This is a genomic window from Mesorhizobium sp. ESP6-5 (assembly GCF_020164695.1).
GTDB classification, from domain to species: Bacteria; Pseudomonadota; Alphaproteobacteria; order Rhizobiales; family Rhizobiaceae; genus Mesorhizobium; species Mesorhizobium australicum.
This window is the reverse complement of sequence record NZ_JAIUGR010000002.1, coordinates 226005-453298: the sequence shown is the minus strand read 5'-3', so window position 1 is coordinate 453298 and position 227294 is coordinate 226005. Positions and strand designations below refer to the sequence as shown.

The window sequence follows — 227294 nt, the reverse complement described above, 5'->3', positions numbered from 1 at the left end:
CCCTGAGCGCGTCCGCCAGCTTTTTGGGGATGATCGTAGGCCCGATCGCGGCCGCGTCCGCGGCAAAGCTTTCCGGGTCGCGCGTGGTTGCGACGGATACCTCGATGCCCTTGCGAGCAAATGCCTTGGCGAGGGCTCGGCCGATATTGCCGAAGCCGATAATTGCGTAGCTCATGATGTTTCTCCGATCTTGTGTGATGCTGAGGTCAGACCTGGGCCATGCCTCCATCAACGGCGAAATCTACGCCGGTGATGTAAGAGCTTTCGTCAGAAGCAAGGAACGTGACGGCAGCCGCGATTTCCTCTGGCTTGCCCCTGCGACCCATTGGGATCTGTGAAGCAAACTGGGCGGCCGCTTGCTCGGCTTGCTCGGGGGTAAGGCCCGTCGTTGTCGCCAATGCCGGGGTCTCGATTGGTCCGGGACTCATTGAATTCACGCGAATTTTCCGATCTTTCAGCTCCAGTGTCCAAGCGCGCGCGAAGTTTCGCACCGCCGCTTTGCTCGCAGCGTAGGCGCTGAACCCTGGCAGCCCCAACACGTTGGAGACCGAAGAGGTCAGGATGATCGAACCGCCGTCACTGAATAGTGGAAGCGCCTTCTGTACCGTGAAAAACAACCCCTTCACATTCACATCGAAGGTTTGGTCAAAATGGGCCTCAGTCGCTGCCGCGAGAGGTGCGATTGTCCCCGCGCCTGCGTTCGCGAAGAGAATGTCGATGTGGCCGTGTTTCTCTTTCACGACGGCATAGACCCGGTCCAGATCCTCCAAGCGCGACACGTCGCCTGCGACCGTCGTAACGTTTCTCTCGATGAAGGCCGCGGCCTCCTTCAGCTCTTTCTCTCGTCGCCCGGTGATCACGACATGCGCGCCTTCTTCAACGAAGCGCTTGGCTGTCGCCAAGCCGATCCCGCTGCTTCCGCCGGTGATGACAGCGACCTTATTTTCTAACTTTTTCATGATCTTCTATCCTTCGTTGTGTGGGCCAGGCGCGGGAACGCGCCGGCGTCAGAGTTGTGCCAGGCCGCCGTCGACGGCGACCTCGCTGGCAGTCATGAAGCTGCTGTCCGACGACGCGAGAAAGGCAGCCACCGCCCCGATTTCCGCCGGATCGGCCATGCGCTGGAGCGGAGTCATCGAGGCGAAGACCTTCTGTCCTTCCTCGCCCAGCGCTTCCTTCGCGAGGTCGGTCGCGGTCGCCCCGGGCGACAGCACGTTTACGCGGATGCCGGTGCCCTTCAGGTCCTCCGCCCAGGTCCGCGCGAGGTTGCGGACTGCCGCCTTGCTCGCGCTGTAGGCAGTGAACCCCGGGGCGCCCGTTGTGCCGGCGCTCGATCCGGTCACGATGATTGAACCCCCCGGACCCATCAGCGGCAGCGCTTTCTGGACCGTGAAGATCGTACCCTTCACATTGGTGTCGAAGGCTTCGTCAATGTGCTCGGCGGTGATCTGGCCGAGCGGAAGCGGGCCTCCAGCCCCGGCATTGGCGAAGACGATGTCGAGGCTTCCGCGTTCGGCCTTAACCGCTGCGTAGAGCCGGTCGAGGTCGGCCTCATCCGAGACCGAGCCTTTCACCGCGCGGGCATTGGGCCCGAGGTCCGCCACAGCGGCGTCGAGCGCTTGCTGCCGGCGGCCGAAGATGAAGACGAAGGCGCCTTCCTCGATGAAGCGTTTTGCAGCGGCGCGGCCGATGCCGGTAGCGCCGCCGGTGATCACGGCGGTCTTTCCATTCAGTCTGTTCATGTCGTGCGTCCTTCGTTTCGCCATCTCGGGTCTTTGGCTGTACGGTGGGTCAACCCGAGAGCCTGAACATGGGATCGCCGAAGTCGGGCGGTGAGTGCGGAATCGTGCACATCGGTGGTGCGAAAACGATCCAGTCAGACGATTGAACGCCGCAACAGTCGCGCACATTACAGCTCGGCGTGCTAGAATGGGCTTCGGAAGGCGCAGCTGGCGGCGCGGGAATGCACCATGATTGACTGGGATGACGTTCGCTACTTTCTTGCCGCCGCGCGCGGCGGCTCGGTGCGGGCTGCCGCCGAGCGCCTCGGCGTGTATCACTCGACCGTGCTGCGACGCATCGCTCAACTTGAGGAACGCCTCGGGGCGCAGATGTTCGAAAAGCTGCCTTCGGGCTACCGCCTGACGGCTGCGGGCGAGGAGGTCCTCGAGCTCGCGAACCAGATGGAAGCGTCGTCGCACCAGCTGGAGACGCGTGTCTTCGGTCGCGACCAGAGCGCGCGCGGGCTTTTGCGGGTGACAGTTCCACCGTTCCTCGCCACACACCTGCTCATGCCGGATCTCGCCGACTTCGCGCGTATGCATCCGGACATCGAGATGGAAATCTTGACCACTGGCGAGGTGGCGAATCTGACTAGCCGAGAGGCCGACGTCGCGATCCGCATTGTCGCCGACCGCAAGACCCTGCCGCTCAATCTTCACGGCCTGAAGGGACCGGAGGTGTTCAGCGGCGTCTACATGTCTCGCGATCGACTACCCGCGTTGCGTGCGGGCACGCCTGATCCCCTCCGGTGGATCGCAATAGACAATCATGGAATTCCGGACTGGGCGCGCGAGGGAGAAGTTCACATCACGGGAGCTCCGTTCAGGACTCCGGATGCCGAGACGCAGATCATCGCGGCGCAGCAAGGGATCGGGATGACGAAACTGCCGTGCTTTGTCGGAGATGCCGACCCCCTGCTCGTGAGGGTGCCGGGCACCAACCCGCCCATGCATGGGACACTCTGGATTCTCACGCAGGGGGAGACACGCAAGACGAAGCGCGTTCGGCTTTTCACGGAGTTCGTATCCCGCAGGCTCGCCGCGTACGCTCCGCTTGTCGCAGGACTGTCCGTAACGCGTGACTAACGCCCGTCTGGGACTTGGCGGTTCGCCTGCCCTTCATGAGACATTTCGGGATCTCGATCGTCCATCAAAATTTTGGGTTGGTTGCCCGCCAAGCCTCGTACTCTTCGGTCGCACTTGGGTGCAGCGGATAATAGCGTTGCAACGACCCGCCCTCCATGAGCTTCATGCGTGAGAACTCCTCCCAGTCGTGATGTTTCTGGGATTCTTCGATCACCTTCGCGGCCATCGCAAGGGGTAGCACCACCACCCCATCATCGTCGGCGACGATGATGTCGCCGGGGATCACGGTGACACCGCCGCAGGCAATCGGAACGTTGACGGCATTGGGATAAATGCTGGTTTGCACATGGTAGTTGGGCGTCCAGCCGCGCAGCCATAGGGCCAGATCGAGCTTTTCGACATTGGGCCGGTCGCGCATGCAGCCGTCGATGACGATGCCCGCGCCGCCTCTGCCCTTGAAATACGTCGACATCATATCGCCGAAGACGCCCGAACTCATGTCGCCGCGCGCATCGACCACGACCACATCCCCTTCCTGTGCGTGGTACAGCACATGCCGGTGCAGCTGTGTTTCCGGATCGGCATATTCTCCCTCGTTGAAAAGATCGGGCCGCTGCGGCAGGAACTGCAGCGTCAGCGCCGGTCCGACGATCGATCTCCCGTGGTTCTGCGCCACCGGGCCGACCATATGCGGATTGCGGAAGCCCATATGGCCAAGCGTGCCGGCAACCGTCGCGGCGCCGATCTCCTTTAGCGCGTCGATCAGATCCTTCGGCGGCCGCGTGATGTCGGAACTATGCGTCATTGTGGACTCCGATTGAAAGGGAACTACCAGTTCGTGACAGAACCATCGCGGCGCTTGAGGTGGGGCGCTTCCCAGAAACGGAAGCTCTGCGCCTGGACGGCCTCTTCGTTGACCTCGACGCCGAGCCCCGGCAGATTGCCGACGGGGTAGTCGGGGCCGTCGAGCCGTGGTTGCACCGGGAAAAATTCGGAATTGTCGAAGCCAAGCCTTGCTTCGGGCGCCCTGGTCTCGAGCCACGCGAAGTTGGGGACCGCGGCGGCCAGATGCACGGTCGCGGCCGTGCACACTGGACCAAGCGGATTGTGCGGCATCAGGTCCACATAGTGCGCCTCGCTCCAGCCAGCGATTTTCATTGCCTCGGTGAACCCGCCGACATTGCAGATATCGAGCCGGTTGAACTGGTGGATACCGCGCTCGATGTAGGGCAGGAACTGCCACTTGCTGGCAAATTCCTCGCCAATGGCGAAGGGGATGTCGGTCATCGTGCGCAGGGATTCGTAGGCTTCCGGCGTCTCGTCGCGTATCGGCTCCTCGAGAAAATCGAGCACGCTGCGGTCGAGCTTGTTGCAGAAGCTCGCCGCCTCCGCCACCGACAGCCGATGATGATAGTCGATGCCGAGGACGACATCGTTACCCAGCGCCCGGCGCGCCTTGTTCAGCATGGTCGCGGTAGCGCCGATCGACTCGCGTGGCTCGAAAACATCCCTGCTGTTTTGCCCGACGGGAAAGAAGCGGATCGCCTGCCAGCCTTGTGCGCGCAGTTCGCGGGCCCGCTCGATGGCAACATCGCCCTCGGCCTCGTCTCCGGTCGAGGCGAAGGTGGGGATCCGGTCGCGCTGCTTGCCGCCCAGCAATTCGTAGACCGGCACCCCCAGCGCCTTGCCCTTGATATCGTGAAGGGCGATATCGATGGCCGAAATAGCTGCCTGCAGAACCCGACCGCCTTCGAAATACTGGCTGCGATAAACCTCCTGCCAGATCCGCCCGATCTGCATGGGATCGCGGCCGATGAGAAACTCGCGATAGTGCTCGACCGCGCCGGCCACGGCCTTCTCGCGGCCGCTCAGGCCGCTCTCGCCCCAGCCGAAGATGCCCTGGTCGGTCTCGACCTTGACCAGCATCTGATTGCGCGTTCCCACCCATGCCGGATAGGGTTTGATCGCCGTGATCTTAAGTTTCGTAGTCATCCACGCCCGCGTCCCACACGCATCCGCCCTGTCTCAGTCGACCTCGAGAGCCATCTCGGTCTCACCGTCGAACAGATGCATCCGCTCCTGGTCGAACTCGAGCCAGATCCGCTCGTCGGGCGCGACGGCAATGTTGGGCGGCACGCTGACGTTGACGATGGCACCGGACAGGAAGGCCTGCACGAAGGTGACGTCTCCGGTTGGTTCCACCGTGTAGACCTTGGCCGGGATGCCGCCTTGCACCGCGCTCTTGTGCAGCTTGATCGTCGAGTGGCGTGCGCCGAGCACGATTTTCCTGGTCGTTGCCCCCGTGACCTTCTGGACGTTGCGCGGCGAGAGCCCGAGGCTCCAGCCCTCCGCGCTGGTCAGCACGGTGTTGCCGTTCGCCGTCAATGTCTCCAGCGGAATGAGGCTCATTGCCGGGCTGCCGATGAAGCTGGCGACGAACATGTTCACCGGATGGGCAAAGACCTGCGCCGGTGAATCGTATTGCTGCAGGAAGCCGCCGTTCATCACCGCCATCTTGTCGGCCATGGTGACGGCTTCGAGCTGGTCGTGCGTCACATAGATGATCGTCGCCTTGAGGTCCTGGTGGAAGCGCTTGATCTCCGACCGCATCTGTACGCGCAGTTTCGCGTCGAGGTTGGAGAGCGGCTCGTCCATGAGAAACACCGCGGGATCGCGCACGAGAGCACGGCCCAGCGCCACACGCTGCTGCTGCCCGCCCGAAAGTTCGCGCGGCTTGCGCTCGAGCAGGTGCGTCATGTCGAGCACGCGCGCCGCTTCCTTAACCTTCTTGTCGATCTCGTCCCTGGGCAGTTTGCGCATCTGTAGCGGGAACGCGAGGTTCATGTAGACCGACTTTTGCGGATAGAGCGCGTAGTTCTGGAACACCATTGCGATGTCCCGGTCCTTGGGGTCGAGATCGTTGACCACCTGGTCGCCAATGAGGATGTCGCCCGATGTGATCGGGGTCAGCCCGGCAACGAGATTGAGCGTGGTCGTCTTTCCGCAGCCTGAAGGGCCGACAAGCGCAACGAACTCGCCGTCGTTGACCGTCAGTGAAACGTCGTTGACGGCCTTGAAGCCGCCATAGGTCTTGACGAGATCTTTGAGGACCACGTGGGCCATCGGCAACTCCCTAATGCTTGACCGCGCCTTCTGTCAGGGCGCGTACGAAGTATCGCTGCAGGACGAGGAACAGCACCACGACAGGCACGCTCATCATGAAGCTCGCCGCCATCAGTCCCGGAAAGTCCGTCGTGTTTTCCGAGAAGAAGCGCTGGATGCCGACAGGCAGGGTCAACTGTTCATTTTTGGAGAGGAACGTGTAGGCGTAGATGTACTCGTTCCACGCGCCGATGAAGGAATAGATCGCGGTGGCGATGATCCCCGGCGTCGAGAGCGGCACCACGATCATGATGAAGGCCTGGAACCGTGTTGCCCCATCGATACGCGCCGCCTGCTCGAGCTGCACCGGGATGTTGTCGTAAAAACCCTTGAGCAGCCAGATCGCCAGGGGCAGGCCGAAGGTGAGATAGGTCAGGATCAGCGAGCCATGCGTGTTCACCAGCCCGATCGCACGCATCAGGATGAAGAGCGGCACGAGAAAGATCACCGCTGGGAACATGTTGCGCAGCAGCACGGCGAAGAACAGGAAGTTCCGGCCGGGGAAGGTGAAGCGCGAAAACGCGTAGGCCGCGGGGACGGCAACGATCACCGAAAGGATTGTCGTGACGGTCGACACGAACAGGCTGTTCCAGAAGAAGCGCAGGAAGTCCTGGCCGACGCTGTTCTGCGGATCGAGCAGCTTCTTGTAGCTGGCAAGCGTAGGCTCGTTTGGCCACCATTGCGGCGGGAATTGCGTCGCCGCGAAGCCGGACTTGATCGAGGTGATCAGCATCCAGATCATCGGCACCGCGGTGTAAATCAGCATGAACAAGAGGAAGATGCGCCCGGCCCAGCGCCATCCGTCGACGCGCATGCGGCGATGGGGCCGGCCTCGGGAGGCTGTCTCTGCAAGCGTGCTCATGTGCTCCCCTCTTTCCGCTCATTGCCGCTTAGCGCCCGGACGTAGAAATAGCCCAGCGTCATCAGGATGAGGAACAGGAGCACCGAATAAGCCGATGCCACGCCCCAGCGCTGGCGGCCGAAGGCGAGCTCATAGATGTGGGTTATCCAGATATGCGATGCGTTCGACGGCCCGCCTGCGGTCATGATCCAGGGGATGATGAAGGAATTGAAGTTGGCCACCGCGAGCAGCAGGATCGTCACCACCGAGACGTTGCGCAAGTGCGGGAAAGTGACGTGCCAGAAGCGCTGCCATGCATTGGCCCCGTCGACCTTGGCGGCCCGCAACAATTGCTCGGGGACTGTCTGCAGGCCGGCCATCATCATGATCATGGCAAACGGAAACTCGCGCCAGATATTGACGACGATCAGGGAGGGCAGCACCGTGCTGACGTTGTCGATGAAATTGGGTGGCCGGTCAGTCAATCCGAGGCCGACCAGCACCGCGCCGATGATGCCGAAATCCGAATGGTAGATCCACTTCCAGATATAGGAGGCGGCAACGGCGCTGATCACCCAGGGAATGATCAGGATGGCGCGCAGGACGCCGCGGCCGACAAAGTCTCGGTGCAGCGCCAGCGCCGTGGCAAACCCCAGGACAAAGGAGATGAAAGTGGATCCGAATGTCCAGATCAGGGTGTTCCAGGTTACTTTCCAGAACACATCGCTGGTGAGGATGGTGGTGTAATTGTCGAAGCCGATGAAGGTCTTGTCGCGGAGCTGCAGACCGGGCGGCGTCTTATAGAACGACAGCTCGATCGTGTAGTAGATCGGATAGGCGATGACGACGAGCATCACGGCGATCGCCGGGAGCACGTATGCGTAGTCGGCGCGATGGGCCCAGATGTTCCGCAATGCGCCTGACCCGCCGGGTTGCGATTTTCGGCGAGCCTCGGCCTTGCCGGTCACGATCGTCACTGTGGCGTGCCCTTGTTTTTCGGAAAGAACCGGCTGCGCTCTTGGCGCAGCCGGTTCGCAGGTCAGGTTGGGACTAGAGCCCGCCCATTAGGTCTTTCACCTTCTTGGCCGCATCGTCCGCTGCCTGGTCGACGGTCATCGCGCCGGTCAGCGCATTCTGCAGCATGTCCGGGACGATGATGTTCATGATCTCGGGGGATTCCGGCAGCGCCGGGAAGGGGATGCCATAGGGCAGCATCGAAGTCGTGACATCGAGGAACTTGATATGGTCCAGACGTTCCTTCATCCATTTGGTCTTGAAGCCGTTAAGATTGCCCGGGTTCGAGCCGGCATAGGCCATCTTCAGCGACCATTCGGGGCTCGCCCACATGCAGATCATCGCTTTCGCGGCCGGCTCGTCCACCTTGCCACCCTCTACATACTCGGGCTTCAGGATGTGAATGTTCGAGCCGCCGAACACGACGGCGCGCTTGCCGTCAGGACCGGTCGGGATCAGGCCGTAACGCATATTGTCGATGACGGTCTGCGCCTTGTCCTTGTCGGTCCCGGTCGCCTTGGCCTGCAGGTCGAGCATGACATTGTAGTCGGACGGGTGGGAAACCATCATGCCCAACTGGCCGGCGACGAACAGAGGCTGGTTGTCGGCCTGCTGGTTGGTGAGCGCCGAAACCGGAACCGACTTGTCGCGGACATACATGTCGTATGAGGCTTGCAGCGCCGCCTTGCTCTGCGGGCTGTCGAGTTCCACCTCCTTGTAAGTCGGGTTCGCGGTGGCTTCGTCGAAGACGCCGCCGCCATAGGCCCACAGCTGTGGCATGAAGCGATAGGGCGTATTGCCGGCATTCTTGCGAGCCACGAGGCCGTAACCGGCAATGCCGAGCTTGTCGTGGATCTGCTTGGAATATTTGACGACGTCGTCCCAGGTTGCGGGAGCCTTGTCCGGATCGAGACCCGCACGCTTGAAGATGTCGGCATTCCAGATGAACGCCATCGTCTCGTTGTTCGTTGGAACGCCGTATGTGACCCCATCCCAGGTCACGGCCTTCATGGCGCCGGGCCAGAAATCCTCGGTCGAATAGCCCACATCCTCCGGCTTGAGCGGCTGCAGATAGCCTTTCGAGGCGAATTCGGTACCGCCCAGGATTTGCAGGCGCACCGCCATCGGCGCGGCATTGCCCAGGAGCGCGGTGCGGAACTTGTCGAGAAGGTCGTTATAGGTGAGGGCCTGTTCCTCGAGCTTGATGTTCGGATAGGTCTTGCGGAAAGTCTCGAAGAAATCCTTGTAGTACTGGCGCAGCAGGTCGGGATCGCCCTCGAACACGCCCTGATACCAGAAAGTCAGTCGCCCCTTGTAATCCAGCGGCGTGACCTTGGCGCAATCGCCGGCCGTGTCGAAATCCTGTGTTCCCGCGATGGAGCGCACATATTCGGGCGACCATTTGCTGAGGTCGACCGGTGGCGCACCCAACGCCGATGTGGACATAAGTGATGCCGTCAAAATACCGACGACAGTGCCGCGCAGGACCGCACTGCCGAGCATGATCCTCGTCATAGGTATCCTCCCTGGTTCTCCGCCCTGCGATCGCGAGGATGGCTATTGCAGTACGGTGTATCCTCTCGACCACTTGGTACGTTTTCAGAACATGGATTGCCTGTCAACGCACGAGATCGTACATTGTTTATGGGAACCGTGCGTGATATCGGACAGACTGTGTATTAATTTGGGGAGCCGGCCCTTGGCCGAAACAGACGATTTCAAAGCAAAGCCACCCCCGGGGATCGACGCCACCGGAGCCTCCAGCGAGGGTGCCTCGCTTTACGAACTGATCAGGGAAGACATCATCGAGGGACGGCTCGCCGCCAACGAACGGCTTGTTGTGACCGATCTCGCCCGCCGCCACGGCACGTCGACCAATCCCGTGCGCGAGGCCCTGCAACTGTTGCGGGGCGAGGGGTTCGTCATCTTTTCTCCCAACCGCGGGGCGCGTGTAAGGCCCATCGATCAGGATTTCGTCCGCGATATCTACGAGATCGGAGTTCTGATCGAGCCAGCCCTGACGCGATGGTTTGTAGGTATGGCCACCGGCGAGGACATCGCCGAACTCGAACGCATCCAAGGCCTGATCGAAGAGAACAATTTCGCCGACACGTTCAGGCACAGTGAACTGGATACCGCATTTCACACGGTGATGTACCAGCGGCACTATAACCGCCATGCCGCCGAGCTCTGGTGGAAGCATCGCGAAGTGCTGCGAGCGGTGAGCCGGCGTTTCAATTTCACGCTCGCGCGGCGTGCCGCGATCATTCGTGAGCATCGCGAACTCATTGCGCTCATCAAGACCGGGGAGGCCGACAAGGCAGCCGAACTCATCTCCCGCCACGTCGAGGGTTCCGGCCGGCATGTTCTCGAACAGATGCGTGCACGCAACGCCGCTCGGGCCGGATAGGACGAGGGGTCAGGTCTGGAACAGCGTGGTTGACCACTAGTGAAAAGGCAGTTGAAATGAAAATCACGAGCGTTCGGCCGTGGCTGATCAAGTCTGGTGCTTCCTATTGGGGGGAATTCCTGTTCGTCGAGGTAACGACAGACGAGGGAGTGAGCGGCTGGGGAGAGATCACCACCACCACGAAGCTCGCCAACCGCGCCCTCTGCACGATCCTTCGACAGATCGGAGCCGCCGTGACAGGCGAAGATCCGGCGCGTATCGAATGCCTCTGGCACAAGATCTTCCGCGGCTTCACCTATATGGGTAGCCGTGGCGCCGCGGTCGAATGCGTGAGCGCGATCGACATAGCCCTCTGGGACATCAGGGGCAAAGTCCTCGGCAAGCCGATCTACGAGCTGTTGGGCGGGCCGGTCCGCGATGAGATCGCGCTCTACACCCATCCCAACCAGGCCAAATTCACCAGCAAGGACGCTGTGGTGCGCGAAATCCTGGACATCGTCGAGTCCGGACATACTGCTCTAAAGTTCGACCCCTTCCCCCACCAGGGTCGCGATGCCGACGGTGTGTCGCGCGAACAGCGGGACGGCTATCTCGACGGCGGCATGACCCGCAAGGACGAGCGCGAGGCTGCCGAACTCACGGCTCTGATCCGAGAAACGGCAGGCCCCGACATCGACATCCTCATCGATGCGCACGGCCGCTTCGATGTTCCGACCGCCATTCGCCTCTGTCGCAGCCTCGAGGAGGCCGGCCAGATCGACTGGTTCGAGGAGCCATGCCCGCCCGAGAGCCTTAACGCCCTCAAGCAGGTTCGCGAGAAGGTCAGTGCCGCTATCTCTTGGGGCGAGCGTGGCCACACAAAGTGGGATTTCGTGCCGGTTCTCGAGAACAAGCTCGCCGACTACATCATGCCTGACGTCACCTGGACCGGCGGAATTACCGAACTCAAGAAGATTTCCGCCCTGTGCGAAGCCTACTACATCCCAGTCTCGCCGCATGACGCCGCGGGACCGATCAACGTGGTTGCGGGAGCGCAGGTGATGATGACCGTTCCGAACTTCTACAAGCTCGAAACGTCGGAGTGGAATTTGGGCAAGTACGATCATCTTATCGACGAGCCGCTCGATGTTTCGAACGGTAGCCTCAAGCTCTCGTTGAGGCCGGGTCTCGGCATCGAGATGAACCGCGATTACCTGCAAGCCCATGAGATCGAACTGGGCTAGCAACGCAATCGGCAGCATGCGGGCGACAACCCGCAAATCAGAACGGGGATAAGTCATGCCAAAGACGGATGGAGCCGACGAGGCCCTCAACCGGGTCAACACCAACTCGAAGCCGTCCGAGCTTCGCATCACCGACATGCGGGTGGCCGAGATCGTCGGTGCACCGTTCACCTCGGCGCTGCTCAAGATCTATACCAATCAAGGCATCGTCGGGCTTGGCGAGGTGCGCGACGGCGCCAGCGCCACCTACGCACTGATGCTGAAGAGCCGGCTGCTTGGCGAGAACCCCTGCGACATCGATCGCCTGTTTCGCCGCATCAAGCAATTCGGCGGGCACGGTCGGCAGGGCGGCGGCGTCTCGGCGGTCGAGATCGCGCTCTGGGATCTCGCCGGCAAGGCCTATGGCGTTCCCATCTACCAGATGCTCGGCGGCAAGTTCCGCGATCAGGTGCGCGTCTATTGCGATACCGATGCCGAGAAACCAAGCGGCACCGAAACCGGAAAGCGCCTCAAGCAGCGCATGGACCGTGGTTTCACCTTCCTCAAGATGGACCTGGGCTTGATGCAGATCGCCCATGTCCCGGGCGCCGTATCCGCGCCCGCCGGCGCGCTCGAAGGGTTTCATGCCAATCCGCGCGGCCGTGGCGGCACGCTTGAGGAGCGCAAGGCCCGCAATCTTGCCTACGACGCGCAGAACGTGCAGCACCCGTTCACCGGCCTGCATTTCACCGAGAAGGGGATCGACCTGCTCGAGCAGTACATCCACGAGGTTCGCGAGGTGATCGGATACGAGATCCCGCTCGCCATCGACCATGTCGGCCACATCTCGCTGCAGGACGGCATACGCCTGTCGCGTCGCATCGAGAAATACGCCCCGGCCTGGCTGGAGGATGTGATCCCCTGGCAACACACCGAGCAGTACCGACAATTGCAGGGGGCCACCACGGTGCCGATGTGCACCGGCGAAGACATCTACCTCAAGGAAGGCTTCGAGCCGCTGCTCAAGAGCGGCGGCCTCTCCGTCATCCACCCGGACCTGCTCACCAGTGGGGGTATTCTCGAGACCAAGAAGATCGGCGACATGGCGCAGGATCACGGTGTCGCCATGGCCATCCATATGGCCGAAAGCCCGATCGCCGCGATGGCCGCCGCGCATGTCGCGACCGCTACCGAAAATTTCATGGCGCTCGAATACCACTCTGCCGATGTCGACTGGTGGGACGATATCGTCACAGGCCTTCCCAAGCCGCTCGTCAAGGACGGCTTCATCACCGTGCCCGACAAGCCGGGGTTGGGCATAGACGATGTGGTCGACGAGGTGATCAGCCAGCACCTGCAGCCCGGTGTCACCGGGATATGGCAATCCACCGAGCATTGGGACAATGAATATAGCTGGGACCGGACCTGGAGTTAGCCCAGACTCCTGCCCTCACTCTCCTTGGCTCACAGGGCCGACGACTGACCATTCGTGTCGACCTCTCCCAAGGGAGAGGCGAAGAAGGAAACGGACGAAACCATGATCTACGAACTGCGCATCTATGACTGCCTGCCGGGCAGGCTGCCGGCTTTGCTCAAGCGCTTTTCCGACCAAACGCTGGCCATCTGGGAGAGGCATGGCATCCGCCAAGCCGGGTTTTTCACCACGGCAATCGGCGAAAACAGCAACCGCCTCACCTATTTCCTAGCCTGGGAATCACTGGCCGAGCGTGAGGCGAAATGGACGGCTTTCGTCACCGATCCGGCATGGCACAGGGCCCGGGACGAGTCCGAGCGCGACGGGCAGATCGTTGCCAATATCAGCAGCCAGCTGCTCACGCCGACAGCTTTCTCGTCCGTGAGATAGGACCGCACGATGAAGATCACCGACCTTCGCTGTGCCGTTATCGGCAAGCACCCCATCGTTCGCGTCGTGACCGACGAGGGCCTCTATGGACTGGGAGAAGTCGAGTTCACCAAGACCTACCTCAAGCCCTTTGTGCTGCATTTCCGCGAGGCGCTGATCGGCGAGGATCCGACCGATGTCGAGCGGGTCATGTTGAAGATCCGCCAACGCGGTTCTTTCAAGCCCTACGGCGCGGCGGTCAGCGCTATCGAACATGCGCTTTGGGACATTGCCGGCAAGGCCGCGGGCGTGCCGGCCTATAAGCTGCTCGGCGGCAAGGTGCGCGACAAGGTACGCGTCTATAACGGCTCGATCCGCCAGAAGCGCACAGGCGACCGGCCGGAGGACTATGCCGCAGACGTCAAATGGATGATGGAGCAGCCGCAGAACTTCTTCATGGTTAAGCAAGGAATCTCGTTCCATTCCAACATGAAGGACACCATCGAGGACTTCCATTACGGCGTGACGCAGAAGAAGGCCGGCTATCACGGCGCGATGGATCAGGGCGTGATCAGCGAACGCGGTTTCAACCACATGCTCGACTGCGTGATCGCGATGAAGGAAGTGCTGGGCGACAAGGTCAGCCTGGCACTCGACTGCGGCCCGGGCTGGATGCTGCCCGATGCGATCAAGTTTGCCCGCGCGGTCGAGAGGTACAATTTGATGTGGCTGGAGGACATGCTGACCGGCGACTATGTGCCGTGGGTCAATCCGCAGGCCTACCGGGAACTGACCACCTCCACCTCGACGCCGATCCATACCGGCGAGCAGATTTACCTCAGGCACAATTTCAAGGAGCTGATCGAGACACAGGCGGTGCGCGTCATCGGCCCCGATCCTGCCGACATCGGCGGCATTGCCGAGCTCAAATGGGTCGCCGAGCACGCCTATATGCACTCGATCCTGATGGCGCCGCATGGCACGGCGAATGGCCTGCTGGGCCTCGGCGCGCTGATCAACGTCTGCGCCACCTTGCCCGCCAATTACGTGGCGTTCGAATACCCCAGTGCCTCGGACCCCTGGTGGAACGACATCGTCATCGGCCTGCCCAAGCAGATCGTGAGGGACAGCATGGTGGATCTGCTGGAAGCACCGGGGCTAGGCCTCGATATCGACGCCGAAAGCGCCAGGAAGTATTTGCTGGCGGAGGATGCCGGATTCTTCGATTGACCGGCGACGGTGGCCCTCGATCTCACCGACCGAGGGCCCGCTTCAAAGACACGTGGATGCACATCCCATCACAACAGAAGCCGGCGCATTGTTGACGCGCGCCGACCTTGCTTAATTATGGCGAATCTCGGTCCCGAGCACCTTCAGGCATTCGCGGATGAAGGCAGCGAGGGCTGTCCATCCCTTGGCCGACACCATGGTTCCGTCGACATACGCCTCGGTCGGCGACAGGTCGATGTAGGTGCCGCCGGCCAGCGTCACTTCCGGTTCGCAAGCGGCGAGCGCGCCGACCTTCTTGCCGCGCACGACACCGTCCACGGCAATCAGAATCTGGACCCCATGGCAGATCGTGAAGATCGGCTTCTGGGTATCGTGGAAGTGGCGCACCATGGCTTGCACCCGTTTGTCGGTGCGGATGTATTCCGGGCCGCGGCCGCCGGCGCAATATACGGCGTGGTATTGATCGAGCTGCTTTTCCGCCTCGGCAAACGTCTTGTTGATCACCTGAAAATGGCCGAGCTTTTCGGTGTAGGTCTGGTCGCCCTCGAAGTCGTGCAGGGAGGTCTTGATGAGGTCTCCTGCCTTCTTGTCCGGGCAGACCACGTGGACCGTGTGACCGACGGCTTCCATTGCTTGCTGGTAGACGAAGATCTCGTACTCCTCGGTGAACTCGCCGGTGAGCATCAATATTTTCTTGCCTGACATGATCATGTCCTCTGTCGTGTGAAAGGGGCGGGGCGAGTCATGCTGCGCCCCGCATTGATTGCGTTCTTCAGAACGGAGAGTCGGGGAAGAAGTATTCCTTGGCGTTGTCCTTGGTGATCAGCGGCGCGTCCAGCTTGACGGCGCCGCGAACCGGGGCCTGGCCAGCCAAATTGGCCATGGTCATGTAGATGGCCGTCTTGATCATGGACGGCGGGTAGGGAGTCTCGACGGGGGTCATGGTGTCGCCGTCGATGACCTTCTTGACGATGTCCTTCATGCCATTGCCGCCAAGCGCCAGCTTGATATCGGTGCGGCCCGACTGCTTGACCGCCTCGAGCACCCCCAGCAGCATGTCGTCGTCGTTCGCCCACACCGCGTCGATATGCGGATATTTGGCGAGGTAGTCCTGCATCAGCTTGAAGGCTTCGTCGCTGTTCCAATGAGCGTACTGAATGTCGAGAACCTTGAGGCCGGTCCCGGCGATGGCGTCCTGAAAGCCCTTGATGCGCTCATCGTCGATCACCGTTGGGATGCCGCGCAGGACAACCAGGTCGCCCCTGCCGCCAAGCTTGTCGATCATGTATTTCGCGGTGTTGCGCCCGACGGCGATGTTGTCGCCGGCGACGTAGAGGCCCTGGATGGTCGGGTCGGTCAGGCCACGGTCGACGACGGTGATGAAGGTGCCCTTCTCCTTGATGGCCTTGACCGGTTCGGTCAATTCTTCCGAGGAGTAAGGCAGGATCACCAGCGCATCGATCTTGCGTGAGGCGGAGAGATCCTCGATCGCCGACACCTGATCGGCCGCCGACGGCGACGTCTTTACGATGACCTCGACGCCGGGGAAAGCCGCGTTGATTTCCTTGGCCGCCGTCTGCGCGTGATAGACGACGCCGGCGGTCCAGCCGTGGTCGGCGGCCGGTATCGAAACGGCGATGACTTTCTTGTCCTCGGCCATGGCATGGCCAGTCAGCAGCAGCGAGCCGAGCGCGGCCGCAGCCATCCATCTTTTACTAAACATTTTCTTCTCCCAGATTGGACCTGCAAAGACGCACCCGTGTGGTCCGGACACGGGGCTATTTCGAATTCGAGAACCTCTGAATGAGCATCGCGATGATGATGATGACGCCCTGAACCGCGGCAACCAGGTACTCGGAGACGAAGTCCGACAGCACCATGAGATTGGCGATCAGCTCCAGAATGACGGCGCCGGCGACGGTTCCCCAGACATGACCCTTGCCGCCACGCAGCGCCGTGCCGCCGATCACCACGGCGGTGATCACCTGCAGTTCCCAGAGCTGCCCGGTGGTCGGCGTTGCGGCACCTAGTCGCGGTACGTAGCAGATCGCGGCGATGGCTACGCAAACGCCTTGGACGATGTAAGCAATGGTGCGCGTCTTGATGACGGAGATGCCGGAATAGCGCGCGACGTCCTCGTTTGCGCCCACCGCCGCACATTTGCGCCCATACTTCATCTTGTAGAGGACGAACGATGCGACCGCGGCGACGGCGACGGATATCAGGATCGGGATCGGGACACCGCCGACGGTGCCGAAATAGACCGGCCGATACGCTTCGCGCAGCGACCGGTCTATTGGTATCGTGCCGCCGTCGGTCAGATAGGTGATCAACGCGCGGAAAATGCCCATTGTGCCGAGCGTCGCAATGAACGGTTCGATCCGGCCTATGGTGACGATTAGGCCGTTGGCGAGGCCACACATAAGACCGACCAGGGTCGCCACGAGCATTCCAGCCGGTATCGCCCACAGGCCGGCGTGCGGCGCCACCGCGTTCATGAACATGATGGTGATGCCGGTGACGAAGGCGGCCATCGAGCCGACGGAAAGATCGAGCCCTCCCGACGAGATAACGAACGTCGCGCCGACAGCGATGATGGCGATGAAGGCGCTGCGGGTGATGACGTTGGCAAGGTTGGTCGCGGAGAGGAAGTCTGGATTGATGAGGAAGCCGACCACCAGCAGGGCGGCCAATGCCAGGAAGGGACCCACGTCGGTCCAGGTGATGTTCAAATCACCGACGCGATGTGTGGATGGGGATCCGGTCATGACAGCCATTCTGTTCCTCCCTCGGCCTTCGGCCTCGGTTTCGGGCCGCTTGTCGCCAGCAGCGCCACATTGCTTTCGGTCATCTCGGCGCCTTGGACCTCGCCCGTCAGGCGGCCTTCCCGCATGACGAGGATGCGGTCGCAGATGCCGATCAGCTCCTGCATTTCCGACGAGATGACGATGCAGGCTTTGCCGCTGCCGACGATGGCGTGGATGAAGGCGTAGATCTGAGCCTTGTTGGCGATGTCGATGCCACGGGTCGGTTCATCGATGACGACCACAGAGGGGTTGGTGAGCAGCACCTTGGCGAGCAGCAGCTTCTGCTGATTGCCGCCGGAAAGCTGTCCCGCCTTCACGCCAGGGCTCTTGAGCCGGATATCGTAGCTCCGGACGGCCTCTGTCAGCGCGGCCGACTCGCGGCGTCTGCTGAGAGCCAGTGCGGGATGGAACCGTTCAAGTGCGGAAAGCGTGAGGTTGGGCGCCAGCCGTTCCTCGAGGAGCAGGCCCTTGCTCTTTCGGTCCTCGGTCAGGTAACCGATGCCTGCGTCGATCGCTTCGCGTTGCGAGCGGATCCGGACGGGCCGTCCCTCGAGTTCGATCACGGCGTGGGCCGGACGCAGGCCCACCAGCCCTTCGAACAGTTCCGTGCGGCCCGCGCCGATCATGCCGGCAAAGCCAAGAATTTCGCCCCTGTGGACGGTGAAAGAGACGTCTTCGGCGTAGCCCGGGACGGTGGCGTTTTTCACGCTCAGCATCGGCTCATTGGACGGTGCGCTCTTCTGCGGGTAAAGCGTTGCAAGCTCGCGGCCGACCATCAGGCGTGCCATGTCCATCTGCGTCAAGGCCGTGCCCGGATAGGTGCCGACCATCCTGCCGTCGCGCAGCACGGTCACCTTGTCGGCAAGCTGCTGCACCTCATCCAGCCGATGGCTGATATAGAGGACGGCCGTGCCATGACCTTTTAGCTGCCGGACGATTTCGAGGAGCCGATCCACTTCCTCGCCGGTCAGCACGGCGGTCGGTTCGTCGAAGATCACGACCTTGTAGTCGTCGAGCAGCGCGCGGGCGATCTGGACCAGCTGGCGGTCGGCCAGCGAGATGTCGCGCACCAGCGCGGTCGGCGAGACCGCGCAGCCGATCCGTGCCAGCTTCTCGGCTGCAAGGCGCCGCATGGCGCGGTCGTCCATCACATGGCGGCGCGAAAGCTCGCGGCCGAGAAATAGGTTGTCCGTCACCGTAAGCGCTTCGGCGAGGAGGATCTCCTGGTGCACGAGGGCGATGCCGGCTTTCTGGGCCTGGTCGGGCTTGGCGAACGTCACCGGCCGACCGGCCATGGACAAGGTGCCGCGGGTTGGCTCGGCATAGCCGGACAGCAGCCGCATCAAAGTGGATTTTCCGGCACCGTTCTCGCCGATGATGGCGTGGATTTCGCCCGGCAGGATGTCGAGCGTGACGTCGGAGAGCACGGTCACCGGCCCATATTGCTTCGAGAGACCCTGAGCGCGCAGCACCGGCTCCACGGCCCCAGGCGCACTGCCGCCGGGCAGCGCACTTCCTCCCTCTCCGGCAATATTGGCGGTAACGGACATTCGTTCAGGCCTCAATCGAAGGCCGGCAGCAGGCGATCGCGCGAGTGCTCGATGTGGGCGCGCATTGCTTTCGCGGCGGCATCCGGATCGGCAGAGCCGAACGCGGCGAGGATCGCCTCATGCTCGTCCAGCGCCTCCTCGGTCACGCGGGAATGGTACATCAGGCGGAAAATGTGGAAGTGGGTGTGTTGAAAACCCAGCGTCTCGCGGATGAGCTCGTTTTCGGCGTATTCCATGATCCTGTCGTGGAAGATCGCGTCCTGCCTGGCGAAGTTCGAATAGCGCAGGCGCTCGTCCTTGCCCTCGCGGCGCGACATCACGCCTGCGGCCTCCAGCAGCGTGCCGAGCTTGGCCTCGTCCATCGTGGCAGCGGCTTTCGCCGCGCCGTGCGGTTCGAGCAGGAGACGCATTTCGTACAATTCGTCGAAACGGCGCCGCGTGATCTGCGGCGCGGCGCGATATCCGATCAGGTGCGTCTTCAGAACCAGTCCTTCGCCTTCGAGACGCCCCAGCGCCTCGCGGATCGGCGTATGGGAAACGTCGAATTCCTTGACCAGATTGTCGACGGTGATGCGCGAACCGGGCGCGATCTTCAGCGACATCAGCTGGGCGAAGATGGCCTCGTAGACGTCCTCGGCCAGGCTGCCGGCCCGCTGAATGCGGCCCGCTCCCGTGGGCGCTTCACCATTATTGCTCAAACTGGCAGATTGCATTTTTCGCCTCTCGACTGGGGAGACTGCTAACACGAGGGTTTGACCGATGCAATACTATATCCTATACGATTTTATCGGCGCCGCTCAATTGAGGATTTTCGGTGCGGATTTTTGCAATGCGTTTCTCCGAAACTCCCCAAGGATGCAGCCTGTCATGAGCCTTCTCACAGCCCTCCGGCTCCCACGCGAAATTCTATTCGGAAAGGGACAACGTCATGCGCTGCCAGCCGTGGCCGGCCGCCATGGCCGCCGCGCCCTGGTCTGCACCGACGAGCGTTTCGCCGGCACCGGCGTGTTCGCCGAAATGATGGAATCCCTGCGGTCGGCATCAATCGACGTGCTGGTTCACGACGGTGTCCTCCCGGACGTGCCGCGCGATTCGGTGGCGGTCTGCGTCGAGGAAGCGAGGGGCTTCCGGCCAGATATGGTGATCGGCATCGGCGGCGGCAGCTGTCTCGATTTCGCCAAATGTGCCGCCTTGCTGATCAGCCACGGCGGCGAGCTGCGGGACTACTACGGCGAGTTCAAGGTCCCGGGGCCGATGCTGCCGCTGATCGCCGTGCCGACCACGGCTGGCACAGGATCGGAGGTGACGCCCGTCGCCGTGATATCGGATCCGGAACGGACGCTCAAAGTCGGCATATCGAGCCCCTATCTTATCGCTGCCGTTGCCGTCTGCGACCCCGAACTGACAATGACTTGTCCGCCGGGCCTGACCGCGGTTGCCGGTGCCGACGCGCTCACGCATGCGATCGAGGCCTTTACGGCCATGCGCCGGGACGGGGACTTCAGCCTGCCGCAGCGCCACGTGTTCATCGGCAAGACGCCACTGACCGACCATTTCGCGCTGCTGGCCGTCAAACTTCTCGGCCGCAGCCTGGAGAAGGCGTGCATTGACGGCGGCGACGCCGAGGCGCGCTCCGACGTGATGATGGGAGCGCTGGCTGCGGGTTGCGCGTTCGGCACCGCCGGCACGGCGGCGGCGCACGCGGTGCAATACCCGGCCGGCGCGCTCACACATACGCCGCATGGGCTGGGAGTGGCGACAATGATGCCTTACGTCATGAGCTACAACAGCCGCGTGGCCGCGGCTGAGATCGCCGAGATAGGGATTGCTCTTGGCCTCGAGCCGAACGGTCGTGGTATCGACGAAATGGCGGACGCGACCATCGAGGAGATCAGGCGCTTGTTTGCGGCGATCGGCATCACCCCGACGCTGGCCGGTTTGGGGCTCCCGGCCGACAAGCTCGACTGGACCGCCGAGCAGGCGCTCGGCATCGATCGCCTGATCAAGAACAACCCGCGCCCATTCGACCTTGCCGCCATGCGCCGCCTTGTCCAGGCGGCCTATGACGGCGATCTCACCGCCTGCGCCATGTGAACGTCAGGAACAAGACGATGAACCTTCCCTACAATGCCTTCCCCCTCGATCAGGATCCATACGACGTTCGTGGCTTTCCGCACCGGCTCTATATTGGCGGACAATGGCTGCCGTCGTCCGACGGCGGGCTCATCGAGGTCACCGATCCATCCTCCGGCGCGGTGATCGCGGCAGTCCCCGATGCGACCGTGGAGGATGCCGCCGCCGCGGTCGAGGCAGCGGCCAAGGCCGCCAAGGGGTGGCGCGAGACAGCGCCGCGCAAGCGCTCGGAGATTCTCAGGCGCTGTTTCGAGCTGATGGTCGAGCGGTCGGAGACGCTTGCCATGCTGATCTCGCTGGAGAACGGCAAGGCCCTGCGCGACGCGCGCGGCGAGGTCGCCTATGCAGCTGAATTCTTCCGCTGGAACGCCGAGGAAGCGGTTCGTATCACCGGCGAGTTCGGCACCGCCCCGTCCGGCGCCAACCGCATCGTCGTCGATTACCAGCCGATCGGCATCTGCGTCCTCATCACGCCGTGGAATTTCCCCGCCGCGATGGCGACGCGCAAGATCGCACCGGCACTCGCGGCAGGCTGCACGGTCATTCTGAAACCGGCCAGCGAGACGCCGCTGACCGCCTATGCGCTGGCCGCGCTCTACAGCGACGCCGGCGTACCGGACGGTGTCGTGAACGTGCTGACGACGTCGACACCCGGCCCCCTGACGTCGGCCATGCTGGCCGATCCGCGCGTCAGGAAGCTCTCCTTCACCGGTTCGACCGGGATCGGCCGGGCCTTGCTCGCCGAAGCCGCCAAGCGTGTGATTTCCTGTTCCATGGAGCTTGGCGGCAATGCGCCCTTCATCGTCTTCGACGATGCCGATCTCGATGCGGCCCTCGACGGCGCCATGATCGCCAAAATGCGCAATGCCGGCGAAGCCTGCACGGCTGCCAACCGCATCTACGTCCAGTCCGGTATCCACGATGCGTTCGCCGGCGGCCTTGCGCGGCGCATGGCTGCGCTCAAGATCGGCGCCGGCACCAAGGCGGACACCGAATGTGGACCCATGATCACCAAGAAGGCGGTCGACAAGATCGACCGGCTGGTCAAGGACGCGGTCAACCGTGGTGCCAAGGTGCTGTGCGGCGGCTCGGTGCCTGAAGGGGATGGCTTCTTTTATCCGCCGACGGTCCTGTCCGAAGTCTCGCCGGACGCCGATATGGCGCATGAGGAGATCTTCGGCCCGGTAGCGCCCATCACCCGCTTCGAGAGCGAGGCGCAGGCCATTCTCCACGCCAACAACACCGAATACGGCCTCGCTGCCTATCTCTACACCCGCGATGTGGCGCGCGGCATGCGGGTGGCCGCCGAGATCGAGGCCGGCATGATCGGCCTCAACCGCGGCCTGATGTCGGATCCCGCCGCGCCTTTCGGCGGAGTCAAGCAGAGCGGCCTCGGGCGGGAAGGGGGCCAGCATCACGGCATCGCCGAGTTCATGGAGGCCAAATACATCGCTGTAACCTTTTGAGCGGACACCATGTCGAAGGACCCTTTTCGCACCCGCGACCACGTTGCCGATTTCGATGACATCGTGGCCGACATCGTCGCACGCAGTGCCGCGACGCGGGCTTCGCTGCCGATGCTGGCGGACATCGCCTATGGCCCGCACGAGGCCGAACGCCTCGACCTGTTCTTTCCGGAGGGACCGCGCAGGGACCTCCCGGTGCACATCTTCATCCATGGCGGCTATTGGCGTATGTTCGCCAAGAGCGACTATTCCTACCTCGCCGAAACGGTGACGAGCGCCGGGGCAATCGCGGTCGTGATCGACTATGCGCTGATGCCCGCCGTCAGGATGGCGGCAATCGTCGACCAGGTCCGGCGCGCGAGGCAATGGGTGCTGGATGATATCGCCAGCCATGGTGGCGATGCCGGTCGCCTAAGCGTCAGTGGCCATTCCGCCGGGGCGCATCTGGCGACCTTTTTATTCGACGAGGGGTCGGCACATCCGCCCTCGGCGGCACTCCTGCTCGGCGGGCTCTACGATTTGAAGCCCCTCCAGCAATCCTTTCTTGAGCCCTTGATAGGCCTGACCGACACGGAAGTCGGGGCGTATTCGCCGATGAGCAAATCCCACTCGTCGCGGACAAAGGTCACGCTGCTGGTCGGCGAGCGGGAAACCGAACCGTTTCACCTGCAGGCCAAATTGTTTGCCGATCGCCTGACGGAGCAGCGCCTGACGGCTTCGAGCGGCATCGTCGAGGGGCGTAATCACATGGACAGCGTCCGGGATTTGGGTTTCAGGCATACAAAAGCGGGCACTTGGCTGTACGACATGATCCGAGCCGCTTGATCGATCCTGTCTCAGCCGAAACCTTCCCCCGTTAAGCCTCGCGCAACTCATGGCGCGTAATCTGCCTGCCAGATTGCGAGGCACCATGAAGCGCCAACCACTATTGCTTTTCGCCTTTCCTGCCTGTGTCCTGCTGATCCTCGCGGCGGAGCGAATGGCCACGCTCCTGCTCGGAACCTACCCGGCAAGCCCCGATATGTGGAAGATCTGGCTCGCCTTGCATCCCTCGTCGGGCATGGTCTGGCAGCAGGTCGATGCCTATCTGGGAGGGTCGATGGTCCTGGATTTCGCTTTGCTGGGCGCGGCCCTGGTGGTCTGCTGGATGGCAAGCCGGGCCAGAAGGTCGGCCGCATTCTTTCTTGCCAACCACGGCATCTTGGTCCTCGCGGCGTCGATGATTTTCATCGGTGGCCGTTCGCAGACCGCCAGCACCATTGCCGCGTTCACGGCGCCGAGTGGCTTTCGGTTCTCGCTGATGATGGACTTCACCTGGCTGAATTGCCTGCTGGCGGTCATCGGGGTCACCGCCTGCGCCCATTGTCACCTTGCCTATGTCCGTGAACTCGGCATGCGCGTTGAATCGCGGCGCGTCCGGATCATGGCACTGCAGCGGGATTTCTAGACCAGCGCAGCGCTACGGGCCGCGCCCAGGTCCCGACCTAGTTTATCTTGTGATAGGTGACCTTGCCTTCCGGGGATACGCTCCGCTGGTAGTTGGAGCTCGGCGCGGGAGGCGCTGCCGGAGCCGACCGCCTTCGCGTTACCCGCGGCATATCCCCGATGGCAGGCTCCGCGTCGGCGGCGCTGGCGACCGCCGCCATGTCTTCGGCGGGCGAGGGGAGTTCGACCACGCGCGGCTCCTCGCCACCGTGATTTCCCGACATCTCCGGTGGCTGCCGGGCGATGTTGGCGTTGACCTCGCCGAAGCTCGCCCGCAGCCGGTCGTCCAGCGCCTCGAACCGGCTTTGAAATCCATTGTTGACGGTGTCGAGCCGCGCGCTCATGCGCTGCTCGAACTGGCCGAGGTCCTCCAGTCGCGCCTCGATCGCGCGCAGATCGTTGATGCCGCGGTAGAGATAGACGGCCGCGGTGGCGTTCAGCAGGGCAAACAGCGCCAGGCCGACAGAGACGGCAATGGCGAGCCTGGACCGGCTCTTCTCCCTGTCGAGCAACAGCGGTTCGACCGCTATCACAAGGTCGTCGGGATCGCTGATCGTCGTCATTGGACCACCACCTTGGTGCCGACAGGCACGCGCCTGAAAAGATCGATGACATCGGTATTCGTCAGGCGAAAACAGCCCGACGTGCCGTCGAAACCCACGCCCGAAGGGTCGTTGGTGCCGTGGATGCGATAGAGCGTGTCGCGGCCATCCCGAAGCAGATAGAGCGCCCTTGCGCCGAGCGGATTGTACGGCCCCGAGGGTACCATGTCAGGCAATTCCGGCTGGCGGGCGCGCATTTCCCTGGGCGGTCGCCACGCCGGCCACTCGGTCTTGGCTCCCACCTGGACCGTACCCGTCCAGCCGAAGCCGTCGCGTCCGACACTGATCCGGTAGCGCAGGGCCTCGCCCTTGCCGGTCACCAGGTAGAGCGCTTTTTCCTGCTTGCGGATGATGATGGTTCCAGTCTTCTCGGCGGTGGAAAACGCCACCGTCTTGCGCAGGCTGGGACCCATGGCCGGCAGAGGCGGGCGGCTGTCCGCCAACGCGGTCTGCCCGGCCGCGGGCGCCAGCGCCAGGCCAAGCAGGCAGGCGGCTGTCAGCCGCAAGCGATGGCCGCTAGCGGGCCGCATCGTCGAGCCGCTCGCGGAACATCTTCTTCAGGTCCTTGTTGAAGCGCGCCCGCCCATCCACTTCGGACGGCAGCATGGCGCGGTTCAGCGCGTCGGCCAGCAGGGCGTTGTCGAGGCCGACCGACTTGATGTGCGGCGCCTTGAAGATCTTCTCCAGCTCGCTGCGCGAGAAGTGGTTGCCGAACCATTTGCGCTTGTGCTTGTTGGCCACCAGCGTGATTGAGACGGCATTGCCGCGCAGCTCGCGGATTTTCTTGTAGAGCCGTTTGCCTTGCCGCAGCGAAGCGACATTGAGCTCGAAGACGATGAAGATCTCGTCGCTCGTCGACAGCACGGAATTGTGCCAGGGCGTTTCGATGTTCGGCAGGTCGATGACGATGTCGTCGAAACGGTAGGCGACGAGATCGAGCAGCCGGAAGACGAAATCGGCGCCCTGCGGCTCGAACGGCAGTTGCGGCCGCTCGAAGGCGTAGAGCGTCAGGCCGGAAGGCCGCGACAGCTTGATGACGTCCATCAATTCGACATCGAGCCGTTCCGGCTGGCCGATGATGCCGGCAAGGTCGAACTGGTTGAACAGGTTGAGATAGGCGCCGCAATTGGCGCTCTGGAAATCGAGGTCGACCAGGCAGGTCGAGGCCGCGCGCTCGGTCGATTTCGAGGCCAGGAATTCGGCCGCCGACAGCGCCAGCGTCGTGGCGCCGGCGCCGCCGCTGGCGCCGATGAAGGTGATGATGCGGCTCTTGGCGCCCTGGTTGCCGCTGTCGTGGAAGGTGACGGCGTTGAGCAGTTCCTTGCCGTCGAGCGGCTTGTGCAGCCAGTCCGAGGCATTCATGCGCACCAGGACGCGTGTCTGCTCCGAAGTCAATTCGTCGGAAACCGCGATCAGCGGCACACCAGCCCACAGCGCGCGCGCCTCGACGATGCCTGGATTGCCAAGCAATTCGCCATTGCCGAGATCGAGGATGACGATGCCCGGGCGCGTGTCGGCCGGCGGCCCCTTGAGGAAGTCGCCCGTCTCGGCAACCCGCACATCATAGATCGCCAGCGCATCGAGCCGCGTCGCCACATCGCGCTTGAAATTCGGATCGGAGGAAAACAGCGCAACCTGCTTGCGCTTGGTCGGGGTAACCTTGGTGCTGATGGCGTTCATGGGTAGGTGCTCTTCAGATCTTCGCCCGTGACCGTGCTCAGCATGGAGGGCATGGTGATGGTTCCGAATCCGAGCAGTCCGCCCAGGAAGAAGAACTGGAAAGTCCGGTTCTGAAGGTTGACCGTGATAGTCGGCACAGGGCCGCTGAGCCTGGTTTGAAATCCAAGTCCTGATGCCGAATAGGTAATGACTACATCGGTTCGCAGGAGGCCGGGAAAGAAATGGCACATGCCAGGCCGCTGAGTTCCTGTGGGCGCCGGGCAGGCATCGTTGTTGGTGACGGCCGTGTCGCCCCTGAAGATGCGACTAAAAGCATTGGCGTCGAAGTTGGCGGAGCTGCCATTGCAGCCCCCGACGCTGCCGGTATATTTGCAGACGAACGGGGGGTAAGCGCCGGCCGCGACCGGAGCGCCCGGTACCGAGATCGGCGCAGCAGCGGCAAGCGCCGTTGCCGGCACCACCGGATCGGAAATCGAGGCCAGCCTTGCGCCGACCTGGACGGCCTTGGTTGCACCATTCCATTGATATAGGGCGTAACCGAAATCGACGAAGCCGAGCGTCAGTGCAAAAAGTAAAGGCGCGACGATGGTCATCTCGACCATGGCCGCGCCGTGCTCTGATTTTGCGAAGCGCCTCATCATCATTAGAACCGGATTAACCGCTCCTGGTGGGAGCCGCTCAGGGTGATCGGACCGATGTTGAGAAACGCCAACATGCCGACACCGCTGTAGGGATAGGTCCCTGCTGCACTGACGATGCACACTTGGGGAGTCACCGATCGATATTGGGTAACGCCGGCAACGAGAGCGTCGTGGCAAGAGCCGCTGGCGCCGATGGTCACCGTTACATTCGCCTTCTGCCAACCTCTGACGCGCGGGCTCGTCGTCACCACGCCATTCACGACAGTCGGTTCGGCCGTGCCGTAGACCGCGATGTTCGTCGCAGTATCAGCACAGTCGATCGCCGAAAAACCGGAACTCGCATAATCGCTGTACAACTGGCTATTACAGCGAGCTCCGAACCGGGCAGCGTCGGTCAGGCCCGCTTCCATCAGCAGCTTGTCGTGAATCAGATTGCCGAACTCGAATACGCCAGCCGACAGCAACAGCATCAACGGTGCGACGATCGTCATTTCGACAAGCACCGCGCCACGCTGGTCTCGACGGAATTTTGTTAGATGACGTCCGACGTTTCGAAACATCGCCATCACCTGTAGAGCTGCGCTTCGTCGCGCAGGAAGTTGTCAAGTGAACCATTTCCGGCTTTCGTCGTGATGTCGACGATCTCTCCGTAAATGTCGGCGGATGGCGGCGATCCCGCAGGCTGGGTGAGGAATATGCTAGCAAAAGCCTGCGTGGGATAGGGACCCTTCGAGCCTTGCACCTGATTGGCCACACAGTCGATGATGGCGACGTAGATCATCCTGCGTTTCGGATCATTGAGCGAATTAGTATTGCACTGGGGAGCTGTTGCCTCGGGGCCGCTGGTCAAGCCGGGGTGCTGCAGTTCGTAATTATAGACATCCCATCGGCTCGAATCAGAGGGAAGATCCGATGGGAGCGTCGATGTGCCGTGATTGACCCGCCAATAGTTAGGCAGATCCCAACTGCCATTGCCGAGCCTACTGAAGCCCGTCACCGAAGCGCATGTGTTGGAGACAAGGCAGTTGTCGCGGGGCAGCGCCATATATTGGGATGTTTGGGTTCCTGTAGGGTCAACGTATGAGCAGGCACCCTTGCTATCGACCTGCTTGACCATGCCTTTGCGGACATTGGGCGCGGGCGGATAGGTTGTCGGGCTTAGTCCATTCTTGGCATAGATATCAAAGCGGACATTAATGCCGTCGTTTACGGGCGGGACATTACCGGGCGCTGTCTCGACGCCGTCGTCTTTGTAGCAGGTCAATGGCTTGGTGGACGCGAACATGTTGGTCAGATCCGGCGTCGCCTGGCTCCCGTCGGGCGTCTTAAGGAACCCATAGTCGCCTGGACCATACTGTGCGTTGCCGCCGCCGCTTTGCGCCTTCAGATAGACCATCGGCCGGCTGCGGCCGCGTAAGGTGGCGCCAAGCGCTTCGACGCTCGAATACGGGTTGCAGATGAACATCGGCGTGAAATCACAGACGCTGGATGAGAAGCCGGCGACTGAGGTGGCTCCGACATTAAAGCTACCGGTGGAGGAAGAACTCAGGAACGAGACCGGGAATATCGCGGCGAAGCCAACTGGCGTTACCTTGACCTCTACGTATCGCGCCTTCGATGCATCCGTAACTTCATCGGTGATGAAATCGGTGAGGGGACGTGCGTCGCCGGCTACGCCGTTCTGAGTTGATGGGATCGTTCGAAGGTAACGTCTCGTCACACCAGCAGCCTGCAAAGTCTGCGCGCCGGGGGTGGCGGAGTTCGAGAAATAATACTGATTGGCCACCAAAGTTGAGAGAGCCCTGTTTGCTCTGGTGATGCTGTCGGCCTTGCCATCGAGTTCAGCGGCTACGGCAATCGCTAAGGCGTCGGCACCCTTCTGCAGATCGAAGTGCAAATTGTTGACGCGGCTCATGTCAACGACGAGCAGCGAAAAACCTATGATCGCTGGCAGCATGACGCTGACCAGGATTAGCGCTATCCCCCTCTGATCGTTCCAGAACGCCCGAATGGTCCCCAACATGACCTTACTTTCTGCTCTCTCGCGCCAAGGGCCCTCGCACGCCTGGCGCCTCCGCATCCTTCCGTTTCAGTTCACGGTGTCGTCACACCCGACCCACCGACATTGACCGTGATCGCCGGAGGCGGCGGTGGTGGCGGTGGAAATTTGTAGTTGTGCGCGACAAGCGCGGCGCGCGTGCCGTCGCCCTCGATATGCGTGTTCCTCGAGGCTGGATTGAGCGGGTCGACCGTCTGCAGCATCGAGTTGAATTTCTGCGTATCGCCGGCGGCCAAGGTCACCGTATCGTAGTGGTTCAGATAGTCCGCGGCGCAGCCCGAAAGCGACCCGGCGCACAGAATGAGGATCAAGGCGCTATTTCTTGACATAGAGCATCTTGTCCTTCGATTTGAAGTCCAGCATGTGGCCATAGGGGCCGGTGACGCCGTCGCCTGTTTCATATTTGCGGATCATGTCCTTGTTCACTTCGAGCTGGCCGAGCACGAAGAATTCCGGGTCGTTGGCGGGCCGCGTCTTGTCGAACGGCGTCGCCAGCTGCTCGCCGGGCTTCACCGGGCGCACAATGTGCGGCGTGACGATGACGACCAGCTCGGTCTCTTCCTTCTGGTTGCTTGAATTCCGGAACAGCGTCCCGATGACTGGCACCTGGCCGAGCCAGGGCACCTGGTTCTGAAGCTTGGTGGTCTTGCTCGACAGCAGCCCGCCGACGGCGAAGCTCTGGCCGTCGCGCAATTCGACGACGGTATCCAATTTGCGATTGGTGAAGATCGGGTCGCCGGCTGAGGTGAAGCCGGTCAGGTCGCTGACCTCCGGCGCAAGCTTCATATGGATCTTGTCGTCGGCGAGCACCACCGGCGTGAACAAGAGATTGACGCCGAACTGCTTGTATTCGATCTGGACCTGGCCGTCGGCGTCGACGCTGCGGATCGGCACCTGGCCGCCGGCGTTGAAGCTGGCCGGTTCTCCCGAAAGCGTGGTGAGGTTCGGCTCGGCAAGCGTGCGCACCACACCCTTGGCCTCAAGTGCTTCGATGATCAAATCGACCTTGATGTTATTGTCGATGACACGGGTGATCAGCGCTGCAAATGGATTGCTGTTTGACAGCAGGCCACTGACAAGGTCGCCCGCCCCGAGCTCCGCGCCGTCCTTGTCCACGGTGGCTATACCAGTTCCGACCCGAGTCGTGCCTCTGCTGTTGGTGCTGGCGATCGACACGCCGAGGTCGCGGCCGGCGTTCCGCTTGGCCTCCAGCACGCGCACTTCGAGATTGACCTGCTGGCTATCGTCGACGGTGACGGAGTTGATGATGGCGTCTGGGCCATATTGCTGGGCCACTTCCATGATGGCGGCCAACGTCGCGCCGTCCTTGACATGGCCGCCAAGCCGCACCCTGCCATTGACCGAGCCTATCTCGATGCGCGCCCGTGGCGCCACCTGCCGGATTGCCGCCGCCATGTCGCTGACGTCGACGCCGACCTCGATCTGGAGGGCGCCGAGAGAGCGCTTGTCGGTGGAGAAGAGATTGACCGTGGTGGTGCCTGCGCCCTTGCCGATGACATAGAGCGTGCGGTCGGTCATCGGCTGCGCATCGGCGATCTTCTCGTCGCCGACGACGATGTCACCCAAATTGGCATTCACCTGGACTGTCACCGACTGCGACATCGGCAAGAAGATGCGATGGACGCTGGGGTTCGACACGTCGATGAAACGGTCGGCCGCATCGGCCACAACGCTCGACAGCAGCGCCGCCAGCGCCGCCGTCGCCATCCCTAACCAAAACCCCCTCATTCCCCGTCTCCCCAATGCTGCCAGTGGCAGCCCAATTCAATCGCGCACTTTTTCTATGGCTGTCGCGGCACGTCATAGGTTTCGAGCTTCACACCCCGGAAAACCCCGACCGTGGCGCGTGCCGGCGGCTCCGGCTGCACATATTTGATCACTTCCTTGACGACATCCTTGGCCGCGGGCGCCGGCGCCGCCACCAGAATCGGCTTGGCCTTGCCCAACTCGTCGAGCCGGCTGCCAACGCGTTCCACGGCTTGGGCGAGGCCGGCAATCTTGTCGTCGGCACGCTTGCGCTCGGCTTCCGCCAATGCGTCCGCGGCCGCTTTCTTGTCGAGTTCGGCTTGTCGCTTGGCGACGTCCTCGGGCATCTCGCCGGTCAGGTCGGAAAGCGTCACGCGCTCGGTGACCTCGCCCTTGTTGGCGGCTGCCTGGCGAAGCGCGAGCGACAATTGGCCAGCGCCAGCCGCCAGGGTCAGCTTCTGCGCATCCTTGGTGCTGGCCTCGAGCGTCACGGACTTAACCACTGTCGGGCTGTCCTTGCTTTCGTCCGCAACCTGATCGACCGCGAGCACCTTCATGCTCTGCAGCAGCACGTCCACGAAACTCTTGTCCGCGCCGTCACCGTCGCGCACCGTGCGCGTCAACAAAACATCCACCCGGTCCCCCGGGAAAACGAAGCCGGCGACGCCAAGCACGTCGTTGACCCTGATGGAAACTGCTTTCATGCCCTCGCCAAGCACCGCTGAAAGCGTCGCGCGCTGGCCTGGGCCAGTGATCTTGCTGGCGAGGATTGGCTCGTTGGCGCTGATCGCCTGGAGCGCCTGCCTTGCACCATCTCCGGCTAGGGCTTCCTTGGTTGTCTTGAAGGTGCCAGCAGGAATTGCTCCCGCCGGCCAAGCGACTTCGCGCAACTTGTCCGCGCTCAGCGCGTCGCCGAATTTCAGCGCAACAGCAGCAACAACAACAGTATCGCGCTGGACACCGCTTGTATCGGCCATGGCGCTGCGCTGCCCAGCCAGCCAGATGTTTATCAGAACCACAGCCAGGATCCCAAATACGCCGGCAAGAACGATCATAATGAGTGTGTTTGCGCGCATGATCCCCACCTCTTTGCAGCGTTGCCTCTGCAAGTGTTCCGTCTATGAAATACGGGGATATGGCCAGGCCCGGAGTTCCGGTGCCTGGCCGTACCCCACTCGGATCAGGCGGCTGCAGGGCACGTAACCGCAGTGCCGAGGTTGGTGCAGAGCGTGGTCCACGCGGTAGTGACATAGCCACCCACCACGACGATGAAACCAATTACTGCCGCTGTGATGATTCCGATCAAGATAGAATATTCGACCATGGCAGCGCCGTTTTCGTCGTCGCGGAACTGCCGGGTCATCGTCATGAGCTTCTTCATGTCAATTTCTCCCTTTGGAGGTTTTGAACCCGACGAGACAGAGCCAAGGATGAACTCCATACCCAAGCATCCCCCGTCACCTCAATCCTAGGTCCCGAGAAATTGCGGAGTCAAACGGGATTAACGGTTCCTTAACTTCCCAATACATGAATTCTCGCGTTCAGGCCGATCCTAAATTGCAGCAAGAGCTTGATTCGTCTAATTTTTCAAGCGATCTTAACCATTCGTTCACAATTACGCGGACGATCTAATTAAGCCAATGCTACTTTATCGGTATTGCATATTCCATTATATCTAAGGGGTTATACCCAATTATGGAGCGATCTCCATGTCGGAGCACGCAAGGGACGCAGGGCGGTGCAAAGTTCAGGACATAACTCACATTCAGCGTTGAGGAGACAGGGAAATAAAACGATATTTTCTGACGTCGGTTCTTAACTATGTTGAAAGTATTGACCTCGCGCGGCGCGCCTTGGCGCTTGTGCCCCAGTTGGTTAACGTTTAGTTTCCGCTAATGTGCGCTTGAGAAGGGTTATGAGGGCTATGCTGGGGCGGTTCATCAAGGGTGGCGAGGCGCGGATCGAGCCACGGGTGGAGCCGATTGCCGCTCTTCCAGTCGCCAACGGGCCTCCGCCTAGCGCCGATCTCGAACCACATGGCGACGAGTTCCTGGCGCTGAAAGTCGATCTGCATCGACATCTTATTGATAGGTTCAACCTTGCAGCGCTCGAAAGTGCTTCGAAGGACGAGATCCTGAACGAAATTCGCCCCATCGTGCGCGAGTTCGTACGCGGTCGCAATGTGCCGCTGAATGCCCGCGAACTTGATCAACTGACCAGCGATATCGCCGATGAGATGTTGGGGCTGGGGCCGATCGAGCCGCTGCTCAAGGATGACTCGATTGCCGACATATTGATCAACACCCATAAGCGAGTCTTCATCGAACGTCGCGGCGTGATCGAGGAGACGGCGATTCGCTTTCGCGACGAGGCGCATCTGCTGCGCATCATCAACAAGATTGTCTCAGCAATTGGCCGTCGCGTCGATGAATCGGCGCCGATGGTCGATGCGCGGCTGGAGGACGGCTCTCGCGTCAACATCGCGGTGCGACCGATCTCGGTGGATGGCCCGCTGGTGTCGATCCGCAAATTCTCTAAGAATCCCTATTCGCTTGAGCGTTTGATGGCGTTCAATTCAATCCGCCAGCCAATGGTCGACCTACTGCGCATCGCGGTGCAAGCGCGTAAATCGATCCTGGTCTCCGGCGGCACCGGTAGTGGCAAGACCACCTTGCTCAATGCCCTGTCGAGTTACATCCCTTCGAGGGAGCGATTGATCACCATCGAGGATGCGGCCGAACTCCAACTGCAACAGCCGCATGTCGGACGGCTCGAGACACGCCCACCCAATGTCGAAGGCAAGGGCGAGGTTCGCCAACGCGAGCTGCTGAAGAACGCGCTACGCATGCGGCCGGACCGCATCATCGTCGGCGAGGTGCGCGGCGAGGAAGCCTTCGACATGCTGCAGGCGATGAACACCGGCCATGAAGGCTCGATGACCACCATCCATGCCAACACACCGCGCGATGCCATATCGCGGCTCGAACAGATGGTGGGTATGGCTGGCATGCCGATGAGCAACGATTCTATCCGGGCGCAGGTTGCATCCGCCCTCGACATTATTGTGCAGACGCAGCGTCTTTCGGACGGCGGCAGGCGCGTCACCTCCATATCCGAAATCACCGGCATGGAGGGTAACGTCGTCCAGCTTCAGGAAATCTACCATTTCGTCCGGCGCGATGTCAGCGCTGACGGCAAGATCATCGGCGAATTTCGCGCTACCGGCGTCCGTCCGCGCTTTGCCCAGGAAGCGGCGACGCTCGGCCACCACTTTGCCAAGGATGCATTTAATCCGCAGGTCGCCCTCTGATGCCGACCGGTCAAGCTCTGCTGTATTTCATCTATGTGCTGGCGGCCGCTTCGGTCATTCTCGCTGGCGAAGCTCTCTATCTTTCCCTTGCCAAGCGCCGGTCGCGGGTCAGTGTGATTAATCACCGGCTGCGGCGATTGGCGGATGATGTTCCAGCCGAGCAGGCCTTGCAGGGCCTGCTGCGTGAACGCGGGCTGACCGATGCCGGTGATTTTCTCTTTCGTCTGGTCGGACTGAACAGGCTTTACACACAGTCGGGTATCACCGGAAACCCGCTGTCTTTCGCTGCGATGTTCGTCATGGCTGGTTTGGCAATGGCGTTTCTGTTCTTTCTTGTTCTGCGCTTTTCCGCGTTTTCCTCCTTCCTGATTTTGGTGGCGGTCGGATCTGTGCTGCCACTTCTCTTTCTTCGCCGCGCCCGAAACAAGCGAATTCAAAAATTTGCCAGGCAATTGCCAGACGCGCTTGACATGATTGTTCGTTCGTTGCGCGCCGGACATCCGGCTTCCGTTGCGATCAGCCTCGTTGCTCGCGAGATGCCCGATCCGCTCGGCACTGAATTCGGCATTGTTTCCGACGAAATCACCTTTGGCCTCAGCATTGAGCAAGCGGCGCGGAAGTTGTCCCAGCGCGTCGGCTTCGAAGGCCTTCATCTGCTGTCCATATCGCTTTCCATCCAGGCCAAAACAGGTGGGAACCTGACCGAGATCCTTTCCAACCTTTCATCGGTGCTGCGTGAGCGGCAGAAACTTCGTTTGAAGATCAAAGCACTCTCGTCCGAGGGACGAATGTCTGCATGGATCATCTCACTGTTTCCGCTTGTGATGTTTGGTATCCTTATGGTCGTGGCTCCGAGTTACTACGGGGAGGTTTGGAATAGTCCGCTGATCGTTCCCGTTTTTTTAACCTTTGGTCTGTGGGCCTTGATGGGGGATTTCATCATGTACCGCATGGTCAATTTTGATTTCTGAGGAGGCGAGTCATAAACCTGTTTACGAACGCAGATAACCTGGGGCTCTTGCTCTCAATAACGGTCTTTGTGGCTGCGGTGGCGCTCTTCCTTTTCGGCGGCATTGTCTTCTTGCCGGCACTGCAGACGCGGAAGCTGGTCACGCAAAGCCTTGTAGGAGAACAGATTGCCGATCGGCGGTCGATGCTTGGGGTTGAGCAGCTTGCCAAGATCTCGGCGCAGCGTCCTGTCGAGGCATACTTTCGATCCATGGAGAAGGAGCGGAATGAACCAAGCGCATTGGAAGCAAAGCTGTTTCGCGCGGGGTTCTACCAGCCAAGCGCCCCGGTAATTTATACATTATCTCGCTTGGCGGCTGTCTGTTTAGGCTTCGCCTTGACCTACACACTTCTGTCGCGGGTACTGCCATCTCAGCTTTCGGGATTTATCACCTTTGCAGGGTCCTCTCTTCTCGGGTTGGCCTGCATAGTCATCCCAAGCATCGCGCTGGACAGGTTTGAGAATAAGCAAAGGCAGATCTATCGTCGCGGCTTTCCCGATTTCATGGACATGATGATCACCTGTGCGGACGCTGGCATGAGTCTGGAAGCGGCGGTCGAGCGTGTTGGTGGCGAACTGGCCGGCACCCACAAATGGCTCGGAATACAGCTTTCGATCATGAATCTGCAATTGCGCGCCGGAAAACCTCTGCGCGAAGCATTGCGTGAACTGTCCGATCGCGTCGGACTTGAGGAAGCGCGGGCGCTGGCCGTTCTTTTCCGGCAATCTGAGGAACTCGGCACCAGTTTGACGGACGCTTTGCGCGTCTACAGCGATGAAATGCGCGGACAGAGAATTCTGAATGCGGAGGAGCGTGCCAATTCTCTGCCGGTCAAGATGATGATTCCGTTGGGGCTGTGCATCTTCCCGGTGGTGATGATGGTCATCATCTTACCGGCCGTTATTCGCATGAAGGGCATTTTCTTCTAAATGGGTATATGCTTTGATTCTAAAATAGGGTCGCAGGACTCTTGGGGGATAAAAATGACAGGGCCAATGCGCCTCGCAACCGTCGTCGCTGCCACTCTGCTGATGGCTGCGCTTGCCGGCTGCCAGACAAACGGTGCGGACACCACTGGCGGTGTCGTGCGCACCAACGAACCCTCGAAAGGCGATGTGACGTCGTTTGGCGATGCTTTCGACGGATTGAAGACCGTCGGCGACGTCGAATATTACGCCTCGGACCAGGCCGTGGCCGAGGCCAAGAACCAGTTCCGCGCCGAAAACTACGGTAATTCCGGCGCCTTGTTCTTCAAGGCGACGCAGCTGGCCCCGAATGATGGCGGCGCCTGGATGGGTTTGGCCGCTTCCTGCGACCGCATCCACCGCTTCGACCTTGCCGACCGAGCCTATGCCAGGGCCTTTAAGCTGGTTGGCGCGTCGCCCGAATACTACAACAATATCGGCTATTCCTACCTACTGCGCGGCAAGCTGCAGGACGCGCGCGGCAATTTCCTCAAAGCCTACGAGCTGGCGCCGAAGGACCCGACTGTCGCCAACAATTTGAAGCTTTTGTCGTCAAGCGTGCAAAATATCGAGCGCTAGCATGCTGCTTGTCGAAGCACTGCTGTTGAAGGCCCTCGCCATCCCTCTGCTCGCACGGATTGCCTGGTTCGACTTCACCACCCAGAAGATAGCCAATCGCGATGTGCTGTTGCTCCTGTGCTTGGGAGGGGGATCGCTGTTGCTGCTGTGGCTCCAGTCCGGATCGTGGTGGGATATGGGGCTGAGCGCCGTGGCGGGGCTTCTGCTGTTTGTCGCTCTCTTCCCGTTCTGGACGTTGCGCAAGATCGGCGCCGGCGATGTCAAGATGATGACGGTCGTGCCACTCTTGATCGGTGGAAACGCCCTCATCCTGTTTTCAGTTCTGTTGATGGTTTTTGCTATTGTCACGGCCGTAGTCGTGAAAATTCCGTTTATGCTGCCGCAAGGCGCATTCCGCCTTTATGTTCAATATCTGGACCGTAAGGGGGTCGTGCCGTTTGGGGTGCCGATTTCCTTGGCCACGGTCTGCACGATAGCCTTCGAAATCTACAAAACCGTGATGATTGCGACCAGTTCCGGAATCCTGAATCAGCTCAATTGAGCCGAGGCAGTTCGCATTATTGAATGAGGCGCGCGCCATCCTGCCGCATTCACAGGCAACGCCAACCAAAACGCAAACGTCGCGCTGTGAGGATTGAGCGCGATCGCCAGTATGGCTGAAATTGCAATCGAGATCGGTGCCAGGATACGAAGCACGGGAAGAAGGTTTGGCATTTGGCCACGATAGGCCTAACAGATTAATCAAAAGTTGAGACGGCATGGCCGTTAACTCTTTGCAAACCATCTTCTTGCCGTGGAACGGAAGTGATGTTTCAATGAATCCTGGGAGGGGGCGAAATGTTCAACGAGGATTTTTTTGGCCGTATTGCCATCGTCTCCGTCATGACGATTTTGGCGACGTCCGGCGCGATACCTCTTTTCCTCTATTTCCATCAGGGAACCTCAGCAAGTTCGCTCGCCATCGTCACTCAGCTGGCATCGACCGTGTTTCTGTTGTTGCAGCTTGTGATGACAATTGCCCGCCTTCCGCCTAAGGGAATTGCGCAAGGAATCGAACCGAGAGTAACTTCGGTAGCTGGAACATTTATGATCCTGCTCGCATTGAGCCTGACGCCGGCATTGCAAAATGAGGCAGCTCAAGTCACGGCTCTCTGCTTGGTCTTCATCGGTACGGCCAGTTCGACCTTCTGTCTTTATTGGCTTGGTCGTTCTTTCTCTCTCATGGCCACAGCTCGGCGCCTTGTTACCACTGGCCCGTACTCCATTGTACGGCATCCACTGTACATCTGCGAGGCGGTGTTCGTTGCCGGGATGATCCTCTCGCATTTTTCATTGCTGATGGTGGCCCTGGGTGCGCTTCAGTTTCTTCTGCAGTACCGGCGCGCCCGCAACGAGGAAGGTATCCTTCGACAGACCTTCCCTGAATATGAGGCATATGCCCAACGCGTCCCAATGCTGCTCCCGCGTTTCCGTCGAGCGGCGCCTGCACCCGGCCACTGATGTCCTATCGTCTTGAGGGAAGCCGCATGGCGCATTAAGGCGCGATCACGCGCTCGATCTGAGTGGCGACCAAGCGGTCATCGCCGACCCCTGCAAGCAAACCCAGGCGTGCCGAAAGCGTTCGCATCGGCACAAGAACCCATCCATGAGAATTTCGCTGAAGAGCGTTTCACTCGGAACATATCTGGGAAAGACAGGTTTGGTGGAAGCAGTACACAACCAAAGGAGATGCTCCGATGATCACCAAACTTCTCTCCGCCACCGTGCTTACGGTCGCTCTGGCCACGTCGGCAATGGCACAGTCGAACGGCACCGGTTCAGGCTCGACGTCCGGCGCCACCAGTGGCGGCAATGGGACCACGACCGGCACTGGCGTCGGCACAGGCTCCGGTGCGACGACCACGCCCGCCGACCCGAGCACGACAAACTCGACAACCAAGTCGAACGGCATGACCGACCGCTGCAAGGATGCCGCGGGCAACGACATCGACAACAACACCGCCAGCGGCAACACGACGTCGAACATGCAGAACTGCAACAAATGAGCCACCGGCTCGGAGCGCCGCCCGAAGTCGTTCTTCTCCCTGGGGGCGACTGATCGGGCGGTGTTCTTGCTGCGGGGGCGCCGATGAGCCGCGATGGCGTCAGGCAACGCCGTCCGCTCGATCGGGTTGGCAGGCGCGTGCCGGACCTGCATCCTTCATCACAAGAAATCGTGACATGTTGGAAAGCGGCCGCCGGCGCCTTGCGGGAGAACCGGCTCATCAAGACCAGTCACGCAAGATCATGGACGGTTCCGGAGGCCGGCAAGCTGGTTCCGGTAGGTCGCTGGACATGAAGTATGTTCAGGCGTGGTGGAACATCGGCGATCAACTGTCGTTGACACGCTCGTGAGAGAAAGGACACCGTCCATGTCAAAATTCCAGGCTGCCACTCCGGATCGTCTGCGGCAACTCAAGCTTGAAGCGTCGGCTTACTTCACCCCGATGATGCTGCACGAGGCATTGCTGCGCCTTTCCCATGCCTGCGGCGGTGAAAGCCTTGGGCGGTTCGAGAAGGCCATGGTCGATCAGATAGAGGCGACGAAGGACGATCGGCCCGATTTCGAAACGATCAAGGAATTCGCGATCGAGCAGCTTTATGCCTTGATCCGCGAAGCCAATGAGTCACCAAAGAAGAAACAGTCGCTGGAGAAGATGGATACACGCAGGACGCCTGGCCGCTCCGAAGAACCGCAGACGCTCGAGGATCAACTGCAGGCCGGGTTGGAGGATTCTTTTCCGGCAAGCGACCCTCCGGCGGTGGTGTCCACGGCAATTCCAGGCGGAGCAAAGAAGCTGGTCGGGACCGACGAGGTCCTGAAACAGCAGCGAGAACAGGCCGCCAGAGAGGCCCGCCAACCATAGGGCCTTGGCATGCTGCATACCGGCCTTGCAGCCATGCGCCGGTGTGACAGCGCATGGCTCTCCGCATCAAAGCTTGACGGCGGTCTCCCGTGCCCACAGCCGCAGTTTGCGGCACGCCTCTATAAACGTCTTCACGGAACCTGCGGTATCAAGCCCGATCAGTCCCTCATCGGCATCGGGCGCCACGCCCGCCTTGGCCAGGAGAGGTTGGGCTGCCGCTGTGAAGCCGATGAATTTGCAATGGGCGAAGGCATCTGACACGAAGTCCCTCGCGGCCGCCTCGTCGAGCAGCATCTCGGCACCCTCCTCGGAAAGGAGCAGCACCACGGCGTCGAACAACACAGACGGGCCGCCGTCGATCATGTGCCTGGCCTCGATGTGGCTGCCGTCAGCCGCGTCGACGCCGCCCACCTTGGGCGCGATCACCTCCATCACCGCGCCCTCCGTTTCGATGGCGGAACGGAGCTCTTCGAACAGCGCGGTGTCGGTTCCATTGCTAAGCAAGACGCCGACTTTGCGGCCCTTGAAACTGTCAGGCCCGTTCTCGATGATGCTGAGCGCCGGCGAAGGCGGCAGGTCGTCGCGCGTCGGAACGGCTGCCTCCGCAGGGTCGGGCATATTCCGAATGCCGAGCTTGTCGGCGACGGTGGTCGCCAAGGTTTCGTCGATGTTCAGCAGATGCGAAACCATGCGTTCGCGGATCGCCGGTGCCTGGACCTTGCTCAATTCGAAGGTCAGCGCCATGGCGATGTGGCGCTGCTCCGGCGGTGTCTGGCTGTTGAAGAATTGCCGGGCCTGGCTGTAGTGATCGGCGAAGCTTTCCGCGCGCAGACGCACCTTCTGCCCTTCCTCGGCATCAGCGAAGGAACGAAAGCCGCGTTGCGGATCCTCGCGCGGTCCCAGCCCCCATGAATTCGGTTCATAGTTGGCGCGACCGACCGGATTGCGCATAGCCATGTGTCCGTCCTGTTGGAAATGGGCGAACGGGCACTTCGGCGCATTGATCGGGAGATGGGTAAAGTTCGGGCTGCCCAGCCGTTTCAACTGGGTATCGAGATAGGAGAAGTTGCGGCCCTGCAGAAGCGGATCGTTGGAGAAGTCAATTCCGGGCGGCACATTCTGCGTCATGAAGGCAACCTGCTCGGTCTCCGCGAAGAAATTATCCGGCATCCGGTCAAGCACCAGCCGCCCGACCGGGATTGGTTCGAGCACCTCTTCAGGAATGATCTTGGTTGCGTCCAGAATGTCGAAGTCGAAGCTGTCGGCAAACGCCTGATCGAACAATTGCACCGTCAACTCCCATTCCGGGAAATTGCCGGACTGGATGGCGTCCCACAGATCGCGACGGTGAAAGTCTGGATCGGCGCCATTGATCTTGACCGCCTCATTCCAGACCACCGATTGCATGCCGAGCTTTGGCTTCCAGATGAATTTGACGAAGGTGGATTCGTCTTTCGCGTTGACCAGGCGGAACGTGTGGACGCCAAAGCCCTGCATGAAGCGGAAGGAGCGCGGGATCGCGCGATCCGACATGATCCACATCACCATGTGCATCGATTCCGGCATCAGGCTGATGAAGTCCCAGAAATTATCGTGAGCGGTCTGGGCTTGAGGAAAGGCCCGGTCCGGCTCCTGTTTGGCGGCATGGATCAGGTCGGGAAACTTGATCGCATCCTGGATGAAGAAGACTGGGATATTGTTGCCGACCAGATCCCAATTGCCTTCCCTGGTGTAGAGCTTGACCGCGAAGCCGCGGACGTCGCGGGCGAGATCGAACGAGCCCTTGTTGCCGGCAACCGTCGAGAAGCGCACGAAAGCCGGTGTCTTTTCGCCGGCCCTCTGGAAAATATCGGCACGTGTGTATTTGGCCAGAGACTCGTAGGTCTCGAAGTAACCATGCGCGCCGTAGCCGCGGGCATGGACGACCCTTTCGGGAATGCGTTCGTGGTCGAAGTGGAAAATCTTCTCGCGAAAATGAGAGTCCTCGATCAGCGCTGGTCCGCGTTCGCCGATCCGCAATGTGTTTTGATCGTCGGAGACCGGTGTTCCGAGCGCCGTGGTCAGAGTGGGCGTCTCACCCCCGGCGATCTGGTGCAATTCCCCGCCGTTTCCGCGCGCGCTATCCGGTTCCTGACCACTTGCCGATTGGCGAGCGGAGCGACGGGCGGATTTGGCCATGACATATCCTCGTTTTGATGCCGGAGGGGGGTGGAAGTACTCAGGACGTCAAACTGCCGGTGCGCGGCTTTGTTCCCGTGAAAGAACCGCTGCGCGCGCGTGCATCGCCCAAGGCGCCATCCCTATCGCGGCGACGGCATGGGCCGATTGGGTAAGATGCCCCCGCTGCGCGGAATTTCTGAAGAGTTGTCTTCAGCGCGAGGAACGAACCAAACTTCCATGCATTTAGCAGGGGCTGCGTTCATACACTCTTCTTCTGGGAGCTGGACCATTGTCATCCGGAGGCTACATTTTGGCCGACCAAGAAACCAATGAAGTTTCCATCGTTGAGCTCATACCCGCCATGCGGGCTTTCGCGCGCACCTTCTGCCGCGTCCCCGACGATGCCGACGATCTGGTACAGGAGACACTGACCAAGGGTCTCGCCAACATCGACAAGTTCGAACCCGGCACACGCATGAAGTCGTGGCTCTTCACCATCATGCGCAACACGTACTACACCCGGGTCAAGATCGCTGCCCGGGAAGCGCCAGGCCTGCTCGACTGCGCGTCGTCCCGACCGATTTCGGAAGCCACCCAGGAATGGAGCGTCCAAAGCAAGGAAGTCCACGCCGCCATACAAAAGCTACCGGAACACCAACGCGAGGTTCTGATGCTGATTGGCGTTCTGGGGGTGAGTTATGAAGAAACGGCCGAGATATGCGGCTGCGCGGTGGGGACGGTAAAAAGTCGGCTGAACCGTGCCCGCGCCAATATTCTCGAGTTGCTTGGGGAGAGTTCGTTGCAGACACTGATCGAAAGACGAAATCATCTATCGGATGGTCAACTCGATATAGAGGGCGACAGCCGCAGATAGTCAGTTCTGCACGTCACGTCGACGTTTCTCAACCAGCGCGTTTTGCAACTCCATGGCCAGCCTGGTTAGCCGGTCTGGAATTTTTTCCTGCTCTATGGCGTCCAGGAGAGAAGTGATCTCCTGATCCATGGCCAGACCGAATTGCGGGTCCGCGGTATCGTCGCTCGAATGAGACATCCATATTCTCTTGATAACCAGCAGTCCCTGACTTTAGTGTGGTGACAAACGCCGGACATTACAAGGCGATGTCCGCCGCCGGCAGGGTTGCCGCCAATCCTTGCACAGCTTTATTTCCTTGGCCTTACGCTGCAGGCAAAGGACATGGGGTGACGGCGTTCTTCGGCGCCTGGCCGGCGGCATGGATCCTGATATTGATCGGACTTGACGAGATTGCGGTCCAGCCCGCGCTCATCGCCGTGCTGCTTCCCGCAGCCGATCTTTCTTGCCGCGGGTGCCATGATTTCCTCCTTCGAGTCGGTGCCGATCTTCGGCGCCTCTGGTTCGACGTCAGAACTGGCGGCGCGCAGTAATGTTCCGCCGCCTCGAGCAAGTAGGAAAGCCTCGCCATCCCATGATCGAAACGGCTTCTCGCCATTGATGACGACCCGCATTTGGTGAGCGTCCGCCAGGCGGCCGACATCAGCGCGGTCCCACGAAAGCGATCCGCGATATGAATAGTTCAGCAAGGCGAGCCAGCCAGGCCGTTTCAGAACGCGTGCGATCTCATCGAAATGCCCCTCGGCCATGCCGGCCAGAACCAGATAAGGAAAGCTGTCAACCGCCAGCACGCAATCGAAACTGCCGTCGTCGAATTCGCTCAAATCGAGACCGGAGGTTTGCCGCAACTCGACATTGCCCAGCGCGGTGCACCGCTCGGAGGCGATGGAGATCATCCGCGAGGATATGTCGATGCCGACCATGCGGTTGAAGGAGTTGGAAAGCGCATGCTCGAAACGGCCGATGCCACAACCAATGTCCAGAATATCCCGGCGGGTTCCGGAGAAGTCCTGCTGCTTGAGCCAGGCGACGACTTCGTCGGTCGTGGCTGAGAGCCTTTCCTCATCCCCTAAGGATGCGAGCTGGACACTTGCTGTCTCCGAAATCGCTGCCGCCGCATCGAAGCTCGAGGCCAGCCGCGTGACGACGGCGGCACCGGTCTCCCCGTCGTCGCGTGTGTGCCGAACGGCCGCTCCCGTCGCTCGCAATGTGGCAAAAACATCTGGCTTGCGGCGAAGCAACCCGGCTATCTCTTGCAGCCTTTCCGCGTCTCGCGCATTCGACGGAACGATATCCAGCACGATCTTTGCCAGGTCCGCCGCCCTGATCCCCGTCTGCAGGTGAAGCGCCAGCCTGGCGACGACTGCTTCGGCGCAGACACCACCCGCCATGCAGTCTTCAACAGCCGATCTGATCGTAGTGCGGCGCGGAGCGGATTTTGGCTTGGTTGCAGGCATGGTATCAACTCCGCGTCCAGACCCTGCGCATCGTCCACCTGTCGATGGCGCCCCAGCCATATTTGTAGGCTTCCTGGCCGCGCAGGAAATCGAACTCGCGCGCACCTTCGCGGATCGATTCCGCGATCGCGTGGCCGATCAGGATCGCCCCTGGGCTCTCTTCGGCATAGGCGGGGTCGAAGCCTCCGAGATAGGCATAGGCACGACCGCGATGGTGGAAGCCGTAATAGGCCCCGACCGTCCTGCCATCGATTGCCAAAAGCCAGCATCGGACCAGGCCGCGAGCGTCGAGCAAGGGAAGTGAGCGCCTGTGGAATTCCTCTGCAGCCGCGTCGGCCAACACGCCACCTCCGTGTCCGGCCCAGCGCGCGTCGTGCAGGCGGATCAACTGATCGAGGAAGGTTTGAGGATCGCCTCGTGCCGACGACAACGCGATCCGGCCGCGTCTGGATGCGGCCTGCCGCGCCCGTCGCAACTGGCGCCGGCGCCGGGAGGGTACACAGCCTGCAAGGGTATCGTCTCCGGCGATGGCGAGCACGGGGCAAGCACCATGAGTGGCTGGCCGCCCCGCCTTCAGATCGGGATGCGCAATCGCAAGACCGGCGCCGCCTTCCGGCAAATCCGACAGGATCCACTGCGACCAGCCGACCGAGAGGATCTTTTCGGCAACAATGGCCGCGACCTGGTTTTCGACGCCGGGAACACACAGGATATCCAGATAGTCGCTGAGCGAAATGCCGACCGGAAGAAGTTTCGAGCCGGCGGTCCCGTGCTCCAGATAAAGCGGCGCCAGCCCTATCAGTTCGCTTCCGCGCCAGACCGCGACCGTCGCCAGGTCGCCGGGCCCGAATGTGCGCCACCATGGCACCAGCCACGCAGGAGATTGAAACGGCGTCGCCGAGGAACTCTGCTCCCACAGTCCCCACCAATCCGCCGCAAGCGTATCGAATTGCGCCGGATCATCGATGATCTCGCCGCGCAACACAGACTTGCTCACGGTGTGACGGCGAGGCGCCCGGCATCGGTGCCAAGTCGTGCCAGCGCCTGATAGGCATCCATGTAAGACGAGATCATTCGCTCCAGCGAGAACCGCCGTCGCGCCTCGGCGCGGCATGTCTCGACGTCCAGGCTTGACGCCGCAACGATGGCTTGTGCCATCTCGTCGACCGTATTGACGAGAAAACCGGTCTTGCCGTGCTCGATCACGTCCGGAAGCGCACCATTCGGAAAGGCGATCACCGGTGTGCCGCAGGCCAGCGCCTCCATGGCGACAAGGGAGCTGGTCTCGGCGGCAAGGCTCGGGATGACCAGACAGCGTGCTGCGTTGAGAAAGCGCCGCTTGGCGGTGAAACCGAGCGGACCAAGAAAGCGGCGGCGGCCGTCGAGGCGAGGTTGGACCTCGTCGTGAAAGTAACGCGTGTGCGTTTCATAGGGATAGACCTTACCGCCGACAACCAGCGGTACACCTGCCTGCTTGGCCGCGTCCAGCGCCAGGTGGATGCCCTTTTCCGGGCAGATGCGGCTCAGGACCAGTGCGAAGTCGCGCTTCGGCTGCAGCAGGCTGAGCGCCTCTATGTCTACTCCATTCGGAATTGGCGGGGCCAGTTTGGCGCCGGGTGGCGCGGTTTTCTGCTGGGCGGCCGAGACTGCATGAAGCCACAGGTCGTCGCGCGTCGGCTGCAAGGCCCCGGCCGGATACCAGTCCAGCGGCAGGTGAAGGGTCACCAAGGTCGGGCCATCGTCGGGCAGATAGGCATCGAAATCGATGCCATGCAGATGAACCACATCGATCGGCCATCTGGCGCGGGCAGCCGCGATCGCGGTTCGATGAGCCTGCTGCGCGCGGCTCTTCGCCGCCTCGTCGAGCACGCCGCCTTCCGCCGGTGTTTCCACAAGCGTGCCGCTCGCGCTGGAGCCCCGGCAGCCGACGACAATAGACCGATGACCCGCGCCGACCAGTGCCCGATCGAGCATCGACAGGACCTGTTCGGCACCCCCGACCGCATCCGGTCCGACAGGCGCGAGGGGATAGGCGACATTGAGGACGGTGAGCGTCATGGCCGGCCGAGCCATGGTGCGGGGTGGACGAGGGCGGTTGCGCACGACCTGGCGCCGATCTCGAAGGGGCCGAGAGCCTTGACTTCGGTCAGTGCATCCAATGATCGCGGACCGGGTCGCATGAGAGCCTCACGCAGCCGAGGCCCGCTGCGTCGGGAGCGAGGCGGACATCATGCCGGGCGCGTAGCGGCGGATCATCGTTGCACAGAACTCGGCGAATTCCTCGGGCACCAGCGGAGGGCTGGTGTGGTGAGGCATCATTCCGCGATGCTCGGGCGTGAAGCAGAAGGTGACCGTGACGTCGAAAGCGGCGAGTGCTTCCATCTGTCGGTCGAACCAGTCCAACGCATTCGGCCTGAAGCTATCGGCCCAGGAAAGCCCCGTGCGCATATTGGTCACGCCGAGCCGCTTCATCCAGGCGACGGCATCGTCCAGCCGCGGGTCCTCGAAATGAAACCACTGCACCAGGCCCATTGCGGGTGTGTAGCGTAGGAATTCTTCCAACGCCGGTTTTGGCGTACCGTCCTGGCGCAGCAGCCCCATGTGGAAATGGCGGTAATAGGAAGATCCCTCCGCCTCGCGATGCCGCGTCGTTGCTTCCCATTCGCGCGGAAGGTCATAGAGGCTGTACCACTGGATTCGCGGTGCGTTGCCGAGCAGCAATTCGGCGGTGCGCTTGAGCCCCCAGACCTGTATTTCCTCGGCCCCGAAGGTCGATACGCCGACCTCGCTGACCCAGATGGGGAGGTTGGTGACGGTCGCGATCTCACCGATCTTCTGCGGCCATTCCTGAATTTGCCACAGGTTCCAGTCGAGGGGAAAGCCGTGAACAGCGACGGCGTCGACATGGTCCAGCACGCCGAATTCCTTCATGCGCGTGATAAAGCCGGGGTCTATCGGCGAGATGCCGCCAAGCACTTTTGTCAGAGCCGGGTTCTCGGATGCGATCGCGTCCGCCGACAGGACTGCCATCCTGGCAAAGCGGCTCCAATCGGGGTCGAGCTCGGGGTCCCAATGCGATTTGTTGTTGGGCTCGTTCCAGATCATCGCGGCTTCAATCATGGAGCTTTCCTTTCGACGGATATATCGCGCCGCTGCCGGCCGGATCGCCGGCAGCGCGGCAGAAATAGACCTCCTGCTCGGGATGCAGAACGATCTCGAAACCGGCGCTGCGCAGCATCGCTTCGGTGCAGGCCCGGTTCGGTATCCACCAGTTGGTCGGATCGTCGGCATAACGGTGTTCAATGAAATGCAGCTTGGGAAATTCCGGCTGGTCGAACAAATCATGCGTCCAGAAATGATAGTTCTCTTCCAATGCGGGTAGGTCCTTGCTGCCGCGCTGCATGGACTGAAAGATCATCAGGTCGACGGCGACGTGCTCACGGATCAGGTCGAGCGCGAGCAAGGGGTGGCGCAAATGGTAAAGCACTCCCATGAAGAGCACGACATCGAATGTCTCGCGCAGGGCACCGACGTCGTAGACCGACAGCTTCTGGAATTCGATATCACAGTCCGCGATCTCGGCGGCAAAGCGGGCCTGCGCCAGATAGGCCTCGTCGAAATCGATCCCGAGGACACGGGCGGCGCCCCGCCGTTTCATCTCGATCGAGTAGAAGCCGGCATTGCAGCCAATATCCAGCACGGTCTTGCCGGTCAGATCAGCGGGTATGGCATCGGCGAATTTGCGCCATTTGATCAGCGGGTAGTTGCCGAGAAAGTGGTCGGGCGCGGTTTCGACGCCGGCCAGGTCCATATTGTGGAACCACGGGCCGAGCGCGTCGATGCGCCGGCGGATTTCAGCATGGGAATGCAACATGGTCAGGCTCCTTCGCCCGGAACGACAGGCACATGCGAATGCGCGCCGGGCATGATCGTTGCGGGCTGGTGATGAGCTGACGGGACGCCGTTTTCAAGCAACCGCAGAGCTGTGCGATACCCATTGAAAGTACCGACATCGACATAAGCGGACCCTGCCTTGACCCCATAGGCCACACCCCCGCCCGCAAGGTAGGCGTTGATCAACGTGCCGATATATTCGTCACGACCATCCCGCTCGCGCCAGAGTGCAGCAAGCCGATGCAGGATATGGCCGGGCATCTTGAACGCGCCCCAAACCCAGTTCGTGGCGGCGTCCTGCCGCTTGACCTGGATTTCGATCACCCGCTCGTCATCATCGGTAACGACGGCGTCGAAGAATTCCGGGCTATCCACCGGGAAGAGCAGAAATGAAAGCTGATCGTCAGGCAAGTGACAGAAACCGTCCTCGGGAAACCAGATCGTGTCTGGAAGGCCGACGAGGACGACCTCGTCGGGCGCGACGAGGGGCGCTGCCCGGAAAATCGCATCGCAGAGACCTACGGGTTGGGGCTGCACCACGAAGAGCGCTGCCGCCTCACCATAGCCGGCGGCATAATATTCGAGGATGTCGGATTTGCCCGATCCGATGATGAAGCAAATCTTGTCGACGCCGGCCTGGACCATGCGCCGTACCAGATACTCGCTCACGGCGCAGGGACGTTCGGTCTGTCCGTCGATCCTGCTGCCGACCGGCAGCAGCTCCTTCGAGAAGCCGAGCGGTTGAATGCGGCTGCCGCGTCCGGCAGCAGGCACGATGCCCAACATCAGACTGCTTCCTTCATCGGTTCACCGACTGGGTTTCGCAAGGCATCGGCCAGGATTTTGTCCAGTTCCGCTGCGCGCTTGGCGGAAGTGTGCTCGCCCAAGACCCGTTCGCGGGCTCGCCTTCGAATGCCGTCGAGTTCGAACTCCGGCAATTGCATTGCCGCGACCACATCATCCGTGTCGCGCGCCAACAGCACTTCGCGGCCGGGTTCGAAGAATTCCGCGAGGCCTGGCCATGCGTCGGTGACGATGGCAGCCCCACACGCGGCCGCTTCGAAGAGCCGTCCCGAGGGGCACCAGCCCTTTTGCGCCATCGCTTCGCGGGTGACGTTCAGTGTCAGCCGCGACGAGGAGAAGAACGCCGGATGGTCGGCGGGCGGCAGATGCCTGACGAAGAAGATGTTGTCGCTCCATGGGAATTCCTGCGGATATTGTGCGCCGCCGATGATGAAGCGCTGGTCGGGCAGGCGCGCGGCCGGGCGGACCAGAAGCTTTTCGACGCCGGCCTGGCGATCCGCCGCGTAGGTCCCGAGATAGGACAGATCACCGGCGAATTCGGCCCGCTTCTCTGCCGGCCGGTGCTGGTCCGGATCGACATGCCCGTAGAGCGGCATCACGCGGCGCGCGCCCAGCACCGTCTTCAGCGCCTCGATCGCCGGGCCGCCGGTGTAGCTCAGGACGAGGTCGTAGTCGGCAAGGCCTTCAGGTCCGAAATAGGGCGGACGCTCACCTTGTTCGACGCGGGCAAGCGTGACTGGAGTATCGAGATCGTAAAAGGCTCGCAGTCCGCGGCATGCCTGCTGCGCGAGGCGCGAAGCCTCGACGGCGTCGGGACAATAAGAGGTGACGACCACGACATCCGCTTGCTTCATCGCCCGTTCCGCGACGCGGCGGATGTCCTCCCAGTCCGGATAGATGACGACGTTGCCTCCATCGAGTTGATCCAGATCGCGGGTCCCGGCATAATAGGGGGTGTCGCGTTCGAAAAAGGTGATCGACCAGCCCAGCCGGGCGAGGGCGCGGATCAGCCCACGCCACAGCGTGGCATGGCCGTTTCCCCATGAAGACGTGACGGTAAGACCGAAAATGACCATCCGCATGGGGAATTTCCTCGTCAGGCAGCTTCGTTCAATCGCAGGAGCTTCGAGCCCCAGTCGCCCGATACGATCGTCGTGATCGAGGCGGGATCGATGTCGAAGCGAAAGCAGTCGCCTACCGGCAAGCCAAGCACCTTGCAGACGGCGGCCTTGATCACATCGGCGTGGCTGATCAGGGCGACACATTGGTTCTGATGCAGCTCGCGGACGCCGTTCATCAGCGAGACGATGCGCTCCTGGACATCCAGCATGGTCTCGCCGCTCGGTGTCCGGGCCTCCTGCCGCTGATCGTTCCACGCGCGCCAACTGGCATCGCCGTTCAATTCGTCGAAAGTCTTCCCCGACCAGTCGCCGAAGTCGATCTCGTCGAGTTCGGCGCGGATCGCGATTTCGCCGACACCGCAAGCGAGAGCGATCGGAACCGCCGTCTCCTGCGTGCGCTCGCGCGGGCTGCATAGAATGGCTGCAATCGTCTCACGGGCCATGCGGCCGCCAAGCTGCTCGGCTTGAGCCTTGCCGGCCTCGCCGAGACATACACCGGCCATGCGGCCCGCAAGGTACGAGCCGACATTGTCGTGCGCCGCATGGCGGATCAAAAAGAACGTCGTCGTCATTCCGCGGCATCCAGCAATGGCTCGTCCTTACCGGCGATGAAAGCGAGCGTGCGCTGGCGCGCTTCGGCGTCGGTGAACTGTTCGGGTGGCGATTTCATGAAGTAGCTGCAAGGACCCGTCAGCGCCCCGGCAATGCCGCGGTCGAGCGCGAGCTTGGCGCAGCGCACCGCATCGATCACCACGCCGGCTGAATTGGGCGAATCCCACACTTCCAGCTTGAGCTCGGCATTCAGCGGCACGCCGCCGAAGGTCGTGCCTTCGACGCGGATGTAGGCCCATTTGCGGTCGGTGAGCCAAGGCACGTGGTCGCTGGGGCCGACATGGATGTTGCCCGGCTCCAGGGGAACATCGAGCTGGCTGGTTACCGATTGCGTCTTGGAGATTTTCTTCGATTCCAGCCGCTCGCGTTCGAGCATGTTGAGAAAATCGGTGTTGCCGCCGAAATTCAGCTGATAGGTGCGATCGATGCGCACGCCGCGCTCGCGAAAGAGATTGGCCAGCAACCGGTGCACGATGGTGGCGCCGACCTGGCTCTTGATGTCGTCGCCGACCAGCGGCAGCCCGCGTTGCTCGAAGCGCCGGCGCCATTCCGGACGCGAGGCGATGAAGACCGGTATGCAATTGACGAAGGCACAGCCGGCCTCGAGCGCGCATTCAGCGTAGAAGTGCGTCGCCTCTTCCGAACCCACCGGCAGGTAGGAGACCAACACATCTGCTCCGCTGTCGCGCAGGATATCGCTGACATTGGCAACCGGTTCGGGCGCTTCTTCGATTTCGTCGCGCAGATATTTGCCGATCCCGTCAAGCGTCGGCCCGCGTTCGACGAGAACGCCGGTCGTCGGCGCGTCGGCAAAACGGAACGTGTTGTTGGGGGGGGCGTAGATCGCATCCGCGACGTCACGGCCGACCTTGCTTTTGGCGACATCGAACGCACAGACAATTTCGATGTCGTCGACGTGATAGCCACCGAGATCGGCATGCATCAGCCCCGGGATCGGTTCGTTGCTTTTGGCATGACGATAATAGGAGAGGCCCTGCACCAGGGAGGATGCGCAATTGCCCACTCCAACGATACCAACACGAACTTTTTTCGATCCCACGAAACTGCCGCCTATGCTGTTCAAAGGTAAGTTCCTTGCGCCGAACCGCCACCGTGCCGGAATGTTCCTTGGCTTGGTCAAAAATTGCGCGAAGCAGCATGGATCGAAGCTGCGCGCGCCGCGTTGCCCGCACGGCAAGCATCGGAAATCGACCAATGATCGTCTACGGCGACCACAAGCGGACCGAGAACGCACGACAGCTTCAGAAGGCGGCGATCGAAATGGCCCAAGGCCTCGATCGCATGCCTTGCGGCATCCGGCGCCATGCCGCATTGGTCGGGCTGTTCGTCAGCGTGTCGGAACTGGTCCAGGGGCTCGCGGATGTCGACTTCAAGGCCCGGGGCGTCGACACCAATTCGCCTTCGCAACGGCAAGGCGCCAGGCTGCTGGTCGGGCTTGCGGCAGAGGTGGCGAGGTCGTGGCGAAACGGGTTCGCCGTAGACGGTGGCATCGACCTGCGACTTCTCCAAATGCTGGCCGGGCTCGATTGCAAGGCAGAGGTTTTGACCGGCTCGGCCGAGGGCTACGCGCACTATGCGCTTTATCCAGAGAGTTATCTCGGCGCGGCGCGGATATCAGGTCTCGATGCGAACACATGCGTGATCGGCATCCGCAGCATCGGCCTGGGGCTCGCGGCCATGGTGGCGGCCGCGATCGGTGCGCCGGCGCCCATCAGCGTGCGCCCGATCGGGCATCCTTTCGATCGGCGCCTCAATGCCGATCCGGGTTTGGCGGCGGCCTGGAGGAACGAGCCGTCGGCCCGTTTCGCGGTCGTCGACGAAGGTCCCGGCCTGTCGGGAAGTTCGGTCCATGCCGTCGTCGCGTGGCTGAGAAAACAGGGCATTGATACGGACCGCATTCACCTGTTCCCCAGCCATTCGGGCGATCCGGGCGCCGAAGCGTCGCCGGATGTTCGGGAGACATGGGTGCGCTGCCGCAGGCATGTGGCGATGACGTTCGAACGCACCTTCCCCGAAAGCTCGCAAAGTCCAACGCTGCGCGATTGGGTAGCCGAGGCGGTTGGCAGTCCGAAATTGCGCTTGACCGAAATATCCGGGGGCGCGTGGCGCTCCCTTCACTACGCCGACGAAAAGCGCTGGCCACCGAGCACACGCGGCACCGAACGGCGAAAGTTCCTGGCCTCCGCGGGTCAAGGTCGCTGGCTTGTCAAATTTGTCGGCCTCGGCGAAACCGGGCTGCGCAAGATGCAAGCCGCCAGGATGTTGCATCAAGCCGGATTCGGACCGCAAGTCATCGGGGTCTGCCACGGTTTTCTGGTCGAACGGTGGACCGATGGAACCACGATGGATCAGCTGCCGCTGTCCAGGCAGAGACTTGTCGCGGCGTTCACACGCTATCTGGCCTGGCGTGCGACCAATCTGCGGACCTGCGAAGCCGGCGCATCATTGCTCGCCCTCGCGGAGATGGCGGTTCACAATGCTTCCGAAGCTTTGGGCGAAAGCCAGGCGGCTAGACTGCGGACCTGGTTCTCGAAGCAGACGCCCGCAAAGGTGTTGGAACGGGTCGAGATCGACGGCAGGCTTCACCCCTGGGAGTTTCTGGTCGGTTCCGATGGTACGCTGATTAAGACGGATGCAGTCGACCATTGCCGAGGACACGATCTGATCGGCTGCCAGCCGATAGAATGGGATATTGCCGGCGCCTGCGTAGAATATGACTTGTCCGAAGCCGAGGCGGCGACGTTGATCGGCGGCATGGATAACCGCATGGATAGCCGCATCGACACCAGGCTCATCGATTATTTCAAACCTTGCTATTTGGCGTTTCAGCTCGGGCTGTGGAGCATGGCCGCCCAATCCGAGAATGGCTGGGAAAGAGCAAGGCTGGAGGAAACGGCAAACCGATATGAGGCAGGGCTGACACGGTTCCTGGGCCAGGCCAGGGCGGGATAGTCTGCGTCAATCCAGCCTGCGCAGCATGTCTGCTTCCTGCTCGAGAATACTGGCCACCTCCTCCCGCTGCAGATGCGTCATCATCAGGCTGACACAGCACTCCAGATAGGTGATTGAGGCTCGCCGCAAATACGCAGCCGTCTCTCGTTCCGCCATCTTGTCGATATCGGTCCGAGATCGCTTGGGGTGCATGAGGAGGTCCTCCATATGTGGTCCTCCCGTCAAACCAAAAGCTTGCCTGGATGTTCCCGCGGGAATCGATGCGAAGATGTGACCGCGGTCCGGCATCAGGCAGGGAGGTTCTGCAGCCCGCCTGACGTGGGTCTCGCCCTTGTGGAGCGTCCTGCCATTTGATCGCCGATCGAGCCGCCTTCAAGCGTGGCGAAATAGCTGATCGTCCGCGCGAGCCCCTCGGTGAGAGGCACTCTTGGCGTCCAGCCGAGCAGCGTTTTTGCGCGCGAGATGTCGGGCTGCCGGCGTCGAGGATCATCCTGCGGCAGCGGCAGGAACGTCATGTCCGATTTGGTGCCGGTCATAGCCTTCACCAATGCCGCCAGTCGCACAATGGTGAATTCGCCGGGGTTGCCCAGATTGACGGGCTTGCCCGGATTGGGATTGATATCCATAAGGCCCATCAACCCATCGATCAGATCGGAGACGTAGCAGAAGGATCGCGTCTGCATGCCGTCGCCGAAAATCGTCAGCGGGCGCTTCTCAAGCGCCTGCATGATCAGGTTCGAGACGATGCGGCCGTCCGCGGGATCCATTCTCGGCCCGTAGGTGTTGAAGATACGTGCGACACGAACGTCGGCCTTGCCGGCTCGCAGATAGTCGAAGCAAAGTGTTTCGGCCGTGCGCTTGCCCTCGTCGTAGCAGGCGCGTGGGCCGGTGCAGTTCACATGGCCGACATAGTCTTCCCTCTGCGGATGTTGCTCCGGATCGCCATACACTTCACTCGTGGAGGCCTGCAGCAATCGCGCGTCGTTGCGGGCGGCGAGTTCGAGCAGGTTCAACGTTCCGATGACGCAAGTTCGCGTGGTGTGGATCGGATCGGCCTGGTAACGCGGCGGCGAGGCGGCGCAGGCCATGTTGAAAATGCGATCCACCGGCTCGCCAAGGTCCAATGGACGGCAGATATCCTGCTCGATCAACCGGAAACCCGGCTGGTCCATGATCGCGTTGATGTTCTCCATGCGACCGGTAAGAAAATTGTCAGCGCAGATCACACGCCAGCCATCGCGTAACAATGCTTCGCAAAGATGCGAACCGAGGAAGCCCGCGCCACCGGCGACGAGCACCGTCTTTGCCCTTTGCGCTTTTTTTGTTTGTCGCATCGCGATTTTCTCCTGTCTGCCAGTCATGCTGCACTTCCGATATCGAGATCGAGGACCACCGGCCCCTTTTGCGTAAGCGCCGTGATGAATTCGCGAGCCCTGGCCGCACCGGTGTGGGAGGCAAGGACGAGTTCGCGTGCCCGGTCGGCCATCGCGAGACGTGTACGAGCCGATTCCCGGGACAGGATCGCGACGACCTCGTCCGCCATCCTGGCCGTGTGGATCGTCGATGCGGGAAAGAAGCTGTCGAGGCCTGGCCAGCGGTCGCTGATGATCGGCGTGCCGCAAGCCGCGGCTTCGAAAAGGCGCACGCTGGGCGACCATCCCGCGGCAATCATGGAACTGCGTGTGACGTTCAGGGTGTAGCGCTGACGGCTATAGAATGCGGCATGATCGGCCGGCGGCAAGTGTTCGATGCGCTCGACATTGTCGGGCCAGTCGATGTCGGACGGATATTGCGAGCCGGCCACGACGAAACGCCGATCCGGCATGCGCCGTGCAGGCTCGAGCAGAAGCGCGTTGAGCGTGGCTTGCCGGTCGGCGCTGTAGGTGCCGAGATAACCGAGATCCCAGCCGATCGGATCGGCGGTGCGGTGATGCCGTTCCGGATCGACCGAACAGTAGAGCGGCTCGGCGCGGCGTGCGCCGAAGGTCTGCGTCAGATCGGCAAGCATCGGGCCGCCGGCAAAAGAGAAATAGATGTCGAAATAGGGGATCTGGCGCCAGCTCAGATAATCGCAATCGTCCGCCGACAGCTTCGCCAGGGTCACCGGCGTGTCGATGTCGTAAAAGCAGAGTTGTCCTTTGCAAAGTGAAGCGACGGCGTCGATCACCGCGCGCCCTTCCGGTACGAAGGAGCCGATCACCACGACATCGGCCTGTTGCAGACACCGCGCGTGGTCGCGTTGCAGTTCCTGCACGGCTTCGTAGTAGCGCAAGGCGCAGAAATCCGGATCGCGCAAATCGCGGTGATTGGCGTACCATGGCACATCGCGCTCCAGAAAAGTTACGCGATGGCCGAGTTGGTGGAGGCCTTTCAACAGACCTCGAAAAGTGGTGGCATGGCCGTTTCCCCAGGACGAGGAAAGCGACAGGCCGAGAAAGACGATGTCCAACTGCCTGGTCATTCGGCTGCCTCCACGGTCCCGTGCGTCAAATGCCGTTTGAAGACCGCATCAGCCACGGCCGCCCGCAATGCGTAGGTATGATCGGCGAGAACGCGTCGAAGTGCGGCCTGGCCGATCGCCTTTGCCCGGACGGGAGTCAGCGCCTGCATGATTTCGGCGACATCGCCGCCGTCGCGCGCCACAAGGATCTCCTCGTCGGGTTTCAGGAACAGCTCGACGCCGAGCCAGGCATCGGTGATCAGGCAGGCGCCGGCGCCGGCCGCCTCGAAGACACGCGTGGCGGGTGAAAAACCGTTCGCGGCCATGCTGTCGCGGCTGATGTTCAGCACCGCCTTCGGCGTGACATTGAAGGCGTTGTGATCGCGGGTGCCGACATGGCCGAGCCAGCCGACATTGGCGGGGAGCGGCTTGTCGCCCCACCCAGATCCGCCGAGAAGAAAACGTTGTTCCGGCAGCTGGGCCGCGGGATCGAGGAAGAACGATCCCACACGCGCTTCACGATCCGGCAGCCTGTTTCCAAGGAACGCCAGATCGCAGGCAAAACGCGCATTGCTGGCGACCGGGTGGTGCGTTTCGGGATCGAGCGCATTGTAGATTGGCACGCACTCGTTCGCGCCCATGGCACGATACGCCCAGACCACGGGATCGCCGCCGCCATAGGTCAGCACAAGGTCGATTTCTTGCAGCGCACGATGCAGCGGGTGGTCCGGCTCGTCGCGCAGCTGGGCGAGTGTGGCCGGCGCGTCGACGTCCCAGAATACAATGAGCGCATCACTGCGGGCGTGGTCGAGCACGGCGCGAAGCAGCGCCTCGTCCTCGAAGCCGACGCCACTCGCCTTGACGACGATATCGGCCTCGGCGGCACGCGCCGCCACCTGCATCAGGGCATGGTGGGTTGCCTCGTAGACGACGACAGAGCACCAGTCCGGCGCCTCGATGTCACGGTTCTTCTGCCGGTCATAAACGTCAGGTTCGTAGAAGGTGATTTCGTAGCCCAGTTGCGAAAGCGCCTTCAGCAATCCTCGGTAATAGGTCGCGGCGCCGTTCCAGTAGGACGACAAAAGGCTCGATCCATAGAATGCGATCTTCATGCTGCGGCTTCCTTTGCGGCGGTCAGCTCGGCGGTGTGCAGGGTCGTGCATTGCCAGAGCACGTCGAACAACTCGTCGACGCGGTGACGACAGGTGTGCCGCGAGCGGATGGTCTCGAGCCCCGAGGTCACCAGGGAGGCCGCAAAATCGGGATCGGCCAACACCGCCTGGAGGTGTTGCCGCATTTGCGATCCATCCTCGGCAAACAGGAAGTCGATGCCGGGCCTGAAAAGCTGCTCGACGTCGGACCAAGGCGCTGAAATCAGCGGGATGCCGCAGGCAAGTGCCTCGAACATGCGGATCGTCGGAATTCCGGGCAAGCCTTCACGATAAGGACGCCGCGGGATGTGCACTGTGACACGATGCGCGGCGAACGCCTTCGGGACGTCGGCATTGGCGATCCACCCTTCGTAGCGCAGACCGGCGGCGGCCAGATCGGCAAGTGCCGGCTCGGGATAGCGGACCCCGTGAACAGTGGCCTGAAGACCGAGATCGCGCACGGGTTCGATCAGGAATTCCTGGATTTCGGCCGTCCGCTCGTCATCGCCCCAGTTTCCGATCCAGACCAGGTCGGACGTCGCGTGGATTTCCGGGTGCGGTTTGAACAGCCGATCGTCCGCCGCTTCATGCCAGGTGAAGACGCGCTTGCCCCAGCCGGCGCGCAGATAGCTCTCGCGCAGCGCTTCGCCAAAGGCGAGAACGCCATCATAATGTTCCAAGCGGAGCGCCGAGATTGCCTCGGTGGCCGACACGGCGCGGTGATGGGTGTCGTGAAACAGCAAGGTGAATTTGCCGCCATCGGCCCGGGCACGGCCGATGCGAGCGACAAGCTCCGGGTCGGTCCATTCGTGGACGATCACCACGTCGGCCTCGGCGATCCAGGCTTCATGATCGAACCCGGCATCGTAGGTCACCGGCATCAATTCGGGGAAATCCTTGCGAAAACGTTCGATCGCGAAGGATCCCTTCTCGGCCAGCAGGTTCGATCGGCTCCAGCCGTCCGCCGGCTCCAGAGCGATGGCCTGGTGCCGGCGCGCCACCAGTTCGCGCATGACGCCGCGAAGGAAATGGGCATTGCCGTGGTTCCAGTCGGAGACGAGCGAGTGAGTGTAGAACAAGAAGCGCATGATCAGCGCTCCGCCACGGCCAGCGCCGCCTTTTCGTAGACATCGCGCATGGCCGCTGCCTGTCTCGCCAGAGTGAACCTGCGGCTTCGGCGGAGGGCGGCGTGGCCGAGCTCTCGCCTACGCCCCGCATCGCTGGAAAGACGATTGATGCAGGCTGCAAGATCATGCGGGTCGCGACCGTCAAAGAACATCGCGGCCCCGTCCCATAACTCGCGATAGGTCGGGATGTCCGAGAGCACCAGGGGCGTTGCCGACATGGCCGCTTCCAGAGCCGCCAGACCGAACGGTTCGTAGAGCGACGGGGACACGAAAATACCGGCGCGGGCCATCAGCGAGCGCACCTCGTCATGCGGCAGTGCTCCGAGGGGAACGGCATGGTTGACGGTGGCGCGCTCGCCGTTCGGGCCGTGAACCGAACCGGCTGTAAAGAGAAGCCATTGCGTCAACGAGGCGGCCTGGTCGACCACCGCCACATTCTTTCCCTCGTCCCACCAGCGGGCGGCGGCGAAGACGAGCGGCTGGCGGGTTTCTGCTGTCGGGACGGGGCGTGCGGCATTTCCGACGACGTGAAGGCGTGCGATCGGGCCATAGCAGGTCTCGAGCATCTCGGCATGGCTGCGGCTTGGAGCGATGACTGCGTCGGCGCTGTCGAAGCCGCGCCTGTTGCGCTCTTTCTGCCAGCTCCATGCGCTATCCAACGCCTGTCCCTTGACGGAATGGAACCATGTCGTCACGCATGAATGCGAGACGACTATGACTGGGCAAGGCGCGTCCAACCCCACGGCCTGCGTCGGTCCGTTGAGATGGACAAGGTCGATGGCGTAGTCGCGTATCGGCGCACGCAATTCCAGCGGCAGACGGTCGAGGTCGCCGGCGCTGCGGGTCATCCAGTCCAGTGGCGTATTCAACCAGATGAGCGTCGCGAAGGACCGTGCCTCTTCGGCCTGTTGCCTGGATGGTTGCGGCCCCAGCCCGGCGAACACAACGCTGTCGCCGCCATTGACCAGTTCCCGGCCGAGATCAAGCGCATAGCGCCATACTCCGCCCATGGCGTCGACGGTCATCAGGATGCGGCGCTTGCGTGGCGTCAGTGTCCGCAACATGCCGCCTCCAGTTCCGCCAGCGGGCGCGGGCGCTTTTCCTGGATGTCGCTGAACTTCTGGAACGATGCGAGGTAATGATCATGGGCGCGCTCCCAGGCGAGGTCGTCGGGTTCGCCCCAAAGCTCGCGATAGCTGGGCGAACTCGGATATGGATACAGCGGCACGGGTTCATTGGCCCACACGCCATTGTCGATCAGGTGGGCTCGCCAGTGATCGACAAGGGCAGGATCGTCCTCGACGACGCCGATCAGATTGGCCTGGACGAAGGGAACGTGGCGTCTGGCCTTGACCAGCAGCGCGGCAAGCTCCTCAGTGCCCAGCCGGCAGCGCTTCGCCAGCATGGCCCGCCCTTCCACCGTCAGGCTTTCGAGGCCGGCTTCGATGGACACGCAGCCTGCCGCGCCCAGCAGTTCCAGCAGCTCGGGTTTCCACAGATCGATGCGGGTCTGGACGCCGAATTTCACATCGCGGCCGACCAACGCCTCCAGCAACGCTTTTTGGGGCAGGAAGATTTCGTCGATGAAGTAGATGTAGCCGACACCCTGGGCGATCAGCCTATCGATTTCAGTCACCACCGCTTCGTGGTTGCGGCGGCGATAGGCATCGCGGAAATCGATCTTGGCGCAGAAGCTGCAATTGTAGGGACAGCCGCGCGACGCCTCGACCTCGGCGCCGAATCCAAGCTGTTGGTCATCGAACCGGTGATGGTGATGCGAATGGGCGGCAATCCAGTCGGATGGCCATTCCAGCGGCGGGTGATCGACAAACGAACTGGAATGGACGCCGCCGTTCGACACCAGCTTGGCGTCCCGCAGATAGGCGGTTGAGGGTACCGCGCTCCAATCGTCGCGTCGTGCAAGTTGCGCGACGACTTCCTCGCATTCGCCGCGCACGACAATGTCGACGCCCAGCTTGCGCAAGGTCGGCGCCGGTGTCGCCGAACCATGTGGCCCGACCGCGACCGTGCGTCCGCCACGCCCGGCCAGGCGATTGAGGAAATCGGCCGGCACCCGCAATTCCGGCGGTGCGCAGCGCCAGAACAGATAGGTCGGCGCGGTGCTGACGACCGTCATTGCCGGCGCGAAATCAACCACGCGTTCGCAGAGCCCGGAATTGTCGAGCTTCTGCAATTGCCCGTCCAGCATCAGCACCTCATGGCCGGCCGCCTCGATCAGGGCTTTCGAATAGCCGAGTTCCAGCGGCAGATGCGGTTGGCGGCAGCCGAAATAGATGCTGTTGTCATATGTCCAGGACGGGTTGACGAGGGCTATTCTCATGCGACGTACCTCACGGCTTCGGGGCGGGGCTCGAGCCGGTGGCGCTGCAGCCAGTCGGCGAGATCGCGAATGCCCTCACGCCACGCAACCTGCGCCTTCCAGCCAAGCGCCGTCTCGATCTTGCGGGTATCGGCGACGAAGAAGGGCTGGTCGCCGGTCCGTTCCCCATCGTGGCGGACCGAGAGCTCGCGACCGGTCAGGCTGCGGATCTCGCTCAACAGCATACGCAGGCTGAGCGCGTTTTCAGGTCCGCCGCCAAGATTGAATGCCTGGCCCTTGGTGATCTCGATATGGTCCAGCACGGCCCTGTAGGCGGCGACCGCATCGGAGACGTGCAGGATGTCGCGCACCTGCCTGCCGTCGCCATAGATGGTGATTTCCCGTCCCGTCAGGGCGCTGAGCAGGAAGTGCGCTACCCAACCCTGGTCCTCGGTTCCAAACTGGCGCGGTCCGTAGATGCAGCTCATCCGCAGCACCGCCGTGGGCATGCCGTAGGATTTGGCGTAGTCGAGCACATATTGGTCCGCCGCGCCCTTGGAGCAGCCGTAGGGTGTGCAGAAATCGAGGCCGCGAGCCTCGTCGATCCCGCCGGCCTGGATCGCGCTATCGCAAGGTATGTAGCGGTCGTCGTCCGCGCGAACCGCGACGTCAGGGAGGCTGCCGTAAACCTTGTTGGTGCTGGCGAAAATCACCGGGATGCGCTCGCCGCTCAGCCGCGCCGCTTCCAGCACGTTGAACGTTCCGCGAAGATTGATGTCGAAATCCTCGTCCGGCCGGACTAGGCTCGTGGTGACGGCCGTCTGCGCGGCCAGATGGAAAATCGCCTTGCATCTCATCAGCGCCGGCGCCAAGGCATTGGCGTCCCGCACATCGATGGTCTCGACCGTAAGGCGGCCACCGTGTTTCTGGGCAAGCCATTGCAGGTTCTGTTCGACGCCGGGACGGCTGAGATTGTCGACCACCAGCACCGGCTCGCCATCCGACAACAGGCTGTCGGCCAGGTTTGATCCTATGAAGCCGCTGCCGCCGACGATGGCGACTGGCGCTTCGCGTCGGTTGCGTGCGCCCGGGCTCATGACACCAACCCGCGCTCTTCGAGTTCGCGCTTCATTTCGGCGCCGCGATCGACGGCGGCCGTGTTGCGCACCCAGGAAACGAAATCCCCGAGAGAGTTCTCCAATTGCAGGGCGGGTTCGAAGCCGAGCAGCTCACGTGCCTTGGAGATATCGGCGAAGCAGTTGCGAATGTCGCCGGAGCGCGCCTTGCCGAGCAGCTCGGGCGAACGGTTCGGGGTTCCCATGGCTTCCGCCAGCAATCGCGCGACTTCGCTGATCGCATAGGCGCGGCCGCTGCCGATGTTGATGACGTGGCCCTTTGCCTGACGTTGCTGCAGCGCAAGGCGAAAGGCGCGGGCGACGTCATGCACATGAACGAAATCGCGCTTCTGTTCGCCATCCTCGAAGATCATCGGCCGCTGGCCATTGGCGAGACGTGAAGCGAAATTGGCCAGCACGCCGGTGTAGGGATTTGATAGCGCCTGGCCGGCACCGAAGACATTGAACAGGCGCAACGCGACCGCATCGATGTTGTACGCTTCGCCAAAGATCAGCACGGCGCGTTCCTGGGCGTATTTCGTCAGCGCGTAGATCGAGGCGAGGTCGACCGGCTTTTCTTCATCCGTCGGCAGCGGCGAAAGGGGTTCGCCTTCCGGCGACAGCGGATTCCACTGTCCGCTTTTGATGTCGCTTGACTTGCGCCTTGCATTGTCGATGCGCCGGCCGTCGGGCGTGGCATAGAGGCCCTCGCCATAGACGCTCATCGAGGAGGCGACGACGATCCGTTCGACCGGATGCTTGATCAGCGCTTCAAGCAATGTCGCCGTGCCGAGATCGTTGGTGCCGACATAGCGCGCGATCTCGTACATTGATTGTCCGACGCCGACTTCCGATGCCAGATGAATGACGGCGTCGACGCCTTCCAGCGCCTCGGCAACGGCTTCGCGGTCGCGAATGTCGCCCTTGATCAGTTCGGCACCTGCGGGAAGCGCGACCGCTTCACCCGCATGCACCTGCTCCAGCAGGGCGTCGACAATGCGAACTGAATAATCCTGAGCGATGAGTTCTTGTGTGACGTGGCGGCCGATGAAGCCGCAGCCTCCTGTAACCAATATGCGTTTCACGACGACTCCTCGGACAAGTGACCTCGGCGCCCCGAACTTTTCGGCAAAAGGTTTGTTCCCTGTGCTTCAACAAAGTTCCCTTCGCGGGCTTCGCCTGAAAACAAGCGCAACACCATCGGCCCGCGATGCGGGAACATTGCCGCCGGTATGCTGTTAGGGCGCTCGACAGCCGCCGTGACGCCGAAAAGCGAAGCCGATGATCAAGGGAGATTTCAATGTCGCAGTCCCAGACGACCACCAATCACGACGAAATTCGCAAATGGGCCGAGGAGCGGCAGGGCCGGCCGGCGGTGGTCCGCACCAAGGGCGAGGGCGGCATCCTGCGGATCGACTTTGGCGAGCCCGAGGAAGCATTCGACCCCATCGATTGGGACGAGTTCTTCCGGATATTCGACGAGAACGATCTCGCCTTCCTTTATCAGGCCAAGACCAGCGACGGAAAATCCAGCCGTTTCAACAAATTCGTCGAGCGCGATCGCAAGGGTTGAGAGGGCTGGCTGGCGGCGGATGCAGCGGGCCCCAGAAAATCTCGAAAGTCGCTGGAACAATCGACGGCCCCATTGCTTCGGCGCTGATCCAGAAACGTGATCCAGCGAAGCGTCTTGGCCTCGGCCCAGGAGAATTCAATGCATCAGCTTTGCGCCGCGGGCTTTGGCCACTTCTCGCATGACGTCGTTGAGCCAGTTTTCGGTGGACTGGCCAAGCTGCCGGTGGTCGACGTCCCGGATCGCTTGCTCGAGTGTCCTCTCGACCAGCCGGTCCGATGCGTTGACGTCTCCCAGCAGAAGACGCGCCGCGAGGCGCAGTTTGGGCAAAAGGGTGAAAACGTCGTCTGGCGGGGAGGGCACGGAGATGTCCGCTTGTTCGGACGCCTGCGGCGGAAAAAGGGCATTGAACACAGCCTTGCTGCCCGAGGATTTCCGCAAATTGCTGGCGTAACGGAGATGCTCGGGGATGGCGATGTCGTTGTCGCCGCTGAAGAATACGAAGGGGATACCGCGGCGCATCAACTTGTCGGCGATCGGAAACACACGTCGGCCGTTGAGATTGACGTCCAGGATTGCAGCTTCGGCTTGATCGGTATGTTCAGACGCCTGCTCGACGGTAGCGGCGGGCCCGAGAATGATAGCGCCCATGTTGCTGAAAAACCTCGCAAGATCTCCAGCCATCGACCATTCGTCTTCGACAATCAGAAGATGCAACCCCCGCAGATCGCGCACGTCGTCATCCTTTCTTCGAACGGAGTTTAGGATGCAAAGAAGGCACTTCCACTTTCCTGTCATCCAGCGCCGCCTGCAACCGTTTCGCAAGCACCAGCATGCGATCCGGGATGGGCCCATCGAGACCTTCGATTAATTCAGGCGCCCCCGGCACCATTGGCGCCAGGAGTTTTAGGCCAGCAGAGCGTTTTGTCATTGAACCACCATGGATATCGGGTTCAACGTCATCCATGCTGACTTGTTCCATCCTCCCTGCGCGCTATATGGTTGTGTCCTGTCCGATCCGACGTTGAGAGACTTCATGTCGGTCGGGCGAAAGGGGGACATGCCGTGACAGCCCGATCAATCAAGTTCCCCATCGTCGGCATCGGAGCGTCCGCAGGTGGCATTCCCGCAATGGAAGGGCTTTTCAAGGGCATCACCGACCGGCCCGGCATGGCGTTCGTGATCATCACGCACCTCAGTCCCAAGCGCAACAGCCTGCTGCACGAGGTCATCGACCGCTACACCGAGATGCCTGTCGTGGTGGTCGAGGACGGCGTGGCCGTCGAACCCGACCACGTCTATGTGATGCCGGAAAACGTCACTCTGGTCATCGAGAATGGCGTGCTGCACCTGCGGCGCCCCAATGGGCTTACCCAAGAGCGCAAACCTGTCGATATCTTCTTCAGCGCACTGGCCGACGACCAGGGCGAATACTCGGTCGGCGTGATTCTGTCGGGCGGTGATTCCGATGGCACCCTGGGCGTGAAGGCGATCAAGGAGCGGGGCGGGCTCACCGTCGCGCAAGCGCCGGACGGCTACGGTCCGCGCAACCCCGACATGCCGCAGAGCGCTATTGCCAGCGGCCTGATCGATGTTGCCGTGCCCGCCGAGGAGATTGGGGCGAAGCTCGAGGCTTACGCCAGGGGCTTCGACACGCTGGACGGGCTGACGAACGAAGAGGACGACCATGCGGCCGACATAGATAAGGTCCGCGAACAGATATACGGCATTTTGCGCAGCCACTCCGGCCACGACTTTTCAGGCTATAAAACCAAGACATTCCTGCGCCGCATCAAGCGGCGCATGCAGATCGCCCAGATGCAGTCCATCAACGGCTATATCGACTGGCTGAAGAAGGACCCTCGCGAGGTGATGAACCTGTTTCGCGATCTGCTGATCAATGTCACCAACTTCTTCCGCGATCCCGATGCCTTCGAATTGCTGGAACAAAAGATCATCCCGCGGCTGTTCGAGGGCAAGACCGCGACCGATACGGTCAGGGTCTGGGTTCCCGGCTGCGCCACCGGCGAGGAGGTGTTCTCCATCGGCATCCTGCTGCGTGAACACATGGAAACGCTTTCAGCCGTTCCGCGCGTCCAGATATTCGCCACCGACATAGACGAGCCGGCCCTGGCCGTGGCGCGCGCCGCACGCTATCCCGAGGCCTTGATGCAGGGTCTTTCCCCGGAGCGCAAACAGCGGTTTTTCAACGGCGATGGCGAAAGCTACGTCATCAGCAACGAGATCCGGGAACTGTGCATCTTCTCGCCGCACAGCGTCATCCGCGATCCGCCCTTCTCGCGCATGGATTTGGTTTCGTGCCGCAATCTGCTGATCTATTTCGGCCCAGCCATTCAAAGCCGCGTTCTTCCTGTCTTCCACTATTCGCTGAAGCCGGGTGGCTATCTTTTCCTCGGCACGTCCGAAAGCGTCGGGCAGCACGAAAATCTGTTCGCCACCGTCGACAAGAAACATCGCCTCTTCCAAGCACGGGAGCATGCCTCGCCACATATCAGGCTGCCGGCGCTGATCGGGGATGTCCATTCCGGCGTCTTTCCCGCCGAAACCGCCGGCTTAAAGAAGGGCACGGTCGGCTATCCGCTGCGCCAGGCTGTCGAGGCGCAGGTGCTGGAGCGGTTCGCGCCGCCGCATGTCCTCGTCAACGCCGAAGGCGACGTCGTCTACTATTCGGCGAGGACCGGAAGATACCTCGAAGCGCCGCAAGGCATCCCCAGCCGGCAGTTGCTGACGATGGCGCGCCGCGGGCTTCGCCTGGACCTGCGCGCCGCATTGAGGGAGGCGACGACGACACGCCGCACTGTTGTGCGGGACAATCTCGCCGTCGAGGAAGACGACGAACGCGTCCAACCGATCAGGCTGACCATCGAACCCCTGGCCGAGAGGGGCAATGGTGAGCCACTTTACCTTGTCCTCTTCGAGCCGTCGGGCCCGACCCAGGCCCGATCCGATGAGGACGGTGGCGGCCGTGACAGCGACAGCACCGCCGATCTTGAGCGGGAACTGCGCGACACAAGAGAGCGCCTTCAATCCACCATAGAGGAATACGAGACGGCCCTCGAAGAGGTGAAATCGTCGAACGAGGAACTCGTCTCCGTCAACGAAGAGGCGCAATCCACCAACGAGGAACTTGAAGCGTCCAAGGAAGAGATGCAGTCGCTCAACGAAGAGCTCAACACGATCAACGCGGAGTTGACCAGCAAGATAGAAGAGCTCGATCACGCCAACAGCGATCTGCGCAATCTGTTCGAAAGCACCGACATCGCGACCATTTTTCTCGACCGCAGTCTTGTGGTGCGGACCTTCACGCCGGCGGCCTCGTCCTTCTTCAGTCTGCGCCCCTCCGACGTCGGCCGACCGCTGACGGATCTGTCGAGCCAACTCGATTATCCCGAGTTGAAGCAGCACATCGACAAGGTGTTCGAGACAGGCGAGACCCTGAACCACCATCTTGCGCGCGATTCCAGGGGCCTGTTTCACATGGTCCGCATCAATCCCTATCGGGACAAGGGCAACAGGATACAGGGCGTCGTGGTGACACTGGTCGACGTCACCACCCTGGCGCGGGCGGAAGAGCATCAGCAGGTGCTCATCTCGGAGCTCAACCATCGCGTCAAGAACATGCTGGCGGTGATCGCCAGCATCGCCAACCGGACGCGGGACAGTTCGGATACGAAAGAAGAGTTCGCGGAGGCCTTGATCGGCCGGCTGCATGCCATGTCCCGGGCCTACGGATTGCTGACCCGCGAGAGGTGGAAAGAAGCTTCGGTCAAGGAACTGCTCCACCAGGAACTCGAGCCGTTCGGCATCGAACGGATCGAACTCGATGGCGACGACGTTAGACTCGGCCCGCAACAGGGGCTTTCCCTCAGTATGGCCATCCATGAACTGGCAACCAACGCGGCCAAGTATGGCGCCCTGTCCAAGCCTCGAGGAAGGATTGGTGTCAGATGGGCGATGGACGGCGATAATTTCACGCTTGGCTGGCGCGAAAAGGACGGCCCTCCGGTCAAGGAGCCGTTGAACAACGGCTTTGGCCTGAACCTGTTGAAGGGGGAAATCGGCTACAGGCTCGGGGGCCAGGTCGACACCTCCTTCCACAAGGAAGGTCTTGAGGTCCAGATCGCTTTTTCGGCAAACCACAAGGACGCGCCGTGAGCGACAGACCGCGCGTTCTGGTGGTTGAGGACGAGTGGCTGATCGCGGAGGACGTCGCGTCTGATCTGCGTGCGGCGGGCTATCCCGTGGTCGGGCCTGTTTCGTCCGTTGCCGCAGCACTTCGGCTGGTCGAGGCCGATAAGGTCGACATGGCGTTGCTGGACGTTCAACTGAACGCCGAAACGAGCCTGCCGATCGCGGAGATATTGCTGACTCGCGGCACTCCTTTCGCGTTCGTAACGGGATATGGGGGGGGCGATCTTCCCGCCCGGTTCCGAAACTGCAAATTCGTGGCAAAACCCGCAAGCGAAGCGGCCATCCTCACTGCCGTGGCCGACCTGGCATCGCTTCGCGCCAAGAAACCGTGATCCAAAGAGCTAGCCTGTCGCGATCAATCCAGCGGCTTGTCGGTGGGCCGGGGCGTGGTGCTCGCCTGGCGTGGCCGACCGGCATTTCGGTTGGCGACCGGATTGTCCAATGGAACGCTTGACGGGCGCGACGCGCCCGCGGTCTTTGGCGTCAGCGGTTTTGCACCGGCATCCGTGTCGCTGGCATCCCTCCTTGGGTGCGGCAGGCCCTCGGCGTTGGGTGACCGGACGGCGGGTTTCGAGGCAGAATCTTCCTTGGCCATGATGGTTCCTTTCCTTGCACGAAACGATTTCAATCATCGGCACGATTGAAAGTTCCGCGACCGCGACGGCGCCATGAAGGGGAAGGCACGAGCGAAGACGAAACGGTTCTCGTGCCGATGAACGGCTCACCCATGCGGCCGCATGACCACCTTGATGCAGCCGTCCTGCTTGTCGCGAAACGTCTTGTAGAGATCGGGCCCGGCTTCAAGGCCGGCCCTGTGCGTGATCACGAAGGACGGGTCGATCTCGCCGGTCTGGACCTTGGCCAAAAGCGGTTCGAGATACCGCTGCGTGTGGGTCTGGCCCATACGGAACGTCAGGCCCTTGTTCATCGCGGCGCCAAAGGGGATATGATCGACGAGGCCGATATACACGCCGGGGATCGAAATGGTGCCGCCCTTGCGGCAACAGTAGATTGCTTCGCGCAGCACATGTGGCCTGTCGGTGCCGAGGAAGGCAGCCGCCTTGACCTTGTCGAGCATGGAGTCTGCACTGGCGCCGGCATCGGCTTCGGTACCCACGCAATCGATGCAGCGATCCGGCCCTCGGCCATCGGTCATCGCCATCAGGGCGTCGTAGATATTTGAATTGCTGAAATCGAGTGTCTCGGCCTTGCCATGTTCGCGAGCCATGGCCAGTCGTTCCGGAACCTTGTCGATCGCGATGACGCGACCGGCGCCGAGCATCCATGCGCTCTGGATGGCGAACTGGCCGACCGGACCGCAGCCCCAGATCGCGACCGTGTCGCCGGGCTCGATGCCGGCGTTTTCCGCTGCCATGTAGCCGGTCGGAAAGATGTCGGAAAGAAACAGCACCTGCTCGTCATCCATGCCTTCCGGCACCTTGATCGGGCCGACATCGGCGAATGGTACGCGCAGATATTCGGCCTGGCCGCCCCAATAGCCGCCAACCAGATGCGAATAGCCGAACAGGCCGGCCGGCGATTGTCCCATCACCTCGGCCGCTTGCTTGGCATTGGGATTGGACCGGTCGCAAAGCGAGAACAGCCCCTTCTGGCAAAACCAGCATTCGCCGCATGAAATGTTGAACGGCACCACGATGCGGTCGCCCTTCTTGAACTTGGAATGACCGCGGCCGACCTCCACGACCTCTCCCATGGTCTCGTGTCCAAGCACGTCGCCCGATTCCATGGTCGGCATGTAGCCGTCCATCAGATGCAGGTCCGAGCCGCAAATGGCGCAGCAGGTGACCTTGATGATGACGTCACGGTCATCCTCGATGGCCGGATCCTGCACCTGATCGCAGCGTATATCGCCTTTGCCGTGCCATGTGAGGGCTTTCATCCTGTTGCTCCTGCGTTGACTATTTTGAGGTATCGGCAAATGCAGCTTTCATTCAGCCGAAGTGGGCGCCACCGACGATTACCTTGCGATACTCGCAAAGGGTCTGCGTCCGCAGACAGGAAGAGATCAGTCCCTGGACGCTGAACCCGGCTCGGCCATTTTGCGGTGCTGTTCGGCCAGCGTACCTGCCGGAGTGATATGCGCGGCGGCGACCTGCAGCTTGTTCTTCCAGCCGCTGATCACTTGTTCCTCTCCCGCCATCATCGCCTCATAACCGGTTCTGGCGACATCTGCCGGATCGTCCTTCTCGTCGGTGCCGACCTTGGTATCCATCATTTCGGCGCGTTCGAAGAACCGCGTCTGCGTCGCCCCGGGCATCAGCACCGTGACTGTGACGCCGGTGTCCCGCATCTCATGGCGCAGCGCGATCGAGAAGGAATCGATGAACGCCTTGGTGCCGTTGTAGACGGCCTGGAAAGTGCCGGGCATGAAGCCGGCAATCGATCCGGTGAACAGAATTCGGCCACGGCCGCGGCGTGCCATCCTGGCGCCGAGCTCATGCGCAAGGTAGACCGTGCCGGTGATGTTGGTGTCGATGACCCGGCGAACCTTCTGCCAGTCCTGGTCGAGAAAGCCGTCGCCGAGGCCGCGTCCGGCGTTCAGGAACAGAAGGTCGATGTCGCGATCGCCGACCCGCGCAATGAGTTGATCGACGCCTTCGACGGATGCCAGATCTGCCTCGACGGCTTCAACGGTCACATCATGCGAAGCCAGAGCCTCGGCCGCCTGTTGGACCGCGGGCTCGTCGGCGGCTATGACCAGGTTATAGCCGTCCTTGGCGCATAGTTTGGCAAGTTCCCTCCCGATGCCGCTCGATGCGCCCGTCACCACGGCCAGCTTTGCGTTGGTCATCATGTCCTCCGAAGTTCGTTCCGGCCGAACCAGCGGGGTCCCTGATTGTTCCGCGTGGACCGGATCGAATGCCGGGCTGCCGAAGGGCCATGCCAGTCGACCCCCTTGGCGCGTTCAGGCACGAACAACGCGAAGATGACGAAGTGGAACAACTGAGGCCGATCCAGGTTCGGTGTCGTGCGGCGTCGTCGCTCCCCTTGTTTGGCGCCGCGCGATCGGGTTCCCCTCAGCCTGATCAGCCCGCGCGCTCCCCGGCCGGGAGGCGCGGGCTTTCTCATGAGCTTGGCGGTCGTGTTTCGAGTTCAGCTGGGAACAACCCACACACTCGGCAGTTCGGCGCGCAGGAGAAACGAAAATGCAATATGCCGATGAAATCGCGCTCAGGCGCGTGAAGATGCTGGTCGAACAATATGTATCCGCCAGAAGCAGGAGATATGACTTCGTCTCGACCGAGTTGGCGTGCAAGGCCATTCGTCAGCTGGTTCGCAGCCCCATCGACGATAGCGAGCTGGATCATTTGCTGGCTAAAAGTGCCGTCAAACAAGGGCTTTCCATCCGGTTCGATCGAATAGGTCCCTTGCAGGTTGCTTCACCCGAACTCATCCAGGAAAAGTCAGTATGAAAGCGATGTGGTTGATTTGGTCGGCATCGGCGTTGCTCGCCCTGGCGGCGTGCAACAACAATGCCGACCCCGTCAAATCCAAGACGGATACGATGAACAGCCAGCCGGTGAACAAGAATCCAACGACGGATACCAATCCGACACCGCAGTCCAGCACCGGCGGGGACCAGCAAGGCACGCAGCCGACACAGCCGGCATCACCGAAGCCATCTGGTGGTTAGGGTTTTGCCGTTGCTTGCCCGGGTAGTGACGCCGGCGAGAATCGTGAGACGCGCATGAGTTGCAAAGTGACGCCGCGTCTGGTTTCGATATGATCGCAACAGCAAGGGCGCACGTCGCTGGCGCGACCCGGCCGAGCTCGATCCCGTTGCGTTGCTTCGCGGCTGCGGTGACGGCCGGCGCCCGGCCTCGGTGCCACCTGGCTGTGGAACTATTTTCGTCAGTGGCTGTTCGGCAGGCGAAGGGAGCCGCAGGATGGAACGACGCAACGCACTACTCTCGCTGGTGATAGCCGCTGTCATCATCGTCGGTTTCCTGATCGGCTTTCTCTACGTCGATGTGGGGTGGCGCACCTCGCCCCTGAAACGAGCGCCTGAGCAGAACCAGGGCGGCAACGCTCCGGCGGACACCTCACCGGCTGCAGGGGTCAAGAAAGATCCCAAGGAGAATACCGAGATGCCGGGGCAGCAGTGATTCACGGCTAGCCAACAGCCGCAACTTGGGCACCGACGGCGCCGTCTTTAATTTCAGCCGAGGGCGTTGTCTGTCATCCACCGTGTTGTTCTGACGTTCCTTCTGCTCCCGGCCTGGTTGGTCGCTGGTTTCCCGACTGGCTCTGCCATCGCGCTTCGAATATCGAAACGGCGCCGGGCGCTTGCGTGCTTCTCGGAACATCTCCGCAGGACTGACCATTATCGGCATGGAGAGCAAAGCTATGGAGCTTGGTGATGGGTATCCTTTCCGATCTGGACAAGAAGCTGACGGACAACATGTATGAACATGGCAGTGAGCTCACCGACGCGGTAGCGGACCTGCCGCGGCCGGTCGTTGAAACCGTCGACCGGCTGATGCTTTTCATTCAGCCCGAAGCGCGCGAGACAGTGAGAAATCAGGTTCTCGGCCTGGTCCACGAATACAGGATCGAGAACCCTGCAGATCCAACAGAGCAGGAGTGAATTAGCCGTTCTGGTCGATCGCGTGGGGCGCGGGCTGGCTGCCGCTATCGTTGCTCGTTCTATGGCTGCCGAGCCACAACCAAGCCGCAATGATGACGGCTGCCACGATGGCTATCCAGACTATGAGACGAGGCATTGCCGAATCCTCTGTGCAGCAGTCCATCACGTCGATGATCAGGACGGGTCGCCACCTTCCCGTGTTCCAATCCCACAATCGATGCTTTGTTCCGCTTGAATTGGGTCTCGTGGCCGGCGGGCCTCTGTCGTTGGTCCTTATGTCTCGCGGTCGGCGCCTGTCCGAGCGGTGGCGTTTGATTGACGGGCACACCGGGCGCTCTAGATCAATTCACGCCGACCGTGACTTCCATCGGCTCGGGAGACCATTCTCGTGGCGCACCAAACGCCGGCTTTGACCTTTAGTGGCCCTTATCCGAGGCTGAGTTGTATGCGCGTGCTGTTGCTCACGGGCGTCTTGGCGGGATGCTCGTCCTCCGACCAGATCGAGCAGCAATCAAAAACGGCGGCCTCCGCGGCACAGACCGTATCGGTAATGCTCGATGCCTGGATGGATGGGGCGGCGCCGTTCGCATACACAGCCGGCACGCTGCGGTCGACCGGCAAGACTCTGGCCGACGCCGAGGCACAAATCCGATCGGTCGGGACGGCCGAACCCGCCGAGCAATCTGCTTTGGCGGCGGCGGTCAAGGATCTGTCAGCCGCGGTGGCTCGCGCCGACGCGGGATTGCAGGCGGACAATCGAGCGGCGGTCCAAAACGCAAAGCAGGATCTTCGACGGGGCTCGCGCACGCTGGCGACCGCCTATGCCAGATATTTCGCGCCGAAGCCATGAAGAAGCTCGTGGAGATATCGCTTGGCGTGGTTACCAGCGTTGGCGGCTTCCTTGAAGTCGGATCGATGGCGACGGCGGCGCAGGCGGGCGCAACCTTCGGTTTCCAGTTGATCTGGGCCGTGGTCCTCGGCACCATCTGCATCATCTTTCTGGTGGAAATGGCCGGCCGGTTCGCCGCGGTGAGCCATCACACGATCTGCGACGGCATCCGCGAGAGATTTGGTTTCAACGTCTTTGTGTGGCCGTTGCTTGCCACCTTGCTGCTCAGTCTCATGGTGCTCTCCGCCGAGATCGGCGGCGTTGCCATCGCACTCGAACTTGCCACGGGCATAGGCTTCCAGTGGTGGGCTCTGCCGGTGGCTTTTCTGGCATGGCTGCTGCTCTGGAAAGGCACGTTCGGTTTCATCGAGAAAGGCGTGTCGATGCTGGGTCTGGTGACGTTGTGTTTCGTCGTCGCGGCCGTGATGCTGAAACCCGATTGGACGGCGGTCGCGGCTGGCGCAGTGCCTTCGCTGCCAACCCACGACACCGCCAATTACTGGTTCATGGCGGTCAGCATTCTCGGCGCCTCGATATCGCCCTACCTGTTCATGTTCTATTCCTCGGGAGCTATCGAGGACCAGTGGGACAAGAGCTACCTCGGCGCCAACCGGGCCATAGCGGGACTGGGGATGACCTTCGGCGGCACCATTTCGATCGGCGTGTTGATCGTGGCCGCTCTCGTGCTGGCGACGCACGGCATCAACCAGGTCGACGACTATCACCAAATGCCGTTGATGCTGATCCCGGTATTCGGCTTCTGGGGTTTCATCCTGTTCGTAGCCTCTCTCGCCATTGCCTGCTTCGGCGCTGCACTCGAAGTCGCGCTGCAACAGGCTTACCTCGTGGCGCAAGGTTTCGGCTGGACCTGGGGCGAGGACCGCAAGCCGCGCGACAATCCAGGCTTCAGCGCCGTGTATACGATATCGTTGTTGCTTGCGGCCATCCCGATCATGCTTGGTGTCGATCCGTTGAGGCTCACCATATTTTCCATGGCGCTGACGGCGGCCAGCCTGCCGTTGACGGTGGTTCCATTCCTGTTTCTGCTGAACGACGAACGCTACGTCGGCGAGCATCGCAACGGCATTCTCTCGAATGCCGCGGTCATCTTCATCATCGCGCTCGGCTTTGTGCTGGCCGTGGTGACGATCCCGCTGCAGATATTCGGAGGCACATGATGGAGTTGCTGCGTGATCTCCTGGACAAGCAGGTGGTCGACCGCCGCCAGGTCAAAATCGGCAAGGTCGATGGGCTGGTGGCCGAATTGCGGCAGGGCAAGCCCCCAAGGATCGTCGCGATCGAACTCGGCTCCATCACTTTGGCGCGTCGCCTTGGCACGTGGCCGGGGCGATGGATGGCGCAACTCGCGGCAAAGCTGGGTGGCAAGCGCCACGGCGAGCCGCATCGGATCGCCTGGCACAAGGTGAAGGATATCGGCGTCGACATCGAGTTCGATATCGATGTGCGTCGCACGACGATCTTCGCCTGGCAGGACTGGTTGCGCGATCATGTCATCGGACGCATTCCGGGAGCTTGATGATGACCATCGTCAATCTTGAACATCTGGCTGGGCGACGCGTGCTTTCGCAGCGGGGCAAGAGCATCGGCTACATCGAGGAAATCCGCGCCGAACCGGATGGCGACGATTTTGTCGTTACCGAATTCCATGTCGGCGTCTACGCCGCTTTCGAGCGTCTTTCGGCCTCGGCCATAGGCGTGGCCGTGCTCGATCTCTTTCGGCTGCGCCGCCGCGATGGCCTATACCGCATCCCTTGGGACAAGCTCGACATTTCTAACCCGGCGCGGCCGCGGCTGCTGTGTCCGATGACCGAACTTTCCGGCATGAAGAGCGCACCCGATCTTCGCGAATAGGCCGTCGCCGCGCTTTCTCGCAGACGTTTCACCGAAGCATGCTCGCCGCCAGAAAAACCGCGGCCGCTACCAAAACGACGGCTGCAACGACCAACAGCGGCCAGTTGCTGCGAGGTCGTAGTTCCGGCTCGCCTTCGACCGGCCGCATCGCATTGGCGAAGCTGGCGTCATTTTCGAATTTCGGCCGGCGGGAACGTGGCGGCTCCGTAGGGATCGGATTTTGTGTGTCCGCCGCCTCGGCATCGGTCTCCATCGGAGCAACGGCAGGATCGAAGCCCGGCGTTTTGTCCTGCGTCTCTCCCCCCTGGATCTCGCCTCTGGCAGAGGCCGGTGTAGGAATTGACATCTTGGCACTGACCTCTCTCGTTCGAACCAGGCTCTGCCAAATCCGCAGCGGTGGTGCGCATAGCGCCAACGACTAGATTTGATCGCCGAGCAGAATCCTGGCGTCCTTGGCCGCAACAATGAACGCCTGTCGTGCAACCCTTGGACGCTTTTCGCCACGCATCACCGCAAGGCAGGCCCTGATCGCGGCAAGACGCCTTTCCGACGTCGGCTTTGGCCAGTCCCGCAGCAGCACTTCGGCGGCATCGGACACAGAGACCACAACCCTGTCGCGGTCTATGCGGCCAGGTTGAATAACGATCGGTTTTCTGAAATGGCCTGTACGCACCCGCCCCTCCAAGACCTTCGCCTGTTGCTCCACGGAGCCTTCCGCGGACGGCCTCTAACGCCGCGACAGTCGATTTGTTCCAGTGCACCTGGCGTTTGGAATTTGGAATAACGACGCCTGAGCCGCTCGTCTCCACCCATGGTTTTCTGGCGCTGCCGGGTCTAGCGGCATGGGGCCTGGAGAGCGGAACAAAGCGCATCTTGGCTTGTTAGGACGCAGCGCAAATTCGCTCACCGACAAGGACAAAGCCGATGAAAACACGACACCTTCTCGCATCCCTCGCGGTTGCTTCCACGGTTCTCGCAATGCCTGCCTTCGCGGCCGACAGCGCCCAGGATTTTGTCGACAAGGCTGCCGTCGGCGGCAAGTTCGAAGTGGACTCGAGTCAGATTGCCTTGGGCAAGGCCCAGGACCAGCGCATCAAGGATTTTGCCCAGATGATGATCCGGGACCACGGCGCCGCCAACACCAAGCTGCAAGCGGTCGCCGGCGAACAAAAACTGAAGGTGCCCTCAGCGCTCGACGCTCAGCATCAGGGCGATCTGGATAAGCTCAAGAACGCGCAGGGGCCGATTGATCCGGCCTATGTCGACGCGCAGCGCAAGGCGCATGACGAAGCCGTCAAGCTGTTCGAGGATTATGCCAGCGGGGGTGACAACGCCGCGCTCAAGACTTTTGCCCAGCAAACGGTCGGCACACTGAAGATGCACCAGCAGGCGATCGAAAAGATCGCCGCCGGGCAAGATTCCGTTACGGGAGCGACAACGCCGGCGGTGAAGACCGACAATACTCCCAACGCCGCCGCCCTCGTTCCTGGTGCAAACAGCTTCACCGAAGCCCAGGCCAAGAGCCGTATCGAGAACGCCGGATATTCGAACGTGTCGAAGCTGACCAAGGACGATCAGGGCATCTGGCGCGGCCAGGCGGCCAAGGGAGGCGAAAACCTCAACGTTGGCGTCGACTACCAGGGCAACGTGGTTGCCGCAAGCAAGTGAGCGTGGATCAGGAGAAATCACATGAAAACCGTAACTGGACTGTTCGATAATTATGACGACGCGGCCGATGCGGTCGGCGAGCTTGAGGCGACGGGAGTCCCGCATTCCAACATCAGCATCGTCGCCAACAACTCGGATGACTGGTACGACGCAAATCGTTCCGAGGCCGCTGAAGACGCTGGCAGCGGTGCCGGAATCGGAGCCGTGATCGGCGGCGCCGGGGGGTTGCTCACGGGACTTGGCGTCATGGCCATCCCGGGTGTTGGCCCGGTGGTCGCGGCCGGATGGCTCGCCGCCACCGCCGCCGGTGCGGTTGCCGGTGCCGTGGCCGGTGGAGCGGCCGGCGGCATCATTGGCGCTCTGACGGAATCGGGCGTGCCCGAGCGCGATGCGCACGTCTATGCGGAAGGTGTACGCCGCGGCGGTACCTTGGTGACGGCCAAGGTGGAGGACGAACTCGTGCCGAATGCCGAGCAGATTTTGGGGCAATCCCGATCGGTGGACCTGGCCGAACGCCGCAGATCGTACGAGGCCGACGGCTGGACCGGCTTCGATGCCAATGCAGGCGAATACGTGCCGGGCGAGATCGATCGCGACGGCGGACGTGCAATCAATCGACCCTGAAAGCGGCTCACGTTCCTCTGACTGGCACGCAGCGACGAGGTCGCGGAAATCGATCTTGCCGCGCTATGCTGGGGCGCTTTGCGGCGTTTAAGCACCATCGAATCCATCTCGAGGGCATCGGGCTGGGTTCGATCGCGTTTGAAGCCATGTTCCCAGCGGAATCTCCGCCGCTCAGAACAGATCGCTCCATGACGAAACTGACCCCGCCCGCAAGGCGGAACCATGGAGGGGTCGACGTTGTTGTCCCAGCGGCCAACTTGTCGGTTGGCGGCTAGGAGCCATCATTGATGACCACCGATCGATCACGCGAAGACGTCCTGGTTTCGCTCCCGTTGATCAACGCAAAGGCGGCGCCGACGCTTAAGCACGCCGGGGCGGAGGTGTTCTACATGGAAGCCGTCCGCGAGCTCACCGCCACGGACATTCCCTTTCTGGTCGCTGGAACCTATGCGGTAAGCGCCTATACCGGCGTCACTCGCCAGACCAAGGATCTCGATATCTTCTGCAAGGCCGGTGACTACGCGCGGATCCTCGCCCATTTCAAGGAGCTTGGATATGCCGTCGAAATCGTGGACGACCGGTGGCTTGGCAAGGTGTTCAAGGGCAGGCATTTCTTCGACGTCATCTTCGGATCGGCCAACGGCATGATGCCTGTTGGCGATCGATGGCTGGAGCACGCCAGACAGACCGAGTTGCTGGGCAGCCGTGTGCGGATCATCGGGCCGACCGAACTCATCTGGTCCAAATGCTTCATTCAAGACAGGGGCCGGCACGACGGCGCCGATATCGCCCACACGATCCTCAAGGCACACGACCAGATAGATTGGCACCGGCTGCTTTCCTATCTGGAGGTTCATTGGGAGGTCCTGCTGATGCAGCTCATCAACTTCAGATGGATTTACCCAAGCGAGCGCGATCACATCCCGGCATGGCTCCTCGATGAACTCCTCGACCGCCTCGCCAAGCAACGGCAATTGCCGTCCCCCAGGATGAAGATCTGCCGCGGGCGGCTGCTGTCGCAAACCGACTACGAGATCGATGTCAAGGAATGGGGCTTCGCCGGCGTCGGCGGCGTGGGAGATTTTCGTGATGCCTGACCGCCTGGAGAACGTCGCGCCGAAGGATAACGCAGGGACGCTCAGAGTTGCTGCCATGGGGGATTTGCATGTCAGGGAAGATCCCCGAACCTCGTATCGCGATCTCTTCGGCGAGATATCGAGGGAAGCCGAGATTCTCGTCCTGACGGGAGATCTCACCAATCTCGGCAAGCCTCGTGAGGCGGAGATGCTCGCCGAGGACCTGCGCAACTGCTCGATCCCCGTGGTGGCGGTGCTAGGCAACCACGACTACGAATCCGGCGCGGTGGACGACGTCGCAAACATCCTGCGCCAGGCGCATGTTCACCTTCTCGATGGCCATGCGGTCGAAATCGAGGAGGTCGGCTTCGTCGGCGTGAAAGGGTTCGTCGGTGGCTTCGGATCGCGCATGCTCGGCTCCTTCGGCGAACCCGCGATCAAGGCGATGGTCTCGGAAAGTGTCAACGAGGCAATGCGCCTCGAAAACGCGATGCGCCAGGTACGGGCGAAGCGGACGCTCGTGGTCCTCCACTACGCGCCGATCGCTGAGACCGTCGAGGGAGAACCGCTGGAGATATTTCCGTTTCTTGGCTCTTCACGCCTTGCCGAGACGATCGATCGGTTCAAGGTCAGCGCCGTTGTGCACGGTCACGCGCATCGCGGCTCCTATGAAGGCCAAACGCCCGGCGGCGCCAAGGTTTACAACGTCGCCATGCACGTGGCCAAACCGAACGGCCGCCCCTATGCCCTGCTGGAACTCTGACGCCACGGCATCGTGCGAGCATTCAGTTGGAAGGCTCTGCCAGGAAGTGGCGGCGCGATAGTGCGAGCTGATCACGGTTGTTTGCCCGCGACATTATTTTGGAGTTCGTCGCCAGCGGCGAATTCGTCAAACCTCCGTCTTGTCGAAGCCCTGCCGGGCGATAATTTCTTCAGAAGGCGTGGGTGCTTCTCCCTCTCAGACAGGAGCCGACCATGAAACATCAGACACTCGACCAGCTCCAAACCGTCGCCAGGATTGAGCCGCTGGCGCCGTTTTCGGTAATGACACGTAATGAACGCATCGCGCGTTGGGCTGAACTTCTCGAGCAAAATCCCGAACGATGCCTCGGTGCGCTAACCGGCACGGAACATTTGCGTCCTGAAGCACGGGCCATCGCACGTGGGGAAGGATCGGCACTCGCGGTTGCCTTCGAAGACCCGATCTTGCGTGCATCGGGGCTGGGGGACGACACATACGGCGAGGCAAAGCGCTTCTTCGAATTGAGCGACTGGCAACTCCACGACATTGTCTGTGATTGCCACGTCGGTGCCACCATGAAAGCCCGATGGGCCGCGGCTCGGGTCCGTGCAACGATCAGCGGGAACAGGCTCTTTGCGTTCCTGAGGCGGTGCTTGATGCGGTGAGACCAAGGGGAGGTCGTTGCATGTCCGCGACGACCTCCTACACCGCCAATGCGCAAGCTATCGCCGATCGTCCTCGCGATAGAGCTGGTCGGTAGCGCGGTCGCTTTCCCTGCGTTCAACCGGACCACGGTTACGGCGGGTTACCAAGACATAGGCAATCAGTATGACCAGCAACGCTGGCCCGCCGGCGACGACGATTAGCCACATGATACCGTCTGACATGGGAAATCTCCTTTCCTTCACAACCGGCAAGAAGACGATCCGTTCCGCTTGGAGCGGTTCGCGGTGCGGACCGGCCGGCGATCGGTTCCTGTCATCCAGGAGGTCCAGACGCCTCCCCGCTATTGCCGATCGGGTTTCCTTGCGAAGACCGCAGCAGAAGGGCGAGAGGAACCAGCAGCGCCGTTGCCACCGCGCAGTAACGAAAGACGTCGATATAGGCGAGCAGTGAAGCCTGGCGGGCGATCAACTGCCCGATCCAGCCAATGGCCTGCTGCTTGGCCTGGAGCATCGAGGAACCCTCGGCGACGAAGTGCTCGGTCGCCTGCCGTACCACCTGCTGGTAGGCGGGCGACGATTGCGCGGTGTGGCCGACAAGGTTCGCCTGATGGAGTTGTGCGTTCTGGGCGATCACAGTGTTGGAGAGCGACACGCCGATGCTGCCGCCGATATTGCGGGCAACATTGATCAAGGCCGAGGCCTGGTTGGTCTTTTGCGGCGCCAGACCGACATATGCCGCGGTCGAAATCGGGATAAACAGGAACGGCAATCCGATCATCAGGAAGATGCGGGCAAAGGCAAAGAAGCTGAAGCTGGCGTCGGGCGTAAGCGAAGTCATATGCCACAGGCCGATCGCCACCACCGCCATGCCCGCCATGATCAGGTATTTTGGCTGGACGATGCCGGCGGCAAATCCCGAAATCGGCATGAGCATCAGCATGGCGATGCCGCCCGGCATCATCGACAGGCCCGATAGCGTCGCCGTGTAGTCGAAGGCGGTCTGCTGCAGCTGGGGCATCAGCTGCGTGGTGCTGAACAGCACCGCACCGACCGCCATCATCACTAGGAAGGATGTACCGAACTGGCGGGTGAACAGCAGGCGCATGTCGACGATCGGATCGCGGTGGCGGAATTCCCATGGGATCAGCAGGGCGAAGGAGATCGCCGAGATAATGGCGAAAGTCGTGATGAAGCTCGACGCGAACCAGTCGTTGCGCTGGCCCTCGTCGAGAAAGATTTCGAGGCAGCCGAGCGCGGTCGCCACCAGGATGAATCCGACCCAGTCGATCCTGAGACCTCCTTTCAGCCGCTGCTGGCGTTCGCGTTCGAGTACCTCCGGTTCGACCAGCAGCCACTGCACCAACGCCAGTGACATGATGCCGAACGGCACGTTGATGAAGAAGATCCAGTGCCACGAAAAATTGTCGGTCAGCCAGCCGCCGATGGTCGGCCCGACCGTCGGCGCGACGATGACGGCGATGCCGTAGAGGGCAAATGCCTGCGAGCGCTTTTCAGGCGGAAAGGTGTCGGCCAGGATGGATTGCTCGCTTGGCGCCATGCCGCCGCCGCCGAGGCCCTGCAGGATCCTGAAGACGATGAGCATCTCGAGATTGGGCGCCAGCCCGCACAGCAGCGATGCCAGGGTAAACGTCGCGACGCAAAGCATGTAGTAGCGCTTGCGGCCGATCACGCTGGCCAGCCACCCACTGATTGGAATGATCACGGAGTTGGCGACCAGATAGGTGGTGATGACCCAGGTACTTTCATCCATGCCGGCAGCCAGGCTGCCGGCGATGTTGCGCAGCGCCACATTGGCGATCGAGGTGTCGAGCACCAGCATGAAGGTGGCAATGGAGACAATGATGGCGATGAGCCAGGGATTGCGCTCACCGGCCGCGGATCGGCTTTCGCCCTGGTCGCTGGCGTTGTCGCGGCTCATCGCACCTTGACCGTCGGCACCACCGACAGGCCTGGGCCGAGCAGCACATCGGGCGGGTTGTCGAAGACGATCTTGACCGGCACACGCTGCACCACCTTGACGAAATTGCCGGTGGCATTTTCGGCGGGCAGCAGGCTGAAGGCGGTGCCGCTGCCGGCCTGCAGGCTGTCGACATGGCCATGAAAGGTCTTGTCCGGATAGGCGTCGATATCGATGTCGACCGGCTGTCCGGTTCGCATCCTGTCGAGTTGGGTTTCCTTGAAGTTCGCCTTTACCCAGACTTCGTTGGGAACGAACATCATGAGCACCTGACCCGGCTGGGTGTAGGTGCCGATGGCGGCCGAAATGCTTGTCGCGCGGCCGGCGACAGGGGCTGTAATAGTGGTACGGGTCAATGCCGTGCGGGCTTGATCCCGGCTGGCCTGTGCCTGGTGAAGCTTGGCTTCGCCGCTTTTGGTCTGTGCCTGCAGCACTGTCACCTGGCTCTTTGCCGCGGCCACGTCCGCCTCGGCGCTGTCCAGGGTTGCCTGGTCCTGTCGAAGGGTCGATGCAGCCTGCTGCGCCTGCTGCTGCGTCACCGTGCCCTTCGTCAGCAATTCGCGATTGCGCTGGTCTTCGGCCTTGGCGAAGTCGAGCGCTGCCTGGGCCAGCGCCACCTGCTTCTGGGCGGCGTCGATCTTGGCATTTTGCGCCTCGATCTGGGCCGCCACATTGGTGATGTCGGCCTGAGCGGCGGCTACGCCGGCATCCGCTTGGCTGAGCGATGCCCGGTAGTCGCTGTCGTCGATGCGCAAGAGAACGTCACCCTTGCGCACCGGCTGGTTGTCGGTGACGGCCACATCGGTGATACGCCCGGCAATCTCGGCGCTCACCGTTACCGTGCGGGCATCGATGAAGGCATCATCGGTGGATTCATACTGACGCGTATTCAGCCACCAGATCGCTACACCCATCGCAACAAGCAGAAGCAGGAGGACAATTGCCGCTGTCCAATAGGGATGGCGCCTGGGAAAGCCCAGCAGGTTCGATTTCTGCGGCCTGTCGTCCATTTGCCGATCGTCCGATTTGTCGTGCCGCGAACTTGGCTGGCTGGCGAGACGCTTGCTTTGTCCAGCCCTGTCGTCGGACGGGTCCGGCTCGCTTTTCTGAGGCTTCGTATCCACGGAACTGGCTTTCAGCAGACTGAAGGGTGATGTCCGCGGTGGCGAACGCGGTTTCAACGGCAAAGCCTTGGCAAAGGTTCCTGTTTTGACTTCCCGCCAGCGCCATGGGCAGCGACGCCCTTCAGCCAGTCGGTGTGTGGCTGCTCATCCTCTTTGGCCTGCCCGATTGGGCAATAGGACCGCCCTCCCATCAACCTGGGGCGCTGAGTACCAGCATTCCCGTTTTATAGACGATAGCCGCACTTGGTGAGAGTGGCTCGAATCTTGTCGCTCGTGCAGGTGACGATGGGACATCTACCTGAAAGTTTCATCAGTCCGCAGTCTTGCCCAATGTGTCGGCGACGACCGCGCCGCGCTCACCCATGGGAACCGCCGGGCCTGTGGTCGAGTCACAGGCTGTCTGATGTTCCATTTCCGCGTTGATGGCGGCGCCGGCGATCAGGATGATGACTGAAATCCATGTCCACATCATCAGGCCGACCACGGCACCGAGCGAGCCGTATGTCGCGTTATAGTTGGCAAAATGCTGGAGGTAGAACGAGAACAGCCACGACGCGATGATCCATGCCGCGGTTGCCGCAAGCGCTCCCCAGCTCAACCATCGCCATTTAGCATGTTCCCGGCTCGGCCCGAAGCGGTAGAGCAAGGAAATGCCGGTTAGGATCGACACCACCAGGATGGGCCATCGGGATACCGCAACCACGGTTTCTGTCCAGGCATCAAGGTAGAAAAAGCGCAACAGCGCCGGGACAACACCCACCGTAAGCAGCAGCACGATGCCGATGAGCAGGGCTCCGACCGTGAACAGGATCGACATCAGATTGAGGGTAATGAACGAACGTTTCTCACGCTCTTCGTAGGCGATGTTCATCGCGTCGAAGAGCGCCTTCATGCCGCTGTTGGCGCTCCAGAGGGCGATTGTCAGGCCTATGAAAAAGCCTGTGCCGAGAGCGCCTGCTTTCTGGCGGGCCAAGGCCTGCAACTGATCGCGGATAAGATCGAGCCCGCCCTGCGGTAGCAATCCCTGGAGGTAAGCGACATGGTCGGCGACCGTGACCGGGTCCGCGACGAAGCCATAGATCGAGATGAAGGCTGCCAGGGCGGGAAACAAGGCGAGCAGGAGATAGAAGGTCGCGCCGGCAGCCACCAGCAGAACCCGGTCCTTGTTGAACTCTTCCCAAAGTCGCCAGAAGATGTCCTTCCACCCCAGCCCAGTGATTTGAGATGGCCACGTGGCGTCGCGCCCACGGCTTCCTGGCTCCCGCTCTGCCGCGGCGTTGCTGTCCTTCGTTGTCGAGGCCGCGCGGCCGGCTGCTTCCTCATCGATCAGCGAGGGCTGCTTGTCGTTCGGCGGAGAGCCTCGTTGTGGTTTCAAAGCCATTACCGGGTTCGCTGATGTCCAAAGCGTGGCTGACAACGCGGGATGAAGACACCCGTTCCCGATGCGCGGCCGATCACGATTTTCCTCCTTCCCTGCATCTTTTGCGGCCGATCGGCGTTTGAAATTGGTCAAGTGAACGGGTGTGTCAGATGAGAACGACAACCAGGGATAAGCTCAGGGGCGAAGCGGAGTTGTCCGAGGACGCCGACCTGATCGTCAATCGAACAGCCCACTTCATTTCGGATTGGATCGAAGAACACGTCGTTGACGAGCCTATCCCTATGTCCGGCATCGATGCCGCGGAGGAACTCGCAAATCAGTGCGTGGCGGATGCGCAGGATGAGGGGATCGCGGCGCAGGACATCCAGGATGAGGTGGGCGATCTTACTGAATACATCGCGGAAACGATCGATGAAGGGAACGGCTCCCCCTTGGAAGAGGTGGCCACGGCGGCAACCAAAATCGCGGAACCTCGTTTGTCGAGTGTCAACCCGAGGAGATGGCGATGACGAGGTTCCTATCCTTTCTGATCCTGGCAACGGGTCTTGCGCTCACCGCATGTGACAACAACACCGAGCCGACGAAGGCCAACACCGACACCGTCACCAAGAACCCACCAGTCGACCAGGACGCCAGACCGAAGTCGACGACCGGTGGCGATCAGCCAACTGCCCCGGCGACCAAATGAACGTGATTTCCTATTGCTATACGCCGCTGCCGCTTGCGTGGCTGGCCTGACGGATGAGGCTCCGGTCATTCCCCTGGCGCGGCTAGGCTGATGACTGCGGACGCCAGGATTTCCGGAGGGACCGGAACCTCAATCCACTGCCGCGCATTTCGACTTCACGCGTGGAAGACAAATGTCATCCAACCATCAAGACGCTGGCCAAGGAGAATTCAGATGCAAGGTTCAGAAGCGATTTCCAGGCGCCCTATCGGCGGCATGAGCATAGAACCATTCCTCGGCACGGTGACGGTCCGGTTCTCCGACGCGATAGTCGCCGCAAGCGACCGTGCGAAAATTCTTCGGGAGGAGGGCCATGAGCCGGTCTTCTATATCCCCTTCGAGGATATCTATTTCGACCTCCTCGAGAAGACCAACACCACCAGCGAGTGCCCGTTGAAGGGAACAGCGAGCTATTGGCGTGTTCATGCTGTCGGCGGCTCGGCCGATGACTTCATGTGGGCGTATGAGACGCCGGATACCGCGGCCCTGGCCATCGCGCGTCATGGCGCCTTCGATCCGAAAAGGGCACGTATTGACGTCGATCCGAAGGAGGATAAGCGGCATACTCCACATGTCATGGAGTAGGATGCCGCCTCGACCGTCGTTCTTCTTGCTTGTCGCCATGCCGGCAAGTGGCCGCCGCCAGGGTCAGCGGCACCGGTGCGAGTCCGAGCCTTCCCCTCATCGATCCACCCTCCACCAAGAAGCCTCGTTGCGGCCGCTTCGATCGGGTTTAGCCGCGCCTCACCGCCATGCCGGAGCAAAATCACTCTTTCGCGATCAGGCAGGGTTTTGTCGCACTGCTTTCGGAACAATGCCGGAGTGAAAGGTTAGCGGCGAAAGCCAGCCCAGGAGCGAGCCATGTCCGAAACCCTCGTCCCAAAGCCAATTGGCCTCAGCCGGAGACGTTTCATGACGGGCACGGTTTCGGCCGCTGCGGTCGCACCGCTCCTGTCTCCTGAGGCCAAGGCGGAGGAAGTGGCCGCGTCCCGTTCCAAGCTCCGGGAGCCGGTCGTCACCTCGCTTCGTATCAACAGGCAAGCTTACGAGCTTTCGCTCGACACCAGGACCAGCCTGCTCGACGCCTTGCGTGACCACGTTGGGCTGACCGGGACGAAAAAAGGCTGCGACCATGGGCAATGCGGTGCATGCACCGTGCTCGTCGACGGAAAACGGGTCCTCTCCTGCCTGAGCTTCGCGGTGATGATGCAGGGCAAGGATGTGACGACCGTGGAGGGGCTCGCCTCGCGCGACGGCGCCCTGCATCCGATGCAGCAGGCCTTTATCGACCATGACGCCTTCCAGTGCGGCTATTGCACGCCGGGCCAGATTCTGTCGGCCATCGGCTGCGTCAACGAAGGCCACGCCGGTTCCGAAGCCGATATCCGGGAATATATGAGCGGCAACATCTGCCGGTGCGCCGCATACCCCAACATCGTGGCCGCGATCGTGCAGGCTCGCGACGAAACCGGGAGAGCCTGACATGCGTCCTTTCGTTCTCGAGCAACCGGCCAACATCCCGGCGGCTATCGCCCTCGCTTCGAACTTTGCCGCGCCGGATCGGCCGCCGACCCAGTCAGACATGCAATTCATCGCTGGCGGCACCAATCTGGCCGACTACATGAAGCTCGACGTTGCCCGGCCGAACCGCCTGCTCGATCTCAATCGTCTCTCCGAGCCGGCGCTTCGGCAAATCCGCGTCACCGCCGAAGGGGTTCGTTTCGGCGCGCTGGTGCGGATGGGCGAGGCGGCTGACGATAAAGACGTCAAGCTCCACTATCCGGTCATTGCCGACAGCCTCAGGCTGGCAGCCAGCGGCCAACTCCGCAACATGGCCAGCCTTGCCGGCAACGTGCTGCAACGGACGCGGTGCGAGTATTTCAGGGAGATCTCATGGGCCTGCAACAAGCGCCAGCCGGGTTCGGGCTGCGCGGCAATGGACGGTTTCAATAGGCAACACGCGGTGCTGGGCGTCAGTGACGCCTGCATCGCCACCTATCATGGTGATTTCGCCCAGGCACTGATTGCCCTTGACGCCAACCTCCATGTCGAGGGTTCTGGCGGCGCGCGCGAAATCCGGTTCGCCAACCTGCATCGCCTGCCCGGCGATACCCCTCATGTCGAGACCGGCCTCGCCGCTGACGAGATCATCACCGCCATCGATGTGCCCGCGGGTCCTTGGACCCGGCGTTCCCGCTACCTTAAGGTTCGTGACCGCGAATCCTATGCCTTCGCCCTGGCTTCCGCGGCGGTCGCTCTCGACCTCGACGGCAACAGCGTCCGCGAGGCACGCATAGCCCTTGGCGGCGTCGCCACGGTCCCGTGGCGGGCGAGGGAAGCGGAAGCGGTCCTGCACGGCAAGATGCTGGACGAGGCAATGGCGCGGGCGGCCGCGGAGACGGCTTTCGCCGATGCCAGGCCGCGCGGCCACAATGCGTTCAAGATCGAGCTTGGCAAACGGACGCTGGTGCGGGCGCTCCTCGAAACCCGTGACATGAAGGTGTGATCATGAACGCAGCCGCTCCGCAGCCCAAGGAGAACATGGGTGCCCCGCTGCCGCGCATCGACGGGCGGCTGAAGGTGACCGGCCAGGCGAGTTATCCGGCGGACCTCGCGGCGGCCAATGTCGCCTATGGCGTGCTGGCCACCAGCAGTATCGCCAGGGGCACGGTGACGGCACTTCACCTGGACAATGCCCGAGCGGTGCCGGGCGTGCTCGACATCGTGACCTATGGCGACATGGACGCGGTGGACAAGCCGAAATTCGGCAATACCGCCGCCGCCTCGATCGCGCCGCTGCATGACCGGAAGGTCTTTCACGATGGGCAGATCATTGCCTTGGTGGTCGCCGAGACCTTCGAGGCGGCGGAGGAGGCTGCGCTGCTGATCCGTGCCGACTACGCCGAGGAGAAACCGAGTGCGGGCTTCGACAGCCCTGGAGCAACGACCATTGCCGCCGCGGGCAAAAGCCCGATGTTCAAGGAAGACGTCAAGGTCGGCGATTTCGATGTTGCCTATGCCGCTGCTCCGGTCAGGATCGATGCACGCTATTCGACACCAACGCAGCACCACAATCCGATCGAACTGTTTTCGACGACGGCAATGTGGCAGGGCGATCAACTCACCATTCATGAGCCGTCCCAGAACGTCACCGGCTGGAAGGCCGAACTTGCCAGGCAGTTGAAGATCGATCCGGCGAAGGTTCGCATTGTCAGCCCATACATCGGCGGCGCATTCGGCTCGAAGGGACCGATGACGGCCCGCACGGCGATCGTCGCGGTTGCGGCAAGGCGTCTCGGCCGGCCGGTGCGTTGCGTGGTCAGCCGCATGCAGGCGTTTGGTACACAGACCTATCGCGCCGAGACCAGGCACCGGATCCGCATGGGCGCCGACAAGGACGGCCGCATAACCGCTTTCGCGCATGAGGGCTGGGAGGTGACATCGCGCCCCGATCCCTACGTGGTCGGGGGAACGTCGGCGACCGGCCGCATGTATGATTACGGCGCGGTGCTTACGCACGTGTCGCTGGTCCAGGCGGACCGCAACACGCCCGGCTACATGCGTTCGCCTCCCGAGACGCCTTACGTCTATGCGCTGGAGAACGCCATGGACGAGATGGCGGTGGCCCTGGCCATGGACCCGGTGGAGTTCCGGAGGGTGAACGAGCCAAAAGCCGAGCCGATTGGGAGAAAGCCGTTCTCGAGCCGCTCGCTGATGCAATGCTACGATCAGGCGGCGGACGCGTTCGGCTGGACGAAACGGGACGCCAAGGTCGGATCGATGCACGACGGCGACTGGTTGATCGGCATGGGTTGCGCGACGGCAGTCTATCCGACCTCGTCGGCTCCCTGCGCTGCGCGCGTATGGCTGACCGTCGACGGCGATGTGCGCGTCCAGAGCGGCTCGCATGAAATCGGCACCGGCGTGCGCACGGTCGCCGGCCAGATGGCAGCAGAGCGCCTCGGTGTCGCCATGGACAGGGTGAGCGTCGAGATGGGCGACAGCACCTTGCCCCCGGCGCCCGTGTCGGGAGGGTCTATCTCCACGGCAAGCGTCTGTTCGGCGGTGCTCAAGGCCTGCGACGCGATCAGGACGAAGCTGTTTGCCGCGGCGATCGGCGAAGGTGGTCCGCTTGCCGGCGCCCACAATGAGGAACTGGATATCCTCGATGGCAAAATCATTGCCAAGGGCGGCGCTTCGGCAAAAGTCGGGGACGTCTTGAAAGCCATGCGGGTGGGGGCGATCGAGGAGTATGCCGAGTATGCGCCCAAGGGGGCGAGCCCCGAAGCGCTCAAGAAGCTCTATGCCGGCCAGCCGGAGTTTCACGGCGGCGAGCAGGACGAGGATTCGGTGAAATATGCATTCGGCGCGGAATTCGTCGAAGTTCGCATCAATCGCCTTACCAGGGAAATCCGCGTGCCGCGCATTGTCGGGGCCTTTGCCGCCGGCCGCATCATGAACACGCGCACGGCGCGCAGCCAGCTGATGGGCGGAATGATCTGGGGCATCGGCCAGGCGCTGCATGAGGCGACCGAGGTCGACAGCCGCTATGCCCGCTACGTCAATCGAGATCTGCAGGACTACCTCGTGCCGGTCAATGCCGACATCAGGGATCTCCAGGTGATTCTGGTTCCGGAGATTGACCACGAGGTCAATCCGGCAGGCGTCAAAGGCCTCGGAGAACTGGGCAATGTCGGCACGGCGGCCGCCGTTGCCAGCGCGGTCTACCATGCGACTGGCAAACGCATCCGCGATCTTCCGATCAGGATCGAGCAGCTTATCGTCTGATCTGGCCTACCCCATGGGCGGTCCGATTCACGAAATATTACGTGAGGGAACGTCCGGGCCGCCAGCGTCTTTGACCCTTGAGGCGGTTGATCGCCTCGCATAACTCAAAGGAGAAGAAGATGCCCAATCAAGGTGGTAGCCATGAGCAACATGTGAAAGCAGGCCAGCAGAGCCACAAGAACATGGACGATAAGAACCGCCGTCAGCAGCAGCAGGCGGCCGGTGGCAACCATCGCCAACAAGGCGGCGACAGCGCCGGCACGACGCGTGGCGGAACCCATGAACAGCATGTGAGAGCTGGCGAGCAAAGCCACAAGAATCGCTAGCAAACCTGTGTGGCTCCGTGCCCGTCCCGAGCGCTCGGGACGGGCTCTGCATGCGACCGTGCTGGGCAGAGCCGACCCGCACAGTTCGCCGAAAGAGAGACAGATTTGATGCCCGATCCGAGAGAACCCGACCCCAACCGCGACGTACCCATGCCGGCACCCAATTGGAAGCCCAAGCCGATCGGCGAACCGGAGCCGGAAGGATTGCCCGATGAGGCGCCGTTACCCAATCCTGACGAGAACGAAGAGCCCCCAATGCACGCGGTCGGCTGAGCGGAATCCGCCCGTAGTTTGGTCACTCCTCGTCGAAGCGGCCGCCTTCCCTTGAAGGATCGCGTGACAGCACCGCTTCCTCGACATCGTCGGGCAATGCCTCGTCGCTTTCCTGGTAGGCGTTGTCGTCATCTTCCTCGGGCAATTCGCCGTCGGCCTCGTCTTCCACCTCGACGTCATCCGGAAGGATTTTCGCGCCTGCTAGCGCGTCCCAGTCCTGCTGCTCTACCGTGGGACCTTCAGTCTCCGTCGGGTCTTCCGTCTGAACTGCGGGTTGCTCTCTTTTGCGGGGGTCCATTGTCGTTCTCCGAAATCCGGGGAGTTTGCCCCGGATCGCCTGAAGCGCCCGGGGCAACAGCTCGCCAGCTAGGCGGCCTGTTCCAGGGCACGCTCGTTGACGCCACCCTCGCCAAGGCTGGAAAGTGCCTCGTCGGTCGCCGTCTCCTCCTCGAGAGTCTCGTTCAGGAGTTTGACCACGTCGCTCTTGCCGAGCTGTTCGGCCCAGGCGATCAGCGTCCCGTAGCGCGCGATCTCGTAGTGTTCGACGGCCTGCGCCGCTCCGACTAGCCCAGCATCCAGCGCGGGGTCGCCCTTGTATTCCTGGAGGATTTCCGAACCCTCCTCGATGATGCCGTCGATGGCCGGACAGGTCTTGCCCCGGGCCGGCTTGTCGAGGAGTTCGAAGATCTGTTCGAGGCGGTCGACCTGGCCCTCGGTTTCCTGCAGGTGTTTCTCGAATGCTGCCGAAACATCTTCGGATTCGGCGCCTTTTGCCATTTTCGGCAGCGCCTTCAGGATTTTCTTCTCGGCGTAGTAGATGTCCTTCAGCCCGTCGAGGAACAGGGCTTCAAGCCCTTTCGTTGCCGCTTTCTTCGCAGTCGCCATGATTGTCATCTCCAATTGTCGTGAAGCCCACCAGCGGTGTAGCTGGAGCACAACTTGCCGTGAGGACGGTTGTTCCAGCCATCTCGCAAAGAGGCGACCGCTGCGTAGGCTCTCATCGCGACCGGGCTTCGCAAGCGCGTCCGCGGCACGAACTCCATCACTGGATCTGTTGCATGGTGCATTGACGCGGCGCCTTGTCCGGCCGCCAGCGCAACAGTTTGGTGCCATGCCGGAACCTGTCGCCGGTGACATGGTCGAAGCGGACCTCGACCACCAGTTCCGGCCGCAGGGGCTCCCATTCGCCGCTGCGCTGCGTGCTCCAGCGGCTAGGCCCGCCCGGCGCCTTGCCGGTGAAGCCGGGTCCGCCACGCAGCTTTTCCAGCTTTCGGGTGACGCCAGCCCGGTCATCCCTGCCGATGGTCGAAGTAAAGCCGACATGGTCGAGCTTGCCCCTATCATCGTAAAGGCCGAGCAGGAGCGAGCCGACCTCCTTGCTGCCGGTCAGATAGCGGAAGCCTCCAACCACGCAGTCGGCCGTACGCAACCGTTTGACCTTGACCATCGCGCGTTCCCCGGGGCGGTAGGGGTCGGCCAGCAATTTGGCGACCACGCCGTCGGTGGAACCATGGCCGGCTTCCTCAAGCCAGCGTCTGGCGGCCGCCGGATCGGTCGTGCTGGGCGAGAGCCGCAAGCCAGGCTCGGCGCAGTCCTGAACGAAGCCCTCGACCGCCCGGCGTCGTTGCGACAACGGCTCACCGAGCAGGATCGTGCCGCCCGGCGCGACCGGCATGTCGAACAGGATCAGCCGGGCAGGCGTCTGCGCGCTCAGCTTGCGGATGCGGCTTTCGGCTGGGTGAAGCCGCATCTGCAGCGCGTCGAAAGAAAGCTGGCCTTCGAGCTCGATGACGATCTCGCCATCGACGACGAAATTGCGGGCCTCGACCTGCCGCAGCATGGCGACGAGCTCCGGGAAGTAACGGCCGAGAGGCTTGCCGGATTTGGCGCGCAAGTCGACATCCGTGTCGCCTTTGAAGGCGAGGCAGCGAAACCCGTCCCATTTGGGCTCGTATTGCCAAAAGCCCTCCCCATCCGGCAGAGCGTCGGCTGCCTTGGCCTCCATGGGGGGCGTGTTCAGGGGTAGGGCAAAGCTGTCCGTCATTGCCTTACGTCGCTTTCTGGGGCACGCGCCGGCGGCGAAGCCCGCCAACCGACACCCGCGGCAGCTTCAGGCCCCGAGATCGATCAAAGCCACGCCGAATTCGGCTCTCTTGCGGCGGCGCAGGTGACCCGGCGCTTCCACCACGGTGATTTCCAATGTCGGCCGAACGGTGCCTTCGAGCAGATGGCCGCCTTTGGTCGTGCCGTCGCTCAAGCCAAGCACCGCGTGGACATGAAGGCTTGGCTTGCCATCATCGCCCGTCGCGACATCACCGATCGCGCTCAGGACCTCGCATTGTTCGTCGATCGGGATTTTTCGATAGCTCTTCGCCTCCAGGTCGAACCAACCGACGGTGGCCCGTTGGAACGCGCCGATCGCCGTCAGGGAGGCGCTGCCGATCTTCTGCTCGACCGCGAAGCTGGTCAGTGCCGCGAACGCTTCCTCGCCCGGGTCGAGCACCACGACAAATGTCCGTTGGCCATTGGCCTCGTTGATGAGTCGCGATTTCATGCCGGCGTCCAATCCTCGCGGTCGGTCAGTGGGCGTGGTGTTCGGCGTTCCTCTTGCGGGTCGCCGCCGCCTTCTTTGCCGATTCGGACCGGCTGGCGGCCGATCGGGAAGCGGACGCCTTTCCGCCGCTTTTGCCGCCCTTGTGCGCCGCTGGGTGACCTGTGTGCTTGCCACGCCCGGAGCCGCCTTCCTTCTTGCCGCCACCATCGTCCTTGTTGACCGTCGCCCATGCGCGCCGCTCGGCTTCCTTGTCGGAGACGCCACGCTTCTCGTAGCCTTCGGCAATATGGTCGGCCTTGCGTTCCTGCTTGTCGGTGTATTTGGATTTATCGCCTCGGGGCATGATCGTTTCTCCTTCTCGATGGAGGTTGAACGCCAAGTCGGCGCCCGGGTTCCAATCGCGGTCAGCCTTGCCCGACACACCCTGTCGCGGCGGCTGTTGCAACCAGGCAGGTTTAACCGATCGCGAACCTGACCACCGCCGCCAGGATCAGGATGCCGACCAGTCCTGCCACGAAGATGATCCGGCGCGTGCGGGTTCGCAGGATGATCTCGCCTTGCGAAGCCTGGCGCGCGGAGAAGACAGGTCCATTTTCGCCGCGTCCGTCTTTGTCGTCTTTGCCATGCCGGTCGTCGCTCATGACCGCCTCCTGTCGGGCTGTTACGCCTCTGGCGCCGTCGCGGGTGCCGTGTAGCGCCGCCGAACGGCATCGAGCACCCGTTTGCGGCTCTCGTCCGCCGAAAGCTTGCTGTCCTTTTCCGCCTCGGCGGTTTCGCGGGCGAGGTCCTTGTCCCTGATCTGGTGGCGGAACCATTTCGAATAGTCGCCCGCGCGCAAATGGAACTCCCAGGTCTTGTCGTCTATGCCTTCGGCCATCTGAGCAAAGATCATCAGATTATGGGCCCTGAGGTTCATCGCGTCGTCGGGACCGCGGAAATAGAAGCTGCCGGTCTCATCGAGTTGACCCTCGGCATATTTGCGGCTGTGGCGCTTGAGCGACTGGCGAGGTTCTATGACCTTGACCGTTGTGAGTTTTTTGCGCGCCCCCGGCCGCCAGAACAGAACCCGATCGCCCTTGGGCGTGGGAATGTCCTTCGGCGGCTCGATGCCGGTCTCATGGCAGAAGGTCTTCACCACGTCCTTCGCCTTCGGGCCAAGGGCGATGACGGCCGTCATCAGGCGCAGGGCGTCGGTCGAAATCGCCTCGGGATGGACGGTGATCAGGATCGTGCCCGGCAGTTCCAGGGAGAGCACGGCGCGGGTGTCGTCGCGCCGCTTCGGAAGAAGATGGTGCGCTTCGTCGATGACCAGCCAATGCGGCCTTGCGGTGCGGCGACGGAAACTGCCAAGGCCAGGCAGCAGGTCGGCAAAGAAGTCTGGCCGTTCGTTGACACGCAGCGCCAGCCCGTTGACGACGACATTGCTGTCGGCCTTGGCGATCAGGTCGAGCACCTGCGCCTTTGTCGGCGCGCTCGATGCATCCCCCAGCCGAACGGCGCCCTCGAGGCCGTCATAGTCACCCTCTGGATCGAAGACGCAAAATTGAAATTGGCTGTCGACGAAGCGTTCCGTCAGTGCGGTGGCCAAAGTGGATTTGCCGATGCCCGAACTGCCGGCGATGAGCACGCTTTCGGTCGGCGACAGATAGATGTCATCGCCACCGGACGATCCCAGAACAATCCCGCCATGACGCTTCGGCACGATCCCGTGGTCGCTTTTTATCAGCTTGGCGATCAGTTCCTCGACGCCTTTGCCGCGTGCGCCGCGCGTGACCAGGTCCGCGGTGCTTTTGACCGCGGGAATGGCATTGTCGACCGCAACGCTGCAGCCGCAGGCCTTCAGGAAGGCGTGATCGTTCTCGGCGTCGCCGATACCCACAACATTGTGCGGCGACAGGTGAAGGTCCTCGAGCGCGGCCGCCAGACCGGTGGCCTTGTTGACGCCGCTCGGCAGGATCATCACCGCGCCCTTGTTGAAGATGATTTCGAGTTCGAGCCCCATCTTCTTGATGACCTCGAGCACGGTCGCCTGATGCGGTTCCCAGGTGGCGACGATCGACCGTCCCACGGAAAGTGGCTTCACCCCCTGCTTTTTCAGCCTGGCGACGAATTCGGGCTCCGGCGATGGTGAGATCGCCCGCTCTTCCTCGCTGGCCGGTGTGTAGATCAGGGCGCCGTTTTCGGCGACGACCTTGTCGAACAGGCCGACATCGGGAAACACGCGCTTGAGGTCGGGCAACTCGCGGCCGGTGACCAGAAGCAGTTTACGTCCACTTTTCTTGAACCGCTCCAGTGCCGCGAGCGTCTTGTTGGAGACCGTCCCGTCATGTGCGAGGGTCCCGTCATAGTCGGTCGCCAGGGCAATGAAATACATTGCGCTGACCTCAGTAGCCGCCGACGATCGGCAGGATCTCGCCGGTGATGTAACTCGAACAGTGCGGGGAGGCGAGGAAAACATAGGCGGGAGCCAGTTCCTCCGGTTGGGCCGGCCGTTTCATCGGCGTGTCGGCGCCAAATTTCGAGACGTCCTCGGCTTCCTTGTCGGACGGATTGAGCGGCGTCCACACCGGGCCAGGCGCGACCGCGTTCACCCTGATGCCCTTGGCGATGAGGTTGCCCGAAAGCGCGCGCGTGAAGGCATGGATGCCGCCCTTGGTCATCGAATAGTCGACCAGCTGCTTTGAGCCTTCTATGCCGGTAACCGAACCCGTGTTGACGATCGCCGAGCCCGGCTTCATGTGCGGCACGGCTTCCTGCGCCATATGGAAATAGCCGTAGAGATTGGTCTTCAGCGTCGTGTCGAAATGTTCTTCGGTCAGGTCGCCGAAGTCGCTGGAATGGATCTGGAAGGCGGCGTTGTTGACCAGCACGTCGATGCGGCCGAATGTTTCGACCGTGGTCGCTACGGCATCGTGGCAGTCCTGGCGTTCACTGACGTCGGCCTTCAACAGGATGCAGCGTCGGCCTTCTTTTTCGACGGCAGATTTTGTCTCCTCGGCGTCCCTGTCCTCGGCCAGGTAGACGACCGCGATGTCGGCGCCTTCGCGGGCGAACAAGACCGCCACCGCGCGTCCGATGCCCGAATCGCCACCAGTGATGAGAGCCACCTTCCCTTCGAGTTTCTTTGATCCGACATAGTAGGGTGCATCGTAGAGCGGAGCAGGCTCGATCGCCGCTTCATGCCCGGGTTTCGCCTGATGTTGCTTGGGGAAGGGCGGCTCGGGATAAGCGCGGGCGCCTGCCTGCATGGCGTGCTCCGACGTTCCGTTGCGCTTCGATTTGTCCTTGGCATCGATGCCACGCTGGATATGGCGCTGCTTGGCGGCCTCACCGGCGGTTTGTGATTTCGTCTGCATGGTCGTCTCCTCGGCTGAAGAAAGTTCAACGCGGGGCAGACCGGCGGGTCTGCGCGGCTTATGGCTTGTCAGAAGGTATCGCCCCCGTCCGTGTCAGTCCTTGACGTAGGCGCCGGGTTGGCGGCCCGACCTTGGAGCCTTCGCGTCCTTCGAGTGCTCGGAGATCGCCGGGCCTGCGCCGGACGTCTTCTCCGTTGCGGGGCTGGGCGTCGCCTTGCGAGGCGGGTTCTGTCCTTCTGACTGATGTGTCTCTTCATTTGTCTGATCCGCCGGTCGCGTAAGCCCCATTCCACCTGCCGGCGGCTTGTTGCCCGCTGCGTCAGACGAGAAATCATCGTTCGGATCCGGGCCGGTCCTGGCGGGATACTTCCGTGCGCCGGTTTCATATTCGGTTCTGTCGCGTGCCATGACTGCCTCCGTGTTTGGCTGAACGGAAAACAGCCGCCGGGCGATCAGGTTCCGAACAAACGGTGATGGTCCCCCTTTTCGCCACCGGTCGCATCGCCCTTCGCGTGCGACGGCTGCCAAGTGCATCTGGATCGGGTGACGTCATCATCCGGCATGCAGGCGGGCGATCTGGCTCCCCGGGAGAAAAATCTTTTCCGATTTCGTCCCACGGCGACCGTGAATTCCTTTTGTTCGGCAGCAATGTCTATAAAAACTATGGACATTGGCAAACTGGTTCGAAAAGATCACAGGGCATCCATCATGACCAATCCGGCCATTGTCGGCTTCTCCGGCAATTTCACGCGGCCCTCCAAGACCCGTGGCTTCGTGGACCATATCGTGACGGAGATCGCCGGACGATACGGCCTCGCCGCCAGCACCCATGACATCGTCGATCTCGGTCCCAGCCTTGGCAATGCCAAAGCCACTCGGGACCTGGACGAGCAGGCCCGCGCCGTCCTCGAGCGGATCCTGACCGCCGATGTCCTGGTGGTCGGCTCGCCCACCTACAAAGGCAGCTATACCGGGCTGTTCAAGCATTTCTTCGATCTCGTCGATCCGGCGGCCCTCAGGGGCAAGCCGGTGCTGCTGGCGGCGACCGGCGGCGGCGATCGCCATGCATTGATCGTCGAGCATCAGCTGCGGCCGCTGTTCGGCTTTTTCGAAGCCTTTGCGCTGCCGACGGCCATATACGCCTCGGAGAAAGATTTCGCTGATGGCGTGCTGGCATCCGAAGCGATCCAGACCCGCATTGGCCTCGCCGTGGACGATGTCGGTCTGGCGCTCTTCGGCCGGCAGCGCGCCAGGATAGCCGCCGAGTAGCGTGCTCGGAACATATCCCGCTCCGACCGCTGGCGCGCTGAGGCGCTTGGCTGAAGCCGGCCGTTGAACGCGCCTGCGCGCCGCAGGGCGACTTGCAGTGCACGGTCGCAAATCAGCAGGCGCTGATGCTCCGCATGCATGGACGACCACGCCCGAAGATTGTCCGATGCCAAGACCGGAGCATAGCGGCGTGCTTTTCCGTTACCGGCCGAACCGGTCCTTCACCCGGCCCGAAAGGATCGCCGCTCTGACGCCAAGCGGCCAGAAGCGGTGGAGCCGGATCGGCTTCAGCCCCGATATCGGCATCGGGAAGGGAATGGTCTCGTCGCCGCGAAGGCGGTTTGCCAGCGCATTGCCCATCGCCGAGGCCATGGCAACACCGCGGCCATTGTAGCCAAGGCAGATCAGCACGCCGTCTTCCGGCTCGTGAACGTGTAGAAGCGTGTAGAAGATGGTCCTTGGTGACCGCGACCCGGCCGTTCCAGCCATGTGTCCACCCCGTTCCAGCAAGCGCCGGCCAGAGCCGTAGCGCATAGTCGGTGAGATAGCGGATGGCCGAAGCATCGCCGATGGGCCTCATCGGTCCCCGTCCGCCCATGAGGAGCCGGTTCTGGACGTCGATGCGGTAATAGACGGTGATGTTGCCGGCTTCGTAGACGACCGGCCTTTCGGGAAGAATTGCGGCCGCGACCGTGGGCGACAGCGGTTCGGTCGCCGCGATGGCGCTGAACACCGGAACCAGCGACTGCTCCAGGCCAGGCCACAAGTTTCCCGTGTAGCCGTTTGTCGCCACAAGGACCTTCTCGGCGCTGACGGATCCGTTTGCGGTCTCGAGGAGCCAGCGCCCGGCCTGCCTGCTGAGCGAGAGAACCTCGCTGCCGCCAAATATCCGCGCGCCGGCCTTCCGCGCGGCGGCCGCCAGGCCACGCGCGTATTTCAAGGGATGGAGGTCGCCGCCGCGAGCATCGAACATGCCGAACATGTATCTGTTCGTGCCGGTTCGCGCCGCCATCGCTTTTGCGTCAAGCAAGCCGACCGGCATCCCCCGCCGCTCGCATTGGTTGGCCGTGGCCCGCACCGCGGCTGCCGGCTGCGGCCGGATGGCCGCGCGTATGGTGCCGTTCTGCCGGACCTCGCAATCGATCGACAGGCGCTTGATGAGGCTGAAGGTGAAATCCGGAGCACCGTAGGAGAAGTCGATCATCCGCGACCCCAGCTCGGGGCCGAACGTGGCTTCGATCGTGTCGGGATCGTATTTGAGCCCGGGATTGACCTGGCCGCCATTCCTGCCCGAGGCTCCCCATCCCGGCTGATAGGCCTCGAGCACGCAGACGTCGTCGCCGGCTTCCGCCAGATGCAAGGCAGTCGACAGGCCGGTCAAGCCAGCGCCGACAATGGCGACCCTTGCCCGCTGCGCGCCGGCAAGGGAGGGGTAGTTGCCGGGGCCGCCAGCCGTATCGCGATAAAGGCTCCGGGGCGGGCTGCTTTCGTTCATGGACGAGGCTCTCACGACAAGGCGGCCGGCTCGAGGGGCACGATAGCTTTCAATGGCCGATATCGCGCACGCGCGGCAGACCCAGACTTTCGTGTCGGGTACGCCAGGCAATTCTGCTTGCTTTCGGGAGGTTACGACATTTGCGACAGGGCTGCCGCCCGTGGCATCTCGTATGAAGAGCCAACTACGCGATCCCGGTGCGGCGGCTGACGTCACGTTATCGCAATCAGCTTTGTTTGTATATGCTTGTATATGTAAGTCGATCTGGTAGTCTCTGGGCTATGGAGCGGCCAAGGAGGATCACATGCGCGACGCTTCTCTTTTCGACCTCTCCGGCAGGAAGGCGCTTGTCACCGGCGCCAGCCGTGGCATTGGCCGCAGCATCGCCGGGGCGCTGAGCGCGGCCGGCGCCGACGTCGCGGTCACGGCGCGTAGCCTGGACTCGCTTGACGAGACGACGGCGGCCATCCGCGCGGCCGGCGGGGTTGCGCACGCCATTGCGCTTGACGTGACCGATGTCGACCAGTGCCGCACGGTTATCGCCGAGGCAGCCCGCCTGCTTGGCGGCTTCGACATTCTCGTCAACAATGCCGGAGTGGAAGAGGTCCGGCCCTCGCTCGACGTTGACGAGCCGCTGTGGGACCGGATCGTCGATACCAATCTCAAAGGGGCGTTCTTCTGCGCCCAGGCGGCGGCACGGCAGATGCGGGACGCCGGGCGGCCCGGCGCCATCATCAACCTCTGCTCGTTGACTTCAGAAGTCGGCATTCCGACGGCGGTGCCATACGGCTCGTCCAAGTCGGGCCTGCTCGGCATGACCCGGGCGCTGGCAGCGGAATGGGCGCAGCTTGGCATCAGGGTCAACGCCATCGCCCCGGGCTATTTCAGGACGGCGATGACGGAGGTGTTCTACGCCGACGAAGCGTGGCGGCAATCCATGCTCGCCAAAATCCCGCAGCATCGTTTCGGCGATCTGCGCGACTTGCACGGCGTCGCCGTGTTCCTTGCTTCGGATGCCTCAGCCTACATTACCGGCCAGTCCATTCCGGTGGATGGCGGTTTCCTCGCATCGATCTGAGGCGGCTCGCCCAGGTTAGAGAACAAAGTCTTCCGCAATGTGACCGGCCGGCGCATTGCTCTGAACAGAAGGAGCACCCATGTCCGACATCAGCTTCCACGATCTGTCATCCCTCAATACCACGCAACGGGCCGGTCTGCTGAAACGCGCCGAAGGCGATCTGTCGGCCTTCGTCGAAAAGGTCCGCCCGATCATCCAGGCCGTCAGGGAAGAGGGTGACGCCGCCCTGATCCGTTTCGCCAGGGAGTTCGACAAGACCAATGTGAGGGAAGGCGGACTGAAAGTGTCGGAAGCGGAGTTCGATGCGGCCTTCGACAAGGTCGAGAAGGAAGTCGTGGAGAGCATCAGGTTCGGCATCGAGAATATCAGGCATTTTCATGAGGAGCAGAAGCCGGAGACCATGTGGCTCAAGGAGATCCGGCCGGGCGCCTATGCCGGCGACCGGTATACGCCCATCGCATCGGTCGCGCTCTACGTGCCGCGCGGCAAGGGCGCCTTTCCATCGGTGACGATGATGACGTCGGTTCCGGCTGTGATTGCCGGCGTGCCGCGGATCGCGATCGTGACGCCGCCAACCTCGGATGGTTCGGTGGACGCGGCCACGCTGGTCGCCGCTCGCCTTGCCGGCGTCGAAACCGTCTATAAATGCGGCGGCGCGCAAGCCGTTGCCGCCGTCGCCTACGGCACCGAGACGGTGAAGCCGGCGCTCAAGATCGTCGGCCCGGGCAGTCCCTGGGTGGTGGCGGCCAAGAGCGTGCTGTCCTCGATCATCAATACGGGCCTCCCGGCCGGACCGTCGGAAGCCATCATCTTTGCCGACGACAGCGTCGACGGAGGCCTTGCCGCGCTCGATCTGCTGATCGAAGCCGAGCACGGGCCGGATTCTTCAGCCTATCTGGTGACGCACAGCCGCAAGGTCGCCGAAGCAGCCCTTGCTGCACTTCCCGACCACTGGTCGCGGATGACCGAACAGCGTGTGGAATTCTCGCGCGCGGTGCTGACCGGAAAGCGCGGCGGCATCGTGCTGACGGCGTCGCTGGAGGAAAGCTATCGCTTCATCAACGACTACGCGCCCGAACATCTGGAAATCCTGTCGAAGGAGCCGTTCGCGCATCTCGGCCACATCACCGAGGCGGCCGAAATCCTCATGGGCGCGCATACGCCGGTGACCCTTGCCAACTTCGTCCTCGGGCCGAATGCGGTGCTGCCGACCAGCCGCTGGGCGCGAACCTACGGGCCGCTTTCGGTGACGGATTTCGTCAAGCGCTCCTCGGTCGGCTATGTCACCTCGGCCGCGTATCCGGAACTGGCGCAGCATGCCCGCAGGCTCGCCCGCTACGAGGGCTTCAGCTCGCACGAAAACGCGGTCTCGGAAATCCGCGACCGCTATCTCGCCGGCTGAGCGGAGACGATCGCGATGAAGGCGGCACGACTTTATGGACCGGGCGACCTGCGCGTCGAGGACATCGCCGCGCCAGGCATTCCCGATGCCGGCTGGGTAAAGCTCAGGGTCGATGCCGCCGGCATCTGCGGTTCGGACCTGCACAATTTCCGCACCGGCCAATGGATAAGCCGGGCGCCCTCGACGGCGGGCCACGAGTTGACCGGCACGGTGATCGCGCTGGGCGAGGGCGTCGATACCATTGCCGTCGGCGACAGGGTCGTCGCCGATTCCCGTTTCTGGTGCGGAGACTGCGCGCAATGCCGTGCCGGCAAGCGGCATCTCTGCGCAGCGCTGGGCTTCGTCGGCGAAATCTGCGATGGCGGCTTTGCCGAACAGGCGGTGTTGCCCGCACGTCTGCTGCATGTCATCGATGCGAGCCTTGACGAGCGCGTCGCGGCGATGGCCGAGCCGCTTGCCGTCGCGCTGCACGCGGCGCGGCGTCTGCCGAAGACGGCGGGTTCGGTTCTGGTCGTCGGCTGCGGGCCCATCGGTGGTCTTGCCGCGCTGTTGCTTTCGCGAACCTTCGCCGGCACGGTGCTTGTCGCCGACCGCAACCAGGCGCGCTGCGCCCGCGTGGCGCGGGTGACGGGCGCCACGATCGTCGATCTCGACCGCGAGGCCATTGCAGCCGCGACCGCCAATGTCCCGTTGCTGGCGGCCATCGAGGCGACCGGCAGCATCGCGGCGTTCAGCCAGTTGCTCGGCGTTCTCGATCCTGGTGGCGCGATAGCGATGGTCGGCATCTTCCACGGCCGCCTCGACATCGATCCCAATGTTCTTGTCGAACGCGAGATCGCGTTGCTCGGCTGCCATGCTTTCGCGGACGAATTGCCCGACGCTGTCCGGATGCTGGGTGAGCTGAGTGAACCGCTGCTGGCCCTGGTCGATTGCGAGATCGGTCTGGACGACGTCCCAGCCGCCTATGAGCGGCTGTTGGCGGGAAGCAGCGATGGCTTGAAAACAATCATCCGCATGCGGCAACCTGCCGGAAAGGGTTTTTGAAATGATCGATTTGCCCGACACGGCAAGCCCCCTCTACGAGAAGGTGAAGGACTACATCCTGACCAACATCGGGACGGGCCGGTGGGGCAAGGACCGCAAGTTGCCGTCCGAGAATGAGCTGGTGGCGTCACTGGGCGTGTCGCGGATGACGGTTCATCGGGCTCTGCGGGAGCTGACCTCGGCGGGATTCCTGATCCGGCTGCAAGGTGTGGGAACATTCATCGCGCCGCCCCGGCCGCAGTCGACGCTGATCGAGATCAACAATATCGCGGCGGAGATCGTCGAGCGCGGCAACAGCCACCGCTCCGAAGTCCTCGTTCTCGAAACGATGATGCCGACCAAGGAACTGGCACTTTCGTTCGAGTTTGCGAAGCGGGTTTCGATCTATCACTCCGTCGTCGTCAATTTCGAGAACGACTTGCCGGTGCAACTGGAAGAGCGTTTCGTCAATCCGGGCCTGATCCCCGACTACGACAAGCAGGACTTCACCAAGACAGCGACCTATGACTACCTGATGCAGAAGACGCCGGTGACCGAGGTCGAGCATATCATCTCCGCCATCCCGGCCACCAAGGAGGCCGCACAGCATCTCGGCATCGATGTCGGCAGTTGCTGCCTTCTCCTGCATCGCCGGACATGGACGGGGGCCATCGTGGCCACGGTCAGCAAGCTGACCTATGCCGGCAGCCGCTACTCGCTCGGCAGCCGCTACTCGCCTTCCAAAGCGAGCTGAAGGCGACGAGCCAATGCAAGCCGCCGAGCTGGATCAACCTGAAATTTGAGTCTCTCCAACTTGTATATGCATGTATGTATTTCAGCCTTGACATCCGCTGCCGCTGCCGCTGAAATATGTCAGCGCTTCAACCATGAAGTGGCGGGCAAGACGCCGAGGCACAGTGCCGCAAGAGCAGAACCCCGCAGTCTCACCAGACCGGATGCCTGGGTAAAAAGCGGTCTGATCATCAAGGGGAACGAAAGATGACGCTTAACCTAGCAGGACAATTTCGCGCGCTCGTGATGGCCGCCGCGATCGGGCTCGCCACCGCCCCGGTGGCCCACGCAGCCGATGCTGCCATCCCGACGACACCTGAAGCTGGATCGTTCAAGATAGGCATCGAGCCCTGGCTTGGATATGGTCAATGGCACGTCGCCGAGGCCAAGGGACTGTTCAAGACAAACGGTCTGTCGGACGTCCAGATCGTCAACTTTGCCGAGGACAAGGATATCAACGCGGCGCTCGCAAGCGGCCAGCTCGACGCCGCCAACATCGCCACCCACACGGCGATGGGCATGGTTGCGGCCGGTCTGCCGGTGAAGATCGTGCTGCTGCTCGATGTCTCCATGACCGCCGACGCCATCGTCGCCGGCAAGGATGTCACCTCCATCGCCGATCTCAAGGGCAAGCAGGTCGCTTTCGAGGAAGGCACGACGAGCGACATCCTGCTCAAATATGCGCTCGCCAGGAGCGGCATGTCGGTCGCCGATATCCAGCCGGTTCCGATGCCTGCCGCCGACGCCGGCGGCGCCCTGATCGCGGGCCAGGTGCCGGTCGCGGTCACCTACGAGCCGTACCTCACTGTCGCCATGGCGCAGAACAAGGACGTCAAGCTGCTGTTCACCGCCGGCGAGGATCCCGGCCTGATCAGCGACGTGCTGGTGGTGCGTGACGAGGTGATCAAATCGCGACCCGGCCAGGTGCTGGCCATGATCAAGAGCTGGGACGCCGCGCTCAAGGATTATAACGCCGACACCTCCGGCGGCCGCGCCATCATCGCCAAGGCGGTCGGTTCCGACGTCAAGGACCTCAACACCGCTTTCGACGGGGTGCGCTACTATTCGCTCGCCGAAAACAAGACGGCGCTCACCGGCCAGTTTACCACCAAGACATTCGCCGATGTCGAAGCGGCCGCCAAGAACGCCAAGCTTCTGCAGGCCGATGTGACGCCGGAGCAGATGATTGATCCGTCCTTCGTCAAGGCGGCGCAGTGACGAGATCCGGATCGCGGTGGTAACGCGGATGTCCGGGGAGCCTCCCGCGAAAACCGGCTTGGCCCGCCCGGCACGAGCGCCCGCCGCAACACAGGCAAGGCGACGCCGATCCTCCGGGATCGGCGTGCCCATCGCCCGGTCGCGTTTCCTTGCGATAGCGGTGGCCGTCTTTGTTGGCCTTGGCCTTGCCTGGTGGGCAGCGACCGGGCTGGGATGGGTGAAACCCATCTTCCTGCCGTCGCCGGGCAGCGTTGCGACCCAGATCGCCAAGCTCGCCGCCGACGGCACCTTGTGGCTCGACCTCAGGGCTTCGATGTACCGCATTTCCATCGGCTTCCTCCTCGCCTCGGCACTGTCCATACCGATCGGCGTGCTGATCGGCAGTTTCCGTTCCTGGGAGGCGGCCATCGAGCCGCTGGTCGATTTCATCCGCTACATGCCGGTTGTCGCCTTCGTGCCGCTCTCCATCCTGTGGGCCGGCACCGGAGATACCCAGAAATTCCTGATCATCTTCATCGGCACTTTCTTCCAGCAGGTGCTGATGATCATGGACAATGTGAAACGGGTTCCCGCCGACTTCATCGGCCTTGGGCGCACGCTCGGCCTGCCGGACCGCAAGATCCTGACGCGCATCGTCGTTCCCAGCGCCTTGCCGGGCATCTGGGACACGCTGCGCATCAGCCTTGGCTGGGCATGGACCTGGCTGGTGCTGGCCGAACTCGTCGCTGCGACATCCGGCCTCGGCTATCGCATCACCGTGTCGCAGCGCTATTTCCAGACAAACACCATCATCGGCTACATCCTGCTCTTGGGCGTGCTTGGCCTCATCACCGATCAGGTCATGAAGGCCCTGGAGAAGGTGCTGTTTCGGCAGGAAGGCCACCAGCAATGAGGAACCGCCGGTGACTGTTCCCAAATTGCGCATCGCGGGTCTCGACAAGAGCTTCGGCACCGGCGAGCGGCGCACGCAAGTGCTGCGGGACATCAATCTCGACCTCGCCGACAACGAGTTCGTCTCCCTCGTCGGCACGTCGGGCTGCGGCAAGAGCACGCTGCTGTCGATCGTCGCGGGACTGCAGGATTTCGACGCCGGCGATCTCAGCATCGATGGCGCGCCGATCCTGCAGCCGGGCCTCGACCGTGGTGTTGTCTTCCAGTCCTATACGCTGCTCCCCTGGCTGACGGCGCGGCAGAACATCGAGTTTGCTCTCAAGGCCGCCGGCTATGATCGCGCCGCCTGCCGCGAGATCGCGCTCGAGCATCTCGACCTCGTCAAGCTCACGCAAAGCGCCGATCGCTTCCCGTCCGAACTGTCGGGCGGCATGAAACAGCGCGTCGCCATCGCGCGCGCTCTCTCCTATCGCCCCAAAATGCTGCTGATGGACGAACCCTTCGGCGCGCTCGATGCCTTGACCCGACACCAGATGCAGGAACTGCTGACCCAGATCTGGGAGGAGCACCGGCTCACGGTGCTGTTCGTCACGCATGACGTGGAGGAGGCCGTTTATCTATCGGACCGCATCGTCGTCATGGGGATCGGCCCGGGACGCATCATGCAGACCTTCAACGTCGACATCGAGCGCCCGCGCCGGGAAGAGGTCATGGAGACCCCGGCCTTCATGGACTTGCAGCGCGGCGTGCATAAGGCCATCCGCGAGGCGTCGAGACGTCCCGAAATGGCGTGATGCCAGCAACCTTCGTCGGCTCCGGCGGTCAGGCGTTAGGGGCCGTGGGGACCGCACAGGCCGAGCGTCCACTGGATGGTTCCACAGAAGTCGTCGGCACGGCCCCGGTAACTGCCGTAGCCATTGTAGTAGCTGTCCATCCAGTCGTTGTTGTCGGCCGAATTCTCGCCGGTCCAGCCCCTGCCGACCCAACCGTCACGGTGGCCGCGTCTGCGGTTCGCGGCGTGCGCGTGGTCATTATGGGCGGCGTTGACGCGGATATAATGGTGCCTGGTGACGGCGGCATCGGCCACAGCGGCAAACGGGACGGCGCTCGCGGCCAACAGCACCACGAGGGAGCCGAGGAATACGCTTCGCTTTCTCATCAGCATGTCTCCTTGCCATTCGAGACATATGGGAAAGAACGCCCGCCTCGCTGCACACGTTCCGTCACGAAATCGGGACGGCGCCCGCTGAAATGGGCAGTGTTTGTCCGCGGCACTCGCGGTGCCGGTCAAGATTTGTTGACTTCCAGCGAAGCGGAAATGACTACCGCTCGCCGATTTGCCGGATCACAAGAGGGCCTGCGATCAGGCCCGGCTGGCCGGCAAGGCAATCTTGCCTTTGAACCGGGACAAGCCACTTTGGCCGATAGAAGCCATCTGCATGACGGAATTGACCAGAGCATTGGAACAGCCTCAATTTGCCACCGAGCGCGACCCGAGGCTGCGGCTGATCATTCCGATCATCGTCGCCATCGCGTTTTTGATGGAGCAGCTCGATTCCACCATCATCACCACCGCGATCCCGGCAATAGCGCAAAGTCTCGACACGACGCCGGTCCGTCTGAACCTTGCGATCACCACCTACATCTTGACGCTCGCCGTGTTCATCCCGGTCAGCGGTTGGTTTGCCGACAGGTTCGGCGCGCGCAGGGTGTTCGCGCTGGCGCTTTTCACCTTCACCCTTGGCTCGGCGCTGTGCGGCATGGCCGACAGTTTCGGCATGCTGCTGGCGATGCGTGCCCTGCAGGGGCTGGGCGGCGCCATGATGACGCCGGTCGGCCGGCTGATCCTGCTGCGCAGCTTTCCGCGCAGCGGCCTGATCACCGCCATGACCTATATGACCCTGCCGGCCATCATGGGGCCGGCCATCGGGCCGCTGCTCGGCGGCCTGCTGACCACCTACGCGTCGTGGCGCTGGATATTCTATGTCAACGTGCCGTTCGGCTGCCTTGGTATCGTTGCCGCGCTGCGCTTCGTCGACGACTTCCATGGCGAGGCGGTGCAGCGTTTCGATGTCCCGGGCTTCCTGATGGTGGGGTTTGGCGTGGCACTACTGCAGTTCGGGCTGGAGAATATCGGCCGGCCGGTCATTCCCGGGTCCGCGACGGTGCTGGTGTTGGCCGCGGCCGCGTTGCTGCTGCTTGCCTTCGGGCGCTATGCACGCCGCGTCGTGGCGCCGGCTGTCGACCTGACGCTGTTTCGGTTCCGCTCGTTCTGGGTCGGCACGCTGGCGGGCGGCCTGTGCCGCGTCGGTCTCAACGGCGTGCCTTTCCTGGTGCCGCTGATGCTGCAGGTCGGCTTCGGCATGAGCCCGGTCACATCAGGCTCGCTGACATTCGTCGGCAGCTTTGGGGCGCTGCTCATGCGGCCGCTGCTGTCGCCGCTGCTGCGGCGCTTTGGCTTCGGTGTGGTGCTGGTCGGCAGCGCGCTCGTCGGCTCCGCCACCGTGGCGGGCTTCGCCCTGATGGGTCCCGATACGCCGCATTGGCTGATCGGTTTCTATGTCTTTCTGTTCAGCATCGTCCGCTCGGCGCAGTTCATGACATCCAACACCCTGTCCTACGCCGATCTTCCGGCCGACAAGCTCAGCCGCGCCACTAGCCTTGGCGGTGTGCTGCAGCAGCTCAGCGTGTCGCTTGGCGTCTCGATCGCCGCGATGCTGCTGGGCCTGATTGCGGGCGAAAGCCATCTCCTCACGCCGGAACGCTTTCACCAAGTGTTCCTGCTGACCGCGATCATCCCGCTGCTCTCGATTCCGGGCTTCCTGTACCTGCGCGCCGAAGACGGCGTTCAAGTTAGCGGCCACGTCAGGGGATCTCGCAAATAGGTCTTGTCGGAGGCATCAGGCAATCCGTCGGCTCGCACCCTGCCGGCACCGGCTCACGTCGCTTTGCCGACCGAAGCGTCCATTCCCATGTCTTCCTCGGAAATGTCGTCGAAGGAAGCGTAGTTCATGTTGTAGAGGCGGGCGTAAAGACCTTTTCGCTTCATCAACTGTTCATGGTTGCCGCTTTCGACGATCTCGCCATTCTGCAGTACGATGATGCGGTCGGCGCCCCTTATGGTCGCCAGCCGGTGCGCGATGACCAACCCGGTGCGCCCTTCGAGCAGCTTGACCAATGCCTTTTGGATCAGCATCTCGGTGTAGGAATCGATGCTGGCGGTGGCTTCGTCGAGCACCAGGATCTTGGCGTCGGCCACCAGCGCCCGCGCGAAGCTGATCAGCTGGCGCTGACCGAGCGAGAGATTGCCGCCGCGCTGCTCGAGTTCGGTGTCGTAGCCGTCAGGCAGTTGCTCGATGAAGTCGTGCGCGCCGACGGCTTGTGCGGCGCGGACCACCTCTTCGCGGCTGGCGCCGGTCTTGTGATAGCGGATGTTCTCCAGCACCGTGCCGGAGAACAGGAACGGCTCCTGCAGCACCATGGCTACCTGATCGCCGAGCGAATCCTGCGTCAGGTCGCGCACGTCATGGCCGCCGACCAGGACCTCACCCGACCAGACATCGTAGAAGCGGTGCACCAACGCCATCGAACTCGACTTGCCTGATCCGGTCGGCCCAACAAGCGCGACCGTCTCGCCCGGACTGACGCGGAAGGAGATGTTCTTCAGCACCGGCTGGTTTGGCCGATAGCCGAAGGTGACATTCCGGAACTCGACCGAACCGTCCATGTCGCGCGACAGCGCCACCGCATTTTCCTTGTCGCTGACATCCACGGGCACGTCGAGCACTTCGGAAATGCGCTGGCCCGACGCCATGGCGCGCTGCATGACGCTGTATTGCATGGTGAGCGAGCGGATCGGGTCGAAGAAGCGCTGGATGTAGAACAGGAACGCCACCATCACGCCGATATCGAGACTGTGCGACAGCACCATCGACCCGCCGACGACGATCACGGTCGCCATGGCGATGCCCGTCAGTGTGTCGACGATCGGCACCATCACCTGCGCATATCTCGCCGACCGCAGATGGGCGTTGAGATTGGCCAGCACCTTCTCGTCATAGAGATCGAAATTGACGTGCTGGCGCTCCAGGCTCTGCACGGTACGCACGCCGTGGATGCCTTCGGCCAGCGCACCGTTGGCGATGGAGTTGGTCTCGTGCGCGGCCATGAAGGCGACCTTGGCGCGCGGCAGCCAGAACAGGCGCACGATGAACAGCGCCGGCATGGTCGACAGCGTCAGCAGCCCGAGCCGGAAGTCCAGCCACAGCAGGACGGTGACGATGCCGAACAGAAGCACGATGTCGCCAACCGACATCACGGACGTCTCGAGGAATTCCTGCATCGAATTGACGTCGCCCTGCAGGCGCGACATCAGCCGGCCGACCTCGGTCTTGTCCATGAAGCCCAGAGAGACACGCTGCAGGTGGCTGAACATTGCGCGGCGCAGGTCGGACAGCACGTTCTCCGCCACCTTGCCGACGACGCTCTCCTGGACATGGCTGGCCGCGTAGTTGATGAGGATGATCACGGCAAAAGCTGCGATCGCGGTGATCATCACCGAACGGTCGAGCCTGCCTGGCGCCATACCGTGATCGATGGCGTAGCGGATGACCAGCGGGATCGCCAACTGCGTCAGCGTGAACACCAGCACCGCCGCGACCGAGATGAAGATCCGGCCCCGATATGGTCTGACGAAGCTCCAGATGCGCCTGACGATGCGCGGATCGTAGGCCTTGCCGAAGACCTCTTCCTCATCGCGGTGCGAGCCGACGACGGCCTTGGTCGGGCGTCGGCTTGTGTCTTCCTTCTCGTCGTCCTGTGTCGACATCAGGCGGCTCCCTCGAGCCGATCGTCGTCCGGGCGCAACTGCAGGTCGTAAAGCGCGCGGTAGCGTCCGCCGAGCGCCACCAATTCCTCATGCGTGCCGCGCTCCACGATCCGGCCGCCCTCGACGAACAGGATCTGGTCGGCATGCATCAGCGAACTCAGCCGATGCGAAATGATGAGCGTCACGCGATCCCTGGCGAAGCGCTTCATCGCCGCCCGGATCCGCTGCTCGGTGCCGGCGTCGACCGCGGCCGTGGAATCGTCGAAGACCAGCACCGATGGTCTTAGCATCAGGCTGCGCGCGATGGTCAGGCGCTGCCGCTGGCCGCCGGAAAGCGAGGCGCCGCGTTCCCCCACGACCGTGGTGTAGCCGGCCGGAAGCCCGATGATGTAATTGTGCAGCTGGGCATATTCGGCGGCCTGGCCGATGCGGGTCTCGCGCGCCCAGGGATTGCCGTAGGCGATGTTGTTCTCGATCGAGGTGGTAAACAGGAACGCATCCTGCTGCACGACGCCGACCGCCTTGCGCAGCGATTGCAGCGTGACCTTGCGGATGTCCTGTCCGTCGATGGTGATCGCGCCCGAGGTCACGTCGTAGAAGCGCGGGATCAGGTGCGCGATGGTCGACTTGCCGCTGCCTGGCGGCCCGACGATGCCGACGGTCTCGCCGGGCCTGGCTTCGAAGGAAACGCCGGAAAGCGTCGGACGCTCGCCCGCGCCCTGATAGCGGAAACCGACATCGTCGAAGCGCAGCACGCCCTCGGTGATGACGAGCTCCCTGGCGTCGGGCGCGTCCTTGATGTCGAGCTCAGCGTCGAGCAGTTCGAACAGCCGCGTGCCGCAGGTCGAGGCGCGCGCGAAGGAGTTGACCATCAGGCCGAGCTGGCGCACCGGCATCTGCAATATGGTCATGAAGGTGAGGAACTGGGCCAGCGTGCCGACGCTGATCTGACCCGCGATCACCTTCTGTCCGCCGAACCACAACACCAGGCCCATGGCGGCGAGGAAGGAAAAATTCATGGCGCTGGTGTTCGAGACGCGGATGTCGACGCGCTCATTGGCTAGGTCCAATGCGTCCCGTTTGGCACGGTCGAATTTTGCCAGCTCATGCCGTTGAGCCGCGAAGGCGCGCACAACACGGATGCCGCCGAGATTCTCGTCCATCACCCGGCTCAGCACCGACAGCCGCTCCTGCAGCGTCAGCCAGGTGCTGCGCAGTCGGAGCTGCGTCACTGACGAGCGCCAGGCAACAAATGGCACGAAGCTGAGGCTCAACAATCCGAGCACGAGATCGGTGCTGATCAACAGATAGGCGCCGACACCGATCAGGACGCCAAGCAGCACCACGCGCAGGATACCGGTCGAAAAGAACATGCGCACGCCGTCGAGGTCGAGCAGCCCGAGGGTGATGAGATCGCCGGTATGGACCTTGTCGTGGAAGGAAAAGCTCAGCCGCTGGATCTTCTCGTAGAAGGCGAGCCGCAGCTCATAGCCTGTCCGGTGGCCGACGGCCTCGCCATAGTAATTCTGCGCCATGGTGAAGAGGCCTCGCAGGATGCTGATGACCAGCAGCGTCAGAGCCGTATTCCACAGCGCCTGCTCGGCCGCGGTGCCGGCCCCCGCCGCCATCACCCCTTGCGCCTGGTCTATGGCGCGCCCCAGGAGACGCGGAATGAAAAGCTGCAGCGTCGCCGCGATTAAGGTCGAGATGAGGGTGATTGCAACCTGCCAGGGATGGCGCAGCGTCATGCGCACGATGCGCAGCAAGGTGCTGAGGCCCTTGCCCCAGGAGGCCTCCGCCACATGGGCAAATGATTTGCCGCGCTTGGCAGCGCTGGTCGCATCCGTGTGCAAGGAAATACCAGACCAATCCGGACATTAGCCCGAACGAATGTAGCAGACTCAATCAGATAGCGCGATTTTACGCGCGTCCGACCTGCCCGTTCAAGGGACCAATGGCGGCATCGCACTGTACCTGAAACCGGCAAGATCGTGTCGCAACTCGCCGCTGGTCTGCCGCCGGTGATCGATCTCGCGCCGTTCCCGGCGGATAGGTTCTGATTATTCAAAGCCTGCCGGACCAGCAGGACTCCGCTCTTGCACGAAGGAAACCGACGTGATCGCAAATGCCGACACCCGCGCCGTTGAACCGGTCGATCCGCAACGCGCCTACACCGTGCTGGTCTGCGATCTGATCGGCCTGCGCTTCGACGCCGACGGAAAGCCCGACCCGTCGGAGGTGCGTGCGCATATCGAAGCCAAGGGCGGCCGCTTTCATACGGCTGCGCTTGGCGACAAGGCCGCTCTCGAATCTGGCCGCGTGCATTTCTTCTATCAGCCGGACCTCAGCACCCGCGAAGAGCTGATCGAAGTCGCCGGCGATGGACGCTATGATGCCGTCATTGCCGCCGCGACCTTCCTGCCCGCCGAAACCGTCTTTCCGCTCGCCGGCGTCCGCATCGGCGCCGGCACCGGCAATATGGGTTCGCACTCCTGGGGCGGCGGCAGCGGCGAAGGCGGTACGGCCGTGCTGATGAATACGCCCGGCATCAACAGCCGCGCCACGGCGCAGATGGTGATGAAGGCGATCCTGAAAGTGCTGCCGGATCTCCCGGTGGACTTGCTTCACAACCGGGTGGCGCGCGGCGCCTTCGACACCGGCAGGGAGCTGCGCGATTTCCCGACCGAAAAGCTCGAAGGCAAGACGATCGCGATCGTCGGCTACGGCAATATCGGCAGGGAGGTGGCCAAACTTGCCCAGGCCTTCGGCATGCGCGTGGTGATCCACGCACGGCCCCGGCATCGGGACTGGATAGAGGCCGAAGGCTTTGTCTATGCGGCGGATCTCCTCGATGCGGCTGATGGTGCCGATGTGTTGAGTGTTCATGTCGGCCTGGGCAAGCAGGATGCGCAGACCGGCCGCTACGCCAATGCCGGGCTCATCGGCGCGGATGTCCTGTCGCGCGTGAACAAAGGCGCGGTGCTGGTCAACTACGATCGCGGCGAGCTTGTCGACGTTGCGGCCCTCGGCGAAGCCTTGTCCTCGGGCAGGGTGCGTCATGCCGCGATCGATGCCGACCTGTTCAAGGATGCCGCGACCGGTCGCCTTTCCGGACCGATGCTGCCCTATCTGGGCCTCGTCGAGAAGCACAGCGGAAAACTCGAGCTTCTGCCGCATGCGGCAGCCGATACGGATCATCCCTCGCGCGTCGCCGGCGCCAAGCAGGCCGTCGACCAGATCTTCGATGTCATCTGCCGAAAGTCGGTGACGAACGCAAAAGGCAGCGTGCCGCCGGCCTATCTTTCCCTTGGAGCAACCACGCCTCCAGGCATTGGATTGGTGACCTCCGGCCAGCTCTTGAAACTGACCGCTAGCGAATGTTCCGAGCTGGCGGATCTTTGCGATCGGCAAGGCCGGTTGTGGAAGGCTCTCTCCGATAACTCGCCTGCCGAGCGAGGCGCCGTTGTCGCCGAGCAGGGCGAGGACCTTGTCCGGTTGATCGACCGCTTCTGCCTTCTGGCCGAGAACCTCAATCTCAGGGGACCTTTCCAGCGATAAGCCGGAACTCAGTCTCGGGGACCAGCCACCATCCGGGCGACCCGCGTCATGTCCGCGCTCATCTCGCGGTCGTCGTCGAGCGGGCTGACGAGCGCACGCACGGCGGCGTAGGTGCGCCGTGGTCCTTCGCCCATGCTGTCGATGACGCCGCGCAACTCCACGCCCGTCGCCGCGAAGATCAGCTCCATCGCCACGAGATAGCGCAGGCGTTCGACAATCTCGGCTGTCTTGGCCACCACCCGTGGTGCCATCGACGACTGGTCCTCGATCCCGTCCGATACGGCAAGCGGGCTGAGCGACATCGGGTTGGCCAGATGCCGGATCTCGGCCTCCAGCGCGGCAAGCGGTTTCTGCAATTCGGCGTAGCCTTGGCGGCTGCCGCCCCTGGCCGACAGGAAGCGCGGCAGTTCCGCCACCGTCGGCGACATCAGCTTCATGCAGCGATTGGCGGTGCCCACGGCGCAATGCGCAAGCGCCTGGCCGAGCTGCTCCCAGGCCAGCGTCATCGCGGTGAGGTCGAAATTGCCGTTCGAGACGACGCGTCCGTCCTCGGGTAGGATCACCGGGTTGTCGCCGGAATGGGCCAGTTCGATCTCCGTTGCCAGCTTCGCCTGTTCGAACGCATGCAACAGGCCGCCCCACACCTGCGGCACGCAACGATAGCTGAGCGGATCCTGGAGCCGCCGCGCGGCGTTCTCCCTCCAGAGCCCGCTTCCAGCGAGTTCCGCCCGCAGCCGCGCCCCGATCTCCCGCTGGCCGAACGCCGGTCGCGCCGACAGCGCAGCTTCATCGATGGCGGTGAGTGACGAGCGGAACGCTTCGTGGTTGAGTGCCACCGCGGCCAGCGACCAGTCGATGAGGTGGGCGACATCCTCCAGGCAGAGGCAAGCCGTGCCGGTCGACAGGCTGTTGGCGACGATGATGGCATGGCCGTCCTTCTCGCGCAGGTCGAGCCGTTCGAGCCCGGCGAGCGCGAGCGCCTCGGCCGACGGCATGATCCTGCCCTGGAACTCCGTCTCGCCGTCGCCGCGCAGCGCTCGCGCCATGTGGCCGAGATGGGCAAGGTCCGCCGCTCCGATCGATCCCCAGGTCGGGATTACCGGATGGACGCCGGCGTTGAGTGCCGCCACAAGGCCCATCACCACGCGTTCGGAAGTGCCGGTGCCGCCGGCGGCCATTCCCGAAATGCGCGCGGCCATCAGCGCGCGGACCGCCTCGGTGGGAAGGGCCGGGCCGATGCCCATGCTGTGGCTGAGCGGCACGCTGTGTTGGAAGGCGATCAGATCGGCCTGCGCGAGCGGCGTGTCGACGCAGGCGCCGAGGCCGGTGGTGACGCCGTACATCGGCTTGCCGAGTTGCGTCAGCTGCTCGATGAGCGCGCGGCTCGCCCGGATGCGGCGCATCGCCTCCTCGCCCAACATCAGCCGCGCATTGCGCCGCGCGATCTCGGCGACATCCTCGATGCCAAGCGGCTTGGCGTCGAGCAGTATCATTCGGGCTGTCATGTCTCGCCTGTATCCGTGACCGTATGCCCGGGCCGACGGCGCGGCGGGCGTCGCCGTTTGTGGCGGCTTACCGGCTGGTCTGCAAGCCATTCCGATTGTGGCGGCAGCAGGCGAGGGGCGCTTCAGGCGAAATGCAGGTTTCGGCAGGTCACTTCGCGACGGCGTCGGGCACCACCACCAGCTTGCCGACGAAATCCTTGGCGACGAAATCAGCTTGTGCGCGGTGGAAATCGGAGAGTTTGTAGACGCCGCCGACAAGCGGCCGGATCTTGCCCTCTTCGATATAGCGAACGATACGGCGGAAGTCCGCGCGCGTGCCCTGGCTCGATCCGTGCAGCTGCAGCTGTTTCAGATACATGGTCCTGAGATCGAGCTGGACGACCGGACCTGCGATCGCGCCGGCCGTGGTGTAGCGGCCCTCCGGCCTCAGGATGCGCAGCAGATCGTTGAAGATCGCGCCGCCAACGAGATCGGCGACCACATCGATCGGCTGGCCGCCGGTCGCCTCGCTCACGGCTTGCGGCAGGTCCGCGACGCCACGGGTGACGACCGCCTCGGCGCCGATGTCGAGCACCGCCTTTTCCTTGCCCTTGCCCACGACAGCAAAGGGAATGGCTCCACGCGCCCGCGCCAGTTGCACGATGCCGGAGCCGACGCCGCCCGACGCGCCGGTGACCAGCACGCGCTCGCCTGCCTTGAGCTTGGCCCGTTCCAGCATCTGTTCGCCGGTGAGATAGGCGCAGCAGAAGGTGGCGAGTTCGACGTCGCTCAAAATGGTGTCGACAACATGCGCGTTCTCGGCCGGCACGGTCTGATACTCGGCATAGCCGCCGTCGCGGCCATGGCCCATATAGTCGATGTCGGCCAGGGAATCGTCGTCGCGGTTGTAGATGGAGAAATCGACCATCACCCGTTCGCCGATTCGATCCGACGAAACGCCTTCGCCGACGGCAACGATGGTGCCGACAGTGTCGGTGCCCTGGATGCGCGGGAAGGTCAGCGTGTTGCCCTGGCGGCGCCAAGTCGAAACGGCGGCCGCGTCCTCTTCCGTGCCATAGGCGCCCTGGCGCACCCAGACATCGGTATTGTTCATGCCGCAAGCGGTGACTTTCACCAGCACTTCACCTGACGCAGGCGCGGGCACTTTCACATCGGTTCGGTAGACGAGCTTTTCCGGTCCGCCGTGCCCGGTGAGCAGCACGGCGGCCATGGTGGCGGGGACGGTTTTGGTCATGGCATTCATCGGTCGTCTCAGAGATTGGCAAATACGCTGTTCACGGCATCGGCGGTCTTGGCCACCACGATGTCGGCTTCCTCGCGGGTCAGGCACAGCGGCGGCGCGAAGCCAAGAATGTCGCCCTGCGGCATGGCGCGGCCGATGACGCCGCTTGCGGCAAGGGCCGTGGCGACCTGCGGCCCAATCTTCTGCGAAGCATCGAAGAAGACACGGTCGTCACGGTCTTTGACGAATTCCACCGCCGCCAGCATGCCGTCGCCGCGCACCTCACCGACGTGTTTGTGACCCCCGACGGCCTTGGCCAGTTCGGCACGGAAATAAGCGCCGGTCTCGCCGGCATTCCGCACCAGGTCCATCTCATCGATCAGTTCAAGATTGGCGACGCCGGCGGCAACGCAGATCGGATGCGCCGAATAAGTCCAGCCATGGCCGAGCGAGCCGAGCTTGTCGGAGCCTTGCACCAGCACCTGCCACATCTTATCGGCCACGATGACGCCCGACAGCGGCGCATAGGCCGAGGTCAGGCCCTTGGCGATGGTGATAAGGTCGGGCTTCATGCCGTAATGGTCGGAGCCGAACATGGTGCCCAGCCGGCCGAAGCCCGTCACCACCTCGTCGGCGACCAGGAGCACATCATACTTCTTCAGCACCGCCTGGATCTTTTCCCAATAGCCGGCGGGCGGCGGCACGATGCCGCCGGTGCCGAGGATCGGCTCGCCGATGAAGGCGGCGACGGTTTCGGGCCCTTCGGCGAGGATCATCTCCTCGAGCTTGTCGGCGCAATGCTGCGAGAACTGCTCCTCGCTCATCGAGCGGTCGGCGCGGCGGAAATAGTAGGGCGCCTCGGTGTGCAGGATCGGCGCGCGCGGCAGGTCGAAGGCATTGTGGAAGAGGTCCAGCCCGGTCAGCGAGCCCGTCATGACGCCCGAGCCGTGATAGCCGCGCCAGCGCGAGATGATCTTCTTCTTCTCCGGCCGCCCCAGCACATTGTTGTAGTACCAGATCAGCTTGATGTTGGTTTCGTTGGCGTCGGAACCGGAGAGGCCGAAATAGACCCTCGACATGCCCTTCGGCGCGCGGTCGATGATCATCTTGGCGAGCGTGATCGACGCCTCGGTGCCGTGCCCGACATAGGCGTGGTAATAGGCCAGGTTCTTCGCCTGGGTCGCGATTGCATCTGATATCTTCTGGCGGCCATAGCCGACATTGACGCAATAGAGGCCGGCGAAGGCATCGATGCTCTTCCTGCCATTGTTGTCCCAGACGGTGACGCCTTCACCGCCGGCCATGATCCGCGTCGGCGATTCACCGCGTGCGTGCGTGCCCATATGCGTTGAGGGATGGAAGAAATGGTCGCGATCCCATGCGGCGAGTTCGTTGGATTGGTCGAGCATTTTTTAACTCCTTGAAAGAGATCCGGGTGCGAGCCTACGCCACATCCAGGCAAAGGTATTTGAGGTCGGTGAAAGCTTCTAGCCCGTGGCGCGAACCTTCGCGGCCGATGCCGGACTGCTTGACGCCACCGAACGGGATCGGCGCGCCGGTGATCTTCACACGGTTGATGGCGACCATGCCGTAGTCAAGCGCGCGGCCCATGCGCTGCTGGAGCGCGCCGTTCTCGGTCACCACATAGGCGACCAGGCCATATTCGGTCGCATTGGCGCGTGCGATGACTTCGTCCTCGCTGTCGAAAGGCGTGACGGCGGCGACCGGACCAAAGGTCTCTTCGCGCATGATCAGCGCGTCGTCGGCGACATCGGCCAGCAGCGTCGGCTGGTAGAAGAGCGGTCCGGCCTGATGGCGCTTGCCGCCGGCGAGGCAACGCGCGCCGAGGACCACGGCGTCGGCGACCTGTTCCTCGACCTTCTTGACGGCGCGCTCATGCATCAGCGGCCCGATGTCGATGTCATCGGCCAAGCCATTGCCGGCCCGCAGCGCCTCGACGCGCTTGGCGAAAGCGGCGCAGAAGCGGTCATAGAGCGGACGCTGGACATAGATGCGGTTGGCCGCAAGGCAGTCCTGGCCTGATGTGGCGAATTTGGCGTCGATGGCAATGGTCACCGCTTTGTCGAGATCGGCATCGGCAAAGACGATCAGCGGCGCGTGACCACCAAGCTCCATCACCAGCCGCTTCATCGTCGGCGCGCTTTGGGCGGCGATCAGCCGGCCGATCTCGGTCGAGCCGGTAAAACTCATGGCGCGCACGCGCGAATCTTCGCACATGCGTCCAACGATCGTCGCGGCCTTGCCGGTGACGATGTTAAAAACGCCGGCCGGCAGTCCGGCGCGTTCGCTGAGTTCGGCCAGCGCCAGCGCCGAAAGTGGCGTCTCAGAAGACGGATGGGCAACGATGGTGCAGCCGGCGGCAAGAGCGGCGGCTGCCTTGCGGGTCAGCATCGCCGAAGGAAAATTCCACGGCGTGACCACGCCGACGACGCCGAGTGGTTCGCGCCGCACCATCATTTCCGCGTTCGGCAGATGGCTGGTGACGCTCTCGGCGTTGAGGCGTTTTGCTTCCTCGGCATACCACTCGATGAAAGAGGCGGCGTAGTCGATTTCGCCAAGCGACTCCTTGAGCGGTTTGCCCTGCTCAAGCGTCATCAGCAAAGCGAGGTCGTCTTTCGCCGCGATGATCAGCTCGAACCATTTTCGCAGGATTTTGGAGCGCTCCTGCGGCAGCAGCGCCCGCCAGCCCGGAAAGGCGCGCGCGGCGGCGTCGATGGCTTTTGTCGTCTGGCCGGCATCGAGCGCTGCGACGAAGGCCACGGTGGTGCCGGTCGCGGGATCGGTGACCTCGAAACTCTCGGCCGCCTCGCTTGCCGTCCAGTGGCCGTCGATATAGGCGAGTTCGCGCAGCAGCCGGCGGTCGGCGAGCCGGTCGAGCGCTTCGTGGCGATGCGAGCGGGCGAAATGCGCGGACATGGTCGAAGCCTCCCGGTTCGGTTTGATGCGGGGAGACTACCCATCACCGGCAGACAGAGAGGCTGTTTGGACGCCTGGCCGTAGAGAGAGTCTCTCTATTGCGGCGAGGGGGCAGTCGATCTCTCCGGTCTAGGTCGACGCCGGCAGCAGGTCCGCTATCGGCAGCGCGATGTCATCCTTCACCGTCTTGATGACGATGTAGGTGAAGTAGCGGTCGATGCCGATCTCGCGATCGAGCAAGCCGTCGACCAGCCGCTGATAGGCGTCGATGTCGCGCGCCATCACCTTCAGCACATAGTCGACGCCGCCGCCCACCGACCAGCAGGCGACGATCTCGGGAATGTCGCGGACGACGCGCTCGAAGCGGTCGAAATCGGCCTGGCGATGGCTGGCCAGCGTCACCTCCATCAGCACGGTGGCGACTGGCGCCACAACGCGCATGGCGATCCGGGCATGATAACCCGAGACGATGCCGGCCTTTTCCAGCTTGCGCAGCCGCATCCAGCACGGCGTCGGCGACAGCCCGACCTGCTCGGCCAACGCCAGCTTGGTGATGCGTCCATCACGCTGGATGGCGTCGAGGATTTTGAGGTCGATCGCGTCGAGTTTCGCAGCAGTCATCAGCGCTCACTTTTTCGTCGATCGTACCATGACGGCGCATTATTTCGATTGTCAATTGCACTGATTTCGATCTCTAATAAGTCATGACATTGTGGCACCCTGATCCCGCGCTCATCCGGCGGCCGGCCTATCAATCGTTGGCCGACCAGTTCGCGCGCGCCATCCACGACGGCCGCCTCGCCAACGGCACGCGGTTGCCGACCCATCGCCGCCTGGCCGACGACCTCAAGCTTTCAGTGCAGACGGTCAGCCGTGCTTATGAGGAACTGATCCGGCGCGGCCTGATTTCGGGCGAGATCGGCCGCGGCAGCTTTGTGCAGACGCAGCGCCGCGAACCGGAGCCGCCTTATCTGCCGGAGCGCCTGGGTGAAGTCATCGACCTGTCGATCCTGAAGCCGGTCTGCGAGCCGATGCACCTGGAGCGGATGAAGCAGGCGCTGGGCTGGCTCGCCGAAAACCTGCCTTCCAGTTCGGCACTGTCGTTCCGGCCAAACATGGTGTTCCCGCGCCACCGTGCCGTGGCGGTCGAATGGCTGAAGCTGTGCGGGCTGGACGCCTCCGCGCAGAACATCAGCCTCACCAATGGCGCCACGGCCGGCATGACGGTGGCGCTGATGAGCGTGGCGCCGCCCGGCTCCACCGTTGCCACCGAGGCGATCGGTCATCATACGCTGGTGCCGCTGGCGCGCTATCTCGGCTTCAATCTTCAAGGCCTGCCGATCGACAGCAATGGCCTGATTCCGGAAGCGCTGGACGAAGCCTGCCGGCTGTCCGACATCCGCGCCGTCTTCGTGCAGCCTTCGGTAATCAATCCCACGGCAACGCTCATGGATGCGGAGCGTCGCGAGCAGATCGCGGCGGTGGCGCGCAAGCACGACATCGCCATCATCGAGAACGACGTGCTGGGTCCCTTGGTCGAGGATCGACCGCCGCCGGTCGCCGCTTTCGCGCCGGAACGGACGCTCTACGTCACCTCCTTCACCAAGATCACCGTGCCCGGCCTGCGCATCGGCTATCTCGCCGCGCCCGATCGCTACGTTGCCGCTGTCGCCAACCGGCATCTCGTCTCGAACTGGATGGCGACACCGCTGGTGGCCGAGATCGCCACCAAATGGGTGACCGACGGCACCGCGATGGAACTGGTGCGCTGGCAGCGCGCGGCGTTGCGGCGGCGACAGGACATCGCGGGCGAGGTGCTGGCCGGCGTCGACTACCGTGCCCGTCGCGACGGGCTGCATATCTGGCTGCAACTGTCGGCCGACCGTTCCGAGGAAAGCTTTGTCGCCCAGGCTCGGCTGCAAGGCGTGGCCATTGCGCCGGGCACCTCCTTCCGTATTTCGGATACGCCCTGGCATCCGGCGGTGCGCATTTCGCTGGGTTCGACCACCGAGGGGGAACTGCGCGCGGGTCTCGGCGTTGTCACCAAGCTCTTGCTTGGCGATCCGGAGCATCTGCTGCTTGCAATCTGAGCATGCCACCCAATGCACTAGGGCGTTCTGACATAGGCATGCCCAAAAAGCCGGCTGGGATCGACCGGAGAATGTGCGCAATCAGAATAATTGTCATGATATTATTTTCCCAATTGACATGATTTGGCGCGTTCCGCATCGTTAGGGCACCAGGCTTCTCCAGCACGGGGAAATTCATTTGTCCGCAACCGCGCCCATCATCAAGATCGACAGCATCTCGAAGAGCTTTGGCAGCTTCAAGGTTCTGGACGGCCTGTCGATGCAGGTCATGCCGCGTGAGAAGCTGGCGCTGATCGGCCCCTCCGGCTCGGGCAAGACGACGATCCTGCGCATCCTGATGACGCTGGAGCGCATCGACGGCGGTCACATCCAGATCGACGGCGAGCAACTCTACCACATGGAGCGCAACGGCCAGCTGCTGCCGGCCGACGAGCGCCACCTGGCGCGAATGCGCCAGAAAACCGGCATGGTCTTCCAGCTGTTCAACCTGTTTCCGCACAAGAGCGTCATCGATAATGTGACCCTAGCGCCGATGCTGACCAAGGGCACGCCGCGCGCCGCGGCGCAGAAGCGGGCGATGGAACTGCTCGAGATGGTCGGCATGGCCGACAAGGCGAAGGCGATGCCGGCGCAGTTGTCAGGCGGTCAGAAGCAGCGCGTGGCGATCGCCCGTGCGCTTGCTTTGCAGCCGAAGATCATGCTGTTCGATGAGGTGACGTCGGCGCTCGACCCGGAACTGGTCGAGGAGGTGCTCAGTGTCTTGTGGCGGCTCTGCGCCGAGACCGACATGACCATGCTGCTGGTCACCCACGAGATGGGTTTCGCCCACGACTTCGCCGACCGGGTGCTGTTCTTCGATCGCGGCAGGATAGTCGAGGAAGGCAAGCCCGACGAGATTTTCCGCAATCCCAAGCAGGAGCGCACGCAAGGGTTCCTGAAGAAGATCATCGCGGCCGGACATCGTGTCTGACCGCATGCCAAAGGCGGCGATGCCGTCCCCATGGGCGGTTGAGCCGTCTTAAGATCACGCAAACCAAGACAAGAACAAGGAGTTGGGAACAATGAAGAAACTTGGAACTCTGGCCGGCGTCGCCGGTCTCGCGCTTTCGGCGGTTCTGGCCACCTCGATCACGGGTTCGGCCGACGACAGCAAGCTTGAACAGCTGAAGTCGCAAGGCTTCGCTCGCTTGGCCATCGCCAATGAGCCGCCCTATACGGCTGTCGCCGCCGACGGCAAGGTTTCGGGTGCCGCGCCCGACGTCGCGCGCGAGATATTCAAGCGGCTGGGCGTTGCCGATGTCGCCGCCTCGATCTCGGAATATGGCGCCATGATTCCCGGCCTGCAGGCCGGCCGCTTCGACGTCGTCACCGCCGGCCTGTTCATGAAGCCGGAGCGTTGCGCCGCGGTTGCCTATTCCGAGCCGGTTCTGTGCGACGCCGAGGCGATGCTGGTGAAGAAGGGCAATCCGAAAGGCTTCAAGAGCTACGAGGATGTCGCCAAGGACACGTCCGCCACCATCGGCGCGCCGGGCGGCGGCACCGAGGAGAAGCTTGCGCTCAACGCCGGCGTGCCACGCGAACGCGTCATCGTCGTGCCGGACGGCCAGAGCGGCCTGAAGATGGTGCAGGACGGCCGCATCGACGCCTATTCGCTGCCTGTCCTTTCGATCAACGACCTGATGAAGAAGGCCGCCGATCCGAACCTCGAAGTCATCGCCCCGGTGCAGGGCGCGCCGGTCTATTGCGACGGCGCGGCCTTCAAGAAGGGCGACGAGGCGTTGCGTGACGCCTTCGATGTCGAACTCGCCAAGATGAAGAAGTCGGGTGAGTTCGCAAAGATTATCGAGCCCTACGGCTTCTCGGCGGCGGCGGCTATGTCGACCACGCGCGACAAGCTCTGCGCGGCGAAATAAGGGCGTCTTTCTTGCCTTCTCCCCGTTCACGGGGAGAAGGTGTCACGAAGTGACGGATGAGGGGCGGCGCCATATTTGGACAAGCTAGCGCTGCCCCTCATCTGCCTGCCGGCATCTTCTCCCCATAAACGGGGAGAAGGAAGCTGAAACCAACGTTGGAAACTTCAACTCAATGACCCAGTGGTCCGGCTATTTCGGCCTGATATTGCAGGGAGCGCTTGTCACCATCGAGCTGACGCTGATGGGGTCGGTGCTCGCCCTGATCATGGCCTTTCTCGCCGGCATGGGGCGCCTGTCGCGCTTCTTCGTGCTGCGGGCCCTGGCCACGGCCTATATCGAGTTCTTCCGCGGCACCTCGATCTTCGTGCAGCTGTTTTTCGCCTATTTCGTGTTGCCGCTGGTGGGCTTCGAACTGACCCCGCTGCAGGCCGGTGTGTTGGCGCTGGGCTTGAATGTGGGCGCCTATGCAGCCGAGGTGGTGCGCGGCGCCGTGCAGTCGATCGGCCGCGAACAGCATGAGGCCTGCGTCGCGCTCAATCTCGGCCGTTGGCAAGGCATGCGACACGTCATCCTGCCGCAGGCGTTTCTGGTGATGCTGCCGACCTTCGGCAACAACGCCATCGAGCTGCTCAAGGCGACATCGGTGGTCTCGCTGATCTCGCTCGCCGACCTGACGTTCCAGGCACAGGTGGTGCGTGCCCAGACCGGCAACACCATGGTGCCGTTCACCACCATTCTCATCATCTATTTCATCCTGGCGCTGCTCATCTCGTGGGGTGTCCGCTCGCTGGAACGCCGCATGGCGCGCGGCCTCGACGGAGTGCGCGTCTGATGCCCAGAGCATTCCTGATGAATTGGGTCCGCTGATGGATTGGGACTGGGACTTTGTCCGGCAGATCCTGCCGACCCTGATCCAGGGGGTGAAGATCACCATCCTGGCGACGCTGCTCGGCTCGGTGCTGGCCGCGATCGTCGGTCTGGGCATCGCGCTGGCGCGCCGCTCGCCCAACAAGGCGCTGTCGCGTACCGTCGGTTGGGTGGCTGAATTCATCCGCGGCACACCGCTCCTGGTGCAGCTCTATTTCATCTTCTACGTCTTGCCCGACATCGGCATTCTCTTGCCGCCGCTGGTCGCCGGCGTCATCGGACTCGGCCTGCACTACGGCACCTACACGGCGGAGGTCTACCGCGCCGGCATCGACAATGTGCCGCGTGGTCAGTGGGAAGCCGCCAAGGCGTGCAATCTCAGCGCGCGGCAGACCTGGTCCCACATCATCATCCCGCAGGCTATTCCGCCGATGATCCCGGCGCTGGCCAACTACTTCATCGCCATGTTCAAGGAGACGCCGCTGCTCTCCGCGATCACAGTGCTGGAGCTGATGAACCAGGCGAAAAGCGTCGCCAACACCTATTATCGCTACCTTGAGCCGATCACGCTGGTCGGCGCCTTCTTCCTCGCCATCAGCCTGATTTCGGTCGTGCTGCTGCGCTGGCTGGAACGCCGCTACGGCAAGATCGAAAGATAAAAGATGAAGCCCTTGTCCGAGATCAAGCTTGTGCCCGACCGGCCAGCGCTCGATGAGCGTCCGCTGGAGCGGCGTGTCGGGCTGATCATCCTGGCCACCGACCACACGACCGAGCCGGATTTTCGCCGCATGGTGGCGAGCGAACGGATCGGCGTCTATGTCGCGCGCATTCCCTACGCCAACCCGACCACGCCTGAGAACCTGCGCAAGATGCAGCCGGCGCTGACGGCGGGCGCTGCCTTGATCCTGCCCGACGAGCCGCTCGACGCCATCTGCTACTCCTGCACGTCGGCCTCGGTGGTGATTGGCGATGCCGAGATCGAGACGGCGATCCAGGCCGCCAAGTCAGGTATACCCGTTGTCACTCCTCCGATGGCTGGCGTGCGCGGGCTGAACGCCTTCGGGGTGCGCCGGATCAGCATCCTCACGCCCTATACCGTGGAAACCTCCAGACCGATGGCGACCTATTTCGCCGAACGTGGCTTCGAAGTCCTAAGCTTCACCTGTCTCGGCTTCGAGGACGACCGCGAGATGGCGCGCATTGCCCCGGCAGCCCTCATCGATCTCGCGCGCCGGGCGATGCATCCGCAAGCCGACGCGCTGTTCGTGTCGTGCACGGCGCTGCGCGGCGCGCTGGCGGTCACTGGCATGGAACAGGCGATCGGCCGCCCGGTGGTGACCAGCAATCAGGCGACCGCCTGGAATTGCCTGCGCCTTTGCGGTGATGAGACAGCCCATCCCGAATTCGGCCGTCTGATGACGCTGCCCCTGCCGCGCGGTTGACGACCATGGCGACCGTGACCCTTGGCGATATCCGTACCGCGCGCGCGCGAATTGCCGGCAAGATCGAGCGCACGTCGATCGTGCTTTCGGCAAGTCTCTCCGAAAGGCTGGGCGTTCCGGTTCAACTCAAGCTCGAGCACCGCCAGACCACCGGCAGCTTCAAATTGCGGGGCGCTTCGAACGCCGTCGCTTCGCTCAGCGCAGGGGAGAAGGCGCGCGGCGTCGTCGCGGCATCGACCGGCAATCATGGCCGTGCGCTTGCGCATGCGGCAAAGCTCGAGGGCATGCGTGCTGTGATCTGCATGTCTCGACTGGTACCCAGGAATAAGCTGGACGAAATCCGCCGCCTCGGCGCGGAAATCCGTATCGTCGGCAACAGCCAGGACGATGCCCAGCAGGAGGTCGAGCGGCTGGTGACGGAGGAGGGGCTTGTCATGCTGCCGCCCTTCGACCATCCCCATGTTATCGCCGGGCAAGGCACGCTCGGGCTGGAGATGATGGAGCAGGTCCCGGATGCCGCTCTGGTGCTGGTGCAACTCTCCGGAGGTGGGTTGGCCTCGGGTGTAGCGGCGGCCGTCAAGGGTGTCCGTCCCGGAACAAGAGTGGTCGGCGTTTCGATGGCGCGGGGCGCCGCGATGAAGGCCAGCCTCGATGCGGGCCGCCCCGTGCTGGTCGAGGAACTGCCGACGCTAGCGGATTCGCTCGGCGGCGGCATCGGCCTCGACAACCGGCTGACCTTCGCCATGTGCCGCGACCTGCTCGACGATGTCGTCCTGCTCAGCGAGGACGAAATCGCTGCCGGCATTCGCCACGCCTATGAACAGGAACGCGAGATCGTCGAGGGAGCCGGTGCGGTAGGCATCGCGGCGCTGCTCGCCGGCAAGGTCAAGGCGGAGGGGCCGGTTGTGGTTCTGCTCTCCGGCCGCAACATCGACATGCAACTGCACAGGAAGATTGTCTGCGGGGAAATGCCATCGATTTCGGAGCGCGCCGCATGAGCAGGATGACCATCCTCACCGAAGCTGAACTGCGCGCAATCGTGACGCTCGATCTCGACGCCGTCGCCTGTGTCGAGAACGCTTTTCGTGCGCTCGCCACGCTGCCGGTGGCGATGCCGCCGATCCTGCGGCTCGATATCCCCCAGCATCGCGGCGAGGTTGACGTCAAGACCGCCTATGTGCCTGGTATCGATGGCTTCGCCATCAAGATCAGCCCCGGCTTCTTCGACAATCCCAAACTTGGCCTGCCCAGCGTTAACGGCATGATGGTGCTGCTGTCGTCGAAGACAGGGTTGGTCGAGGCTTTGCTGCTCGACAATGGCTATCTCACCGATGTTCGCACCGCTGCTGCGGGAGCCGTCGCGGCCAAGCATCTGTCGCGGCCGGACTCGTCGGTCGCCTCGATCTTCGGCGCCGGCGTGCAGGCTGGGCTGCAACTGCAAGCGCTGATGCTGGTGCGGCCGATCACGCAGGCCCGCATCTGGGCGCGCGATGCCGCCAAGGCCGAAGTGACCGCGGCCACCTTACGCGAAAGGCTCGGCATCGATGTGCGCGCCGAGACTGACGCAGCCAACGCTGTTGCCGGTGCCGACATCATCGTCACGACCACCCCCTCGACCGAACCACTGATCAAGGCAGGGTTTGTCTCGGCCGGCCAGCACATCACCGCCATGGGTTCGGACGCCGAGCACAAGAACGAGATAGCGCCGGCGATCCTGCGCATGGCCGATCTCTATGTCGCCGACAGCGCGAAACAGACGCGGCGCCTGGGCGAATTGCACCATGCCATCGCGGCGGGCGTGATGGCTGGAGACGCGGAGGTGACCGAGCTCGGCCAGATCATCGCCGGCGCGAGGCATGGCCGACGCTCGGCCAGCGACATCACCATCGCCGATCTGACCGGCACGGGCGTGCAGGATACGGCGATCGCCACGCTCGCCCGCGACCGTGCGCTGGCCGCGAAAGCCGGAACGATCTTTGAAAGCTGACGCCCGCCGCAGGAGCATGATCCGGAAAATGGCAACCGGTTTTCCCCCGCATCATGCTCAATCAAAAAATTCCCTGGAGCCGGATTCAACGGAGTTGAAACCGGGCTCCAGCCCCAACAAACGAGGACCAACAAAATGCTGCCAAACCTGAAATTCTCGCGAAGCGAATATGCGGAACGCCTCGCCAAGACGCGGAAAGCCATGGAGGCGAAAGGCGTCGATCTTTTGATCGTCAGTGATCCCTCCAACATGGCCTGGCTGACCGGCTACGACGGCTGGTCGTTCTACGTCCACCAGGCGGTCATCGTGCCGCCATCGGGCGAGCCGGTCTGGTACGGCCGTGGCCAGGACGCCAACGGCGCCAAGCGTACCGCCTACCTCGCCCATGACAACATCGTCGGCTATGCCGACCACTATGTGCAGTCGACCGAGCGCCACCCGATGGATTTCCTATCGGGTGTGCTGACCGATCGCGGCTGGGGCAAGCTCACCGTCGGCGTCGAGATGGACAACTACTGGTTCTCCGCCGCCGCTTTCGCCTCGCTGCAGAAGCATCTGCCCAACGCCCGTTTCGTCGATGCCACCGCGCTGGTCAACTGGCAGCGCGCGGTGAAGAGCCCAACCGAGATCGACTATATGCGCAAGGCCGCTCGCATCGTCGGGGCGATGCACCAGCGCATCGTCGACAAGATCGAAGTCGGCATGCGCAAGAACGATCTCGTCGCCGAGATCTACGATGCCGGCACGCGCGGCGTCGACGGCATTGGCGGTGACTACCCCGCGATCGTGCCGCTGCTGCCCTCGGGCGTCGACGCCTCGGCGCCGCACCTGACCTGGGACGACAAGCCGATGAAGTCGGGCGAGGGCACTTTCTTCGAGATCGCCGGCTGCTACAACAGGTACCATTGCCCGCTGTCGCGCACCGTTTTCCTAGGCAAGCCGACGCAAGAATTCCTCGATGCCGAGAAGGCAACGCTGGAAGGCATGGAAGCTGGCCTTGCCGCGGCAAAGCCGGGTAATGCCTGCGAGGACATCGCCAATGCCTTCTTCGCCGTGTTGAAGAAATACGGCATCGTCAAGGACAACCGCACCGGCTATTCGATCGGGCTTTCCTATCCACCGGACTGGGGCGAGCGCACGATGAGCCTGCGCCCCGGCGATCGCACCGAACTCAAGCCCGGCATGACCTTCCATTTCATGACCGGCCTGTGGCTGGAGACAATGGGGCTGGAGATCACTGAATCCATCCTGATTACCGAAACCGGTGTGGAGTGCCTGGCCAACGTGCCGCGCAAGCTGGTGGTGAAGGATTGAGCCCGATGTCCAGTCTTCGCCCGTCGCCGGTCACGCCGACCGTCGATTTCGATCGTGACGGCGTCCAGCATGGTTTCCTGCGCCTGCCCTATAGCCGCGACGACTCGGCCTGGGGCTCGGTGATGATCCCGATCTGCGTCATCCGCAACGGCAAGGGGCCGGCGGCGCTGCTGACCGGCGGCAATCATGGCGACGAGTATGAAGGGCCGCTGGCGCTCTACGAACTCGCCCGCACGCTCGATCCCAGCCAGGTCAGCGGCACCGTCATCATCGTGCCGGCGATGAACTATCCTGCTTTTCGGGCCGGCACGCGCACCTCGCCGATCGACAAGGGCAACATGAACCGCAGTTTCCCCGGCCGGCCCGACGGCACGGTGACGCAGAAGATCGCCGATTATTTCCAACGCGAGCTGCTTCCCCGCGCCGACATCGTCTTCGACTTCCATTCCGGCGGCAGGACGCTGGATTTCGTACCGTTCTGTGCCGCCCACACTTTGCCCGACAAGACGCTGGAGCAGAAAGCCTTTGCCGCGGTGGCGGCATTCTCGGCACCATTCTCGATGCGCATGACCGAGATCGATGCGATCGGCATGTATGACACGGCGGCCGAAGAGATGGGCAAGGTCTTCGTCACCACCGAGCTCGGCGGTGGCGGTACGTCGCGAGCCGAGACGGTGCGGATCGCGCGGCGCGGCATCCTCAACGTGCTGCATCATGCCGGTATCGTCGCCGGGGCGGTCGAGACGGGCAGAACGCAGTGGCTGGACATGCCCTCGGGCGATTGCTTCTGCTTCGCCGAGGATGACGGCATGATCGAAACCATGGTCGATCTAGGCGAACCTGTCGAGGAGGGCGCGGTGGTGGCCCGCATCCATTCCACCGGCCGCACCGGCGTCGCGCCGCAGGAAATCCGGGCCAAAATGTCGGGCATGCTGGCGGCGCGGCATTTCCCTGGCCTGGTCAAGGCCGGCGACTGCGCCGCGGTGGTCGCCGTAAAGGTCGATTGACCGATTTCTCCGCCCCGACCATGCCGGGCGGACCCACTCTTCTGCTCGAGCTGTCGAATCCGGATTATCGCACCCGCTCGCGGAGCGAACACCGCGATCTGCTGGCCGCCTGCCGCCGGTGCGACGGCAAGAAGGCGGTGAGCATTCTGAGACAGCATCTTCGCGAGGGAAGCGACACGCTGGTCAAGGCGACGGAGGGCGGCGGGCTGGCGCGAAAATCCTAGGCCCGAAGGGCAGGGGCAGCCGCAATCGTGGCGCGTGGTTGCCACCGCGCCGGTTCGCTGCCACATATTGCAACATCAATGCTCGACACGAGGATGCCATGTCTCCCGTCAGCCGCCTGCCGGCACGTGCCCTTGCCCCGCGCCGCCATGACGAGATCCTGCGGCGGCTGGGCGCCCAGGGTTCCGTTAGCGTCGCCGAACTGGCTGGGTTCTTCGACGTCTCGCGCGAAACCATCCGCCGCGATTTAAAGCTGCTTTCCGACCAGGGCAGGCTCGGCATCGTGCATGGCGGGGCCGCCCGCTTCGAACCGAGCGAACCCGCGATGAGCCAGCGCAGCCAGGAAAATGCCCAAGGCAAGGCCGCGATCGGCAGGGCGGCCGCCAGGCTGGTCAGGGATGGCATGGTGGTCTTTCTCGATTCCGGCACCACCACTTTGGCCATCGCGCATGCAATGACGGAACTGCGCGATCTGACGATCTGCACGGCCAGCCTGAAGATAGCGCTGCACCTATGCCATGTCCCCGGCATGCGCGTGCACATGCTGGGCGGCGAAGTCGACCCGGGCGAGGAGGCGGCTTCCGGCATCGACACGCTCGATGCGATGGCGCGCTTTCGCGTCGATATGGCCTTTCTCGGTGGCGGAGCGCTGTCTCCGGACGGCGAGGTGACCGATTTCACCCGCGCCGGGGCCGAACAGCGGGGCCGGATGATTAGCCTCGCCCGCAAGGCCTATTTCGTGCTCGACAGCAGCAAATTCGGCAAGCTGACGCCGCTCAGGATTCCGAATTTCGAACGTGTCGCTGGGGTAATCGTCGACACCGACCCCGAATTAGCGCTTGCCGAGGCGCTTTCGCACAGGGGGCCTGAACTCATCGTTGCAGCTTGATGTGATATTTTGTGGTATTATGAGTTGATATTTGGTTTTCCCATGGTAATGTCTCGGCCATCCCTCAAATGGCGGAACGCTCATGGCACATGAATTTCCCACCCAGGCTCGAACTGTCATTGTCGGCGGCGGCATCATCGGCTGCTCGGTCGCCTATCATCTGACCAAGCTGGGCTGGAGCGATGTGGTGCTGCTTGAGCAGGGACAGCTCAGCGGCGGCACCACCTGGCACGCGGCCGGTCTTGTCGGTCAGCTGCGCAGCCATTCCAACATGACCAGCCTGATCCGGTACTCCACGCAGCTCTACAGCGAACTGGAGGCCGAGACCGGCCTCGCCACCGGCTGGAAGAACTGCGGTTCGCTGTCCGTCGCGCGCACCACCGACCGCATGACGGTGTTGAAGCGCACGGCCGCGTCGGCGCGTGCCCAAGGGGTCGAGATCGACGTCATCTCGCCTCGCGAGGCAGCCGAGCTCTGGCCGGTGATGGCGACAGACGATCTGGTCGGCGCCGTCTGGCTGCCCGGAGACGGCAAGGCCAATCCCACCGATCTCACGCAATCGCTGGCCAAGGGCGCGCGCAATGGTGGCGTCAAAATCTTCGAGCGGGTGCAGGTCACCGGCATCACGGTGAAAAACGGCGTCGCCTGCGGCGTCGAGACGGACCGCGGCGACATCGCCGCCGAGATCGTCGTCAACTGCGCCGGCCAATGGGCCCGCAAGGTCGGGCTGATGTGCGGCGTCTCGGTGCCGCTGCATTCGGCCGAGCACATGTACATCGTCACCGGCCGGATCGAGGGTGTGCATCCGGACCTGCCTGTCATGCGCGACCCCGATGGCTTCATCTACTTCAAGGAGGAGGTCGGCGGTCTGGTGATGGGTGGCTTCGAGCCGCACGCCAAGCCGTGGGGCATGAACGGCATTCCCGAAAACTTCGAATTCGCGCTGCTGCCCGACGACTGGGACCAGTTCGAGATCCTGATGGAAAACGCGCTGGTGCGCGTGCCGCAGTTGGCGCGGGCCGAAGTCAAGAAATTCTACAACGGTCCCGAGAGCTTTACGCCGGACAACAATTTCCTCCTCGGCGAGGCGCCGGAGTTGAAGAATTTCTATGTCGGCGCCGGCTTCAATTCGATGGGCATTGCCAGTGCCGGTGGCGCCGGCAAGGCACTGGCCGAATGGATCGTCAACGGCGCGCCGACCATGGATTTGTGGCCGGTCGACATCAGGCGCTTCGCCGCTTTCAACAACAATCCGCGCTGGCTGCATGACCGCGTCAAGGAGACGCTCGGCCTGCATTACGCCATGCCGTGGCCGAACCGCGAATTGGATACCGCGCGGCCGTTCCGCCGCTCGCCGCTCTATGATCGGCTCGCCGCCAAGGGCGCCTGCTTCGGTTCCAAGATGGGCTGGGAGCGTGCCAACTGGTTCGCGGCGCCGGGAGAGAAAGCCGGGAACGACTATGCCTTCGGTCGCCAGAACTGGCACGAGGCCGTGCGGCGCGAGATGAAGGCGACGCGCGAAGCCGTCGCCATCTTCGACCAGACCTCCTTCGCCAAGCTTCTTGTCCAGGGCCGCGATGCCTGTGCCGTGTTGAACCGCATCTGCGCCGGCGACATCGATGTGCCGGTCGGCACATCGATCTACACCGGCGTGCTCAATGCGCGCGGCGGCTACGAAAGCGATCTCACCGTGATGCGGCTTGGCGCGGAAAAATTCCTCATCGTTACCGGTTCCGCCCAGGCGGTCCACGACGCCGACTGGATCGTCAAGAACATTCCGCCGGATGCGCATGCCGTCCTGACCGACGTCACCTCGGCCTATGCGGTGCTGGCGTTAATGGGGCCGCGTTCGCGCGATCTCCTCGGCAAACTGTCGTCGGCCGATCTTTCCAACGCCGGCTTTCCCTTCGCCACTATCCGCGAGATCGATATCGGCTACGCCACTGTCTATGCCAACCGCATGACCTATGTCGGCGAACTCGGCTGGGAACTGATCGTGCCGGCCGAATTCGCCGTCGGCGTCTACGAGGCGTTGCATGAGGGCGGCCGCGAATTCGGTTTGGCCGACGCCGGCTACTACGCGCTCGATGCCTTGCGCATTGAAAAGGGTTTTCGGGCCTGGGGTCGGGAACTGACGCCTGATATCAATCCCTGGCAGGCGGGGCTTGGCTTCGCCGTGGCGATGGACAAGCCAGGTGGCTTCATCGGCCGCGATGCGCTTGCCGCCGCGAAACCCTCGTCGTCGGCACCGGCAAAGCGTATCGTACTCCTTACGCTCGACGACACCGAGCCGATGCTGTGGGGCGGCGAGTTGGTCCTGCGCGACGGCAAGCCGGTCGGCGAGGTCCGCTCGGCCGCCTACGGCCACACGCTTGGCCAGTCAGTGGCGCTCAGCTTGATCGAAAACGAAACCGGCGTGGATGCTGTGTTCCTGAGCGGCGGCCATTTCGAGATCGATCTAGCCGGCGTACGCCATGCGGCCACCGCGCATCTGCGCAGCCCCTACGATCCGAAATCGGAGCGGGTGAAAGCCGATGTGGTGGAGATTCGTGCCGCCGCTTAGTCCGTCGACATCGAGCGCGCCATGTCGAGAAAGGCGCGCACCAGTTTGCCGCCGCTGCGCTCGCGCAGGCAGATCAGCGCCTCGTCCATCAAGGTCTCGGGCGCGTCGATGGTGATTGGGATGAGCCGCGAATCCTGGCCGAATTCGGCCGCCGAGACAAAGCCGATACCGGCGCCAGAGGCGACGATCTCGCGCACGGCTTCCCGGCCTTCTGCCTCGATCACAGGCCTGAGTTCGATCTTCGACGCGGCGGCCAGGTCTTCGAGCTTCTGGCGCGTCTTCGAGCCGCGCTCGCGCATGACCAGGGATTCCTGTGCGAGCTGCTTGAGCGTCAGCGATTTCTTCCCCGACAGCGGATGGTCGATCGAGGTGAAGGCGATGATCGGCGTCGAGTTCAGTTTCAGCACTTCGAAGTCGCGTCCGGCGGGCACCTCGCCCAGCACGCCGATATCGGCATCGTAGCTGTAGAGGCTGCTGATCACCCTCTCGGTGTTTCCGGCTCGCACCGAGACCTGCACTCCGGGATAGCGGGCGCGGAAGCTGCCCAGAATGTGAAGCAGATGATGCGCGGCGTCGGCGACGATGCGCAGCGTGCCGGAGCGCAGGGCGCGCGACTCGGTCAGAAGCTCAAGCGCCTGCTGCTCGGTGTCGAACATGCGGTGGGTTATTTCGAGCAGTTTCTGGCCGGAATGGGTCAGCGTGACCTGCTTCTTGTTACGATTGAACAGCAGGACATCATACTCTTCCTCGAGCTTGCGGACCTGGTCCGATATCGCCGGCTGGGTCAGGAACAGCGCTTCGGCCGCCCGCGAAAAGCCGCCGGAGATCGCCACCTGATGAAAGGCCCGCAACTGAACATAGCGCATCTTCTTCGCTCCCGAGCCTCTCTGGTTACCAGCAGCCTATCATAAGCCCTGCTATGCAAAAGCCGGAAACAAACGATTCGGTTTATGCCTTGGAATGGGCCTGCCGGGTTTCACGAAGCTGTCACGAGCGCCATGCAGCTTCTGCTGTCTGTATCGGATCATCACTGAAATCGATACGTCGATACAAAATAACGATTTTACAAATATGTGCCCTCAGCCAACAATGGCGCCAGATCAAAAAAGCAGCGACCTGTCGGAGGACATCATGCTCGCCGAAACGAAATTTGCCGCGGAGCCGCTGGCCAAGCCGGCGCTGGGCGAGCCCTATCTGTTGACCCCCGGGCCGCTCACCACGGCCTATTCGGTCAAGCAGGCGATGCTGCGCGACTGGGGATCGTGGGACGGCGACTTCCGCGCCATGACATCAGACATGCGCCGCCGCCTACTGGCGCTGACCGGCGACACCAACGGCGAGTTCGACTGCGTGCCGATGCAAGGCTCAGGCTCGTTCTGCGTCGAGGCGATGCTGGGGTCGTTCGTGCCCAGGGATGGCAAGGTTCTGGTGCTGGCCAATGGTGCCTACGGCCTTCGTGCCGCCCAGACCATGCAGTATCTCGGCCGGCCCTATACGCTGATTGACAAGGGCGATTACCTGCCGCCGCGCGGCGACGAGGTGGCGGCAGCGCTCGAAGCCGACCACGCCATCACCCACGTCATAGCCATTCATTGCGAGACCAGCTCCGGCATTTTGAACCCGGTCGCCGAGATCGCCGAGGCGGTGCACACCAAGGGCCGCAAGCTGCTGGTCGATTCCATGAGCGCGTTCGGCGCCGTCGCGCTCGACGTCAACGAGATCCGCTATGAGGCGATGGTCTCGTCGGCCAACAAATGCATCGAGGGCGTGCCCGGCTTCGGCTTCATCATCGCCCGCAAGAGCGAACTGGAGGCAGCCAAGGGGCGCAGCCATTCCCTGTCGCTCGACGTCCACGCGCAGTGGGCGCACATGAACAAGACCGGCCAGTGGCGCTACACGCCGCCGACGCATGTCGTCGCCGCTTTCCTGGAGGCGCTGCGCCAGCATGAGGCGGAAGGCGGCGTCGCCGGCCGTGGTGCCCGCTACACCAGGAACCGCGACGTCATGGTGTCGGGCATGCGCGAACTCGGCTTCGAGACATTGCTCAAGGACCGCTGGCTGTCGCCGATCATCGTCACCTTCTTCAACCCGGCCCACGCCAACTTCGCCTTCGATCGCTTCTACGAACTGATGAAGGACAAGGGCTTTATCATCTACCCCGGCAAGCTGACGGTCGTGGACTCCTTCCGTGTCGGCTGCATCGGCCAGATGGACGAACATGTCATGCGTCGCGTCGTCGAGGCGGCGGCGCAGTCGCTTGATGAAATGGGCGTCGACACCGCCGCTCCACCCGCCGCGGCAATCGCCGAGCGCGCCAAACTCGCCGCCTGAAGCGGCCGATTTCGAGGATTTTTGATGAACCAGATGTCTCCCATCAACGTCGCGGTCAACGGCCGCACCTACGCCTGGCCGCGCGTGCCGGCGATCGCCATCTGCCTCGACGGCTGCGAGCCGGCCTATCTCGATGAAGCGATCAAGGCCGGGCTGATGCCGGCCCTGGTCAGGATCAAGGAGAAGGGCACGGTGCGTTTCGCACACTCGGTCATTCCGAGCTTTACCAATCCCAACAATTTGTCGATCGCCACCGGTCGCCCGCCCTCGGTGCACGGCATTTGCGGCAACTATCTCTACGAGCGCGAGACCGGCAAGGAAGTGATGATGAACGACCCGCGCTTCCTGCGCGCGCCGACCATTTTTCAGGCCTTCTATGATGCGGGTGCCAAGGTTGCCGTTGTCACCGCCAAAGACAAGCTGCGTGCGCTGCTCGGCAAGGGTCTGTCTTTCGACGAAGGGCGCGCGCTGTGCTTTTCGGCGGAGAAGTCCGATACGACCACGGTTGGCGAGCACGGCATCGACAATGCCTCGAAGCATTTCGGCCTGCCTGTGCCAGAAGTCTATTCGGCCGAATTGTCGGAATTCGTCTTCGCCGCCGGCGTCCAGTTGCTGAGGGAATTCCGCCCCGACATCATGTACCTGACGACGACGGACTATGTGCAGCACAAATACGCACCGGGCGTGCCGCAGGCCAACGCCTTCTACGAGATGTTCGACAAGTACCTGACCGAACTCGATGCGCTGGGCGCCGCGATCGTTGTCACCGCCGACCATGGCATGAAGCCCAAGCACAAGGCCGACGGTGCGCCCGACGTCGTCTACGTCCAGGACCTGCTTGACGAATGGCTGGGCAAGGATGCCGCCCGCGTCATCCTGCCGATCACCGACCCCTATGTCGTGCACCATGGCGCGCTGGGCTCTTTCGCCACCGCCTATTTGCCTGATGGCGCGGACCAGGCGGGCATCATGGCGCGGCTGGCCAAGGTTGACGGCATCATGCTGGTCGTCGATAGCCGGACGGCCTGTGAGCGCTTCGAACTGCCGGCTGACCGCATCGGCGACATCGTGCTGGTCTCGACCGAGAACAAGACGATCGGCACATCGGAACATCGCCATGATCTGGCGGCGCTGAACGAGCCGTTGCGCTCGCATGGCGGGCTAACCGAGCAGGAAGTGCCGTTCATCGTCAACCGCGTGCTACCGGATCTGCCCAACGAGCCGACCTTGCGCAATTTCGACGCGTTCTATTACGCCACCATGGCGGCGGCATTGGCATAGGCCGGGCCTGATGATGTCGAGTGGGGGTCGACCCTCTGCCGCAACGCTCACAAATCTGCCGGAGCAGAGCACATGACCAAGCTTGACCCTGCCATCAAAGTTCGCCACGAGCCGATGTGCATTGCCGGCAAGAAGGTCGATGCCGGCGGTGTTGTCGAGGTGCGTTACCCCTGGAACGACACCGTCATCGGCACCGTCCCCGCCGGCCGCGCCGAACACGCCCGCCAGGCGTTCGGGATCGCTGCAGGCTACAAGTCGAAGCTGACGCGCTACGAGCGCCAGCAGATTCTGTTCCGCACGGCGGAAGCACTGGCGTCGCGCCGGGAAGAAATATCCGATCTGATCACGCTCGAGCTTGGTATCTCCAAGGCCGACTCGCTCTACGAAGTCGGCCGCGCCTATGATGTGTTCACGCTGTCGGCGCAGATGTGCATCCAGGACGATGGCCAGATCTTCTCCTGCGACCTCACCCCGCACGGCAAGGCGCGCAAGATCTTCACCACGCGCGAGCCGCTGAAGGCTATCTCGGCGATCACGCCATTCAACCATCCACTCAACATGGTCTCGCACAAGGTGGCGCCGGCCATCGCCACCAACAATTGCGTGGTGGTGAAGCCGACCGAACTGACGCCGATGACGGCGTTGGTGCTGGCCGACATTCTTTATGAAGCCGGCCTGCCGCCGGAAATGCTTTCGGTGGTGACCGGCTGGCCGGTCGACATCGGCAACGAGATGATCACCAACGAGAATATCGACTTGATCACCTTCACCGGCGGCGTGCCGGTCGGCAAGATGATCGCCCGCACCGCCGGTTACAGGCGCCAGGTGCTGGAACTCGGCGGCAACGATCCGCTGATCATCCTCAACGATCTCTCCGATGACGATCTGGCCAAAGCCGCCGATCTCGCGGTCGCCGGTGCGACCAAAAACTCCGGCCAGCGCTGCACGGCGGTCAAGCGCATCCTCGTCCAGGAAAGCGTCGCCGACCGCTTCGTGCCGCTGGTGCTGGAGCGGGCGAAGAAGATCCGCTTCGGCGATCCGATGGACCGCTCGACCGATCTCGGCACCGTCGTGCATGAGAAGGCGGCGGCGTTGTTCGAAGCGCGCGTCCACATGGCGGCCGAGCAGGGGGCAGAGATCCTCTATAATCCGGGTCGTCAGGGTGCGCTGCTGCCGCCAATCGTCGTCGACCGCGTGCCGCACACATCCGAACTGGTGATGGAAGAAACGTTCGGGCCGATCATCCCGATCGTGCGCGCGCCGGATGACGATGAAGCACTGATCGCGTTGTCCAACTCGACCGCCTTCGGCCTGTCGTCGGGCGTCTGCACCAATTCGTTTCCCCGCATGCAGAAATACATCGCCGGCCTGCAGGTCGGCACGGTGAACATCTGGGAAGTGCCGGGCTACCGCATCGAGATGTCGCCCTTCGGCGGCATCAAGGACAGCGGCAATGGCTACAAGGAAGGCGTCATCGAGGCGATGAAGAGCTACACCAATGTGAAGACATTTTCGCTGCCTTGGTCCTGACCGGATCACATAAGCTGGCGGAACAAACCGAGGGAGCGTCCCACGCTCCCTCATTCGCATTTCGGAGACAATGATGGCCGCGATATCAGAGCTTGTGCATACCGAAGGCGATTCCAACACGACGGCGGCGCGCGGCCGCTGGGATACCGGCCAGAACGATCCCCGCATTCGCGGCCTGCTCGATCGCGACGCCGCCGCGTTCATGCACCAGAGCCTGTCCAGCCCCTGTCTTTCGACGATCGCTAGGGCGGAAGGCATCTGGATCGAGGACACCGCCGGCCGCCGCTTCATGGATTTCCACGGCAACAGCGTGCATCACCTCGGCTACGGCCACCCAAAACTGGTGGCGGCGATCAAGAAGCAACTCGACGACCTCTGCTTCGCGCCGCGCCGTTTCACCTGCGAGCCCGCCGTCGAGCTGGCCGAAAAACTGGCCGCGCTGGCTCCCGGCGATCTCGGCAAGGTGTTGTTCACCACCGGCGGCTCCGATGCCATCGAGGTCGCGTTGAAGATCGCGCGGGCGGCCACCGGCCGTTTCAAGACGGTGTCGTTCTGGGATGCTTTCCATGGCGCCGGCTTCGGCGCGGCCAGCGTCGGCGGCGAGGCGACGTTCCGCTCGCATATATCAGGCCCAATGATGACCGGCACCGAGCATGTCGCGCCCTGGGATGGCTATCGTTGCCCCTATGGCCACGACACGCTGGAAGCGTCCGGGCTCGCTTGCGCCAACATGATCGCCTACGTTCTCGGCCGCGAGCAGGACGTGGCGGCTGTCGTTGCCGAGCCGATGCGCGCGACGCCCAATCCACCTCCGCCTGGCTTCTGGAAGCGCGTGCGCGAGGCCTGCGATAGGCACGGCACGCTGCTGATCTTCGACGAGATTCCGACCGGCCTCGGCAAGACCGGAAAATTTTTCGCCCATGAGCATGACGGCGTAACGCCCGACATCGTTGTCCTCGGCAAATCACTCGGCGGCGGCATCCTGCCGATCGCCGCCGTCATCGCCCGCCGCGACCTCGACGTCACCGGCGGCTTTGCCATCGGTCACTACACCCATGAGAAAAACCCCGTGACGACGCGTGCGGCGCTGACGACCATCGACATCATCCTGGAAGAAGGACTGGTCGAACGTGCGGCCGAGCTTGGCCGGCATATGCTGGGACGCATGCAGGATCTGATGGGGCGCTCGCCCCATGTCGGCGACGTCAGGGGCAGGGGATTGATGGTTGGCGTCGAACTCGTCGAGGACCGGGCCTCGCGCCAGCCCGCGCGCGATCTTGCCGAACGCGTCTTCTATGCCTGCATCGAACAGGGGCTGAGCTTCAAGGTCAGCCACGGCAACGTGCTGACGCTGTCGCCGCCGCTGGTGATTTCGAAAGCCGATCTCGACCGTGCGCTCGACATCGTCGAACGCGCCGTGTTGACGGCCTGACCGTGAAAGCGGTCCGCACCGACCGCGAGCTCGAATGCCCAGGCATCGATGCCGGCTTGCGGGCAAGGGGCGTCGAGCTGGTAACGCTGCCGGATGGCATCCCCGAGGCGGAGCTCAAAGCCGCGATCGCCGACACCGATCTGCTCTTGATGTGCTACACGCCAATCACTGCGGGGGTGATCGACGCGGCGCCCAGGTTGAAGGGCATCGTCAAATATGGCGTCGGCATCGACGCCATCGATATCCCCGCCGCCATGCGGCGCGGTATCCCCGTCGTGAACGTGCCCGAATATGCCGAGGAAACCGTCGCCGAAGGCGCTTTTGCGCTGATGATCGCGCTGGCCAAGCGGCTACCCGCCATTGCCGCGGCGATGACGCGAGACGGCTGGATCTGGCCCGAACAGCGCTGGCTGGGACGCGATATATCAGGCGCCACGCTTGGGCTGATCGGCTGCGGCAAGATCGGCCGCAGCATGGCGCGCATGGCCGGCCGGGGATTTCGCGCGCGCGTCGTTGGTTTTGATCCCGGTGTCGATGCCGCGACGATGCGCGCCGCCGGCATCGAGAAGGCCGACGACCTGCACGCCATGTTGCGTGCCTGTGATTTCGTTTCGTTGCATTGCGTGCTGAATGACCAGACACGCGGCCTGATCGGCAAGCATGAGCTCGCCTGCCTGAAACCGTCGGCCATCATCGTCAATGTCTCGCGCGGTGCGCTGATCGATGAGGCGGCGCTCGTCGAGGCGATCGTTGCCGGTCGCATCGGTGGTGCCGGGCTCGACGTCTATTCGGTCGAGCCGCTGGCGAGGTCAGGCCATCCGATGAGCGCATTGTTCGGTCGCGACAATGTGATCCTGTTTCCGCATGTTACCTTCTTCACCTGCGAGGCGATGCGCCGGCTGGAAGACGACACACTCGCGCGCTGTTTCGAAATTCTCGAAGGCCGGCCAGTGACCATCCGCTCGCATGATCCGCGATTGCGGGCGCAGACCGCAGGCGTTGTGTTCGGCCGATAACCTATATTTTCAATCCGATAGCCGCCATCGGCGCAGCATATTTGTATCCACGACATCGATGCGACAGTTCCATGACAAATATCAGAGAAAGTTTGGCTCTCATAAAATAAATAGATTTTACTTATCGATGCCCAATCCCCAGAGTTGTCACAACGAAGACATCCAACCGGCTCAACGTCCGCCAGAGACCAAAGGCCGGTTGGTTCTAGTGCATCGCAGAATGTGCCTTCAATCAAAGGGGAACCGGTTATGAAATCAAGGAACGCAACCATGGTCGCGGCCTTCGCCGCATTGCTCGCATCGGCGGCTCTCATTGGGCCGGCACTCGCCGACGGCGTCGTCACCGTCTACTCCGCCGATGGGCTGCATGATGGCAATGGCAGCTGGTACGAGACCGAATTCGCAGCCTTCACCAAGGCCACCGGCATCACCGTTCAGTATATCGAGGCGGGCTCGGGCGGCGTCGTCGAGCGCGTCGCCAAGGAAAAGTCGAACCCGCAGGCCGACGTGCTGGTGACCTTGCCGCCCTTCATCCAGCGCGCCGCCGCGGACGGTCTGCTGCAGGATTACAAACCCGAAGCCGCATCCCAGATCGACGGCGGCACCGACAAGTATCGGCCGCTGGTCAATAACTACATGAATTTCATCTACAACAGCGCCGTGCTGTCCGAAGCGCCGAAGAGCTATAACGATCTGCTCGATCCGAAGTTCAAGGGCAAGATCCAGTACTCGACCCCCGGCCAGGCTGGCGACGGGACGGCCGTCATGCTGCAGATCATCCATGCCTTTGGCGGCGAGGATGCCGGCTTCGAATTCATGAAGAAGCTGCAGGACAACAATGTCGGCCCGTCCGCCTCGACCGGCAAGCTGACCGCGCTGGTCAACAAGGGCGAGCTGCATGTGGCCAATGGCGACCTGCAGATGAACATGTCGCAGATGGCAGACAATCCCAACATCAAGGTGTTCTGGCCCGCTGGCCCCGATGGCACCCGCTCCACCTTTGCGCTGCCCTATGAAATCGGCCTGGTCACCGGTGCGCCAAATAGCGACAACGGCAAGAAGTTGATCGACTTCCTGCTGTCCAAGGAGGCACAGGCGACTGTAAGTTCCGTTGCCCTCGGCATGCCGGCCCGCAAGGACGTGACGCCGTCCGACGCCAATTTCGCCAAGCTGCAGGAGGCGATGAAAGGCCTGACCATCTGGTCGCCGAACTGGGACGAGGCGCTGAGCAAGCTTCCCGACTACGTCAAGAAGTGGAACGAAGCGACCGGAAGTTGATCCGCACGGGAAGCAATCCGGAGAACAATGCCATGTCGGCCGCCGCCTTCACGGGCCCTAGTGTCACGGACATCGACGCCGCGAAGGTTCGCGGCGCCGGCTCGAACGTCCACTTCGACAAGGTCGTTGTCGCCTATGGCGCCCATGTCGTCCTGCATCCGCTGACCCTCGATATCGCGCCTGGCGAAATCCTGGCGATGATAGGCCCGTCCGGCTCCGGCAAGACGACCGCTCTGCGTGCCGTTGCCGGCTTCGTGCGGCCGGCAAGCGGCCGCATCCGCATCGGCGCCACCGACGTCACCGATCTGCCGCCCTATGAGCGTGGGCTCGGTATGGTGGTGCAGAACTACGCGCTGTTCCCGCATATGCGGGTCGAGGACAACGTCGCCTTTGGCCTCAGGGCACAAGGCGCCGACAAGGCGCTGATCGGCGAGCGGGTGAAGGATGCGCTCGCCACCGTCGGCATGGCGACGTTTGCCCGGCGTTATCCGCGCGAGCTTTCGGGCGGCCAACAGCAGCGCGTCGCGATTGCGCGGGCGCTTGCCGTGCGGCCGCGCGTGCTGCTGCTTGACGAACCGCTTTCGGCGCTCGACGCGCAGATCCGCCGCAACATGGTCGAGGAGATCGCCCGCCTGCACCGCAGCCTGCCGGGCCTGACCATCCTCTACGTCACCCACGACCAGACCGAGGCGCTGACGCTTGCCGACAAGATCGCCATCATGCGCGACGGCAGGGTCTGTTCGCATGGACCGACGACCGAACTCTATCGCCGTCCGCCAAACCGCTTCACCGCCGAGTTTCTCGGTCGTGCCAACCTTCTGCCGGTGACGGTTGCCGATGCTGCCGGCCCGAAAGGCTTTGCCATGGCCAGGCATGGCGATGCCGTGCTCGCCGGTGCCGGTCGCGGCGAGAAGGTTGGCGACAAGAGCCTGCTTTGCATCAGGCCGCAGCATCTGAGCCTGACGGCCGACAGCGAGCACACCAACCGCATTGTCGGCACGCTCAGGGAGGTGCACTGGCAGGGTGAACTCACGCATCTGGTGCTCGATGTTGACGGCACGCCGGTGCGCGTCTCGGCAACGAAACTGCCAATGGCCTTGCCGGAACCCGGCACAGAGGTGCCGCTGTTCTTCGCGCCGGCCGATACGTCGCTTCTTCCGGAAGACGCCGGTGTCTGAAGCGCTCGCCATTGGTATGCCGACGGCCAGAAAGCGGGAGCCGGGCCGGCTGTGGATCGTGCCGCCGGCGGCCCTGCTGGCATTGCTGTTCTTTTATCCGCTGGCGCTGATTGTACGCCAGGCCTTCCTCGACGACAGCGGCGTCGCCAATGTCGCGGAGATCGTCCGCGTCCTGCATTCGCGCTTCTTCCTCAACGCGCTGGTCAACACGGTGACGATCTCGGTCACGGCGACGGCCGGATGCCTGGTCGTCGGCCTGGTGCTGGCGCTGATCCTCGCCTTCGTGCCGTTTCCCGGCAGCGGCTTCATCGCCAGGCTGATCGACACTTTCATCGCCCTGCCGACCTTCCTGGTAACGCTGGCCTTCACCTTCCTCTACGGCTCCGCCGGCATGCTCAACTCCGGGCTGATGGAAGCCTTCTCGCTGCCGCTGCCGCCGGTCGACTTCCTTTATTCGACATGGGGCGTCGTTCTGGCCGAGGTCACGGTCTACACGCCCTTCATCCTGCGGCCGCTGCTTGCCGCCTTTTCGCTGGTCGATCGCGGCCAGATCGAAGCGGCAAGCGTGCTTGGCGCGCGACCGTTCCGCATTGTCCGCCAGGTCATTCTGCCGGCGGCGGTACCCGCGCTCATCGCCGGCGGCAGCCTCTGCCTGCTCCTCACCGTCAACGAATTCGGCATCGTCCTGTTCATCGGCGCCAAGGGCGTCATCACGCTGCCGCTGCTGATCTATGGCAAGGCGATCCAGGAATCGGCCTACCAGGTCGCCTGCATCATCGCCGTGGTCAACATAGCCCTGTCGCTCGGCCTGTTCGGTCTCTACCGGTTCGCTGCCGGCCGGTGGGGAGTCTAGCGATGCTGGTCTGGTCGCGTTCCGGTCGCTTCGTCATCTGGGTGATCTTCGCGCTGATCTTCGGCGTGCTGTTCCTGGCGCCGCTGGCGGTGATCCTGCTGTCCAGCTTGGCCGACCAGTGGAACGGCGTGCTGCCCAATGGCTTGACCACGGAGCACTACACCGATGTCGCGCGCGGCGCGGCCTGGAACGCGGTCAAGGCCAGCCTCGTCACCGGCTTCCTGGCCAGCGCGCTGGCGCTGGTCAGCGGCACCTGGGCAGCACTTGCGCTGCGCATCCAGGGCGCCACGCTGGCGAGGGCACTCGGCCTGCTGTTCTTCATCCCGAGCGCTGTGCCTTCGGTGTCGGTCGGCCTTGGCCTGCTGGTTGCGTTCAGCCATCCGCCGCTGTTGCTCAACGGCACGATCGCAATCGTCATGATCGCGCATTTCGTGCTGATCTCGGCTTTCACCTTCGGCAATGTCTCGGCCGGGCTTGCGCGGCTGTCGCCCGATTTCGAGCAGGTCGCGTCGAGCCTTGGCGCACGCCCTGCCTATCGGCTCCGGCATGTCACGCTGCCCTTGCTCGCACCCTATCTGGTCGCGGCCTTCGGGCTGAGCTTCGCGCTGTCCATGGGCGAGCTTGGCGCGACCGTGATGGTCTATCCGCCGGGTTGGGTGACGCTGCCGGTGTCGATTTTCTCACTGACCGATCGCGGCGACATCTTTGCCGGGGCGGCGCTCACCATGATCCTGGTGGCGGCAACGCTGGTCCTGCTGCTCGGTCTGGAGCGCATCACCAAGCGCGCTACCGGCGCATAGCGGACATTGCCTCAGGCCGGCTGGCGTTCGACGATGTAGATGTGGTCGGTCGCCAGCACCACCTCGCCGCGCTGGTTGATCACTTCGCAGCGCTCGATCACGCGTCCGGAACTTGGTCGCTTGGGGTCGTCCTCCTTGGCCGCGATGGTGGTGCGTGTGCGGATCGTGTCGCCGATGAACACGGGCTTGATGAAGCGCAGCCGGTCGTAGCCATAGGAAAAGGCGACGGGATTGATGACCGTTGCCGTCAGCCCGATGCCGACCGAGAACACCAGCGTGCCATGCGCGATGCGCTGGCCGAACGGCGTTGTCTTCATGAACTCGGCGTCCACGTGGTGCGGGAAGAAATCGCCGGTGTGACCGGCATGGACGATGAAGTCGGTCTCGGTAATCGTGCGGCCGCTGGTCAGCCGTGTCGAGCCGATCTCGTAATCCTCGAAATACTGGATCTGTTCCATCAGGGCCTTTCCGCGACCGGCGTCGCCGGCGCCGCGCTCGAACGATAGGCGGCTTCCACCAGCGCCATTGTGTTCCATGCATCCTCGACCGAACTGATCAGTTCGGCGTCTTCGCCGGATGCAAAGCGCTGAACATTTGCCATGCGCCCGACAAAGGCGTCGGGAAACCACTCGCCGGCCAAGGGCACCGCGATCCAGTCCGATCCGCCCTTCGGATAGATTTCCAGAATGTCCGGCTCGCCCCGGGGATAATCGAGATTGAGACCGAGCTTGAGATAGGCGGCACCCTCGGTGCCGCAGACGCGAAATTCGCAGGCTTGATGCCGGCGCCCGAACTTGTGGTCGTGGTTGATCGATAGCGCGCAGCGCACGGTGTCGCCATAGTCGAGAATGGCGCTGGTGCGCGTCTGCGCCACGGAATGATTGGGATGGCCGAGCGTCTTGGCATGCACGCCCTTGGGGTCACCGAGCAACTGCCGGATCAGGTCGAGATAGTGGATCGAGTGCATGGCGATCTCGACGCGCGGCGCCTTGAGCAGGAATTCCCACAACTGCCACGGCGTCGCCAGCGCCAGCCAGGCGTCGAAATCGACGACCTCGCCGAGCCAGCCCTTGGCGATGGCGTCCTTCAGCGCCAGCATCATCGGCGCGAAGCGGAGCTGGAAATTCACAGCCGCCTTGAGCTTCTTGGCGCGGCAGATTTCGAGGATTTCGCTTGCCTCCCCGAGGTAATTGCCCATCGGCTTCTGGATCAGGGCGACCGCACCGCCGGGCAGCGCCTTCAGGATATCGGCGTGCCGCCCTGGTGGGGTTGCCAGATCGAAGATCGCGTCCTTAACTCCAGCGGCTTCTTGCACCGAACGGAACGCCGTCACGTCCCATTTATCGGCCAGGGCCTGCGCCTTGGCCTGGTCCGGATCGTAAAGACCGGCGATCGGAAACCCCGCTTTTCGGTAGGCCGGGAAATGCGCGTCGCCGACAATCGACCCTGCACCAAAAGTGACGATCGGTCGGGGTTGTGAGGGTTTGGCCCAGGCCTGGACGAGTGAGGCAGGGTCGAAACCGGCCTCAGTCATGGTGGAAGACCTCGTCCATCGAAGCCCACCATTCACCCTCCTTGCGGGTCGCAAGCGGCTCCTGGCAAGGTATGCAGACGGCCCACCATTCCTGCGTCCTCGGATCGGCCGCCATCTTGGCCATGTCGGCCTCGTAGTCGATGCCGTGGTATTCGAAGGTGCTGAACAGCAGGTTCTCCGGCCGCTTCAGGTAAATGGAATAGTTCTTGATGTTGCATGCCGAAATCATGGTCAGCACGTCCGGCCAGACGGCGGCATGGAGGCGAACATAGTCCTCGACCTTCTCCGGCTTCAGCCCAAGCACAAATCCCATCCGCTGCATATCAGCTCCTTATCTCGTAATCGCCGTGGTGAATTCGGCGATGCTCATGGCCTTGACCGCGTCCCAGTCCCAATCGATGCCGATACCGGGCTCGTCGGGCGCCAGCGCATGCCCATCCTCGATGCGCATGTGCTTGCCGGTCAACTGGTCGAGTTGCGGAATGTACTCGACATACCTGCCGTTCTGAACAGCGCAGGTCAGGCTGACATGCAATTCCATCAGGAAATGCGGGCAGACTGGAATGTCGAAGGCCTCCGCCGCATGGGCGATCTTGAGCCAGGGCGTGATGCCGCCGATGCGGCCGACATCGACCTGCACGATCGAGCAGGCGCCTTTCTGCATGTATTCGCGGAAGTGCCTGACGGAATAGAGCGACTCGCCGATGGCGATCGGCGTCGGCGTCGAATTCGACAGCCTGATATGCCCGTCTATGTCGTCGGCCGGCAGCGGCTCCTCGATCCAGGCGAGATCGAGTTCTCGAAGCCTCGCCGCACGCCGGATCGCCTCGTCGACGGAGAAACCCTGATTGGCGTCGGTCATGATCTCGTAGCCGTCGCCCACCGCCTTGCGCACCGCCGACAGCCGCGCGAGATCCTCGGAGCCATGCGGCCTGCCGATCTTCACTTTCGAGCCGCGAAACCCCTTGGCCTTGGCGGCCACCGCATCGTCGACCAGCGCCTGCGTCTCGATGTGCAGCCAGCCGCCTTCTGTCGTGTAAAGCGGGCAGCGGTCCTTGGCGCCGCCAGCGAGCTTCCATAGCGGCAGGCCCTGTTTCTTCGCCCTGAGGTCCCAGAGCGCTGTGTCGATCGCCGCGATGGCGATTGCCGTGATGGCGCCGATCGTGGTGGCGTGGGTGGCGAATTCGAGATCGTGCCAGATCGCTTCGATCATATCAGGATCGCGGCCGATCAGGCGCGGCGCCAGGTGGTCGGACAGAAGCCGCATCACCGACGAGCCGCCGGTGCCGATCGTGTAGCTGTAACCGGTTCCGACCGCGCCGTCGGAATCGGTGATGGTGACGATTGGCGTCTCTTGGCTGACGAAGCTCTGGATCGCGTCGGTGCGTTTGACCTTGGGCACAAGGTCGACCATGCGCAATTCTATCTTTTCGATCTTGGCCATGTCGGTCAGCTCCGCAATGTCTTTCCGGTCTCAGCGGCAAACAGATGCGCCTGCGACAGGTCGAGGCTCATGGCGACGCGCTCGCCTGGCTTCAGCGGCCTGGGGTTCAGCATGCGAGACACCCAGTCACTGCCGTTGAACTCGACGAACACCAACGTCTCGTTGCCGAGCGGCTCGGTGACGGTGATCGGCAGTTCGATCTGATGCACGTCGGCCGCGCCGCCGGAGCTGATACCATGGCCGGTCGGATAGATGTCGTCTGGCCGCAACCCGAACACGACCTTGTCGCCGCCAGCGACATTGGCCTTGAACTGACCGGGCAGGGGCAGCTTGGCGCCGCTGGCGAAAACCAGCTGGCCCTCGTCGACCGTCGCCTCGTGCAAATTCATCGGCGGTGAGCCGATGAAGCCGGCAACGAAGCGCGTCGCCGGCCGGCGGAACACTTCATCTGGGGTGCCAACCTGTTCGAGATGTCCGTCGCGCATGATGACGATACGGTCGGCAAGCGTCATCGCCTCGACCTGGTCGTGGGTGACGTAGATCACCGTTGATTGCACCTTGGCGTGCAGCTTCTTGATCTCGGTGCGCATCTGCGTTCTGAGCTTGGCATCGAGATTGGAAAGCGGCTCGTCGAACAGGAAGACGTCGGGGTCGCGCACGATGGCACGACCCATGGCGACGCGCTGGCGCTGGCCGCCGGACAGTTGCGACGGCCGACGGTCGAGCAAAGCATCGAGCCCCAGGATAGCCGAGGCCTCGGCGACGCGGCGATCCATGTCGTCCTTGGCGGCGCCGGCGATCTTCAAGGAGAAGCCGAGGTTTTCGCGCACCGTCATATGCGGGTAGAGCGCATAGGACTGGAACACCATCGAGATGTTGCGCGAACGCGGCGGCAAATCGTTGACGACGCGCCCGCCAATCTCGATCGAACCGGCGCTGATCTCTTCCAGCCCGGCTATCATGCGCAGCGTCGTCGACTTGCCGCAGCCGGAAGGACCGACCAGCGCGATGAATTCGCGGTCGGTGATGTCGAGGTCGATGCCATGCACGATCTCGATATTGCCGTAGCGCTTGGTCAGCTTTTTGAGGGAAACCGTTGCCATGAGATCAGCCTTTCACCGCGCCGGAGGTCAGGCCGCCGACAAGGTGCTTCTGGACGATGAAAGTGAGGGTGAGCGCCGGAATGATCATCACCACGGCGAGCGCGCACATGCCGCGCCAGTCTATGGTGAACTCGGCCGTGTAGTCGAGCAGGCCGACCGGCAGCGTCTTGGCGCTGACCGAGCGGGTCAGTTGGGAGGCCAGCGCGAATTCGTTCCAGCAGGTCAGGAAGGCGAAGATGGCGGCCGATGCGATGCCTGGTCCGGCGAGCGGGAACTCGACCTGCCAAAAGGCCTGCCAGCGCGTGCAGCCGTCGATTTGTGCGGCTTCCGCAAGGTCTTTCGGCACCTGGCGGAAGAAGCCGTCGATCAGCCAGATGGTGAACGGCACGTTGAGCGCGACATAGGCAAGGATCAGCCCGAAATGCGTGTCGATGATACCGAGCCGCACATAGAGGAAGAACAGCGGCAGCGACAGCGCGATGCCGGGCACCGTGCGCGTCAGCATCAGGCCGAGGAAGACGCTCGACTTGCCGCGAAAGCGATAGCGCGCAAAGGCATAGCCGCCCGCCATGCCGATGGCGACCGCGATCACCGTCGAAGTCACCGAGATGATCAGCGAGTTGCGGAAATATTCGATGACAGGGATGCCGCCCTTGCCGATGCCTGAGAACATCGCGACATAGGCGTCGAACGAAATATCCTGCGGGATCCACACTGGCGGCTTGGCCATGATCTCGACCGTCGGCCGCAGCGACGAGAGCACGATCCACAGGCCCGGCAGGCAGATGGTCAGCATCGCCAGGAACAGGCCGATGCGATAGATGATATCAAGCAGCCTGCGCTTAAGGCGCGCGGAAGAATTCTCGTCCATCTTCACCACTCCGCGCCGATTTGCGTGCGCGCCGCGGCGAGCTTGTTGAAGAAATAGACGGTAAAGGCGATCGACAGCAGGATCGAGAAGTAGGCCATGGCGTTGGCCATGCCCATGCGCCCGTCGCTGTAGGCGGTGCGCGCCACGAGTGTCCAGAGCAGCTCGGTACGGCCGGCCGGACCGCCATCGGTCATGATCTTGACGATGTCATAGGCACGCGCCACGTCGAGCGAGCGGATGGTCATGGCGATGTAGGCGAAGGGCATGACGAACGGCCAGATCACATAGCGGAAGGTCTGCCACGGCGTGCAGCCATCGACGCGCGCCGCCTCGATCGGCTCCTTGGGCATGGCGAGCAGCCCGGCGAGGATCAGGATGGCGAAGATCGCCGTCGACGACCAGATCTCGGCAACCGAGATGGCGATGAAGGCGAGGTGACCCTCGATCAGCCACGGGATGGCGTCCCTGGTGATGCCAAGCGACTGCAGCGCATTGTTCACCAGGCCGATATTGTCGTTGAACATGAACTTGAACTGGAAGCCTACGAGGATCGGCGAGAACATCATCGGAAACATCATCAGCGTGCGCAGGATGCGCTGGCCGCGCGTCGCCTTCTCAACCAGCATGGCGAGACCAAGGCCAAGCAGCATTTCAAGATTGAGCGCGATCGTCAGCAACAGGACGGTACGGCCGAATGCCCACCAGAAATCGGTGTTGGCCAGGATCGACAGGTAATTCCTGAGGCCGATGAAGACGAAGAACGTCTCGGGCTTGGTCAGGCGGAACGGCGTGAAGCTTGAATAGAGCGACAGAAGCAGCGGCACCACGACGACCGCCGCCAGAACGACGATGGCCGGAAGCAGCAGCAGGAACGGCGCGGATGGCTTGAGGCCCTTCATCGGGCTCCTCTGGTGTCTGGCATTCAGATTTTTGGGCCGGGGCCCGACATGATGAAACGGGCAACGCCGGCAAAAGGCGATCGCCTCCCCCATTTGACGATGGAGGAGGCAATCTTGTGAGCAATGCTTACAGCTTGCCGGCGTCCTGCAGGATCTGCGTCGCCTTTGCAGCGGCTTCGTCCAGTGCCTGCTTGGAGGTCTTGTCGCCGAGGATCGCGGCCTGCAACTCGGGATAGACGGCGTTCGAGATCTCGATCCACTCAGGCGTCTGCGGCACGGCAAAGGCGTGCTTGGCTTCTTCCTGGAAAGCCGACAGAACCTCCTTCTTGTAGGGGTCGTTGGCGGCTTGCTGCAGGTCCCAATCCCAGACCGCGGTGCGCGTTGGCAGCGGGCCGGCGGTGGCCTCGAGCTTCTGGCTGTCCTCGTTGGTCAGCCACCATACGAGCGATGCCGCTGCTTCCTTGTTCGGGCAGTTCTCGGTCACCGAGAAGCCATGGAACCCCGACCAGCCGGTGCGCACTCCGGCGGAGCCTTTCGGCGCGACCTTGACGCCGACATTACCGGCGACCTTCGACGATTTCGGATCGTTGAAGAAGCCGGCCCAGCCCGGCCAGTCCAGATTGATCGCGACGGTGCCCGAGGCAAAGCCCTGGCCGAGATCGTCCCAGAGGTAATTGGTGGTTCCGGCCGGCACGGCCTTGGCCTTGTAGAGGTTGACGAACCAGTCGAGCGCCCGGATGCCGGCTTCGGAATTGAAGACCGGCTTGCCGTCCTTGTCGAGATATTCGCCGCCCTCGGCAACGACCATTTCGTAGAAGCGGCCATTGATCGCCTCTTCCTTGCCGGCAAACTGCGTGCCGTAGAAATTGGGCGGGTTGGCGAAGAACTCAGCCTGGTCGGTGACTTCCTTCCAGGTGTCCGGCGGCACCAGATCATAGCCGTATTTAGCCTTGAACTTGGTCTTGTTGTCGGCGTTCTCGTACAGGCTCTTCTGGTAGTAGAGCGCCGAGACGTCGAATTGCGCACGCGGCAGCATTTCCAGCTTGCCGTCGATGGTTGCCGCCTTGATCGTCGACGGCACGAAGGCGTCGATCTCCGACTTCGGCAGGAGCTTGCTGAGGTCGGTGTAGAGGCCGGTGTATTGCGGCGCGAAGGAGGAATGATTCCAGCCGACGCACCAGTTGGTGCTGCCCGAGGCGATGTCGGACTTCAATTCCTTGTCGATGTCGAAGCCGTTCTTCTTTGTCAGGATGTTGACCTTGGCGCCTGTCGCCTTCTCCCATTCGGGAATGCGCTCGTAGAGCTTTTCATATTGCTGGCCGCCGATCAGCTTCACGTCGACGGTCACGCCGTCGAACTTGCCGGGCAGGTCGCCGGCAAGGGCGGTGCCTGCGCCTGACGCAAGCATCAATGCGCCGGCGCATACGCCGGAAAGCAGTCTGTTCATTGGTATCCTCCCTGGGTGCGCCTCGGTGGCGCCCGCAACTCGTCACGTGACAAGAAATGCTACATTTATATACAAACAAAACATTCATCCGTACGTCAAGGCGAAATTTGTTTCCGTCGGCCGCGTTCCTGCGTATATGAAGACACGAATTCACTGGAGGGATGAGCCGTGGACGACAGCGAAGATGAGCGTTATCGCGCGCCGGCGCTCGACAAGGGGCTCGACATCCTTGAGCTTCTAGCGGGCGTGGACGGTGGCCTGACCCAGGCGGAAATCGCCAAGAAGCTCGACCGCAGCCCTAACGAATTCTACCGCATGCTGGACCGGCTGGTGCGGCGCGGCTACGTCACGCGGCTCGATGGCGACCGCTATTCGCTGACGCTCAAGCTGTTTGGCCTGGCACAATTGCACGCGCCGGTGCGGCGGCTGGTTTCCTATGCGACGCCGCTGATGCGCGAACTGGCCGAGACCTCGCAGCAGGCCAACCAACTCGTTGTTTTTGATCGCGGTTCCGCCGTGGTGATAGGCCAGCAGGAGGCGCCGAACTACTGGGGGATTTCGATCCGGGTCGGCTCCCACATCAGCCTGTTCGACACCGGTTCAGGCCATGTCCTGCTCGCCTTCCGTTCACCGGAAGAGCGGCAGATGATGATCTCGGAGCACGTCCGCAGCACCGACAAGACCGCGCAGCCGGCCGAGTTCTTCGCCCGTCTCGACCAGATCCGCGACCGCGGCTACGAGATGATGGCTTCCATGCAGACGGCAGGCGTCTTCAACCTTTCCGCTCCGGTGCGTGGTTCCGACGGCAAGGCCATAGCGGCGCTGTCGATCCCCTACATTACCGTCGTCAACGCGCCCTCGGCACCCGACATCACCCGCACCATCGAGTTGCTGCTCGCAACCTGCGAGAAGCTGTCGCACCTGGCTGGGTCGGCCGTCGGCTCATCGGCCTAAATTCTTATTTGAATGAAGAATTCCTCCGTGAGAGGATCGAAAAAAGCTGCAGGAGGAGCCCGCCATGATCATCGACACCCATTTGCATCTCATCGATCGCTCGGGGCTTCGTTACCCCTGGCTTGCCGGCGTACCGGCACTGAACCGCGATTTCTCCTATGAGGAATACGCCACGGAGGCAAAGCGTGCCGGTGTCGAACGCGTGCTGCACATGGAGGTCGATGTCGACCCGGCCGACATCGAGGCGGAAACCGCCCGTGTCGAGGGCCTCTCGCGTCAAGCGGGCAGCATGCTTTCTGGGGCGATAGCATCCTGCCGTCCCGAAGACGCTGACTTTGCCGCTTATCTCGAACGCCAGCAGGCAAATCCCTTCGTCAAGGGTTTCCGCCGCGTCCTTCACGTCGTCCCGGACGATCTTTCGGAAGGCGCACTGTTCCGTGACAACATCAAGCGGCTTGGCGGCACCGGCTTGACCTTCGACCTCGTCGTGCTGCCGCATCAGATTCCCAAGGCGATCGCGCTCGCCGAACTGGCGCCCGACGTACAGTTCGTCCTCGACCATTGCGGCGTTCCCGACATCAAGGGCGGAGCCGAGCATCCCTGGCGCGAACACATGAGCGAGATCGCACGGCGCCCGAACGTAATGGCCAAGATTTCCGGCGTGGTAGCCTATACCGACGCCGCCAATTGGACCGTCGATACGCTGCGGCCTTACGTCGAACACACCATCAGTTCATTCGGCTGGGACCGCGTCGTCTGGGGCAGCGACTGGCCGGTCTGCACGCTCGGTGGCGGTCTCTCGACCTGGGTGGCGGCGACCCATGCGCTGCTCTCGAGTTGCAGCGTTTCGGAGCGTGACAGGCTGTTGTCGGGCAATGCCCGCAGGCTTTGGTGGTTGAAATAACGACCTCGCTCAGCCCTCGCCAGGCGAGGGGGAACTGGCCCGGAACAGGCTGATGAGATCGGCGATGACCTGGCCGGCCGGATGGCCGGAGGTCAGGCCGGAATTGATGCGATCGGACGCCGCCTGCTGGAACGCCATGTAGCCGTCATGGCGCGGCCGCACCCAGGCGCCCTCCAGCGTCGCGCGCGTGCCCCGATAGAAGTTGCCGGCCACTTCATTGATAGTCTGGTCTTCCCAGGCAGCCGCATGGCCCGGCTGGCCGCCGGCGGCGGCATAGACGCCACGCTGGACATCGCCGCTGGCGACCCAATAGGCAAAATCGATCGCTGCCTCTTTAGCCTTGGAGAAGGCCGATACGGCTATGCCTGTGCCGCCGAGCGCCGAGCCGATCGGACCATTGGAACCGACCACCGGGATGTCGGCAAAAGCCAACCTGTTGGCGCGAAAACCCGACGCCGCATAAGAGACGTAGCCATAGATCAGCGGCGCGCAGACAATGCGGGAACCAGCCTCGGCCATGCGTTCCGAAACGGCGATCGGATCCATGTCGAAGCAGGTCGGGTCGACCAGCGCGGCGATCTCACGCATCGTCTCGAAGACTTCGCAGCCCGTCTCGACAGCGATGAGATCGCCCGACGGATCGGTCGCGCAGGGATGCCCGAGATTACCGGCCAACGTGTAGAAGGTCATCAGGCAATGCGGCGGCCGCAACGGCAGCAACACGCGACCCTGCCGGGCGAGATCGAGCACGTCGCTCCACGTCGCTGCCGGCGCATCGAGCGCATCCGGTCGCCAGGCCTGCACCTGGCTGGCCGCATCAATCGGGAACGCCCATTGCCGCTCTTGCCAGGTGTAACTCGGATAGGACTGGCCAACGCTCTCCGAGGCAAGCGCGGCGCGCTCCGCCTCGCGGCCAGGGACGTCGAGAGGCTCGAGGCAGCGCTCCGCCGTGATCTGGCCGACATGCGGATGGTCGATGACGATGAGGTCATAGGCGCGGGCCAACTCCTCGACCGGGAAGGATTCGAAATCCTGCAGTGAACGCTTGTCCCATTCGATGGCGACGCCGGTCTTCCGCTCCCACAGAGATGAACACGCGACCATCGGATCGTAGCCGCGCGGGTGGCTCCAGGTCATGCCCCTCAGCGTGGGCTTAATGGAGCGCGTGCTCACAGACCGAACTCCGCGCGGATCGCGGCACTGTGCTCGCCGATGCGTGGTGCCGCGCGGTCGACCTTGGCTCTGATCCCATCGACCCTGAGCGGCGAACTGGTGGTGAGGATCGAGACGTCGTCCTCGCGCGTCACCGTCTGGAGCATGTCGAGGGCCTGAAAACCCTCGCTTGCCAGCATCTCCGGCCAGGTCAGCACCTTGGCGCACCAGATGTCGGCAGGCTCGAGAATGGCCAGCCATTCGTCGATGGTTTTCGTGGCAATCCTCTGGGCGATGATCGCCTTGATGTCGTCGCGCGCGGTGAACCAGGATGCCGGCTTGTCGCGATAGGGAGCCAGTTCATCGAGCGACAAAAGGTCGGCCAGCTTGGGGATCGGCGTCATGGCGATGGCGAGATAGCCGTCCTTGGCCGGATAGACGCCATAAGGCGCCGAGAGATAGGCATGCGCGCTGCGGAAGCTCGAGCGCCTGGGCAGGCGGCGCCCGTCATTGAGATGCGTGGTCAGCACCTCGAACTGGAAGTCGACCAGCGCTTCCAGAAGGCTGGTCTCGATATGGCTGCCCTGGCCAGTGATGCCGCGCCGCACCAGTGCGGCCAGGATGCCTTGCGCGCAGGCCGCACCCGCCAGCATGTCGCCGATGGCGAGGCCGAACGGCACCGGCCCCTGGTCTTCGTCGCCGTTCAGCCACATCACGCCGGAGCGCGACTGCGCCAGCAGATCCTGGCCTGGGCGCTTCACCCACGGGCCATCCTCGCCATAGCCGCTGATCGAGGCATAGACCAGGCGCGGATTGATCTGGCGGACGGTCTCGTAGTCGAGGCCAAGGCGCTCGATGACGCCCGGCCGGAAATTCTGGATCAGCACATCGGCCTTGGCCAGCAGCCCGCGCAATGTGTTGAGGTCCGCCTCGTTCTTCAGATCGATGGCGAGGCTTTCCTTGGCCCGGTTGATGGCATGGAAGATGGTGGAATCGCCGCCGATCTCGGTGTCGCTGAGATAGAGCCGGCGCGACAGGTCGCCGCCGTCAGGACGCTCTATCTTGATGACGCGGGCGCCGAGATCGAGCAGCCTGAGCGAACAGTAGGGCCCGGACAGGAACTGGCTCACGTCGACGACGACGAGACCGGCAAGCGGCAATTCGGCTGCTGCCGGCATCTCTACTTCTCCGTCTTGCCGGCGAAATCAGCCGGGTTGCGGTACTTCACCGTCTGCAGATGCTCGCAATAAAGAACGAGTTCGCCTTCACCCTTGAACACCTCGTAGCTGGCGCGGATCAGCCCCATTTCCTTGTAGCGGGGGTGCTTGTCGAGGTTGGAACGGATCGAATAGATCGTGTCGCCGATGAAGACAGGCTTTATGAATCGTAGCTTGTCATAGCCATAGGAAAAAGCGTTGACGCAGTTGGTGGCGACCAGCCCGAGGCCCGCCGAGAAGACGAACGCGCCGGCAATCAGCCGCTTGCCGAAAATGCCCTCGCTCTCGGCAAACATCTGGTCCTGCACGTAAGGATGGATGTCGAGCACCAGCGTGTTGAAAAGGTGACTGTCGCCCTCGGCCATGGTGCGACGCAGCGAGCGGATTTTCTGGCCGACCGGCCAGTCCTCATAGAACCAGTTCTCGGCATTCCACACCGGCAGGGCGGCATGATCGGCGGGCATATTCCTGGGATGCGTCGAGACGACGCCAACGGTTGGCGCGAAATCGCTCATGGCCTAGTCCATCGGGCTCGCGAGAGCGCCCATCCAGCTATTCGAGCACGCGTCAAGGCGCCTGAGTGCACGACATCTCCTCCCGTCAATCTTCTTTTGTAAATACTATTTTCACATATGGGATTGCGTTGCAAGCGAGGACAAGCGAAATTTTGGCGGTCCCACGGTACCGAGCACCGGCGGCAGGGGAGGGAAAACATGCGCAAAGCCTGTCTGGTCTTCGTCGGCAGCCTGAACCGCGAAGCGCCTTATTTTCAGGGTGCGCGAGGCGTCGGCCTTAGTGTCTACAGCTTCGACGAGGAAACGCTGGAAACAAGCAAGCTGGCCGAGACGAATGATGTCGACAACCCTACCTTCCTGTCGGTGACGCCGAATGGCTCGCGCATCTACGCCAATTCGGAAGTCTTCATCTGGCGCGAGGGAACGGTCTCGGCCTACAGCTTCGATCGCGGCTCGGGTACGCTCGCCTATTTGAACAAACAGCCATCGCTGGGCAGCATCACGGCGCACAATACCATCACGCGCGACGGCACCAAACTCCTGGTCGCCAATTACGGTGTGGGCGAGGGTGGTCCGGACCGTGCGGTGGCTGTGTATGGTTTCGACGGGGAGGGCGCACTGTCCGCGCCATTGGCCAGCGTTTCGCACAAGGGCACCGGCCCCAACGCGACGCGGCAGGAACGCTCGCATGCCCACAGCGTCACCGAAACCATTGCCGGTGGAACGGCAATCGTCGCCGATCTCGGCATCGACCGGCTGGTGTCCTATCGGATCGGACAGGACGGAAGTCTGGTGAAGCTCGCAGAGTCCGCGCTCCCTCCGGGTGCCGGCCCGCGTCACATCGCCTTGCACCCGAACGGCCGCTTTGTCTTTGTCATGAACGAGCTGGATTCGACCGTCGTGTCGTTGGCGCTCGACAATGCGACCGGCAGGCTATCGATCATCGACACCAAGCCGGCGGTGCCAGCCGAGGCCCGCGACAGCAATCACTGCGCCGATATCCAGATCTCGCCGGACGGCCGTTTCGTCTATGGCGGCAACCGTGGCCACGACAGCGTCGTCATTATGGCGGTCGACGAGCAGACCGGCAGCTTAAGTCTTGTCGGCTATGTCCCTTGCGGAGGCGCCACGCCGCGCAATCTGGCGCTGACGCCTTCGGGCGGCCATCTGTTCTCCGCCAACCAGAATGCCGACCGCATTTCGATCTTCGTCCGCGACGCCGGCAACGGCATGCTGACCGACACCGGGCGCGGCATCGAGATCGGCACGCCGATGTGTGTCAAGATCGTCGCGTGACCGCCGGCCAGCAGACTAGCCGGGCTCAAGCCTCTTGGATGGCCGAGAGCTTCCAGTTCGAGCCATTCTGGCGCGTGAACGTCCACAACTCGGTCGTCTCCGTCGGGTGCTCCTCGTTGCCTTCGATGACCTTGCCGCTCGCCCGTTCGCGCATCACGTCGCGAGACTCGTAGCGCAACGCCGCCGTGGCGTAGTCGCGGTCATCCTCGCGCCAGCTTTCCGCGATGTCGGCCTGCAGCAGGGTGACATCGGACACTTCGTTCCTGAGACCTTTCTTGGCATTGTCGGCCAGCTCTTCCGATAGATAGGATACCATCTCGGGTGTGACCGACCGGCGCAAGGCCGCATGGTCTTCGCGCCCGAACGCTTCCTGGACATCGGTCAACAACTGCTGGAACGCGTCGAGGTCGGCCTGGGCCAGCGTGATCTCTTCGGATCGGGTGGTCTCGTAGCCTCCGCCCGATCCGCCGCCAAACCCGGGAATTGTGAAGGAGCCAGCGCTGCTCGTGTTCTGCTGTGCCGTTGCGCGGTTCTCGAACCGTGAAGCTTGGGCATCGCCCATGCCGGCGAGCGCGGGCGCGGGGCCACGCGCGGATTGCGACCGGAAGAACCTGATGGCCAGCATGATCGCGCCACCGATGAGCAGGGCCTGGAGCAGGAATCCGAACATGCCGGCGAGGCCGCCGAAACCTTGGCCAAGGAGCAGTCCGATCAGGCCGCCGATCAGCAGGCCGCGCATCATCGTTCCACCGAAGCCGCTCATGAAGCCGGGCCTCTGCAGGCCGGTCTGCGGTTGCCGGGCAGCATTGTTGACGCCGGTGTTGGGTGTCATCGAACGCTCGACCGGCGCGGTCGGCGCCGGCGCGGTCCGGGTCGGCGGTGCCGATTGGAATGTGCGTGTGCCGCGGCTGCCGAAACTGCCGCCGCGCCGCGCCTCGGCATGATCGATCGCGACCATGGAGAATGCAAGGAACAGGCCGGCAAAGAGGGTGGCAAATCGGCTTGTGCGGGAAATCATCGGGGTGACCTTTATCGCTGTGGTTTCGGGCGTTTTCGGCAAAGGGCCGGCCTTGGAAAGACCGGCCTCATATGGTCAATCGAACAGCTCTTCGAAAAATGATTTCTTTCGCTTCGGATAGCGGTGGCCATGCGAGCGGGAATAGTCGTCATCGCGGTCCCGGCCGTGTTGCGGCTGGGCAAACGGCGCCGGCTGTGGCTGCGGCGCGGGAGACGCGTCCCTGGTGGACCGTTCGATGATCTTGTCGAGTTCGCCACGATCGAGCCAGACGCCGCGGCACTGCGGACAGTAGTCGATCTCGATCCCCTGGCGTTCGCTCATCACGAGGGCGACGCGGCAGGAGGGGCAAACCATGCCAAGGAGGGAAGATGTCATGTGGGGCTCCTAACCAGAAAGGAATGAGCCCGCTTAACCGAAAGGAATGGAAACGGGCCCGTTGAAGCGGTCCGACATCACGGTCGCCAAAGCGACAGTCAGAGGGGCCCGGCCCGCACACGGGAGTTAGGAATGCGGGGCGAAGCCTTCAAGGGGCAATGTTGCCGGTGAGAACGATTTGCTGCTCAAACAGTCACCACGATCTTGCCGAACTGCCCGTTCGATTCGAGATAGCGATGCGCCTCGACGATCCGGTCGAAGGGAAAGATCCTGTCGATGATCGGCCTGAGCGCGCCGTCCGCGAGGCCTTCGAGGATGAATGCCTTGGCCGCCTCCAACTTCTCCGGGTTGCCGGTGATCTCGTGCACGAGATAGCCGCGCAATGTCAGGGCCTTGCCCAGTACCGCAGGCAACGGGAACGGCGTCGGCTGGCTGCTGAGGCCGCCATATTCGATCAGAATGCCGCCGCGCGACATCGCCGCCGTCAGCGGCTCGAAGATCGGCCCGCCGATCGCATCCAGCACCACGCGCACGCCTTGCGGCCCGGCGATCTGGTTCAGTCTGTCGGCAAGTTCCTCTTCCTCAAGGACCACGACATGCGCCGCGCCGGCGTCGAGCAGAGCCTGCCTCTTCACCGATGTCCGCGTCACCGCGATCGTTATCGCGCCAACGCTGTTGGCGATCTGGATCGCCGCAAGCCCGACGCTGCTCGAAGCCGCCGTGATGACGACGACCTCTTCGCGGCGCAGCCTGGCGATGTCGATCAGGGCGCCGTAGGCGGTGAGGTACGGCATCCAGACCGCCGCCGCGGTTTGCCAGTCGAGGGACGCCGGATGCTCGACGATGAGCCCCGCGGGAAAGGTGACAAGCTCACCGTAAGCCGGCCAGCGAACCATCGATTGCGGCGGGATGACGCTCACGGCGTCACCATGTGCCAGCCCCATCACGCCTTCGCCGATTGCCTCGACGACGCCCGCCGCTTCCAGCCCAAGCCCGGAGGGCAGGACGGGTGTCTCAATGTAGCTGCCCGCGCGCAGCAGCGCCTCGGCGCGGTTGAGGCCGAGCGCCTTGACGCGGATCTGAACCTCGCCCGGACCCGGTGGCGGAAGGTCGACCTCCTCGATGCGCAGGACCTCGGGACCGCCATGCTGGTGGAAGCGAATGATACGGGCCATTTGGCTCACTCCAAAATATTTGACACTGAATGAGCTATGACGCGAAAGCTTTGTGCGATAAACGGCTGTTTGGATTGTTCAGTAGAAACCATGAGTTTCGAATATGGATAGGCTCGAGAGCATGGCCGTGTTCGTCAGGGCGGTCGATCTTGGCTCGTTCGCGGCGGCGGCCACCGCGCTCGATCTATCCGGACCGATGGTCGGCAAGCATGTCCGGTTTCTCGAGGAGCGGCTTGGCATGCGTCTGATTAACCGGACCACGCGCCGCCAGAGCCTGACCGATTTCGGCCGCGCCTATTATGAGCGGTGTCGCCTGGTGCTGGCCGAGGCCGAAGCCGCCGATGCGCTCGCCGCCGACCAGCTCTCGGAGCCGCGCGGAAAACTGCGTGTCACCATGCCGGCGCATTTCGGGCGCCACTGCGTCACCCCCGTGCTGCTGAAGCTGGCAAGGCAATATCCAATGCTGGAACTCGACCTCTCGCTCAGCGACCGTTTCGCCGATCTTGCCGAGGATGGCTATGACCTTGCCATCCGGACCGGCGGTCTGGACGACAAGGCCGGCGTGATCGCGCGTCGCCTTGCACGCCAGGACATGGTCGTCTGTGCCGCGCCTTCCTATCTTGAAATTCATGGCGAGCCACGGCGGATCGAGGACCTCGCCGATCACCAGGCGATTGTCTACCGCCGGCTCGGCATGATCGTTCAGCCGTGGCTATTTCCGCGCGAGGGGCAGACTGCGCTCGAGGTAACCCCAAACGGCCGGCTGCGGCTCGACGATCTGGATGCCATCGCCGATGCCGCCGTCGACGGCATGGGGCTGGCGTGGTTGCCTTACTGGCTGCCTCGCGAGCGCATCCAGGCCGGCACGCTGGTCGAGCTGTTGCCGGACCAGCCGCGCTATCCCTACGATTGCCATGCGCTCTGGCTGCGGACGCCGCATCTGTCGCTCAAGGTCCGGCTGGCCGTCGACGCATTGGCGGCCGCCTTGCCGAAAATGATGGCGTGATCGCCAACAGACGGCTTGCGCTCTTTGAGGCGTGACGTTCCGGTGCCATATGAAGGTGGCTGATGGAATGCGCGCATCGCAGGAGAAACGGTTCATGACCAAAGGTTCGGATCTGTTCGTGGCGGCCCTCAAAAATGAAGGGGTCGAACGAATTTTCGGCATTCCGGGCGAAGAAAATCTCGACATCGTCGAATCCATCCGCCGCTCGTCGATCCAGCTGATCCTGACGCGCCACGAGCAGGCGGCGGCCTTCATGGCCGCCACCTATGGCAGGCTCACCGGCAAGCCGGGTGTGTGCATCACCACGCTTGGCCCCGGCGCGCTCAATCTGACCACCGGCTCTGCCTATGCGCTGCTCGGCGCGATGCCGATGATCATGATCACCGGCCAGAAGGGCATCCTGTCGTCCCGGCAGGCGCGCTTCCAGATCGTCGATATCGTCGCGGCGATGAAGCCGCTGACCAAGCTGTCGCGCCAGATCGTCTCGCCTAGGATGATCCCGTCGCTGGTGCGCGAAGCCTTCCGCGTCGCCCAGGAAGAGCGCCCCGGCCCCGTGCACCTCGAACTGCCGGAAGACATCGCGGCGGCGGAATGCGAGCCGATCGCGCTGGTGCCGACACATCCGGTCGAATTGCCCCTGGCCAGCGCTGGCGCGCTCGATCGCGCCGCCCGCATGATCATCGAGGCCAAGCGTCCGCTGCTGATGTTCGGCGCCGCGGCGTCGCGCCCGCGGGTGACTCCCGATGTCGCCCAGTTCGTGCTGCGAACGCAGATTCCCTATTTTACCACGCAGATGGGCAAGGGCACGGTGCCCGGCGGCACCGAGCTCTACATGGGAACGGCGGCTCTTTCGGAACGCGACTACGTGCACGAGGCCATCGAGCAGGCTGATCTGATCATCACCATCGGCCACGACACGGTCGAGAAGCCGCCCTTCATCATGGGCGCGAAAGGGCCGAAGGTCATTCATGTCGGCTACCAGACGGCTGATGTCGAGCAGGTCTATTTCCCGCAAGCCGAGATCGTCGGCGACCTCGGCCCGTCGCTGGCGCTGCTGGCGGACCGCATCGAGGGCAGGATTCCCAACGCGCAGGCCCTGCTGCCGCTGCGCGAAGGCATTTTGAGCCGCATCGCCGCGCGCGCCACCGAAGACCGTTTCACGCCGCAGCGCATCGTACATGATGTGCGCGCTGTGATGCCGGCCGACGGGATCCTCGCGCTGGACAACGGCATGTACAAGATCTGGTTCGCGCGCAACTACCGCACGCGCATGGCCAACACGCTGCTGCTCGACAATGCGCTGGCCACCATGGGTGCCGGCCTGCCGTCGGCGATGATGGCGGCACTGCTCTATCCCCGACGCCGTGTCATGGCCATTTGCGGCGACGGCGGTTTCATGATGAACAGCCAGGAACTGGAGACTGCTGTCCGGCTCAAGCTCAATCTCGTCATCCTGCTGCTGGAAGACCACGCTTATGGCATGATACGCTGGAAGCAGGCTGTCGACGAATTCCCGGATTTCGGCATGACCTTCGGCAATCCCGACTTCGTCAAATACGCCGAAGCCTATGGCGCCAGGGGCACCAGGGTTGGCGCGATAGCCGACCTGCAACCGGCGTTGGAACAGGCCTTCGCCGGCGGCGGCGTGCATCTCGTCGTGGTGCCCATCGACTATTCCGAAAACACCAGGGTGCTCGTCGACGAATTGCGAGAGCGACTGCCGGCGCCAAAGGCACCCTGACGGCAGCGGCAAAGCCGCCGTCAGGATCGGTTGATGCCTACAGCTTGCAGTAAGGCGTTACCGGCGCGATCGTGCCGAAATCCTTGACGATCTCGTAGCCGATGCCGTCCGCCGCCGCCTTGCCGACATAGGAATGGCAGAGTGTGTGGTTGTTGCTGGCATCGACCCGGATCTTGCCTTGTGGCGCATCGAACTCGATCGTCGGCAGCGCCTTGAGCACATCGTCGTCCTTCAGCGAGCCGGCCTTCTCCGCCGCCAGCGCGTAGAGATGCAGGCCGTTATAGCCGGCCTCGCCGATGCCATTGACCATCTTCTCCTGGCCGAATTTTTCGCGGAAGTTCGCGATGAACTTCTTGTTGACCGGGTTGTCGAGCGCCATCCAGTAGGGCTGCGGCGCGTAGGTGCCGGCGGCGACGCCAGGCGGCAGCGCGTCCTTGTTGAAGACCTCGTCGAGCGGTGCGATCAGAGGCTGCTTGATGTCGAAGCTGCGATACTGCTTGAGCTGCGTGACGGCGTCGTTGCCGACCACCATCGACCACACGACGTCGGGCTTCAGCGACTTGATCTTCTGGAAGGCCGGGCCGAAATCCGTGGTGCCGAACGGATAATAGTCGGCGCCGACAATCTTGCCGCCGGCCTTTTCATAGGCGGCTGTGATCGCCTCGGTCATTTTCTGCGGCCAGGCATAGTCGGACGCCATGATGTAGATGGTCTTGCCGAGGTTTTCGGCCACCCACGGCATCATCGGGTCTACCTGCTGCATCGGGATAGGTCCGGTGGCGACGAAGTAGCGATTGCATTCGCCGCCCTCGAAATTGGTCGGGTAGAAGAACAGCTTCTTGGCCTTCGAGGTGACGGAAAGCGTGGCGCTGCGCTCGGGCGAAATGATCGTTCCCATGATCACGTCGACCTTGTCCTCGTTGAGGAGCTTGCGGGCCTTGTCGATGGAGCCCTTGGTCGTGGTCTGGTTGTCCTCGATGAAGAGCTCCACCTGGCGCCCGCCAATGCCGTTGGCGGCGTTGAGTTCGGCGGCGGCGAGCTTGTAGCAGTTGAGCAGCGTCTCGCCGAGGATCGCCTGCAGCCCGGTGATCGGGATCGACAGCCCGACCTTGACCGTGTCTGCGGCGCGCAGGATTCCCGGCGCGCCGACCATTGCGAAGGCGGCCGCGGCGCCGCCGGATTTCAGAACAGTTCTTCTGTTTATCATTGTTGTGTTCCCTTCCAGTCCAGGCGCGCCCCATGCACGCCTTACAAAGCCAAGAGGTCCTTCAGCAGGGTCTCGTCGGCGAATGCTTCCGGCGTGCCCTCATGCACGATCCTGCCCTTCTCCATCACCAGGCAGCGGTCCGCCGCCTTAAGGACGAGATCGAGATTCTGCTCGACCAGGACGATGGCGATGCCGCGCTCGCGCGCGATGCGCGGCACCAGCTCGGCGATCGACTGCACGATGTTCGGCTGGATGCCTTCCGAAGGCTCGTCGAGCAGCAGCACCGACGGCAGGCCGCACAGTGCGCGGCCTATCGCCAGCATCTGCTGCTGGCCCCCCGAGAGCGTACCGGCGGTCTGCGCCTCGCGCTCGCGAAGGATGGGAAAATAGCCAAAGATGTCGGCTGGAATGTCGCCGTCGCCACGATCCCTGGCGGCGCGCGTGCCGACTTCCAGGTTCTGCCGCACCGTCAGCTGGTTGAAGATACCGCGGCCCTGCGGCACATGGGCGATGCCCGCCCGCGCGCGGCGGAAGGCCGGGGCGTTGGTGAGATCCTGGTCGCCGAGAACCACCGCACCGCCGCTCGCCTTCAGGCCCCCGGCGATGACGCGCAGCAGCGTTGTCTTCCCGGCGCCGTTGCGGCCGAGCAGGCCGACCACTTCGCCCGCCGCGACGCCGAGGTCGATGCCGTTCAGCACCGGGAGCAGGCCGTAGCCGGCCGACACGGCAAGTGTCCGCAGCATGGTCAGCGCCTCCCCAGATAGACGTCGCGGACCATCTCGTCGGCCTCAATGTCGTGGAAAGGACCGCTGCGAAGCCGGCGACCCTGGTGCAGCACCAGCGTTTCGCAATTCAGCGCCCGCACGAAGCGTATGTCGTGCTCGACGGCGACGATCGAGAACTCGCCCTTCAGCCGCAGCAGCATTTCGGCCGTCGCCAGCGTCTCCTGCGGCGTCATGCCGGCGGTTGGCTCGTCGAGCAAAAGCAGCCGTGGCTCGATGGCCAGCGCCATGCCGATCTCCAGCCATTGCTTCTGGCCGTGCGCCAGTTCGCCGGCCAATGTGGCAGCACGATTGGTCAGCGCGACCAGTTCCATCAATTCACCGATTGGCCGCGCCGGGGAGGGGGCACCCCATCGTGCGACCTTGAGGTTGTCCTCAACCGAGAGGCTCGGGAAGACCGACGGGATCTGGAACTTGCGGGCAATGCCGAGCCGGGCGATGCGATGCAGCGGCAGGCCGGCAATGTCGCGGCCGAGGAAATGGACGCTGCCGCTGGTCGGGCGCAACGTGCCGGTCAGCACGTTGAGGAAGGTACTCTTGCCGGCGCCGTTCGGGCCGATGATGCAGCAGAGCGCCTTGTCGCGGACCGTCAGGTCCAATCCTTCGAGGGCCTGCAACCCTCCGAAGCGGATGCCGACATTTTCGGCTTGGAGCAGGACGTCGCTCATCAGGCCTGGCTCCTGCCTTTGAACAGGCTCTTCAGCCGCGCATAGATCGACAGGATGCCGTCCGGCAGGACAAAGACGATGATGACGAAGACGCAGCCCAGCAGCAGCGGCCACAGGCTCGGATTGAAGCTGCTGATCGTCTGCTGTGCGCGCTGGATGAAGATTGCGCCCAGCACTGGGCCAAGCAGCGTGCCGCGCCCGCCGACCGCCACCCAGACAATGACCTCCGTCGACAGAAGCAGTCCGGACAGATCGGGGGCAACCAGCCCGGCCATGCAGACATAGAGCGCGCCGGCAAGCCCGGCGATGGCTGCCGAAAGGATGAAGGTGACGAGCAGCCGTAACGGCGCATTGTGGCCGAGTGCCGCCGCCCGGACCTCATTATCCTGAATGGCGGTCAGCACCGTGCCCCAGCGGCCACGGCTGATCGACCACAGCGACAGAACGGCCACCGCCACGATGACCGCGACGAAGATATAGCTCGACAGGTCCTGGCTGAGATCGACATGCCGGCCGCCAAGAACGAATTCGATCGGCGGGATCCCGATCAGGCCGCTGTCGCCGCCGGTGACCGAACTCCAGGAGATGGCCGCCTGCTGGCAGATGACGCCCATGGCCAGCGTGACGATGGTGAAGTAGCTGCCGCGGATGCCGCCGAAGAACAGGAAGTAGCCGATGATGGCGGCGACGAAGGCCGCCCCCGCGACCGCGCCTGTGATGCCGACAAGGCTGGCGAAGGGGATCGCGTCATTGAGCGTGACCAATGCCATGATGTAGCCGCCGATGCCAAAGAAGGCGGCGTGGCCGAAACACAGGATTCCGGTGCGGCCCCAGAAGAAGTCGAGGCTCGCCGCGAACAGGCCGAAGATCAGCGCGTCGCGGATCACCGTCAGTTGGTAGCCGTCGGCGAGGAAGGGATAGAGGATCGCGAGCGCCACGCAGACGGCGAAGATCAGCAGCCAGTTGCGGTCGCGGGCGATCATCGCGACGCCCCGTTGAACAGGCCGTTGGGCCGCACCCGCACGGCGACGATGGCCGCCAGCAGCACGACCGCCTGCGCCAGCGATGGCGAGATCTGGTAGTTGAGGATGCTGGTCAGCCCGCCGACGAAGACGCTGCCGGCGACGAGGCCGCCAATCGAGCCGACCCCGCCGACGATGACGACGAAGAAGGCGTTGGCGAGATAGTTCACCCCCATCTGCGGCAGCACGATCGCCAGGGGCGCGACCAGTCCCCCAGCCAGCCCCGCGATTGCCGCGCCGAAGGTGAAGGCGATGGCGTAAGTGCGGCGCGTGTTGATACCGACGCCCTCCGCCATTTCGCGGTTCTGGATGACGGTGCGGATGTCGAGCCCGAACGACGTCCGGCTGATCAGCAGGATGACGCCGAGCAGGGTCAGCATGGCGATGGCAATCAGGATCAGCCGGTAGGCCGGATAGACGGTGAAGAAGAGGTCGAGCGTGCCCTCGACCGGCGGCGTCACCGGCTTGGCGCCGAGGCCAAAGGTCAATTCCAGCCCTTGCTGCAGGATGAGGCTGACGCCCCAGGTGGCAAGCACCGTCGACACCGGCCGCGAATAGAGGTGGCGAATGACGGCGAATTCCAGGATGCAGCCGACCACGGCGCCGGCGATCGGCGCCGCAGCCAGGCCCAGCCAGAACGAGCCGCCCATACTCTGGATGAAGTATACCGCGAAGGCGCCGACGGTCACAAACTCGCCATGCGCCAGATTGGTCACGTTCATCAGGCCGAAGCTGATCGCCAGCCCGAGCCCGACCAGCATCAGGATGCTGATCAGCGTCAGCGCATTGAGCAATGTCGTGATGGCGAAATCCATCGCTTCAGGCCGCGCTGGCGAGGCGTTGGCGCAAGCCCGCGAGCAGGCCTTCAGCGGCATCGATCACCGCCGCCTGATGCGGCTGCAGGTCCTGCCCCGCCCACTCGTCGATATGGTCCGACAGCGGGTCGACCACCTCGGTGCGGTGATTGGCCAGCGTCTCGATGACGGCGTGGCCGCAGAATGGCACATAGCCCTCGGAATAGCCGCCTTCATGGCTCATCATCAGCCGTCCGTTCGAGACTTCGGCCGCAAACGCCACCATGCGCGCGGCAAGGCGGCGAAAACATTCGCTGTTGAGCATCATGCGGCCGAGCGGATCGAAGCCGGACGCGTCGAAACCGGAAGCGACGATGACGAGGTTGGGCTTGAACGCGCGCAAGGCAGGACCGATGACGCGGTCGAACGTGGCTTCATAGGCGCCTGTGCCGCTGCCGGCCGGCAGCGGGACGTTGATGTTATAGCCTTCGCCGGGTCCCTTGCCGTTGTCGACGAGCGCGCCGCGTCCGGTCGGGTATAGATTGTCCTGATGGAGCGAAATCGTCAGCACCGACGGATCGGAATAAAACACCGTCTCGGTGCCATTGCCGTGATGCACGTCCCAGTCCACCACGGCGGCACGGCCGAGCAGGCCCTCGTGCTGCAGCCGCCGCACGGCGACGCCGATGTTGGAGAACAGGCAATTGCCCATGGCCTGATCGGGTTCGGCGTGGTGCCCGGGCGGCCGCGCCAGCGCATAGGCGTTGTCGACGCGGCCGGTCAGCACCGCACGCATCGCGGCATAGGTGGTGCCGGCGGACAACAGCGCGATGTCGAAACTGTTGAGGCCGATCGGTGCCTGAGGCCCGGCGAAACCGGATCCGCCTTCGCTCAGCATCCTGATATCATCGACGTGGCGTTGCGTGTGGACGCGCAGCAGGTCTTCCACCGTTACCGGTTCGGCAATGATCGGAACCAGATGGCGTGCCAGGCCACTGACCTGGATGAGATTGTTGAGCCGTCGTTTGGATCCAGGCGATTCCAGGTGGCGTCCGGGTTCCACGAAACGGCCGGGAGGCATCATGTCGGCGCTGGAGCCGGTATCATGCCACATCAGCTGTTCGTGAAAAACGTAGCCTGTCGCCATCCGCGGCATCCTCTAAAAACCAGACGCTAGCAGGCTAACAATCGCCCGGCCCGACCCTAAAGAGGGGCCATGTCAGTCATCTATGCCCCTCCTTTCGGAGGGGTGCGGAGGTTTGCGGCGACCTGCGCGGCGCGCACTGCCTGGACGCGGTTCGATACCGAGAGCTTGCCGAAGATGTTTTTCAAATGCCACTTCACCGTCGTTTCGCTTACCGACAGTGCAACGGCGATATCGCGATTTGACATGCCTTCCGACAGAAAGTGCAGCAGCTCGGACTCGCGCTGGGTGAGCTGTTCTTTCTCGACCGTCGGGGCGGCTGTTTTGCGCGTCGTCACGGGCATCGTCTGCGCGGCATCGATGATGCGCGTCGCATAGGCCGACAGTGACGGGTCGGCCTTTGCCTGGGCCGCCCGGAGCCGCATCAAACCCTCGACGACAGACTTGCCTTCGTCGACGAAGGAGCGGATGAAGCCCGAGGGTTGCGCAAGGCGCAATGCTTCGTGCAGATGGCGGTCTGCTTCCCGCTGGTCATGGCCGGCGCTCTTGGCGCGCAGGATCAGCGCCAGTATGTGCCGGCGCATGCGCCCGCTGCTTTTCGTTCGCTCCAGCAGCGCGTCGAAAATCGCCGCCGCCGCCGCGTAGGATTTTTCCGCCGTAAGCAGCCGGCCTTCGGCGAAGAACTCGAATTCGTTGGCGACGGTAGAGGCGGTTTCAGCGCTTTCGCGGCGATGCTCGTCGAGCAGCGCGCGGGCTTCCGGGGTGCGGTTCTGGTCAAGAAGCAGCCGGATGCGATCGTGCACCAGCACCGAAGCGAGGCGGCGGTAGACGGAGCCGCGCACGCGCTGGTAGACGCGCTCCAGCATGTCGAGGGCGGCTTGGCCGCGACCGGTCAGCTGCAGCACCCGGGCATAGGTCGGCACGCTGGCCAGGGGATAGACAATGACCGCTGCGCCCTCGATCAGCGGCCCGAGATTCTCGACCAGCGCCAGTGCTTCGCCGGATGCGTTGGTCTCATAGGCGAGTTCGGCAAGCAGCGTTCCGGCGAGGGCCTCGGCATAGGAGTTGGCGCCGATCCGCGTCCTGGCCTCGATGATCGCGTTGCGCAGCAGCCGTTCGGCCGCGGGCAGGCGGCCGGCCGAGCGCTCGATGACGGCCATGTAGCAGTTGGCGATGGTGACGCCGAGCAGGCTGCCGCTTCGCTCATGGGCCTTGCGCGCCGCGTCCACAGCAGCGCGTGCCCCCTCAAGGTCGCCCAGCGCGTAGAGATTGTAGCCGATGACGTTTGCAGTCGCGCCTTCCATGAACCACGCGTCGGGGGCGATGATGCGCAGGGCCGCCAGTGCTGTGTCGCGCGCGTCCTCGAACTGTTCCAGCGTGCTGTGCACGGCCGCTGCAAGGACCTCGAGTTCCGCCTCGATGGTCGTGCCGGTCAGCGTGCCCGGGTCCTTGCTATCGGTCGGCCCGGTTTCGACGAGCTGGCGCGCATTGGCGAGGGTCTGCTGGGCAATCTCGGGCTGGCTGCTGTGCACCGCAAGCCACAGCACGACGAGTTGCAGCCGGATGCGCTGGTCGATCAGTTTCCTTGGCAGCAGCGCCAGCAGCTGGCGCACATAGAGAAGCTGGCATTGGGCGATGAGTTCGAGCGCGTTGTTCTCGATGAACACCGCGGCGCGAGCTTCGTCGCCGGCGGCGAGCGCATGGCCGATGGCCTCAGTCAGCATCTTGCGTTCACCGAACCATTCCGAAGCCGCCAGGTGCAGCGGTGCGATCATCTCCGGCTCGCGCCGTTCCATTTCACGGCTGAGGAAGTCGTGGAAAAGGTGATGATAGCGGAACCAGCGCCGTTCCTCGTCGAGCGGCACCAGGAACAGGTTGCGGGTCTCGATCTCGGTGATGGCAACCTCGGCGTCCGCCGCCCGCATCACCGCCCGGCAGGCCTCGGCGCTGAAGCGCTCGAAAATCGAGGAATAGAGCAGGAACTTCGCCAGCGCCGGCGGCAGTTCCAGGAACACTTCTCCCATCAGGAAGTCGGCGACGTTGCGGTTGGCGCCGGTGAAATTGCCGATGACTGTTTCGGGCGCATGGGCCGCACCGAGCGACAGCGAGGCGAGCTGCAGGCCGGCGGCCCAGCCTTCGGTGCGCGAGCACAGTGTTTCCACCGTGCCGCTGCTGACAGAGAGGCCAAGCTTGTCGTTGAAGAAGGCTTCGGCTTCCGACGAGGCGAAACGCAGATCGTCCGGGCCGATTTCAAAGATATCGCCGAGCACCCTGAGCTTGCCGAGCTGCAGCTCGGGCAGGTTGCGCGAACCGATGACGAAGACGACGTTGGTTGGTGCCTGCCGGGTCAGCCGTTCCATGAACCGCTTCACCGCCGGTGCATCGATGGCGTGATAGTCGTCGAAGAACAGGGTGATGTCGGCGTGGCGTGCCGCCAAACCCGACACGAGTGCCGCAAGCACCACGTCGAGCTGCGGGATGGGGCTCGACTGGAAGGCGAGGTCGAGCTCGGCCGGGTTCTGGACGAGATGGCGCAACGCCCCCACCAGATGCGACAGGAAGGCGCCTTCGTCATTGTCCGTCGCCTCGCAGGACAGCCAGGCCGTCAGCCGGCCGTGGCGCGCGACTTCGGCCGCCCATTGCGCCATCGTCGTCGATTTGCCGAAGCCGGCGGGCGCGGCGAACAGCACGATGCGCGTGTCGACATGCCGCTCCAGCCTCGACAAGATGCTCTCGCGCCGTACCCACCGGCGATGGTGAGGCGATGCCGGGCTGGCGGGTTGCGACGACGGTCTCATCTGGCGCCGGGCACCCATTCCGTTTCGATCAGCGGAATTTGCGGCGCGCAATCGCGCGGCAGGGTGCCCTTGATCCTGGGATCATCGGTGATTTCGAAACCGGTTGCATAGGGTTCAAATCCGCAAGCCCGGTAGAAACCGATAACGCTGTGATGATCGAAGCTGCTGGTGTGCAGCCAGATGCGGATGGGGCCTAGGCGCCATGCCTGGTCGAGCGCGCCTGCCATCAGCCGTTTGCCGAAGCCTTGGCCAGTCAAGGAGGGAAACAGGCCGAAATAGGTAATCTCGATCTCGTTGCTGCCGGCGATCGAGAATTCGACCATGCCGACATGCCGCCCACTCTCATCATGGCCGTAGTAGAGATGCTGACGTCGGTCGGCGAAATGCGCCGCGATGTCGGCGTCCGACATTTCGGCGGCGCGGTCCCAGAGCCAGGGAGCGCCGATCTCGAGGAAGACTGCGCGGTAGACGGCGGGATCGGGCTTGGTGACGCGGGTCATCGCCAGCGGATGCGCGAGACCGGGCACCGGGGCACGCGCCTCCATCCACGTCACCGCATTGATGATTTTGCCTGCCGGCACGCGCCGGTAGCCCGGGACGAGATCGGTGGTTTCATCCGGCAATGAGCCTTCAGTGACTTGCATCTGTCCTCGGTCTTCCGCCGCGCAGCCTGGCCGGCATGTCAAGAAGCTGATGCCAACTCTGCGGCCGCCTGCCAAGTGGCTCCAGAGGTGGGCCATGATTTTGACCCGCCTGTCGCCTTGCCTTTTCGAAGAATGGCATATGAGATATGATACACCATCCATGGAGAAGCGGAATATCATGCCTGAACGAATTGCGGACGAGGCCATCTTGCGGGCGGTCGACGATGGCTTCGACCGCCAGCTCGCCTTCTTGGCGGACCTCGTACGCTTTCCCTCGCAGCGTGGCGAGGAACACGCCGCGCAATCCTTCATGGCGGCCGCCTATGAAGCCAATGGCTATGCGGTCGATATGTGGCGTGTCGATGTCGATGCGATCCGCGACCTGCCTGGATTCTCGCCCGTAGCGGTTTCCTACGATGACGCGTTCAACGTCGTCGCCACCCACACGCCGAAAAACGTCACCGGTCGCTCGCTGATCCTCAACGGCCATATCGATGTGGTACCGACCGGACCGCTCGACCGCTGGGTGCGAGATCCCTACGATCCGGCGATCGAGGATGGCTGGATGCATGGCCGTGGCGCCGGCGACATGAAGGCCGGCCTGTCGGCCTGTCTCTATGCGTTGGCCGCCTTGCGCGGCCTCGGCTATCAGCCGGCGGCGAAAGTGTTCCTGCAGTCGGTGGTCGAGGAGGAGTGCACCGGCAATGGTGCGCTCGCTTGCCTGCAGCGCGGTTATCGCGCCGACGCCGCCTTCATTCCCGAACCGCTGGAACCAAGACTGATGCGGGCGCAGGTTGGGCCGATCTGGTTCAGGGTCGAGGTCGACGGCGATCCGCAGCACGCGTCGGGCGCCTTTTCCGCCGGCGCCAATGCCATCGAGAAGGCGTTTCTCATCATCCAGGCGCTGAAGCAACTCGAAATCGTCTGGAATGCCAGAAAGGTTGACGACAGGCATTTCTGTAATCACCCGCACCCGATCCGATTCAACCTCGGCAAGATCGAAGGCGGCGAATGGACATCGAGCGTTCCGGCGCGCTGCGTCTTCGAGATGCGGGTCGCGACCTATCCCGGCCAGAAGCTCGAGGACGCCAGGGCCGAACTCGAGGCCTGCATCGCCGATGCCGCCCGCGCCGATCCGTTCCTCGCCAATCGCCCGCCCAGGATGACCTACAACGGCTTCATGGCCGAGGGCTATGTGCTGGAAGGCGCCGACGAGATGGAAGCCGTGCTGCGCCGCAGCCATACCGCCGTGTGGGGTGAGCCGTTGACGGAACATGTCACCTCGGCCACCACCGATGCGCGCTTCTTCGGCCTTTATGCCGACACGCCGGCAATTGTCTACGGCCCGATCTGCCGCATGCCGCACGGCTATGACGAGGCTGTCGATCTCGATTCCGTGAGCAAGGTCACCCAGACCATTGCGCTCTTCATCGCCGACTGGTGCGGCCTCGAACCCATCGATGCCGAGGTCAGGCCATGAACGCGGCCGTATCGGATGCTTTCGGCGAGACGCTCGCGGACGATGCGCCCGATGTCTCGATCGCCGAGGCGCTTGCCCTGTTGCGTCGGCACTATGGGCTCACTGGCAGCGCGCGCACGCTGCCAGGCGAACGCGACCACAATTTTCACATCCAGACGGAAGGCGAGGGCGAATTTGTCCTGAAGGTCTCGCATCCGGCGGAAGAGGCTGATTTCACCGATTTCCAGAACAAGGCGCTCGACCATATACTGACGGTCGACCCGGCTTTGCCGGTTCCCTCGGTGCGCAAGAGCCTCGAAGGCGAAGCGCAGTTCATGGTCGGCATCGGCGGATCGGCGCCGCGCATCGTGCGGCTCGTCACCTATCTGCCGGGACAGCTGCTTTCGCGCTCGCTCACCTCATCGGCACAGGATCGCAATCTCGGCATCTTCCTCGCCCGGCTTGGCCGGGCGCTTCGCGGCTTCTTCCATCCGGCCGCCGGCAGTGACCTTTTGTGGGACATCCGCAAGGTCGCCAAGACGCGGCCGATGCTGGCGCATATCGTCGATGCCGGCCATCGCGCCATGGTCGAGCGCGCCATCGACGCCTACGAGGAGCACGCGGCGCCGGTTATTCCCGGGCTGCGCGCCCAGATCGTCCACAACGACATGAACTCCTACAATGTGGTGATGGACGCTTCGCGACCGGAAATGGTCAACGGCATCCTCGATTTCGGCGACATGATCCATTCGCCGCTGATCTGCGATCTCGCCATCGGGGCCGTCTATCGGTGGCCGGCCGAAGGTCATCCGCTGGCGCCCGCCGCGCGCTTCGTCGCCGGCTATCAGTCCGTGCAGCCGCTCGAGATCGAAGAACTTGGCATCCTCTTTCACCTCATTCGTGCCCGCCTCGCACTCATCGCCAACATCGCCAGCTGGCAGGCCGAGCGTTTTCCGGCCAAGCGCGACTATGTCCTGCGCCTCATCACCGAGGTCTGGGCATCGCTTGAGCGGCTGGACGGACTGTCGTCCGCGGACGCCCGCCGCTATTTTCTCGACCATTCCAAGCCGGAGTAGATGCCGTGTCCCTGTCCTCGCCACATCCTGCAAATGTCGACTCGGCGGCATCCGAGCAAGCGCTGCTCGAACGCCGCGCCAGATTGCTCGGGCCAACCTATCGCGCCTTCTACCGCAGCCCCATCCATCTGGTGCGTGGCAGCGGTGTCTGGCTCTACGATGCCCAAGGCCGAAAATACCTCGACGCCTATAACAACGTCGCCTCCGTCGGACACTGCCATCCGCGCGTCGTGGAGGCGCTATCTGGGCAGGCCGCCACGCTCAACACGCACACGCGCTATCTCAGCGAGATCATTCTCGACTACGCGGAAAGGCTGCTCGGCACGCTTCCCCCCCGTCTCGGCCATGCCATGTTCACCTGCACCGGCAGCGAGGCCAACGATCTCGCCATCCGCATCGCCCAGCACTCGACCGGCAACACCGGCGTGATCATCACCGACTTCGCCTACCACGGCGCGACCATCGCGACAGCACAGCTGTCGCCGGCTGCGGTCGGGGCAGCGGGCGTGCCCGCCCGGCATCGGGCCGTGGCAGCGCCGGACACGTTCCGCGACGGCGGCCGCGCCGCGCATGATTTCGCCAGAAATGTCGCCGCCGCCATCGAGGATATGCGCGCGCAAAACATCCGCCCGGCGGCGCTGCTGTTTGATTCCGCCTTTTCCAGCGACGGCATTTTCTTCCCCGAGGCTTCCGTCATGCGCGAGGCGGCCGATCATGTCAGGAAGGCCGGCGGCATCGTCATCGCCGACGAGGTCCAGTCCGGTTTCGGCCGGCTCGGCCAGGGCATGTGGGGCTTCGCCAACTATGGCCTCGCGCCTGACATCGTCACCATGGGCAAGCCGATCGGCGACGGGCATCCCATGGGCGCGGTGATCGTGCGGCCGCAGCTGGTGAGCTCGTTCGGTTCGAACACCGGCTACTTCAACACTTTCGGCGGCAATCCGGTCGCCGCCGCGGTCGGCATCGCCGTGCTCGATGTGATCGAGGGCGAGGGGCTGATCGAGAACGCGCGGACGGTTGGCGCCTATACAGGAGAATTGCTGCGCGCCTTGCAGAGCCGGCACGGCATGGTCGCCGATGTCAGGCACAACGGCCTCTATTTCGGCGTCGAGCTGATGGCGGAGGATGAGGCCACTGCTGCTGCCAAGACTTCATCCGTCGTTGAAGCCATGCGCGAGGACGGCGTGCTGATCTCGTCGTGCGGTCCACGCGGCAATGTGCTGAAGATCAGGCCGCCACTGCCCTTTGCCAGGGACAATGCCGAGCAGCTGGCCGAGGCGCTCGATCGCGCACTGTCGAACTGGTGAGCTGAGCGGGCACGCATGCTGAAGCTCGAGCATCAAACCCTCAATGACCGGGCCTACGGCGCGCTCAAGCAGGAGTTGATCTCGGGCGGCTTCAGCCCGGGCCAGATACTGGTCATCCGCAAGCTTGCCGAGAGCTTTGGCATTTCGACGACGCCGATCCGCGAGGCGCTGCAAAGACTGGTCGCCGAGCGACTTCTGGAAATGCAGAACAACCGCTCGATCATCGTGCCCTTGCTCTCCGCGCCCGCCTTCTCGGAACTGACGCGCATCCGCATCGCCGTCGAGGGACTGGCAGGCGAGATGGCCACGTCACGGATGACTGAAAGCGGGCTGGCCGACATCCAAGCCGCGCTCGCCGACATGCAGCGGGCCATCGAGGCGCAGGACGCCACGGCCTATCTGGCCCTGAACGAAGCCTTCCATTTTGCTATTTATGAGCACGCCGGCGCGCCGATCCTCTTGAACATGATCCGCGATCTCTGGGGGCGCGTCGGACCCTATCTCAAGCTCCTGATGCGGGCCGATCGCTACATTCCGCAATCCAATGACGCACACCGCGGGATCGTCGCGGCGCTGGAACAGCGCAACGGCCCGGCCGTTCGGGCTTCCCTTGAAGAGGATATCTCCGTGGCGGCCGCGGTCCTCTCCGACAGTCTCCATATGGCGCACTGATCGCGGGCAGGCTCGGTCGGCCTATGCCGTCTCGTCCATCCGGTCGCGCAGGATGCTCCAGCCGAGCAGCATGTTGGGCGCGTGCCGCAGCAGGGCATGGAACGGAATTGGCGCCGGCGGTGCGAAGGGCAGCGGCAAATCACGCGCTTCGGTTCCAGCGGCCCAGTCGGCCAGCACCTTGCCCATCGCCGTGGTCATGGCAATGCCGCGTCCATTGCAGGCGCGACCGGCGATCAGCCCCGGTCCGAGGTCCAGGAGATGCGGCAGGAAATCCGGTTCGACCGCCGCCATCCCCGACCAGCTGTAGGCAAGGGGGGGCAAATCAGGCAGGTCGAGGTGCCGGCCGAGCCGTCGCCAGATTGTTTGCGGCACGCGCGTATCGGCGCCGGCGCCAAGAATATGCATGCCGCCGCTGATCAGCCGGTTGTCGGCGTCGAAGCGAAAGGTGAAGAGGTTGCGCCTGGTGTCGCCGACGCCTTGTCCGCCAGGCAGCAGACGCGTTCGGATTTCCTGCGGCAGAGGCGCGGTCGCGATCTGGAAGACCTTCAGCGGAATATAGGTTCGCCGCAGCAACGGATCGAGCGACCCGCCATAGGCGTTGGTAGCGATCAGCACCTTGGCCGCGCGTACCAGGCCCAACCGTGTTTGAAGAGCCCAACCATCGGCGACGCGATCGATCGAGGTGACCGGCGTGTGCTCGAAAATCTTCGCGCCGGCCTTCTCCGCCGCATCGGCGAGCCCCCGCGCATAGGCGACCGGATTGAGCACGCCGCTGGAACGATCCATCCAGCCACCGACATAGCCGCGTGCGCCGGTCAGCGCTTCGACCTCTTGCCGATCCAGGGTGACGACAGGCCGGCCGCGCCGCGCCCATTGGTCCGCGCGGGATTTGACCTTCTCCAGGGCCGCCGGCGAGTGCGCCGGCTGGATCCATCCGTTCTGCACCGCGTCGCAGTCGATGCCGTGCCGCCGGATCAAGCCGAAGACGAGGTCGGCACTGCCGGCGGCAAAATCGATGAGGCGTTCGCCGCGCTCGGGGCCAAGATGCGCGAGGATGCTGTCGGGGTCCATCCTAGCGAAGTTCGGCACGACGAAACCGGCATTCCTGCCGGTCGCGCCCCAGGCGATGATCTCGGCTTCGAGAACGGCGATGGAAAGTCCTTTTCCGGCGGCGTGCAATGCGGTTGAAAGGCCAGAAAATCCGCCGCCGACAATGGCAAGGTCGACATCGAGGTTGCCACTCAGCGCAGGCCGCTTGCGGCGATCGCGGCTGATGGCATGCCAAAGCGAAGTGCCGTTCGCACTCTGCCGGACCAGGGCATTCATGAACCGGAACCGCTTTTGTCCGTGGCGATCCGCGTGCGCTTGCCGAAGCGCGTCCGCAGCGGCCTGTCGCCGAACAATCCGTTCGGCCGCATCAGCAGGATCACGCAGAGCATCACGCCGATGGCGACGATCTGCAGCGAAGCGGCGCGCGCCTGCTGCTCGGGCGGGAAGAACACGCTGGTCAGCGTGCCCGATCCGGCCCAAATCCCCCAGACCAGGACACTGCCGATGACCGCGCCGAGATTGCTGCCCGAGCCCCCGACGATCAGCATCACCCAGACCTGAAAGGTGAGGATCGGCAGGTAATTGTCCGGCGCGATGAAGCCGGTGAAATGCGCCTGCAGCGCGCCGGCCAGCGCCATGATGGCGCCGCCGACGGCAAACGCCTGGACACGGTAGAAGCGCGCGCTCTTGCCGAGAGAAATCGCCGCCCGCTCATCTTCGCGGAGCGCCTTCAGCACACGGCCCCACGGACTGCGCGACAGGTGCTCCAAGGCGAGATAGGCAATCAGCGTCACAGCGCAGACGACCGCAAGGTTCGACAGGTTGAACAGCAGCGGCGTCTCCGCCAGGCCGCCGAAGGGGCGCGGGATGAAGCCGATGCCGAAAGGTCCGCCGGTCAGTTTCTGCGCGTTGAGCGCGACCAATTGCACGACGACGGCCACGCCGAAGGTGGTGATCGCCAGATAGTCGGATCTAAGACGCAACGTCGCCATGCCGGTAAGCGCGGCCGCAATGCCGCCAACGATCATGGCACCCACCCAGCCGGCGAGGATGGGCAGGCCAAAGCCGCCGAGCCGCGCGGGATCGTCCGGTGTCGTCAGCAGCGCCGAGGTGTAGGCGCCGATGGCGACGAAGCCCGCCAGGCCGACATTGAACAGGCCGGTCAGGCCCCATTGCAGGTTGAGCCCCAGCGTGACCAGTGAGAAGATCAGCGCCGTGGTCAGGAAGAAGGCGCCGTATCCGACCAGATCGATCATCTTTCCCGAACTCCGAAAAGGCCGATCGGCCGCACGAACAGCACAGCCATCAGGATGATGAAGGAAACGGCGGCGCGCCATTCGGCGCCGATCAGCTGCACCGCGCCGGCTTCGGCGAGACCGATGATCAGGCCGCCGAGCACCGCGCCCGGGATGCTGCCGATGCCGCCGAGGATGGCGGCGGCGAACATCGGCAGCAGCATGTCGAAGCCCATGAACGGGCGGATCTGCACCAGGATGCCGATCATCACGCCAGCCACGCAGGCGAGCGCGCCGCCGATGATCCACGTCACCCGCACCACGCTGGCAACGTCGATCCCGACGACGCGGGCCAGTGCCGCGTTCTGGCTCAAGGCCTGCATGGCGCGGCCAGTCTGCGTGCGCGTCATCAACAGATGCACGCCGAGCACGAGTATGGCGGTCAACACGAGCAATGCGATCTGGTCGGGCGTGATGCGGATGCCGAAGCCGACCGGCATGGCGATCTGGATCGCCCGGCTGAAATAGGTCGGCCGTGAGGTGAAGGTGAATTCGAGCAGGCTGCGTAGCGCCATCGAGGCGCCGAAGCTCGCCATCACCACGATGATCGCCTGGCCCTGCGAGCGCAGCCGCGAAAACAGGATCTTGTCGAGCAGCAGTGCGAGCAAGGCGGTGAATGCCATGCCGACGATCAGGGCAACAAGAAGCGGCCAGCCGAAGGATAGCGGCCCGATCGGTGCCACCTTGCCGAACATCGCACCGATGGCACTGACCACGGCCAGCGTCGCATAGGTGCCCCAGGCCATGAAGTCGCCATGGGCGAAGTTGGAGAAACGCAGGATCGAATAGGTGAGCGTCACGCCGATGGCGCCGAGGCCGATCATCGAGCCGGTCAGCAATCCGTCGACGATGAATTGCAGGCTCATGCCGCGCCTCCCTTGCCTGCATGGGAAGGGCGCTGGCCAAGATAGAGTTCGGCGACGACAGGGTCGTTCCACAATTCGGAGGCTATGCCTTCGTGCCGGTCCTTGCCTTCGGCCAGCACATAGGCGCGGTCGCCGATGGCAAGCGCTGCCTTGGCGTTCTGCTCGACCAAAAGGATGGTGACTCCGGACTTGCGGATGCCGGCCAGCATCTCGAATACCATCGCGACGAACTTCGGCGACAGGCCGGCGGACGGCTCGTCCAGCACCAGCACCTTGGGATGGACGATCAGCGCCCGCGCCACGGCAAGCATCTGCCGCTGGCCTCCCGACAGATTGCCGGCGGCGGTGCGGCGCTGGCGGACAAGGTCGGGGAAGGCGGCGTACATTTCCTCGATGCGAGCCGGGATGTCGCGCCGCTCGAGGATGCCGCAGGACACCTTGAGATTGTCCTCCACCGACATCAGCGGAAAGATGTTCTCGGTCTGCGGCACGAAGGCGAGGCCAAGCCGCACCATGGTGTGGGCGGGCGCGGCGGTGATGTCCCTGCCGTCCAGCAGCACCGTGCCGCCGGTGATCGGCACGAGGCCGGCGATCGCCTTGATGAAGCTCGACTTGCCAGCGCCGTTGGGGCCGAGCACGACGACGATCTCGCCTCTGTCGACGGTGATCGAGGCGCCGCGCACGATCGGCACGCCGGGCTCATAGCCGGCTTCGAGGTCGCGTACATCGAGGACGGTCTCGCTCATGCGGTGCCTCCGAGATAGGCCTCGATGACGCGCGGGTCGCGCGCGACCTCTTCTGCCGTGCCTTCGCTCAGCAGTTGGCCGCTCGCCATTACAAGGACGCGGTGGCAGAGCCGCGTCACCATGTCGATGTTGTGCTCGATCAGCAGGAAGGTGATGCCGCGCGCGTTGATGTCGCGGATGCGGTCGATGATGACTTCGAGCAGCGTCGCGTTGACGCCGGCGGCGGGTTCGTCAAGCAGGATGATCGCCGGGTCGGCCATCATGACCCGGGCAAGTTCGAGCAGCTTGCGCTGGCCGCCGGACAGCACGCGCGCCGGCTCATGGGCGAGATGGCTGAGGGTGACGAGTTCGAGCAGCTCGAGGGCTTTCGTCCGGGCGGCTTTTTCCTGTGCCGCCACCCGCCACGGCGTGAGGAAGTTAGCCAGCAGCTTTTCGCCGGCTTGGCCCTGTGCCGCGAGCATGATGTTTTCGATCAGCGTCAGATTGGGCAGCGGGCGCGGGATCTGGAAGGTGCGGCCGAGCCCTCGGCCGATGCGCAAATGAGCGGCTTCGCCGGAGACGCGCGTGCCGTTGAGAAGGATGTCGCCGCTGGTCGGCAGGATGCTGCCTGCGAGCAGGTCGAACATGGTCGTCTTGCCGGCCCCGTTGGGTCCGATCAGGCCGAGGATTTCGCCCGCTTTGACATGAAACGAGACATTGTTGACGGCGACAAGTCCGCCGAACCGCCTGACGACGTTGCTTGCCGTCAGGACCGGGACACAGGTCTCCTTGCCCTGCCTTTCCGCTGCCTCGCTCATCAAACCCTCTGGCCGAAGACGGTCGTCGCCGTCTTCCGATTATGATTTGTGATCACACTTGCTTTGATCACGCTATTCGGCTTTAATTTCATCTGCAAGCCGAAAACCCGCCGAGAACGGAATTCCATGCAAAAGGCTGCCATCGAGAAAAACAACGAGGCGATCGCGGCCCAGCTGGCTCCGGTCGGCCGTGAGACGGTGCAGGATCGCGTCTATTCCGAGCTGCGTCGGGCCTTGATCGGCGGCCTGTTCGAGCCAAGCCAGGTGCTGACTATCCGTGGGCTGGCCGATGCGCTGGTCACTTCGACCATGCCGGTGCGGGAGGCGCTTGGCCGGCTGATCACGGAAAAGGCGCTGGAGGCGCTGCCCAACCGTTCGGTGCGGGTGCCGCCAATCACGCTGGAGCGCCTCGACGATCTCTTGCGTGCCCGCGTCCTGATCGAGGGCGAGGCGATCGCGCTGGCCGCCGCCCGCATGGGGCCGCGCCAGATCACCACCATCGAAACCATTCTCGGCGAGTGGGACGAGATGCGGGCGCTGAAACACAAGAAGGATGTCGACCGCGAAGTGACGCTCAACCAGAGCTTTCACTTCGAGATCTATCGCTCCTGCGGCTCGGCCGTGTTGATCCCGATGATCGAGAGCCTGTGGCTGCAATCAGGTCCATGCATCCGCGTCGCCATCTACGCTTTCTCGGAAGCCGGCGAGGTCGACACCGCCCAGTATCACCGCCGCATCGTCGAGGCGCTGGCCACGCAGGATGCTTGGGCGGCGCGCGAAGCACTGGTCGCCGACATCAGCCGGCCCTTCACCTTCCTGCGCAGCAAACTGCAATCCGCCGCCGCGAAAGGCCAGATATGACCTCCATCAGGATCAGCGAGCCCCGCTCCAAGCTTTCCGTCACTGCGCTGCTGCTGCCGGAAAAGGCGCCGGAGAATGCGGCCTTTCTCACAGCCTATCTCGCCACGCCACGTGTCGTCCCCGCCATTCACGCCATGTGGACGGGACCTGAGATCTCCTGCCCGGTTCCATCAGCCGATCTCGAGGGGCAGGCCTATGCCCAGCCGCTGCCGGCGGAGAACGCGACCCTGACGCCGCAGCCAGGTGACATCGTGTTGTCCTACGTGCCGCCGCGCATGTGGGGCGGCAACCCCAACGCAATCTTCGACATCGGCCTGTTCTACGGGCAGGGCGCGCGTCTGCTGTTCCCGATCGGCTGGCTGGCCGGCAGCGTCGTCGCGCAGGTGAGACCCGGGGAGCGCGATCAATTCGCGGCTGCCTGCGGCATCATCCGCCGCAACGGCGCCTGCGACATCACCTTCAGCCTGGTGGAGGCCTGAAATGGCTGACGACAGTTTCGAGCTTTTCGATCTTCGCGTCGAGGCGGTCATTCCGCAGGGCAAGCCGATCTATTGCGGCGCCAGGGCCGGCGATTATTTCGAGCTCAAGGGCGAGATGCTGTCGATGCCGGCGGGGCAGGGCTTTTCGATCTATTCGATCTCGGCGGTGCTGCCGCTGCTGGCGGCGAAGCAGCGCCCGACCCACCCGAATGACTGGATGACCTCGGACGCGGAGATCGCCTGTCCCGATCCCAACTGCGCCAGCAGGCTGCGGATCGTCAGGCTGGCCAAGCGGCGGTTCAGCCATGCCGAAACCACGGCCGTGCCGTTGCCGAAGGGGAATGACGAGAGATGAGTGTCAAAACCTTCGAGCTCAGCCCGGGCTACGCGATTTCGCGCGTCATACGCGGTGGCTGGCAACTGGCCGGCGGCCATGGCGCCATCGATCGCAGCCAGGCCGTAAGCGACCTGATCGCCACCTTCGATGCCGGCATCTGGACCTATGACTGCGCTGACATCTACACCGGCGTCGAGGAATTGATCGGCGCCGCGCGCTTGCGGCTGGCCAATGAGCGTGGTCTCGATGCAGCCGCCAAAATGAAGGTGCACACCAAGCTCGTGCCCGACCTTGAACGGCTCGCTACGATCAGCCGCGACTATATCAGGGGCATCGTCGACCAGTCGCTGCGCAGGCTTAAGACCGAGCGGCTCGACCTCGTGCAGTTTCACTGGTGGGATTATGCGCAGCCGCGCTATATCGAGGCGATGGGTTGGCTCGACGAGCTTCGGCGCGAGGGCAAGCTGCGCAATCTCGGCACCACCAATTTCGATACGCCCCGGCTTGCCGAAATTCTGTCAGCCGGCATCCCGCTGGTCAGCCAGCAGCTGCAATATTCGGTGCTCGACCAGCGTCCGGCGAACAGCCTCGCCGGGCTTGCGGAGGAAAACGGCGTCAGCTTTCTCTGCTACGGTTCTGTGGCCGGCGGCTTTCTCAGCGACAAATGGCTTGGTGTCGCCGAACCCGGCACGCCGCTCGAAAACCGCTCGCTGGTCAAGTACAAGCTGATCATCGACGATTTCGGCGGCTGGGACCTGTTCCAGCAACTGCTTCGCGCGCTGAAGGCGGTGGGCGACCGCCACGCCGTCGACATCGCCACCATCGCCAGCGCCTGGGTGCTGGAGCAGCCGCGAGTGGCCGCGGTCATCGTCGGTGCCCGCAACCAGGCGCATGCGCTGGCCAACGCCAAGATCATGGATGTCGTACTCGACGCCGATGACCGTGCGCGGATTGCAGCCGTGATAGCGAGGGGCAACGGCCTTGAGGGAGATGTCTACACGCTGGAGCGCGACCGCCACGGCCGCCACGGCTCGATCATGCACTACAATCTCAACGCGGGCCGGATATGAAGACCATGGACGACAGGTTGTTTTCGCAGGCCAGCGCCGAAGTCGTCGATCTGCATCGCTTTTTCGTCGACTGGTTCGTCGCCTCGCGCGCCGACAAGGTGGATTTCGGCCGCTTCGAAGCCGTCATGGGCGAAGGCCTGACCATGATCGCACCAGGCGGCCAGATCCTCGACCGCGATGCCGTGATCGACCATGTGCGCTCCAGCCGCGCCACTTGCGACGACGGCTTTGCCATCTCGATCGAGGACATCCGGCCCGGCTGGCAGGATGGCGACACGATCGTCGTCCTCTATGTCGAGGCGCAGCTGCGCGCGGGTAAGCACAGCCGCCGCCAGTCGAGCGCGGTCTTCACCACCCGTTCATCGGCGCCCAACGGCGTCCAATGGCGGCATCTGCATGAAACCTGGCTGCAGGTGCCGGAACACTGAGACTTTCCAGACGTCAAATCAGTTCGTGTAACTCAAGGGGAACAACAATGAGAAAGACGATACTCCAGCTCACCACGGCACTTGCTCTCGTGACGATGGCGGGTGCCGCACAGGCCGCCGACTGCAAGATCACCGTCGGTCTCGTCATGGAACTGACCGGTCCGGCCGGTGAATACGGACAGGCCGGCGCCAAATCGGTCGAAATGGCCTTCCGCGACATCAACCAAGCCGGCGGCGTGCGCGGCTGCGATCTCGTCACCGACACGCGCGACAGCCAGAGCCAGGGCAACATCGCGGTCGATGCCGCCACCCAGCTGGTTCAGGTCAAGAAAGTGCCTGTGATCATCGGTGGCATCATTTCCTCGGTATCGATCCCGATCCTGACCTCGGTGACCGCGCCGGCCAAGATCGTCCAGGTCTCGCCGGCGTCGTCCTCGCCGACTCTGACGACACTCGGCCGCGAAGGCAAGACCAACGGTATCTTCTTCCGCACCATCACCTCGGATGCGCTGCAGGGCGTGGCCGCCGCCAAATATGCCGTCGACAAGGGTTTCAAGAAGCTGGCGATCATCCACGTCAACAACGACTTCGGCGTCAACATGGTGGCCGAATTCTCGCGGGCCTACAAAGCGCTCGGCGGCACCATCGTCTCCGACACCCCCTACAACGAGAAGCAGTCGAGCTACGCCTCGGAAGTCACCGCGGCGATGGGTGGCGAACCGGATGGACTGTACCTGGTCAGCACGCCCGTCGACGGCGCCACCATCGCCCGCACCTGGATTTCGCAGGGCGGCGTGCAGAAATTCCTGCTCAATGACGGCATGAACAGCCCTGATTTCATCGAGTCCGTCGGCGCCGATTATCTGAAGGACGCCTATGGCACGTCTTCCGGCACCAGCCCGACCGCCTCGACGGAGTATTTCACCAAGAACTACAAGGCGTTTTCCGGCATCGAACCGTCAAATCCCGCGGCAGACCGCTCCTATGATGCCGGCGCCATTGTCGGGCTCGCCATCGCGCTTGCCGGCTCCGAGGACCCGGCCAAGATCAAGGACGCCATGTACAAGGCAGTCGATCCCGCCGGCACGCCGATTTATGCCGGCAAGGAAGAATTCGCCAAGGCGCTCGGCCTGATCAAGGACGGCAAGCCGATCCGCTATGAAGGCGTCATCGGTCCCGTCGTCTTCGACAAGTTTGGCGACATCACCGGCCCGTTCCGGCTGTGGAAGATCGCCGACGGCAAGGTGACGACCGATGGTGAAATGACCACCGACGACGTCAACGCGCTGCAGGCCAAGCTTCAGTAAGCCGTCGCTGTACTTCCGGCATCGATCTCGCCCATCGCGATCGATGCCGGCATAGTCTGAGACAGGTCGATATCGCTTGCACGACAAGCGGGCGCGAATAGGATCGGCCGGCTGCAGTTCAAGGGATGGCGAGCGTGCTGGACAAGGATACTCATCGGGCCATCCGGTTGTTGGACGCTGACGATGCGCCTTGTCACGCAGGCGCCTGAGCCGGATGTCGCCTGAAACACAACGGCTTCTCTCCGCGCTTGGCAACAGGCTGGGCGCGGGCGGCATGCTCGCCGGCTCCGACGTGGACCAGCGCTATCGTGACGATCCCGACGGCAAGCTCGGCGTGCTTCCCGAAGCCGTGCTGCGCCCGCGCGATGCCGAGGATGTCGCGGCGGCACTCGCCGCGTGCAACGCTCTTGGCCAGCCGGTCGTCGTCCAGGGCGGGCGCACCGGGCTGGCCGGTGGCGCCCGCGTCCAGCCGGGCGAGGTCGTGCTATCGCTGGAACGCATGACCGGCCTTGCCGCCCCGGATCGTCAAACCGCCACCATCGTCGCCGAAGCTGGCGCGACGCTGCAATCGGTGCAGGAAGCGGCCGACGGCGCCGGGCTGATGTTCGGCGTCGATATCGGCGCGCGCGGCTCCGCCACGGTCGGCGGCAACATCGCCACCAATGCCGGCGGCATCCGCGTGCTGCGTTATGGCATGTACCGGGCACAGGTGCTGGGGCTGGAGGCGGTACTCGCCGATGGCACCGTGCTGACGTCGCTCAAAGGCCTGCCCAAGGACAATTCCGGCTACGACCTCGGCCAACTCTTCATCGGCGCGGAAGGGACGCTTGGCGTCGTCACCCGCGCCGCGCTCCGGCTGCATCCCAAGCCCGCATCCGAGGTGAACGCCTTCTGCGCGCTGCCTTCGCTCGATGCGGCGATTGGCCTGCTTGGGCTGCTGCGGCAAAAGCTCGGCCCGCTATTGTCCGCCTATGAGGTCAATATCGCGCCGCTCTATGACGTCATGGTCGCCAGCATGGCCATGCCGGCGCCGCTTCCGGCCGGATCACCCGTCTATGTGCTGGCCGAAATCCAGGGCAGTGAGCCAGAACGTGACGGCGAGCGCTTCGCCGAGGTCTTGATGCAGGCGGTCGAGGACGGCGTCGTCGACGATGTTGTCGTCTCCCAATCGCCGCGCGAATTCCGCGCGCTGTGGGATGTGCGGGAGGACGCCAACCGCGTCCTGTTTTCGATGAAAGGCCTGATCGGCGTCGACATCAGCATCCCGTTGGCGCGAATGGGGGCGTTCCTGCAAGAAGCGGATGCCGCCATCCGCGCGGTCGATCCCGGTGCCGACATCTACGTCTTCGGCCATCTCGGGGACGGCAACCTGCACTATCAGGTGCTGACGGCGGACCCGGCGGCGGCCTACGGTATCATCTATCGCGGCGTGGCGGCGGCCGGAGGTGGCGTGTCGGCCGAGCATGGCATCGGCCTCGACAAGAAGCAGTGGCTGAATCTGGTGCGCAGTGACGCCGAGATCGCCACGATGCGGCGGCTGAAGACGGCGCTCGATCCGAAGAACATCCTCAATCCCGGACGAGTCTTCGACCTTGACCCAACCGTTTGAAACTCAGGTACGTTCCGTCGCCATTTGCCTGGGAATGAGAAAACGGGCGGCGAGCACGCACAGCAGCACGGTGAACATCAGGATCAGCGCCACCAGCGCGTTGATGTCGGGCGAGAAGCCTAGCCGCATCATCGCCCACAGCCGGACCGGCAGCGTGCTTTGCGTGCCGGTGACCAGGATGGTGATCATCGTCTCGTCGAACGACAGCGCGAAGGCCAGGATGGCGCCGCCGACCATGGCGCTCGACAGGTTCGGCAGGATGATGCGCCAGAAGGTCTGCCAACCGCTGGCGCCGAGATCGTAGGATGCTTCGACCAGCGTGCGGCTCATCGACTGCAGCCGCATCAGCACAGTGCGGTAGACGATCGCCAGCACGAACACGGTGTGGCCGATGACAACCGTCAGCAGCGAGCGTTCGAGGCCGATCTCGCGGAAGAAGATCAGCAGCGCCAGGCCGCTGATGATAGGCGGCATCAGGAATGGCAGGAAGATGATGAACTGCAGAACCGAACGTCCCGAGCGGCGGCCGTGATAGTAGAGCGCCAGCAGCGTCCCGCTGACCACCGACAGGATCACGGTACAGACGCCGACGATCAGCGTGGTGCGCAACGCGGTCAGGATGTCATGGTTTTCAGCCAGCGCCACATAGGTCGAAAAGGTCGGCGACGACCAGTCGACATTGCCATGCGAAATGGTGAAGAACGACGACACGATCGGCACGAACAGTGGGCTGTAGAGCAGCACCGCGACCAGCGTCGTAATCGCGGCCAGGAAGATGGTGGACGGCCGGGGCAGCGCGCTCATACCGACGTCCCCCGGCTGCGCCCGAACCGTTCGCCAATGAGAATGGCGGCGATCACCACGATCGCAAGCGCCACCGACAGCGCGGCGCCGAACGGCCAGTTATAGGCCGTGCCGAACTGGCTGTAGAGGATGCGGCCGAAGGTGAAGCCGCTGATCCCGCCGACCATCTGCGGCGTCAGGAAATCGCCGATCGCCAGTACGAAGACGAAGCTCGCCGCCGAGGCGACGCCGGGCAGGCTCAGCGGCAAGGTGATGCGCAGGAATGTCTGCAGGCTGCTGGCGCCCAGGTCATCCGAGGCGCGCAGCAAGGTCTGCGGAATCCGCTCCAGCGACAGGAAGATCGGCAGGATGGCGAACGGGATCAAAAGCAGGCTCAGCGTCAAGAGGATGGCGTTCATGTTGAAGACGAAAAGCGTCGATGGCTGATCCAGGACGCCGAGCGCCACCAGCGCCTTGTTGAGGAAGCCGTTGAGGCCGAGGATGCTGCGGATCGCGTAGATCTTGATGACGTAGCTCATCAGCAGTGGCACCAGCAGCAACATCAGCAGGGCGTAGCGCCACCGCCCCTTCAGCGTCGTCAGGAAGTAGGCGGCGGGATAGGCGAGAAGGATGCAGATGACGGCCACCGATACGCACAGCACGATTGTGTTCCAGAACACCGGCAGAAAGATCGGATCGGTGAAGAACCTGACATAGTTGCCGAGCGTCGGTGTATGGACGATCGTACCCTGGTCGACGCTGAAGAAACTGTAGACCAGGAAGATTGCCAGCGGCACGAGGACGAAGATAACCGGCAAGGCGAATGCCAGCACCGTCACCAACCCTGGCAGTCGCCGTTGCGCGGCGGGTGTCGAGCCGGTTCCGCTCATGCCAGCACCAGATGGCCTTCATGCGGCGCAAACGAAAGCGAGACCGTCTCGCCGGATTTCAAGATGCTGCCGTCGATCCGGCTCGGCATGCGCAGCCGCAGGCGCTGCGCGGCATCGTCCGCACCCGCCATGATCGTGGCGACCGTCGACGAGCCGGCAAAGGCGAGATCGGCAATGGCACCGGAAAAGCGATTGGCGCCATCACGGGCGTCCGCGAGATGCAAGGCTTCGGGGCGGAACGCCGCGAAAGCCGCGGCGCCATCCGGGGCAATCTTCAGATGCGGCTGGTCGCTGATCGAGCACACCAGCCGTCCAAGTGCCGTCTCGATCGGTCGCTGCTCGCCTTGCACCGGACCGAGTTTTCCGGCCACCAGATTGTTCTCGCCGAAGAAGCGCGCCACGAATTCGCAATTCGGCTTGTAGTAGAGCTCATGCGGCGTGCCGAGCTGGCGGATATGGCCGGCCTGCATGACGCAGATCCGATCGGCCATGCCGATCGCTTCTTCCTGGTCGTGGGTGACGAACAGGAAGGTGGTCTTGATCTCGCGCTGGATGGATTTCAGGAACTCCTGCATCTGCCGGCGCAATTCGAGATCGAGTGCCGCCAGCGGCTCGTCGAGCAGGATCAGGCGCGGCTGGCAGATCAGCGCCCGGGCGAGCGCGACACGCTGGCGCTGGCCGCCGGAAAGCTGTGCCGGAAAGCGCTCGGCGAAACGTCCGAGCTGCACCAGATCGAGGGCTTGCGCCACGCGGCTGGCGATCTCCTTGCGCTTGATATGGCGCACCGAAAGCCCATAGCCGACATTGCCGGAGACGGTCATATGGGGGAACAGCGCATAGTCCTGGAACACCGTGTTGAACGGCCGCTTGTTGATCGGCATGCGGCTGATGTCCTGGCCGTCCAGCCGGATCTCGCCTGACGTCAGCGGCTCCAGCCCGCCGATCAGCCGCAGGACCGTGGTCTTGCCCGAACCCGACGGCCCAAGAACGGTGAGGAACTCACCGTCCCGGAGCGACAGGTCGATGCCGTGCAGCACGGGAACCGTGCCGTAGGATTTCGAGACGGACCGCAGCGTCAAGAGGTCGGTGTTCTGGCTCATGGGATATTCTCGCATACGCTTCGGCGGTCCGGAACGTCCGGACCGCCGGGTCCTTCGAAGTCAGGCGCGGAAGGGATCAGGGCGTCGCCTTGACCTCGTTCCACAAGTCCGAACGCTTGAGCGGATCCTCGACATTGTTGAGCCAGACCAGCTTGTCGTTGCCGCCCGCACTGCTCGACTCGACCACCGTGTTGCCGAATCCGGTGCGCTCGGAAAGCGCGCCGCTGACCTTCTTCGTCAGCATGAAGTCGATCCATTTCTCGGCCGCGGCATTGTCGCGGACACCCTTGGAGATTACCCAGTTGTCGAGCCAGGCAAGCGCGCCTTCGCTCGGATTGACGTAGGCGACATGGGCGCCGATCTTCTGCAGTGCCTTCACCTGCTGCTGGCCATAATTGGCCCAGATCAGCGCAACATCATTGTTCTGGTAGATCTGCTGCGCCTCGTCGGCGGTGGTGTAGAAGCTCAGCACATTGCGCTTGAGCTCGACCAGCTTGGCCTTGACCGCCGCCATTTGTTTTTCGTCGAGGTTGAACGGATCCTTGTAGCCGAGCGTCAGCGCGGTGAACGAGAAATTGTGCTCGCCATTGTCGTAGGCGAGGATCTTGCCCTTGTAGGCCGGATCCCACAGGACGGACATCGAGGTCGGCGCCGGCTTGACCTTGTCGGTGTCGTAGATCAGCCCGATGGAATCGAAGCAGAACGGAATACCGTAGACCTTGCCGTCCTTGGTGTCGCCGCTGACCTGAGACAGATCACGGAAGCGCGGCAGCACGTCCTTCTGGTTCGGCAGCTTGGTGATGTCGATCGGCGACACCAGATCGGCCTTGATGTAGCGCTGCAACTGGGCGGTGTTGACGGCGAAGACGTCGAAGTCCTGCCCTTCGCTGCCCTTGATCTTGGCCCAGATTTCGTCATCGCTGCCGATGAAGACGACATCGACGCCGATGCCGGTGGCGGCGGTGAAGTCCTTCACCCAGTCCGGGTCGGCATAACCGTCCCAGGCCAGCACGCGAAGGTTCGCGGCCAGCGCCGCCGACGTCATCAGGCCGATGCCGAGCCCGATGGTCGCTAGTCTCAGAAACGCTTTCTTCAGTCCCATTTTTAATCTCCCATTGTCGTTCTGGTGGACCGTAATTTCCGGGGCTATCGCCGTCATAGCTGGGTGACGGCGACCAGTCCCTCGTCCGGCACCGACACCATCCGGTTGCGCAACGGCTTGCCGAATGTCTGTGCCTGGATTTCATACTCGTCGCCGGAAGCCGTCTTGACGCCGGAGGCGTAGCTCATCACCGCCGCTCCGAAGAAATAGGCGTGCAGGTCGCCCGCCCTGCGGTGCATCGGGTAGCGGAAATGGAAGTGTTCGAGATTGGCGATCGAATGCGACATGTGCGCTTCGCCCGACAGGAATTCCTGTTCCCAGATAACAGTGCCGTCGCGCAGAATGCGGGAATGGCCACGCACTTCTTCGGGCAGGTCGCCGATCAAAAGCTCCGGTCCGATCGAGCAGGAGCGGAGTTTCGAGTGGGCGAGATAGAGGTAGTTCTCGGCCTCCGTCACATGGTCGGAATATTCGTTGCCCAGCGCATAGCCTATGCGATAGGGGCGGCCATCCGGCCCATTGAGGTAAAGGCCGACGATCTCGGCCTCTTCGGCGCCGGCTTTCGCGAATGCAGGCATCGGCAGATCGGCGCCAGGCGGCACGACACAGGTGCCGACGCCCTTGAAGAACCACTCGGGCTGGATGCCGATCTTGCCGGCGCCGGGCTTGCCGCCTTCCAGGCCCATGCGGAAGATCTTCAGCGAATCCGATTCCTCGGCGTCCTCGCCATGGGTCAGCACATGCATCTTGTCGCGCGCGGCGGCACTTCCGGTGTGGGTGAGGCCGGTGCCGGTGACCAGGAAGCGCGCCGGTTCCGGATGGTCGACGGGAGCGAGCACGCGGCCACCGCGCAGCAGTTCGCCATAGTCGATCGTGGCCGCACCCGTCCGCTTCTCGACCAGCGCCGCGATCGATGCACCCTGGGCGATCGCCGCTTCGGCGAGCTCCAGCACGGTGCTTGTGTTGTCGAGTGGATGCAGGCGATTGCCGTCATCGGAAACGCGGCCGACCCGCCTGCCGCCATCGATCGTTGTGTACTGAACAAGACGCATGAAATACCCTTCTTCCCTAGAGGCCGTACGGGGTCACACCCAGCCCGCGTCGACGATGAACTGTTGGCTCGTGCACATCAGGCTGTCGTCGGCGGCGAGGAACAGCGCCATGCGCGCAATGTCGGATGGCTGCAGCCGGTCGGGCAGGCACTGCCGCTCCGCGATCTGGCGTTCGCCGGCGGGGTTCAGCCATAGCCGCATCTGGCGCTCTGTCATCACCCAGCCAGGCACCATGCAGTTGACGCGGATGCGCTCGGGGCCGAGTTCGCGGGCCAGCGCCCGCGTCATGCCGTAGACAGCGGCTTTCGCGGTGACATAGGCAGGGCAGTCGGGATCGCCGACCATCCAGGTAATGGAACCGAAATTGATGATCGAGCCGCCGCCCAGCGAGCCCATTTGCGGGCGCACCGCCTGGGCGGCGAAGAACTGGTGGCGCAGATTGACCGCCATGCGGTCGTCCCAATAGGCCACCGTGACGTCCTTGGTCTGGTGGCGGTCGTCATTGCCGGCATTGTTGCACAGCGCCTGGATCGGACCGTTGTGCCGCATCGCCTCGACGGTCGCCGCCTGCAACTGCTCGACATTGCGCAGGTCGCAGGGAATGAACAGCGGCGCGGCATGCCCTTCGGCCGCGATCGTATCGACCAGGCGCCGTGAAGGCTCCTCGGCCAGATCGACGAAGGCGACGCGGCTGCCTTGCGCGCAGAAATGGCGCACCAGGCTTTCGCCGATGCCGCTGCCGCCGCCGGTTATGAACACGCTGCGGCCCTTCAGGCTGGGGTAGGTCGCGTAGCTGCCGATCTGATCCGTCATCGCGCGCCTCTCTAATGGGAATGCCGGGGGATGCCGGCATCGCGCCGGCCGACGAGAAAGTCGAAGTCGCAGCCCTTGTCGGCCTGCAGCACGCGCTCGACATAGAGGCTCTGGTAGCCACCCTGCGGCGGCTCCGGCGGCTTCCAGTCACGCCGGCGGATCGCCAGTTCCTCGTCCGAAACCAAAAGCTCGAGACGGCGGCCGGCGACGTCCAGCTCGATGAGATCGCCGTCGCGCACCAGGGCCAGCACACCACCGGCCGCGGCCTCCGGCGCCACATGCAGCACCACCGTGCCGTAGGCGGTACCGCTCATGCGCGCGTCCGAAATGCGCACCATGTCGGAAACGCCTTCTCTGAGCAGCTTGGCTGGCAGCGGCATGTTGCCGACCTCGGCCATCCCGGGATAACCGCGCGGTCCGCAATTCTTCAGCACCATCACCGAGGAGGCGTCGATATCCAGCTCCGGATCGTCAATGCGGGCATGGTAATGCTCGATGTTCTCGAAGACGACGGCCTTGCCGCGATGCTGCATCAGTTCGGGCGTTGCCGCGGACGGCTTGATGACCGCTCCGTTGGGCGCCAGGTTGCCACGCAGGATCGAGATGCCGCCCTCCTTGGTCAGCGGCTCGCGCAGCGGCCGTATGACCTCACGGTTGTAATTGGGCGCGCCGTCGATCAGTTCACCGATGGTCTTGGCGCTGACGGTCATGGCGTCGCGATGAAGAAGCCCCACTTCATCAAGCGACGCCATGACCGCAGCTAGCCCCCCGGCATAGTAGAAATCTTCCATCAGGAACCGGCCCGACGGCATCAGGTCGACAATGGTTGGCACGCCGCGGCCAAGGCGGTCCCAGTCATCGAGGCCGAGATCGACACCGACCCGGTTGGCGATGGCGATCAGGTGCAGCACCGCATTGGTCGAGCCGCCGATCGCGCCATTGACGCGAATGGCATTCTCGAAGGCTTGCCTGGTAAGGATCTTTGCAATCGTCACGTCGCGGTGGACAAGATCGACGATCTGCCGTCCGGCCAACTGGGCAAGCACGCCTCGGCGCGAATCCACCGCCGGGATCGCGGCATTGTCGGGCATGCCGATACCGAGCGCTTCCACCATGCTGGCCATGGTCGAGGCTGTGCCCATCGTCATGCAGCTGCCGGCCGACCGGCTCTGGCCCTGCTCGGCGGCGAGGAAGTCGGCAACCGGCATGCGGCCGGCCTTGACCTCCTCGGCGAATTTCCAGACATGCGTGCCCGAGCCGATATCCTGTCCGCGGAACTTGCCGTTCAGCATCGGCCCGCCGGAGACGGCGATGGTCGGCAGGTTGCACGAGGCAGCCCCCATCAAGAGCGCCGGCGTGGTCTTGTCGCAACCGACAAGCAGGATGACGCCGTCGATCGGATTGCCGCGGATGGATTCCTCGACATCCATGCTGGCCAGGTTGCGAAACAGCATGGCCGTGGGGCGCATGTTGCTCTCGCCCAGCGACATCACGGGAAATTCGAACGGCAGGCCGCCGGCCTCATAGACGCCACGCTTGACGTGATCGGCGAGCGCCCGCAGATGCGCATTGCATGGGGTCAGTTCCGACCACGTGTTGCAGATGCCGATCACCGGACGGCCGTCGAAAGCGTCAGCGGGAATGCCCTGGTTTTTCATCCAGCTGCGGTGCATGAAAGCGTTCTTGCCTTCACCGCCGAACCAGGCTTCGGACCGCAATTTGCGTTTGGTCTCGGTCACGATTGCAGGCCCCGCTCGTTGCGGCGTTTGTTGCGGTTCTCGACGCTGCGGCGCACGTCATCCTCGGCATTGTCGATGAGCACCAGCAGCGCTTTTTGCGCGCCGGGTGCGTCGCCGGCGGCAATCTTCTCGGCGACTTCCCGGTGCAGCGGCAAGGAATGGCGCTGCCCTTCCGGATTGTCGTTGGAGAGGCGAAAGCTCATTACCAACGCGGTCTCGACCAGTGCGGCCAGCGAGCCGATCAGCTCGTTGCCGGTCATGCGCAATATGGTCTGGTGGAACACCAGATCGGGCTTGGCGAAGCGGTCGCCGTCATCGCTCAGTGCTTCCATTTCGGCCAGCGCTGCGTGGATCTCGGCGATCTGCGCCGGCGTCGCTCGCTGCGCGGCAAGGGCCGCCGACATCGGCTCGATGGCGCGACGCAGTTCGAACAGCGCCCGCACATCCTCGGCACTGACACCGCCGGCATAGCGCCAGGACAGGACGTCGGGGTCGAGGAAATTCCAGTCGGTGCGAGGACGCACCCGCGTGCCGGTCTTCGGCCTGGATTCGACCAGCCCCTTGCCCGCCAGCACCTTGATCGCCTCGCGCAGCACGGTGCGGCTGACCCCCAGCATCTCGCTGGAATCGTCGGCATTAGGCAGCGCCTCGCCGGGCAGGAAGTCGCCCTGCACGATGCGCAGCCCGATCTGCTCGACGACGGTGGCGTGCAGCGCGGTGGAACCGCTGGAAACCGCGACCGCGACTCGTGACGTGCGGGCCGTGCTGAATGATTTTCTATTCTTCATACTATTCATATGATATGTCTTATAGGCGTGGGGATTGGAGTCAAGGGATTGGGGGAGTGCCGATGACAAAGAATTTCGCTGTGGCCGTCGCGCAGTACACGGAACTGGTCTCGATCAGCGACGGCATCGCGACGGTCGAAATTGCTCCCGCCGCTGGTGGAGCGCTGGCGTCGTATCGATGGTGGCGGGATGGTTCGGCCGTGGATTGGCTGCGTGCGGCTCACCCAGCGGCGATCGGCCGTGGCGATGCCGGCGCCATGGCCTGCTTTCCGCTCGTGCCCTATTCCAACCGCATAAGGAATGGCCGCTTTGAATTCGCGGGGCGCCCCATTCAATTGCCACGGCCCCGGACGATCCACATCATGAGCACGGCCATGGCTGGCGTCACCCGTGGGCCGTCGTGAGCCATGAAGCGAGCATGATCGTCCTGCGCTATCGCCACGCCGCCGATTCCTGGCCATGGAGCTACGAAGCCGAGCAAGTGATCTCGCTGGCCGAAGGCAGGCTTCGCATGACCATTACCATGCGCAACCTGTCGGACGCGCCGATGCCGGTTGGCCTCGGTCTCCATCCTTACTTCCCGTCGACACCGTGGACGCATGTCCAGGCACGGGTATCAGGCATGTGGGAAACCGATGCGGAGGTGCTGCCCATCCGGCATGTCCCGCCGCCCGTGGGCGCCGATCCATCCATCGGCTTTGACGTATCGGAAGTGGACTTCGACACGGTCTTCACCGGATGGGCGCGCCGCGCCCGGATTACCTGGCCCGAACACGGACGGCAGCTGGACATCGAGGCATCGGCGCCGCTCGACTTCCTCGTCCTCTACACGCCGCCGGGCGAACCGTTCTTTTGCGCCGAGCCGGTCAGCAACATTACCGATGCTTTCAACCGGATGGGCGACAAGGAGATCGACACCGGCTGCATTGTGCTGGCCCCTGGCCAGAAACAATCCGCAAGCGTCCGCTTCATACCCTCGCTGGCTGTTTGATCTTCGCCGCGACTTGCCCGACGCGAGGCCAGGTCAGAACGGATAGTGCTGGCCCGGGTCCTCGATCGTCACGCAACGCAAATCGGTGAATTCGGCGATCGAGGCCTTGCCGCCGAAGCGACCATAGCCGGAGCCCTTGACGCCGCCGCCGACGCGCAGCGCGGTCTGGAGTTGCGCCGCACCAACGGGCGCCCTGGTCCTGGTGCCGCAGCCATGACTGTCGGGATCAGCCGGTTGCGCCGGCATAGATGTCGAGAACGTCCGTCACGCCTGCGATGAGGAGTTCCCTGGCCTTTGGCGCGACGGATCCGCTCGCTACCGCGCTGTCGAGGTGGCCGAGATACTGGCTGATCAGGGGTGAGGGGATGTCGCGCTCGCCCAGCGCCTGCATCAGCGCGTTCACGGCCTGCCGCGCCGCCGGCGCAGGCCAGTAGTAGCGGATACGATCGCTGTAGGAAAAATGCCGCTCGATCCGCTGCTCGGCCTCGGAGCCGTGATAGTAATTCTTCCAATTGCCGGACGCCGCCAGCATGACGCGCTCCATGGCCGCCGGCAGGCTTTCCCGCGATGGATCGGGAACCAGAATGTCGGCGATGTGGCTCAGGCCGTAGAGGGCTTCCCGCAGCGCGAAGGTCAGCCAGGGCCCGACCTTGAGTATGGCAAAACCATCGTCGACCAGCGCGCTCAACGCCGCAGCGGGCTGGTAGTCGGTCGAGTGGGCCTCGAAGACGAATTGCGGCAGGTCTCGCAGCGTGCCGGCAAGCGCCCGGGCGCGTTCCGGCCGGTAGGTGATGACCTCGGCATTGCCGAATTCGACGCCCGGCTGCACGACGACGCCGATCGCCCGCGAGAAAGCCTGGTCGAGGCCGCGCCGGCTAAAGGCATCGTGGTGGATGCGAACCGTCTCACCCGCAGCCTCCGGTGTCGTCACCGCCAGATGGTCCATGGCCTCCTGTGCGCCGCCCGGCACCGGCACTTCCGTGCCGATGACATAGACAGGCCTGGTGCCGCCTGTTCGTTCAACCGCGGCCTCCGCCACCTCGGCCAGTTCGGCGGCGCGCGCGGCGATGGTGGCGTCGGGCGGTGCCGCGCCTTCGCCGGCGCAGCCCATGCTGGCGTCCAGGTGGATCTTGGTGAAGCCGGCCTCGGCATAGGCATCCACCATGCGTGCGGCTTTTTCCATCGCCTCGGGCGCCGGCAGGTGCTTCCAAGGATTGGGGCCCAGATGATCGCCGCCGAGCACCAGCCTGTCCAGGGGAAAGCCGGCCTTTCCGGCGATCGTCTCGACGAAGCGGCGGAAATCGCGCGGTGTCATGCCGGTATAGCCGCCCTCGTGGTTGACCTGGTTGCAGGTGGCCTCGATCAGCACATCGGCGCCGCGCGCCTTGCCGTGGCGCAGCGCCGCTTCGACGACCAGCGGATGGGCCGAGCAGATCGAGGCGATGCCACAGCGTTCGCCGGCCGCACGGCGCGTGGCGATGCCAGCCAGTCGATCGGTCGCCTGGCTCATGCCGGTGCTCCGGTCCGGGCGGTCTCGATGAACGCCTCAACGGTGGCGAGCGAGGCGATACCCTCCATCGGTCCCTTCTTCGTCACCGCCAGCGCGCCGCAGCCATTGGCTATTCGCAGTGCCCTTTCCGGTGCCTCTCCACGCAGCCAGAAGGAGACGAAGGCCGCGGTAAAGCAGTCTCCGGCGCCGGTCGGATCGATTTCCTCGACGACGAAGCCGGGTGAGGCTGTGCGCCCTGACTGGTCGTAGTGGACGGCGCCCTGCGCGCCCTTCTTGACGACGATAGTGGAGATGCCGCGGTCCAGCATTTCGCGTACCGCACTTTCCTCGTGGTTTGCCTCGGCAAAGGTGAAGAGTTCCGGCCCGCTCGGCAGGAACACGTCGGTCTTTGACAACACGAAGAGCAAGGCGTCGCGCATGCCCGGTAGATCGAGCATCTCCTTGCGGATGTTGGGGTCGAAAGAGACCGTGCCGCCGCGCGTCTTGACGGCTTCGATCCCGTTGCGGGCAATTTCGATCACCTCGGGCGAGAACAGAGATGTCCCCATGACGTGAAAATGGTCGGCGCCGGCCAGCAGCGCGCGCGCTTCCGCGCCCATCTCGATCAGGCCGGCGGCACTCTGCTTGATGTTGTAGACGAAGTGCCGGCTGCCATCGCTCTCATAGGTGACGAAGGCGGTTCCGGTCGCGGCACCCTGATGGACGGTGATGGCCGAGATGTCGGCGCCGTCGGCACGCAGGCGCTCGATGTTCAAATGGCCGAAATCGTCGTCGCCCACTGCCGCGATCAGCCCCGCCGGCTGGCCGAGCCGCGCCGCCTGATCGACGAAGATGGCGGGAGCGCCCGAGGGAAACGGACCGACCAGCGGGCCGGGAGCGCGAAAACTCTGGCCGATCCGCTCGGCCATGATCTCGACCAGGATCTCGCCGGCACAAACCAGTTTCTTCATGTCCTCACCATCTGCCGGACGGACGGCCTCCGCTTGGCCAGAAATTCCTTTATCCGTGCATGTTCAAAACCTAAGTTGTCGTTTTCGGAGCGTCAATAAATAATTTGACGTGCGCAATGCTTCTGCGTTGTACTGGAAACCGTGGAAATTTGACTGAATAAGTTGGCTCAAGCAATGCTGCCTCACCGCGACGATCGCAAGACTGATTCTCGCCAGAGCGTTAAGGCTGGCATCGAGGATAAGGGGCCTGAAATATAGATGGCGGAAAAGACCCACCGGACGATGGATGATTTCGCCAGGGCGTCCGGCGTTTCGCGGCCGACCCTGTCGAAGTATTTCGACGATCCGGCCAGCGTGAAGCCGGCGACCCGGGCGCGCATCGAGGCGGCGCTTAGTTCGTCCGACTATCAGCCGAATGTTTTTGCCCGCAACCTCAACCGCAAGCGCACCCGCAATGTCGGCATCGTCGTACCGGCGATCACCGATCCGTTCTACGCCGAGATGGTCAGCCGCATCGAACGGCGCTGTCGCGACGAAGGGTTTTGGCCGATCGTCATCTCCTCGCACGGTTCGCCGAAACTGGAGGCGGAATCGGTCAGGACGCTGACGTCGCTGAAGGTCGCGGGTGCTATCGTCGCGCCCTTGGGCTTGGTCTCCGAACCCGGCGTCTTCGAACGGATGAGCGAGGACATCCCGATCGTCTATTTCGACACCTATATCGAAGGCGACACGCCATTCGTCGGGAATGACAACCACCAGAGCACCTCGACCATCGTCGATTATCTCTGCCGGTCCGGCGAACCGCCTGTCTATGTCGACATCCCGCACGTCAACCACAATTCGGGCGAACGCCTGCAGAGCTATATCGACGCGATGCAGGCCGCGGGCCTGGAGCCCACCGTTCTCAAGGCGGCGGGCGACTATAGCTGGGACTTCGAGCGCATCGGCCACGAATGGATGGACAGGACGCTGGAGAAAGGCGGCCTGCCGGCCCGCACGCTGCTCTGCGCCAATGACCGTCTCGCCTTCGGTGTGATGGCGGCCGCCTTTTCGCGCGGGCTGAAGATCGGCCGCCGCGCCGATTGCGATTTTCGCGTCGCCGCCCACGATGATCATCCGTTGAGCCGCTACACCTGTCCCGCGCTGACCACCATGGCACAGGACTTCGCCGCCATGGCCGGCCGCAGCGTCGAGATCCTGCTGGCGTTGCTGGACGAGGCCGATCCGTCCGGCCATGATCTGGCGCGCAACGTCAAGCTTGGCGCCACCCTGGTGATGCGTCAGTCGGCCTGAGTGATCGGCTCCGGCGTCTGTAGGCGGAGCCAGGCCGCCGCCTCGCTTACCGTTTGCCGCGCGGCCAGGATGTGGCGGCCCATCGAGACGAAGCCGTGGATCTGACCCGGCCAGTGTCGCAACGCCAGCGGCACTCCGTCGGCGCGCAGGCGCTCGGCATAGGCCGTGCCTTCGTCGGCAAGGATGTCGTGGCCGGCGATCACGACGAAGGCCGACGGTGCGCCGGCGAGGCTGGAGGCCAGCAGCGGCGATACGCGCCAGTCCGCGATATCATCGGGCGTTCGCACATAGTGGTCGCGGAACCAGGCCATGGTGGCGGCGGTGAGTCCGAAGCCGTCGCCGAAACGCCGGTAGCTGTCCGCCGTCTGGCGGGCATCGGTGTTGGGGTAGATCAGGGTCTGGGCGGCGAGCGGCGGCGCCAGCCTGTCGCGGGCGAGCAATGCCAGCACGGCGGCAAGGTTGCCGCCGGCACTGTCGCCAGCGACGGCAATACGGGTCGGGTCGATGCCGAGTTCTCCAGCGGCCATGAAGCGCAGCGCTGCCGCGCAATCCTCGAGCCCGGCGGGAAACTTGTGCTCCGGCGCCAGCCGGTAATCGGGACAGACGACGACGGCGTTGCCGAGATTGGCCAGCCAGCGGCAGATATCGTCATGCGAGGCGAGATTGCCGATCACCCAGCCGCCACCATGCAGATAGAGCACGGCACGCGCCCCGGTCCGCGGCGCGCCGATACCGCGATGGATGCGGATCGTCACCGGACCGTTCGGCCCGTCGATCTGCTGCTGCTCGGTTGCCGCGACCTGTTCGTGCTCGCCCTGCAGCGTCGGGAACGAAGCGCTGTACGTGGCCCGCGCCGCCGCGACGCTGTCATTCTCGAAGGGTTCGCCGCCGGCGGCACGGCCGATTTCCAGGGCACGCAGCGCATCTGGGTCGAGCGTCATCGTCATCTCCGTCAAAGCAATTCCAGGAAAAGTGTGCAGCGGTTTTCCGTCCGGATTGCGTGAAAACAAGGAACGCTTAGGCGAGCAGGCCGCGCGCTTCGTCTTCGCCAAGCAGGGCCGGCTGGACGACGTCACCTGCTATGGCGACCGAACTCCCCGTCTCGCCCGAATGCAGGATCGCTTCCATGATCTCCAGCACATGCAGCGCCAGATTGCCGGAAGCGCGGGGCGTCGCGCCTGTCTGCAGCGAACGCACCAGGTCGGCGACGCCGAGCATGCGGTAGTTGGCGCGGTCGGGCGCCGCGTAAGGCCAGTTGCAGGCGCCGTAGAGTTCGCCTTCGCTGGCGAAATCCTTCCAGTCGGCGCCGCGTTCCGACAGCGACACCGTGCCGCCGAACGTATCCGGGTCGGGCAGCCGCAGCGAGCCTTCCGTGCCGTGCAGTTCGATCGGATGATTGGAATGCCTGAAGACATCCCATGACGCGCCGAAAGTGACGGTCGCGCCGGAGCGGAATTCGAGCAGCGACAGCACACTGGTCGGCGTGCCGACCTTGAATTTGGTGTTCTTGAACGGCCCTTCGGCCGTGATCAGGCGTTCCTCTTGGCCGCGTGTCACCATCGCCATGACGCGTGCGACCGGGCCGAGCAGATTGACCAGCATGGTCAGATAATAGGGACCCATGTCGAACACCGGGCCGCCGCCCGGCTGATAATAGAATTGCGGGTTGGGGTGCCAGTGCTCCATGCCGCGCCCCATCATGAAGGCGGTGCCGGTGACAGGGCGGCCGATGGCGCCCTCGTCCATCAGGCGGCGCGCTTTGCGTCCGGCTGCGCCAAGGAAAGTGTCCGGAGCCGAGCCGAGCAGCAGGCCGCGTTTGGCCGCCTCCGCCACCAGGCGGCGGCCGTCGCCGGCCGAGGTTGCGAGCGGTTTTTCAGTGAAGACATGCTTTCCCGCCGAAAGGGCGGAGAATGAAATATCGAAATGCGCCGCCGGAATGGTCAGGTTGAGGACGAGGTCGATCTCGGGATCGGCCAGCAGCGCATCGACGTCAAGGGGCCGGATACCGTATTCCTTGGCTCGCAGCGCCGCCATCTCGGCTGAAATATCGGCGCAGGCGCGCAATTCGATGCCGCCGAAAAGCGCGGCATTGCGCAGGTACGTCATCGAGATGTTGCCGCATCCGATGACACCGATGCCGAGTTTGGCTTGTGAGTTTGCCTGCATTCTGTCGTACCTCCCAATGCGATCACGTCTGCCCGATCGTCGCGACGGTGCCGGATCGGGCTCGAAATGGCTATACAACGTTTCAAATATTGACGCGCGTAAAATTTTTATAGAACATGCGGAAATGCTGGTGCGGTGTCGGGAGGCTGCTGGCCCTGGGAGGAGAAAATGACGGACATGAAAACCAGCCGATCGCGGGCGCCAAAGCCCGTGGGTCATTCGGCCTCGGATATTTCGAGGGCGGCCAAGGGATCGCGACGGGTTCAGGCATAGATCACCATGGCCCCGATCCTATCAAGCTGGCTGCGTATTGGACCGGGCAGGCCATCGTCCGTGATCACAGCGAAAAGGCATTGGAGGTCCCGCTGACGCCCTTGCTCGAATCCGCATGACCCAGGCTCGGTCAAATAGGATGTCCCTCCCAAGGAGACTGACGGGTCCGTGTGTTGCAATGGATGATTGGACCCTGTCTGCTGGCGGGCGATATCGCCGCGCCTCTGCCGTTGTCACCGTTCCGCTGATTGCACTCGTGCCGTTCTTCCATCACCGAAGGGCTGACGCAGGGCGGCATCAAGGAATGGGCGGGATCAAGGAATGAAAGGATGAACGTGGAAGACCTCAAAGTCGGCTGCCAGACCTTCACCTGGGAAATGCTGGGAGACCGGTTCACCGGCGGCCCCGACGATCTGTTGAAGGCGATCGCCGATGGTGGCTATGCCGGCATCGAGATCACCGACACCATGATCGGCCACTATGCCGGCAAACCCACCGAGTTCGCCGCCGCGCTGAAGTCGTCCGGTCTGGCGCTCGTTTCCTTCGCCTTCGGCTCCAGGAGCGGCTTCACGCTAAAGGACGGGATCGGCACCGATCTCGAAACCGCCAGGCGCTGGATCGATTTCGTGGCAAACTTTCCCGATGCGCTGGTGTCGATGGGCTCGGCCACCGTCGTCTCCGACGGGCCACGCCACGACAAATTCGCTGTCGCGGCCGAGGTTTACAACAAGGCCGGCGAACTCGGCCGCAAGGCGGGTGTCCAGGTGGCGGTGCATCCGAGTTCGCACCACAACACGCTGCTGTTCGACCGCGCCGATTACGACGCGATTTTTGCCTTGCTCGACCCCGATCTGGTCGGCTGGGTGCCGGATACCGGTCACATCCTGCGCGGTCACAGGGACATGGCCGACACGCTCACCACCTACCGCGACCGCATCCGCTACATCCACCTCAAGGACGTCGATGCCGACGGCACCTGGGCGATGCTGGGCCAAGGCGTCTGCGACACGCCTAAAGTCATCGAGATCGCCGGTACCGCGCCGAACTTCAACGGCTGGCTGGTGCTGGAAGAAGAATCCGACACCGCCGCCACCGATCCGGCCGGCGCGGTCAAGACCAACCGCCGGACGATGCGCGGCTACGGGGCCTGAGACGATGATCAAGAAACAGGACAGACGCCTCAGGGTCGGTGTGCTCGGCTGCGGCCCGATCGCCCAGTTCGCGCATCTGGAATCCTGCGTCAAGGCCGGCAATGCCGACCTTTACGCCATCTGCGATGCGGCACCCGATTTGCTCGCCCGGATGGACGCCACCTATGAACCAAAGAAGATGTATGCCGACTATGACGCCATGCTCGCCGATCCCGAGCTCGAAGCGGTCATCGTCGCCACGTCGGATGCCTATCACGTGCCGATGTCGATCAAGGCGCTCGATGCCGGCAAGCATGTTCTCTGCGAAAAGCCGATCGGCACCTCGGTCGAGGAAGGCGAGGCGCTGGCCGAGGCGGTGAAACGCTCCGGCAAGGTGCTGCAGGTCGGCCACATGAAGCGCTTCGATCCGGCGCTGGAGGCCGCCCGCGACTTCGTCCGCGACGAGATGGGCGAGGTTCTGGCACTGAAGGCCTGGTATTGCGATTCCACCCACCGCTACACCAACACCGACGCCGTGCAGCCGCTGCCCGTCACCAGCAAGCTCGCGAAAAAGCCCGGCGGAAATCCCAAGGCTGATCTCAGGCAATATTTCATGCTGGCGCACGGATCGCATCTGGTTGACACCGCCCGCTTCCTCTGTGGCGACATCGTTGCCGTGCGCGCCCGCCTCAACGAGCGCTTCGGCGCCTATTGCTGGTTCGTCGAAACCGAATTCGCCAGCGGCGCGCTTGGCCATCTCGACCTCACCGTGGCCGTGCGCATGGACTGGCACGAAGGGTTTCAGCTCTATGGCGAGAACGGCTCCGTCATCGCCAGGACCTTCAACCCCTGGTATTTCCGCGCCAGCGAGGTCGACATCTTCCATGAGAAGGACGCGACCTCGCGAAAACCGCTTGGCGCCGACGGCCACTTCTTCCGCCGCCAGCTCGAGGGCCTTGCCGACACCGTGCTCACCGGCGCGCCGATGCGCGGCGCCAATGTCGGGGACGGCATCGCGTCGATCCGCGCCATGGTGGCGATTGCGCGCTCTGTGGAGACTGGCGAGCGGATCGAGCTTGCCTCGGTTTCGGGTGCGGTCTGATGCGCCTCGGCATCTTCGCCAAGACATTTGCGGGCACCGACCCGGCCACCGTGCTGGCTGCCGTGAAGCAGGCCGGCTACGAGACGACGCAGTTCAATCTCGCCTGCGCCGGCCTGCCGTCGATGCCGGATGCCGTACCGGCGAATGCCGTCGCCGCCATTGGTGCCGCCGCGCGATCGTCAGGCGTTTCGCTGGCCGCGCTGTCGGGCACCTACAACATGGCGCATCCTGACAAGGCTGCGCGCGACGACGGGCTGAGGCGCCTGGCGGTGGTCATCGACACTGCAGCCAAGCTCGACATCCCACTGGTGACGCTCTGCACCGGCTCGCGCAATGCAGCCGACCAATGGGCATACCATCCCGACAATGCCGATCCGTCGGCCTGGTTCGACATGGCCGTCGAAATGGCGAAGGCACTGGCGCTGGCCGAGGAGGCCGGCATCGATCTCGGTATCGAGCCCGAGCAGGCCAACATCGTCACCTCGGCCATGAATGCGACCCGGCTGATCGCCGAGATGGGTTCGAAGCATCTGAAGATCGTGCTCGACCCCGCCAACCTGTTCGAGCATGCAAAGCCCGATGAAGCGAGAGCCATCGTCGCCGCCGCGATCGATGAGGCCGCTGGCCACATCGCCATAGCGCACGCCAAGGATCGTTTTGCCGACGGCCGCTTCGCCACATCAGGCCAGGGTGTCGTCGACTTCCCGGATTTCGTCGCGCGGCTGAAGGGGGTGGGTTTCGATGGCGCGCTCGTCACCCACGGCTTGTCCGCCGACGAGGCTCCTGGCGTCGCAACCATCCTGCGGGGGCTGCTCTGATGGGTGCCGCGCCGACGATCATGCTGCGCGACGACGCTGCGCTCCACGTCTTCGACACGGGGCAGGGGCTTCCCATCGTCTTCCAGCATGGCCTCGGCGGCGATGCCGCGCAGGTGGCGCTGAACTTTCCCGACAGTCCGTCGCGCCGCCGGCTGACTGTGGAATGCCGCGCGCAGGGCGGCTCAGGTGCCGGCGGCAAGCGTCCGTTTTCGATCGGGATGTTCGCCAACGATGTGCTCGCCGCTGCCGATGCAGCTGGCATTGAGCGCTTCGTTGCCGGTGGCATCTCGATGGGCGCCGCCATTGCACTGCACCTGGCGGCCCGCCACCCGGCTCGCGTCACCGCTCTTGTGCTGGTGCGCCCGGCCTGGACCTTCGACGCGGCCCCGCAAAACATGCGCCCTTACGTCGAAGTGGCGGAACTCATCCGCGACCACCCGCTGGAAGAGGCGCGCGACATCTTCGCGGCTTCGGCAACGGCGGCCCGCTTTCGCAGCGAGGCGCCGGACAATCTCGCCTCGTTGCTCGGCTTCTTCGCGCGTGACAACGCGAGCGTTTTTGCCGAGGTGATGCAGGCGATCGCCAATGACGGGCCTGGCGTGACGCGGGCGATGGCGACCGGCCTCGCAATCCCGACGCTCGTCGTCGGCAGCGGCATAGACCTCGTCCATCCCCTGGCGACCGCCCGCGAACTGGCTGAGACCATCCCCGGCGCCGCCCTCACCGAGGTGACGCCGAAAGCCCTCGACAAGGATCGCCATTTCACCGAAATCCGCGCCGCCATCGGCGGCTTTCTCGATAGAAATTTCAACAACCAGGACCAATCATGATCTCGAAACCTTTGTCAGGCCCGGCCGCCATCGCCGCACTGCCGCGCGACCGTCTGATCGCCGAATTCTCATCGTGGTCGGCCAATCTCGCCAATTTCGAGAGCGACTTGCAGCGCATCGAACCCTATGCCGATATGCACCACATCGACGTCGCGGACGGCCATTTCGCGCCGTCCTTCCTGTTCTTCCCCGATCTCGTCGCCCGTATCGCCAAACTGACGGCCAGGCCCATCCACGTCCATCTGATGGTCGACCAAGCAATCGTCGAAGAACAGACGCGCCAGTTCATCGAGGCCGGCGCCGACATGATCAGCGTCCATGCCGAGAACGGCGAGGCGGGTCTGCGCGCGGTGCGGCTGGCGCATGAACTCGGCGCCGAGGCCGGCGTTGTGCTGAGGCTGGAGACCCCTGTAGAGGCGATGAAGCCTTTCGTCTCCGAAGTGGCGTTCGTCACGCTTCTTGGAACCGCGATCGGCGTCAAGGGCCAGGGCCTGTCGGAGAAGGCCTGTGACAGGCTGGGCGAAGCCCGCGCCATCCTGAGGAACGCTGGTCGTGAGTCGGCCGTGGTGCTCGCCGCCGATGGCGGCATCCGCCACGAAACCGTGCCGCTGCTGCGCGCCGCCGGCGCCGAGACCGTGGTGCTCGGTTCGCTCGCTTTCGGCGACAAGGATCTCGCCGGCCGCATCGGCTGGTTGCGTGGTCTGAAGGTCGCGGCCTGATGAGCATTGAAGTCGCCCTCGCGATCGATCTTGGCGGCACCGAGCTTCGTGCCGCCCTGGTCGACCGTGACGGCAAGATCCTGGCCTTCGCGGCTGTGCCGACGCAGGCGCAGGCCGGCCCCGACGTGGTGATCGCCCAGATCGAGGCGCTGGCCGCGACCGTCCATGCCGAAACGCCGGGGCTGTCGATCCTCGGCGTCGGCGTCGGCGCACCGGGGCCGCTCGATCCGCTGGCCGGCATCGCCGTCGGACCGCCGACACTGGCCGGCTGGCAGGACGTGCCGCTGGCCGACATCCTCGAGCGGCGGCTCGGCCTGCCGGTGCGGCTGGAGAACGACGCCAATGCGGCAGCGCTCGGCGAATGGCGCTTCGGCGCCGGCCACGGTGCGCGCTCCCTGGTCTTCGTCACCGTCTCGACCGGGATCGGCGGTGGCGTCGTCGCCGACGGACGCATCCTGCACGGCCGTCGCGGTCTTGCCGCGGAGATCGGCCACATGACCATCACCAACGAAGGCGAGCGCTGCGTGTGCGGCGTCGTCGGCTGCTTCGAGGCCATCGCTTCGGGAACCGCGCTCGGCCGCCGCGCCAATGCCGCAACGTCTCCTTTGGACGGTTCGACGCTGCGCCGCCTCTCGGCCAACGCCGAGGTCACGGGTCGCCACGTGGTCGAGGCCGCAGGGCTGCAGGACGACCTCGCTCTGGCTCTGCTCGAGGAGGAGGCGCGCTGGCTGGGCGTCGGCTTCACCAACCTTTTGCACCTCTATTCGCCCGACGTGCTGGTCGTTGGCGGCGGCATCGCCAATGGCTTCGACCTGATGGCGCCCGTCATCGGGGCGACCATCCGCCAGCGCGCCATGCGCGCCTATCGCGACGTGCCGGTCGTCCAGGCCCGGCTCGGCCGCCATGCCGGGCTGGTCGGCGCGGCCAGCCTCGTCCTGTTCGATGATTTGGGCACGTTGGCGGCTCCCATGCCTGTCGGCCCAAGCACATATCCGGACACGCGGAGGGACTTCAACGGCTGAGCTCAAGCTGGCGCGGTCCTGTCTCGCCGCAAGCCGGTCCGTCGCGCTGCGACCCCTCGTGGCAGATGGCAAGGCCGTGCCACCGCTGCGCAAAGCCGCCTGATAGCGATGAAACATGACCATGGCCGCAAGCGGCGTGCTTGCGGCCATTGTCCGTCGTATGAAACCGTGGATCACTCGGCGGGAACGATGTCCGCCGGCAGGCTGTCGTCGGCGGTCCCAGCCAGCGCTCTCGCCAGCTTCGCTTCGTCGAGTTCGCCTTCCCAGCGCGCCACCACCAGCGTCGCCACCGCATTGCCGACGAAGTTGGTCAGCGCCCGGCATTCCGACATGAAGCGGTCGACGCCGAGGATCAGCGCCATGCCGGCGAGCGGCACCGAGGGAACCACCGAAAGCGTGGCGGCCAGGGTTATGAAGCCTGCCCCGGTGATGCCGGCGGCACCCTTGGACGACAGCATCGCCACCAGCAAAAGCAGGATCTGGTCTGATATCGACAGATGGATGTTCGTCGCCTGGGCAATGAACAGGGCGGCAAGCGTCATGTAGATGTTGGTGCCGTCGAGATTGAAGGAATAGCCGGTCGGGATGACCAGTCCGACCACCGAGCGCTTGGCGCCGGCCTTCTCCATCTTCTCCATCAGCGAGGGCAGGGCTGCTTCCGACGACGAGGTGCCCAGTACCAGAAGCAGCTCCTCCTTGATGTAGCGGATCAGCGACAGGATCGAGAAGCCGTTGTAGCGGCAGACGGCACCGAGCACGACGAACACGAACAGGAACGAGGTCGCGTAGAAGGTTCCGACCAGCATGGCGAGGTTGATGACCGAGCCGATGCCGTATTTGCCGATGGTGAAGGCCATCGCACCGAACGCGCCGATCGGGGCTGCCTTCATCAGCACGCTGACCAGCTTGAACATCGGCGCCATCAGCGCCTGCAGGAAATTGAGCACCGGCGTGCCCTTGTCGCCGACCAGCGCCAGCGCGATGCCGAACAGGACCGAGAAGAACAGCACCTGCAGGATGTCGCCGTCGGCGAAGGCGCCGACGATCGTGCCGGGAATGATGTTCATCAGGAAGCCGGTGACCGACTGGTCATGTGCCTTGGCGGCGTAAGTGTTGACCGTCGAGGCGTCGAGCGTCGCCGGATCGATGTTGAAGCCGGCGCCTGGCTGCACGACATTGGCCACGACAAGGCCGATGATCAGCGCCAGCGTGGAGAAGGTGAGGAAGTAGAGCATCGCCTTGCCGGCGACGCGGCCGACCTTCTGCAGGTCGCTCATGCCGGCGATGCCGGTTGCGACCGTCAGGAAGATGACCGGGGCGATGATCATCTTGACCAGCTTGATGAAGGCGTCGCCGAGCGGCTTCATGCTCTCGCCGATCGACGGATAGTAATGGCCGAGCAGGATGCCGACGGTGATCGCCACCAGCACCTGCACGTAGAGCTGGGCATAGAGGGGCTTGCGCTGCGCGGCGGGCGCGGCGGATTGGTCTGCGATATGCATCGAACTCTCCCTGGCCGGATGGACGGAACCCGCCCTGCGTGACTTCTCCCATCGCGGCGTTCCGGTCGCCCGCCGCTGCACGGATGTTTGCAAGCGCTGTGCCAGATGCCGGATAGGCCGGAATCCCTGGGTTCAGCCGTTCCTGCCTTGCCTTTGACGGGGAGTTGTGCGGATTCCCGCACAGGTCTTGTTTGCCTGGGCGGAATTTCGCATTAGACTGGAGGCAAAGCCGGGGAGCAAAGGGAGAGGGCCGACGCCACAACAGCGCATCGATAGCGGATCCCCGGGGTTTGCCGGCCGCGACCTACTGCGCGAAGCGGTAGCGCGCCTGCGCGGCCGTTGGCTGTTTGCGGCAATAGCGCTCGCTCTGCTTGCCGGCGCGGTTGCCACCGCCGGGCGCATCGCCGAGGGTCAGGCCGCCGATGACCTGCGCGACGGGGCATTGGCCGCCTTGCCGCTGGCGGCCGGAACCCTGACCGGCGAAATCGAAAAGCAACGTCTCGTGCCGCTGGTGCTGGCGCGCGACGATGCGGTGCGTGATGCGCTGCGCCGCGCCGGGAAAGTCGAGGAAACAGCGCTCGACGCCAAGCTGAAGGCCATAGCCGGCGATGCGTCGGCGTCCGCCATTTATGTCATCGACACGGCGGGCATGGCGATATCGGCCAGCAATGCCGGCCAGCCGGACAGCTTTGTCGGTATCGATTATAATTTTCGCCACTATTTCACCGATGCGATGGCCAAGGGCGCGGCCAGCCAGTATGGCCTCGGCACGATCAGCGGCAAGCCGGGACTCTACCTTGCCGGCCGTGTCGACGACGGTGGCAAACCGCTTGGCGTCGCGGTTCTGAAGGTCGAACTCGGCGGTGTCGAAGCCAATTGGCGGGCGAGCGGCTTTCTCGTTTTCGTCACCGACGAGCGCGGCGTCGTTCTGGCCACCAGCCAGCCCGACTGGCGGTTCCATGCGCTGGCGCCGCTCTCCGCCGCGGATGCCGCCGCGGCGCATGACCAGCTTCAACTGGTCGACGCCGCCTTCGAGCCGCTGCCGATACGGCGTGGCGCCGGTGACGGCCTGGCGACGATCGAAGAAGCCGGAAAATCGCGCCGGTTCGTCGAGGTGGTGCAGGACTTGCCCGGTGCCGTCCCCGGCTGGCGCCTGTGGCTGCTGACGCCCGCCGATGCCGCCTTGACCGCCGCCGCCAACACGGCACGCCTGACGACACTGCTCGGGCTGCTGCTGATGGGGCTGCTTGCCTATGTGTTCACCCGGCGCCGGCGCACACGCCGGCTGCGGCAGGAGGCGCTGGCGCGCATGAATGCCGAACTCGAAAGCCGGGTCAGTTCCCGGACCGCCGAACTGACGCGATCGAACACGGCCCTTGCCGGCGAAATCGCCGAGCGCGAAAACGCCGAGGCCAAGGTCCGCCGGCTGCGCGACGATCTTGCCCAGGCCAACCGGCTCTCCATCCTCGGCCAGATCGCCGCCGGCGTGGCGCATGAGATCAATCAGCCGGTCGCCGCCATCCGCACCTATGCCGAGAATGCCGGCGGCTTTCTCGAGGCCGGCAAGACCGAACCGGCAAGCGGCAACCTGACCTCGATCGTCTCGATGACCGAGCGCATCGGCGCGATCACCAGCACGCTGCGCACCTTTGCGCGACGGCCTGGCGTCGCTGCCTCGCCCTTGCCGGTACGCGAGGCGATCGAGGGCGCGCTGTCGCTGCTGTCCGGCCGCATCCGCGATTCCGGCGTCACCATCGTCAAGCCGGGCGGCACCGCATCGCCATTGGTGATGGCAAGCCGCATCCGGCTGGAGCAGATCCTCGTGAACCTGTTGCAGAACGCGCTGGACGCCATGAAGGACCGGCCTGATCCCCGCATTGAGATCGACCTCGCCGAACGCGGAGACCGCGTGCTGATTTCGGTGCGCGACAATGGTCCCGGCCTCGGCCCGGAAGCCGCCGGCAATCTGTTCATGCCGTTCCAGACCACCAAGGAGAAGGGGCTTGGCCTTGGCCTGGTGATCTCGCAGGAGATCGCCCAGGAATTGGGCGGCACGCTGCGGCTCGACCCCGACACCGCCAGCGGCGCATCCTTCACCATCGACTTGAGGCGGATCGAATGACGCAGGGATCGGGGCTGGTCGCGCTCGTCGACGACGATGCGGATCTGCTGCATGCCACCACGCAACTGCTCGAACTTGCCGGCTTCACGGTGATCGGGCTCGACGCCGCCGAGGCAGCGCTTGGTGTCGTCGACAGGGACTTCGAGGGTGTGGTCGTCAGCGACATCCGCATGCCCGGCATGAATGGGCTGCAACTCTTCGACCGCGTCAAGGCTGTTGATCCCGACTTGCCGGTGATCCTGGTCACCGGGCATGGCGATGTCGATCTTGCGGTCGCCGCGCTCAAGGATGGGGTCTATGATTTCATTCCGAAACCCTATGCGGGGGAGCGTCTGGTCGAGGCGCTGAAGCGTGCATCGGAGAAGCGGCGGCTGGTGATGGAAAACCGGCGGCTCCGCGAAGCCGCCGCACTTGCCGCGGACGGCATGCCGTTGATCGGCGAAGCGCCGGCCATAAGGCGGCTGCGCGAGACCTTGCGCCAGATCGCCGACATGGACGTCGACGTGCTGGTGGAGGGCGAGACCGGAACCGGCAAGGAAGTGGTGGCCGACCTCCTGCACCGGTGGGGCCGGCGGCGTGCAAAGCCGTTCGTGGCACTGAACTGCGGCGCTCTGCCCGAGACCGTCATCGAAAGCGAGCTGTTCGGGCACGAGGCCGGCGCGTTTACCGGGGCGCAGCGACGGCGGATCGGCAGCATAGAGCATTCCAGCGGCGGCACGCTGTTCCTCGACGAGATCGAATCCATGCCGCCGGCCCTGCAGGTCAAGCTGTTGCGGGTGCTGGAGACGCGCAGCCTCACCCCGCTCGGCTCGAACGAAACAAGGCGCCTCGATCTCCGGGTCGTCGCGGCGACCAAGGTCGATCTCGGCCGGCAGGACCAGCGCGGCGATTTTCGCGAGGATCTCTATTTCCGCCTCAACGTGGTGACGCTGCGCATTCCGCCGCTGCGCGAGCGGCGCGGCGATATCGAGATGCTGTTCGGCCACTTCCTTGGCAAGGCGGCGAAACGGTTTGGCCGGCCTGTCGCCAAGGTGAACGCCGCCGTGAGCCATCATCTCCAGTCGCACGACTGGCCGGGCAATGTGCGCGAACTCGCCCATTTCGCCGATCGCGTCGCGCTCGGTCTTGGTCCCGATGACGAAACCAGGTTCTCGCCCGCACGATTGCCAGCGCCCGCCGCCGCACTGCCGGAGCGGGTCGGGCATTACGAGGCGCAGCTCATCCGCGACGCGCTGCGCGACCATGGCGGCGACGTGCGCGGCGCCATCGACGCGCTCGGCGTGCCGCGCAAGACGTTCTACGACAAGCTCAAGCGCTATGGCATCGCCGCATCTGATTTCCGTCCCTCTTGATCTTTCCAAGCGAGTATCGCGAAAGCCATGAACACGACACTTGAAACGACCGCCGATCCCCTGCCGGAAGAACTCGCCTTTCTCAGTGAACGGCTGACGGCGTTCAACGACGGCGATGTCGGCGCGTCCGAAAAGAAGGCGCTGGCGGTGTTCGTGCGCGACGAGATCGGGGCGATCGTCGCCGGCATTTCAGGCTACACCGCCTGGGGCTGGCTCTACGTGCAGTGGCTGTGGGTCGACGAAGGGCTGCGCGGCCAGCACATGGCAGGCCGGATGCTCGACGCGGCCGAACGCGAAGCCGTGGCGCGCGGCTGCCAAAACGCCTGGATCGACACATTCAATCCCAACGCCGCCAAGGTCTATCAGAGGCAAGGCTACCAGCCTTTCGGGACGCTGGCCGATTTCCCTGTCGGCCGCAGCCGCGTCTTCCTGCGGAAGAAACTGGTCGACTGATCAGCCAGCCAGCTTTCCGCCGCGCATCGGCCGCGGCGCGCCCGTCGTGCTCGGGAAACTGATCGGCAGGCCGCGCAGCACGCGAACCGCGAGGAAGGCAAAACACTCCGCCTCCACCGCGTCGCCGCTCCAGCCGAGGCTTTCGGCCAGCACGACCTCGACCCCGGCGCGGCTGGCGAGCATCGCCATCATTGTCGGGTTGTGGCGACCGCCACCGCTGACCACCAGCTTCTTCGGCCGGCTGGGCAGAAGGTCGAGCGCCTTGCCGACAGCGGACGCGGTGAAGGCGGTGAGCAGGGCCGCGCCATCCTCGGCGCTCAGGCTGTCGGCCATGGCCGCGCCGAAATCGAAACGGTCGAGTGATTTCGGATAGGCCTTGGTCAGATAGGGATGCTGCAACAGCTTGGCGAGCCGGGCTTCGTCCACCTTTCCCGCGCCGCCAAGCGCGCCGTCGCGGTCCATTTCGCCGAGCCCCTTCGATTTGATGAAGTCATTGAGCGGCGCGTTGGCGGGGCCGGTGTCGAAGGCGATGACATTGTCGGCGCCGTCCCACCAGGTGATGTTGGCGACGCCGCCGAGATTGAGCACCGCCACCTCGCCAGTGGCGCCGGCGCCGCGCATCAGCGCGGTGTGATAGGCAGCGGCCAAAGGCGCGCCTTGTCCGCCGGCGCGCATGTCGGCCGAGCGGAAATCGTAGGCGACCTTGGTGCCGAGGATGGCATGCATGAGCTCGCCGTCGCCGAGCTGCCGGGTCTGGCCGAGCCGTCCGACCTGCGGCGCGCGATGCAGCACGGTCTGGCCGTGAAAGCCGACGACCCCGATCTCGGCCATCGTCATGCCGTAACCTTCCACGAGTTCCTTCACCGCCGCCGACTGCGCGCGCGTCAGCGCCTCTTCGGCCTTGCGGAAAATCGCAGGTTCCGGCCCGGTGAAATTCCAGGCCCGCGCCGCCGCCAGCGTCTCTTCCAGCAGCGACCGGATCGACGCGGGATAGGGCATCAGCCGGTAAGTGCCGAAATCGTCTATCCGCTCGCCATCGGTCTTGATCAGGGCGACATCGATGTTGCCGTCAAGCACCGTGCCGGTCATCAGGCCGACGGCCCAGATTGGTTCCATCATTGAGCTCCATTGATGAGGTCGCCGACCGCTTGCCGAAGCTGAACGATGCCGCTGTCGAAATGACGTGTCGGATGGATCCGGTTGGTAAGCAAGGTCCACGCCTTGCTCTTGTCGAAGTCGATCCACAATCCTGTGCCGGTGAAGCCGGTGTGGCCGATCGTTCCCGGACCGCACAGCGCACCGCCGGACCAGCCTTGGTAAGGGCGCTCCCAGCCATGGGTGCGGGTGGCCGACAGGGGCTCGCGCATCAGCGCGATCAACCGTTCGGATGCGCCGGTTCCGTCCAGCAATCCCCAGGCGAAATCGAGCACCGAAGCGGCCGTGCCGAACAGGCCGGCATGGCCGGCGCCCTGCAGCGCCGAGCAATTGTCGTCGTGGACCTCGCCGGACAGCACGCGATGGCGCCAGGTGCAGTCCTCGGTCGCCGCGGCGGCATCGGGTTCCGCGAACCAGGCAAAGCCCGGGCCGGGTTCCACGGCGCGGATGCTCTTGCCCGACAGCCGCTCCATCGCAAAGCCGAGCAGGATGAAGTTGATGTCGGAATAGACAGGGTCGCGCGCCCGCCATTCGCGCTGCAGGACGAAGGCGCGCAGCAGTTCGGGGTCGCGCCCATAGGTGTAGATCGGCTCGACGGCCGGGAAGGGCGTCTGGTGGCCCAGGCACTGGCGAAAGGTCACCTTCCGCTCCCATGCGTTCGCGTCATACTGGCGAAGGTCGGGAAGCAGGGAAATCAGCGACGCGTCGAGATCGATGATGCCGTCCTGCGCCAGCGCCAGGATACGCGGCGTGGTAAAGATCACCTTGGTCAGCGACGCTAGGTCGAACCAGGTCTCAACAGTCATCGGCCTGACCTTAGGCACAAGCTGCGCGGAGCCGATCGCTCTGGTGATGCGCTCGCCATTTCCACCGACGAGGCCGAGCACGCCGCCGGGAATGCGCTTGGCCGCCACTGCCGCTGCGAGCGGTTGGAACGCGCGATCGAAGAGCTGGGCAAGGGGGCTCAATGCCGGCCACCGCACGTGGGCATGTCGTCAAACGGAAAAGTCGGCGATCCTTCGCACCCCCCTCTGTCCTGCCGGACATCTCCCCCGCAAGGGGGGAGATTGGCCGTAATAGCGGCTTTCGCCAATCGCCGACGTCGCAGGAAGGGGCGGGATGCCGAAGCTGCTAATCTCCCCCCTTGCGGGGGAGATGGCCGGCAGGCCAGAGGGGGGTGCTGTCCCGCCGACCTTGCATATCCCAGTGCACCGTCCATCACACCTCCACCCTCGCCATGTGATCCCCGCCAAACCGCTCCCACTTCGCCGGCGCCGGCTCGAACCCTGGCGGGCGCACCAGCGAAGGCACCTGGCGTGTGTCGATCTCGAAATGCTCGCGCCGACGGTCGATAGCCGGAACGGCTGATATGAGCTTCTTCGTATAGGAATGTCTCGGCTTCGACAGCACGGACTGTGCGTCGCCGATCTCGACGATCTGGCCGGCATAGATGACGGCGATGCGGTGCGCGATCCGCTCGACCACCGCCATGTCATGCGAGATGAACAGATAGGCCAGCCCAAACTCGCGCTGCAGGTCGACCAGCAACTCCAGCACCTTGGCCTGCACCGACACATCGAGCGCCGACACTGCTTCATCGAGGACCACGACGGACGGGTTGAGCATCAGCGCGCGCGCAATGCACAGCCTTTGCCGCTGGCCACCGGAGAATTCATGCGGATAGCGCTCGAGGCTGTTCTTGGGCAGGCCGACGCGTTCCAGCAGGCGCGCCATTCTGGCCCGCGTTTCGGCATCCACCCGGCCGCCGGTGGCGATCACGGGTTCCGCCAGAATGCTCTCGATCGTCAGCCTTGGATTGAGAGAGGCATAAGGGTTCTGGAATACCATCTGTATGGGCCTGGCGCTGCGCCTCGGCGAGGCCGCTCGGGCGCCGACCGAGAAGCCGCCGCGCGCCGGCCGCACAAGCCCTAGCACCGCCTTGGCGGCAGTGGATTTGCCCGAACCGCTTTCGCCGACGATGGCCAGCGTCTCGCCGTGCATCAGGTCGAAATCGACGCCGTCGACGGCATGCACCGCGCCGGTGGCGCGGCTGAAGAAACTGCTCTTGAGGGGAAACCGAACCACGAGGCCATCGACCTTCAAGGCCGGTTCGGCGCTCGCGCCGTTGTCGCGTTGCCCATCCGAGCGCGTCGCGCGACCGCTGGCGAAATGCGGCACGGCGTGCAGCAGATGCTGGGTGTAGGGATGCTGGGGGCTGTCGAGGATCCGGTTGAGCTCACCCTGTTCGACGGCCTGCCCGTTCTGCATCACCATCACCTTGTCGGCGATGCCGGCAACCAGGCCGATATCGTGGGTGATGAAGATGACGGACATGCCGCTTTCGCGCTTCAGCTCGGCAAGCAGCGCCATGATCTGTGCCTGCACGGTAACGTCGAGCGCCGTCGTCGGCTCGTCGGCGATCAGCAGGCGCGGGTTGCAGGCCAGTGCAATGGCGATCATCACCCGCTGCAGCATGCCGCCGGACAGCTGGTTGGGCGTGTATTTCAGCCGCCTTGCGGCATCGGGAATGCGCACGCGGTCGAGTGCGTCCCTGGCTGCCGCAGTAGCCTGCCGGCCGGTCAGGCCGCGATGCAGGCGGAACGATTCCTCGATCTGGGTGCCGATGGTCAGCACCGGGTTGAGCGAGGTCATCGGTTCCTGAAAAATCATGCCGATCTCGGCGCCGCGAATGCCGGTCAGTTGCGGTTCGGTCGCGGTCGTCAACTCGAAGACGGTCCCATTGGCCCGCTTGAGCTTCATCGAGCCGCCAGTGATGCGACCGCCACCGAAATCGACGAGCCGGTTGATCGACAGCGCCGTCACCGACTTGCCCGAGCCGCTTTCGCCGACAATGGCCAGCGTCTCGCCATCGGCGATATCGAAACCGACGCCGCGCACCACCTCGTTGGCCCGGGGGTCGCGGCCGAAGCCGACGCGCAGGTCCGAGACTGACAAGAGCGGGGTCATGCGAACGCGCTCCGCATCCTCGGGTCGAGGATGTCGCGCAAGGCGTCGCCCAAAAGGTTGAAGCCCAGAATGCTGATCATGATCGCCAGGCCTGGGAAGATCAGCAGCCAGGGTGCCGTCTCCATCAGGTTGCGGCTGTCGCTCAGCATCAGTCCGAGCGACGCGGCCGGTGGCTGCGTGCCAAGGCCGAGAAAGCTCAAGCCGGCTTCGGTCAGCAGCGCCCAGGCGAGCGCCAGCGTCACCTGCACAGTCAACGGCGCCACGAGGTTGAGCAGCAGGTGGCGCGTGACGATATAGCTCGAACTGCTGCCGAAGGTTCGCGCGGCATCGACGAATTCGCGTGTCTTGAGCGACAGCGCGGGGCCGCGCACCACGCGGGTGAAGATCGGCGTGTAGACGATGCCGATGGCAACGACGCTGGTCCAGGTGCCGGGGCCGGCAACGGTGACGATGAGCAGCGCCAGGAGGATCGCCGGGAAGGCCAGCAGCACGTCCATGATCCGCATCACGACGCCGTCCCAGCGGCGCCCGAGCCAGGCGGCGGCCAACCCCAGGATCGTTCCGGCAAGCGCCGCGAAGGCCACCGAGAAGAAGGCGACGGTAAAAGACTGGCCGATGCCCGCCATCAGGCGGCTGGCGACGTCGCGGCCGAACAGGTCGGTGCCCATCCAGTAGGCGGCGCTGGGCGCATGCAGCCGGTCGATACGGTACTGCGTGATCGGATTGTGCGGCGTCAGCCCGAGCAGGCCGAGGATGGCAAGCAGCAGATAGACGCACACGATGACGCCGCCGATGCGGCCGCTGCCATGGCCGAAGATGGCACGCAGGATGCGCATCACTGTTCCCCCAGCCGGATGCGCGGATCGAGCGCGACATAGGCGAGGTCGACCAGGAGATTGACGATCATGAAGTTGAAGGCGATGAACAGCACGCTGCCCTGCACCAGCGCGTAATCGCGCTGCAGGATCGCGTCGAGCACCATGCGTCCGAGGCCGGGCAGGGCGTAGATCTGTTCGACGATGACGGCGCCGCCCAGGAGGTAGCCGAATTCTATGCCGCTCAGCGTCACGACAGGGATCAGCGCATTGGGAAGCGCATGCCGCCAGATGACGCTGCGCGCCGAAGCGCCCTTGCTGCGCGCGGTGCGCACATAATCGTCGCTCAACACGTCGAGCATTGCCGAGCGCGCAATGCGGGTGACCGATGCCGCGAAGGCAAAGCCGAGCGTGATGGCGGGCAGGATCAACTGGCTGAGATTGCGCAAGGGATCCTGCCAGAGCGGCACGAATTCGCCCATCGCCGGCAGCACGCCGAAGCCCGCCGACAGCGTGTAGATGATCAGCAAGCCAAGCACGAAGCTCGGCGTCGACTGGCCGATCATGGCGACGACGCGCACACCGAGATCGGACAGCTTCTCGTTGTGAGTGGCGGCGTAGATGCCGGCCGGCATGCCGACGGCAAGTGCAATGATCATAGAGAGGAGCGCCAGCTCCAAGGTCAGCGGGAAGCGCTCGAGGATGACGTCGAGAACCGGCCTGCCATAGGTGACGGATATGCCGAAATTGCCGTGCAGGATGCCGCCGATCCAGCGCCAGTACTGGACGAACCAGGGCTGGTCGATGCCGAAATAGGCGGCGAGCGAATCCCGTTGTGCCGGCGTCAGCAGGCCGGCCTCGGTGCCCAGCATCGCCGTGATCGAATCGCCGGGCACCATCCGGATCGCGACGAAGACCAGGATGGACACGCCAAGCAGCACGAGAGGAAACGTCGCCAGCCGTCGCAGGAGATAGTTCACGCCAGGAAGACCTCTCGTCCCGTTGCCGAAGCTACTGGATCGTCACCTTGCTCAGGCTGAACAGCGTGCCGGTCGGCGTCGGCACGAACCCGGATATGTTCTTCTGTTGCGCCGTATAGCTATAGGAGGTGTAGAGCCAGATCCACGGCGACATTTCGGCGAGGTGCTTCTCGAATTCGGCGAAGATCGCTTTGCGTTTGGCCGGATCGGTCTCTGCGCGGCCCTGCTGCATCAGGCTGTCGAGCGTGTCGTCGATGTAGTTCGCCACCTTTTGCAGATTGCCTGATTTGGTCCAGTAGCGGTTGTACATGGTATAGGGGTCGGCCCGGCCGCCATTGAGCGCGATCGCCATGTCGAAATCGCCCTTCAGCCAGGCGTCGACATAGACGTTGAGCTCCATCATCTTGATATCGAGTTTGACGCCGATTTCGGCGAGCTGCGACTGGATGACCTGGGCTTCGGCCGCTGCCGTCGGCGGCTCGCCCGTGGCGCCGATCACGGTCGCCGAAAAGCCGTCGGCAAAGCCGGCCTCGGCCATCAGCTTCTTGGCCTTTTCGACATCGCGCTTGTAGCAGAACAACTGGCTGGGATCGGTGGCCAGCGCCGGGATGGTCAGCGGTCCGGTGACCTTGCCTTCGCCCAGCGCGGCGGTGTCCAGCACCTCCTGCCGGTCGATGGCGCAGGAGATCGCCTGGCGCACCTTGAGCTCGGTCATCGGCTTCCGCGACGGGTTGAGCTGCAGCACGTTGTAGGCCAGCACCGGCACGCGGTTCAGTTGCAAGTTGGCTTCCTTCGGCACCAGCGTGGCGACGAGCGGATCGTTGAGCAAGGCGAAATCGATCTGCTTGGTGCGCATGGCGGCGAGGATCGCCGCCTCGTCGGGCAGCACACTGATCTCGATGCCGTCGACGCCGGTCGCGCCGCCGGCCCAGTTCTTGTTGGCGCTCAAGACTTCCTTGGCGTTGGGATCCCACTTGTCGAGCTTGAACGGGCCCGAACCGACCGTCCTGGTGCCGATCGAGCCGGCCTTGATCTCGGTCGCCGGAACGATGGCCGCGTTGACGTCGCTCATCGCCGTCAGGATAGGTGCGTCGGCCTGCGACAGGTGGAACACGACGGTCGCCGCATCCGGCGTGTCGATGCTGGCGATCGACAGGAAGTTGGCGCGGGCGGCGGCACCGGTCTTCTCGTCGAGAATGCGCTCGAACGACGCCTTGACGTCGGCGGATGTCACGGCGGTGCCGTCCTGGAATTTCGCCTTGGGATCGAGCTTGAAGGTCAGCCCCTTGCCGTCCTTCGAAAACTCCCAGGAGGAGGCGATGGCGGGAATGATCCGCAGGCTGGCGTCGACGCGCACCAGCGGCTCATAGATCAGCTCCAAAAGCCGCAGCGAGGAAAAGGCCGTCTGCTTGTGCGGATCAAGCCCGGTGGCGTCCTGGGACCAGGCCATGTGCAGCGTCGCCGCCTGCGCCGAAACCGTCGCGATGCCGAGCATCGCGGCAAGGGTGATGCCCGAAAGCAGCCTTCTTGTAAGATGAACCATTCTCGTCTCCCACTATTGAACTCGATGCCTTGCAGTTCCGAGGGCCGCTTCCAAGGCACACATGCTATGGAGTGTCGGCCCAGTCTATGCGGCTTGACGCCCTCTTGTCTAAAGCGGCTTCAGGTCGCTTCGTCGCCGATCGCCTTTCGCAGGAACCCTCCGGCCCTGGACAAAGCGGCCCGCGCCGCGTCCACGTCGAGGCCGGTGATGGTCACCAGGATCGCCAACTTGACGTCCTTGCCGGTCCGGTCGAGCGCCTGCCGCGCCTGCGGCGCGGTACAGCCGGTCGTTTGCATGACCATCCTGATCGCCCGGGCCACCAGCTTCCTGTTCGATGGGTTCAGGTCGACCATCAGATTCTGGTAGCTCTTGCCGATCCGGATCATCGAGGCCGTGGTCAGCATGTTGAGCACCAGCTTCTGCGCGGTTCCCGATTTCAGCCGCGTCGAGCCGGTGAGCACTTCGGGGCCGACGACCGGCGAGATCGCGATGTCGGCGATACCGGCAATGGCCGATGCCGGATTGCAGGAGAGGGCGACCGTCGTTGCGCCGATCTGCCTGGCATGGGTCAGCCCGCCGATGACATAGGGCGTGCGTCCGCTGACCGCGATGCCGACCACCACGTCGTCGGGTGTGAGTCCGATCCCCTGCAAGGCCTTGGCGCCCATCTTCGGGTCATCCTCGGCGCCTTCGAGCGAGCGCACCAGCGCGTCGGACCCCCCGGCAATCAGGCCGACCACCATGCCTTCGGGCACGCCGAATGTCGGCGGGCATTCCGAAGCGTCGAGCACGCCAAGCCGGCCGCTGGTGCCGGCGCCCATGTAGATGAGGCGTGCGCCCCTCTGGAAGGCAAGCACGATCCGGTCCACCGCGGTGGCAATCTCGGGCAGCACCTTTTCGACGGCCGCTGGGACGATCTTGTCCTCGTCATTGATCCTGCGCAGCACGTCGAGGGTCGGCAGCAGATCGATGTCGACGGTCCTTGGGTTCCGACCCTCGGAAACCAAGCGATCCAGCTCAGACATCAACCCTTGCTCGGTCATCCCAGCGCTTTCAAAAGTTCTGCCGCACGGCGCCCGGCATCGATCGCCTGGCAACCAGTGCAGACGGACCTTGGGTCCGTCATCGCAGTTTTTCTTTGTTAACTTTTTAGAATTTGATATTCACATCGTCAACAGAGATTTGGAATATTTTATTCCTGTCCGTGCTGGCTATCCCTTGCAAACCGAACGCTTGGCAAGAATGATCGCGCCGGATACGGCGTCGCCGTCGGCGGGCTTCAGGCGGCGGCGCACATCGGGAGAAAGCCAGGGCTCCAGCGGGCTGGCGAGGCCGCCCAGCAACGTCACGCGCAGCGCGCCTTTTTCGAACAATACCCGCACCAGCGTGTCGATCTGTTCGGCGGCACCTTGCACGATGCGGCGCCCAACGGGATCGCCCTGGTCGGCATGGCGCATCACCATGGGTGCAAGCGCGGCATAGTCCGTGGCGCTGGCGCGGTCCATCCAGGCGACAGCCTCCATCGGGTCGCCCGCGAAGCGCTGCATGACCTCCGCCAGCAGCGCCGTGCGCTCGTGGCGGCCGTCATGGGCGCGCAATGCCAGTTGCACGGCTTTCAATCCAAGGTCGGCGCCGCTGCCCTCGTCGGAGATCGGAAACCCGTAGCCGCCGGCGCGCAGGTCGCGGCCCTCGACGAAGCCGAGGCCGATCGAGCCGGTCCCGGCGATGACGATGGCGCCGTCCCGGCCGGAATGCGCGCCAAGGCAGGCACCGATGCCGTCGCTGACGAAGTCGATGCTGGCAAAGGGATGCGCGATTGCCCGCAACGCCTCAAGCGCGCCTTTGCGGCCGATGCCGGCAAGGCCGATGCCGGCATGGATCTTGGCGGTTTCGGCTGGCGCGAAACCTGCTTCCTCGATCGCCGCGCCGAAAGCTTTCGCGACGGAGGTCCAGGCTGCCTCGATGCCGAGCCGCGTCGTCGCCGGCCCCGACAGGCCCTGTCCCAGCACCGTGCCTTGCGCGTCCTCGAGACGGGCGCGGCAACCGGTGCCGCCGCCATCGACGCCGAGAAAATAATCCGCTTCGGTATTCATGCGCCCAGCCGCTCGATGCCGGCGCCGCACAGGCGCAGCTTGCGGTCCAGTTGCTCGTAGCCGCGGTCGAGGTGATAGACGCGGTTGATTGTCGTCTCGCCTTCACAGACCAGCGCCGCCAGCACCAGCGACACCGAAGCCCGCAGATCGGTGGCCATCACTTGCGCGCCGTGCAATTTCTCGCCGCCGCGCACCAGCGCCATGGTGCCTTGCAGCTTGATGTTGGCGCCGAGCCGCATCAGTTCGGGCACATGCATGAAGCGGTTCTCGAAAATGGTTTCGCGCAGCAGCGACGCACCCTGGGCGCAGCACATCAGCGCCATGAACTGCGCCTGCAGGTCGGTCGGAAAGCCCGGATAGGGTTCCGTCGTCAGATCCGCGGCCTTGAGCGGCCGGTCGCGCGAGACGATCAGACCGCGATCGCCTGGCCAGACGCTGACGCCGGTCGCCTCCAGCAATTGCACCACCGAGGCCATGTGCTCGAGCCGGGCGTGCGTCAGTTCGAGCTGGCCGCCGGTGATGGCGGCCGCGATGGCATAAGTGCCGGCCTCGATGCGGTCGGGGATGATGTCGTGCCTGGCGGCGTGCCAGCTGGTGTCGCCCGCGATCAGGATACGGTGCGTGCCGGCGCCTTCGATGCGCGCACCCATGGCAACGAGGCAGGCGGCGAGATCGGCCACTTCCGGCTCGCGCGCTGCGTTCAGGATCTCGGTTTCGCCCTTGGCCGCGGTCGCCGCCATCATGGCGGTTTCCGTCGCCCCGACCGATGGCGAGGGGAGCACGATGCGCGTGCCGGTCAGCCCGTTCGGGGCCGAGGCGACGATCAGGCCGTTCTCGACGGCGATCCTGGCGCCAAGCGCGGCGAGTGCGGCGACATGCATGTCGACCGGCCGCGCGCCGATCGCGCAGCCGCCCGGCAGCGAAACCCGGGCATGGCCGAACCGCGCCAGCAACGGCGCCAGGACAAGCACCGTCGCCCGCATTTTTCGTACCGTGTCGTAGGAGGTCTCCTTGGAAACGGCGGTACTTGTGTCGATTGTGGCGGCATGGGCGGACCGGGTGATTTCGGCGCCATGAAGTCGCACCACGCCGAGCATGTTTTCGACGTCGGTCACATCGGGCAGGTTGGTCAGTTCCAGCGGGTAGGGGCTGAGAAGAGCGGCCGCGATCTGCGGCAAAGCGGCATTCTTGGCGCCCGATATGGTGACCGCGCCTTCCAGTCTCTGTCCGCCGACGATCCGCAATCTGTCCATGGCTGAAACCTTGACGGCCACGTCCGGTGACCTACCCGGGATCCCGAGCGATGACCTCGGGTCGGTCGAGAATTAATTCTGCGTTCTTGGCTGTCAATCAAAATTGGAATAATTTATTCCTCGTCTTGCAGTGAAGAGCGAGGGGTTTCCGTGTCCGTCTTAAGCAGGATCAGTGCCGAGCTCGACGGCATGGCGCCCGGCGATCGCGAGATCGGCCGTTATATCATCGACAATCCCGACCAGATGCTGAGGCTGTCGACGGCGGCACTTGCGGCCGAGATCGGCCGCAGCCAGTCTGGCGTCGTCAAGTTCAGCCAGAAGCTCGGCTATGCCAGCTATCAGGAGCTCAAGCTCGCCGTCAGCGAGGCCAAGGCGCAGGATTGGCAGGTGCCGGCCGGCGTCATCCATGGCTCGATCGAGGTGGGTGATACTTTTCCGGTCATCCTGAAGAAGCTGATCGGCAGCAAGCTGCTGTCGATGCAGCAGACCGTCGCCGCCAACAGCGAGCGCATCCTCTCCAGGACGCTGGACCTGCTTGATGGCGCGCGGCGCATCCATCTGGTCGGCGTCGGCGCCTCCTCGCTGGTGGCGCGCGATTTTTCATACAAGCTGATGAAGCTCGGCCGCAATGTGCTGCATGACAGCGACAGCCACATCCAGATGGCCAACGCCTCGACGCTCGGGCCTGACGATGTGCTGTTCGCGCTGTCCTATTCCGGCGCCAGCATCGAAACCTTGCGTATCGCGGAGCTTGCCAGCAAGCGTGGCACGACGGTGATCGCCGTCACCGGCCTGCACGACAATCCGCTGAGCCGCGTCGCCGACATCCGCCTCTACACCCTCGCCGACGAGGAACGCGCGCGCTCTTCCTCCATCACCGCGCGCGACGCGCAGCTGACGCTGACCGACCTTCTGTTCATCCTGCTGGTACAGAAGCAGCCCGACGCCAACGACTACGTTCACAACAGCGAGGCGGCGGTCACGGTGCTGAAGGCCGAGCGCTCGTCGTAAAGGCCTCAGACGCTTTCGAGATAGGTCTCGATCTCGAAATCGCTGACGTTGAGGGCAAACGTATTCAATTCCTGGCGTTTGCAGGCGACGAAGGAGTCGCGCAGAATCGCCGGGAAGATCTCCGCCACATGCGTCCCGCCTTCAAAGGTTGCAATCGCCGACGCCCAGTCCGGCGGCAATTTGGCCGGGGCAACGCCTTGCCCGTCATTCCCCGCAGGGTCGCCTGGCGACATCTGCTTCTCGATGCCGATCAGCGCGGCGCCCAGTATGGCGGCAAGCACGAGATAGGGGTTGGCGTCGGCTCCCGAGACGCGATGTTCGATGCGGCGCGCGCCGGTCGGGCCGCCGGGGATGCGGATCGCGACCATGCGGTTCTCGTAACCCCAGGCGACCGCGGTCGGCGCGTAGGATCTCGGGCGCAGCCTGCGGTAGGAATTGAAGTGCGGCGCGAACACCAGCGTGCTTTCGGCCATCGCCGCCAGCAGCCCGCCGACCGCGTGCCGCATGGTGTCGGAACCCTGGTCGGTGCCGTCGTCGAATACGTTGCGCCCATCGGCATCGACCAGGCTGAAATGGACATGGAAGCCGTTGCCGGCGCGATCGCCATAGGGCTTGGCCATGAAGCAGGCGGCAAAGCCGTGTTTGCGGGCAATGCCCTTCACCGTGCGCTTGAACAACACCGCATCGTC

The 227294-nt window shown here is 63.3% G+C and carries 225 protein-coding genes and 2 pseudogenes (2 of these 227 cut by a window edge); 103 read left to right on the top strand and 124 right to left on the bottom strand.

The window, feature by feature from the left end:
• The 3 genes in view from LB524_RS04615 to LB524_RS04605 are tightly spaced (at most 48 nt apart) and all read right to left on the bottom strand, a layout consistent with a single transcriptional unit that may run on beyond the window.
• On the bottom strand, positions 1-175 hold the 5' end (the start) of the coding sequence (locus LB524_RS04615) for an NADPH-dependent F420 reductase (RefSeq protein ID WP_224523976.1). Its footprint begins 425 nt before the window's first position; 175 of the gene's 600 nt are visible here — the first part of the coding sequence; its start codon is at positions 173-175; its stop codon lies beyond the left edge, outside the window.
• 31 nt (positions 176-206) lie between these two features.
• Positions 207-959: an SDR family NAD(P)-dependent oxidoreductase gene (locus LB524_RS04610; RefSeq protein WP_140715461.1), complete on the bottom strand. Its 753-nt coding sequence runs from the start codon at positions 957-959 to the stop codon at positions 207-209.
• 48 nt (positions 960-1007) lie between these two features.
• Positions 1008-1742: an SDR family NAD(P)-dependent oxidoreductase gene (locus LB524_RS04605; protein WP_015319204.1), complete on the bottom strand. Its 735-nt coding sequence runs from the start codon at positions 1740-1742 to the stop codon at positions 1008-1010.
• 228 nt (positions 1743-1970) lie between these two features.
• Here LB524_RS04605 and LB524_RS04600 point away from each other — a divergent pair, with 228 nt between their 5' ends.
• The gene (locus LB524_RS04600; RefSeq protein ID WP_224523974.1) at positions 1971-2867 is read left to right on the top strand and encodes a LysR family transcriptional regulator; all 897 of its coding nucleotides are present in this window, start codon (positions 1971-1973) and stop codon (positions 2865-2867) included.
• Between the two features lie 64 nt (positions 2868-2931).
• On the opposite strand, the gene LB524_RS04595 is transcribed toward LB524_RS04600, so the two are convergent.
• The 6 genes from LB524_RS04595 to LB524_RS04570 form a co-directional block, all read right to left on the bottom strand.
• Complete coding sequence (locus LB524_RS04595) at positions 2932-3672, bottom strand: ribonuclease activity regulator RraA (RefSeq protein WP_224523968.1); 741 nt, start codon at positions 3670-3672, stop codon at positions 2932-2934.
• 23 nt (positions 3673-3695) lie between these two features.
• Positions 3696-4859: a mandelate racemase/muconate lactonizing enzyme family protein gene (locus LB524_RS04590; RefSeq protein WP_224523964.1), complete on the bottom strand. Its 1164-nt coding sequence runs from the start codon at positions 4857-4859 to the stop codon at positions 3696-3698.
• A 33-nt stretch (positions 4860-4892) separates the two neighbouring features.
• Positions 4893-5990 carry an ABC transporter ATP-binding protein gene (locus tag LB524_RS04585; protein ID WP_140665604.1) on the bottom strand — a complete coding sequence of 366 codons (1098 nt, stop codon included), beginning with the start codon at positions 5988-5990 and terminating at the stop codon, positions 4893-4895.
• 10 nt (positions 5991-6000) lie between these two features.
• Positions 6001-6891: a carbohydrate ABC transporter permease gene (locus LB524_RS04580; protein WP_224523962.1), complete on the bottom strand. Its 891-nt coding sequence runs from the start codon at positions 6889-6891 to the stop codon at positions 6001-6003.
• The gene (locus LB524_RS04575; RefSeq protein ID WP_015319198.1) at positions 6888-7847 is read right to left on the bottom strand and encodes a carbohydrate ABC transporter permease; all 960 of its coding nucleotides are present in this window, start codon (positions 7845-7847) and stop codon (positions 6888-6890) included. The genes LB524_RS04580 and LB524_RS04575 overlap by 4 nt, the downstream gene beginning before the upstream one ends.
• Before the next feature lie 73 nt (positions 7848-7920).
• Positions 7921-9399 (bottom strand): ABC transporter substrate-binding protein, encoded by a 1479-nt coding sequence (locus LB524_RS04570; RefSeq protein WP_015319197.1) that lies wholly within the window; start codon positions 9397-9399, stop codon positions 7921-7923.
• Between the two features lie 184 nt (positions 9400-9583).
• On the opposite strand from LB524_RS04570, the gene LB524_RS04565 reads away from it, so the two are divergent.
• The 5 genes from LB524_RS04565 (at position 9584) to LB524_RS04545 (ending at position 14569) form a co-directional block, all read left to right on the top strand.
• Positions 9584-10294, top strand: coding sequence for a GntR family transcriptional regulator (locus LB524_RS04565; protein ID WP_015319196.1), 711 nt, complete (start codon positions 9584-9586; stop codon positions 10292-10294).
• A 56-nt stretch (positions 10295-10350) separates the two neighbouring features.
• On the top strand, positions 10351-11517 hold the full coding sequence (locus LB524_RS04560; protein WP_140877765.1) for a mandelate racemase/muconate lactonizing enzyme family protein: 1167 nt from the start codon (positions 10351-10353) through the stop codon (positions 11515-11517).
• A gap of 55 nt (positions 11518-11572) precedes the next feature.
• Positions 11573-12931, top strand: coding sequence for a mandelate racemase/muconate lactonizing enzyme family protein (locus tag LB524_RS04555; RefSeq protein ID WP_224523959.1), 1359 nt, complete (start codon positions 11573-11575; stop codon positions 12929-12931).
• 102 nt (positions 12932-13033) lie between these two features.
• Positions 13034-13360: an NIPSNAP family protein gene (locus tag LB524_RS04550; protein WP_140617572.1), complete on the top strand. Its 327-nt coding sequence runs from the start codon at positions 13034-13036 to the stop codon at positions 13358-13360.
• Between the two features lie 9 nt (positions 13361-13369).
• A complete protein-coding gene (locus LB524_RS04545; protein WP_015319192.1) occupies positions 13370-14569 on the top strand; it encodes a mandelate racemase/muconate lactonizing enzyme family protein in 1200 nt (399 codons plus the stop codon).
• A 111-nt stretch (positions 14570-14680) separates the two neighbouring features.
• Here LB524_RS04545 and LB524_RS04540 read toward each other — a convergent pair whose 3' ends face one another.
• The 5 genes from LB524_RS04540 to LB524_RS04520 form a co-directional block, all read right to left on the bottom strand.
• Positions 14681-15274 carry a DJ-1/PfpI family protein gene (locus LB524_RS04540; protein WP_015319191.1) on the bottom strand — a complete coding sequence of 198 codons (594 nt, stop codon included), beginning with the start codon at positions 15272-15274 and terminating at the stop codon, positions 14681-14683.
• 67 nt (positions 15275-15341) lie between these two features.
• Positions 15342-16292: a substrate-binding domain-containing protein gene (locus LB524_RS04535; protein ID WP_224523956.1), complete on the bottom strand. Its 951-nt coding sequence runs from the start codon at positions 16290-16292 to the stop codon at positions 15342-15344.
• Between the two features lie 55 nt (positions 16293-16347).
• On the bottom strand, positions 16348-17346 hold the full coding sequence (locus LB524_RS04530) for an ABC transporter permease (RefSeq protein WP_411909895.1): 999 nt from the start codon (positions 17344-17346) through the stop codon (positions 16348-16350).
• The gene (locus LB524_RS04525) at positions 17334-18926 is read right to left on the bottom strand and encodes a sugar ABC transporter ATP-binding protein (protein ID WP_140617569.1); all 1593 of its coding nucleotides are present in this window, start codon (positions 18924-18926) and stop codon (positions 17334-17336) included. Before LB524_RS04525 ends, LB524_RS04530 begins: the two co-directional genes overlap by 13 nt.
• A gap of 11 nt (positions 18927-18937) precedes the next feature.
• On the bottom strand, positions 18938-19639 hold the full coding sequence (locus LB524_RS04520; RefSeq protein WP_224523953.1) for a GntR family transcriptional regulator: 702 nt from the start codon (positions 19637-19639) through the stop codon (positions 18938-18940).
• 154 nt (positions 19640-19793) lie between these two features.
• On the opposite strand from LB524_RS04520, the gene LB524_RS04515 reads away from it, so the two are divergent.
• The 4 genes from LB524_RS04515 to LB524_RS04500 are packed head-to-tail and all read left to right on the top strand — an operon-like array spanning position 19794 to position 23972.
• Positions 19794-21020 carry an iron-containing alcohol dehydrogenase gene (locus tag LB524_RS04515; protein ID WP_224523951.1) on the top strand — a complete coding sequence of 409 codons (1227 nt, stop codon included), beginning with the start codon at positions 19794-19796 and terminating at the stop codon, positions 21018-21020.
• A gap of 17 nt (positions 21021-21037) precedes the next feature.
• Entirely contained in the window at positions 21038-22525 is a 1488-nt protein-coding gene (locus tag LB524_RS04510; RefSeq protein WP_224523950.1) for an NAD-dependent succinate-semialdehyde dehydrogenase, read from the top strand.
• A 9-nt stretch (positions 22526-22534) separates the two neighbouring features.
• On the top strand, positions 22535-23350 hold the full coding sequence (locus tag LB524_RS04505; RefSeq protein WP_224523948.1) for an alpha/beta hydrolase: 816 nt from the start codon (positions 22535-22537) through the stop codon (positions 23348-23350).
• Between the two features lie 49 nt (positions 23351-23399).
• Complete coding sequence (locus tag LB524_RS04500) at positions 23400-23972, top strand: hypothetical protein (RefSeq protein ID WP_224523946.1); 573 nt, start codon at positions 23400-23402, stop codon at positions 23970-23972.
• A 37-nt stretch (positions 23973-24009) separates the two neighbouring features.
• Here the strand turns inward: LB524_RS04500 and LB524_RS04495 are convergent, their stop codons facing one another.
• From LB524_RS04495 to LB524_RS04450, 10 genes are all read right to left on the bottom strand, one after another.
• Entirely contained in the window at positions 24010-24573 is a 564-nt protein-coding gene (locus tag LB524_RS04495; RefSeq protein ID WP_224523945.1) for a hypothetical protein, read from the bottom strand.
• A complete protein-coding gene (locus tag LB524_RS04490; RefSeq protein ID WP_224523944.1) occupies positions 24570-25142 on the bottom strand; it encodes a L,D-transpeptidase in 573 nt (190 codons plus the stop codon). Before LB524_RS04490 ends, LB524_RS04495 begins: the two co-directional genes overlap by 4 nt.
• Positions 25129-26292 (bottom strand): CpaE family protein, encoded by a 1164-nt coding sequence (locus LB524_RS04485; RefSeq protein ID WP_224523943.1) that lies wholly within the window; start codon positions 26290-26292, stop codon positions 25129-25131. Before LB524_RS04485 ends, LB524_RS04490 begins: the two co-directional genes overlap by 14 nt.
• Complete coding sequence (locus LB524_RS04480) at positions 26289-26894, bottom strand: TadE/TadG family type IV pilus assembly protein (RefSeq protein ID WP_224523942.1); 606 nt, start codon at positions 26892-26894, stop codon at positions 26289-26291. Before LB524_RS04480 ends, LB524_RS04485 begins: the two co-directional genes overlap by 4 nt.
• Before the next feature lie 41 nt (positions 26895-26935).
• On the bottom strand, positions 26936-27493 hold the full coding sequence (locus LB524_RS04475; protein WP_224523939.1) for a TadE/TadG family type IV pilus assembly protein: 558 nt from the start codon (positions 27491-27493) through the stop codon (positions 26936-26938).
• A gap of 5 nt (positions 27494-27498) precedes the next feature.
• Positions 27499-28956 carry a TadE/TadG family type IV pilus assembly protein gene (locus LB524_RS04470; protein ID WP_224523936.1) on the bottom strand — a complete coding sequence of 486 codons (1458 nt, stop codon included), beginning with the start codon at positions 28954-28956 and terminating at the stop codon, positions 27499-27501.
• A 71-nt stretch (positions 28957-29027) separates the two neighbouring features.
• Entirely contained in the window at positions 29028-29321 is a 294-nt protein-coding gene (locus tag LB524_RS04465; RefSeq protein ID WP_224523933.1) for a hypothetical protein, read from the bottom strand.
• Positions 29308-30741 carry a type II and III secretion system protein family protein gene (locus LB524_RS04460; RefSeq protein ID WP_224523930.1) on the bottom strand — a complete coding sequence of 478 codons (1434 nt, stop codon included), beginning with the start codon at positions 30739-30741 and terminating at the stop codon, positions 29308-29310. The genes LB524_RS04465 and LB524_RS04460 overlap by 14 nt, the downstream gene beginning before the upstream one ends.
• 53 nt (positions 30742-30794) lie before the next feature.
• Complete coding sequence (gene cpaB, locus LB524_RS04455) at positions 30795-31835, bottom strand: Flp pilus assembly protein CpaB (protein ID WP_224523928.1); 1041 nt, start codon at positions 31833-31835, stop codon at positions 30795-30797.
• 104 nt (positions 31836-31939) lie between these two features.
• Entirely contained in the window at positions 31940-32140 is a 201-nt protein-coding gene (locus LB524_RS04450) for a Flp family type IVb pilin (RefSeq protein WP_224523925.1), read from the bottom strand.
• A 543-nt stretch (positions 32141-32683) separates the two neighbouring features.
• Between LB524_RS04450 and LB524_RS04445 the strand changes: the two genes are divergently transcribed.
• The 8 genes from LB524_RS04445 (at position 32684) to LB524_RS04410 (ending at position 39529) form a co-directional block, all read left to right on the top strand.
• Positions 32684-34069, top strand: coding sequence for a CpaF family protein (locus LB524_RS04445; protein ID WP_224524031.1), 1386 nt, complete (start codon positions 32684-32686; stop codon positions 34067-34069).
• The gene (locus LB524_RS04440) at positions 34069-35040 is read left to right on the top strand and encodes a type II secretion system F family protein (RefSeq protein ID WP_224523923.1); all 972 of its coding nucleotides are present in this window, start codon (positions 34069-34071) and stop codon (positions 35038-35040) included. Before LB524_RS04445 ends, LB524_RS04440 begins: the two co-directional genes overlap by 1 nt.
• Positions 35041-35117: 77 nt before the next feature.
• Positions 35118-36008 carry a type II secretion system F family protein gene (locus LB524_RS04435; RefSeq protein WP_411909894.1) on the top strand — a complete coding sequence of 297 codons (891 nt, stop codon included), beginning with the start codon at positions 35118-35120 and terminating at the stop codon, positions 36006-36008.
• A gap of 54 nt (positions 36009-36062) precedes the next feature.
• Positions 36063-36623, top strand: coding sequence for a tetratricopeptide repeat protein (locus LB524_RS04430; RefSeq protein WP_224523920.1), 561 nt, complete (start codon positions 36063-36065; stop codon positions 36621-36623).
• A gap of 1 nt (position 36624) precedes the next feature.
• Positions 36625-37164 carry a prepilin peptidase gene (locus LB524_RS04425; protein ID WP_224523917.1) on the top strand — a complete coding sequence of 180 codons (540 nt, stop codon included), beginning with the start codon at positions 36625-36627 and terminating at the stop codon, positions 37162-37164.
• Between the two features lie 296 nt (positions 37165-37460).
• Positions 37461-38123, top strand: coding sequence for a methyltransferase family protein (locus LB524_RS04420; protein WP_224523914.1), 663 nt, complete (start codon positions 37461-37463; stop codon positions 38121-38123).
• 236 nt (positions 38124-38359) lie between these two features.
• Complete coding sequence (locus LB524_RS04415; protein ID WP_140617552.1) at positions 38360-38668, top strand: hypothetical protein; 309 nt, start codon at positions 38360-38362, stop codon at positions 38666-38668.
• A gap of 366 nt (positions 38669-39034) precedes the next feature.
• Entirely contained in the window at positions 39035-39529 is a 495-nt protein-coding gene (locus LB524_RS04410) for a hypothetical protein (protein WP_140793116.1), read from the top strand.
• Between the two features lie 66 nt (positions 39530-39595).
• On the opposite strand, the gene LB524_RS04405 is transcribed toward LB524_RS04410, so the two are convergent.
• Positions 39596-41707, bottom strand: a complete 2112-nt coding sequence (locus LB524_RS04405) for a catalase (RefSeq protein WP_224523911.1) — start codon at positions 41705-41707, stop codon at positions 39596-39598.
• 292 nt (positions 41708-41999) lie between these two features.
• On the opposite strand from LB524_RS04405, the gene LB524_RS04400 reads away from it, so the two are divergent.
• Positions 42000-42563 (top strand): sigma-70 family RNA polymerase sigma factor, encoded by a 564-nt coding sequence (locus LB524_RS04400; RefSeq protein WP_140793122.1) that lies wholly within the window; start codon positions 42000-42002, stop codon positions 42561-42563.
• Here LB524_RS04400 and LB524_RS04395 read toward each other — a convergent pair whose 3' ends face one another.
• The 10 genes from LB524_RS04395 to LB524_RS04350 all read right to left on the bottom strand — a co-directional run bounded on the left by LB524_RS04395 (position 42564) and on the right by LB524_RS04350 (position 51508).
• Positions 42564-42740, bottom strand: coding sequence for a hypothetical protein (locus LB524_RS04395; RefSeq protein ID WP_015319163.1), 177 nt, complete (start codon positions 42738-42740; stop codon positions 42564-42566).
• A gap of 110 nt (positions 42741-42850) precedes the next feature.
• Positions 42851-43861, bottom strand: a complete 1011-nt coding sequence (locus tag LB524_RS04390) for a class I SAM-dependent methyltransferase (protein ID WP_224523908.1) — start codon at positions 43859-43861, stop codon at positions 42851-42853.
• Between the two features lie 160 nt (positions 43862-44021).
• Entirely contained in the window at positions 44022-45014 is a 993-nt protein-coding gene (locus tag LB524_RS04385) for a GNAT family N-acetyltransferase (RefSeq protein WP_224523905.1), read from the bottom strand.
• The gene (locus LB524_RS04380) at positions 45011-46075 is read right to left on the bottom strand and encodes a glycosyltransferase (RefSeq protein WP_224523902.1); all 1065 of its coding nucleotides are present in this window, start codon (positions 46073-46075) and stop codon (positions 45011-45013) included. The genes LB524_RS04385 and LB524_RS04380 overlap by 4 nt, the downstream gene beginning before the upstream one ends.
• A gap of 129 nt (positions 46076-46204) precedes the next feature.
• Positions 46205-47137, bottom strand: a complete 933-nt coding sequence (locus LB524_RS04375; RefSeq protein ID WP_224523899.1) for a beta-xylosidase — start codon at positions 47135-47137, stop codon at positions 46205-46207.
• A complete protein-coding gene (locus LB524_RS04370) occupies positions 47130-47891 on the bottom strand; it encodes a TIGR04290 family methyltransferase (protein ID WP_224523897.1) in 762 nt (253 codons plus the stop codon). The genes LB524_RS04375 and LB524_RS04370 overlap by 8 nt, the downstream gene beginning before the upstream one ends.
• A 2-nt stretch (positions 47892-47893) precedes the next feature.
• Positions 47894-48697 carry a sugar phosphate nucleotidyltransferase gene (locus LB524_RS04365; RefSeq protein WP_015319157.1) on the bottom strand — a complete coding sequence of 268 codons (804 nt, stop codon included), beginning with the start codon at positions 48695-48697 and terminating at the stop codon, positions 47894-47896.
• Positions 48697-49797: a glycosyltransferase gene (locus LB524_RS04360; RefSeq protein WP_140823498.1), complete on the bottom strand. Its 1101-nt coding sequence runs from the start codon at positions 49795-49797 to the stop codon at positions 48697-48699. Before LB524_RS04360 ends, LB524_RS04365 begins: the two co-directional genes overlap by 1 nt.
• Before the next feature lie 14 nt (positions 49798-49811).
• The gene (locus LB524_RS04355) at positions 49812-50408 is read right to left on the bottom strand and encodes a histidine phosphatase family protein (RefSeq protein WP_140617543.1); all 597 of its coding nucleotides are present in this window, start codon (positions 50406-50408) and stop codon (positions 49812-49814) included.
• Entirely contained in the window at positions 50405-51508 is a 1104-nt protein-coding gene (locus LB524_RS04350; RefSeq protein WP_140617542.1) for an inositol-3-phosphate synthase, read from the bottom strand. The genes LB524_RS04355 and LB524_RS04350 overlap by 4 nt, the downstream gene beginning before the upstream one ends.
• A 470-nt stretch (positions 51509-51978) precedes the next feature.
• Here LB524_RS04350 and LB524_RS04345 point away from each other — a divergent pair, with 470 nt between their 5' ends.
• Positions 51979-53421 (top strand): hypothetical protein, encoded by a 1443-nt coding sequence (locus LB524_RS04345; protein ID WP_224523895.1) that lies wholly within the window; start codon positions 51979-51981, stop codon positions 53419-53421.
• 6 nt (positions 53422-53427) lie between these two features.
• Here the strand turns inward: LB524_RS04345 and LB524_RS04340 are convergent, their stop codons facing one another.
• The 9 genes from LB524_RS04340 to LB524_RS04300 all read right to left on the bottom strand — a co-directional run bounded on the left by LB524_RS04340 (position 53428) and on the right by LB524_RS04300 (position 62659).
• Positions 53428-53628 carry a hypothetical protein gene (locus tag LB524_RS04340; RefSeq protein ID WP_015319152.1) on the bottom strand — a complete coding sequence of 67 codons (201 nt, stop codon included), beginning with the start codon at positions 53626-53628 and terminating at the stop codon, positions 53428-53430.
• 80 nt (positions 53629-53708) lie between these two features.
• The gene (locus LB524_RS04335; protein WP_140617540.1) at positions 53709-54755 is read right to left on the bottom strand and encodes a UDP-glucuronic acid decarboxylase family protein; all 1047 of its coding nucleotides are present in this window, start codon (positions 54753-54755) and stop codon (positions 53709-53711) included.
• 23 nt (positions 54756-54778) lie between these two features.
• Positions 54779-55882 carry a glycosyltransferase gene (locus LB524_RS04330; RefSeq protein WP_224523892.1) on the bottom strand — a complete coding sequence of 368 codons (1104 nt, stop codon included), beginning with the start codon at positions 55880-55882 and terminating at the stop codon, positions 54779-54781.
• Positions 55879-56973 (bottom strand): glycosyltransferase, encoded by a 1095-nt coding sequence (locus LB524_RS04325; RefSeq protein ID WP_015319149.1) that lies wholly within the window; start codon positions 56971-56973, stop codon positions 55879-55881. The genes LB524_RS04330 and LB524_RS04325 overlap by 4 nt, the downstream gene beginning before the upstream one ends.
• Positions 56970-58100 (bottom strand): glycosyltransferase, encoded by a 1131-nt coding sequence (locus LB524_RS04320; protein WP_224523885.1) that lies wholly within the window; start codon positions 58098-58100, stop codon positions 56970-56972. Before LB524_RS04320 ends, LB524_RS04325 begins: the two co-directional genes overlap by 4 nt.
• 2 nt (positions 58101-58102) lie before the next feature.
• Positions 58103-59203, bottom strand: coding sequence for a glycosyltransferase family 4 protein (locus LB524_RS04315; RefSeq protein ID WP_224523884.1), 1101 nt, complete (start codon positions 59201-59203; stop codon positions 58103-58105).
• Positions 59188-60480 carry a TIGR04295 family B12-binding domain-containing radical SAM protein gene (locus LB524_RS04310; protein ID WP_224523882.1) on the bottom strand — a complete coding sequence of 431 codons (1293 nt, stop codon included), beginning with the start codon at positions 60478-60480 and terminating at the stop codon, positions 59188-59190. Before LB524_RS04310 ends, LB524_RS04315 begins: the two co-directional genes overlap by 16 nt.
• Positions 60477-61556, bottom strand: a complete 1080-nt coding sequence (locus LB524_RS04305) for an NAD-dependent epimerase/dehydratase family protein (RefSeq protein WP_140823493.1) — start codon at positions 61554-61556, stop codon at positions 60477-60479. Before LB524_RS04305 ends, LB524_RS04310 begins: the two co-directional genes overlap by 4 nt.
• Complete coding sequence (locus tag LB524_RS04300; RefSeq protein ID WP_224523880.1) at positions 61553-62659, bottom strand: NAD-dependent epimerase/dehydratase family protein; 1107 nt, start codon at positions 62657-62659, stop codon at positions 61553-61555. Before LB524_RS04300 ends, LB524_RS04305 begins: the two co-directional genes overlap by 4 nt.
• 215 nt (positions 62660-62874) lie before the next feature.
• Here LB524_RS04300 and LB524_RS04295 point away from each other — a divergent pair, with 215 nt between their 5' ends.
• Positions 62875-63147 (top strand): hypothetical protein, encoded by a 273-nt coding sequence (locus LB524_RS04295; RefSeq protein WP_015319143.1) that lies wholly within the window; start codon positions 62875-62877, stop codon positions 63145-63147.
• A gap of 135 nt (positions 63148-63282) precedes the next feature.
• On the opposite strand, the gene LB524_RS04290 is transcribed toward LB524_RS04295, so the two are convergent.
• Complete coding sequence (locus LB524_RS04290; protein ID WP_015319142.1) at positions 63283-63879, bottom strand: response regulator; 597 nt, start codon at positions 63877-63879, stop codon at positions 63283-63285.
• A gap of 4 nt (positions 63880-63883) precedes the next feature.
• On the bottom strand, positions 63884-64111 hold the full coding sequence (locus LB524_RS04285) for a hypothetical protein (protein WP_181171361.1): 228 nt from the start codon (positions 64109-64111) through the stop codon (positions 63884-63886).
• A 98-nt stretch (positions 64112-64209) separates the two neighbouring features.
• Between LB524_RS04285 and LB524_RS04280 the strand changes: the two genes are divergently transcribed.
• A complete protein-coding gene (locus tag LB524_RS04280) occupies positions 64210-67320 on the top strand; it encodes a CheR family methyltransferase (protein ID WP_224523877.1) in 3111 nt (1036 codons plus the stop codon).
• On the top strand, positions 67317-67688 hold the full coding sequence (locus LB524_RS04275) for a response regulator (protein WP_224523875.1): 372 nt from the start codon (positions 67317-67319) through the stop codon (positions 67686-67688). The genes LB524_RS04280 and LB524_RS04275 overlap by 4 nt, the downstream gene beginning before the upstream one ends.
• A gap of 23 nt (positions 67689-67711) precedes the next feature.
• Here LB524_RS04275 and LB524_RS04270 read toward each other — a convergent pair whose 3' ends face one another.
• The 3 genes from LB524_RS04270 to LB524_RS04260 form a co-directional block, all read right to left on the bottom strand.
• The gene (locus tag LB524_RS04270) at positions 67712-67951 is read right to left on the bottom strand and encodes a hypothetical protein (RefSeq protein ID WP_015319139.1); all 240 of its coding nucleotides are present in this window, start codon (positions 67949-67951) and stop codon (positions 67712-67714) included.
• A 126-nt stretch (positions 67952-68077) separates the two neighbouring features.
• A complete protein-coding gene (locus LB524_RS04265; protein ID WP_140617532.1) occupies positions 68078-69256 on the bottom strand; it encodes a zinc-dependent alcohol dehydrogenase in 1179 nt (392 codons plus the stop codon).
• A 126-nt stretch (positions 69257-69382) separates the two neighbouring features.
• Positions 69383-70168, bottom strand: coding sequence for an SDR family NAD(P)-dependent oxidoreductase (locus LB524_RS04260; protein WP_140715363.1), 786 nt, complete (start codon positions 70166-70168; stop codon positions 69383-69385).
• Between the two features lie 355 nt (positions 70169-70523).
• Between LB524_RS04260 and LB524_RS04255 the strand changes: the two genes are divergently transcribed.
• The 8 genes from LB524_RS04255 to LB524_RS04220 all read left to right on the top strand — a co-directional run bounded on the left by LB524_RS04255 (position 70524) and on the right by LB524_RS04220 (position 74726).
• Positions 70524-70790 (top strand): hypothetical protein, encoded by a 267-nt coding sequence (locus tag LB524_RS04255; RefSeq protein WP_015319136.1) that lies wholly within the window; start codon positions 70524-70526, stop codon positions 70788-70790.
• On the top strand, positions 70787-71011 hold the full coding sequence (locus tag LB524_RS04250) for a hypothetical protein (protein WP_015319135.1): 225 nt from the start codon (positions 70787-70789) through the stop codon (positions 71009-71011). The genes LB524_RS04255 and LB524_RS04250 overlap by 4 nt, the downstream gene beginning before the upstream one ends.
• A gap of 253 nt (positions 71012-71264) precedes the next feature.
• Entirely contained in the window at positions 71265-71483 is a 219-nt protein-coding gene (locus LB524_RS04245) for a hypothetical protein (protein ID WP_015319134.1), read from the top strand.
• A 254-nt stretch (positions 71484-71737) separates the two neighbouring features.
• On the top strand, positions 71738-71965 hold the full coding sequence (locus tag LB524_RS04240) for a hypothetical protein (protein ID WP_015319133.1): 228 nt from the start codon (positions 71738-71740) through the stop codon (positions 71963-71965).
• A 550-nt stretch (positions 71966-72515) separates the two neighbouring features.
• Positions 72516-72815: a hypothetical protein gene (locus LB524_RS04235; RefSeq protein WP_224523873.1), complete on the top strand. Its 300-nt coding sequence runs from the start codon at positions 72516-72518 to the stop codon at positions 72813-72815.
• Positions 72812-74032 carry an NRAMP family divalent metal transporter gene (locus LB524_RS04230; protein WP_140617527.1) on the top strand — a complete coding sequence of 407 codons (1221 nt, stop codon included), beginning with the start codon at positions 72812-72814 and terminating at the stop codon, positions 74030-74032. The genes LB524_RS04235 and LB524_RS04230 overlap by 4 nt, the downstream gene beginning before the upstream one ends.
• Positions 74032-74391 carry a hypothetical protein gene (locus LB524_RS04225; RefSeq protein ID WP_015319130.1) on the top strand — a complete coding sequence of 120 codons (360 nt, stop codon included), beginning with the start codon at positions 74032-74034 and terminating at the stop codon, positions 74389-74391. Before LB524_RS04230 ends, LB524_RS04225 begins: the two co-directional genes overlap by 1 nt.
• Positions 74392-74393: 2 nt before the next feature.
• On the top strand, positions 74394-74726 hold the full coding sequence (locus LB524_RS04220; RefSeq protein ID WP_140715355.1) for a hypothetical protein: 333 nt from the start codon (positions 74394-74396) through the stop codon (positions 74724-74726).
• Positions 74727-74754: 28 nt separating this feature from the next.
• On the opposite strand, the gene LB524_RS04215 is transcribed toward LB524_RS04220, so the two are convergent.
• Together LB524_RS04215 and LB524_RS04210 are read right to left on the bottom strand one after the other, a co-directional pair.
• The gene (locus LB524_RS04215; protein ID WP_015319128.1) at positions 74755-75072 is read right to left on the bottom strand and encodes a hypothetical protein; all 318 of its coding nucleotides are present in this window, start codon (positions 75070-75072) and stop codon (positions 74755-74757) included.
• Positions 75073-75144: 72 nt separating this feature from the next.
• On the bottom strand, positions 75145-75432 hold the full coding sequence (locus tag LB524_RS04210; protein WP_224523871.1) for a DUF982 domain-containing protein: 288 nt from the start codon (positions 75430-75432) through the stop codon (positions 75145-75147).
• 218 nt (positions 75433-75650) lie between these two features.
• On the opposite strand from LB524_RS04210, the gene LB524_RS04205 reads away from it, so the two are divergent.
• The 5 genes from LB524_RS04205 to LB524_RS04185 all read left to right on the top strand — a co-directional run bounded on the left by LB524_RS04205 (position 75651) and on the right by LB524_RS04185 (position 79501).
• Entirely contained in the window at positions 75651-76394 is a 744-nt protein-coding gene (locus LB524_RS04205; RefSeq protein WP_015319126.1) for a DUF4142 domain-containing protein, read from the top strand.
• Between the two features lie 21 nt (positions 76395-76415).
• Positions 76416-77018: a general stress protein gene (locus LB524_RS04200; RefSeq protein WP_015319125.1), complete on the top strand. Its 603-nt coding sequence runs from the start codon at positions 76416-76418 to the stop codon at positions 77016-77018.
• Between the two features lie 287 nt (positions 77019-77305).
• On the top strand, positions 77306-78115 hold the full coding sequence (locus tag LB524_RS04195; RefSeq protein ID WP_015319124.1) for a hypothetical protein: 810 nt from the start codon (positions 77306-77308) through the stop codon (positions 78113-78115).
• Entirely contained in the window at positions 78108-78857 is a 750-nt protein-coding gene (locus LB524_RS04190) for a metallophosphoesterase (RefSeq protein WP_140617525.1), read from the top strand. Before LB524_RS04195 ends, LB524_RS04190 begins: the two co-directional genes overlap by 8 nt.
• A gap of 212 nt (positions 78858-79069) precedes the next feature.
• Complete coding sequence (locus LB524_RS04185) at positions 79070-79501, top strand: hypothetical protein (protein ID WP_023771244.1); 432 nt, start codon at positions 79070-79072, stop codon at positions 79499-79501.
• Positions 79502-79558: 57 nt separating this feature from the next.
• Here LB524_RS04185 and LB524_RS04180 read toward each other — a convergent pair whose 3' ends face one another.
• From LB524_RS04180 to LB524_RS04165, 4 genes are all read right to left on the bottom strand, one after another.
• Positions 79559-79723: a hypothetical protein gene (locus LB524_RS04180; RefSeq protein ID WP_015319121.1), complete on the bottom strand. Its 165-nt coding sequence runs from the start codon at positions 79721-79723 to the stop codon at positions 79559-79561.
• Positions 79724-79814: 91 nt separating this feature from the next.
• Positions 79815-81440 (bottom strand): DHA2 family efflux MFS transporter permease subunit, encoded by a 1626-nt coding sequence (locus tag LB524_RS04175; RefSeq protein ID WP_140617524.1) that lies wholly within the window; start codon positions 81438-81440, stop codon positions 79815-79817.
• Positions 81437-82489 (bottom strand): HlyD family secretion protein, encoded by a 1053-nt coding sequence (locus LB524_RS04170; RefSeq protein ID WP_140617523.1) that lies wholly within the window; start codon positions 82487-82489, stop codon positions 81437-81439. The genes LB524_RS04175 and LB524_RS04170 overlap by 4 nt, the downstream gene beginning before the upstream one ends.
• Before the next feature lie 424 nt (positions 82490-82913).
• Positions 82914-83984 carry a YihY/virulence factor BrkB family protein gene (locus LB524_RS04165; protein ID WP_224524027.1) on the bottom strand — a complete coding sequence of 357 codons (1071 nt, stop codon included), beginning with the start codon at positions 83982-83984 and terminating at the stop codon, positions 82914-82916.
• A 149-nt stretch (positions 83985-84133) separates the two neighbouring features.
• On the opposite strand from LB524_RS04165, the gene LB524_RS04160 reads away from it, so the two are divergent.
• From LB524_RS04160 to LB524_RS04130, 7 genes are all read left to right on the top strand, one after another.
• Positions 84134-84493 (top strand): DUF768 domain-containing protein, encoded by a 360-nt coding sequence (locus LB524_RS04160; RefSeq protein ID WP_140823489.1) that lies wholly within the window; start codon positions 84134-84136, stop codon positions 84491-84493.
• The gene (locus LB524_RS04155) at positions 84490-84672 is read left to right on the top strand and encodes a hypothetical protein (RefSeq protein WP_015319116.1); all 183 of its coding nucleotides are present in this window, start codon (positions 84490-84492) and stop codon (positions 84670-84672) included. The genes LB524_RS04160 and LB524_RS04155 overlap by 4 nt, the downstream gene beginning before the upstream one ends.
• A 213-nt stretch (positions 84673-84885) precedes the next feature.
• A complete protein-coding gene (locus LB524_RS04150) occupies positions 84886-85296 on the top strand; it encodes a DUF427 domain-containing protein (protein ID WP_140877846.1) in 411 nt (136 codons plus the stop codon).
• Positions 85297-85572: 276 nt separating this feature from the next.
• The gene (locus tag LB524_RS04145; RefSeq protein WP_411909893.1) at positions 85573-86193 is read left to right on the top strand and encodes a (2Fe-2S)-binding protein; all 621 of its coding nucleotides are present in this window, start codon (positions 85573-85575) and stop codon (positions 86191-86193) included.
• 1 nt (position 86194) lies between these two features.
• Positions 86195-87217, top strand: a complete 1023-nt coding sequence (locus LB524_RS04140; protein WP_224523869.1) for an FAD binding domain-containing protein — start codon at positions 86195-86197, stop codon at positions 87215-87217.
• 2 nt (positions 87218-87219) lie between these two features.
• Entirely contained in the window at positions 87220-89499 is a 2280-nt protein-coding gene (locus LB524_RS04135; protein WP_224523868.1) for a xanthine dehydrogenase family protein molybdopterin-binding subunit, read from the top strand.
• A gap of 119 nt (positions 89500-89618) precedes the next feature.
• Entirely contained in the window at positions 89619-89825 is a 207-nt protein-coding gene (locus LB524_RS04130; RefSeq protein ID WP_140617517.1) for a hypothetical protein, read from the top strand.
• Between the two features lie 295 nt (positions 89826-90120).
• Here the strand turns inward: LB524_RS04130 and LB524_RS04125 are convergent, their stop codons facing one another.
• The 8 genes from LB524_RS04125 to LB524_RS04090 all read right to left on the bottom strand — a co-directional run bounded on the left by LB524_RS04125 (position 90121) and on the right by LB524_RS04090 (position 96008).
• Entirely contained in the window at positions 90121-90396 is a 276-nt protein-coding gene (locus LB524_RS04125; RefSeq protein WP_015319109.1) for a hypothetical protein, read from the bottom strand.
• A 68-nt stretch (positions 90397-90464) separates the two neighbouring features.
• Complete coding sequence (locus LB524_RS04120; protein WP_015319108.1) at positions 90465-90983, bottom strand: ferritin-like domain-containing protein; 519 nt, start codon at positions 90981-90983, stop codon at positions 90465-90467.
• A 157-nt stretch (positions 90984-91140) separates the two neighbouring features.
• Positions 91141-92142 (bottom strand): ATP-dependent DNA ligase, encoded by a 1002-nt coding sequence (locus LB524_RS04115; RefSeq protein ID WP_224523866.1) that lies wholly within the window; start codon positions 92140-92142, stop codon positions 91141-91143.
• A 66-nt stretch (positions 92143-92208) separates the two neighbouring features.
• A complete protein-coding gene (locus LB524_RS04110) occupies positions 92209-92652 on the bottom strand; it encodes a PPC domain-containing DNA-binding protein (protein ID WP_140715506.1) in 444 nt (147 codons plus the stop codon).
• A gap of 25 nt (positions 92653-92677) precedes the next feature.
• The gene (locus LB524_RS04105) at positions 92678-92995 is read right to left on the bottom strand and encodes a hypothetical protein (protein WP_015319105.1); all 318 of its coding nucleotides are present in this window, start codon (positions 92993-92995) and stop codon (positions 92678-92680) included.
• Between the two features lie 112 nt (positions 92996-93107).
• A complete protein-coding gene (locus LB524_RS04100; RefSeq protein ID WP_140617515.1) occupies positions 93108-93293 on the bottom strand; it encodes a hypothetical protein in 186 nt (61 codons plus the stop codon).
• Positions 93294-93313: 20 nt separating this feature from the next.
• Positions 93314-95026 (bottom strand): HAD-IIB family hydrolase, encoded by a 1713-nt coding sequence (locus LB524_RS04095; protein ID WP_140661608.1) that lies wholly within the window; start codon positions 95024-95026, stop codon positions 93314-93316.
• Between the two features lie 10 nt (positions 95027-95036).
• The gene (locus tag LB524_RS04090; RefSeq protein ID WP_224523864.1) at positions 95037-96008 is read right to left on the bottom strand and encodes an SDR family oxidoreductase; all 972 of its coding nucleotides are present in this window, start codon (positions 96006-96008) and stop codon (positions 95037-95039) included.
• Positions 96009-96716: 708 nt separating this feature from the next.
• Here LB524_RS04090 and msuE point away from each other — a divergent pair.
• The gene (gene msuE / locus LB524_RS04085; protein WP_015319100.1) at positions 96717-97277 is read left to right on the top strand and encodes an FMN reductase; all 561 of its coding nucleotides are present in this window, start codon (positions 96717-96719) and stop codon (positions 97275-97277) included.
• Between the two features lie 201 nt (positions 97278-97478).
• Here msuE and LB524_RS04080 read toward each other — a convergent pair.
• Positions 97479-98772 (bottom strand): annotated as a pseudogene (locus tag LB524_RS04080) (NAD(P)/FAD-dependent oxidoreductase).
• A gap of 304 nt (positions 98773-99076) precedes the next feature.
• Here LB524_RS04080 and LB524_RS04075 point away from each other — a divergent pair.
• From LB524_RS04075 to LB524_RS04045, 7 genes are all read left to right on the top strand, one after another.
• On the top strand, positions 99077-99850 hold the full coding sequence (locus LB524_RS04075) for an SDR family NAD(P)-dependent oxidoreductase (protein ID WP_015319098.1): 774 nt from the start codon (positions 99077-99079) through the stop codon (positions 99848-99850).
• Between the two features lie 79 nt (positions 99851-99929).
• Positions 99930-101252: a histidinol dehydrogenase gene (gene hisD, locus LB524_RS04070; protein ID WP_224523860.1), complete on the top strand. Its 1323-nt coding sequence runs from the start codon at positions 99930-99932 to the stop codon at positions 101250-101252.
• 15 nt (positions 101253-101267) lie between these two features.
• Entirely contained in the window at positions 101268-102296 is a 1029-nt protein-coding gene (locus tag LB524_RS04065; RefSeq protein ID WP_224523857.1) for a zinc-dependent alcohol dehydrogenase, read from the top strand.
• A gap of 1 nt (position 102297) precedes the next feature.
• Positions 102298-103029: a histidine utilization repressor gene (gene hutC, locus LB524_RS04060; protein ID WP_224523855.1), complete on the top strand. Its 732-nt coding sequence runs from the start codon at positions 102298-102300 to the stop codon at positions 103027-103029.
• Positions 103030-103274: 245 nt separating this feature from the next.
• Positions 103275-104285, top strand: a complete 1011-nt coding sequence (locus tag LB524_RS04055) for an ABC transporter substrate-binding protein (RefSeq protein ID WP_224523853.1) — start codon at positions 103275-103277, stop codon at positions 104283-104285.
• A 28-nt stretch (positions 104286-104313) separates the two neighbouring features.
• Complete coding sequence (locus LB524_RS04050) at positions 104314-105177, top strand: ABC transporter permease (protein WP_041163526.1); 864 nt, start codon at positions 104314-104316, stop codon at positions 105175-105177.
• Between the two features lie 10 nt (positions 105178-105187).
• Positions 105188-105970: an ABC transporter ATP-binding protein gene (locus LB524_RS04045; RefSeq protein WP_015319092.1), complete on the top strand. Its 783-nt coding sequence runs from the start codon at positions 105188-105190 to the stop codon at positions 105968-105970.
• Positions 105971-106005: 35 nt separating this feature from the next.
• On the opposite strand, the gene LB524_RS04040 is transcribed toward LB524_RS04045, so the two are convergent.
• Positions 106006-106335 (bottom strand): hypothetical protein, encoded by a 330-nt coding sequence (locus LB524_RS04040; RefSeq protein ID WP_224523851.1) that lies wholly within the window; start codon positions 106333-106335, stop codon positions 106006-106008.
• Between the two features lie 280 nt (positions 106336-106615).
• Here LB524_RS04040 and LB524_RS04035 point away from each other — a divergent pair, with 280 nt between their 5' ends.
• Positions 106616-108061, top strand: coding sequence for a DHA2 family efflux MFS transporter permease subunit (locus LB524_RS04035; RefSeq protein ID WP_224523848.1), 1446 nt, complete (start codon positions 106616-106618; stop codon positions 108059-108061).
• Positions 108062-108114: 53 nt separating this feature from the next.
• Here LB524_RS04035 and LB524_RS04030 read toward each other — a convergent pair whose 3' ends face one another.
• Positions 108115-110004 (bottom strand): ABC transporter ATP-binding protein, encoded by a 1890-nt coding sequence (locus tag LB524_RS04030; RefSeq protein WP_224523846.1) that lies wholly within the window; start codon positions 110002-110004, stop codon positions 108115-108117.
• Positions 110004-111857, bottom strand: coding sequence for an ABC transporter ATP-binding protein (locus LB524_RS04025; RefSeq protein WP_224523844.1), 1854 nt, complete (start codon positions 111855-111857; stop codon positions 110004-110006). Before LB524_RS04025 ends, LB524_RS04030 begins: the two co-directional genes overlap by 1 nt.
• Positions 111858-112119: 262 nt before the next feature.
• On the opposite strand from LB524_RS04025, the gene LB524_RS04020 reads away from it, so the two are divergent.
• Positions 112120-113562, top strand: a complete 1443-nt coding sequence (locus LB524_RS04020) for an NAD(P)-dependent oxidoreductase (protein WP_140661596.1) — start codon at positions 112120-112122, stop codon at positions 113560-113562.
• A gap of 8 nt (positions 113563-113570) precedes the next feature.
• Here the strand turns inward: LB524_RS04020 and hutH are convergent, their stop codons facing one another.
• The 5 genes from hutH to LB524_RS03995 all read right to left on the bottom strand — a co-directional run bounded on the left by hutH (position 113571) and on the right by LB524_RS03995 (position 119847).
• Complete coding sequence (gene hutH, locus LB524_RS04015) at positions 113571-115067, bottom strand: histidine ammonia-lyase (protein ID WP_224523841.1); 1497 nt, start codon at positions 115065-115067, stop codon at positions 113571-113573.
• Between the two features lie 148 nt (positions 115068-115215).
• The gene (locus tag LB524_RS04010; protein ID WP_224523838.1) at positions 115216-116310 is read right to left on the bottom strand and encodes an alcohol dehydrogenase family protein; all 1095 of its coding nucleotides are present in this window, start codon (positions 116308-116310) and stop codon (positions 115216-115218) included.
• An 8-nt stretch (positions 116311-116318) separates the two neighbouring features.
• A complete protein-coding gene (locus LB524_RS04005) occupies positions 116319-117698 on the bottom strand; it encodes an aspartate aminotransferase family protein (RefSeq protein WP_140715315.1) in 1380 nt (459 codons plus the stop codon).
• 34 nt (positions 117699-117732) lie between these two features.
• Positions 117733-119226 carry an NAD-dependent succinate-semialdehyde dehydrogenase gene (locus LB524_RS04000; protein ID WP_224523835.1) on the bottom strand — a complete coding sequence of 498 codons (1494 nt, stop codon included), beginning with the start codon at positions 119224-119226 and terminating at the stop codon, positions 117733-117735.
• Between the two features lie 129 nt (positions 119227-119355).
• Entirely contained in the window at positions 119356-119847 is a 492-nt protein-coding gene (locus LB524_RS03995; RefSeq protein ID WP_140617495.1) for an Lrp/AsnC family transcriptional regulator, read from the bottom strand.
• 83 nt (positions 119848-119930) lie between these two features.
• Here LB524_RS03995 and LB524_RS03990 point away from each other — a divergent pair, with 83 nt between their 5' ends.
• From LB524_RS03990 to LB524_RS03930, 13 genes are all read left to right on the top strand, one after another.
• On the top strand, positions 119931-121316 hold the full coding sequence (locus tag LB524_RS03990; RefSeq protein WP_140617494.1) for a PLP-dependent aminotransferase family protein: 1386 nt from the start codon (positions 119931-119933) through the stop codon (positions 121314-121316).
• 178 nt (positions 121317-121494) lie between these two features.
• Positions 121495-122286: an ectoine/hydroxyectoine ABC transporter ATP-binding protein EhuA gene (gene ehuA / locus LB524_RS03985; RefSeq protein WP_015319080.1), complete on the top strand. Its 792-nt coding sequence runs from the start codon at positions 121495-121497 to the stop codon at positions 122284-122286.
• A gap of 91 nt (positions 122287-122377) precedes the next feature.
• A complete protein-coding gene (gene ehuB / locus LB524_RS03980; protein WP_224523832.1) occupies positions 122378-123229 on the top strand; it encodes an ectoine/hydroxyectoine ABC transporter substrate-binding protein EhuB in 852 nt (283 codons plus the stop codon).
• Positions 123230-123401: 172 nt separating this feature from the next.
• Positions 123402-124061, top strand: coding sequence for an ectoine/hydroxyectoine ABC transporter permease subunit EhuC (gene ehuC / locus LB524_RS03975; protein WP_015319078.1), 660 nt, complete (start codon positions 123402-123404; stop codon positions 124059-124061).
• Between the two features lie 34 nt (positions 124062-124095).
• Positions 124096-124755 carry an ectoine/hydroxyectoine ABC transporter permease subunit EhuD gene (ehuD, locus tag LB524_RS03970; protein ID WP_015319077.1) on the top strand — a complete coding sequence of 220 codons (660 nt, stop codon included), beginning with the start codon at positions 124096-124098 and terminating at the stop codon, positions 124753-124755.
• 3 nt (positions 124756-124758) lie between these two features.
• Positions 124759-125538: an ectoine utilization protein EutA gene (gene eutA, locus LB524_RS03965; RefSeq protein WP_224523829.1), complete on the top strand. Its 780-nt coding sequence runs from the start codon at positions 124759-124761 to the stop codon at positions 125536-125538.
• A 5-nt stretch (positions 125539-125543) separates the two neighbouring features.
• Positions 125544-126536, top strand: coding sequence for a hydroxyectoine utilization dehydratase EutB (gene eutB, locus LB524_RS03960; protein WP_224523827.1), 993 nt, complete (start codon positions 125544-125546; stop codon positions 126534-126536).
• Positions 126533-127525, top strand: a complete 993-nt coding sequence (gene eutC / locus LB524_RS03955; protein WP_224523824.1) for an ectoine utilization protein EutC — start codon at positions 126533-126535, stop codon at positions 127523-127525. The genes eutB and eutC overlap by 4 nt, the downstream gene beginning before the upstream one ends.
• 135 nt (positions 127526-127660) lie before the next feature.
• Complete coding sequence (gene doeA / locus LB524_RS03950; protein ID WP_224523821.1) at positions 127661-128839, top strand: ectoine hydrolase DoeA; 1179 nt, start codon at positions 127661-127663, stop codon at positions 128837-128839.
• Positions 128840-128844: 5 nt separating this feature from the next.
• Positions 128845-129846: a N(2)-acetyl-L-2,4-diaminobutanoate deacetylase DoeB gene (gene doeB, locus LB524_RS03945; protein WP_224523819.1), complete on the top strand. Its 1002-nt coding sequence runs from the start codon at positions 128845-128847 to the stop codon at positions 129844-129846.
• Positions 129843-130070: an FCD domain-containing protein gene (locus tag LB524_RS03940; RefSeq protein WP_224523817.1), complete on the top strand. Its 228-nt coding sequence runs from the start codon at positions 129843-129845 to the stop codon at positions 130068-130070. The genes doeB and LB524_RS03940 overlap by 4 nt, the downstream gene beginning before the upstream one ends.
• 98 nt (positions 130071-130168) lie before the next feature.
• On the top strand, positions 130169-130957 hold the full coding sequence (locus LB524_RS03935; protein WP_224523815.1) for a DeoR/GlpR family DNA-binding transcription regulator: 789 nt from the start codon (positions 130169-130171) through the stop codon (positions 130955-130957).
• Between the two features lie 82 nt (positions 130958-131039).
• Positions 131040-133520, top strand: a complete 2481-nt coding sequence (locus LB524_RS03930) for an FAD-dependent oxidoreductase (protein WP_224523813.1) — start codon at positions 131040-131042, stop codon at positions 133518-133520.
• Here LB524_RS03930 and LB524_RS03925 read toward each other — a convergent pair.
• Positions 133517-134386, bottom strand: coding sequence for a LysR substrate-binding domain-containing protein (locus LB524_RS03925; RefSeq protein WP_140661582.1), 870 nt, complete (start codon positions 134384-134386; stop codon positions 133517-133519). The two genes, LB524_RS03930 and LB524_RS03925, sit on opposite strands and share 4 nt — an antisense overlap.
• A 265-nt stretch (positions 134387-134651) precedes the next feature.
• On the opposite strand from LB524_RS03925, the gene LB524_RS03920 reads away from it, so the two are divergent.
• From LB524_RS03920 to LB524_RS03880, 9 genes are all read left to right on the top strand, one after another.
• Positions 134652-135851, top strand: a complete 1200-nt coding sequence (locus LB524_RS03920; protein WP_140661581.1) for a 2-aminoethylphosphonate--pyruvate transaminase — start codon at positions 134652-134654, stop codon at positions 135849-135851.
• Positions 135852-135875: 24 nt separating this feature from the next.
• Positions 135876-137132 carry a phosphonoacetate hydrolase gene (gene phnA / locus LB524_RS03915; RefSeq protein WP_140661580.1) on the top strand — a complete coding sequence of 419 codons (1257 nt, stop codon included), beginning with the start codon at positions 135876-135878 and terminating at the stop codon, positions 137130-137132.
• 72 nt (positions 137133-137204) lie between these two features.
• The gene (gene phnY / locus LB524_RS03910) at positions 137205-138662 is read left to right on the top strand and encodes a phosphonoacetaldehyde dehydrogenase (RefSeq protein WP_224523811.1); all 1458 of its coding nucleotides are present in this window, start codon (positions 137205-137207) and stop codon (positions 138660-138662) included.
• A 73-nt stretch (positions 138663-138735) separates the two neighbouring features.
• Positions 138736-140094 carry an aspartate aminotransferase family protein gene (locus tag LB524_RS03905; protein WP_224523809.1) on the top strand — a complete coding sequence of 453 codons (1359 nt, stop codon included), beginning with the start codon at positions 138736-138738 and terminating at the stop codon, positions 140092-140094.
• Between the two features lie 2 nt (positions 140095-140096).
• The gene (locus LB524_RS03900; protein WP_224523806.1) at positions 140097-141110 is read left to right on the top strand and encodes a 2-hydroxyacid dehydrogenase; all 1014 of its coding nucleotides are present in this window, start codon (positions 140097-140099) and stop codon (positions 141108-141110) included.
• Between the two features lie 249 nt (positions 141111-141359).
• Positions 141360-142388 (top strand): 2-aminoethylphosphonate ABC transporter substrate-binding protein, encoded by a 1029-nt coding sequence (locus LB524_RS03895; protein WP_224523803.1) that lies wholly within the window; start codon positions 141360-141362, stop codon positions 142386-142388.
• Positions 142389-142420: 32 nt separating this feature from the next.
• The gene (locus LB524_RS03890; protein WP_140617479.1) at positions 142421-143566 is read left to right on the top strand and encodes an ABC transporter ATP-binding protein; all 1146 of its coding nucleotides are present in this window, start codon (positions 142421-142423) and stop codon (positions 143564-143566) included.
• Positions 143559-144419 carry a 2-aminoethylphosphonate ABC transporter permease subunit gene (locus LB524_RS03885; RefSeq protein ID WP_224523802.1) on the top strand — a complete coding sequence of 287 codons (861 nt, stop codon included), beginning with the start codon at positions 143559-143561 and terminating at the stop codon, positions 144417-144419. The genes LB524_RS03890 and LB524_RS03885 overlap by 8 nt, the downstream gene beginning before the upstream one ends.
• A 2-nt stretch (positions 144420-144421) precedes the next feature.
• Positions 144422-145219, top strand: a complete 798-nt coding sequence (locus tag LB524_RS03880) for an ABC transporter permease subunit (RefSeq protein WP_015319060.1) — start codon at positions 144422-144424, stop codon at positions 145217-145219.
• Positions 145220-145230: 11 nt separating this feature from the next.
• Here LB524_RS03880 and LB524_RS03875 read toward each other — a convergent pair whose 3' ends face one another.
• The 8 genes from LB524_RS03875 to LB524_RS03840 all read right to left on the bottom strand — a co-directional run bounded on the left by LB524_RS03875 (position 145231) and on the right by LB524_RS03840 (position 152517).
• Complete coding sequence (locus LB524_RS03875) at positions 145231-145680, bottom strand: MaoC/PaaZ C-terminal domain-containing protein (protein ID WP_224524024.1); 450 nt, start codon at positions 145678-145680, stop codon at positions 145231-145233.
• Positions 145677-146753 carry a Gfo/Idh/MocA family protein gene (locus LB524_RS03870; RefSeq protein WP_224523801.1) on the bottom strand — a complete coding sequence of 359 codons (1077 nt, stop codon included), beginning with the start codon at positions 146751-146753 and terminating at the stop codon, positions 145677-145679. The genes LB524_RS03875 and LB524_RS03870 overlap by 4 nt, the downstream gene beginning before the upstream one ends.
• Complete coding sequence (locus LB524_RS03865; protein ID WP_140661572.1) at positions 146746-147075, bottom strand: L-rhamnose mutarotase; 330 nt, start codon at positions 147073-147075, stop codon at positions 146746-146748. The genes LB524_RS03870 and LB524_RS03865 overlap by 8 nt, the downstream gene beginning before the upstream one ends.
• 9 nt (positions 147076-147084) lie before the next feature.
• Positions 147085-148197 carry a mandelate racemase/muconate lactonizing enzyme family protein gene (locus tag LB524_RS03860; protein WP_140617474.1) on the bottom strand — a complete coding sequence of 371 codons (1113 nt, stop codon included), beginning with the start codon at positions 148195-148197 and terminating at the stop codon, positions 147085-147087.
• A gap of 5 nt (positions 148198-148202) precedes the next feature.
• Complete coding sequence (locus tag LB524_RS03855) at positions 148203-149300, bottom strand: ABC transporter ATP-binding protein (RefSeq protein ID WP_224523800.1); 1098 nt, start codon at positions 149298-149300, stop codon at positions 148203-148205.
• A 4-nt stretch (positions 149301-149304) separates the two neighbouring features.
• Positions 149305-150171, bottom strand: coding sequence for a carbohydrate ABC transporter permease (locus tag LB524_RS03850; protein ID WP_224523799.1), 867 nt, complete (start codon positions 150169-150171; stop codon positions 149305-149307).
• A gap of 2 nt (positions 150172-150173) precedes the next feature.
• Positions 150174-151070, bottom strand: a complete 897-nt coding sequence (locus LB524_RS03845) for a carbohydrate ABC transporter permease (protein ID WP_224523798.1) — start codon at positions 151068-151070, stop codon at positions 150174-150176.
• A 127-nt stretch (positions 151071-151197) separates the two neighbouring features.
• On the bottom strand, positions 151198-152517 hold the full coding sequence (locus LB524_RS03840; RefSeq protein WP_140724430.1) for an ABC transporter substrate-binding protein: 1320 nt from the start codon (positions 152515-152517) through the stop codon (positions 151198-151200).
• Positions 152518-152685: 168 nt separating this feature from the next.
• Here LB524_RS03840 and LB524_RS03835 point away from each other — a divergent pair, with 168 nt between their 5' ends.
• Together LB524_RS03835 and LB524_RS03830 are read left to right on the top strand one after the other, a co-directional pair.
• A complete protein-coding gene (locus tag LB524_RS03835; protein ID WP_023771193.1) occupies positions 152686-153471 on the top strand; it encodes an IclR family transcriptional regulator in 786 nt (261 codons plus the stop codon).
• A gap of 64 nt (positions 153472-153535) precedes the next feature.
• A complete protein-coding gene (locus tag LB524_RS03830) occupies positions 153536-154375 on the top strand; it encodes an amidohydrolase family protein (RefSeq protein ID WP_224523796.1) in 840 nt (279 codons plus the stop codon).
• A gap of 9 nt (positions 154376-154384) precedes the next feature.
• Here the strand turns inward: LB524_RS03830 and LB524_RS03825 are convergent, their stop codons facing one another.
• The 3 genes from LB524_RS03825 to LB524_RS03815 are packed head-to-tail and all read right to left on the bottom strand — an operon-like array spanning position 154385 to position 157259.
• The gene (locus LB524_RS03825; RefSeq protein ID WP_224524021.1) at positions 154385-155512 is read right to left on the bottom strand and encodes an extracellular solute-binding protein; all 1128 of its coding nucleotides are present in this window, start codon (positions 155510-155512) and stop codon (positions 154385-154387) included.
• Between the two features lie 32 nt (positions 155513-155544).
• Complete coding sequence (locus LB524_RS03820) at positions 155545-156705, bottom strand: CaiB/BaiF CoA transferase family protein (RefSeq protein WP_224523792.1); 1161 nt, start codon at positions 156703-156705, stop codon at positions 155545-155547.
• A 2-nt stretch (positions 156706-156707) separates the two neighbouring features.
• Entirely contained in the window at positions 156708-157259 is a 552-nt protein-coding gene (locus tag LB524_RS03815) for a MaoC family dehydratase (protein ID WP_224523789.1), read from the bottom strand.
• A 198-nt stretch (positions 157260-157457) separates the two neighbouring features.
• On the opposite strand from LB524_RS03815, the gene LB524_RS03810 reads away from it, so the two are divergent.
• Positions 157458-158555: a lactonase family protein gene (locus LB524_RS03810; RefSeq protein WP_224523787.1), complete on the top strand. Its 1098-nt coding sequence runs from the start codon at positions 157458-157460 to the stop codon at positions 158553-158555.
• Positions 158556-158580: 25 nt separating this feature from the next.
• On the opposite strand, the gene LB524_RS03805 is transcribed toward LB524_RS03810, so the two are convergent.
• From LB524_RS03805 to LB524_RS03795, 3 genes are all read right to left on the bottom strand, one after another.
• Complete coding sequence (locus tag LB524_RS03805; RefSeq protein ID WP_224523785.1) at positions 158581-159573, bottom strand: Tim44 domain-containing protein; 993 nt, start codon at positions 159571-159573, stop codon at positions 158581-158583.
• Between the two features lie 75 nt (positions 159574-159648).
• Positions 159649-159948: a zf-TFIIB domain-containing protein gene (locus LB524_RS03800; RefSeq protein WP_015319044.1), complete on the bottom strand. Its 300-nt coding sequence runs from the start codon at positions 159946-159948 to the stop codon at positions 159649-159651.
• A gap of 185 nt (positions 159949-160133) precedes the next feature.
• A complete protein-coding gene (locus LB524_RS03795; RefSeq protein WP_224523783.1) occupies positions 160134-161123 on the bottom strand; it encodes a zinc-dependent alcohol dehydrogenase family protein in 990 nt (329 codons plus the stop codon).
• Between the two features lie 103 nt (positions 161124-161226).
• On the opposite strand from LB524_RS03795, the gene LB524_RS03790 reads away from it, so the two are divergent.
• Positions 161227-162129 (top strand): LysR family transcriptional regulator, encoded by a 903-nt coding sequence (locus LB524_RS03790; protein WP_224523781.1) that lies wholly within the window; start codon positions 161227-161229, stop codon positions 162127-162129.
• Between the two features lie 94 nt (positions 162130-162223).
• Positions 162224-163870 (top strand): acetolactate synthase large subunit, encoded by a 1647-nt coding sequence (locus tag LB524_RS03785; RefSeq protein ID WP_224523779.1) that lies wholly within the window; start codon positions 162224-162226, stop codon positions 163868-163870.
• Between the two features lie 37 nt (positions 163871-163907).
• Here the strand turns inward: LB524_RS03785 and LB524_RS03780 are convergent, their stop codons facing one another.
• From LB524_RS03780 to LB524_RS03745, 8 genes are all read right to left on the bottom strand, one after another.
• Positions 163908-165077: a substrate-binding protein gene (locus LB524_RS03780; protein WP_140661558.1), complete on the bottom strand. Its 1170-nt coding sequence runs from the start codon at positions 165075-165077 to the stop codon at positions 163908-163910.
• Between the two features lie 41 nt (positions 165078-165118).
• Positions 165119-165820 (bottom strand): ABC transporter ATP-binding protein, encoded by a 702-nt coding sequence (locus LB524_RS03775; protein ID WP_015319039.1) that lies wholly within the window; start codon positions 165818-165820, stop codon positions 165119-165121.
• Positions 165821-165822: 2 nt separating this feature from the next.
• Entirely contained in the window at positions 165823-166527 is a 705-nt protein-coding gene (locus tag LB524_RS03770) for an ATP-binding cassette domain-containing protein (RefSeq protein ID WP_015319038.1), read from the bottom strand.
• Positions 166527-167510 carry a branched-chain amino acid ABC transporter permease gene (locus LB524_RS03765; RefSeq protein WP_224523777.1) on the bottom strand — a complete coding sequence of 328 codons (984 nt, stop codon included), beginning with the start codon at positions 167508-167510 and terminating at the stop codon, positions 166527-166529. The genes LB524_RS03770 and LB524_RS03765 overlap by 1 nt, the downstream gene beginning before the upstream one ends.
• On the bottom strand, positions 167507-168364 hold the full coding sequence (urtB, locus tag LB524_RS03760) for an urea ABC transporter permease subunit UrtB (protein ID WP_140617460.1): 858 nt from the start codon (positions 168362-168364) through the stop codon (positions 167507-167509). The genes LB524_RS03765 and urtB overlap by 4 nt, the downstream gene beginning before the upstream one ends.
• A 4-nt stretch (positions 168365-168368) precedes the next feature.
• The gene (locus LB524_RS03755; protein ID WP_015319035.1) at positions 168369-169490 is read right to left on the bottom strand and encodes a class II histone deacetylase; all 1122 of its coding nucleotides are present in this window, start codon (positions 169488-169490) and stop codon (positions 168369-168371) included.
• 80 nt (positions 169491-169570) lie between these two features.
• Entirely contained in the window at positions 169571-172213 is a 2643-nt protein-coding gene (locus tag LB524_RS03750; RefSeq protein ID WP_224523776.1) for a LuxR C-terminal-related transcriptional regulator, read from the bottom strand.
• A gap of 68 nt (positions 172214-172281) precedes the next feature.
• On the bottom strand, positions 172282-172929 hold the full coding sequence (locus tag LB524_RS03745; protein ID WP_140617458.1) for a GNAT family N-acetyltransferase: 648 nt from the start codon (positions 172927-172929) through the stop codon (positions 172282-172284).
• Positions 172930-173107: 178 nt separating this feature from the next.
• On the opposite strand from LB524_RS03745, the gene LB524_RS03740 reads away from it, so the two are divergent.
• Genes LB524_RS03740 through LB524_RS03725 form a run of 4 tightly spaced genes read left to right on the top strand, consistent with a single transcriptional unit; the run spans position 173108 to position 177443 of the window.
• Entirely contained in the window at positions 173108-174409 is a 1302-nt protein-coding gene (locus tag LB524_RS03740) for an ArgE/DapE family deacylase (RefSeq protein WP_224523775.1), read from the top strand.
• A complete protein-coding gene (locus LB524_RS03735; RefSeq protein ID WP_015319031.1) occupies positions 174406-175464 on the top strand; it encodes a phosphotransferase in 1059 nt (352 codons plus the stop codon). The genes LB524_RS03740 and LB524_RS03735 overlap by 4 nt, the downstream gene beginning before the upstream one ends.
• A gap of 5 nt (positions 175465-175469) precedes the next feature.
• On the top strand, positions 175470-176771 hold the full coding sequence (locus LB524_RS03730; protein WP_224523774.1) for an aspartate aminotransferase family protein: 1302 nt from the start codon (positions 175470-175472) through the stop codon (positions 176769-176771).
• A 15-nt stretch (positions 176772-176786) separates the two neighbouring features.
• Positions 176787-177443: a GntR family transcriptional regulator gene (locus tag LB524_RS03725; protein WP_224523773.1), complete on the top strand. Its 657-nt coding sequence runs from the start codon at positions 176787-176789 to the stop codon at positions 177441-177443.
• Between the two features lie 21 nt (positions 177444-177464).
• Here the strand turns inward: LB524_RS03725 and LB524_RS03720 are convergent, their stop codons facing one another.
• From LB524_RS03720 to LB524_RS03700, 5 genes are read right to left on the bottom strand one after another with little or no spacing between them, the layout of a single operon-like run.
• Positions 177465-178769, bottom strand: coding sequence for an NAD(P)/FAD-dependent oxidoreductase (locus tag LB524_RS03720; protein ID WP_224523771.1), 1305 nt, complete (start codon positions 178767-178769; stop codon positions 177465-177467).
• On the bottom strand, positions 178766-179749 hold the full coding sequence (locus tag LB524_RS03715) for a branched-chain amino acid ABC transporter permease (RefSeq protein WP_224523768.1): 984 nt from the start codon (positions 179747-179749) through the stop codon (positions 178766-178768). The genes LB524_RS03720 and LB524_RS03715 overlap by 4 nt, the downstream gene beginning before the upstream one ends.
• A complete protein-coding gene (locus LB524_RS03710) occupies positions 179746-180654 on the bottom strand; it encodes a branched-chain amino acid ABC transporter permease (protein ID WP_140617455.1) in 909 nt (302 codons plus the stop codon). The genes LB524_RS03715 and LB524_RS03710 overlap by 4 nt, the downstream gene beginning before the upstream one ends.
• The gene (locus LB524_RS03705; protein ID WP_224523766.1) at positions 180651-181400 is read right to left on the bottom strand and encodes an ABC transporter ATP-binding protein; all 750 of its coding nucleotides are present in this window, start codon (positions 181398-181400) and stop codon (positions 180651-180653) included. The genes LB524_RS03710 and LB524_RS03705 overlap by 4 nt, the downstream gene beginning before the upstream one ends.
• The gene (locus tag LB524_RS03700; protein ID WP_015319024.1) at positions 181397-182197 is read right to left on the bottom strand and encodes an ABC transporter ATP-binding protein; all 801 of its coding nucleotides are present in this window, start codon (positions 182195-182197) and stop codon (positions 181397-181399) included. The genes LB524_RS03705 and LB524_RS03700 overlap by 4 nt, the downstream gene beginning before the upstream one ends.
• A 126-nt stretch (positions 182198-182323) precedes the next feature.
• Here LB524_RS03700 and LB524_RS03695 point away from each other — a divergent pair, with 126 nt between their 5' ends.
• The 7 genes from LB524_RS03695 to LB524_RS03665 all read left to right on the top strand — a co-directional run bounded on the left by LB524_RS03695 (position 182324) and on the right by LB524_RS03665 (position 188288).
• A complete protein-coding gene (locus LB524_RS03695) occupies positions 182324-183058 on the top strand; it encodes a GntR family transcriptional regulator (RefSeq protein WP_015319023.1) in 735 nt (244 codons plus the stop codon).
• Complete coding sequence (locus LB524_RS03690; RefSeq protein ID WP_015319022.1) at positions 183055-183537, top strand: DUF3830 family protein; 483 nt, start codon at positions 183055-183057, stop codon at positions 183535-183537. Before LB524_RS03695 ends, LB524_RS03690 begins: the two co-directional genes overlap by 4 nt.
• 1 nt (position 183538) lies before the next feature.
• Positions 183539-183892, top strand: coding sequence for a TIGR04076 family protein (locus LB524_RS03685; RefSeq protein WP_015319021.1), 354 nt, complete (start codon positions 183539-183541; stop codon positions 183890-183892).
• A complete protein-coding gene (locus LB524_RS03680) occupies positions 183889-184944 on the top strand; it encodes an aldo/keto reductase (protein ID WP_015319020.1) in 1056 nt (351 codons plus the stop codon). The genes LB524_RS03685 and LB524_RS03680 overlap by 4 nt, the downstream gene beginning before the upstream one ends.
• Before the next feature lie 5 nt (positions 184945-184949).
• On the top strand, positions 184950-185372 hold the full coding sequence (locus tag LB524_RS03675; RefSeq protein WP_015319019.1) for a DUF4440 domain-containing protein: 423 nt from the start codon (positions 184950-184952) through the stop codon (positions 185370-185372).
• Positions 185373-185419: 47 nt separating this feature from the next.
• Complete coding sequence (locus tag LB524_RS03670; RefSeq protein WP_224523764.1) at positions 185420-186679, top strand: ABC transporter substrate-binding protein; 1260 nt, start codon at positions 185420-185422, stop codon at positions 186677-186679.
• A 214-nt stretch (positions 186680-186893) separates the two neighbouring features.
• Positions 186894-188288 carry an FAD-binding oxidoreductase gene (locus LB524_RS03665; RefSeq protein ID WP_140792232.1) on the top strand — a complete coding sequence of 465 codons (1395 nt, stop codon included), beginning with the start codon at positions 186894-186896 and terminating at the stop codon, positions 188286-188288.
• Between the two features lie 3 nt (positions 188289-188291).
• On the opposite strand, the gene LB524_RS03660 is transcribed toward LB524_RS03665, so the two are convergent.
• The 8 genes from LB524_RS03660 to LB524_RS03625 form a co-directional block, all read right to left on the bottom strand.
• Positions 188292-189092, bottom strand: coding sequence for an ABC transporter permease (locus LB524_RS03660; RefSeq protein WP_015319016.1), 801 nt, complete (start codon positions 189090-189092; stop codon positions 188292-188294).
• Positions 189089-189961: an ABC transporter permease gene (locus LB524_RS03655; protein ID WP_224523761.1), complete on the bottom strand. Its 873-nt coding sequence runs from the start codon at positions 189959-189961 to the stop codon at positions 189089-189091. Before LB524_RS03655 ends, LB524_RS03660 begins: the two co-directional genes overlap by 4 nt.
• Complete coding sequence (locus tag LB524_RS03650; protein WP_140792236.1) at positions 189958-191061, bottom strand: ABC transporter ATP-binding protein; 1104 nt, start codon at positions 191059-191061, stop codon at positions 189958-189960. The genes LB524_RS03655 and LB524_RS03650 overlap by 4 nt, the downstream gene beginning before the upstream one ends.
• A 76-nt stretch (positions 191062-191137) precedes the next feature.
• Complete coding sequence (locus LB524_RS03645; protein WP_023782299.1) at positions 191138-192163, bottom strand: ABC transporter substrate-binding protein; 1026 nt, start codon at positions 192161-192163, stop codon at positions 191138-191140.
• 53 nt (positions 192164-192216) lie between these two features.
• Complete coding sequence (gene araD1 / locus LB524_RS03640; RefSeq protein ID WP_224523759.1) at positions 192217-193215, bottom strand: AraD1 family protein; 999 nt, start codon at positions 193213-193215, stop codon at positions 192217-192219.
• Between the two features lie 33 nt (positions 193216-193248).
• Entirely contained in the window at positions 193249-194028 is a 780-nt protein-coding gene (locus LB524_RS03635) for an SDR family NAD(P)-dependent oxidoreductase (protein ID WP_140617443.1), read from the bottom strand.
• An 11-nt stretch (positions 194029-194039) separates the two neighbouring features.
• Positions 194040-195767 carry an IlvD/Edd family dehydratase gene (locus LB524_RS03630; RefSeq protein WP_140715228.1) on the bottom strand — a complete coding sequence of 576 codons (1728 nt, stop codon included), beginning with the start codon at positions 195765-195767 and terminating at the stop codon, positions 194040-194042.
• Positions 195764-196564: a FadR/GntR family transcriptional regulator gene (locus tag LB524_RS03625; RefSeq protein WP_224523757.1), complete on the bottom strand. Its 801-nt coding sequence runs from the start codon at positions 196562-196564 to the stop codon at positions 195764-195766. Before LB524_RS03625 ends, LB524_RS03630 begins: the two co-directional genes overlap by 4 nt.
• Between LB524_RS03625 and LB524_RS03620 the strand changes: the two are divergent.
• Positions 196537-197546, top strand: a pseudogene (locus LB524_RS03620) (aldose 1-epimerase). The gene LB524_RS03625 and the pseudogene LB524_RS03620 sit on opposite strands and share 28 nt — an antisense overlap.
• 33 nt (positions 197547-197579) lie before the next feature.
• Here the strand turns inward: LB524_RS03620 and LB524_RS03615 are convergent.
• The 3 genes from LB524_RS03615 to LB524_RS03605 are packed head-to-tail and all read right to left on the bottom strand — an operon-like array spanning position 197580 to position 200006.
• Positions 197580-197792: a hypothetical protein gene (locus LB524_RS03615; RefSeq protein WP_224524045.1), complete on the bottom strand. Its 213-nt coding sequence runs from the start codon at positions 197790-197792 to the stop codon at positions 197580-197582.
• Positions 197773-199056 carry a D-tagatose-bisphosphate aldolase, class II, non-catalytic subunit gene (locus LB524_RS03610; RefSeq protein WP_224523755.1) on the bottom strand — a complete coding sequence of 428 codons (1284 nt, stop codon included), beginning with the start codon at positions 199054-199056 and terminating at the stop codon, positions 197773-197775. Before LB524_RS03610 ends, LB524_RS03615 begins: the two co-directional genes overlap by 20 nt.
• On the bottom strand, positions 199053-200006 hold the full coding sequence (locus tag LB524_RS03605; RefSeq protein WP_224523753.1) for a sugar kinase: 954 nt from the start codon (positions 200004-200006) through the stop codon (positions 199053-199055). The genes LB524_RS03610 and LB524_RS03605 overlap by 4 nt, the downstream gene beginning before the upstream one ends.
• Before the next feature lie 258 nt (positions 200007-200264).
• Here LB524_RS03605 and LB524_RS03600 point away from each other — a divergent pair, with 258 nt between their 5' ends.
• Positions 200265-201299, top strand: coding sequence for a LacI family DNA-binding transcriptional regulator (locus LB524_RS03600; protein ID WP_224523751.1), 1035 nt, complete (start codon positions 200265-200267; stop codon positions 201297-201299).
• Here the strand turns inward: LB524_RS03600 and LB524_RS03595 are convergent.
• Positions 201287-202240 (bottom strand): alpha/beta hydrolase, encoded by a 954-nt coding sequence (locus tag LB524_RS03595; protein WP_224523749.1) that lies wholly within the window; start codon positions 202238-202240, stop codon positions 201287-201289. The genes LB524_RS03600 and LB524_RS03595 overlap by 13 nt on opposite strands.
• 76 nt (positions 202241-202316) lie before the next feature.
• Positions 202317-203465, bottom strand: coding sequence for a Gfo/Idh/MocA family protein (locus LB524_RS03590; protein ID WP_224523746.1), 1149 nt, complete (start codon positions 203463-203465; stop codon positions 202317-202319).
• Positions 203466-204067: 602 nt separating this feature from the next.
• Here LB524_RS03590 and LB524_RS03585 point away from each other — a divergent pair.
• From LB524_RS03585 to LB524_RS03560, 6 genes are read left to right on the top strand one after another with little or no spacing between them, the layout of a single operon-like run.
• On the top strand, positions 204068-204889 hold the full coding sequence (locus LB524_RS03585) for a sugar phosphate isomerase/epimerase family protein (protein WP_224523744.1): 822 nt from the start codon (positions 204068-204070) through the stop codon (positions 204887-204889).
• A 4-nt stretch (positions 204890-204893) separates the two neighbouring features.
• Positions 204894-205970: a Gfo/Idh/MocA family protein gene (locus tag LB524_RS03580; protein WP_224523742.1), complete on the top strand. Its 1077-nt coding sequence runs from the start codon at positions 204894-204896 to the stop codon at positions 205968-205970.
• Positions 205970-206788: a sugar phosphate isomerase/epimerase family protein gene (locus LB524_RS03575; RefSeq protein WP_224523740.1), complete on the top strand. Its 819-nt coding sequence runs from the start codon at positions 205970-205972 to the stop codon at positions 206786-206788. The genes LB524_RS03580 and LB524_RS03575 overlap by 1 nt, the downstream gene beginning before the upstream one ends.
• The gene (locus tag LB524_RS03570) at positions 206788-207618 is read left to right on the top strand and encodes an alpha/beta fold hydrolase (protein WP_015318992.1); all 831 of its coding nucleotides are present in this window, start codon (positions 206788-206790) and stop codon (positions 207616-207618) included. Before LB524_RS03575 ends, LB524_RS03570 begins: the two co-directional genes overlap by 1 nt.
• A complete protein-coding gene (locus LB524_RS03565; protein WP_015318991.1) occupies positions 207615-208337 on the top strand; it encodes a ribulose-phosphate 3-epimerase in 723 nt (240 codons plus the stop codon). The genes LB524_RS03570 and LB524_RS03565 overlap by 4 nt, the downstream gene beginning before the upstream one ends.
• Positions 208337-209359 carry an ROK family protein gene (locus tag LB524_RS03560; protein ID WP_140617430.1) on the top strand — a complete coding sequence of 341 codons (1023 nt, stop codon included), beginning with the start codon at positions 208337-208339 and terminating at the stop codon, positions 209357-209359. Before LB524_RS03565 ends, LB524_RS03560 begins: the two co-directional genes overlap by 1 nt.
• Before the next feature lie 173 nt (positions 209360-209532).
• Here the strand turns inward: LB524_RS03560 and LB524_RS03555 are convergent, their stop codons facing one another.
• Positions 209533-210861, bottom strand: coding sequence for a dicarboxylate/amino acid:cation symporter (locus tag LB524_RS03555; protein WP_224523738.1), 1329 nt, complete (start codon positions 210859-210861; stop codon positions 209533-209535).
• Positions 210862-211027: 166 nt separating this feature from the next.
• Between LB524_RS03555 and LB524_RS03550 the strand changes: the two genes are divergently transcribed.
• From LB524_RS03550 to LB524_RS03540, 3 genes are read left to right on the top strand one after another with little or no spacing between them, the layout of a single operon-like run.
• Positions 211028-212983 carry an ATP-binding protein gene (locus tag LB524_RS03550; protein ID WP_224523736.1) on the top strand — a complete coding sequence of 652 codons (1956 nt, stop codon included), beginning with the start codon at positions 211028-211030 and terminating at the stop codon, positions 212981-212983.
• Positions 212980-214335 carry a sigma-54-dependent transcriptional regulator gene (locus tag LB524_RS03545; protein WP_140724545.1) on the top strand — a complete coding sequence of 452 codons (1356 nt, stop codon included), beginning with the start codon at positions 212980-212982 and terminating at the stop codon, positions 214333-214335. The genes LB524_RS03550 and LB524_RS03545 overlap by 4 nt, the downstream gene beginning before the upstream one ends.
• 27 nt (positions 214336-214362) lie before the next feature.
• Complete coding sequence (locus LB524_RS03540) at positions 214363-214788, top strand: GNAT family N-acetyltransferase (protein WP_224523735.1); 426 nt, start codon at positions 214363-214365, stop codon at positions 214786-214788.
• Here LB524_RS03540 and LB524_RS03535 read toward each other — a convergent pair whose 3' ends face one another.
• The 9 genes from LB524_RS03535 to murA form a co-directional block, all read right to left on the bottom strand.
• Positions 214789-215904, bottom strand: coding sequence for an anhydro-N-acetylmuramic acid kinase (locus tag LB524_RS03535; RefSeq protein WP_224523732.1), 1116 nt, complete (start codon positions 215902-215904; stop codon positions 214789-214791).
• Positions 215904-216911 (bottom strand): serine hydrolase domain-containing protein, encoded by a 1008-nt coding sequence (locus LB524_RS03530; protein ID WP_224523729.1) that lies wholly within the window; start codon positions 216909-216911, stop codon positions 215904-215906. Before LB524_RS03530 ends, LB524_RS03535 begins: the two co-directional genes overlap by 1 nt.
• A 250-nt stretch (positions 216912-217161) precedes the next feature.
• Positions 217162-218910 (bottom strand): ABC transporter ATP-binding protein, encoded by a 1749-nt coding sequence (locus LB524_RS03525; protein WP_224523726.1) that lies wholly within the window; start codon positions 218908-218910, stop codon positions 217162-217164.
• Positions 218907-219746, bottom strand: a complete 840-nt coding sequence (locus tag LB524_RS03520; RefSeq protein WP_140617422.1) for an ABC transporter permease — start codon at positions 219744-219746, stop codon at positions 218907-218909. Before LB524_RS03520 ends, LB524_RS03525 begins: the two co-directional genes overlap by 4 nt.
• Positions 219746-220705: an ABC transporter permease gene (locus tag LB524_RS03515; RefSeq protein WP_140715197.1), complete on the bottom strand. Its 960-nt coding sequence runs from the start codon at positions 220703-220705 to the stop codon at positions 219746-219748. The genes LB524_RS03520 and LB524_RS03515 overlap by 1 nt, the downstream gene beginning before the upstream one ends.
• Positions 220706-220736: 31 nt before the next feature.
• A complete protein-coding gene (locus LB524_RS03510; protein WP_224523722.1) occupies positions 220737-222248 on the bottom strand; it encodes an ABC transporter substrate-binding protein in 1512 nt (503 codons plus the stop codon).
• Positions 222249-222367: 119 nt separating this feature from the next.
• On the bottom strand, positions 222368-223291 hold the full coding sequence (gene murQ, locus LB524_RS03505) for an N-acetylmuramic acid 6-phosphate etherase (RefSeq protein ID WP_224523719.1): 924 nt from the start codon (positions 223289-223291) through the stop codon (positions 222368-222370).
• 168 nt (positions 223292-223459) lie between these two features.
• The gene (locus LB524_RS03500; RefSeq protein ID WP_224523716.1) at positions 223460-224341 is read right to left on the bottom strand and encodes an N-acetylglucosamine kinase; all 882 of its coding nucleotides are present in this window, start codon (positions 224339-224341) and stop codon (positions 223460-223462) included.
• Positions 224338-225594, bottom strand: a complete 1257-nt coding sequence (gene murA, locus LB524_RS03495; RefSeq protein ID WP_224523713.1) for a UDP-N-acetylglucosamine 1-carboxyvinyltransferase — start codon at positions 225592-225594, stop codon at positions 224338-224340. Before murA ends, LB524_RS03500 begins: the two co-directional genes overlap by 4 nt.
• A gap of 150 nt (positions 225595-225744) precedes the next feature.
• On the opposite strand from murA, the gene LB524_RS03490 reads away from it, so the two are divergent.
• Entirely contained in the window at positions 225745-226605 is an 861-nt protein-coding gene (locus LB524_RS03490; RefSeq protein ID WP_224523710.1) for a MurR/RpiR family transcriptional regulator, read from the top strand.
• A gap of 5 nt (positions 226606-226610) precedes the next feature.
• Here the strand turns inward: LB524_RS03490 and LB524_RS03485 are convergent, their stop codons facing one another.
• A protein-coding gene (locus tag LB524_RS03485; protein ID WP_140661517.1) for a glutamine synthetase family protein crosses the window boundary here: on the bottom strand, positions 226611-227294 show its 3' portion. 672 nt of this gene lie beyond the right edge of the window; the window shows 684 of its 1356 coding nt (coding positions 673-1356); its start codon lies off the right edge, out of view; it ends in the stop codon at positions 226611-226613.

Coding starts and splice junctions, on each gene's coding strand:
- LB524_RS03715 (WP_224523768.1), bottom strand. CDS start 179,749: ATGATCGATCTGGTCGGATACGGCGCCTTCTTCCTGACCACGGCGCTG.
- LB524_RS03560 (WP_140617430.1), top strand. CDS start 208,337: ATGAGCATTGAAGTCGCCCTCGCGATCGATCTTGGCGGCACCGAGCTT.
- LB524_RS04415 (WP_140617552.1), top strand. CDS start 38,360: ATGATCACCAAACTTCTCTCCGCCACCGTGCTTACGGTCGCTCTGGCC.
- LB524_RS04260 (WP_140715363.1), bottom strand. CDS start 70,168: ATGACCAACGCAAAGCTGGCCGTGGTGACGGGCGCATCGAGCGGCATC.
- LB524_RS04230 (WP_140617527.1), top strand. CDS start 72,812: ATGAAGAAGCTCGTGGAGATATCGCTTGGCGTGGTTACCAGCGTTGGC.
- doeB (WP_224523819.1), top strand. CDS start 128,845: ATGTCCAGTCTTCGCCCGTCGCCGGTCACGCCGACCGTCGATTTCGAT.
- LB524_RS03800 (WP_015319044.1), bottom strand. CDS start 159,948: ATGACATCTTCCCTCCTTGGCATGGTTTGCCCCTCCTGCCGCGTCGCC.
- LB524_RS04010 (WP_224523838.1), bottom strand. CDS start 116,310: ATGAATGCCATGACCAAAACCGTCCCCGCCACCATGGCCGCCGTGCTG.
- LB524_RS03790 (WP_224523781.1), top strand. CDS start 161,227: ATGGATAGGCTCGAGAGCATGGCCGTGTTCGTCAGGGCGGTCGATCTT.
- LB524_RS03545 (WP_140724545.1), top strand. CDS start 212,980: ATGACGCAGGGATCGGGGCTGGTCGCGCTCGTCGACGACGATGCGGAT.
- LB524_RS04330 (WP_224523892.1), bottom strand. CDS start 55,882: ATGACCAGGCAGTTGGACATCGTCTTTCTCGGCCTGTCGCTTTCCTCG.
- LB524_RS04295 (WP_015319143.1), top strand. CDS start 62,875: ATGTCGCAGTCCCAGACGACCACCAATCACGACGAAATTCGCAAATGG.
- LB524_RS03920 (WP_140661581.1), top strand. CDS start 134,652: ATGCTCGCCGAAACGAAATTTGCCGCGGAGCCGCTGGCCAAGCCGGCG.
- LB524_RS03905 (WP_224523809.1), top strand. CDS start 138,736: ATGGCCGCGATATCAGAGCTTGTGCATACCGAAGGCGATTCCAACACG.
- LB524_RS03845 (WP_224523798.1), bottom strand. CDS start 151,070: ATGAAGGGCCTCAAGCCATCCGCGCCGTTCCTGCTGCTGCTTCCGGCC.
- LB524_RS04240 (WP_015319133.1), top strand. CDS start 71,738: ATGGGTATCCTTTCCGATCTGGACAAGAAGCTGACGGACAACATGTAT.
- LB524_RS04525 (WP_140617569.1), bottom strand. CDS start 18,926: ATGTCCGTTACCGCCAATATTGCCGGAGAGGGAGGAAGTGCGCTGCCC.
- LB524_RS04375 (WP_224523899.1), bottom strand. CDS start 47,137: ATGATTGAAGCCGCGATGATCTGGAACGAGCCCAACAACAAATCGCAT.
- LB524_RS04505 (WP_224523948.1), top strand. CDS start 22,535: ATGTCGAAGGACCCTTTTCGCACCCGCGACCACGTTGCCGATTTCGAT.
- LB524_RS04255 (WP_015319136.1), top strand. CDS start 70,524: ATGCAATATGCCGATGAAATCGCGCTCAGGCGCGTGAAGATGCTGGTC.
- LB524_RS03555 (WP_224523738.1), bottom strand. CDS start 210,861: ATGCATATCGCAGACCAATCCGCCGCGCCCGCCGCGCAGCGCAAGCCC.
- LB524_RS03890 (WP_140617479.1), top strand. CDS start 142,421: ATGTCGGCCGCCGCCTTCACGGGCCCTAGTGTCACGGACATCGACGCC.
- LB524_RS04595 (WP_224523968.1), bottom strand. CDS start 3,672: ATGACGCATAGTTCCGACATCACGCGGCCGCCGAAGGATCTGATCGAC.
- LB524_RS04405 (WP_224523911.1), bottom strand. CDS start 41,707: ATGGCCAAATCCGCCCGTCGCTCCGCTCGCCAATCGGCAAGTGGTCAG.
- LB524_RS04115 (WP_224523866.1), bottom strand. CDS start 92,142: ATGACGGACAGCTTTGCCCTACCCCTGAACACGCCCCCCATGGAGGCC.
- LB524_RS04000 (WP_224523835.1), bottom strand. CDS start 119,226: ATGTCCGCGCATTTCGCCCGCTCGCATCGCCACGAAGCGCTCGACCGG.
- LB524_RS04510 (WP_224523950.1), top strand. CDS start 21,038: ATGAACCTTCCCTACAATGCCTTCCCCCTCGATCAGGATCCATACGAC.
- LB524_RS04410 (WP_140793116.1), top strand. CDS start 39,035: ATGTCAAAATTCCAGGCTGCCACTCCGGATCGTCTGCGGCAACTCAAG.
- LB524_RS04310 (WP_224523882.1), bottom strand. CDS start 60,480: ATGAGAATAGCCCTCGTCAACCCGTCCTGGACATATGACAACAGCATC.
- LB524_RS04030 (WP_224523846.1), bottom strand. CDS start 110,004: ATGTCGACACAGGACGACGAGAAGGAAGACACAAGCCGACGCCCGACC.
- LB524_RS03695 (WP_015319023.1), top strand. CDS start 182,324: ATGCAAAAGGCTGCCATCGAGAAAAACAACGAGGCGATCGCGGCCCAG.
- LB524_RS03930 (WP_224523813.1), top strand. CDS start 131,040: ATGGCACATGAATTTCCCACCCAGGCTCGAACTGTCATTGTCGGCGGC.
- LB524_RS04440 (WP_224523923.1), top strand. CDS start 34,069: ATGCCGACCGGTCAAGCTCTGCTGTATTTCATCTATGTGCTGGCGGCC.
- LB524_RS04270 (WP_015319139.1), bottom strand. CDS start 67,951: ATGGCCAAGGAAGATTCTGCCTCGAAACCCGCCGTCCGGTCACCCAAC.
- LB524_RS04345 (WP_224523895.1), top strand. CDS start 51,979: ATGCTGGCCGGGCTCGATTGCAAGGCAGAGGTTTTGACCGGCTCGGCC.
- LB524_RS03635 (WP_140617443.1), bottom strand. CDS start 194,028: ATGACGGATCAGATCGGCAGCTACGCGACCTACCCCAGCCTGAAGGGC.
- LB524_RS03720 (WP_224523771.1), bottom strand. CDS start 178,769: ATGAATGCCCTGGTCCGGCAGAGTGCGAACGGCACTTCGCTTTGGCAT.
- LB524_RS03610 (WP_224523755.1), bottom strand. CDS start 199,056: ATGAGCCAGGCGACCGATCGACTGGCTGGCATCGCCACGCGCCGTGCG.
- LB524_RS04040 (WP_224523851.1), bottom strand. CDS start 106,335: ATGAGAAAGCGAAGCGTATTCCTCGGCTCCCTCGTGGTGCTGTTGGCC.
- LB524_RS04605 (WP_015319204.1), bottom strand. CDS start 1,742: ATGAACAGACTGAATGGAAAGACCGCCGTGATCACCGGCGGCGCTACC.
- LB524_RS03645 (WP_023782299.1), bottom strand. CDS start 192,163: ATGGGACTGAAGAAAGCGTTTCTGAGACTAGCGACCATCGGGCTCGGC.
- eutB (WP_224523827.1), top strand. CDS start 125,544: ATGGCGACCGTGACCCTTGGCGATATCCGTACCGCGCGCGCGCGAATT.
- LB524_RS04235 (WP_224523873.1), top strand. CDS start 72,516: ATGCTCGATGCCTGGATGGATGGGGCGGCGCCGTTCGCATACACAGCC.
- LB524_RS04250 (WP_015319135.1), top strand. CDS start 70,787: ATGAAAGCGATGTGGTTGATTTGGTCGGCATCGGCGTTGCTCGCCCTG.
- LB524_RS03600 (WP_224523751.1), top strand. CDS start 200,265: ATGGCGGAAAAGACCCACCGGACGATGGATGATTTCGCCAGGGCGTCC.
- LB524_RS03705 (WP_224523766.1), bottom strand. CDS start 181,400: ATGAGCGAGACCGTCCTCGATGTACGCGACCTCGAAGCCGGCTATGAG.
- LB524_RS04105 (WP_015319105.1), bottom strand. CDS start 92,995: ATGCCCCGAGGCGATAAATCCAAATACACCGACAAGCAGGAACGCAAG.
- LB524_RS04495 (WP_224523945.1), bottom strand. CDS start 24,573: ATGACGACGATCAGCGATCCCGACGACCTTGTGATAGCGGTCGAACCG.
- LB524_RS04005 (WP_140715315.1), bottom strand. CDS start 117,698: ATGCTCGACCAATCCAACGAACTCGCCGCATGGGATCGCGACCATTTC.
- LB524_RS04470 (WP_224523936.1), bottom strand. CDS start 28,956: ATGTTGGGGACCATTCGGGCGTTCTGGAACGATCAGAGGGGGATAGCG.
- msuE (WP_015319100.1), top strand. CDS start 96,717: ATGACCAATCCGGCCATTGTCGGCTTCTCCGGCAATTTCACGCGGCCC.
- LB524_RS04185 (WP_023771244.1), top strand. CDS start 79,070: ATGAAACATCAGACACTCGACCAGCTCCAAACCGTCGCCAGGATTGAG.
- LB524_RS03850 (WP_224523799.1), bottom strand. CDS start 150,171: ATGGACGAGAATTCTTCCGCGCGCCTTAAGCGCAGGCTGCTTGATATC.
- LB524_RS04065 (WP_224523857.1), top strand. CDS start 101,268: ATGAAGGCGGCACGACTTTATGGACCGGGCGACCTGCGCGTCGAGGAC.
- LB524_RS03810 (WP_224523787.1), top strand. CDS start 157,458: ATGCGCAAAGCCTGTCTGGTCTTCGTCGGCAGCCTGAACCGCGAAGCG.
- urtB (WP_140617460.1), bottom strand. CDS start 168,364: ATGGATTTCGCCATCACGACATTGCTCAATGCGCTGACGCTGATCAGC.
- LB524_RS04175 (WP_140617524.1), bottom strand. CDS start 81,440: ATGAGCCGCGACAACGCCAGCGACCAGGGCGAAAGCCGATCCGCGGCC.
- LB524_RS03780 (WP_140661558.1), bottom strand. CDS start 165,077: ATGATAAACAGAAGAACTGTTCTGAAATCCGGCGGCGCCGCGGCCGCC.
- LB524_RS04170 (WP_140617523.1), bottom strand. CDS start 82,489: ATGGACGACAGGCCGCAGAAATCGAACCTGCTGGGCTTTCCCAGGCGC.
- LB524_RS03755 (WP_015319035.1), bottom strand. CDS start 169,490: ATGGCGACAGGCTACGTTTTTCACGAACAGCTGATGTGGCATGATACC.
- LB524_RS04425 (WP_224523917.1), top strand. CDS start 36,625: ATGCTGCTTGTCGAAGCACTGCTGTTGAAGGCCCTCGCCATCCCTCTG.
- LB524_RS03880 (WP_015319060.1), top strand. CDS start 144,422: ATGCTGGTCTGGTCGCGTTCCGGTCGCTTCGTCATCTGGGTGATCTTC.
- LB524_RS03735 (WP_015319031.1), top strand. CDS start 174,406: ATGAACGCGGCCGTATCGGATGCTTTCGGCGAGACGCTCGCGGACGAT.
- ehuC (WP_015319078.1), top strand. CDS start 123,402: ATGACCCAGTGGTCCGGCTATTTCGGCCTGATATTGCAGGGAGCGCTT.
- LB524_RS04245 (WP_015319134.1), top strand. CDS start 71,265: ATGGAACGACGCAACGCACTACTCTCGCTGGTGATAGCCGCTGTCATC.
- LB524_RS04380 (WP_224523902.1), bottom strand. CDS start 46,075: ATGACGCTCACCGTCCTCAATGTCGCCTATCCCCTCGCGCCTGTCGGA.
- LB524_RS04500 (WP_224523946.1), top strand. CDS start 23,400: ATGGCGCGTAATCTGCCTGCCAGATTGCGAGGCACCATGAAGCGCCAA.
- LB524_RS03795 (WP_224523783.1), bottom strand. CDS start 161,123: ATGGCCCGTATCATTCGCTTCCACCAGCATGGCGGTCCCGAGGTCCTG.
- LB524_RS04090 (WP_224523864.1), bottom strand. CDS start 96,008: ATGCAGACGAAATCACAAACCGCCGGTGAGGCCGCCAAGCAGCGCCAT.
- LB524_RS03590 (WP_224523746.1), bottom strand. CDS start 203,465: ATGCAGGCAAACTCACAAGCCAAACTCGGCATCGGTGTCATCGGATGC.
- LB524_RS03605 (WP_224523753.1), bottom strand. CDS start 200,006: ATGAAGAAACTGGTTTGTGCCGGCGAGATCCTGGTCGAGATCATGGCC.
- LB524_RS03745 (WP_140617458.1), bottom strand. CDS start 172,929: ATGCAAGTCACTGAAGGCTCATTGCCGGATGAAACCACCGATCTCGTC.
- LB524_RS03840 (WP_140724430.1), bottom strand. CDS start 152,517: ATGAACAGACTGCTTTCCGGCGTATGCGCCGGCGCATTGATGCTTGCG.
- LB524_RS04305 (WP_140823493.1), bottom strand. CDS start 61,556: ATGAGCCCGGGCGCACGCAACCGACGCGAAGCGCCAGTCGCCATCGTC.
- LB524_RS03820 (WP_224523792.1), bottom strand. CDS start 156,705: ATGCCGGCAGCAGCCGAATTGCCGCTTGCCGGTCTCGTCGTCGTCGAC.
- LB524_RS04150 (WP_140877846.1), top strand. CDS start 84,886: ATGCAAGGTTCAGAAGCGATTTCCAGGCGCCCTATCGGCGGCATGAGC.
- LB524_RS04430 (WP_224523920.1), top strand. CDS start 36,063: ATGACAGGGCCAATGCGCCTCGCAACCGTCGTCGCTGCCACTCTGCTG.
- murQ (WP_224523719.1), bottom strand. CDS start 223,291: ATGACCGAGCAAGGGTTGATGTCTGAGCTGGATCGCTTGGTTTCCGAG.
- LB524_RS04560 (WP_140877765.1), top strand. CDS start 10,351: ATGAAAATCACGAGCGTTCGGCCGTGGCTGATCAAGTCTGGTGCTTCC.
- LB524_RS04520 (WP_224523953.1), bottom strand. CDS start 19,639: ATGCAATCTGCCAGTTTGAGCAATAATGGTGAAGCGCCCACGGGAGCG.
- LB524_RS04530 (WP_411909895.1), bottom strand. CDS start 17,346: ATGGCTGTCATGACCGGATCCCCATCCACACATCGCGTCGGTGATTTG.
- hisD (WP_224523860.1), top strand. CDS start 99,930: ATGTCCGACATCAGCTTCCACGATCTGTCATCCCTCAATACCACGCAA.
- LB524_RS03585 (WP_224523744.1), top strand. CDS start 204,068: ATGAACGTGGAAGACCTCAAAGTCGGCTGCCAGACCTTCACCTGGGAA.
- LB524_RS04585 (WP_140665604.1), bottom strand. CDS start 5,990: ATGGCCCACGTGGTCCTCAAAGATCTCGTCAAGACCTATGGCGGCTTC.
- LB524_RS03865 (WP_140661572.1), bottom strand. CDS start 147,075: ATGCAGCGGATGGGATTTGTGCTTGGGCTGAAGCCGGAGAAGGTCGAG.
- LB524_RS04355 (WP_140617543.1), bottom strand. CDS start 50,408: ATGACGACGACGTTCTTTTTGATCCGCCATGCGGCGCACGACAATGTC.
- hutC (WP_224523855.1), top strand. CDS start 102,298: ATGATCGATTTGCCCGACACGGCAAGCCCCCTCTACGAGAAGGTGAAG.
- LB524_RS03925 (WP_140661582.1), bottom strand. CDS start 134,386: ATGCGCTATGTTCAGTTGCGGGCCTTTCATCAGGTGGCGATCTCCGGC.
- LB524_RS03825 (WP_224524021.1), bottom strand. CDS start 155,512: ATGACCTGGAGCCACCCGCGCGGCTACGATCCGATGGTCGCGTGTTCA.
- LB524_RS04550 (WP_140617572.1), top strand. CDS start 13,034: ATGATCTACGAACTGCGCATCTATGACTGCCTGCCGGGCAGGCTGCCG.
- LB524_RS03510 (WP_224523722.1), bottom strand. CDS start 222,248: ATGGTTCATCTTACAAGAAGGCTGCTTTCGGGCATCACCCTTGCCGCG.
- LB524_RS04325 (WP_015319149.1), bottom strand. CDS start 56,973: ATGAAGATCGCATTCTATGGATCGAGCCTTTTGTCGTCCTACTGGAAC.
- LB524_RS04480 (WP_224523942.1), bottom strand. CDS start 26,894: ATGGTCGAGATGACCATCGTCGCGCCTTTACTTTTTGCACTGACGCTC.
- LB524_RS04610 (WP_140715461.1), bottom strand. CDS start 959: ATGAAAAAGTTAGAAAATAAGGTCGCTGTCATCACCGGCGGAAGCAGC.
- LB524_RS03595 (WP_224523749.1), bottom strand. CDS start 202,240: ATGACGCTCGACCCAGATGCGCTGCGTGCCCTGGAAATCGGCCGTGCC.
- LB524_RS03765 (WP_224523777.1), bottom strand. CDS start 167,510: ATGATCGCCCGCGACCGCAACTGGCTGCTGATCTTCGCCGTCTGCGTG.
- LB524_RS03685 (WP_015319021.1), top strand. CDS start 183,539: ATGGCTGACGACAGTTTCGAGCTTTTCGATCTTCGCGTCGAGGCGGTC.
- LB524_RS04360 (WP_140823498.1), bottom strand. CDS start 49,797: ATGCGGATGGTCATTTTCGGTCTTACCGTCACGTCTTCATGGGGAAAC.
- LB524_RS03660 (WP_015319016.1), bottom strand. CDS start 189,092: ATGAGCGCGCTGCCCCGGCCGTCCACCATCTTCCTGGCCGCGATTACG.
- LB524_RS03580 (WP_224523742.1), top strand. CDS start 204,894: ATGATCAAGAAACAGGACAGACGCCTCAGGGTCGGTGTGCTCGGCTGC.
- LB524_RS04195 (WP_015319124.1), top strand. CDS start 77,306: ATGACCACCGATCGATCACGCGAAGACGTCCTGGTTTCGCTCCCGTTG.
- LB524_RS03665 (WP_140792232.1), top strand. CDS start 186,894: ATGTCGCCTGAAACACAACGGCTTCTCTCCGCGCTTGGCAACAGGCTG.
- LB524_RS03775 (WP_015319039.1), bottom strand. CDS start 165,820: ATGCTGCGGACACTTGCCGTGTCGGCCGGCTACGGCCTGCTCCCGGTG.
- LB524_RS03995 (WP_140617495.1), bottom strand. CDS start 119,847: ATGACTGCTGCGAAACTCGACGCGATCGACCTCAAAATCCTCGACGCC.
- LB524_RS04145 (WP_411909893.1), top strand. CDS start 85,573: ATGTCCGAAACCCTCGTCCCAAAGCCAATTGGCCTCAGCCGGAGACGT.
- murA (WP_224523713.1), bottom strand. CDS start 225,594: ATGGACAGATTGCGGATCGTCGGCGGACAGAGACTGGAAGGCGCGGTC.
- LB524_RS04055 (WP_224523853.1), top strand. CDS start 103,275: ATGACGCTTAACCTAGCAGGACAATTTCGCGCGCTCGTGATGGCCGCC.
- LB524_RS03785 (WP_224523779.1), top strand. CDS start 162,224: ATGACCAAAGGTTCGGATCTGTTCGTGGCGGCCCTCAAAAATGAAGGG.
- LB524_RS04125 (WP_015319109.1), bottom strand. CDS start 90,396: ATGGACCCCCGCAAAAGAGAGCAACCCGCAGTTCAGACGGAAGACCCG.
- LB524_RS04320 (WP_224523885.1), bottom strand. CDS start 58,100: ATGCGCTTCTTGTTCTACACTCACTCGCTCGTCTCCGACTGGAACCAC.
- LB524_RS03710 (WP_140617455.1), bottom strand. CDS start 180,654: ATGAGCCTGCAATTCATCGTCGACGGATTGCTGACCGGCTCGATGATC.
- LB524_RS04545 (WP_015319192.1), top strand. CDS start 13,370: ATGAAGATCACCGACCTTCGCTGTGCCGTTATCGGCAAGCACCCCATC.
- LB524_RS04490 (WP_224523944.1), bottom strand. CDS start 25,142: ATGCGGCCCGCTAGCGGCCATCGCTTGCGGCTGACAGCCGCCTGCCTG.
- LB524_RS04335 (WP_140617540.1), bottom strand. CDS start 54,755: ATGCGACAAACAAAAAAAGCGCAAAGGGCAAAGACGGTGCTCGTCGCC.
- eutC (WP_224523824.1), top strand. CDS start 126,533: ATGAGCAGGATGACCATCCTCACCGAAGCTGAACTGCGCGCAATCGTG.
- LB524_RS03670 (WP_224523764.1), top strand. CDS start 185,420: ATGAGAAAGACGATACTCCAGCTCACCACGGCACTTGCTCTCGTGACG.
- LB524_RS03570 (WP_015318992.1), top strand. CDS start 206,788: ATGGGTGCCGCGCCGACGATCATGCTGCGCGACGACGCTGCGCTCCAC.
- LB524_RS04225 (WP_015319130.1), top strand. CDS start 74,032: ATGGAGTTGCTGCGTGATCTCCTGGACAAGCAGGTGGTCGACCGCCGC.
- LB524_RS04600 (WP_224523974.1), top strand. CDS start 1,971: ATGATTGACTGGGATGACGTTCGCTACTTTCTTGCCGCCGCGCGCGGC.
- LB524_RS03675 (WP_015319019.1), top strand. CDS start 184,950: ATGGACGACAGGTTGTTTTCGCAGGCCAGCGCCGAAGTCGTCGATCTG.
- LB524_RS03805 (WP_224523785.1), bottom strand. CDS start 159,573: ATGATTTCCCGCACAAGCCGATTTGCCACCCTCTTTGCCGGCCTGTTC.
- LB524_RS04485 (WP_224523943.1), bottom strand. CDS start 26,292: ATGAACGCCATCAGCACCAAGGTTACCCCGACCAAGCGCAAGCAGGTT.
- LB524_RS04535 (WP_224523956.1), bottom strand. CDS start 16,292: ATGTTTAGTAAAAGATGGATGGCTGCGGCCGCGCTCGGCTCGCTGCTG.
- LB524_RS04120 (WP_015319108.1), bottom strand. CDS start 90,983: ATGGCGACTGCGAAGAAAGCGGCAACGAAAGGGCTTGAAGCCCTGTTC.
- LB524_RS04265 (WP_140617532.1), bottom strand. CDS start 69,256: ATGAAAGCCCTCACATGGCACGGCAAAGGCGATATACGCTGCGATCAG.
- LB524_RS03895 (WP_224523803.1), top strand. CDS start 141,360: ATGAAATCAAGGAACGCAACCATGGTCGCGGCCTTCGCCGCATTGCTC.
- LB524_RS04370 (WP_224523897.1), bottom strand. CDS start 47,891: ATGTTGCATTCCCATGCTGAAATCCGCCGGCGCATCGACGCGCTCGGC.
- LB524_RS04570 (WP_015319197.1), bottom strand. CDS start 9,399: ATGACGAGGATCATGCTCGGCAGTGCGGTCCTGCGCGGCACTGTCGTC.
- LB524_RS04130 (WP_140617517.1), top strand. CDS start 89,619: ATGCCCAATCAAGGTGGTAGCCATGAGCAACATGTGAAAGCAGGCCAG.
- LB524_RS04160 (WP_140823489.1), top strand. CDS start 84,134: ATGAGAACGACAACCAGGGATAAGCTCAGGGGCGAAGCGGAGTTGTCC.
- LB524_RS03520 (WP_140617422.1), bottom strand. CDS start 219,746: ATGCGCATCCTGCGTGCCATCTTCGGCCATGGCAGCGGCCGCATCGGC.
- LB524_RS03650 (WP_140792236.1), bottom strand. CDS start 191,061: ATGAGCCAGAACACCGACCTCTTGACGCTGCGGTCCGTCTCGAAATCC.
- LB524_RS03540 (WP_224523735.1), top strand. CDS start 214,363: ATGAACACGACACTTGAAACGACCGCCGATCCCCTGCCGGAAGAACTC.
- LB524_RS03770 (WP_015319038.1), bottom strand. CDS start 166,527: ATGAGCGACGTCCTGCTCCAAGCCGAAAATGTCGGCATCCGCTTCGGA.
- LB524_RS03860 (WP_140617474.1), bottom strand. CDS start 148,197: ATGGCCAAGATCGAAAAGATAGAATTGCGCATGGTCGACCTTGTGCCC.
- LB524_RS04075 (WP_015319098.1), top strand. CDS start 99,077: ATGCGCGACGCTTCTCTTTTCGACCTCTCCGGCAGGAAGGCGCTTGTC.
- eutA (WP_224523829.1), top strand. CDS start 124,759: ATGAAGCCCTTGTCCGAGATCAAGCTTGTGCCCGACCGGCCAGCGCTC.
- LB524_RS03740 (WP_224523775.1), top strand. CDS start 173,108: ATGCCTGAACGAATTGCGGACGAGGCCATCTTGCGGGCGGTCGACGAT.
- LB524_RS04285 (WP_181171361.1), bottom strand. CDS start 64,111: ATGGATGACGTTGAACCCGATATCCATGGTGGTTCAATGACAAAACGC.
- ehuB (WP_224523832.1), top strand. CDS start 122,378: ATGAAGAAACTTGGAACTCTGGCCGGCGTCGCCGGTCTCGCGCTTTCG.
- LB524_RS04190 (WP_140617525.1), top strand. CDS start 78,108: ATGCCTGACCGCCTGGAGAACGTCGCGCCGAAGGATAACGCAGGGACG.
- LB524_RS04460 (WP_224523930.1), bottom strand. CDS start 30,741: ATGAGGGGGTTTTGGTTAGGGATGGCGACGGCGGCGCTGGCGGCGCTG.
- LB524_RS03690 (WP_015319022.1), top strand. CDS start 183,055: ATGACCTCCATCAGGATCAGCGAGCCCCGCTCCAAGCTTTCCGTCACT.
- LB524_RS04180 (WP_015319121.1), bottom strand. CDS start 79,723: ATGTCAGACGGTATCATGTGGCTAATCGTCGTCGCCGGCGGGCCAGCG.
- phnA (WP_140661580.1), top strand. CDS start 135,876: ATGAACCAGATGTCTCCCATCAACGTCGCGGTCAACGGCCGCACCTAC.
- LB524_RS04580 (WP_224523962.1), bottom strand. CDS start 6,891: ATGAGCACGCTTGCAGAGACAGCCTCCCGAGGCCGGCCCCATCGCCGC.
- LB524_RS04465 (WP_224523933.1), bottom strand. CDS start 29,321: ATGTCAAGAAATAGCGCCTTGATCCTCATTCTGTGCGCCGGGTCGCTT.
- phnY (WP_224523811.1), top strand. CDS start 137,205: ATGACCAAGCTTGACCCTGCCATCAAAGTTCGCCACGAGCCGATGTGC.
- LB524_RS04315 (WP_224523884.1), bottom strand. CDS start 59,203: ATGTTGCGGACACTGACGCCACGCAAGCGCCGCATCCTGATGACCGTC.
- LB524_RS04420 (WP_224523914.1), top strand. CDS start 37,461: ATGTTCAACGAGGATTTTTTTGGCCGTATTGCCATCGTCTCCGTCATG.
- LB524_RS03680 (WP_015319020.1), top strand. CDS start 183,889: ATGAGTGTCAAAACCTTCGAGCTCAGCCCGGGCTACGCGATTTCGCGC.
- LB524_RS04365 (WP_015319157.1), bottom strand. CDS start 48,697: ATGTTGGGCATCGTGCCTGCTGCCGGACGCGGCAGCCGCATTCAACCG.
- LB524_RS04215 (WP_015319128.1), bottom strand. CDS start 75,072: ATGTCAATTCCTACACCGGCCTCTGCCAGAGGCGAGATCCAGGGGGGA.
- LB524_RS04475 (WP_224523939.1), bottom strand. CDS start 27,493: ATGTTTCGAAACGTCGGACGTCATCTAACAAAATTCCGTCGAGACCAG.
- LB524_RS04450 (WP_224523925.1), bottom strand. CDS start 32,140: ATGAAGAAGCTCATGACGATGACCCGGCAGTTCCGCGACGACGAAAAC.
- cpaB (WP_224523928.1), bottom strand. CDS start 31,835: ATGCGCGCAAACACACTCATTATGATCGTTCTTGCCGGCGTATTTGGG.
- LB524_RS03855 (WP_224523800.1), bottom strand. CDS start 149,300: ATGGCAACGGTTTCCCTCAAAAAGCTGACCAAGCGCTACGGCAATATC.
- LB524_RS04155 (WP_015319116.1), top strand. CDS start 84,490: ATGACGAGGTTCCTATCCTTTCTGATCCTGGCAACGGGTCTTGCGCTC.
- LB524_RS04165 (WP_224524027.1), bottom strand. CDS start 83,984: ATGGCTTTGAAACCACAACGAGGCTCTCCGCCGAACGACAAGCAGCCC.
- LB524_RS04050 (WP_041163526.1), top strand. CDS start 104,314: ATGTCCGGGGAGCCTCCCGCGAAAACCGGCTTGGCCCGCCCGGCACGA.
- LB524_RS03700 (WP_015319024.1), bottom strand. CDS start 182,197: ATGAGCGAGGCAGCGGAAAGGCAGGGCAAGGAGACCTGTGTCCCGGTC.
- LB524_RS04590 (WP_224523964.1), bottom strand. CDS start 4,859: ATGACTACGAAACTTAAGATCACGGCGATCAAACCCTATCCGGCATGG.
- LB524_RS03535 (WP_224523732.1), bottom strand. CDS start 215,904: ATGGAACCAATCTGGGCCGTCGGCCTGATGACCGGCACGGTGCTTGAC.
- LB524_RS04540 (WP_015319191.1), bottom strand. CDS start 15,274: ATGTCAGGCAAGAAAATATTGATGCTCACCGGCGAGTTCACCGAGGAG.
- LB524_RS03990 (WP_140617494.1), top strand. CDS start 119,931: ATGACATTGTGGCACCCTGATCCCGCGCTCATCCGGCGGCCGGCCTAT.
- LB524_RS03625 (WP_224523757.1), bottom strand. CDS start 196,564: ATGAATAGTATGAAGAATAGAAAATCATTCAGCACGGCCCGCACGTCA.
- LB524_RS04200 (WP_015319125.1), top strand. CDS start 76,416: ATGAAAACCGTAACTGGACTGTTCGATAATTATGACGACGCGGCCGAT.
- LB524_RS04340 (WP_015319152.1), bottom strand. CDS start 53,628: ATGGAGGACCTCCTCATGCACCCCAAGCGATCTCGGACCGATATCGAC.
- LB524_RS03870 (WP_224523801.1), bottom strand. CDS start 146,753: ATGACTGAGGCCGGTTTCGACCCTGCCTCACTCGTCCAGGCCTGGGCC.
- LB524_RS04110 (WP_140715506.1), bottom strand. CDS start 92,652: ATGAAATCGCGACTCATCAACGAGGCCAATGGCCAACGGACATTTGTC.
- LB524_RS03725 (WP_224523773.1), top strand. CDS start 176,787: ATGCTGAAGCTCGAGCATCAAACCCTCAATGACCGGGCCTACGGCGCG.
- LB524_RS03565 (WP_015318991.1), top strand. CDS start 207,615: ATGATCTCGAAACCTTTGTCAGGCCCGGCCGCCATCGCCGCACTGCCG.
- LB524_RS04555 (WP_224523959.1), top strand. CDS start 11,573: ATGCCAAAGACGGATGGAGCCGACGAGGCCCTCAACCGGGTCAACACC.
- LB524_RS04445 (WP_224524031.1), top strand. CDS start 32,684: ATGCTGGGGCGGTTCATCAAGGGTGGCGAGGCGCGGATCGAGCCACGG.
- LB524_RS04100 (WP_140617515.1), bottom strand. CDS start 93,293: ATGAGCGACGACCGGCATGGCAAAGACGACAAAGACGGACGCGGCGAA.
- ehuD (WP_015319077.1), top strand. CDS start 124,096: ATGGATTGGGACTGGGACTTTGTCCGGCAGATCCTGCCGACCCTGATC.
- LB524_RS04220 (WP_140715355.1), top strand. CDS start 74,394: ATGACCATCGTCAATCTTGAACATCTGGCTGGGCGACGCGTGCTTTCG.
- LB524_RS03500 (WP_224523716.1), bottom strand. CDS start 224,341: ATGAATACCGAAGCGGATTATTTTCTCGGCGTCGATGGCGGCGGCACC.
- LB524_RS03935 (WP_224523815.1), top strand. CDS start 130,169: ATGTCTCCCGTCAGCCGCCTGCCGGCACGTGCCCTTGCCCCGCGCCGC.
- hutH (WP_224523841.1), bottom strand. CDS start 115,067: ATGACAGCCCGAATGATACTGCTCGACGCCAAGCCGCTTGGCATCGAG.
- LB524_RS03815 (WP_224523789.1), bottom strand. CDS start 157,259: ATGAGCGATTTCGCGCCAACCGTTGGCGTCGTCTCGACGCATCCCAGG.
- LB524_RS03615 (WP_224524045.1), bottom strand. CDS start 197,792: ATGCCGGCGCAACCGGCTGATCCCGACAGTCATGGCTGCGGCACCAGG.
- LB524_RS03525 (WP_224523726.1), bottom strand. CDS start 218,910: ATGACCCCGCTCTTGTCAGTCTCGGACCTGCGCGTCGGCTTCGGCCGC.
- doeA (WP_224523821.1), top strand. CDS start 127,661: ATGCTGCCAAACCTGAAATTCTCGCGAAGCGAATATGCGGAACGCCTC.
- LB524_RS03830 (WP_224523796.1), top strand. CDS start 153,536: ATGATCATCGACACCCATTTGCATCTCATCGATCGCTCGGGGCTTCGT.
- LB524_RS03655 (WP_224523761.1), bottom strand. CDS start 189,961: ATGAGCGGAACCGGCTCGACACCCGCCGCGCAACGGCGACTGCCAGGG.
- LB524_RS04515 (WP_224523951.1), top strand. CDS start 19,794: ATGAGCCTTCTCACAGCCCTCCGGCTCCCACGCGAAATTCTATTCGGA.
- LB524_RS03575 (WP_224523740.1), top strand. CDS start 205,970: ATGCGCCTCGGCATCTTCGCCAAGACATTTGCGGGCACCGACCCGGCC.
- LB524_RS04205 (WP_015319126.1), top strand. CDS start 75,651: ATGAAAACACGACACCTTCTCGCATCCCTCGCGGTTGCTTCCACGGTT.
- LB524_RS04035 (WP_224523848.1), top strand. CDS start 106,616: ATGACGGAATTGACCAGAGCATTGGAACAGCCTCAATTTGCCACCGAG.
- araD1 (WP_224523759.1), bottom strand. CDS start 193,215: ATGCGTCTTGTTCAGTACACAACGATCGATGGCGGCAGGCGGGTCGGC.
- LB524_RS04095 (WP_140661608.1), bottom strand. CDS start 95,026: ATGTATTTCATTGCCCTGGCGACCGACTATGACGGGACCCTCGCACAT.
- LB524_RS04135 (WP_224523868.1), top strand. CDS start 87,220: ATGAACGCAGCCGCTCCGCAGCCCAAGGAGAACATGGGTGCCCCGCTG.
- LB524_RS04395 (WP_015319163.1), bottom strand. CDS start 42,740: ATGTCTCATTCGAGCGACGATACCGCGGACCCGCAATTCGGTCTGGCC.
- LB524_RS04140 (WP_224523869.1), top strand. CDS start 86,195: ATGCGTCCTTTCGTTCTCGAGCAACCGGCCAACATCCCGGCGGCTATC.